We start from the raw sequence: 225,950 nt of genomic DNA on the forward strand, positions 1-225,950 counted from the left end.
TGGCCCTGCTCCTCATCGACGTGCCCCTCGGCCTCGGCGTGCTGGTGGGCGTGACGCTCTCGGTCCTGCTCAACGGCTGGGTCGGGCCCCGCCTCACCCGGCACAGCGCCGTGCTCCAGGAGGCCACGGGACGCGTCACGGCCCTGGCCGCCGACCTCCTCGGCGGGCTGCGCACCCTGCGCGGCATCGGGGCCCGGAGCGCCGCCTCCGACCGCTACCGGGCGACGGGCGAGGAAGCGCTGAAGGCGGGCCTGCGCACCGCCACCACCACCGGACTGCACCGGGGCGTGACGACGACGAGCAGCGGACTGTTCCTCGCCGCGGTCGCCGGGTTCGCCGGCTGGTCGGCGCTCGACGGACGTCTGACGGTCGGGCAGCTCGTGACGGTCGTCGGCCTCGCCCAGTTCATCGCCGAGCCGCTGAACACCCTCGGCTTCTGCGGGCAGCTCCTGGCGCAGGCGAGGGCCTCCGCCCGCCGCTGGGCCGACGCCGTGGACGCCCCGCCGCTGACCGTCCCGGGCCCCCGCGACCAGGCGCCGGGACAGGCCGACCTGACGCTGCGCCGCGTCACCCACCGCACCCTGGACGGCCTCGACCTGCACGCCCCGCACGGGCAGCTCACCGCCGTCGTCGCCCACGACCCGCGCGACGCCGACGCGTTGCTCGCGGTGATCTCCGGCCGCGCGGCCGGGCACGGGGGAGAGGTCCTGACCGGCGGGGTGCCCGCCGCGGACCTCACCCTCGACGCGCGACGGCGCACGGTGCTCGTCGAGGAGCACGACGTCGCCCTGTTCGAGGGCAGCCTGCGGGACAACCTCACGGCGGGCGCGGACCACGACGACGCGGCGGTCGCCGACGCGGTGAGCGCCGCCGCGGCCGACGACATCGTCGCCCAGCACCCGGCCGGCCTCGGCCACCGCGTCACCGAACGCGGCGGCTCGCTCTCCGGCGGACAGCGGCAGCGCATCGGCGTGGCCCGCGCGCTGCTGGCGTCGCCGCCCGTGCTCGTGCTGCACGACCCGACCACGGCCGTCGACGCGGTGACGGAGGAGGCGATGGCCCAAGGACTCGCCGACCGGCGCCGCGGACACTGCACCGTCGTGGTCACCAGCAGCCCCGCGCTGCTGGCGCGCGCCGACCGGGTCGTCGTGGTCGAGGGCGGACGCGCCGTGCGCACCGGCACCCACAGCGAACTCGCCGCGTCGGACCCGGCGTACCGGAAGGCGGTCCTGCGTTGAACGAGCGGACGGACGACGTGACACGGCCCGGACAGCAGGACGCGCCCCCGGCCGCGGAGACCCCCGGCGGCCCCCGGCAGGACCTGCTGCCCATCGCCTCCCCCCGGCGCACCTGGGCGCTGCTCCGCGCCGAACTGGCCGGCCACCGGCGGCTCACGGCGGCCGCCGTGGTGGTGACGCTGCTGGCCAGCACCGCCGGGCTCGTCGCCCCCTGGGTGCTCGGCGGCCTCGTGGACGACGTGCGGGCCGGCGCCGGGACCGACAGCCTGCTGTCCGTGGTCGTCACCCTGGTGGCCGCCGCCGTCGCCGCCGGGGTGCTCACCGGACTCGGCGCCGCCCTGGTGGCCCGGCTGGGCGAGACGGTCCTGGCCCGCATCCGCGCCCGCGTGCTCGACCGCGCGCTCCACCTGCCCTCCGCGGTCCTGGAACGGGCGGGCACCGGCGACCTGCTCTCCCGCACGGGTGACGACGTCGCCGTCGTCACCGCCGCCGTCTCCGCCGTCGTACCGCAGCTGGTGAGCGCCCTGTTCACCGTGGTCCTCACCGGCGCCGGACTGTTCGCCCTGGACTGGCGGCTCGGCCTCGCCGGACTCGCGGCGGCCCCCGTGTACGTGCTCGCGCTGCGCTGGTACCTGCCGCGCTCCGGCCCGCTCTACGCCGAGCAGCGCGTGGCGACCGGCGCACGCACCCAGGTGATGGCGGCCGCCCTGAGCGGTGCGTCCACCGTGCTCGCCCACCGGCGCGAGGCCGAGCACGTGGCGCGGGTGGAGGAGCGGTCGGCCGAGGCGCGCGACGTGTCCCTCACCGTGTTCCGGCTGTTCACCCGGTTCGGCTCGCGGATCAACCTCGCCGAGCTGATCGGGCTCACCGCCGTCCTCGTCACCGGCTTCCTGCTGGTGCGGGCCGACGCGGTGACCGTGGGCGCGGTGACGGCCGCGGCGCTCTACTTCCACCGGCTGTTCAACCCGATCGGCTTCCTCGTCATGCAGTTCGACGACGTCCAGGAGGCCGGGGCGAGCCTGGCGCGGCTCGCCGGGATCGCCGGCATGAGCCCGCCGCCCGAGCCCGAGGCCCCCGAGACGCCGGCCGACGCGGGCCTCGAACTGCGCGGCGTCACCCACGCGTACGGCGACCGGACCGTGCTGCGGGACGTCACGCTGACGGTCACCCCCGGCGAGCGGGTGGCGCTGGTCGGCGCCAGCGGCGCGGGCAAGACCACGCTCGCCTCCGTCATCGCCGGCGTGCTGGAGCCCACGGCCGGCACCGTACGGCTGGGCGGGGCGCGCCTGGACCGGATCGGGGAGAGCCGGCTGGGCCGGCATGTGGCCCTGCTCAGCCAGGAGTTGCACGTCTTCCACGGCACCCTCCTCGACAACGTGCGGCTCGGCCGCCCCGAGGCCGACGACGAGGCGGTGCTGGCCGCGCTCGACGCGGTGGGCGCCCTCGGCTGGGCGCGTGCGCTGCCGGACGGTCCGGCCACCCGGGTCGGCGAGGGCGCGCACCCGCTGACCGCCGCCCAGGCGGGGCACGTCGCCCTGGCCAGACTGGCGTTGGCCGACCCGCCGGTGGCGGTGCTGGACGAGGCGACGGCCGAGGCGGGCAGCGCGGGCGCCCGGGTGCTGGAGGAGGCCGCCGAGGCGGCGACCCGCGGCCGGACCACGCTGCTGGTCGCGCACCGGCTCACCCAGGCCGAACGCGCCGACCGGATCCTGGTGCTCGACCAGGGCGCCGTGGTGGAGAGCGGAACGCACGACGAACTGCTCGCGGCGGGCGGGCGCTACGCCGCGCTGTGGTGGAGCTGGACGGGACTGCGCTCCGCCGCCCCGGACGAGCCGCAGCCGTACGTTCCGGCGCCCCGGTAGCGGACGAACGCGCTGACCAAGGCCAGACCCTGGTGGTGAGGCGGTTGCGCGTTCCTGACCGAACAGCACTCGCCGGTGTCCTGTTCGTGCTGCGGACCGGTGTCGCCTGGCGGACGTCCCGGCGGAAACCGTGGGCTGTTCCGGCGCGGCCTCCATGACGTCACCCAGCTTCTGCCCCTGCTCGACACGGTCCCGCCGATCCGGGGAGTTCGGGGACGTCCCCGCCGCAAGCCCCGGGGTGTGTACGCCGACCGGGGCTACGACTTCGACAAGCACCGCCGCCCACGGCTCCGGACCGGGCAAGGGCCGCTGGGCGGTCGAGCGTGCCTTCGTCTGGCCGCACCAGTTCAAACAGCTCCGCGCCGATTCCCACCAGGGCAGGCTCGAGCACCGGAACGCCGGCGCCAGGGCACACCGGCCGGGGTGACGCACGACGGGCGATGTCTGTCAGTGCCCCGGCGTCACCGCCCCGTTCCCCTTCGACGCGACGCTTCGCACCGGTGACCCGGGATTCAGGGCGGTGGCCCGGCCTCGAGACGAACGGCTACCTCTTGAGCGCGACTCCCGCGACGGAGACGTCGGGCGCGTCCGTCTCGGGCGCGTCGGGGTCCGGGCGCCAGGAGGCCGTGGCGACGACCCCGGGCTCCACCAGGTCCAGCCCGGCGAAGTACGCGGCGATCTGCTCCGGCGACCGGAGGTGGTAGGTGTTGGCGGACTGCTTGTTGTACGCCGCGACCGCCGTGTTGAGCGCCTCGTTCGAGTCCGTGCCGTCGCTCAGCGCCAGGTAGCTGCCCGAGGGAAGGCCGGACAGCAGGGCGCTCACCAGGTCCGCCGGCCGCTCGGCGTCGGAGATCTGGCCCACGATCCCGAGCATGGTCAGGGCGACCGGGCGGCTGAAGTCCAGCGTCCTGGCCGCCTCGGCCAGGATCCGCTCCGGGTCGCGCACGTCCGCGTCCACGTAGGCGCAGGCCCCCTCGGGGCTGCTGGTGAGCAGCGCCTCGGCGTGCACCAGCACCAGCGGGTCGTTGTCCACGTACACGATGCGGCTCTCGGGCGCGATGCGCTGCGCCAGTTCGTGGGTGTTGTCCGCGGTGGGCAGTCCCGTGCCGATGTCCAGGAACTGGCGGATGCCGGCCTCCTGCACGAGGAAGCGCACGGCGCGCGCGAGGAACCGCCGCTGCAGCCGGGCGACGGCGGCGAACTCCGGGAACGTGGTCAGGATGGCGTCGCCGACCTCGCTGTCGACGGGGTAGTTGTCCTTGCCGCCCAGGAGGTAGTTCCAGACCCGGGCGGAGTGCGGACGGTCGGTCTGCAGTCTGTCCCTGATGTCGCCGCGCGAGGATTCGGGGGATTCCATGGATTCCATGGGCATAGCTTCACACAAAGTGGTGAAGGATTTGATCAAGTACCCCCTCGCAGAACGGACTTCCGCGGAAAAGGCGGACGCGGAGCGTCGAACGGAGCCCGGGTGCGTGAGGGGGAGCCGGCCCGGGGCGGGGCCGGGCCGGCGGTGCCGGACGGTCAGGGAATGGTCAGCGAGCAGACGCGACTGCCGGGGTCGAAGACGCGCAGGTCCCGGATCATCTTGTGGGCGAGGAACAGATGTCCGCGCTGGTCGGGGTGGAGCCCGTCCCCCAGGAGGCGGGTGGGCGCGCTGCCGCCGTGGGCCGCCAGCCAGTGGGCGTGGTGGTCGACGAGGACGACACCGTGTTCCCGCGCGACCTCCCGCATGGTCTCGGCGTAGTCGCCGAGCGCCGTGCGGTTGCTCCATCGGGCGAGGTCGACGGGGTTGGGGGTCTGCAGGACCGGTACGACCCCGCCGGGCAGGGCGCGGACGGCGTCGACCAGCCGGACGAGGTTCGCCCGGTAGACCGCCCGGCCGATGCCCGGGGTCGCGACGTCGTTGGTGCCCAGCATGACCGACACGACACGCGGGGAGAACGCCGTCACCCGCTGGGGGAACGCGGCCACCAGATCGGCGGTGGTGGCGCCGCTGACACCGGTGTCCACCACGAAGTCGGTGTTCTTGGGCTTGCCCAGCTCCCAGCGGACGCGCTCCTGGAAGTGCTCCGCGTAACTGCGCCAGCCGTTGGTCCACAGCGCGCCGTGCGTGATGCTGTCACCGGTGATCACCCAGTTGGCGGGGGTGTCGGAGTTGAGGATCCCCGAGAGGGCGCCGAAGTCCGCGAGGTCCACCCGGACGCTCTCGGCCTGCAGTTCCGCCTGGGTCAGCACCCGGTCGTAGACGGCGACCCGGCGGATGCCGCCGGTGTAGAACCACTCACCTCCCGGATGGGTGCTGTCGACGTTGCGTCCCACGTTGACCGAGGCCAGGCCGGGGACGGCGGAGAAGAACCGGGTGTTCGCCAGGGTCAGCACGGGGCGGCCGTCGGCGTGGAAGGTCGTGCCCTGACCGGAGACCGTCACGGCGAAGGTGTGCCAGGCGCCGTCGTCGTACATCGTGCGGGTGAGGCGGTTCACCAGGACGGCGCCCCGGTCCCGGACGACGAACTGCAGGGCGCCGCCGGCCAGTCCGAGGAAGACCTCGCTGGACGGCTCCAGCGGGTTCGACACGCCGAGGAGGGTCATCGCCAGATTGCGGCTGGTGGTCCTGCAGGTGGCGAGGACCGTGCCGGTGCTCAGCCCCCTGACGGCGGACACCTGGGCGGAGAGGTCGGTGTACGACGTGCCGTCGTACGTCCTCTCGATCCGGTGGTCCAGCACGGGGCCGACGGTCTGCGCGGCCAGCGCCCGGCCCGTGGAGACGGTCATCGCGGCGGCCAGGGAGCCGGCGGCGGTCAGTACGGCTCGTCTTCGCATGGGAATCGCCCCTCGTGAGGTCCGGCGGCCCATGCGGGCCGCCTCGGTCGAGTCGTGAGGTGTCCGGTGTCGTGTGACGCGGCGGGGAGGGCGGGATCCCGCCCTCCCCGCCGCGTCACGGCGCCCCGTCGGTTCAGGACTGCGGGACGAAGTCCCACGTCTGGATCGCGCCGGACGCGGCCGGCCGCTGGGAGATCAGCCCCCCGTCGGCACCGGAGGCCAAGGTCAGCAGCAGGCCGCTGGACTTGGAGGTCAAGGTGTAACCGCCGTTCTTCCAGGTGGCGGTCCACCGCTGGTTCGCCGCCCCGCTGCACGGCCACTGGATGACGGCCGCCCCGGCCTCCTTGGAGTTGTCACGGACGTCCGCGCACAGGCCCGAGTGCACGTTCCGCAGGGTGTAGGAGCCGTCCGCGGTGCGGGTGACCGTCCACTTCTGGTTGTTGCCGCCGTGCCACTTCCAGCCGTGCAACTGGGTTCCCTGCTCGGTGGAGTTGGCGGGCACGTCGATGGCCTGGCCGCCCGCGGAGATCTGGTGCACGCCGTTCGACGGCCCCGTGGGAGCGGTGCAGCCCGTCGTCGACTGGTGGGCGCCGCGGTCGGGGACGCAGCCGGCCGTGACCGGGTTGCCGAAGTAGTCGCGGGCGCCGGGGGCGGCCAGGGGGCGGCCGTTGGCGAGCGCCGACGAACCGGCTCCGAGCCGGTAACCGTCCGCGTCGGCACGGGAGGTCGCGGTGCCCGGTGCGACGAGCTTCGGGTCGGCCGTCACCTTGTTCGGGTCGGCCGGCTCGCCGGCCGGGTGGTTGCCGTAGAAGACGTTCGAGTCGAAGGCCAGGCTGCCCGCGTTGATGTAGGAGGCGTCGGACGTGACCACGTGGAAGATGTTGTTGCTGAACACCGCGTTCGCGGCACCCGACCCGTTGGCGTTGTTGATGATGTCGACCGGGCGGGAGAGGTAGAAGGTGTTGTTGTAGATCTGCGTGTTGCTGGTCTTGGCGCAGACCATGTCGAAGAGCTGGCCGCCGTCGTTCTGGCTGATGTTGTACCGCACGATGTTGTCGGCGGTGGTGGAGCCTGCGCCGTTGCACAGGAGGATGAAGCCACCCTCGTTGTCGTGGCTGTAGTTGTACTGGTAGATGGTGCCGATGTTGCCCTCGTCGATGTCCAGGCCCTGGCCGTCGCACTCGCTCTTGCCGCCGCTGACCTCGTTGAACTGGTACAGCGCGCGGTTGGTGTTCCAGCCCCAGATGCCGGCCGCGCAGTGGGCCGGTTCCCGCTCGCGGAAGCCGTCGACCCTGTTGTGCTCGACGAGCGCGCCCTCGGTGTGGTGCGGCACGATCGCGTCACCGCCGATGTCGGTCACGGTGTTGCCGCGGATCACGATCCGGGTCTGCGGCGTCCAGGGGCCGCAGGTGGTGCCGCAGTTGGGGTTGTTCAGCTCCGGCCGCGTCATCCAGCGCGTCCAGAAGTGGATGCCGTAGCGGTCGACGGTCCGGACCGTGTTGTTCTCGACGACCACGTCGTCGAACTTGGTCGGCGTCGTGTGGCCGAGGACCTCGAAGAAGATGCCCGCGCTCGCGTCGTCGTCCTTCTTGGTCTGGTTGCCGTTCACGTCGTGCACGTCCAGCCCGCGGATCCGGTAGTACGTTCCCGTTCCGGAGTCGGTGCGGGTGATGTGGACGCCGCGCCTGGTCGCCGCGGTGGTCCCCTTGTTGGAGATGTCGAGGTCGGCGATCTCCCAGTACTCCTGGTCCGCGAGCCGGACCACGTCCGTCACCTGGCCGGCGCCCGCCAGCTTCGGCTTGGCGCCGCTGCCGTAGGCACCGATCCGGATGGGGTTGCCCGGGGCTCCCGAGCCCTTGGGGAAGAGCTGCTGCCCGGTGCAGGTGGAGCCGCGCTTGAGGAGGATCGCGTCACCGGGCTGGAACGTACGGGCGTTGACCGTGGACAGGGCGTTCCAGGGCCTGGCCTGGCTGCCGTCACCGCCGACGGCGGCGCCGCAGTCCACGTGGAAGGTCTGGGCCTGCTCCGCAGCCTGGGCGGAGGGCGCGGCCCACACCGAGGCGAGGGGGAGTGACAGGGCGGACAGGAGGAGAGTCAGTCTTCGGAGGCGCACGGTGTCTCCCTGCGGGGTCGCCGGACGAATGGGGAGCCGCGATGTGCTCGTGCACACCGGTCGGAGATGAGAGAAGACGTCTGATGTCTTGACCACCGGACGGTAGGAGACCTGTCAGGACACAGTCAAGGGTGCGTGCCGCGCCTTTTTCCCGCGACGCGGTCCCTCCGCGCCGACACGGTTGGCATCGATAACATCGTCTGTCATAGTTCCCGTGACGTGCTTCATGGGAGAGCCATGCCGCACCTCGGAGTCTCGTGCGTGATCCCTTGCTGATCGCAGCACGCGCGGCTGCCGGACGCGGTTCAGCGGTTCCGGCGGAGGGAAGGGCTGGCCATGGCACCGATAACACCGGGGGATTGCGGTCCCGTCCGAAGGCCGTGCCTGAGCCGCTCCCGACCGGTCCGCGCGGTCGGCCGCTGCGGATTCCGGCGGGGTCCCCGCATCACTTCCGCGTCCATGCCGACCAGGCGAGCCGGCCTGTCCGGGCGGGCCGCGGCCCCGGGCCTCACCGCCGTGGACACGTACGTCCCGTGGAACGCCCACGAACCGCACCCGGGCCGCGACCGGTTCACGGTCCCGGAGCCGGCCGGCGGCTCCCTCACCCCGCCAGGGGCGGCCAAGGGGTTCGCGCGGGTCGACGGCCCCCTGTTCGGCCGTCACCGGGAGACCGGTCCCCGGCGCCCGCTCTGCCCGCCCGCACCGCTGCCGGGCGGGAACACCCTCACCCTGCTGGAACTCGAACGGCTGGGCGACCGGGTGGAAGTCCTCGGCCGGCCCGACCCCGGACCGGCCGAGGAGTACGTCGAAACCTTCTGACGAGCGAGAGGCGGAACCATGGCGACACCGTTATCCCGCCCATCCCGACGCAGACGTGTTCTGCGCCCCCGCGTGGCCGCCGCGGCACTGCTCCTCGGCCTGGCGGTGTCCGCGGGCACCGTCGTGCCCGCCGGCGCCGCGCCCCCCGTGTCCTCCGCGGCCGATGAGGTGACCGGCTCCGCGGCGACACCGGTACGGCTGAGCCGGGGCGACCTGACCGTCACCGTGGCCGAGGAGTTCCCCCAGGTCATCTCCTACCGACTGGGCACGCGCACCCTCGGCGGCCGGGCGACCGCCCTGGACAGCTTCACCGTCAACGGCACCGCGCACCGCGCGACCACCACCATGAAGGCGGGAGGGAGCAGAGCCACCTACACCTCCACCTTCGCGGACCTGCCCGGCCTCACCCTCGTGTCCACCCTCACGGTGACCGGGGACGCCACCGTCGTCTTCGCCGTGGAGAAGATCTCCGGCGAGGCCGCCCGGGCGGTGCGCACCCTCGAGATACCCGGACACTCCCTCGTCTCCGTCGACTCCTCCGAACCGGGGGCCAACCTGGCCCGCACCAAGATCTCCGCGGACTCGACGACGACCGCCGACCGCTTCATCCGCCTCACCGGTGACACGCCCACGGACGAAGGCCCCGTCGGCACGCCCTACGCGTTCGTGGGCAACGCACGGCTGTCCGCGGGCATCGTCACCAACGCGACCGAGGACTCGCCGCAGAACGACAACACCAACTGGAACACCCGCCTGATCTCGCGGATCGTCGACACCGGGGACGGACGCCGCCGCGCCGAACTCTCCGCCGGCGTCCACACCCACGCGCCCCAGGGAGCCACCGACCCCCGTGTCGCCACCTACGAACTGCCCCGGGCGACCGTGGTCCTCGCCGCCGACGCCAACGGCGACGGCACGGTGGACTGGCAGGACGGGGCCATCGCCCACCGCGCGCACATGCGGCGCCCGCTCGGTGCGGACCGGGTGCCCGAACGCGTGGTGCAGCGGATCCCCTTCAACTTCGCGAGCCAGGCCACCAACCCGTTCCTCAAGACGCTCGACCACACCAAGCGCGTCTCCATGGCCACCGACAACCTCGGGCAGTGGGTGCTGGAGAAGGGCTACGCCTCCGAGGGCCACGACTCCGCCCACCCCGACTACGGCGGCAACGAGAACGTCCGCGCGGGCGGACTGAAGGACCTCAACCGGCTCACCGGATCCGGCGCCCGCTACAACGCCGACTTCGCCGTCCACGTCAACGCCACCGAGGCGTACCCGCAGGCGAAGAGCTTCAGCCAGGAACTGGTCGAGGGCCGGCCCAACGGGTGGGACTGGCTCAACCAGGCCTACCACATCGACCAGCGCAAGGACCTCGGCACCGGCGCCGTGCTCGACCGGTTCGAACAACTCCGCAAGGAGGCGCCGGGGATCAGGACGGTCTACATCGACGTCCACTACTCCAGCGGCTGGCTGGCCGACGGACTGGCCGCCGGACTGCGCGAGATGGGCTTCGAGATCGCCACCGAGTGGTCGTACAAGTTCGAGGGCACCTCGCTGTGGTCCCACTGGGCCGCCGACAAGAACTACGGCGGCGTCACCAACAAGGGCGTCAACTCCGACATCGTCCGCTTCATCGCCCACTCCGACCGCGACGTGTGGAACGTCGACCCGCTGCTCGGCGGCGCCAGCATCGTCGAGTTCGAGGGCTGGACCGGTGAGGACGACTGGAACGCCTTCTACCGCAACATCTGGACCGACAACCTGCCGGCCAAGTTCCTCCAGCACTACCGGCTGATGGACTGGGACCCCGGGCGGTCCGCGACCCTGACCGGCGGGGTGGGCGTCGAGATCGAGGACGGCGAACGGCGGATCTCCACGGGCGACGTGGTCGTGCTGAAGGGGGACACCTACCTGCTGCCCTGGGGCGAGCCCCGCGGCAGCGGCCGCACCTCCTCGCCGAGCGACGCCGACAAGATGTACTTCTTCAGCGGAACCGGCGGCACGCACACCTTCGAGCTGACCCGCCAGTTCGCGAAGAACCGGGACTTCACCCTCTACGAACTCACCGACCGGGGCCGGGTGAGGACCGCCGGGGTCAGGGCCGAGGACGGGAAGGTCACGCTGACCGGCGAGAGGAACCGGCCCTACGTCCTGGTGCCGAAGGGCGGCAAGGCGCCCCACGGCGACCCGCGCTACGGCGAGTTCACCGAACTGGCCGACCCCGGCTTCAACGGCGGCGACCTCCGCGCCTGGAACCCGCAGGGCGACGTCTCGCTGACCCGCGCCGGCAACGGCGACAACGTCGTGCGCCTCGGCCCCGCCGCCTCCGGCATCTCCCAGCGGGTCTCCGGCCTCACTCCGGGCCGGCGGTACACGCTCGCCGCCGACGTCGAGATCGGCCCCGGCGAACGCCGGGACACCACCCTCCGCGTGCGCGGCGCCCGCACCGGGGCGGCGAGGACCTTCGACGTCACCCCGGCCCGCAACACGATCGCGGCCGACGAGAAGCGCGACACCTACGCGCAGCGGGCCGCCGTCGCCTTCACCGCGCCACCGGGCGGCGGCGTCACCGTCGAACTGGGCGCCGCCGCGGGCGAGGCACCGGTGGTCCTGGACGACGTGCGCGTCATGGCGGACACCGCCTCACCGCTCCCGCGCGCCGAGAAGGGCACCGTCGTCGCGCACGACGACTTCGAGGGCAACCAGCCGGGCTGGGGCCCGTTCGTCAAGGGCGACGCCGGCGGCGTCACCGATCCGCGCACCAGCATCAGCGACCTGCACGAGCCCTACAGCCAGAAGGAGTGGAAGAACACCTACTCCCCGTACGACTCCGGCACCTTGAAGGGCAAGGCCGTCGACGACGTGCTCGCCGGGCGGCACTCGCTGAAGTCCCACGCGGAGAACACCGGACTGGTCTACCGCACGGTGCCCGCCACGGTGCCGTTCGAGGAGGGACACCGCTACGCCGTCTCGTTCACGTACCAGACCAACATCGCCGGCCAGTGGGCCTGGGTGACCGGCGCCGACCGCGTCGGGGACGGGAAGGCCGTCCCCCGGGAGATCCGCCGCGAGGTCCTGGAACCCGCCCTGGACACCCGGACCCACACCCACGAGTTCGTCGCGGGGTGCGGGGACGCCTGGGTCGGACTGCGCAAGCTCGGCAGCGCCGCCGGCTCGGACCTGGTCGTCGACGACTTCACCGTGACCGACCTGGGCGCGGACCCGGCGGGCGCCGCCTGCGCGAGCGTCACCGTCCCGCCCGGCACCGAACTGAGCCCGGGTGCGCCCGGCACGTTCGTCACGACCTTCACCAACAACGAGACGACCGACGCCGTCAACGTCGGCGTACGCCTGCACGGACTGCCCGAGGGCTGGAAGGCGGAGGTCGCCGAGGAGGACGGCAACCTCCTCGGGACCGTGAAGCCGGGTGACAGCGCCCGCACCACCTGGCTGCTGACCCCTCCGGCGGACGCGGCCGGCACCACCCCGGCGTGGCAGGTGACCGCCACGTACGCCCATGAGGGCGCGACCAAGGCGGTGACCGCGGACGCCCGCGCCACCGTGACCACCGAACCCCTCCTCCCGCCGGGCTCGATGACCGCCACCGCGGACTCGGAGAACCGCTCCTCGGGACCGGGCGAGGGGCCGGTGTCCAACGTGCTCGACGGCGACCCGGCCACCATCTGGCACACCGACTACACCGGCTCCGCCGCGCCGTACCCGCACTGGGTGACGCTGGAACTCGGCGGTCCGGCCGACGTGGACGGCTTCGGCTACCTGAACCGGCAGAGCGGCGGCCCGAACGGCCGTGTCGCCGGCTACGAGGTCGCCGTGTCGGACGACGGCACGCACTGGACCACCGTGGCGAAGGGCGCCCTGAAGGACGTCCCGCAGACGCAGCGGATCACCTTCGACCGCGTCCGCGCCTCCCACGTGAGGTTCACGGCGCTGAACGCGCTCAACGGGCAGCCGTTCGCGGCAGCCGCGGAGATGCGGGTGTACGGCACGGCGCTGAACCCCCCGACGGGCCACCCGCCGGGAGAACGGCCCGCCGACCGTCCCTGAGCGAGCACCCTCCAAGAGAGCGGTGGCCGGCGTCCCGTCCCACGGACGCCGGCCACCGCACACGCCGCTCGGCCACGGCGTTTCGACTCAGGCACCAGCAGGTCGAGGGCTTCCCCGGCGCACTCGTCCTCGTCCGCGCCATGGCTGAGGAAGACTCTTCGACCCACAGCCCCGCTTCACGTCCCCCGCACAGGCCGTCGCGCCCCCCGCTCGGAACGAGATTCCGACGGCCGGCACCACCGCGCGCAGCGGTTTCGGCGAATGACCCCCTACGGGTGTTCACTGCTTCGGACCGGCCCGGGGCCGTCGGCACCGCGGTGCGGCGGGCCCGGCCCGCCGCACCGGCGTGATGAACGAGGAGTCCGCGGACGGGAGTCCGGGGGCCCGGTGCGACTCCGGTCCACCTGCTCCAGCGGCGCAACCGGCGCTGGACCCGCGTCCGGTCGTGCCCGCTCCCGTCCCTCGCGCTCGGCCCGCCCGCCGGCGCGAGGGACACGGCCGGCGGGCGGGCCGCGGAAACGTCAGCGGTCGTACGACAGACCGTGTCCGGACGGGAAGAGGACCCGGGCCGGGTCGTCGGCGCGTGGGACGGGCACGGGCAGCGTGCCGCGAGGCCCGACCCGGCCGGCGATCACCCGGGCGGCGGCCCGCAGTTCGACCTCGGTCCAGCAGTAGGAGGCGAGGGAGGCGGGGACGCCGTCGAGGTGGGCGACGTCGTAGGGGTTGCGCACCGCGAGATGGACGACGGGGACGCCTGTCCCGAGCAGCCGGGACACCAGGGTGCGCTGGGTGTCGGCGGCGCCGACGTTGTCGGTGGTGACGATCACGGCGTCCCGCCCCCGTGCGGCGGCCACGGCCGCGTCGATCATGGCCGCGTCGGGCGAGCGGCCGGTGGCGAGGTGGGTGGTGCTGTAGCCCAGCGCGTCGAAGGCCTTGGCCAGTTCGGGCACCGTGCTCCGGGTGCCGTCGGTGGGGAACGCCGGGTCGGCGCCGACCACGAGCAGCTTCCGCTGCCGGCGGCGGAGCGGGAGCGTGCGGTCCTCGTTGACCAGCAGGGTGGTGGTGCGCTCGGCGATCCGGTCGGCGGCGAGGCGGTGCCTGCGGGCGCCGACGATCCGGTCGACCTCCCGCGGGGAGGTGAGGGGGCTGCCGCTGAGGAGACCGGCCTTGTCCTTGACCCGGAGGATGCGCAGGACGGACTCGTCGAGCCGTTCCCCGGTGATCTCCCCGTCGCGGACGGCGGCCAGGACGCCGTGGTAGGCGACGTCGATGTCCGGCGGGAACAGCAGTTGGTCGGCCCCGGCCTTGAGGGCGAGGACGGGCACGCGGTCGTCGCCGTACTTGGTGCGCACACCGGCCATGTTGAGGGCGTCGGTGACGATCACACCGTCGAACCCGAGCTCGCCGCGCAGCACGCCCTGCAGGATCGTGGGCGACAGGGTGGCCGGTTCGTTGCTCGGGTCGAGCGCGGGGACCTGGAGGTGCGCGGTCATGATCGAGTCGACGCCGGCGGCGATGGCGGCCCGGAAGGGCGGGGCGTCCATGCGCTCCCACTCCTCGCGCGTGTGGGTGATCACGGGCAGCTCGGTGTGGCTGTCCTGCCCCGTGTCCCCGTGGCCCGGGAAGTGCTTGGCGCAGGCCACGACGCCGGCTCCCTGGTAACCGGTCACCTGGGCCGCCACCATGCGGCCGACCTCGCGGGCGTCGGCGCCGAAGGAGCGGACGTTGATGACGGGATTGGCCGGATTGACGTTGACGTCGGCGACCGGGGCGAAGTTCTGGTGGATGCCCAGGGCGGCGAGCTCGGTGCCCGAGATGCGTCCGGCGGTACGCGCGTCGGAGAGCGAGCGGCCCGCGCCGAGCGCCATCGCGCCCGGCAACTGGGTGGCTCCGCTGCCGACGCGGACGTTGGCCCCGTGCTCCTGGTCGATCGAGATCAGGGAGGGAATGGGGGTGGGCAGGGCGAGCGAGGCCCGCTGCACACCGTTCGACAGCTCGGCCACCTGACGCGGGTCGTGGATGTTGTTCGTCCAGCCCGAGAAGTAGATGACCCCGCCGAGGTGGTACTTGGCGATGAGCTCGGCCACGGTACGGACGCCGAGCTCCCGCAGGTTGCGTTCCTGGTCCGCCTGGCTGGGAGAGGTCGCCGACGCGCCGTAGAAGTAGGGCACGAACAGCTGGCCGACCTTGGCCTCGACGCTCATCCTGGCGATGATCTTCTTCAGGCGCTTGTCACGCCCGTGGGCGGCGGCGGGGGCGGTCGCCACGCCCGCGAGGCCCGTCGCGCCCGCGGCGACCACGGTCGCGGAGGCGAGGACGGAACGCCTGGACAGACTCCGGTCCTGCATGCGGACATGCTCCTTCCGGCCGTGCGGGGCGCGGGAGTTGGGGGAAACACGAAGGGCTTCGAACAGCGGGCAACGTAGCCCGTGGAGGAGGAGCGGGACAAGAGGTCTAGACATAATTGGTCCAGACGAAGCGGAAGTCGCCCGCCCACCTGCCCGCCCCCTCGACGACCGCGCCGCGTGACGGTGGGGGACGCGGCAGGCGGAGGATCCCCCGCTGCCGCGTCCCCCGCCCTCCTGGCGGACGCCGGTGCCTGCTGGTGTGCCCCGTGCGCCTCCGAGGTTCTCGCCTCGGAGGCGCACACCCCCGCGAGGAGCACGCCGGTCCGCCCGTCCCGCGGTCGGTCCGTGGTACCGCACTCCACTGCCCACGACAGCCGGTGCGCGGTCCCACGGACCGGCCGTCGGCCGGTCACCGCCCGCCGGTCAGCGGGAGGCGGACCCGCCGGTGACGCTGAGGGTGATCTGCGCGCTGTGCGTCGCCTCGGTGCCGGTGGCCACGACCTTGACGGTGTAGTCGCCCAGCGGGGTCGAGGGCGAGGTGCGCAGCGTCAGCCTGGAGCCGGCGCCCGACTGGATCCGGTCGGGTTCGAAGGTCGCCGTGGCGCCCTCCGGCAGGCCCGTCGCCGACAGCCGTACGGTCTGGGGGCTGCCCTTGGTGACCGTGGTGCCGACGGCGGAGGCGACCGAGGCGCCGGGGGTGACCGAGGTCATCGGCTGCTCGGCGGTGACGGAGAAGTCGTGCGCCGGGGCGAAGGCCTGGAACTCGGCGAGCGACAGCACCCCGGTGCCGGCGAGCTGCACCATGACGTACCGGCCGCTGGTGCCGACCGTCAGGGTGGCCGGGGTGCCGGCGGTGGTGGTCTGGTGGCGGGACCAGACGCCGGGCTTCGCGGCCTGCTGCTCCGGGGTCAGCGAGGTGTCGAAGGGCGTGTCGGAGACGAACACCCAGTAGTCGGAGAGCCGGGCGGCGCAGCAGTCGGTGCGGTTCCACAGGGCGATCCGGCCGATCGGGACGGAGGCGCCGAGGTCCGTCCGCCACCAGGCGTTGCGGTCCGCACCGGTGTGGGAGACCGAGCCCTTGAAGAAGTCCCCTCCGGTGTCGCCGTCGACGGCGTTCCCGGCCGCGCCGCCGGGCTGGGTGGAGGACGACTGGGTGGCCGGGGTGCCGAGGGCCAGGTTGTCGTCCGCGCCGTCGTGGTGGAGGCCGATGGTGGAGATGGCGGGCGGCAGGGCGCGCGAGCCCAGGATGCGCAGCCGCACCCTGGACGTCTCCACCACGGCGCCCAGGCGCAGGAGCCGCTTGTAGCCGATGGTGGTCGCGGTGCCCGCCTGCTTCCAGGCGCTGCCGTCCCAGGTGTCGACCGCGAACGACGAGACGCGCTGGCCGACCTGGATGTTCTCCTGGAGGGCGACGGTGTTGAACCGTTTCCTGCCGCCCAGGTCGACCACCAGGGAGCCGGTGGTGCCGGTGGGCTGCCAGGCGGTGGAGTCGTCGTCGTCGAGGACGAGGGCGGGGGTGTTGCCGGGGGTGTGGGAGGTGCCGGCGTCGTCGGCGGCGGTGGCGCCGTCGGTCAGGTCCTCGGCGAAGAGGGAGCGGATCCGCTCGCCGAACTCGCGCAGCCGGTCCGCCTCGGCCGTGCCGAAGCGTCCGCTCTGGTCGGGGCCCACGTTCAGCAGGAGCTGGCAGTTGCGTCCGACGGAGCCGAAGTACATGTTCTCCAGGGCGGCCAGGGACTTGGGCGGCTGGCCCGGGTGCCAGAACCAGGCGGGCTGCAGCCGGGCGTCGCACTCGGCGGGGAACCAGGCCAGGTGCTCGGACTCGGTGGTGAGCTTGCTGTCGCCGGCGATGTCCGCGGCGGTCTCGCCGTACGTCGCGATCCGCCGGTCGTCGGGGTCGGCCGCTCCCTCGCTGGGGATCACGCTCCACTCGCTGGCGCGTGCGTAGCCGTCCTCGTTGCCGACCCAGCGGATGTCGGGGCCGCCGAAGACGACCGCGCTCGGCTGGAGCGTGCGGATCATGCGGTACCAGTCCTTGAAGCTGTAGGGCTGGCGGCCGTGGGTGGGGTCGTAGCCGTCGAGCCACACCTCGGAGATGGTGCCGTACTTGGTGAGCAGCTCGTGGAGCGTGTTCATGTAGTACCGGTTGTAGTCGTCGACCTCGAAGGTGAACGACGGGCCGGAGCCGCCCTTGGCCGGGATCCGGCTGGTCCTCTTCTCGCTGCCGTTGCCGAAGGTCCCTCCGGGCTGGGCCTCGTGGAGGTCGGCGGGCGACAGGTAGAGGCCGACCTTGACGCCGTACTTGCGGGCGGAGTCGGTGAAGGACTTGACGATGTCGCCCTGGCCGCCCATCCAGCTGCTGGAGGCCACGCCGTAGGACGAGTACTGCGACGGGAAGAGCAGCATGCCGTCGTGGTGCTTGGCGGTGAGGACGACCTTCGTGAAGCCGGCGTCCTTGAAGGAGGAGATCCACTGGTCGGTGTCGAGGTCGGTGGGCTGGAGCACGTTCGGGCTCTCGGTGCCGAGCCCGAGGTCGCGGCCGGTGTAGGTGTTGGGCCCGAAGTGGATGAAGCCGGTCAGTTCCTCGCGCTGCCAGGCGAGCTGGCGTTCGCTCGGGGTGACCTGGGCGGCCTTCCTGAGCAGGTCCTCCTTGGTGTCGGTCGGTGCGATGGGCACGACCTGGTTGCCGACCGCTCTCGCCTCCGCGTGGGCGGGTGCGGCCAGGACCGCACCCCCGAGCAGCATGGTCAGGGCGGCTGCCGCCGCCAGGATCCTGTTTCTCACGGGTTCTGCCCCTCCGGGGTTCAGGCGACGGTGACCTGCACGGACGCCGGCGTCAGTGCCGTGCCGTCCGCCAGGCGGAACTCCAGGGTGATCCGGTGCGCGCCCGCCGCCGCGGCGGCGGCCGCGGTGACGGCGACGTCCTGTGCGGCTCCCCGCGTCCCCCGCACGGTGAGCGTGCCGCTCGGCGGTTCCAGCAGGACGCCTTCGGGGGCGGACGCCGTCCAGGTCACGGTGTGGCCCGTGAAGTCCACGTCCTGGGCCTCCACCGTGAGCGTCGCCGGGCCGCCGCCCCGCTGCAGTTCCAGGGTGCCGGGATTGCCGAACCCCGCCGCCGCGGCGCGGTAGTTGTCGGCGACCTCCGCCCGCATGCGCACGTCGTCGTAGGGCAGGGCGCCCTCGCTCCAGCGCTGCTGGGCCTGGACGTTCGGCAGGCAGACGCCGTTGAAGCGGTTGCGCAGGACGAGGGCGCGGTACTCCCGGCGGGCGGCCCGCTGTCCGGCGCCGCCCGCCGGCTGGAGTCCGACGTTCAGGTCGGCGAGGGCGACGTCGGCGTTGCGGGCGAGCCGGTCGATCACGGTCCTCGCGGACGCGCCGGACGCCTGCCCGGCGGCCTCCCGCAGGGCCTCGCGGGCCTGGCCGTAGCTGTCGTGCAGCCGGGCGGCCGCGACGGTGTCGGGGTCGAAGCGGGTGAGGTCGAAGTACCGGCTCATGGCGGGCGCGGCCGCCGGGCCGAACCGCGCGTGCAGGTAGCCGTCGAGGTAGCCGACGGCGTCCAGGGTGGGGTCCCAGGCCAGTGCGGCGACCAGGTTCTGCACGTGCTCGTACGGGATCCAGTCGCCCGGCTCGCAGTACATCCCCATGCCGTCCAGCCCGAGGCCGGCCTCGAAGGAGACGTCGCCCGCGATGACGGCGAGCGGATGGACGGGCATGCTGCGCCAGCGGTAGCGCCGGTAGTACTCGTACATCGCGAGCGGGCCGCGGTGCCGTGGCCGCCACGCGCGCAGCGCCTCGGCCTGGCTGACGTTGGCGGCGACGTCCGGGGCGTCCAGCGGCCCGCCGTAGGTGCGGCTGTACGGGGCGAAGTCGACGATGACGTCGGGGTCGGTGGCGTACTCCGGGTCCGGCGGCTTCAGGGTCGAGGCGTAGGCGATGCGTTCCACCCGGACCCCGGGCAGCTTCTCGCGCAGCACCTCGGCCAGTCGGTTGACCACCACCGACTCGGCGTTGGAGGGGCTCCCGTAGCGGTCGAGGATCGGCTTCTGGAACTGCCAGACGTCCGGCGGCCAGCAGTCGAAGATCCCGATCTCCGGGCGGGCGGTCAGGAACTCGACGACCTTGCCGACGTAGGCGTCCAGCGCCTCGGGCTTGTAGAGGTCGAAGAGCGGGCCGCCGGATTCGTAGTACTGCGGGTACTCCGCCTTGGGCAGGAAGCTGTCGTAGCCGTGGCCGCCGGACTCGATCAGGATGCCGCGCTTGCCCGCCTCGCGGACGAGGACCGGGCGCACCCGGTCGTAGGTGGTGACGCCGATCCCCAGGTAGTCGGTGGGGTGGACGAAGGTGTTGAGGCGGTTCTTGGCCATCCAGTCCAGCAGCGGGGGCAGGGTGGCCTCGTTGTGGCTGTAGCCCTCCTCGGCGTACTGGCGGCGCAGTCCCCAGGCGGGCCGGTCGACGAGGTGCGGCGCCTCCAGGAGGAGCGTCCCGCTGCGCGGTACGTACTCGTGGTGCCCCTCGTAGGCGGGGAAGGCGGGGGCGAAGAAGCGCACGCCGAGGCGTTCGAGCAGGGCGTAGACGGCGTACAGGGGTGCGCGGTCGCCGAGGCCGGTCAGGACGGTGTACTGGTCGTCGCCGAGGACGGCGAAGGAGTCCTCGGGCGCGCCGGACAGTTCCCGGCCCGCGGCGAGGAGCCGGTCGGCGGGGAGCGTGTCCGTCCAGCCGGTGCCCGCCCGCAGGGCCACGAAGCCGGTGACGCCCTCGGGGGCGGCGCCGCCGGGGGAGAGGCGGCCGGCGCGCAGCGGCAGCCGGACGCCGGTGATCTTCTGGACGTAGTCGCGCAGTTCGGTGGCGGCGAACCGCGTGCTGCCCCCGCCCTGCCACAGGACGGTGGCCCTCGCCCTGCCGCGCTGGACCAGCGGGAACCCCGCGCTCGGCGCGGCGGCCGCGGCGGCGGGCCGCGCTGCGGCGGTCTGCGGGAGGGCGAGCGCGGTGGCCAGTCCGGCGGCTCCCGCGAGGAAGCCGCGTCGTCTGGCGCCGCTCATGCCCGGCCCGCTCCCGCCCGGCCGGTCCCCGGCCGGCCCGTTCCTCTCCGCCCGGTCCCCTTCCGCTCCGTTCGCGTCCGGTCCGTCCCTGTCCGTCACGTTCATGTCCGGTCCGCCTCTCCTGCCGATGCGTACAGGTCGCTGAGGTAGTACTCGGTGCTCTTCCGGGGCTTCTGGACCTTGCCCAGCTCCACGAACATGTCGGCGAGCCCGTCGAGCCAGCCGCCGACCGTGCCGTCCTCGCTGAGCCGGGTCAGCTCCGAGGAGGGGAGGATCTCGACGTGCTCGGTCGCGCCCTCGAGCTGCTCGGCGGGCAGGTCGAGGAAGTCGGCGGTGACCTTCTCCGACTCCTCGGGGTTCCGCGCGATCCAGTCGCCGGCCTCCTTGAGGACGCCGACGACCTTCTCGACCAGCTCGGGGTTCTCCCGGGCCAGTTCGGGCCGGCTGACGAAGACGTTGGGGAAGGTCAGCTTCGGGTGGTAGTCCTCGGTCGCGGTGACCTCCACCAGGTCCGGCACCCTCTTCTCGATGGTGTCGATGAGCGGGTACCAGGTGGCGGCGGCGTCGACCTGGCCGGAGGAGAAGGCCGTGACGACCGTGGAGGCGTCCATGGCGACCTTCGTGACGTCGTCCGGCTCCAGACCGGCCTCGCGCAGGGCGAGGTTGAGGATCATCTCGCCGGAGGTGCCCTCCGCGACGGCGACCTTCTTGCCCCTGAGGTCGGCCGGTTCGCCAATGCCGGAGTCCGGGCGGGCGATGACCCGGTCGGCCAGGCCCAGCATGTTCACGGAGACGACGGACGCCTTCCCCGACGCCGGCAGCCACAGCGCGCCGGGGCCCAGGTAGCCGAACTCCAGGTCGCCGGAGCCGAGGGCCTGCACCTGGAGGGGGCCGTTGGTGAAGACCTTCAGCTCGGGCGCGACGCCCGCCTTCTTCCACAGCCCCTGCTTCTCTGCGACGGCGAGGGCGGCGGAGCCGCTGTAGTCCGCGATGTAGCCGAAGGAGACGGTGTCGCCGCCGTCGGAGCCTCCCGAGGAGGAGCCGCCGCAGCCCGTGGCGGTGGCGACGAGGGCCAGGGCCAGGAACAGACCGGTGGCGGCGCGGTGTCCCGTTCCGCGCGGTGTCCGGTGTCTCGTCACGACGTGATCCCTTCGTGGGGGGCCGGCTGGTGGTGGACGGCGCTCCAGACCCGGGCGCGCAGTTCGGCGAACTCGGGGGAGAGCCGTTGTTCCTCCGTGCGCGGGTACGGCAGGCCGACGGGGACGATCCGGTGGACGCGGCCCGGGCGGGCGGCCATGACGACGACGCGGTTGCCGAGGTAGACCGCCTCGTCCACGTCGTGGGTGATGAACATGACGGTGCGCCGGTCCCGGCTCCAGGTGTCGAGCAGCGACTCCTGCATGCGGACCCGGGTCAGGGAGTCCAGCGCCCCGAAGGGCTCGTCCATGAGCAGGATCTTCGGGTCCACGGCGTAGGCGCGGGCGATGGCGCAGCGCTGCTTCATCCCCCCGGAGAGGGTCTTGGGCAGGGCGTCGGCGAAGTCGGTCAGCCCGACGAGGTCGATGACCTCGCGCGCCCTGCGGCGGCGCTCCGCCCTGCCCACGCCCCTGACCTTGAGCCCGTACTCGACGTTGGCGGCGACGGTCATCCAGGGGAAGAGGGCGTACTGCTGGAAGATGACCCCGCGTTCGGGGGCGGGACCGCGCACGGGCACGCCGTCGACGGTGACCTCGCCGGCGGTGGCCTCCTGCAGGCCCGCCGCGATGTTCAGCAGGGTGCTCTTGCCGCAGCCGGAAGGGCCGACGACGGTGACGAACTCACCGTCGGCGATGTCGAGGCCGACCCGGTCCAGGGCCAGGAAGTCGCCGCCCTTCACCGGGAAGCGGCGGGTCACCTCGCGGAAGGCGATGGTGGGCACGGGCTACCTCCGCTCCTGCCAGTGGGTCAGCCGGCGCTCGGCGAGGAGCAGCAGCCGGTCCATGACGAGTCCGATGGTTCCGATGGCGATCAGCTGGACGAAGATGGTGGGCAGGTCGAAGTAGAGCTGCGCCTGCTGCATCCGGAAGCCCAGTCCGCCCTGGGCCGCGATGAGTTCGGCCGCGACCACGGTCGCCCAGGAGGCGCCGAGGCCGATCCGCATGCCGACCAGGATGAACGGGGTGGAGGCGGGCACGACGACCCCGAGGAAGATCTGCGGGTCCCGCGCGCCCAGCACCCGGGCGGCGTTGACGAGGGTCACGTCGACGGCGACGACGCCCTGGAAGGTGGAGACGACGCAGGACAGGAACGAGGCCAGGAAGATGACGAAGACCTTCGGGGTCTCGCCGATGCCCATGAGGACGATGGCCAGCGGGATGATCGCCAGCGGCGGCACCATGCGGAAGAACTGCAGCCAGGGCTCGACCAGCCGGCGCACGACCGGGTACCAGCCCATGAGGAAGCCGACGGGGACCGCGAGGGCGACACCGAGGACGTAACCGGTGAGCACGCGCTTCAGGCTCGCCCCCGCGTCCTCGAGGAGGGTGCCCTCGCCGAGCATCCCGACGGCGCGCCGGGCCACTTCGAGCGGTCCGGGGAAGTCGTCGATGCCGCTGTGCGCGAGCAGGACCCAGACCAGCGGTCCGAGGAGCGCCGAGGCGACGCCGAGCAGCACCCGGCGCGTACGGCTCTCGCCGCCGCTCCGCGGCCGTCCGCCCCGGGGGGCGGCGGCTTCGGTCTTCTCCGCTCCGGTGCCCTCCGGGGCGCCGGAGCCGCCGGGCACGGTCCGTCCGCCGACGGTGAGGTGCTCCTTCACGACACCTCCGCCGCCACGCCGTCGACGTCCGGCGCGCGCCCGCCGCCGATGTCGGACATGTAGCTCATCCAGGTGTAGGCGGGGTCGCCCCGGCGCAGCAGCTCGCGGTAGAGCCGGCCGGTCAGGTCGCGGCGCACCCCGGCGTAGGCCGGTGACTCGTACACGTTGTGCAGTTCGTGCGGGTCGGTCTCCAGGTCGTACAGCTCGTGCACGCTCTCCGGGTTGAAGACCAGCTTGTGGCGCCGGTCGCGGATCATGCGCTGGGAGTACGGGAAGTGGTGGCCGTGGAACTCGGCGACCACCTGGTCGCGGGTCCCCTCCGCGGCCGGTTCGCCGTGCAGCAGCGGCAGCAGGCTCTCCCCGTCGCACCCCTCGGGGACGGGCGCCCCGGCCAGGTCGAGGAGCGTGGGGTTGAGGTCGATCAGGGTCGCGAAGTCGTCCGACACCTGGGCGGGGGCGCCGGGGACCCGGACGAGGGCGGGGATGCGGTAGATGTCCTCGTACATCGCCGGGCCCTTGTCGTTGAGCCGGTGGGCTCCGGTGAACTCGCCGTGGTCGGCGGTGAAGACGACCGCCGTGTCGTCCCACAGGCCGTGGCTCCTCAGGGCGTCGAGGAGCCGCCCGACCTGGTGGTCGATCAGGGTGACGTAGCCCCAGTAGGCGGCGATGAGCTTGCGCCAGGCGGCCGCGTCGAAGTCGTCCGACGACCAGTACTCGCAGTAGCGGCGCTGCACGTCCGGCTTGCCGGCGAACGTCTCGGCCATGGAGGCGGGCAGCGGCACCGAGTCCGGGTCGTAGAGGTCGTAGTACGCGTCGGGGATCAGGTACGGCAGGTGCGGCCCGTACCAGTGGCAGGAGAGCATGAACGGCGTGCCGTCCGCCTTCCATCCGGCCGCGTAGCGGTCGAGGAGTTCGAGGGTGCGCTCGGTGAGGAACGCCTCGAGGGTGGCCTCGGCGGGCTGCTGGAGCCGGCCGGCGATGAGGTGGCCGCGGCCGGTGCCGTTGGCGGCGGTGCCGAAGACCGGCTCGCGGACGGCGAAGGGCGGGAAGCCCTTGTCCTGGAGCCACTTCGTGTACGAGGGGTGGTGGAAGGGGTTGAGCGCGCCCGGCAGGTGCTCGCCGTCCAGGCCGTAGGACTCGGGGCCGCGTTCCCGGCCGATGTGCCACTTGCCGACATGGCCGACCCGGTGTCCCTGCTCCATCAGCCGGGTGGCGAACATCGGCTGGGAGTCGTCCAGTTCGTCGCGGCTTCCGCCGTTGCGCTCGGGGTTCACCAGCAGGCCGTGCCGGAAGGGGTGGAGTCCGGTGGCGAGGGAGGCGCGGGCCGGGGTGCAGATCGCGGTGGGCGTGTAGAAGCGGTCGAAGCGGGTTCCCTCCGCGGCCAGCGCGTCCAGCGCCGGGGTGCGCACGAGGGGGTTTCCGTAGCAGCCGAGCGTGTCCACCCGGTGCTGGTCGGTCATCAGGAACAGGACATTGCGGGGAGACACAGGCCGTGCGCCTTTCGTTAATGTGCGCTCTCGTTGCCTTCTGTTGCCGAGTGACGGAACCGTAGGGACGGCGGTGTCTTTACGTCAACCCTCCGGAAAAAATTACCGACGGCCATCCGGCTTGTTTTTCCCGGCTGTTGACATAAATGGTGTGCGGGCCGAGCATGCGTCCATGCCAGAACGCCCCGACGCCCTCCAGCGGTTGAGAAACGCCCACGAGACGGCCGTGCTCGGTGAACTCCGCCGCTCGGGCGCGCTGAGCCGCGGCGAACTGATCCGCCGTGTCGGCCTGTCCCGCACCACCCTCTTCGCGATCGTGTCCGACCTGCTGCAGCGCGAGACGGTCGTCGAGCAGCAGGCCGCGGAGCGGCAGCGCGGACGCGGCCGACCGCCGACGGAGATCACCCTCAACCCCTGTGGAGCCGAGCTGATCGGCATCGAACTCCAGCGCAGCCGGATGCACGTCGTCGTCGCCAACGCCGCCCACGAGATCGTGGGCGGGCTCCGCGCGCCGCTCCCGCCGGACGCGGACCCCGAGAAACAGGCGGAGGCGGTCGTCGCCGCCGTCGACGACCTCCGGCGGGAGCGGCGGATCGCCCTCGCCCCCCTGAAGGGCATCGGCCTGGGCCTGCCCGGCTTCGTCCGGGACCCGGCCTCCGCCGACCCGCGCGCCATGACCCCGTCCGCCGCCCGGATCGCCGCCCTGCTGGAAGGACACTTCGACGTCCCGGTCGTCACGGACAACAACGCGCGCCTGGCCGCGCTCGCCGAGGTCACCTGGGGCGCGGCCCGCGGCCACGACAACGCCGTCTACCTGCGCTGGTCCGACGGCGTGGGCGGCGGGCTGGTGATCGACGGCCGGCTGGTGCGCGGCGCCCACGGCACCGCGGGCGAGATCGGCCACACCAGCTGCGACCCCCAGGGCCCGCCGTGCCACTGCGGCGGGCGCGGCTGCCTGGAGGGCGTGATCCGGCTGCCGGCGCTGCTGGCCCGCTGCGACGAGCGGGGGACGGCCGTGCGGGACACCGACGAGCTGCTGTCCCTGGCCGCGGAGGGCGACCCCGTCGTCCGGGCCGTCCTGACCGAGGCCGCCGCCCTGGCCGGCCGGGTCCTGGCCGCGCTCGCCGCCCACACGGACCCGGAGTGCGTCGTGATCGACGGGGAGCCGGCCGCCCTGGAGGACCCGGTCCTGACGACGATCAGGGAGCAGGTGCGCACGCTCTCGCTGCCGGCCGCGCCCCGCCGCATCACCGTGGGCCGCTCGGCGCTGGGCGGCGACGCCGCCGCACGCGGCGCCGTCGCCCTGCTGCTGCACTCCTACGGCGAGGACGCCGAGGGGCTGGTGCCCCTGCCCGTGCCGGGGGCCGCCGGGCCCGTCACCGCTGAAGGAGACCGGCCGTGAACGCCTGCTGCGGACCCGCGCGGAACACCGCCGCCGGCCCCGGGACCGCTCCGGAGCCCCCCGCCCTCGTACCCGGGGCGGACTTCGAGATCCCCGTGCGCGACCGCGCCGACGTGCTGCGCGGCATGGTCGCCGTCCCCGGCGGGCCGTTCCTGATGGGCGGCGACGACGAGGACGCCTTCCCCGCCGACGGCGAGGGTCCGGTGCGCGAGGTGTCCGTCAGCCCCTTCCACATCGACGCCACCTGTGTGACCAACGCCCGGTTCGCCGTCTTCGTCAAGGCCACCGGCTACCGCACCGAGGCCGAGTCGATCGGCTGGTCCTACGTCTTCGGCCCGTTCGTCCACCCCGGGGCGCGGCACGCCGTCCTCCCCGGCGCCGTCCCCGGCGCACCCTGGTGGCGGGCGGTCGCGGGAGCCTGCTGGCGCGCCCCGGAGGGCCCCGGGTCCTCCATCGGCGACCGCGCCAACCACCCGGTGGTGCACGTGTCGTGGAACGACGCCACCGCCTACGCGGCCTGGGCCGGCAAACGGCTGCCCACCGAGGCCGAGTGGGAGAAGGCCGCCCGCGGCGGACTCGTGCGGGCCCGCTTCCCCTGGGGGGACGAGCTGACCCCGCGGGGCAGACACCGCTGCAACATCTGGCAGGGTGACTTCCCGGTGCGCAACACGCGCGAGGACGGCTTCCTCGGCACCGCCCCGGCCAACGCCTTCGCCCCCAACGGCTACGGGCTCCACAACACCTCCGGCAACGTCTGGGAGTGGTGCGCCGACCGGTTCAGCGCCGACTGGCACGCCGCCGACCGGCCGGAGACCCGCGTCGACCCCGCGGGGCCGCCGACCGGGGAGACCCGGGTGCTGCGGGGCGGCTCCTACCTCTGCCACCGCTCCTACTGCAACCGCTACCGGGTGGCGGCCCGCACCTCCACCACCCCGGACAGCACCACCGGCCACACCGGCTTCCGCTGCGTCGCCGGGGACTGACACCGGGAGCCGGCGCGCCCCCCGGTCCTCCCCGGCCGGGGGCGCTTCCCCCCCAGCACCGCGCACTCGTACGTCCCCGTACCCGTCCGTCCCTTCCCGGAGGACCCCGTGCCCGACCGCCGTCAGTTCCTGATCGCCACCGCCACCGCCACCGCCCTGGCCGCCACCGCGGTCACGGGCCCGTCCGCCGCCGCGGCCACGGGTCCGTCCGCCGCCGCGGCCACCCGCCCCAACATCGTCCTGGTCCTCGCCGACGACCTCGGCTACGGCGAACTGGGCGCGTACGGCCAGCGCCTCATCAGCACCCCGGCCCTGGACCGGCTCGCCGCCGAGGGCATGCTCTTCACCGACGCCTACGCCGGCGCCCCGGTGTGCGCGCCGTCCCGCTGCTCACTGCTGACCGGGCTGCACAGCGGGCACGCCACGGTCCGGCAGAACCCCTTCAGCGGTCCGCAGGCCGCGCTGACCGCGGACGACACCACCTTCGCCGAACCGCTGCGGGCCGTCGGCTACCGCACCGGGCTGTTCGGGAAGTGGGGCTTCGGCCCCGAGGCGGCCCACCAGCCCAGCCACCCCAACCAGCGTGGCTTCGACGAGTTCTACGGGTACATCGACCACAACCACGCCCACGACTACTATCCCGACCACCTCTGGCACAACGGCGTGAAGGAGGCGCTGCCCGCGAACGCGGGCGGCGCGAAGGGAACGTACGCCCCGGACGCCTTCCTCGCCCGCTCCGTCGACTTCGTCAAGAACACCTCCGGTCCCTTCCTCCTGTGCTACGCGCCCACGCTCCCGCACTCGCCCAGCGACGTGCCCGACACCGGCGCGTACGCCACGCGGCCCTGGCCCGAGGCCGACAAGGGCCACGCCGCCCAGGTCACGCTCCTGGACACCCATGTCGGCGAGCTGGTCCGGGCGCTGCGGGAGAGCGGCAAGGCGGCCGACACCCTCGTGATCGTCACGAGTGACAACGGCCCCCACGAGGAGGGCGGCGTCGACCCCGACCGCTTCGACGCCAACGGCCCGCTGCGCGGCTACAAGCGCAACCTCTACGAGGGCGGCGTCCGCGTGCCCCTCCTGGTGTGGTCCCCGGGGCGGGTCCCGGCCGGGACGGTCGCCCGGCCCACCCCCTTCACCGATCTGCTGCCCACCCTCACCGACCTCGCCGGGGCGCCCCGGCCGCGCGACGTCGACGGACTGTCCCTGGCCGGACTGCTGACCACCGGGACCGGCGCCCCGCGCCACGAGCACCTGTACTGGTACCGGAACGACCCCTGGTCCACGCCCCGCGCGGCCCGCGAGGACGGGGGCCGCATCCTCACGCTCGCCGAGGCCGCCCGGGAGGAACGGTGGAAAGCCGTGCGCTTCGCCCCCGGCCGGGACCGCACGGCCCCGGACGACCGGTGGCACGTCGAGCTGTACGACCTGGCCGCCGACCGGGGTGAGCGCACGAACGTCGCCGCCGCACACCCGGACGTGACGGCCCGGCTGGTCGCCGCCATGCGCGCCGCCTGGGTGGACGACTACCGCCGGGTCCCGTTCGGCCTCCGCCTGGAGGTCCCGGCGGGCGTCGGGGCGGGCGGCGCGTACGACGTCACCGTCACCGTCTCCAACGGATCGGCCGGTCCCTGGGCCGGCGTGACCCCGGTGGTGACCGGTCCCGCGGGATGGGGGCTTTGGCGGACGTCCGGACCGGCGAGGGCGGACCTGCCCGCCGGCGGGACGCTGCGCCAGACCTGGCGGCTCACCGTCCCCGCCGGAGCCGCCGTGTCCGGCCGGAGCCTGGCCGCCGCGGCGACCGGCACCTGGGCCGGACGCGCGCTGCGCTTCGACGCCGGGCACCGCTTCCCCGCACCCGGGTGAGGGCGACCGGCGCCGACGGACCGGCGCGGACCAGGCGAAACGGCGGCCTGTCGCGCTTCCAGCACCGTGATGTTCACGAGCGGGAAGGGAGGAGCGAACGCCGTGGTGACGCTCGTGCGTGCCCCCGGAAGCACGCCAGGCTTGGTACGAACCATCAAGTCGCTTTGCGTCAGCGGGTTCTGAAGGTACCGGCAGAGGACATATGACGTCTGGGGTCTAGACCTCTGTACCGGTCCGCTTTACTCTGGCCAACGTCGAACCCCACGCCGGGTCGATTTGGCATGTTCCTCTCATAGCAGGGCTCCACGCAGTCACCTGACCCAAGAGCTCATCGAGCTCGTGTCGTCGGAGGCACCCATGCACCAGTCATCGACATTCCGCCGGACCCGGAGGCACGGTGCGTCCCGCCGGCTCAGACCGCCCCTCGGGCCACTGGCGGCCGGCCTCGCGCTGGTCCTCGCGGCGCTCACCCCGGTGAGCGCCGCCGCGGCCGCGCCCGACCGCCCCCGGGAGGCGGCCGGGACCGCGGCGGCGAGCGCCGCCGCGAACCCGGTTCCGTTCCCCGGCAACGACGGCAAGCCGCACCGGGTCGGCTGGGACGACAAGTCCCTCACCATCGACGGCGAACGGCTGACCGTGTGGTCCGGCGAGTTCCACTACTGGCGGCTGCCCAGCCCGGACCAGTGGCGGGACGTGCTGCAGAAGCTGAAGGCCTCCGGCTTCAACGCCGTGTCGCTGTACTTCTTCTGGGGCTACCACTCGAGCAGGCCCGGCTCCTACGACTTCTCCGGCGTCCGCGACATCGACCGCCTCCTGACCATGGCCGAGGAGGAGGGCCTGTACGTCATCGCCCGCCCCGGCCCCTACATCAACGCCGAGGCCAGCATGGGCGGTCTGCCGGCGTACATGACCACCTACGCCGGCGAGGAGCGCACGGCCGACCCGCAGAACCTCGCGGCCGACCTGGAGTGGCTGAAGACCGTCAACGCCATCATCTCCAGACACCAGATCACCGACGGCGGCGGCAGCGTCATCGCCTACCAGGTCGAGAACGAGCAGATCGACAACAGCCCCAAGCACGTCGAGTACATCGAGAAGCTCCAGGCGGCCGTCAAGGAGCACGGCATCACCGTGCCGCTGTTCCACAACGACTGGGGCGACGGCCACGGCTGGAACGCGCCCGGCACGCCCGGCGGTTCACAGCTCGACCTCTACGCCTTCGACACCTACCCGCTGGGCTTCGACTGCACGGGCGCCCGCGGCCGGCTGGAGGACTTCGAGTCCCGCATCCGGGGCTACTCGCCCACGACCCCGGTGTTCATCGCCGAGGGACAGGGCGGGGCGTTCACCTCGTGGGGCCGCACCTTCCAGACCACCGAGTGCGCGAAGTTCGTCGACCCCGCGTTCATCCGCCAGTTCGCGGTGAACAACCTCGCCAACGGCGTGACCATGTTCAACTCCTACATGGAGTACGGCGGCACCAACTGGGGCTGGACCGGCGACCCCGGCTCCGGCTTCACCTCCTACGACTACGGCGCCCCGATCTCCGAGGACCGGAGCATCACCCCCAAGCTCGCCGTCCACAAGGAGTTCGGCTACCTCCACGACGCCGTGACGCCGATCGCCTCCGCGCAGGACGTCACCGCCCCCGCGGTCACGGTCACCGGCGGCGGCCCGGTCAAGGCGCAGCAGCGGCTGTCCGCGGAGAACGCCGCGGCCACCTCCGTCTCGGGCAACGGCGCACGCCTGATCACCCTGCGCCACCCCGACTCCAACGACACCTCCACCAGCCGGGCGACGTTCCCGCTCGACCTGGCCGTCCCGCCGAAGCCGCGGGCGTACCGCTGGAACGACTCCGACACCCAGGCGCTGAAGTTCACCGGCTCCTGGGAACGCGCCTCCGGCAAGACCTGGACCAGCGGCGACCACCAGGACGACGAGACCTTCTCCGACCGGGCCGGGGACAGCCTCGAAGTCACCTTCGAGGGGCCGACCGTGCGCTGGATCGGACCGGACTCCGTCAACCACGGCACCGCCGACGTCTACGTCGACGGCGTCAAGAAGGCCACGGTCGACAGCTACGCCCCGTCCCCCGTCTCCCAGCGGGTCCTGTTCGAGGCGAGCGACCTGGGAGGGGGCGAGCACACCCTCAAGATCGTGGTGACCGGCGAGAAGGGGACCGCCGCCTCCCAGGGCACGTTCGTCTCCGTCGACGCGATCGACACCGGCCCGAGCCCGGACGCGTCGGCCGGGACCTATCCGCGCGTCCCGCAGAAGGAGGGCACCGCGGTCACCGTCGCCGGACGCGACGCCAAGGTCCTCGTCGCCGACTACGCCTTCGGCCCGCACCGCATGCCCTACTCCACCTCCCAGGTGCTCACCCACCTGTCCGCGGGACGCGATCTCCTCGCCCTCCACGGCACGAGGGGCGAGGCGGGGGAGACGGTGCTGCGCTACGCGGCGCAGCCGAAGGTCACCACCCTGGACGGCGACCCCGTCGAGGTGACCTGGGACACGGCCCGTAAGGACCTGCGCCTCAACTACACGCACGGCGGCACCCGGACGCTCCGGATCGCCGGCGACGGCCGGGACCTGACCGTCCTGATCACCGACCGCGACGGCGTGGCGACCACCTGGCGGCTCGACGCCGGCGCCCATGACGTCCTCGTCACCGGCCCGGAACTGGCCCGCACCGCCCGCATCGCCGGGACCCGGCTCGACCTGACCGGCGACACCCGCCGGGCCGGGCCGCTGCGGGTGTTCGCACCGGCCGGGGTCGACGTCCTCACCTGGAACGGCAAGCGGATCACCGCCACCCGTGACGCGGCGGGCGCGCTCGTCGCCACCCTGCCCGGACCCGGGACCCCGTCCATGCCGGGCCTGACCGCCTGGCGCGCCGCCGACGCCGACCCCGAGCGCACGGCAGGATTCGACGACTCCGGCTGGAAGAAGGCCGACCGGACCACCGCCGACAACCCCCGGCACGGTCCCGGCGCGGCCTCGGGCGTCGTCCTGGACACCGACGAGTACGGCTTCCACGAGGGCGACACCTGGTACCGGGGCCGCTACACGCCCGGGACGGCGAGCACCTCGGTGAAGGTCTCCGTCAAGACCGGCACGGCCGGCCACGCGATGGTCTGGCTCAACGGCCGCTACCTCGGCGCCCAGGGCGACGGCACCGCCACCCACACCGTGCCGGCCGGCGTCGCCGAAGCCGGAAGGCAGGCGGTGCTGGCGATCCTGGTCCGCAACATGGGGCACTACGAGGACTGGTCCTCCGACGGCCGCTCCAAGGGCGGCCGCGGCCTGGCCGACGTGGAGGTCCCCGGCTCGGGCAAGGTCGAGTGGCGGATCCAGGGCGCCGCGGGCGGCCCCGACCCGGTCGACACCGTGCGCGGGATCTTCAACAACGGCGGCCTGTACGGCGAGCGCATGGGCTGGCACCTGCCGGGCGCGCCCGACTCCTCCTGGAGCACCACCCAGTCGTTCAAGAGCGAGCGGCCCGGTGTGCGGTGGTACCGCACGACGGCCAGGCTGGACCTGCCCGAGGGCACCGACACCGCCGTCGGCCTGCGGATCGACGACGACGGACTGCGCGTCGACAAGTACCGGGTGCAGATCTTCGTGAACGGCTGGAACACCGGTCAGTACGTCAACAACGTCGGACCGCAGAAGGAGTTCGTCATCCCGTCCGGGTTCCTCAAGGCGCGGGGCGAGAACACCATCGCGCTGGCGGTCTCCGCCGAGCAGAGCGGCGTCGGACCCGACGCGGTCTCGCTCGTGCACCGGGGCACCGTGCTCGGCGGCGTCCCCGGCGGGCAGAACGCCTCGCCCGGCCACGGCGACCTGTTCGGCGCGGCCCGCTCCCGCGAGTAGCGGACCGGCCCGCAAGTACCCCGCCCGCCCCGGTTCCTGACCACCAGGGCGGCCCCGCTCCGCACCGGCGGGGGAGCGGGCCCGGAAACCGGACGGCGGCGCCGGGCCCCTCGCCGGGCCCCTCGCCGGGCCCGGCGCCGCCGTCCGGCCGAGGTCCGCTCCGGCCGCCTCGCGGGCCTTGACCCGTCGAAGCGGCCGGAGCGTCCCGGATCCCGCCCGGTGGGCGGCCGGTCAGAGCGACACGATCCGCCACTGCTGGCCGGCACGGCCGTCGGCGGTCTGCTGTTCCACCGTCGCGTGGTCCGCCGTGGAGTCGCCGGTGACGCCGAGCACCTTGCCGCTGCGGACCGATCCGACGGTCACGTGGCCGTCGGCCGCGGCGGAGAGCCGCCACTGCTGGTTGGTGGCGCGGGTGGGCGTCCACTGGGTCAGCCGGGCCCCTTCGGCGGTGGAGCCGCCGGCGATGTCCCAGCACAGGGGGTCGGCCAGGTGGGTGGTCCGCACCTCGAAGAGCCCGCCGCCGACGGGGACGAAACGGAACCGCTGGTTGGCGGCACCGCCCGGGGTGTACTGGATCAGTTCCCGGCCGGCCGTGCCGGAGGCTCCGGGGACGTCGATCGCCTTGCCGCTCAGCCGGTTCACCAGCTGGACCGGACCGGGGGTCACGGTGACCGACCCGGCCGCCGGCACCGTCACGGTCCTGCTCCAGGCGCCGGCGACCACGGTGGTCCGGGTGCCGGGCCGGCCGTGCACGGTGGCCGAGGCGACGCTCCCCGACGACCACCTCAGGTCGACCGTGCAGCCGCCGCGCACGCCCACGCCGGTCACCGAGCCGGAGGCGGCCCAGGCGGCGGGCAGCGCCGGCAGCAGCTCGATCCGGCCGGGCCGCGACTGCACCAGCATCTCGATCATGGCGGCCGGCGTCCCGAAGTTGGCGTCGATCTGGAAGGTCGACCGGCTGCCGAAGCTGTACATGTCGAAGAGGTTGACCGCGCTGCCGTTGCTGTGGGCGACCGAGGGCCTCATGACGGCGGTGACCAGCCGGTAGGCCTTGTCCGCGTCCTTGAGCCGTGCCCAGCACAGGGCGCGCCAGGCGCTCGCCCAGCCGTAGCTCTCCATCCCGCGCGCGGTGAGCAGGGCGGTGGCGCCTTTGACGAGGTCGTCGGGCGACTCCCCGAGGGCGATCCGGTCACCGGGGAACAGGCCGACCAGCGGGGAGAGGTGGCGGTGCTCGCGCTCGCCCAGGTCGGCGTCGGTCATCCACTCCTCCAGCCGGCCCGTGGTGGCGCTCACCCGGGGCAGGTACAGCCGCTCCTGCAACGCGGCGACGGTGGAGGCGTATCCGGGGTCCAGGCCGAGGACCGCCGCGGCCTCGCGGTAGTTCCGGAACAGCTGCCAGACCAGTTCCTGGGCGTAGGTGATGCCGCGGGCGTCGGTCGGCCCGTGCTCCGGCGACCAGTCGTGGTCGTCGATCAGCACCTCGCGGGTCCCGCCGGGCGCGTCAGGGTCGGGGACCGTCGTGGTGATCAGGCGTGCCTCCCAGAACTGGCAGGCGCCCTTGAGCATCGGGTAGATCCGGCGCAGGTGCTCGGTGTCCCGGGTGTAGTCGTAGTGCTCGTACAGCGAGTTGCAGATCCACGCGTTGCCGGCCGGATGCCACCACCAGCCGTTGCCGCCCCAGACGTTGGTGGAGATCGCCACCGTCCAGCCGGCGACCTTCCCCGAGGTGTTGCGGAAGCCGTTGCGCGGGTCCTGGAAGAGGCTTTGTGTCGTGGCCGTCCAGCCAGGTAACTGAGCGAGGCAGTAGTCGGTGAAGGCGTCGAAGCACTCCGGCAGTCCCGCCCGGTCGGGCAGCCAGTAGTTCATCTGGACGTTGACGTCCGTGTGGTAGTCGGCCATCCAGTCCGGGTTGTTGCGGTCCACCCACAGGCCCTGCAGGTTGGTCGGCAGACTGCCGCGCGAACCGCGGATCGTCAGGTAGCGGCCGAACTGCAGGTAGGCAGCCTCCAGCTCGGGGTCCGGCGCGGATCCCGCGGCGCGGGCGGTGAGCCGTTCGGGGGTGTCCATCGCGCGCTGGGCCGGCGTCGACGCGCCGAGGTCGACGGTCATCCGCTCCTGCAGCCGCCGGTGGTCGGCGACGTGCGAGGCCAGGAGCGCGGTGCCCGCGACGGCCGCGGCGTCCTCGGCCTTCGTGCGGGCGACGGACAGGGGGACGACGCCGGCGTCCCGGTAGCCGGCGGCGTGGTCGGCCTTGTAGTCGGTGCCGCCGGAGACGACCAGGACGACCTCGGAGCAGCCGGTGAAGGTCACCCTGGCGCCGGAGGCCGAGAGCGTGCCGCCGGTGCCCGCCGCCTGCACCACGACGGCGTAGCGGAGGGAGCTGGCGAGTGCGGCGGCGAAGGAGACCCTGGCGGCCCCCGCGTCGGCGGTGACGGACTCGCCGCGGGTGCCGGTCAGGGTCAGCGAACCGGTGTAGGACCCCCCGCCGCTCTGGGAGAGCCGGATCACCACCACGTCGTCCGGCACGCTCACGTACACCTCGCGGGTGTACGTCGTGCCGCCCTGCGTGTACGAGGCGGTGACCAGACCGTTGCTGAGGTCGAGCGTCCGGCGGTAGCCGCCGATCGCGCCGCTCGTGTGGGCCGGCAGGTCCAGGTACGCCTTGGCCAGCAGTCCGAACGTGCCGAAGGAGCCCGCGTCGTACGGGAACTGGCCCGCGGAGTCCAGGGCGGCGTTGGCGTGGCCCGTCCACAGGGTGGCGTCGGTCAGGTAGAACGCGTCGCGCGCGGAGCCGCCCGTCGTCAGGGCGCCGAGCCTGCCGTTGCCGACCGGCAGGCCCTGCTCGATGATCGAGCCCTCGGCGCCGGGCGAGGAGTACCGCAGCAGGACGGCCCGGTCCGCCGGCACCAGGGACAGCGGCGGCCGGGGCACGGCCGCCGCGCGGGGAGCGAACTCGGGCAGCGCGGACAGGGCGAGCAGCGCGCCTAACGCGGTCGCGCCGCGCAGCACGGCCCGGCGCGACGGGTCGGCGGGGGAGGAGTGGTCGGCTGTCTCAGGCATGTGTCCGTCCCTGAAGGAAGGTCACCGGTCACGACGTGCTCGGTGACACATCGGATGAATGCTTGCCACGATAGAGAGAAGGGCTGCTCGTGAACAGAGATGTGGCTCTTCTTCGGTTCACACATAGGATGTATCTGTCAGTCGCCGACTGAGAAGCTCCGTCATTCATCCGATGTATAGTCGTCGCCCTGAGGAGGTGGTCACCGTGCCGGTCACCGATGAGGCGATCGAGAAGATCAAGGCGATGATCGTCGAGGGCGAGCTGCGCCCGGGGGAACGGCTGCCCAAGGAGGCCGACCTGGCCGGGCGGCTGGGGCTGTCGCGCAACTCCCTGCGCGAGGCGGTCAAGGCGCTCTCCCTGATCCGCGTGCTCGACGTGCGCCAGGGCGACGGGACGTACGTGACCAGCCTGGAGCCCGGCCTGCTGCTGGACGCGCTCGGCTTCGTCGTCGACTTCCACCACGACGACACCGTGCTGGACTTCCTCGAGGTCCGCCGCATCCTGGAGCCGGCCGCCGCCGCCATGGCCGCGCGGGCGATGCCGGAGAAGGACGTCGCCGAGCTGGAGAAGGTGCTCGACCGCCTCCCGCAGGAGGCGACACTCGAAGAACTCATCGCCAACGACCTGGAGTTCCACCGCCTGATCGCCTCCGGCGCCGGCAACCCGGTGCTCTGCTCGCTGATCGACGGGCTCTCCGGTCCGACCACCCGGGCGCGGATCTGGCGCGGGCTGACCGAGGAGGGTGCGGTGGGACGCACCCGCGACCAGCACCGGGCGATCTACGAGGCCGTCGCCGACCGGAACCCCGAGCTGGCCCGGTCCTGGATGACGGTCCACGTGGCGGGCGTCGAGCAGTGGCTGCGCGGCACCCTCGGGGGCGACCGGCCCGTGCTCTGACGGCACGTCGGCACGGCGCCCCTTCCCGGAACCCGCGGCTCCCGCCGTTCTCCCCGGAGCTCGGGAAGAACCGGCGGGCGGACCGGGAGTCAGGGCGTCCGCACGCCCGCGCCGGGCGCGTCCGCTTCGGACGGTCCGGCGCCCCGCAGCCCGTACAGACGGACCGCGTTGTCGTGGAAGACCGCGTCCCTCTCCGCGGGGGACAGTCCCGCCGTGAGCGTGTCCGCGGTCCTGACGACCGTCGCGTAGTCCGCCCGCAGGGTGCAGACCGGCCAGTCGGACCCGAACAGCAGCCGCCGGGGACCGAAGGCGTCGAGGGCGGTCCGCGCGTACGGTCCGAGGTCCTCGGTCCGCCAGGCGTCCGGGGCGGCCTCGGTGACCAGGCCGGAGAGCTTGCCCACGGTGTTGGGCAGGGCGGCGAGGCGGCGCAGGCCGGAGGCCCAGGGTTCCAGCGCGCCCGTGGCGATCGGGGGCTTGCCGAGATGGTCGAGGACGAAGGTCAGCCCGGTGAGCCGGGCCGCGGCCTCCGCCGCGGCGGCCAGGTGGCGGGGCCTGACGACGAGGTCGTAGACGAGCCCGGCCGCGGCGACGGCCGCCAGTCCGCGCTGGACGTCCGGGCGCAGCAGCCAGCGCGGGTCCGGCTCCTCCTGCACCTGGTGGCGGATGCCGACCAGCCGGTCGCCACCGGGCTGTTCCCGCAGCGCGGCGATCGCGTCGGCGACGTCCGGCGCGGTGAGGTCGGTCCATCCGACGACCCCCGCGACCAGATCGCTGCCGGCGGCGAGCGCCAGCAGCTCGGGCGTCTCCCCGGGCACGCAGACGGTCTGCACGACGACCGTGCCGGACACGCCCGCCGCCCGTGCCTCGGCGGCGAGGTCCGCGGCCGAGAACGACCGGGCGAGCGGGGCGAGGGCGTCGCCCGTGATCCACGGCTGCGGCCGGACCGCGAGGTCCCAGACGTGATGGTGCGCGTCGATGATCCGTCGGCCGGTCACAGCTCCCACACCACCGGGAGACCCGCGTCGGCGCCGTCCCCGGAGTAGTCGTGGACGACGTCGAGGAGGTCGGCCATCCGCGCCTGCCAGGCCACGTTGACCGGGAGGTGTTCCAGCTCGGCGAGCAGCCGGGCGTAGTCCTCGCACTCCAGCAGGTGGAACAGTTCGCGGCCGCTGCGCCAGATGGTCCACGAGGTGACGCCCGCGGCCCGGATGGCGGCGGTGAGCTCGACGGGCACCTCGCGGTGGGCGGCCTCGTACTGCGCGACGCGGTCCTCGCGCACGCGGGTGTGCAGGGCGATCCTCATGGCTGCTCCGGGTGGGTGGGGTCGACGACGACGACGTCCAGGGTCCGCGGTCCGTGCACGCCTTCGACCCGGTCGAGTTCGATGTCACTCGTGGCGGAGGGCCCGGAGATGAAGGTGAGCGGCCGGACGGGGGCGAGCCGGGTCAGGGCGCCGGGGACGTCGGGGACGATCTGCTCGGCGTGCACGACGCACAGATGGTAGTCGGGGACGAGGGTCAGGGCGCGCCGCCCCTGCCCGGGGCCGGCGTCGAGGACGATGGTCCCGGTGACGGCGATACCGCAGGCGGCGAGGGTGATCGTGCCGTCCAGGGCGTCCAGGGCGGGCACGTCCAGGGGTTCCGGGTGCCACGACCAGGGGCCGGCGGGCAGCAGCGTGTCGGGGAAGAGGCGCGGCAGGGCCAGCTCCCGGACACCGCGGCGGGTGAGGACGCCGGCGAGGGCGCCGGTCAGTCCGGCCCGGTCGGTGCGGACGACGGTGGCACGGTAGTCGGCGACCCGCTCGGCGAACAGGGAGACGACGTCCTGGTCCGGTGCGGTGTGACTGCGACGGTAGTCCCGGGGGACGGGGACGTCGTCGGGGACCTCGGCGGCCGGCACGTCGGCCAGTGCGGCGCGGATGCGGCCGAGAACGGCCTCACGACTGCTCAACGCTCCCCCGCCTTCCTCTCGTTCGTGTTCCCGCCGCTCTGGCCGTGCTCGCTGCGCTCGCCGTGCTCGCGGTTCTCGCGCCACCACTGGCGGAAGGACTCCGCGGGCGGCGCGGGGGTGTCGCGGGTGGCGGACCAGCCGCGCAGCGGCCCGGGCAGCCGGCCGATGCGGCCGCGCCGGGCGACGGCGCGGCCGGCGGCGCCCGCCGCCTTCTGGACGGCGCCGAGCAGGCGGGGGGAGCCGAGGACGGCGGCGGCCGCTCTCATCGCCGCCGCCTCCGCCGTCGGGAGGCGCCGGGCGGCCCGCCGCGCCTCGACGGCCTCGGCGCGCAGGTGGGCCAGCACCTCGGGAATGTCGATCTTCACCGGGCAGGCGTCGTAGCAGGCGCCGCACAGCGTCGAGGCGAACGGGAGGGACGCGGCGTTCTCGACGCCGACGAGCTGCGGGGTGAGCACGGCGCCGATCGGACCGGGGTAGACCGATCCGTACGCGTGGCCGCCGGTCCGTTCGAAGACCGGGCACACGTTGAGACAGGCCGAGCAGCGGATGCAGGCGAGGGCCTGACGGCCGACGGTGTCGGCGAGCGTGTCGGTGCGGCCGTTGTCGAGGAGCACCAGGTGGAACGCGCGCGGTCCGTCGCCGTCGGTGGTGCCGGTCCAGGCGGAGGTGTAGGGGTTCATCCGCTCGCCGGTGGACGAGCGGGGCAGCAGTTGGAGGAACACCTCCAGGTCGCCGAAGGTGGGCACGACCTTCTCGATGCCCATGACGGTGATCAGGGTCTGCGGCAGGGTCAGGCACATACGGCCGTTGCCCTCGGACTCCACGACGACGACCGTGCCGGTGTCGGCCACGGCGAAGTTCGCGCCGGAGACGGCGACCTTCGCGGCCAGGAACTTCTGCCGCAGGTGGCGCCGGGCCGCCTCGGCGAGGTCGGCCGGGTCGTCCGTGAGGCCCTCGGGCGCCGGACGTCCCCAGCGGCCCATCTCGGCGGCGAACAGATCGCGGATCTCGGTGCGGTTCTTGTGGATCGCGGGGACGAGGATGTGCGAGGGGCGGTCGTCGCCGAGCTGGACGATGAGTTCCGCGAGGTCGGTCTCGTAGGCGGTGATCCCGGCCTGGGCGAGATGCTCGTTGAGACCGATCTCCTGGGTGGCCATCGACTTGATCTTGACGACCTCCCGCTCGCCGGTGGCCCGCACCAGCTCCGTGACGACGCGGTTGGCGTCGGCGGCGTCGGCGGCCCAGTGGACGGTGCCGCCCGCCGCCGTGACGGACTCCTCCAGCCGCACCAGGTACCGGTCGAGATGGCGGGCGGTGCGTCGCTTGATCGCGGCGGCCGCGTCGCGCAGCGCCTCCCAGTCGTCCAGCTCGTCCGCTACGGCCCGCCGTTTGTCGCGGATCGTGGAGGTGGCCCGCTTCAGGTTGGCGCGCAGCCGGCCGTCCTCGAGCGCGCTCCTGGCGGCCTCGGGGAAGGAGGGAGAACCGAGCCAGACGACGCCGCGGTCCGTGGGGCCGTTCATCGGGGAACTCCTTCGCCGTGCGCGAGGATCTCGGCCAGGTGCAGGGTGCGTACGGAGCTGCCTCGGCGGGACAGGCCGCCGCCGATGTGCATCAGACAGGAGTTGTCGGCGGCGCACAGCACCTCGGCGCCGCTGTCCAGGACCCCCTGCGCCTTGTCGGCGAGCATCGCGCCGGAGGTCCCGGCGTTCTTGACCGCGAAGGTGCCGCCGAAGCCGCAGCACGCGTCGGCGGCGGGGAGGTCGACCAGGTCGATGCCCTCGACGGCCCGCAGCAGGTCCAGCGGGCGGTCGCCGAGCCGCAGTCCGCGCAGCGAGTGACAGGTCGGGTGGTACGCGACCCGGTACGGGAAACGCGCCCCGACGTCCGTGACGCCCAGGACGTCGGTGAGGAACCCGGTGAACTCGTGGACCCGGGGCGCCAGGCCGGCGACCCCCTCCTGGAGCGCGGCGGACCCGTGGTCCCGGGCGAGCACGGGGTGGCCGTCACGGATCATCCCGGCGCAGGAGGCGGACGGGGTGACCACGGCGTCGTACGCGGCGAAGGTCCGCGTGAAGCGCTCCACCAGCGGGACGGCCTCCGGCCGGTAGCCGGTGTTGAAGTGCATCTGTCCGCAACAGGTCTGCTCCCGCGGGAAGTCGACGGTGTGGCCGAGCCGCTCCAGGACACGGACCACGGCCCGGCCGGTGCCCGGGAACATGGTGTCGTTGAAGCAGGTGAGGAACAGGGCGATGCGCATCAGTCGGTGTCCTGGGGGGTGGGTGCGTCGGCGGGGAGCAGCCCGCGTTCCTTGAGCTCCGCCCACAGCGCGTCCGGGACCGGGCGGCCGAGCAGGGCGGCGGCGTCCTGGACCTCCGCCGCGCTGCGGGCTCCGGTGAGGACGCTCGTGACGGCCGGGGACCCGAACGGGAAGTGCAGGGCGGCGGCGCGCAGCGGCACCCCGTGCCGCTCGCAGACCGTCCGGAGCTCCAGTGCCCGGGACAGCGTCTCGGGGCGCGCCGGGGCGTAGTCGAAGGTGGCCCCGGGCCGCGGATCGGCGAGCAGGCCGGAGTTGAAGACGCCTCCGACGACGACGCCGACCCCTCGCTCGGCGGCGAGCGGCAGCAGGTCGACGAGCCCGGACTGGTCCAGGAGCGTGTAACGGCCCGCCAGCAGGACCGCGTCGACGCCGGTCTCGCGGACGAACCGGGCGAGCGGGCCGGCGTGGTTCATGCCGGCGCCGATCGCGCCGACCACTCCCTCGTCGCGCATCCGCTCCAGTTCCGGGTACGCCTCGTCGAGCGCCTGCTCCATGTGGTCGTCGGGGTCGTGGAGGTAGGCGATGTCGATCCGGTCCAGACCGAGCCGCTCCAGGCTCTCCTCGACCGACCGGCGCACACCACGGGCGCTGAAGTCCCAGCGCCGGCGGTGGGTGGCGGGGACGGCGAAGCCGTGGGCGAGATCGTCACCCGCGGCCGACGGGGCCGGCTCCAGGATGCGGCCGACCTTGGTGGACACGGTGTACGCGTGGCGCGGCCGGGCGCGCAGGGCGGCGCCCAGGCGGCGCTCGGACAGCCCGAGGCCGTAGTGCGGGGCGGTGTCGAAGTACCGGACGCCCGCCTCCCAGGCGGCGTCGACGGCCCGCGCGGCCTCCTCGTCGGTGACGGGGGTGAACAGGTTGCCGATGCCCGCCGCGCCGAAGGCCAGCGCACTGACCCGTACGGCGCGGCTCCCGAGCCGGTGGTGACGCGGGGTCACGGCTGCGGCTCCGGGCGCAGCCGCAGGCCGGCCATGCCGCCGTCGACCGCGAGGGCGGTGCCGGTGGTGCTGCCGGCGGCGGGGGAGGCGAGGTGGACGATGGCGGCGGCCACCTCCCGCGCGGTCACCAGGCGCCCGGTGGGCTGGCGCGCGTCGAGCGCGGCGCGCTCGGCGGCCGGATCCGCGGCGGCGTCCAGCAGGCGGCCGACCCACGGGGTGTCGACGGTGCCGGGGTTGACGCAGTTGACCCGGATGCCCGCACGGACGTGGTCGGCGGCCATGGCCAGGGTGAGGGCCAGGACCGCGCCCTTGCTGGCCGAGTACAGGGCGCGCTGCGGCAGTCCCGCGGTGGCGGCGATGGAACAGGTGTTGACGATCGAGGCGAAGGAGGAACGGCGCAGGTACGGCAGGGCGGCCCGGGTGGTGCGGACGATGCCGAGGACGTTGACGTCCAGCACGCGGTGCCACTCCTCGTCCGCGTTGTCCTCCACGGTCCCGACCGCCCCGATGCCGGCGTTGTTGACCAGGATGTCGATCCCGCCGAGCGCTTCGGCCGCCCCCTCGACGGCGGCGCGGACGGCGCGGTCGTCGGTGACGTCGGCGGTGAAGCCGCGCAGGGGAGCGGGCACGCCGCTCGGGTCGCGGTCGAGGACGGCGACGTCCGCGCCGTGCTCGGCGAGCAGGTGCGCGGTGGCGAGGCCGATGCCGGAGGCGCCGCCGGTGACGACGGCGGTGAGTGAGGCGAGAGCGGTCGTCATGCGGGGACCTCCGTGTCCCGGCCGGGCGCGCCGGCGGCCGTCGCGGCGGCCTCCGCCGCGTCGGCGACCCAGAACGTGCCGTGCGGATAGGTGTACATGTCGATGCTGGCCTGCTTCATGGCGGCAGAGAAGCCGGGCGAGGTGGGGGGCCGGTAGTGACCGTCGGCGATCACCACCGGGTCGAGGAAGTGCTGGTGGAGGTGGTCGACGTACTCGATGACACGGTTCTCGGTGGTGCCGGTGAGGGCCACGTAGTCGAACATCGAGAGGTGCTGGACGAGTTCGCACAGGCCGACGCCGCCGGCGTGCGGGCAGACCGGTACGCCGAACTTGGCGGCGAGCAGCAGGACGGCGAGGTTCTCGTTGACCCCGGCCACGCGTGCGGAGTCGAGCTGGAGGACGTCGACGGCGCCGGCCTGGAGGAGCTGCTTGAAGACGATGCGGTTCTGCACGTGCTCGCCGGTGGCGACCTTGACGGGGTGGACGCCGCGCCGGATGGCGGCGTGGCCGAGGATGTCGTCGGGGCTGGTGGGCTCCTCGATCCAGTACGGGTCGAACTCCGCGAGCGCCCGTGTCCACGCCACGGCCTCGTCGACGCCCCAGCGCTGGTTGGCGTCGATGGCCATCCGGAAGCCGGGGCCCACCGCCTCGCGGGCGGCGCGGCAGCGGCGGATGTCGTCGTCGAGGTCCGCGCCGACCTTGAGCTTGATCTGGGTGAATCCCTCGGCGACGGCCTGCTGGGCGAGACGGGTGAGCTTCTCGTCGGAGTAGCCGAGCCAGCCCGGGGAGGTGGTGTAGGCGGGGTAGCCGCGGCGCAGCAGTTCGGCGGTCCGCTCGTCGGCGCCCGGTCTGCCCCGGCGCAGGAGCTCCAGGGCCTCGTCCGGGGTCAGGGCGTCGGTGAGGTAGCGGAAGTCGACCTGGGAGACGAGCCAGGCGGGGTCGGCGTCGGCGAGGAACCGCCACAGCGGCTTGCCCTCGCGCTTGGCCGCCAGGTCCCAGACGGCGTTGACGACGGCGCCGATGGCCATGTGCATCACGCCCTTCTCCGGCCCCAGCCAGCGCAGCTGGCTGTCGCCGATCAGGTCGCGGTAGAGCGAGCCGGGGTCGGCGCACAGGTCGGCGACGGGCCGTCCGACGACGTGCTCGCGCAGCGCGTCGATGGCGGCGACCTGGACGTCGTTGCCGCGGCCGATGGTGAAGGTGAAGCCGTGACCCTCGTGGCCGCCCTCCGTGGTGCGCAGGACGAGGTAGGCGGCGGAGTAGTCGGGGTCCGGATTCATCGCGTCGGACCCGTCCAGCTCCCGTGAGGTCGGGAAGCGGATGTCGTAGGTGTCGACGGCGGCGATCCGCGCGGGGGTTGCGGACAACTCGGTGCCTTTCACGCGTTGATGAGCTTCTGCCGCTGGGCGCCGAGACCGTCGACGGAGAGTTCGACGGTGTCGCCCGCGCGCAGATAGGGGGTACCGGGCAGGCCGAGGGCCACGCCGGCCGGGGTGCCGGTGTTGATGACGTCGCCGGGGCGCAGCACCATGTACTGGCTGAGGTACCAGACGAGGTACGCGACGTCGAAGATCATGTTCTCGGTGCTGCCGTCCTGGCGGACCTCGCCGTTGACGGACAGGCGCAGGCCGAGTCGCTGCGGGTCGCCCACCTCGTCGGGGGTCACGAGCCAGGGGCCCAGCGGGTTGAAGGTCTCGCAGGACTTGCCGAGGTCCCACTGCGCGGAGTACTCGAGCTGGAACTCCCGTTCGGAGACGTCGTGACTGACCGCGTAGCCGGCGATGTGGCCGGCCGCTTCGCCGGGGCCGGACAGGTAGCGGGCCTCGGTGCCGATGACGACGGCGAGTTCGACCTCCCAGTCGGTCTTCACCGAGCCACGGGGGATGTGCACCGCGTCGTGGGGGCCCACGACGGTGGACGGGTCCTTCATGAAGACCACCGGCCGCTCGGGGACGGCCGCGCCGGTCTCCTCGGCGTGGTCACGGTAGTTGAGGCCGACGCACACGACCTTGCCGGGGCGGGCGACGGGAGCGCCGATCCGCCGGCCCGCCGTGTCGAGGCGCGGCAGGGATCCCTCGGCCAGTTCCTGCCTGACCCGGTCGATCCCGCCGGAGGCGAGGAACGTCCCGTCGATGTCGGTGGTGACCTCCGTCAGCGAGAAGGCGACGCCGTCCTCGCCGAGGACCGCCGGCGTCTCCCGGCCCGGTTCCCCGACTCGCAACAGCTTCATGTTCTTCTCCTGTCGTCACTGGTGGAGGCCCAGGTCCTCCGTCGATCAATACATCGGATGACTAGCCGGGGTCGACCATACGAGCGACTGGCGATCCTCCGCAAGAAGACATCCGATCTCTCCCCGTGCACAGCCGGTCGCCCTTGCGGATGTATGGGTCGTTCTGCCCTCTTCATTCACCTGCCCTGACATGCATCCGTGACCCGTACGTCACGATTCAAATTCGTCTGACGTCTCCTCTTGTCAGTCCGAGTTGCCGACTCGTAAGGTCCACGATGCCGCAAGCCATCCGATGACTCAGCAGTCGCGCTCCTCGCAGACCTGCCGGGACGCCCCACCTCCCGGCCGTCGGCGGGGGAGCGCGCCACTGCCGCACGCCGGTCCGTCGACCCGGCTCCCACTCACCTCGGCCGAGGCACCGGCCGTCCCAGCCAAGGAGATCAGCACCATGAAGCCTCGCTCCTCCAGAATCGCGGCCGCAGCCGCCACCGTGGCCGTCCTGGCGGGGTTCACCACGGCCTGCAACCGCGACGGCGGCTCCGCCTCCGCGAACGGCGACACGGCGAAGATCGGCATCGACCTGCCCCGCGCCGACTCCGACTTCTGGAACTCCTACGCCCAGTACGTCGACCGGGAGACCGGCACCCAGAGCGTGAGCGCCCTGCCGGTGAGCAACTCCCAGAACGACGTGACCAAGCTGGTCGCCAACGTCAAGGTCTTCCGGAACACCGGTGCCAAGGCCGTCGTGATGGCCCCGCAGGACACCGGCGCCATCGCCTCCACCCTGGACGAGCTGGCCGCCGAGAAGATCCCGGTGATCAGCGTCGACACCCGCCCCGACAAGGGCGACGTCTACATGGTGGTCCGCGCGGACAACGAGGCGTACGGCACCAAGTCGTGCGAGTACCTCGGCGAGCAGCTCGGCGGCAAGGGCAAGGTGGCGGAACTCCAGGGCGCCCTCAGCTCCATCAACGGCCGTGACCGCTCCGAGGCGTTCGCCGCCTGCATGAAGGAGAAGTTCCCCGGGATCGAGGTGATCGAGCTGGCCACCGACTGGAAGGGCGACGTCGCCTCCGCCAAACTCCAGTCCACCCTGGCCGCCCACCCCGACCTGGACGGCATCTACATGCAGGCCGGTGGTGTCTTCCTGCAGCCCACCCTCTCCCTGCTCAAGCAGAAGGGCCTGCTCAAGCCCGCCGGCGAGCCCGGCCACATCACGATCATCTCCAACGACGGCATCCCGCAGGAGTTCGACGCGATCCGCCAGGGCCACATCGACGCCACGATCTCCCAGCCCGCCGACCTCTACGCGAAGTACGCGGTGTACTACGCGAAGGCCGCCGCCGAGGGCAAGACCTTCAAGCCCGGTCCCACCGACCACGGTTCGACCATCATCGAGCTCCCCAACGGCCTCGAGGACCAGCTCCCCGCCCCGCTGGTGACCAAGGAGAACGTCGACGACAAGACCCTGTGGGGCAACAACGTCAGCAAGTGACCCTCCCGAGCGCCCCTTGAGCATCCCCTGAGCACCCCTTGGGCGCCCCGTGAGCGGTGGCCCCGGAAGCACCTCGTCCCACGCCTTCCGGGGCCGCCGCCCACGAGCCCCTCCGCGGAAAGGACAACCCGCCATGGCGGACCCCAGCCCCATCCGGGGCCCCGTCGTCGAGGCCGACGGGATCAGCAAACACTTCGGCGCCACCGTCGCGCTCAGTGACGCCCGCCTCTCGGTCGCGTCCGGCGACGCACACGCCCTGGTCGGCCGCAACGGCGCGGGCAAGTCCACCCTCGTCTCGATCCTCACCGGCCTGCAGAGCCCCGACACCGGCACCCTGCGCTTCGACGGCGAGCCGGCCCCGGCGCTCGGCGACACCGCGGCCTGGCGTTCCAAGGTCGCCTGCGTCTACCAGCACTCCACCGTCATCCCGGCCCTGACCGTCGCCGAGAACCTCTTCCTGGACCGGCAGAGCGCCGGCGCGCTGCGCCCGATCAGCTGGAAGCGGCTGCGCCTGCGCGCCGTCGAACTGCTCGCCGAGTACGGCGTGGACGTCGACCCGACCGCACGCGCCATGGACCTGACCGTCGAGCAGCGCCAGTTCGTGGAGATCGCCCGAGCCCTGTCGTTCGGCGCCCGGTTCGTCATCCTCGACGAACCCACCGCCAAGCTCGACGCCCGCGGCATCGACCGGCTCTTCGGCAAACTGCGCGCCCTGCAGCAGCAGGGCATCGCCTTCCTCTTCATCTCCCACCACCTGCAGGAGGTCTACGACCTCTGCACCACCGTCACGGTGTACCGCGACGCCCGGCACGTCGTCACCGCGCCGGTCGCCGAACTCGACCGGCACGCCCTGGTCGAGGCGATGACCGGGGAGAGCACGCGGAGCGTCGCGCCCGCCTGGTCCGTGACCGGCGCCGCGCGCTCCGGCGGCGAACCGCTGCTCGAGGTCTCCGGACTGAGCCTGGACGGCGCCTACCAGGACGTCTCCGTGACCGCCCGCCCCGGCGAGGTGGTGGGCCTGGCCGGAGCCGCGGCCAGCGGCAACGTCCAGTTCGGCGAGACCCTCGCCGGCCTGCGCCGCCCCCGGGCCGGCACGGTCACCGTCGCGGGCCGCCGCCTCCGCACGGGCGGGGTCCCCGCCTCGCTCGCGGCCGGCATCGGCTTCGTCCCGGAGGACCGGCACATCCAGGGCCTCGTCCCGCACCGCAGCGTCGCCGAGAACGCCACGCTGACCGTCACCGATCAGCTCGGCCCGTTCGGCACGGTGCTCCCCTCACGGACCCGGGCCTTCGCCCAGCGGATGATCAACGACCTCGACATCAAGACCCCGGGCGCTGCCACCCAGGTGTCCGCGCTGTCCGGCGGCAACCAGCAGAAGGTCGTCATCGCCCGCGCGCTCGCCACCGAGCCGCACGTCCTGGTCGCCGTCCGGCCGACCAACGGCGTCGACGTCAAGTCCAAGGAGTCCCTGCTCGGCACCGTCCGCGAGGTCGCCGACGCCGGCAAGACCGCTCTGATCGTGTCCGACGAACTCGACGACCTGCGGGTCTGCGACCGCGTCCTGGCCATGTTCCACGGCCGCGTCGTCGCCGAGTTCGGGCACGACTGGAGCGACGAACAACTGGTCGCCGCCATGGAGGGCATGGCCGACCCGACCGACACGAAGGACAGCCATGACCCCCACCACTGAGGTCCGCACCGAACCGGCCGCCGCCGCGGCGCCCGCCGGGCGCCGCATCGAGTTCGCCCGCTTCCGCGACCTGTCGCTGGTTCCGGTCCTGCTCGTCCTGTGCGTCATCGGGTTCGTGGTCTCGCCCGCCTTCCTGACGTCCGACAACCTGCTCGGCGTCGGACAGCAGGCCACCGAGCTGAGTCTGCTGGTCCTGGCCCAGGCCCTGATCCTGATCTGCGGCCGGATGGACCTCTCGCTGGAGTCCACGATCGGCGTCGCCCCGGTCATCGCCGTCTGGATGGTCCTGCCCGACGAGGGCGCCCGCTTCCTCGGCCTCGGACTGTTCCCCGGCTGGGCGGCCATCCCGCTGTGCCTGCTGGTCGGCGCGCTGATCGGCGTGATCAACGGCTTCCTCATCCTCAAGCTGCGGCTCAACGGCTTCATCGTCACCCTGGGCATGCTCACCCTGCTGCGCGGACTCCAGGTCGCCGTCTCCGAGGGCCAGTCGATCGTCCACCTGCCCGACTCCTTCACCTACCTCGGCCGCGCCTCCTGGCTCGGGGCGCCCGCCGGCATCTGGATCTGCGCGCTGCTCTTCCTGATCGGCGGCAGCGCGCTCGCCTGGCTGCGCCACGGCCGCGCCCTGTACGCGATCGGCGGCAACTCCGAGGCGGCCCGGGCGGCCGGCATCCGGGTCGACCGGATCGTGTGGGTCGTCCTGATCATCGGCAGCCTGCTCGCCGCCTTCGCCGGCATCCTCTACACCGGCCACTACGGTTCCATCTCCGCGGACCAGGGCAACGGCTGGATCTTCCAGGTCTTCGCCGCCACCGTCATCGGCGGCGTCAGCCTCAACGGCGGCCGCGGCACCCTGTTCGGCGCCCTCACCGGCGTGCTGACCCTCCAGCTCGTGGTCAACGTCATGACCCTGGCCGGCGTGCCGCCGCTGTGGAACCAGTTCCTCAACGGCGCGATCATCATCGTCGCACTGATCATCTCCCGCTTCGCCTCCGGCGAGAAGCAGGAGTGACGGGGGCCGCGGGGTGAGCGGGACGGGACCTCGGGTCCCGTCCCGCTCACCCGCTGCGCACAGCGGGGGACCCGTGGGTGACTCCCTGCCCGTGCGCGCAGGGCAGACCGGCCACGGGGACTTCCGGGTGCTTCCGCTCACCTGTTTCCGCCCTTGCGGCCAGGAGCCCGGTCGCAATCGAAAGGTGTTTCCGGGCGTCTGGTTCTCCCGGGCAACGGGAGAACCTCAGGTCCGGGGGGATGCCGTCGACGCCATGGGAGCGGCTTCACGCGGAGGGGCGGCGAAAGCGATCAAGTGCTGGAAGGCTTCCGTGACTTGACGGTGACCCCGGCGTCCGCGCGCCGGTGCGCCGTTGACGTGACGGGCGAGCGGACCTACATTCTCCTAGAATGCTCATTCTGGATGAATCGTTCACGTCATGACCCGCACCCCCGTCACCCAGGAGCAGCGCACCATGACCGAAGCCCGGCCCACGGCCCTCGTCATCGCCGGCAGCAGCGGCATCGGCGCCGCGTCGGCGCGCGAACTGGCAGCGCGCGGTCATCGGGTGGCGGTGCTGGCACGCGGCGAAGGGGCGGTCGCGCTGGCCCAGGAGCTCGGCGGCCTCGCCGTCCGGGGCGACTACACCGAGGCCGGTGTCATCGAGGCGGCCGTCGACCAGGTGGTCTCCGCCTGGGGCCGTCTGGACGTCCTGGTCAACAGCGCGGGCCACGGTCCCAAGGGGAAGCTCGAGGAACTGACCGACGAGGACTGGGCCACCGGGTTCGACCTGTACTTCTACCACGTGGTGCGCGCCTGCCGCGCCGCGCTCGCCCCGATGCGCGCCCGGGGCGGCGGCAGCATCGTCAACATCTCCTCGGCCAGCCCCACCGAGCCCTCGCCCCGCTTCCCCACGTCCATGGTCGCCCGGGCCGCCATGACCACCTGGACCAAGCTGTGGGCGGACGAGGTCGCAGCGGACGGCATCCGGATCAACAACGTGCTCCCCGGGTACACCGTCGCCGACCCGGAGTCCGTGCCCGCCGCATGGACCTCCGCGATCCCCCTCGGCCGGGCCGCCGCCCATGAGGAGGTCGCACGGACCGTCGCCTTCGTGGCGTGCGACGCCACCTACACCACCGGACAGAACCTGCGCGTGGACGGCGGACTCACCCGCGCCGTGTGACCGCGCGCGGCGCGCGGGACCGTGACCGGCCTACTGCCGCTCCTCGGCCGCCCGGCGGGCGTAGTCGTCCACCAGGCCTTCCAGGGCCCGGGCGGCCATGTCCGCGTACTCCGCGAAGTCCAGCTCCAGGTGCACGTCGGAGTTCGCGTGGACGTAGAAGCCGTCGGTCAACGCCAGGCTCAGCACCGTCAGTTTGGTGGGCAGGTCCGGGAAGCGCTCGACGACGTCGGCCGGGACGGACTCGGTGATCCGCTCGACGTCCGCCTTGAACATCTCGACCCGCATCCGCAGGTACGCCGCACGGACCTCGTTGTCCTCGCCCAGACCGCCCAGCTGCCTGCTCAGCGCCCAGACCGCCGCGGCCTTGAGCAGGGCCTCCTCCTTCGTGTACTGCCCGGGGTCGGCCCCGGACAGGCCGACGATGCCGCGGGACAGCTTGCGGCGCAGCCCCTCCGGACCGGAGTGGATCTCCGTCCACGCCTTGTGACAGTGCTCCAGCAGGGCGACGAAGAGCTGCTCCTTGCTCTTGAAGTGCCAGTAGACCGAGCCGATGGGCAGGCCGGACGACGCGCTGACCGCCGCCATGGTCGTGCCCTGGTAGCCGTGTTCCAGCGCCAGGTCCAGCGCCGCCAGCAGGATCTGTTCCCGGCTCCTGTCCGAGCGCGCCTGCCGCGTGCCCTTCGTGCCCTTCGTGTCCTTGTCCTGCCGTGTGCTCCGCGTCATGCCGTCGCCCTGTCGCCGTCCGTCGTCCGTACCCGTGCCACCAGCACGGTCATTCTAGAACCGCGCTCCTGGCCGCTGACCCGAGCGGTACCGAAGTGGCCTTGCCGTACGGCCACTTCGGCACCGCCTGGAGATCCGGCGTCCCGCCCCGCGTCACACGACGCAGGCGGCCTCCAGGACGCGGGCCACGACGTCGTCGAGCTCCTGCGCCAGGCACTCGGCGGCGATCACATGATCGGGACGCAGGACCACCGCGCCCACCGGCCGCGCGTCGAACCACGCCTGCAGGCTCGCCTCGCCCCCGAGGTCGCCGACGACGGTGACGCCGGCCGTGGCCCGCTCACGGGCCCACGGCAGCTGCGCCTTCGGCACCACCTGCACGAGACGGGCGCCGAGCCGGTCCAGCGCGGCCCGCCGCTCGGCCGACAGGAACGCCGTCGGGTCGTTGTTCCAGGCGAGGATCCGCCAGCCCTGACCGGTCGCGTCGTCGAGCAGCAGCTCGGCGCCGTCGGCGTCGGTGGCCCTGGGCTGCGGGAAGATCGTGCCCGCCAGCCGGGGCGCGTCGCGGACGGGCAGCGACTTGGACACCGGCAGCGGGGTGTGCACCACCACGCCCCGGTCGAACGTCGGCTGGGGCTTGAACGCCTGCCGCTTCTGCGCCTCCCGCTCCTCGGGGGTGCGGGAGGCGGCGATCCGGTCGCGCTCGGCGGCCTTCTCGGGGTCGTGGTCGGTCATCTCCTTCGCCATCCGGAGGGAGACGGCCACCATCTGCGTGACATGGCCGAGCCGTTCGGTCTCGTACGTGTCCAGCAGACCGTCGGCCGACAGCCCCTTGACGACGGCGGCGAGCTTCCAGCCGAGGTTGAAGGCGTCGCGGATCCCGGAGTTCCAGCCCTGCCCGCCCACCACCGGCATGACGTGGGCGGCGTCACCGGCGAGGAAGATCCGCCCGTGCCGGAACCGGCCCGCGATCCGGGCGTGGTGCCGGTAGACGCGGCGGCGGATGATGTCCAGCTTCGACGGGTCCGGCACGTGGGGCGCGAGCAGACCGAAGACGAACGCGTCGTCCTCGACGTCGGCCTCGCCCTCGTCCTCGAAGAGGGTGAACTCCCAGCGGCGGATGCCGTGCGGCAGCGCGATGGAGGCGTAGCTGCGGGCGGGGTCCCCGCCGAACACGGCGTGGGGCGTGCCGATCGGGTCGTTGGCGACGTCGATCACGATCCCGTCGGTCGGCCGGGTCTCGCCCTCGAACGAGATGCCCAGCCGCTTGCGGGTGGGGGAGGACCCGCCCTCGGCGGCGACGACGTACCGTGCGCGCACGGCCCGGCCGTCCGCCAGGGCGGCCACCACGCCGTCGTCCTCCTCGGTCAGGTCCACGACCTCGGCGCCGAAACGCACGGCGGCGTTCGGGAAGCGGTCGAGGCCGGCGAGCAGCACCCGGTCGACCAGCGGCTGCACGAAGCCGTTGCGGCGCGGCCAGCCGAACTCGCGCGTCGTCGGGTTCACTTCGGACAGGATCGCCCCGGCGCCGTTGATCATGTAGATCTTCTGGTCCGGGACGGTGTGCGGAAGCACCTCGTCGACCAGCCCGGCGGTCTGCATCGCGCGCAGCGCCTCGTCGTCGATGCCCACGGCCCGCGGGTAGTCGATGAGTCCGTGCTCCCGCTCGACGACGAGGACGTCGACGCCCTGCTGCCCCAGCAGGTTGGCCAGGGTCAGGCCGACCGGACCCGCCCCGACGACGAGGACGTCGCAGGCCTTGTTCATGTGGTGCTCCGTGCGGATCGGGCCGGGCCCAGCCCGGCGATGGTGTCGCCGAACGCGCGGTTCAGCAGGACGAGATCGATGCCGAGGCCCACGTAGTCGACGAGGCCGTCGGCGAACAGGCCGGCCGCGTACTCGGGACGGCCGGAGTAGATGCCGAGGGTGACGCCGTGCGCGCGCGTCACCTCCCGGACGTAGGAGATCGCCTCGCGCACCGGACCCTCGTCCCAGTCACCGCGCCCGGGCAGGCCGTAGGAGACGGCGAGGTCGGCCGGGCCGATGTACACCGAGTCCAGACCCGGGGTCGCGACGATCTCCTCGGCGTGCTCGACGCCGGTCCGCGTCTCGATCTGGGCGACGGCGGACACCGCCCGGTTGCCGGCCTCGGTGTACGAGTCACCCGGGTACAGCGCGGGCCGGGACGGGCCCAGACTGCGGCCCCCGGCCGGCGGGTACTTGACGGCGGCGACCAGGGCCTCGGCCTGGGACCGGGACTCGACGGTGGGCGCGACGATCCCGCGGGCCCCGCTGTCGAGGAGCCGCAGAATCGGCGCGGGGTCCAGCGACCCCACCCGGGCGTAGGCGTACGCGTTCCCGCGCGGGATCGAGCGCAGGATCCCGCAGGCCGCCTCCAGCCCCAGCTCGCCGTGCTGGAGGTCCAGGACGACGCCGTCGTACCCGGCGGCCACCGCCCACTCGGGCATCGAGAACGACGGGACCGTCTGGTGGTACAGCACCGGGTTCCGGTCTCCGCCGACGGCTTCCCGCTTCACTGCGCCTGCCCCTGCTGCCCGGCCACGCGCGCCGCGTGGGCCGCGGCGGCCCGGCCGCCGAAGACCGGCACGATCTCCCGGCGGGCGAACAGCCACCGGCCGTCCACCTTGCGGTAGCGCTCGCGGAACTCACCGACCGACGCGGGCAGCGTCTGCGGCTCGACCGTGTCGCGGAAGGTCAGGTACTGCACGGTGCCCTCGACCTCGTCCCCGTCCCACACCAGGCGGATCCCGCCGATGTGGTGACGGCCGACGACGTCCGTCTGCCGGGCCCGCCTGGCCCCCCACGCCTTCATGGCCTCGCGGTCCATGTCGCCCATCGGACCCACCGAGACGCCGTCCTCGGTGTACAGCTCCCAGGTCGTGTCCGCCCGGTTGTGGTCGAGGCGGTAGAGCATCTCCGCGATGAGCTGCTCGATCTCGACGCGGGTGGCCGCGTCGACGGGACGGTAGTCACTCATGTTCAGCCTTTCGATTCCGCGGTCGCGACCACGCGACCCAGCCCGGTGACGGTGGCGACGCACTCGACGTCGGCGGGCCACGGCTCGATGTGGCCGATGGAGCCCGACAGCAGCACTTCTCCGGCGCGCAGCGGCTCGCCCGTGCGGATCGCGGTCTCCGCCAGCCAGACGACCGCGTTGACCGGGTCCCCCAGCACGTTGCCGCCGACACCCCGGGTGATCTCCTCGCCGCCCCCGGTGATGACCATCTCGACCCGGGTCAGGTCGACCTCGCCGTAGGGGCGCCGCTCCTCGCCGAGGACGACCCCGCTGCAGCCCGCGTTGTCGGCGATGGTGTCGACGATCTGCCCGACGGAGCCGGCGTAGCGGAAGTCCACCACCTCGAACGCGGGTGTCACGTAGTCGATCGCGGCCTCCACGCACGCACGGGAGGGATCCATGACGTCGCTCTTCAGCACGAACGCGACCTCCGCCTCGATCAGCAGGCGGTTGTACGCGGACAGCGGCAGGCGTGCGCCCGAGGCGTGCACCATGTCGTCGTGGATGATCCCGTAGTCCGGCTCGTCGATGCCCACGCGCCGCTGCACGAGGGGGTTGGTCAGGCCGACCTTGCGGCCCACCCGCTTCACCCCCAGTTCGCGTTCGCGGAGGGCGGCGAACTCGGCGGAGATCGCATAGGCGGAGTCGAGGTCGCGCTCGGGCAGCCGGGGGCTCACGTACGGCACGGTGTACACGCCGCGCTTGGCCTCGAACAGCTCGCGTGCGATCTCGCTGATGGTCTCCCGGGTGACGCTCACTCCGGTCCTTTCGTCAGGCATGCTTCTGGAGGAAGGCGACGGCCGCGGCGTTGAACTCGGCGGCCCCCTCCCACTGCGGCCAGTGGGCGGCGCCGCGGACCAGCAGGTACTCGCCGTCCGGGATCAGCCCGCACAGGCGCGCGCCCTCGGCCTCGTCACCGGTCGGCTCGTGGTCGGTCCACACCATGAGGGCCGGGACGGGGACGGCCGCGAAGTCGTCGTCGGTCACGCGGTTGCGCCACCGCCGCTCCGGCTCCCTCAGGGCGGACACGTTCGCCATGCTGAACCCGTCCCGGGCGTAGATCGCCCGGCGTACCCGGACCAGCTCGTCGGTGATGTTCCGCGGATCGTGGATCACGACCTGGAGGCGCTTCTTCACGTTCTCGAACGTCGGCTCGCTCACCGCCCTGGCGCTCACCGACTGCGTCCGGTCCAGCTGCGGTTCGCCGATCACCCGGCCGCCCGGCGCGGACAGAATCACCGTGCGCAGGCGTTCGGGGTGCTTCGGCGCGAACTTCAGCGCGAGCCAGCCGCCGAGCGACTCGCCGGCGAGATGCACCCGGTCCAGGCCGAGCGCGTCGAGCAGGGCGAGCAGGTGCTCCTCGTAGTCGCGGATCTCCAGCGGGTGGTCGGCCAGCGCGGTGTAGCCGTGGCCCGGGTAGTCGTAGCCGACCACCCGGAAACCGGCCTCGGCGAACGCGCGGACGTTCTGCGTCCACGCCTCGATGTGGCCGCTGGTGCCGCTGGCCAGGACGACCGTCTGCGCGTCCGGGGCCGCCCCGGCGATGTCGAGGACCCGGGTGCGGCAGCCGCCCGCGTCCACGTACCGCAGCGTGTGCTCCAGGTCCGCGATCTCCTCCCACAGGGTCGCCAGGTGCGCCCTCGCCGCCCCGCTCACGCCGTCACCGCCGCCTGCACGGCGAAGCCCGCGCCCCACTTCTCGACCGCCCAGTAGCGGTCGACGGCGAAGCGGTAGGGCCCGGCGGTCGACAGCGCCGCGTAGGCCGCGATCCAGCTGCGCATCTCGTGCGCGGCCGAGCCGCCCTCCGCCACGAACCAGCCGTTCTCCCAGCCGTCGGCCCCGGTGAGGTCGCCGGAGCGGAACGTGTCGAGGACGAGCTTGTCCCACTCCTCGTTCAGCGGGTCGCTCGGAGCCTTGCCGTCCGCGATCGCCTGGATGCCCTTGACGATCATCTGCTCGCGCTCGTGCCGCTCCTCGGGAGAGGGCGCGTAGGCGATCAGACGTTCCTGAACGGTGCCGGGGGCGCCGTCCCAGCGGGGGATCGGCGGGTTGTGGGAGATGCCGCCCGAGGCCAGGAACAGCACCTTCTTGTCCAGGGTCCGGGCGGCCCGGCCGAACGCCTCGCCCATCAGGCGCACCCGCCGCATGGGGGAGAGGGGCAGACCGATCGCGTTCACGAACACCGGCACGATCGGCTGCGTGAAGTTCTCGCCGAACACGAAGTCCAGGGGCTGGACGATGCCGTGGTCGACCGTCATCCGCTCGCTGCGGCCGATGTCGATGCCCTCGGCCAGCACGGCGGCGTGCAGCGCCCGGGCGGCGTCGGCGTCGACGGGGAGCGGCCCCGCGGTGGTGCCGTAGTCGCCGACGCCCTCGGCGGCCGCCCCGACGACCCACGGGGTGATCAGCGAGTAGAGCTGGCCGTTGAAGTGGTCGGGTCCGAACACCACGACCAGATCGGGGTCGTACCCGGAGACGAACTCCTTCACCTCGTCGACGGCGGCATTGATCTCGGCGAACGTCTCCCCGCCCGGGTCGACGTTGCCGAAGGACGGCGCGTGGGAGAGCGCTGCGACGGCCAGCGGCATGGAGCTGGTTCCTTTCTGGGAGGGTGCGGACGGCCGCTACGCGGACGTACCGGAGAGCACGGGCTCGGGGCGCTGGACCTCGGCCGCCTCGGAGCGGCGCTGGGCCAGGTGGAGGACGATGATGCTGACGCCGGCGAGCAGCATCGGCAGGGAGAAGACGGTGAAGGCCACGCCCATGCCCCAGCCGGCGTCGAAGGCCGCGCCGCCGATGACCGGGGCGGCGATGCCGCCGAACCGGCCGACGCCGATGACCACACCGAAGCCGGTCGAGCGGGCCAGCGTCGGGTAGAGCGTCGGGACGATCGTGTAGAAGGCCGCGGTGCCCGAGCAGACGAAGAAGGAGGCGGCGAACAGGGTCCACCAGGCGGTGGGCATCTGGGAGCCCACGATGCCGAACAGCGACAGGGTGAAGGTGGCCAGGAGCAGGAAGACCGGGGCGAGGACGCGGATGCTGATCCTGCCGCCCAGGTACCCGAAGAGGACGTTGCCGAGGATGCCGCCGATGCTGAAGGCGGTGACGAGCTGCGGGGCCAGCGCGGGGTTGTCGTTGGCCGAGGCCACGCTGCTCGGGGCCCAGTTGGTCATGAAGTAGAAGCTGAGCATGTAGGCGATGTAGCCGACGATCATCAGCAGGGTGTAGACGCCGGTCCGGCCGGTGAAGACGGTGCGCAGCGAGCCCTTCGCCTTGACCCCCGTGGACTCCGGCTCGGGAAGCGCCGTGAGCGCGGGCCGGCCCATCTTCGCGAGCAGCGCGTTGAGCCGCTGCAGGGAGTCGGGGCGGCGGCCCTCGGAGAGCCAGGCGAGCGACTCGGGCAGCAGCGCGTACGTGGCGACCGCGGCGATCGCGCTGAGGACGAACCCGATCCACCAGCCGAACTGCCAGCCGCGGGCGTCGAGCATCGGGCCGACGATCATCGAGCCGAGCAGTCCGCCGATGTTGATGGCGGCGGCGTAGACGGCCATGACCAGGGCGTACACGCGCTTGCCCGTGTACTCGGTGAGGATGACGCCGACCACGGCCACCAGACAGCCGACCCCGACGCCGGTGACGATGCGGCTCAGGACCAGGGGCCAGGTCCCGGTCTCCGGAGTGGCGAACGGGCCGATGAACATGCCCGCCGCGATCGTCGTGGTGGCGATGACGCCCATCTTGCGCCGGCCGATGCGGTCGGCGAGCGGCGCGACGATGATCGAGCCCACGAGCATGCCGATCAGGGCGCCGGACATGACCAGTCCGAGCTCCGCCTTCGAGACGCCGAAACCCCTCTCGATGTACGGCGCGGCGAACGACGTGAGGGAGACGTCGTAACCGTCGAGCACGACCAGGGTGATCGCGATGACGACGGCGCGTTTCTGCAGCCCGCTCATCTTCTCCTGCGGGATGTGGTCGGTGATCCTCATGCAAGTTCCCCTGTTCCGGGACAGAGCGGACCCGTGCCGTGGCAGGGGCCCGCAAAGGAGGACGCGGAACGCCGGCCGGCGACGTTCCGTCGATGAGAACTAGAAGTTACGTTCTAGAATCGCCATTACAGTGACGAGCGGCCATGGCCGGTGTCAAGGGGTGACGCGTAATTGGTGAAGCGGCGGCTCCAGGCCCTCCGGCCCCCGGGGCGGGCGTGCGGGGAACGTGCCGACACGGGTCTCGGCAACGACCGGCGGGATGCCGCCGCTCGTGTCGTCAAGCGCGAGTGCGTCAAGTGCGAGTGAAGGCCTAACCGTCCGCTCGGCGGGCGTGCCGGTGGCGGCCCGGATCACCGAAAGCGCTCGGGACGCAGCAGCCTGCGGGCCAGGCCCTCGACCGCGTAGGCCGAGCGGAGGCCGGTCATGGCGACCACCCGCGAGGAGGCTTGTCGTACGTGGTCTGCGCGCCGCAGGCGTCGAGGGCGACCGGGAAGCCCGTGGGCACGGCCGCGGTGGCCTTCGCGGCCCCGCCGCCCGCGTCGGAGGAACCGCAGCCGGTGGTCGGCGGCATGAACGGAGGAGCCACGGCAGCGGACGTGGCACGAAGGAACCCGCGCGTGCGGGCAGGGCGGAACGACCGGGACACGTGAAGCCCCCTGGGGCCCGCGCTCCTCGGGACGGGCCCGCGACGGACCGGTGTGCCCCGCGCGCCCCCTTCGCCGCTCTGGCCGGAAAGCGCATCCGGGAATCACTCCCGCGTGAGCCAGACTTGTTGCCTCACGCCACATGCGCACCGCTGCCGCGGTCGCCCGTGCCCGGGAGGCTTCTGATGACGTCGGACACGAGGCCGGAGGAAGAAAGGGCGGTGCCCCCGTCCGGACGGCGACGGCCTTCCGGTGACCGCGTGGCTCTGCGCGGTGATCTGCGCTCCGCCCTGCCCGACGCCACCGCGGCGGTGGTGGTGACCGTGCTCGTGTTCGCCCTCCTGTGGGCGCGCATGGAGTCGGGTGCGTCGGACACGGTCGCGGTGATGCCGTTCATGGACGATCCCGGCACCTACTGGATGTATCTGCTCAGCCAGGCGTTCGGGTGGTCGGGGCTGCTGTGGGCGTGGGGCACGGTCATGCTCGGTCTGCTGCTGTCGGGACCGCGCCCCGCCCGGCTGCCGGTCTCCCGGCAGGTGCTGGAGCGCTGGCACCGCACCACGAGCCTGACGGCCATGGCGCTGATGTTCGCGCACGCGCTGATGTTCGCGGCCGAACTCGTGCGCTACGAGACGGAGGTGGACTGGGCGGAGCGGTTGTGGGTGGGTTTCGCGGACAGCTTCGTGCCGGGCTGGTACGACTCCGGTACCGGAAAGATCGCCATCCCGATCGGGCAGGGTGCCCTGTACCTGGCGATCCCGCTCGGGTTGCTGTTCTACGTCCGGCACCGCATCGGAGCGAACACCTGGCGCCGGCTGCACCGTTTCGTGATCGTCGTGTACGTGCTGAGCGTGTGGCACACGCTGCTGTACGGGACCAACGTCTGGTACGGGGAGTGGCCGCGCACCGTTCTGTGGTTGTTGCAACTTCCGGTCGCGGTACTGCTGTTGCTGCGTCTGCTGAGGCCGGCACGGCGGGCCGAGCGGCTGGGCCCGCCGGGCGGGGGTGCGGCCCGGCCGGGCTGGTGGGTGCGGGTGGCAGGGCGGGTCGCGGTCGGGGCCGTTGTCATCGGGCTGGTCGTCGTGGTGGTGTCCGGCCGCGACGGCGGACGGGACCGCCCGGCCCACCCGCCCGCGACGGCCCCCCACGCCCAGGAGACGGACTGACGCCGCACCCCGCCCTCCATCTCCTGGCACGACACGACCGGTGACGGCGGCGGCGAGCCCCCGGCCGCCGACGGCGTCGGTGACCCCGCCGACGCGGTCGCCGGGTCCTTCGGCTCCTTCGCCCGCGTCAAGGCGCAGCTCACCAATGCCGTGGCGACCACCCAGGGTCCGGGCTGGGGCGTCCTGGCGTACGAGCCGCTGAGCGGCCGGCTGGTCGTCGAGCAGGTTCACGAGCACCAGGGCGACGTCGGCCAGGACTCCACTCCGGTCCTGCTCTTCGACGCCTGGGAGCAGGCCCCCTTCCCCTGCAAGTGGCGCGAGGAGGCTTCCGGCCCGGCATCCCGGCCGCAGGCCCTTCCGGCGCACCCGGGTCCGCCTCTGCACGCACGCCCTGGAGGCGCTCGGACCGGCCGGCGCTCATGTCCGGCGCCGTGTGCCGACACGGCCGGGGCGTGTGCCGAGGCGATATGTCGCCGCGTCGGCGGGAACCGGCCACCGAACAGGAGCGGATCCTCCGCGAGGCGTTCGCACGGCTGCTGGGCCTGCCGACGGTCGGTGCGGACGACGACTTCTTCGCCCTCGGCGGTCATTCGCTGCTGGCCACACGCCTGGTCAGCCGAGTGCGTACGGTGCTGGGCGGGGAGCCGCCGATCCGTACCGTCTTCACCTCGCCCACGCCGGCCGCACTCGCGGGCTGGCTCGCCGGCCGGGGTGACCGGCGGCCGAAGGCCAGGCCCGCGCCGCGGCGCATGCGCAGGCCCGACGGCGCATGAGCCGTCGTACGGCCGCCCGCGTCAACCTGATCACGGACATCGCCACCACCAGCCCCATCCGGGACACCCAGGCCCTGCCCGGCATCCACACCGGGCGCTGTCTCAGCTGATGTGGTTCGGTTCTGACGCTTCGCGATGGCAGGTCTTGTTAGAATTTCTGATCATGGACTTGGTTACGGGGAACGAGATGATCACGATTCCCCCAGGGCAAGTGACGCTGTCGGACCGGCGGACGCAGCGCAACTGGTCGGTCGAGCTCGCGCCTTATCAGCTCGCGGCATTCCCAGTCACCCAGGCGTTCTACGCCCAGATCACTGGCCGGCGGCCGAGCACCGCCCATGGCGACGGGTTGCCCGTCGAATGTGTCTCCTGGTGGGACTCGGTACGGTTCTGCAACGCACTGTCCCAGCGCGACGGGTTCACGCCTGCGTACCACTTCCATACCGACGGCGAGAATATCGAGTGGGATGCGTCCGCCGATGGGTACCGACTGCCGACCGAAGCCGAGTGGGAGCATGCCTGCCGTGCGGGTACGGCAGGGCCACGTTACGGGGAGCTCGACGAGATCGCGTGGTACCGCGGCAACTCACACGAAGGCATCCACGAACCGGGCGGCAAACTCCCCAACGCCTGGGGGATTTACGACATGCTTGGCAACGTCTGGGACTGGTGTTGGGATGTCTACGACGCCGAAGCCTACGGCGCCTATCGGGTGCTCCGTGGAGGTGGATGGTTCGATGAGCACTGGAGTTGCCGGGCCTCCGTGCGACGCCGTGGTCACCCGACCTTCAAGGTCGACGACGTCGGGTTTCGCATCGCGCGTTCCCTCCTGTGACGGGTCGATTGCGTCCGTTTCCCTCATGCAACGGAAGCCGCTCGCGCCCACCTTCAAGTGGGCGTTAAGAGCTGGTCTGCGCCGGTAAGTGGGTATCGGCACCGAGAAGAAGAAGCTGCGCCTGCTCGACCTGGGCGCCAGCTGCTCCTTCCGCTCGCCGGCCCGCGGCCCGCACGGCGAGGCCCTGGTCCTCGGAACCGACGGCGCCCTCCACGTCATCGACCCGGACAGCGGCAGGACCGAGAAGAAGATCCCCGCCGTGGGCAAGTGGCAGGAGCCGCTGGACTGGCGGCAGGCCCGGCCCACCCTGTTCGTCCGCGACCGCACCGCGTACGTCTCCGGCCCCGGCAAGAAGGCCCTGCACGCCATCGACCTGGACACGGGGAAGAAGATCGCCTCCGTCACCCTGCCGGAGGGCACCAACGAACTGTCGGGCGTCGTCCCCGGACACTGACTCCGCGACGTGCCCTCGCCGCCGCGGCCTCGAGACCGCGGTGGCGAGGGGGCACCGCTGTCCCGCCGCGGGACCGGACCCGGTCCTCGGTCACGACGGGAGAAGCGGCGTACGGACGTACGTGTGGCGGGTACCGGGTGTCGCTCGTGTGGGCGGGCGGCTGTCGGGGACGCCTGGAACGCGTCGGCCCACACGGCCCGTCACCGACCCACGGGATCACCGTCGGCACCGTCGTTCTGGACGCGCAGTGTCAGGTGGCCGCCGTGATGCAGCGGTGTGCTCAGCCGTGGGCGCGCCGCCTCGTGGCCGGTCTCCGCGTCGACGATGTGCACCTCGCCGTGGCCGCCCCGGGTGACGGCGATCCAGTCGGAGCCCGGTGAGGCGGCCACCGCGCGGCGTTGGACGCCCTCCCAGGGGGTGCCGCCGCGACGTGGAGCACCGTCCATACCGGGCAGGGGGAAGCGGCGGGCGGCGCCGTCGGCGCCGAGCAGGATCAGCTCGTCGCCGTCGGGATGGACACGGGTGAAAGCGGTGTGGCGCCGGGCGAGGGCCAGCCGGAAGACGAGCCCGGGACCGAGGTCCGTGAGCAGCGTGCGGCCGGTTCCCAGCTCATGGTGCCATGCCTGGTTGGTCCACTCCGGCCAGCGCAGCGGGTCCGGGTCGCCGCCGCGCAGCGTGGTCCACAGTGCCTGACGCCGGGTGTCGAGCCGGAGGTACCAGCCCCGGGCGGGCGATCCCCACGGAATGACCGCCTCGGCAGCGAGGATGTCGCCCTTCCTGCGGGCCCGGTGCACTCCCTGGCTCGTGGCCGCGAACACCTGCTCCGAGTCGGGTGCCTGCGCGTCCCCGTGCCCGTCGTCCGGCAGCGGCAGGAGCGCGTGAGGGGTGACCAGGGGGCAGCCATGCGGAGCCGCGAGGAGGTCCGCGAACCGGTGGACGGCCAGCGCACCGGGTTCCCGGTGCCGCAGTACGACCAGAGGGTCGGTCTCGCCCAGCACGGTCACGCCCGGTTCGCCGATGCGCGTCCGCACCCGTGCGGCCTCTCCGGTGGTCAGGTCGAGGACCGTCAGCAGGTCCGACCACGGTTCGCTGTTCCTGCCGAGGCCGGTGGTGACGGCCAGTCGGCGGCCGGACGGGTCGCAGGCGAGGTGCTCGGCCGGCACGGCGACCGGAACCGCGCGCTCCACGAGTTGCTCGGCGTAGGGGTTGAGCACCAGCAGTTCACCGCGGCGGTCGTCGACGCAGGCCACCCGCCCGCCCGGCAGCGCCAGGAACCCGGCGTGCTCCGAAAGGTGACGGCCGGTGAGGCGCCCTGCCACGGCGCCGTCGGGCACGGTCAGCAGGTGTACGGCTCCGGCCACATGGTCGGAGACGAGCAGGACGGGTGCGGCAACAGGCATGAGTCCTCCGGGAACCGGTCTGGTGAAAACGATTATCATGTATCTTCAGTGCGTTCCCGGTACCTGAAAAGAAGCGAGGGCATCGATGCTGCGCTCACCGTCGAGATTCGTTCGCAGTTGGCTCACCGCAGCGGCGGTGGGCTCGCTCCTGGTCGGCTGCGGCTCGTCCTCCGAAGAGGCCACGGACGACAAGGCCAAGCCCGCGGCGAAGACGGAGGTGACCGTCGAACCCATCAAGGCGTCGACGGAGTTGACCGACACCAACGGCGTCAGGATCTCCCTGAAGAAGGAGCCCGAGCGGATCGTCTGCCTGTTCGCCCTGTGCGACGACATCCTGACGGAACTGGGCATCGTGCCGGCGGCCACCAACAGCGCGTTGCTCGCCCACCCGGACTTCCTGGGAGAGGAGAAGGCCAAGGAGGTGGACATCATCCCCGGCGGATTCATCGCCCCGGAGGTGGAGGCGATCCTCTCCCACAAGCCCGATCTCGTGATCGGCCTCGGGGACACCCACGGCAAGCTCGCCCCGGCGCTCAAGGGAGCGACCACGTTCTGGGCCATGCAGCCCGAGACGTGGCAGGACAGCGTGGGCTACCTGCGCGACACCGCCGCGCTCACCGGCCGCACCGCCCAGGGGGAGAAGGCGGAGAGGGCCTTCCGGGCGAAGCTCGCCGAGGCCGAGAAGACCCCGAGCGACAAGACCGCGCTCATCATCTACGGCAGTGACGAGAACTTCGGCGTCGCGACGCCCGAAGGTGACGTGGCCGCCAGCCTGTTCCCCAAGATCGCCGACTACCCGTGGAAGTCCCGTGGTGTGGAGGGAAGTTACAGTCTCGAAGAGATCCTCGCCAAGGACGTCGACGTGCTGTTCGTCGAGACGCTGAGCTTCGGCGACGCGGAGGGCGAACTGTCCGAGAAGCTCGCCGGGAACCCGCTCTGGGGCAAGATTCCGGCAGTGAGGAACGATGACGTCCACGAGGTGAACTCAGAGGTGTGGGCCAAGGGGCGCGGCACCCGTTCGCTGGGCATCGTGCTCGACGAGGCCACGGCCGCGCTGCGGTGAGGACGTCCCTTCCAGGACCCGCCGTAGCCGATCAGGCCGCGGCGGGCGGAGAGCGGCCGTCGCGCGGCATGCGGAGGTGGCAACCGCTTCTGGTGGTCGTGTTGCTGGCCGTCTCCTCGGTCTGCGCGCTCGGCCTCGGCACGCCCTACGTCCCCCCGCACCGGCTGGTCGCCGCGGTACTGGACGGGGACACCACCCTCGCCGGGATCGTCGTGACCGAACTCCGCGTGCCCCGCCTGCTGCTGGCGCTCGTCGCCGGTGCCTGTCTGGGGGCGGCCGGACTGGTGCTCCAGGAGGCGCTGCGCAACCCCCTGGCGGTGCCGGAGATGCTGGGCGTGTCGTCGGGGGCCGCGCTCGGGGTGGCCGCGCCGCTGGTGCTGACCCTCTCGCTGCCCGCCGCCGTCCAGCCGCTGCTGGCCATCGGCGGCGCCGCGCTCGGCGGCGGACTGACGCTGCTCGTCGCGGGGCTGGGTCGCAGCCCGTCCGCCGTGCTGCTGACCGGCGCCGCGGTGGCGGCCGCGCTGCAGGCCGCGCTGCTCGTCCTGATGGTCATGGCCGACCAGCTCGACCTCCAGCTGATCTACCGCTACCTGCTCGGCTCCCTCTCCGCCCGGACGTGGGACGACGTGACGGGCCTGTGGCCGTGGCTGCTCGTCGCGGTGCCCGCACTCGTGCTGTGCGCGCCGGTGCTGTCCGTGCTGCGGCTGGGCGACGAGGACGCGGAGGCGCTCGGTGTGCGAGCTCAGCGCGCCCGGCTGGCAGCGCTGGCCATCGCCGTGGTGCTGATCGCTCCGGTGACGGCCGTGTGCGGGCCCGTCGCGTGGGTGGGGTTCCTCGCCCCACACCTGAGCCGCTGGTTCGATCCCGCGGCGGGAGCGGTGCGCTGGCTCCCCTGGTCCGCGGCCTGGGGCGCTGTCGTCGTGGTGGCCGCCGATGTCCCGGCCCGGCTGGCGTTGGCGCCCGTGGAGACGCCCGCCGGCGCGTGGACGGCCCTGCTGGGGGTGCCGGCCGGCGTCGCGCTGATGCGGTCGGGTGGCCGTCGCCGGGCGGTGGCCCGGCGCGGACCGGCCGCTTCGTCCGGGGGGCGCGAGCGACTGTCCGGGCCGCGGAAGACGGCTTCGGGTGTGGCGGACGAAGTGCCTCCCGCCGGGGCATCGCATCACGCTCACCGGGGCGAACCCGGGCCCGGCGGTCCGACCTCGCCGCCTCTCGGGACGACCGGAACGGAGGACGTACGGTGACCCGGCGTTTCACGGCCCTCGCGGCACTGGCCGTCGTGTGCGCCGCAGTGGAGGTGGTGGCCGGGCGCGGCATGTCCCCGGGGGCGGTCTGGGACGTCCTCAACGGCGGCGGTGACGCGACGGAGCGCCACATCGTGTTCCAGCTGCGCCTGCCGAGGCTGTTGGTGGCCCTCGGCGCGGGGGCCTGTCTGGCCGTGGCGGGACTGGTCCTGCAGTCCGCCCTGCGTAATCCCCTGGCCGGGCCGGAGGTGACGGGCGTGACCCCGGGGGCGGTGCTCGGCGCCGTCACCGCGACCGCCCTGGGGCTCGCCGGGTGGGACTCGCCCCTGGCCGTGGTCCTCGCCGCCTGCGCGGGCGGGTGCGCCGGAGCGGCGCTGCTGTGGCTGCTCGCCGGCCGCGGGCGCGGTGATCCCGCGCAGACCGCCGTGCACGGGGTACTGGTGTCGGCGGTGCTCGGCGGGCTCACCGCCATGGTGCTGCTCGTGGAACCGGGTGAGCTCGGCAGCGTCGTGCAGTGGCTGGTGGGCACCACGGAGGGCCGGGTGTGGGAGCACTGGCACCTGCTGTGGCCGTGGGCGCTCGTCTGGGGGGCTGCTGCCTGGCTGCTGGCGGGGCCGTTGACCCTGCTGCGCTGCGGGGACGACATCGCCCTCGCCGCCGGTCTCTCCGCCCGCCGGGCCCGGACCCTGGCCCTGATGTGCGCGGTGGCCCTGACCGCCGGCGCCGTGGCTGCGGTCGGCGCGCTGGGCTTCATCGGGTTGCTCGTTCCGCACCTGGCCGTGGCCGTCTTCGGTGCGGACCTGCGCCGGAGCCTGCCCGGCGCCGCCCTGACAGGCGCGGTCGTGGTGTGCGGGGCCGACGCGGCGGCGCAGGTGTCCTCGCGGCTGCTGGCGGCGGCGCTGGACTCCGGGCGGCTCACGTTGCCGGTCGGGGCGCTCACCGCCTGCCTCGGCGCCGCGCTGCTGCTGCTCGTCGTGCGCCGCACGCCGAGCCGTACGTTCTGACGTCGAATCGAGGACAGAGCATGATCGAGTCCGTGGGGATCCACGTCGAGGGGGTTCACTTCGGCTACCCCGGACGGCCCGTGCTGCGGGGCGTCGACCTGACCGTCCGGCCGGGCGAACTGACCGCCCTGATCGGCCTGAACGGCTGCGGCAAGTCGACCCTGCTGCGGCTGGCCGCCGGGCTGCTCCACCCCGACGAAGGGCGCGTGCTGCTCGGCGAGGACGACGTCACGCGGCTTTCAAGACGCGCCACGGCCCGGAGGGTGGCCTTGCTGCACCAGTCGGCTCCGGCCGTGCCGGGCATGACGGTGCGTCACCTCGTCCGTCAGGGGCGGTATGCGGCACGTGGCCCGCTGGGCATGCTGCGCGAGGGCGACGACCCCGTCGTGCGCCGGGCGCTGCGTGATGTCGGGGTGGAGGACTGGGCCGACCGTGACGTCGACGCGCTGTCCGGCGGCGAGCGGCAACGTGTCCGGCTCGCGATGGCGCTCGCGCAGGACACCCGGGTCCTGCTGCTCGACGAACCGACCACGTACCTGGATCTGCACCACCAGCTCGACGTACTGCAGACCGTGGTGCGTCTGCGGGAGGAACGCGGGCTCACGGTGGTGATGGTGCTGCACGACCTGGCCCACGCGGCCCGGTTCGCCGAGCGGATCGTCGCCCTGCGGGAGGGCCGTGTGGTCGCCGACGGAGCGCCGAAGCAGGTCGTCACGCCGGGGTTGCTGGCGGAGGTGCTGCAGGTGGCGGGCCGGGTCGGCGAGGATCCGGAAGGAGGGTGGCCCGTGTGTTACCCAGATCACCCCATCGCAGCTCTAGAATATGAAAATCAGATTCATTAGAGTGAGGTCGCGGCGTTCGTCCGAACGCCGTGTCTCCCTGCTGATGAAGGAGAGTTCATGGAAAACGAGCAGGTCTTCGCGCCGATCGCCGACCCGGGTCAGCTGGCTCACGACTCGGCCTCTCACTCCAACGCGCTCGTCGAGAACCCCTTCGAGGACACCGAGGAGTAAGCGAGGGCCCAGCCACCCTCGACCGTGGGCCCGCCCGATGCCTTCCGGGCGGGCCCACGCCCGTCCCCGCTCCCGTCGACAGGAGGAACACCGTGTCCCGTAGCCGACTCGTCCCCGGTGTCGAGGTCGTCGCCGTGCCCGGGAGAGGGCTTGCCGTCCGCACCTCCGCGGGGGAGTTCTTCAGCGTCAGGACAGGAGACGTTGACGAGGACGCCTTGCTCTCCCTGCTCACCGGGGGGACCACGGCCCCGGTGGACGAGGGGATGGACCGCGTGATCCGGGCGTTCGAAGAAGCCGGATACCTGGCGGAAGGGCCGTGGAGCCCGGAGTGGCCCGCCGCTCGCCGGGACGTCAGGGTCCTCGGCGACCCGGTCCTGACCGAACCGCTCGCCGTGCACCTGGCCGCCCTGGGCGCGCGGCCCCGCACGACTCCGGCCGTGACCGCCTCCGGCAGCTCGCCGGCGGGCGTCGAGAACCTGCTCGACGGAAACCCCTCCGCGGTCGTCTGGTGCCTGGACGGACCCGTGCCGGACGGCTTGTGGGACGCCGCCGACCGCCTGCCGGAGCACGGTGTCGCGTGGCTGCGCTGCCACCGCGAGGGCTGGCAGGCGTACGTCGAGCCGGTGGCCGCCGCTCCCGGGGACGTCACCTCGGCACACGTCCGGTCCCGCCGGCTCGCCGCCACGCCCGCTCACCGCGAACTGGCCGCGTACTGGAGCGGACCGCGTACCTCCGGCGCGCCGGTCCGCCTCGCCGCGCCCGCCGCCACGCTGCTCGCGGCGCTGCTCGCGGACGATCTCGGCCGGTGGGCCACCGGGGCCTCCGACCCGGGGGGACTCCCGGTGCGGCGTCGACTGCGACGGGTGGACCTGCGCACGCTGACCGTCACCGAGCACCCCGTGCTGCCGGTGCCCGACGTCGCGCCGATGCCGAAGAAGGACGGATGACGGCGTTCAGCACGGCCGTGGGGGGACTCGCCACCGACGTCCTGCTCCCGGCCGGTGACGGCCCCTTCCCGACCGTCCTGGTGCGCACCCCCTACGACCGGACCCGGCACGAGGCCGAGGCGCGCGGCTGGGCCCGCCGCGGGTTCGCCGCCGTCGTCCAGGACGTGCGGGGGCGCTTCGCGTCGCCGGGGGAGTGGCACCCGTACGCGCACGAGACCGCGGACGGCACAGCGGCCGTCCGCTGGATCCGGCAACAGCCGTGGAGCGACGGGCGGCTGGTGGCCGCCGGCGCCTCCTACGCCGCCCACTGCGCCCTCGTCCTCGCCCTCGACGCGCCCGGGGACGCCCGGCCGGACGCCGTCATCGTGGCCGTGCCCGCCCTCGGCCCGGCGGAGACGGCCCGCGAGGCGTCCGGCGTGGAACGGCTGCTGTCCCGCGCCGGATGGTGGGCCGCCCACGGCGACCGGCGCGACTCCGACGAGAACGCGCTGGACAAGGCCCTCGCCGAGGACCCCGGCCTGCTCGCCCACCTGCCGTTGACCGCCCTGCCCGAGCGGCTGGGACGCGCCCTGCCCTCGTGGGCGGGGGTGTGGCGCCGGCCCGACCGCGGGCGCCTCGTGGCGCGGGCGGCGCACGCCGGGCCGCCCCTGCTCACGGTGGGCGGCCACCACGACCACTTCACCGAGGAGACCGTCGCCCTGTGGCGCGCCTGGGGCGGATCCTCGGCGCGTCTGCTGCTCGGCCCCTGGGGGCACCCGCTGACCGCTGCTCCGGGGCCGGACGCGGGACCCGCCCACCGGCTGAACCTCGGCGAGCTGTACGTGCGCTGGGCCCGCCGCGCCCTGACCGGCGGCCTCGCCCCCGGCCACCACGGCGCACTGGCGCTCGGCGGCGCCGGCCTGTGGCTGCCCGCCGACGCAGAGGGAGAACCGCGTGCCCACCGCACGCGCCTGCTGCACGGCTCCGCCTTCACCGCCGACCCCGTCCGGCCCGTCCGCTCCGACGACCTGACCGTCCCCGCCGATGGCCCGCCCGACCGCTGCCTGCTGGTCACACCGCCGTCGCCGCGTCCGCTCGACCTCGTCGGCCCCGTCAGCGTGCGGCTGCGGGCCACCGCCCACACACCGTCCGCCGACTGGGCCGCCAGGCTCGTCGCGCTCCCACCGGACGGGACCGCCGAGCGGCTCGCCGTCGGTATCGTCCGGCGTGCCGAACCGGCCGGCCGGGAAGCCGCGTTCACCGTCGGACTCGGCCGGCTCGCACGTCGGCTCCGGGCCGGTACCCGGCTGCGCCTGGAGATCGCCGGACACCACTTCCCGGCCCACGCCCGCAACCCCCACACCGGGGACGACCCGATGACGGCCGCACAACTGCTCGCCTCCCGGCGGGAGGTCGACCCGGACAGCGTGGTGCTGAACCTGCCCGTCCTCCCGTCCCGTCCCGCCCCCACCGACCCCGCCGAGGAGATCCTGCGATGACGGCTCTGCCGCTGGAAGCGCTCGTCGACCCCGTCTGCGGAATCGTCCGCAAGGTCAAGCCCGTCGAGCACCCCGCGGGCGCCCCGCCCCGCTACACCGCGCTCACGGCCGAGGTGTCCGACGCTCGCAGACACGGCCTGTGGCCCGCCGACCGGGTCTCCCTCGGCACCACCTTCGGCGACCCCGGACAGGCCCGCGTCGCCGCGATAGCCGAGGGGGTGGAGCGCTACTGCGGCAACCGCGTGCCGCCGCCCGGCCACCCGGACGCACCCGTGCGCGCCACCGCCGCCGAACTGGCGGACAAGGGCCTGCGCCTGTACGGTCCGGCCGATCTGCCCGCCTACGCACCCTGGCAGCACGCCCGCGCGAAGTTCCCCTACCGCCCGTTCACCGCCGACACCCCCGCGCTGTGGACACGGGGAACCGAACGACTGCCCGACGGGACCGCCGCCGAGGTCTGGGCACCCGTCTCGCTCACCCACCTCAACTGGCGCCAAGGTGACCTGCGCGAGCTGCCCCGCACCCACCACCTCAACTACGCCGGGATCGCCACCGGACAGGGCCTCGACGACGCTGTCGAGCGCGGCCTGCTGGAGGTCGTCGAACGCGACGCCCTGGAACTGTGGTGGCACCTGGACGGCCCGGCCCGGGGCATCGACCCGGCGAGCGTGCCCGGCCTCGCCGACGACCTCGCCGGCTCCGCGCTCGACGTCCACATCGTCGAGATGCACTCGGAGTTCGCCCCCTGCATGGCCGCGCTCGTCCACGACCCGCGCCTCGGCCTGTACGCCGCCGGGTTCGCCTGCAAGTACGATCCCGCCGAGGCTGCCCGCAAGGCCGTCCTGGAAGCCGTCCACACCTGGGTCTTCACCCAGGGCCTGACCGACCCCGGCGGCTGGGTGTTCCAGGCCGTCGAGGCCGGACTGCTCGCCCGCGGGCTGTACCTGGAGCACCGGGCCGACGGCCGCTACCTCGACGTGTGCGGCGAGCAGTTCGAGCACGTGCGCGACCTGGGAGCACACGTGCAGGTGTGGCTGGACGGGCGGATGGCGGCCGAGGCCCGGAGGTTCACCGAGCCCGCGCTCGGGACGGTGTCCGTCGCAGAGGTCGAGCCGGGCAGCCGGGAGCGGCTGGAGAGCACGCTGCGCGGGGGCGGTCACCGTGTCATGACCTTCGACCTCACCACCGAGGACGTGGCGGAGACCGCGCTGCGCGTCGCCCGGGTCCTCGTCTCCGGACTGCTGCCCAACGCGCCCGCCGCCTTCGGCTACTTCGGCTGCCCGCGCCTTGCCGAGGCCGCCGTCGCGCGCGGATGGCGCGCGACCGCGCCGAGCGCGCCGGAGGATTTCACGCTGGCGCCTCCGCCGCACATGTGAGGGCCGCTGTGGAAGACCACCGCGAGGACCCGCCGACGGGCCTCGTCGCCGCCCTCGCCCGGGCCCGCTCTCCGGAACGTCCCGGCCCCGGCACGCCCGCCGGAGCACCCGTCCGGGCCTGGGCGGGTCCGCCGCTCCCGATCCCGGAGGCCGGCCCCGCGGACCTCGACCTGCGGACTCTGCTGCATCTTTCCCTGGCGGCCTCGGACGCCACCGGACGCCTCAGGCCCACCCCCTCCGCCGGTGCGCTGCACCCGGTGGACGCCGAACTGGTCGTGGGCGCCGGCTGCTCCCTGCCGCCCGGCCGCTACGGCTACGACCCGCTGCGCCACCGCGTCCATCACGTCGGCCCGCCCGTCGACGGCACGCCGCCGGGCGTGACCGTCGCACTCTCCGTCACCGCACAGCGCACGGTGTCCCACTACGGCCACCGGGCCTGGCCCCTCCTGTTGCTGGACACCGGGCACGCCGCCGCGGCGCTGCTCCTGGCGGCCCGCGTCCTGGGCGCGGGCGAATCCGACGTACGGATGGACGGACGCACCGAGAACCCCCTGGCCGTCGTACGCATCCCACCGCCCTACGGGCGGAGCCCGAGGCGCCCTGCAGGGACTGAGGACCCGCCCGCCCCGGCCGACCTGCTGGCGCGCCGCAGCACCCCGCCGCCGTTGCCGGGCCTCCCACCCCGCGATGCACTGCGGGCAGTCCTGGCCACCGCCGAACGAGCCGGGGACGGTGGCCTGTTGCGCTGGTGCGCCGCGGTCGGCCCGCCTCGGCCCGGCCTCATGGAACTGGCCCCCGAGGGCACGACCCTGCGGCGCTACGCGTCCGGCGAGGCCCGTCCGACGCTCGCGGCCTGGGCGGCGGGCCAGGCGTGGCTCGCGGACGCCGGCGCCGTACTGCTCGCCCACGGCTGCCCCACGGACGCCGACACCGCGCACATCCGCCGCGCCCACCTGCGAGCCGGCTTCGCCGTCCACCTGGCCCATGTCGCAGCTCTGCGCCACGGGCTGGCGGCCCGACCCGTCGGCTCCTGGCAGCAGGCGGATCTCGGCGCCGCCCTGGGCGCCGCGCCGGGCCGTGACTGGGTCGTGCACGCCCTGGCCCTCGGCACCCGCCACGCCGACGAGGAGAACTCCACATGATCGTCCACCCCGAGCTGCGCCGCGCCGCACGGCGCGCACGGCGTCCCCTGCTCGCGGCCACCCTCCTGCAGGGAGCCGTCACCCTCACGCACCTGGCGCAGGCCGCGCTGCTGGCCCTCGCGCTCGCCGGCCTGGCCCGTGCTGACACCGGCCACCTCCCGTGGCTGCTGGCCGCGGTGCTCGCCGTCGTCGCCGCCCGCGCCGGGCTCGCCCTGTGGCAGCGGTGCACCGCCACCCGCGCCGGGGCCCGGGTCAGGGTGGCACTGCGCGACGAACTCCTGGCCCACCTGGGCCGGCTGGGGCCCGCGTACCTGACCACAGCGCGGGCGGGAGCCGTCCGCACCACCCTGGTCGAGGGGGTGGAGGGCGTCGACGCCTACGTCTCCCGCTACCTGCCCCAGCTCCTGGTCACCCTCGCGGTACCACCCCTGGTCCTCGCCGTCCTCGCCGTGGTCGAACCCCGGGCCCTCCTCGGCCTCGTCCCCGCCCTGCTCCTGGCCCTGCTGGGTCCGCGCGCCTGGGACCGGCTCCTCGCCACCCGCGGAAAGGAGCACTGGGACACCTACGAAGGACTGGGCGCCGACTACCTGGAGGCCCTCCAGGGCATGCCCGCCCTGCGCGCCGCGGGCGCGGTCGGCCGCACCCGGGCACGCCTGGAGGAGCGGTCCGCGGCCCTGCACCGCGCGACCGTCGCCAAACTGCGCGTGTCCCTGGTCGACACCGGCATCACCGACCTCGCCGTCCAGGGCGGCACCGCCGCCGCGGCGCTCCTGGCGTGCTGGTCGGCCGTCACCGGATCCACCACCGCGACCGGCACCTATCTGGTGCTGCTGCTGGCCTCCGAGTGCTTCCGCCCGGTCCGCGACCTCGCCCGGGAATGGCACGCCGGCTACCTGGGGGTGTCGGCCGCCGACGGGCTGGCGGCCCTGCGCACGGCCGCGCCGGCGGTCCCCGACACCGCAACGGCGCCCGCGCACTGGCACACCCCGCCCGAACTCCGCTTCCACGACGTCCGGTTCACCTACGACGGTGCTCCCGCACCTGCCCTGGACGGCGTCTCCTTCACCGCGCGGGCGGGACGGACCACCGCGATCGTCGGGCCGTCCGGCGCGGGCAAGTCGACCCTGCTGGCCCTGCTCCTGCGCCACCACGACCCGCAGGAAGGGCGGATCACCCTCGACGGGCGCCCCACGACCGAGTACGCGCTCGACTCGCTGCGGCAGGGCATCGCCGTGGTCTCGCAGGAGACGTACCTGTTCCACGCCGCCATCGCCGACAACCTGCGTCTGGCCCGGCCCGGCGCCACGGACGACGAGCTCGTCCGGGCGGCGCGCGCCGCCGGGATCCACGACGAGATCGCCGCCCTCCCGGACGGCTACGCCACCGTCCTCGGCGAACGGGGCGCCACGCTCTCCGGCGGCCAGCGACAGCGGCTCGCCCTCGCCCGGGCCCTGCTGTCCGACGCCCCGGTCCTCGTCCTCGACGAGGCCACCAGCGCGGTCGACGAGCGCCGCGAGGCGGACATCGTCCGGGAGCTGCTGAAGGCGGTCGGCGGGCGGACCGTCCTGGTGGTCGCCCACCGGCTCGCGGCCGTCCGGCACGCCGACCGGATCGTCGTCCTCGACACGGGACGGGTGGACGCCGTCGGCGACCACACCGGCCTGGTCGAGGCCGGCGGCGTCTACACCCGGCTCGTCGAGGCCGGCCGCGCCCACCGAGGAGACCTCGCCGCATGAGCACTGTCACCGCTCCCGCCGCCCCCGGGGCGGACGGCCCCGCGCGGGGCGCGCTGCGCGCCCTGCTGCCCGCCCTCGCGGCACACCGCGCCATGACGGCCCGCACCTGTGCCGCCGCGCTCCTCGAACAGGGCTCCCTCGTCGCGCTGGTGACCCTGGCCGCGCACACCGTGGGCACCGCCGTCATCGAAGGGCGCGCCCCCACGGCCGGCACCGTCTCCGCGCTCGTCGCCCTCGTTCTCGTACGCGCCCTGACGACCTGGCGGGAGATGGACCTCTCGCACGACCTGGCCTACCGGGTGCTGGCCGCACTGCGGGTCCGCGTTTTCGACGGACTGGCCCGCAGCGCGCCCGCCCGGGTCGCCGGCCGGCGCAGCGGCGACCTCGCCGCCACCGCCATGGCCGACGTGGAGGCGCTGGAGTTCTTCTACGCCCACACCACCGCCCAACTGCTCGCGGCGGGAACGGTCCTCACCGGCGGATCGGTACTTCTGGCCCTGGTGGAGCCGTGGCTGCTGGCGGCCGTGCTGCCGGTCGCGGCCCTGCTCGCCGCGGCGCCCTTCGCCGACGCAGGCGGACGCACGGTACGCGGCGGCCGCACCCGCACGGCCGTGGCCGCGCTGTCGGCCGACACGGTGGAGACCGTCGACGGGCTGCGCGAACTGCTCGCCTTCGGCGCTCTGGCCGGACGCCGCCGCAAGCTGGCGGAGCGGGGGCGGCAGGTGGGCGACGCCCAGCGCGCCGAGGCCACCTGGGAGGCCGTCGCCGCCGCCGTCCGCGACCTCCTCATCGTGGTCGCGGTCCTCGGCGTGGTCGCCGCGGCGGCACAGTCCGTGACCTCCGGACGGCTGCACGGCGCCTGGGCGCCGGCCGCGATGGCGCTGGCCCTGTCCGTCCTCGGCCCGGTTGCGGAGTCGGCCCGCGCCCTGAGCCAGGCCGTGGCCCTGCGCGCCGCCGCCGCTCGCGTCGACGCGGCCGTCAAGGCCCCCGCCCTCGCACCGCCGCCCACCGCACCACGCCCCCTGCCTCCCGGACCACTGGGCGTCCGGCTGCACCGAGTGAGGTTCGACTACGGCGGCGGGCCCGTGCTGGACGGCGTCGACCTCACCGTCCACCCCGGCCGGACACTCGCCCTCGTCGGCGCTTCCGGCGCCGGCAAGTCCACCTGTGCCCACCTGCTGGCTCGCTTCTGGGACCCGTCCGCCGGTGAGGTCCAGTTGCTGCCCGCCGACGGCGATCCCGTGGACGTGAGGGAGGTGAACGACGCGGAACTGCGGCGGGCGGTGGTGCTGGTGGGACAGGACACCCCCCTCTTCCACGGGACCCTCGCCGAGAACCTGCGGCTCGCCGCGCCCGAGGCCGACGACCGGGCGCTGGCCGAGGCGGCACGACTGTGCGGCGTCGACCGGATCGCCCCCCTGGACACCCTCGTCGGCGAGCGGGGCGCCACGCTCTCCGGCGGTCAGCGGGCCCGCATCGCCCTGGCCCGCGCGCTGCTGGCCGGACCGCGCGTCCTCGTGCTCGACGAGACCACCGCCCACCTGGACAACACCGGCGACGCCGAACTCGCCACCGCGCTGCGGCAGGAGAGCCGCACGACGATCCTCATCGCCCACCGCCCGGCCACCATCCGCCGCGCCGACCGCATCGCAGTCCTGGAGGACGGCCTCATCACGGAAGAGGGAACCTGGGAGGAACTCACAAGCAGCCCCGGCAGCGCGCTCAACCGCATCCTCAGCAGCACCACCCCCTCCTGAGCACGGGACACCACCCCGGGAACCGGACCAATGACGCTTAGAGGCGGGTGTACCTGGAAACGACTACTCCCGAACGATCGTCGCGTCGGCGGTCGGCCGGCACGGGGAGGGGTCTCACGTGGACGTACCCTTGTATCTGAGGCCCAGAGTGGAGCCGCCGCTCGCCGCACTGCTGACGGACCGGCCCTTCCTGCACGCGCTCGTCGACGCGCTGGGGTCGCCGCTCAACGTGCTGCTCCCCGAGGCCGTGGCCGAGAACGCCGCCCGCTTCCGTGCCGTCTACCGCCGCCACCATCTCACCGGGCGGGTGTACTTCGCGCACAAGGCGAACCGGTCCAGCGCCCTGCTGCGGCGACTGGCGGCGGAGGACCCGGCCGCCGTCGGCGTCGACGTCGCCTCCACGGAGGAGCTGAGGCACGCACTGGGGTGTGGGTTCACCGGCGACCGCATCATGGCCACCGGCCCCAAGGACGCCGCGTTCCTCTGGCTGGCCGCGCGCGTCGGAGCCACGGTCAACCTGGACTCGCCCGGGGAACTGGAACGTCTCTCCGCACTGGTGCGCGCGCACGGGCTCGGCCGCGTCGCCGTGCTGGTACGCCTGTCGGGGTTCGAGCACGCCACCGGCCACGGGGGAGCGGGCACCCGGCTGCTCTCCCGGCGCAGCCGCTTCGGCACTCCGATCCGGGACACGGAAGGGCTGCTGTCGGCGCTCGAACGCAGCACCGACGCCGTGGAGTTCGCCGGCGCCGCCTATCACCTCGACACCACGGGCGTGGAGGAGAAGGCGCGGGCGCTGGAGCAGTGCGTGCTGTTCATGGACGAATGCCGGGCGCGGGGACTGGCGCCGCGCGCCCTCGACATCGGGGGCGGATTCGGTGTCGGCTACGTCGCCGAGGCGGAGGAGTGGGAGCGGTGGACCACCGCGCTGACCGAGGCGGTGCTCGGCGTCCGTCCGCCGTTGACCTGGCGCGGTCACGGATACGGGCTGCGCAACGAGGGCGGCACGGTGCGCGGTGCCGCCGCCCTGTACCCCGCGTACCGCCCCACCGCCGGACCCGGTTACCTCGACGAGCTTCTCTCCCTGCCCGCGCCGGTGCTGGGCCGTCCGCCCGCCACCCTCCTGCTGGAGCACCTCCACGACCTGTACGTCGAACCCGGCCGTTCCCTGGTCGACCAGTGCGGACTGTCGCTCGCCCGCGTGCTGGACGTACGGCCCGCGGACACGGACACCGGGCGGTACCTGGTGCACCTCGCGATGAACGCGGGTGACATGAGCCTGGAGGAGCACGGGGTCCTGGTGGACCCCGTCCTGCTGCCGCGTGGCGGAGCGGCGCCGGGCGACGGGGAGCCGGTCGGCGTCTACCTCACCGGCAATCTGTGCCTGGAAGGTGATCTCATCACCCGCCGCCTGGTCTTCCTGCCCCGGCTGCCGCGGGCGGGGGATCTGCTGGCCTTCGCCAACACCGCCGGATACGCCATGGACTTCCACGCCCATCACGCGCAGCGCCAGCCCGTCGCGCGGACGGTGGCGGTGGAGCGGCGGGGTGACTCCTGGCACTGGTGCCCGGACGAGGACTACTGGCCGATCACACCTTTGGGGGGAACACCCGGATGAGGTACGACAGCATCACGGAAGCCATCGGCAACACACCGCTGGTGCGCATCGACCCCGCCGTGCACGGTCTGCGCAACATCGATCTCTACGCCAAGCTGGAGATGCTCAATCCGTTCGGGTCCGTCAAGGACCGGCCCGCCTGGCACATGGCCCGTCCCCACCTGGAGGCTGCCACCGGCCGCGACGGGACGGTCGTGGAGCTCTCCAGCGGCAACACCGCCAAGGCACTGGCCCTGCTGGCCGGCATGCACGGAGCGAGGTTCAAGAGCGTCACCAACCGCATGCGCGTGCCCGAGATCAAGGAACTCCTGCTGCTCATCGGCGCCGAGATCGAGGAACTTCCCGGGCGCAGCGAGTGCCTCGACCCGACCGACACGGACGACCCGCTGACGCACTTCCACCGGGCGCTGTCCGACCCGGGGAGCACGTACCTGCACACCGACCAGTACTTCAACCCGCGCAACGTCGAGGCCCACGCGGAGGGCACCGGTCCCGAGATAGTGAAGGACCTGGACGGCCGGGTGCCGGACTGGTTCGTCGCCTGCGTGGGCACGGCCGGTTCGTCGACCGGTGTCGCCAGGGTCCTGCGCGAGCACGACCCGCGCGTACGGGTGCTCGGCCTGGTCGCCCACAAGTCGGACTTCATACCGGGCATCCGCACCATCGACGAGGTCCACCAGGTGGGCCTGTTCGACCCGGCGACGTACGACACCATCGAGTCGGTCACCTCCGACGAGGCCATCGACGGGATGCTCACCCTGATCCGCCGCTGCGGACTGCTGAGCGGACCGACCGGCGGCGCCGCCTACCAGGGGGCGGTGCGGCAGCTGCGGTACGCGGACGCCGAGCTGGACGGGACGGGGCAGCGCCGGACGGCGGTGTTCATCGTGTGCGACCGGGCCGAGAGCTACCTCAGCTATGTGCGTCAGCGACGCCCCCAGCTCCTGGGCCGGACCGACCGCGGGCACTCCGCGACGGCCGTCACCGACGTCGAGGCCCGTGCGGAGGCCCGCGTCATCGGGGTGGACGACGCCCGTCGCTGGTCCGCCGAGGGTGACCCCCGGCCACTCGTCGTCGACCTGCGCAGTCCACACGCCTATGCCGCCCTGCACATCGAGGGCTCGGTCAACATCGTCGACGAGGTGTTCGAGGACCTGCTGCGCGGGGGGCTCCCCTTCAGCAAGCGCACTCCCGTGCTGCTGGCCTGTCCCGTGGGCGAGAAGTCACTGCGCTTCGCCGCCGCGCTGACCCGGATGGGCCACCCGGACGTCCGCAGCCTGGCCGGCGGGATCGTCGCCTGGCGGGACGCGGGCGCACCGCTGGTGCGCGAGTGAGCGCGGCGCACCCGCTTCCCGGGGCGGAGCCCGAGGGCCCGCTCTGGCAGCGGGAGGTGAGAGAACAGTTCCCCATCGTCACCGCCCATCCGGAGCTGGCGTACCTCGACAGCGCGGCCACGTCACAGAAGCCACGTGCCGTACTGGAGGCTGTCCAGACGTACCTCACGACGTCGAACGCCAACGCCGGCCGCGGCACCTACCCCTGGGCCAACCGGACCACGGAGCTGGTGGAGGCGACCCGGGAACGGGTCAAGGAGTTCCTCCACGACCCCGAACCGGGCCGCTCGGGCGTCCACTTCACCAGCGGCACCACCGAGGGTCTGCGTTCCGTCGCCCGTGACTGGCTCGTGCCGTACCTCAGGGACGGGGACGAGATCCTCGTGCCGCACGCCGACCACCGGGCCAACCTCGACCCCTGGCTCGAGGCCCGCCGGCTGCTGGCCGAGCGCGGAGTCGAGGTCCGCGTACGGGCGCTGCCGTACCAGGCGGTCTCCGGCGACTACGACCACCGGGCCCTGGCCGAGGCCATCGGCCCGCGGACCCGCTTCGTGGCCGCCACCCATGTCCACCATGTCTACGGCGGTGACATGAACGTGCACCGCCTTCGCGAGGCGGTGGGCCCGGACGTGCCGATCTGCCTGGACGCGGCACAGAGTGTCGGTCACCTGCCCGTCCACCTCGGCGATCCGTCGCTGGACGTGGATTTCGTGGTCTTCTCCGGGCACAAGGCGATGGCCCTGCCCGGATCAGGAGCGGTCTGGGCGCGCAACGCGCGGGGACCCGTGTTCCGTCCGGGCGGCTGGCGGGGCACGCCCAACACGGTGGGCATCGTGTCGCTGCGGGCCGCGCTCGACTGGCTCGACGCGGCCGGCGTCGAGCGGATCGCGCGCTGGACGACCACGCTCACCACCCGGCTGACCGACCGGCTCGGACGACTCGGCCCGTACGAGGTCCTCGGCTGCCCGGTGAGCCTGGCCGCCGACTCCCCCCTGCCCGCGGCCCAGCGTCGCCACGGCATCGTCACCTTCCGCCACCGCGACATCCCGTCCGACGACCTCGGGTTCATCCTCTTCAGCCACGGATTCATGGTGCGCGCCGACAGCCTCTGCCAGGCCGGCACCGACGAGCGGGACGGATCCGTACGGGTGAGCCTGCACGCCTACAACACGGCCGAGGAGATCGACCGCCTGCTGTCCGTCCTCGAGTCGTTGACGTGAATGGCAACTGATAACCGTTTCCACCTGTAGATTCGTCCGTGCCCACGGATGGACGAGAGACGGACGAGGTGGCGCGGGCGATGGGCGTGAGCATGGGGACGGCCGGGGCGTGGGTGGAGCGCTGGGAACGGCAGCAGGAGCGGTACGCGGTGGACCGCGAGGAGCGCTTCACCGTGATCGCGGACGTCGTCGAGCACGTCACCGCAGACCGCGCCCGCCCCCTCCTGCTCGACCTGGGGTGCGGTCCCGGCTCTCTGGCCGCCAGGCTCGCCGCCCGTTTCCCGCACGCGGAGATCGTCGCCGCCGACATGGACCCCCTGCTGCTGGAGCTGGGACGGACGCACCACGCCGACGCCGCCCGCTACGTCGACACGGTCATCGGTGAGGAGGGCTGGACCGAGGCCCTCGCACTGGAACGCCCCCTGGACGCCGCCCTCTCGACGACCGCACTGCACTACCTGCCCGAGCCGGCGCTGCTGCGCACCTACCGCTCCCTCGCGTCCCTGCTCCGCCCCGGCGGCGTCCTCGTCAACGGAGACCACTTCCCGCCGGACGCGGCGCCGTGCGCGGGCCTCACCGCCCATGTGGGCCGGCGCAGGGCCGAGCGCACGGGCGGCCGCGCACAGGAGGACTGGCGGTCCTGGTGGGACGCCGCGGCCCGGGACCCCGAACTGGCCGATCTGCTCGACGAACGCAGTCGGCGCCTGGCGGCCCGGGCCGGGTGCGGAGGCGACGAGCAGGTCACGGTGAGCCGCCACGCCGAACTGCTGCGCCGGGCCGGCTTCGCCCACGTGGCGCCGGTCTGGCAGTTCGGCGACAGCACCGTCCTGGTGGCGATCATGGGCGACGCGCGCGGACTCCCCGCTCCCGGCAGGACCTGAGGCCGGCAGCGGAGAAAGCCGCTGGGGACCCCGTTGCGGAGAACGGGGAGGCCAAGGCATTTCACAGAGCCAGACTCATCAGGATCTCGTCCCGGTCGTCACCGGGCGCCACCCGCAGCGCGCCCGGCCACCTGCCGACCTCCGTCCAGCCCGCCTTGCGGTAGAACTCCTCCAGCCCCAGACCGGACCGTACGGCGAGCTGCAGCCGTTCCAGTCCCATCTCGGCACGCCCCACGCGCTGGGCGTGCCGCACCAGTGCGATTCCGATACCCCTGCCACGGAAGCGCACATGCGTCTGGACGTGGTTCACCACGCCGCAGTGCGCCACGAGAGGATGCGGCTCGCGGCGAAGCAGCAGCCAGCCCGCGAGCGCGCCGTCCACGGTCGCCAGGAGGAGCCTGCTGTGCTCGGGGGACAGTCCACGGGTGATTCTCCCGACCGCCGGCCGGAGCGCCGCCTCGGTCACCGGCGGGAGCGGGCAGTCCATGGGGACGACGGCCCCTCCGGCGTTGACGACTGCCGTCCAGCACGCGGTGAGGTCCCGCCGGACGGCTGCGGTGGCGTCACGAGGCCGGCTGAGTTGTGCGATCACGGGAGCGGGTGACACCTCAGGCGCTGTCATACCCGGTAGCCTGCCAGGCGCACGCGATTCCGAGTGCGCCGTCCGCTGCCCCCCTCAGCGTTCCTCGTACGGGTCCGACGGCTCCGCGACCCGTTCGAGGGTGGTGGCGTCCAGCACCGGGGGCCAGGCCGAGGGGGAGCCCAGGTCGCCCTCGGGACGCCACGTCCCCGTCACGGTCACCCAGTGCCGGTCTCCGGGGGCGCCCGCGACGGGCACGGCGAGGGCTTGGCTGCGCGGCAACAGCCGGGTGAAGGCGCGCTCGGGCACGAAGGCACCGACGGCCGCTGAGACCAGCGCGCCGAGCAGGAGGAACGGGATGCCCTGGACGACGGAGGCGGTGAACACCGTCCACCGGGCAGCGACGGGCGGAGTGCAGAGGCCGAGCGCGAGTGCGGGGCCGAGGGGACCGGTGATCGTGACGACGTGACGAGTGCGGATCCGCCGAGGACGACATGCACGACCGTCCGCGCGATAAGGCGTACGGCATCGCTGAGCCCGCCTCGCGCCAACGCGTGATTCCCGGTGCTCGCACCACTCGGCCTCACCGCACGATCACCCGAACGCACCGCCCACGGGAAGGTGCGGGCGACTGCCACGCGGCGCCCGCACGGAGCGGCTTAGCGAGACACGGGCGTGGTGCCGGAGCGGCCTCCGCCTCGGTGAACCCCACGGTCCCGGCCAGGTTGTCCGCCCAGCGTTCCACGGGGTCCGCGTCGACCGCCGTGCTGGAGCCGCAGTCGCGGCAGACGAGGTAGTGAGGGTGCCCGTCGGCGGGCCGCGGGCGATGGAGGCGTTCCTCGGTCCTGTCCCGCACGACGTCGGCCTGCCCTGAGCGGTTCAGGGAGTGCGGGGTCAACAGGAAGGATGCTGGAAGCTGCCGTCGCGAACATGCGGTGGTCTGAATCCACGGGGATGAGTGAAGTGGTGACATCCCTGCGACATCAGCCGCGTTCAGGGCACGACCATGCGCACGGAGAGGGCTGCGGCCACGTGGCGGCCCCCCAGGGTGACCACATGGACTACGTGCACGACGGCCACCGCCACGCGGCTCACGAGGGCCACGGGGACGACCACTGACTGTTTCAAGGACACCCCTCCCGGAAATGCAGAACGCACCCCTGCTCCTGGGGGTGCGTTCTGTGCGCTTTCGAATTTCCTGCGGAAGGACTTGCGCAGGGGGTGAGCGGTCGCTTCTCACCGGCTCGAGTACGGAAGGAGCGCCATCTCACGGGCGTTCTTGATCGCCGTGGCGATCTGTCGTTGCTGCTGGGCCGTGACGCGGGTGACGCGGCGGCTGCGGATCTTGCCGCGGTCGGAGACGAACTTCCGCAGCAGATCGGTGTCCTTGTAGTCGATGTAGGTGATCCCGGCCGCGTCCAGCGGGTTGGGACGGGACTTCAGCGGCTTGCGGGGGCCTTGACGGGGGGCCATGGTGCTCCTTCTGCGGTGGGGCGGATGGGGCCCGTGCTACGCAACGGGGTCGAGCAGAGAGTCGAACGCGGCCGGGAGTCGTCTCCACGCTTCGGGGCCTGCGGCGTACTCGGCGTCGGTGAGCAGGCAGGAATCCAGCACCCGCGCGAGTCCGTCACGGTCCAGACCGGGTGAGGTGAAGACGAGGTGCTGGCAGCGGTCCCCGTGTTCGGGGTGCCAGTCCAGTGCGGCGGCCGCTCGGCGTACGGGCGGGACCATCTCCCAGGCGGCGTCCGGCAGGGAGGCGAGCCATGGGCCGGCGCTCTCCACGCACAGCGCTCCGCCCGCGGCGTCCCATGCGAGCAGGGTGTCGGGGCGGTCGGCGAGCCAGAACCGTCCGCGGCTGCGGGCCGCGGCGCAGCAGAGGTCCTCCAGTGCCTGGTAGAGGCGTTCGGGATGGAACGGGCGGTGCCGACGCCAGACGAAGGTGGTGACGCCTGCCTCGTCGGCTTCCTGGGGGAGCAGGGCGCAGGCCGGGTGCTGGGCTGCGGCGGCCGCTTCGGCGTCGAAGCCGGCGAAGGCCAGCCGGGCGAGCTCCGGGGAGTCGGCGCTCACCTGACGGGCGACGGGGTGGAGTTGGGTGAGGAGCGCCCGGTCTTCCTCGCCGGCGTCCTCGCTGTCCACGACGGCGAGGACGGGGGCGTACTCCACTTGCCTGGCCCAGGTGTCGCCGACCGTGCGCTGGTCGCCGGCCGCGGCCGCGAGGCCCGCCTCGGCCAGGTCGTCGCCGTTGCCGAGACAGGGGAGGACGAGAGCCGGGTCCACCGCCGTGATCACGTTGGTGAGCCGGACCGCGTCGGCGCCGTGCCGGACGACGACCTCGGCCATTCCCTTGGGTTCGACGGAGTCCCACAGTTCGACGACGGCGAGCCGGGTGAGGCCGGCGTCGGCGAGCCGTTCCAGCTCGGGGACCAGGTCCTCGCGCAGCGCACAGCACGCGCAGTCGTTGACCAACGGGGCCTCGTCTCGGGACAGCTCGCCCGAAGCATCGCGCACCTGACGCAGAACGGTGCCGTCGGCCGCTGTGGACAGGTCGTGATGGAGGGCGACGCTGTCGGGCACCAGGCGCAGGAGGTGCTCCACGACCTCGCGGCGTGCCTCGGAGTGGAGCCCGGCGACGATGACGACGGGGAGTCCGGTCTCGTCCCGCATCAGTTGGCTCCGCGTCGGCCGTACCGGCGCTCGAAGCGCTCGACCCGCCCGGCGGTGTCCAGGACCCGGGCGGTCCCCGTGTAGAAGGGGTGGCTGACGTGCGAGATCTCGACGTCGACCACCGGGTAGGTGTTGCCGTCCTCCCACTCGATCGTCTTGTCACTGGTCATGGTGGAGCGGGTGAGGAAAGCGTAGTTCGCGGCACGGTCGCGGAAGACGACGGGGCCGTAAGCGGGGTGGATTCCGGGCTTCATGGGGCGTCCTCGAGTTCGGGGGCCGGTGGCGGAGCGGCGGGAGGTCAGCGTTCCTCGCGGAAGTCGACGTGCCGTCGGGCGATCGGGTCGTACTTGCGCAGCACCATGCGGTCGGGGTCGTTGCGGCGGTTCTTGCGGGTGACGTACGTGTAGCCGGTTCCCGCCGTGGAGCGGAGCTTGATGATCGGGCGTACCTCGTTGCGTGCCATGAGGGTAGTATATGGAAATGATTCCCATTACCAAAAACTAGCCGTCCGACGAGAGGCAGGTACGACCTTGTCCGCCCACTGCCAACTGACCGGCGCCCGGCCGGGCTTCGGCAACACCATCTCCCACTCGCACCGGCGCACCTCGCGCCGCTTCGACCCCAACATCCAGCGCAAGCGCTACTGGCTCCCCAGCGAGGGGCGGTACGTCCGGCTGACGCTCAGCGCGAAGGCGATCAAGACCGTCGACAGCATCGGCATCGAGGCCGCCGTGGCCCGCATCCGCGCCCGAGGGGGGAAGGTCTGATGGCCAAGAAGAGCAAGATCGCGCAGAACGAGAAGCGCAAGGCGACCGTCGAGCGGTACGCGGCCCGCCGTGCGGAGCTGAAGGAGATCATCCGCCGGCCGTCCTCCACCGACGCCGAGCGCCGGGCCGCACTGGAAGAACTGCGGCGCCAGCCCCGCAACGCGAGCGCTACCCGAGTGCGCAACCGGGACAGCGTGGACGGGCGGCCGCGCGGTCACCTCCGGAAGTTCGGCCTGTCGCGCGTCCGCGTGCGTGAGCAGGCCCACGCCGGCTTCCTGCCCGGGGTCACCAAGTCCTCCTGGTAGTCACGCCGCTCGCGCGACGGGCCCCGGTTCCGGCCGTGCCTCGGCGGAGTCACGGCCGGAACCGGCCACGGAGCGTGCCTGCGGATGTCGGGGCAGGCGCAGGAGATTGAGCCGGTAACCCTCGGCCCGGGGGAGCCGTTGCGCGGCGACGGCGGACACCATCTGCTGGTGGGGGAGCGACAACTGCGCCGCCAGGTCCTCGGGCGGACTGGTGAGGGTGGCGTGCTGTTCCTGAGTGCCGAAGAAACCGGGGCCGGCGGTGCCCAGGCCGGAGCGGTTCATCGAGGTGGCGGCCGAGGCCGACACGACACCGGGCATCGCCGAGCGCCGCGGCACCCTGTGCGCCCTGGTGCACCAGGGCACCGGCATGGACTTCGGCCTGGACACCGATTGCGTGGACGACGTCACCGGTGCCGCGATCCACGCCGACTACCCGCGGCTGTCCATGGCCACCACCCTCACCGACGAGATCACCGCTCAGGCCCGCAACCGCCCGGAGAAGGCCCCGCCCTTCACCCTCGCGTCCGAACTCCTGCGAGAGAGGTCCGTGCCGCCGCACAGGACCCGCATGGAGACCATGGCCGACGCCGCACGCTGGGGCAACTGACCATGACCACGTACGGAATCCTGCTGTTCGACTCGGCGCAGGAACTCGACTTCACCGGCCCGTGAGAGGTGTTCACCACCTCCTCCGGACTGCGGGGCGGCGCGGACGACGTCCTGCTCGTCGCCGAAGCCGTCGGCCACCTGCACGGACGCGAGCACGCCCGCGCCGTGCGCCGTGCCCTCCCGTACGACTCGGCTCCTTCCTGCCTGGCGGACGAACCCGTCCCCCTGTCCCTGGCCGACCGAGAAACGGAGTACCGACCGACATGAACCGCCGGACCCTCCTGCACGCCACCACCGCTCTCGGGACCGCGACACTGATGGCCGGGGGCGCCGTGACCCGGGCCGACGCCGCCGAGCCCGAGGCCCCCGGACGTGACCGGCCCCTGCGCGTCCACGTGGTCATGTTCGACGGCGTGGAGGAACTCGACTTCTCCGCCCCGTACGAGGTGTTCTCCGCCTCCGGCCACTTCACCGACCGGGAAGTGGAGACCCGCTACGTGACGCTCGGCGGTCCGCGTACCGTCAGGGCGTCCTACGGCACCCGACTACGGGTCGACCACGGGTGGGCCCCCGAGCAGGCGGACGTCCTGGTGGTTCCCGGCGGCGGCTACGCGCGCCGCGAGGATCCCGGCGTGTGGGCCGAGATCCGGCGGGGCTCACTGCCACGGGCCCTGGCCGCCGCGACCCGCCCGGGCCTGACCGTCAGCGCGCTGTGCACCGGCGTGATGCTGCTCGCCGCCGCCGGGCTGACTGCGGGGCGCCCCTGCACCACGCATCACCGGGCGCGGGCCGACCTGGAGCGGCAGGGCGGTGTGCTGAAGAAGGCCCGCGTGGTCGACGACGGCGACCTGGTCACCGCCGGCGGGGTCACCTCCGGGCTGGACCTCGCCCTGTGGCTGGTGTGCCGCGAACTCGGAGCGGATGCCGCGGTCGGTCTGGAGGAGATGCTCGAGTACGAGGCACGCGGCACGGTGTGGACCGCGTGAAGCAGTTGGTGAACGGGCTCCTCCGATGCCTCCTTCTCACATCGACCCCCCTCGGCTCGGCGGTTCGAGAAGCCTTTTCGACAGGGTGGATCAAGCAGCCCTCGTGGCGGTTCCGTCCGGATATCGCCTCGGCAGTTCGTGTCCGGGAGGCTTCTGATGACGTCGGACACGAGGCCGGAGGAAGAAAGGGCGGTGCCCCCGTCCGGACGGCGACGGCCTTCCGGTGACCGCGTGGCTCTGCGCGGTGATCTGCGCTCCGCCCTGCCCGACGCCACCGCGGCGGTGGTGGTGACCGTGCTCGTGTTCGCCCTCCTGTGGGCGCGCATGGAGTCGGGTGCGTCGGACACGGTCGCGGTGATGCCGTTCATGGACGATCCCGGCACCTACTGGATGTATCTGCTCAGCCAGGCGTTCGGGTGGTCGGGGCTGCTGTGGGCGTGGGGCACGGTCATGCTCGGTCTGCTGCTGTCGGGACCGCGCCCCGCCCGGTTGCCGGTCTCCCGGCAGGTGCTGGAGCGCTGGCACCGCACCACGAGCCTGACGGCCATGGCGCTGATGTTCGCGCACGCGCTGATGTTCGCGGGGCCGTTGTCATCGGGCTGGTCGTCGTGGTGGTGTCCGGCCGCGACGGCGGACGGGACCGCCCGGCCCACCCGGCCGCGACGGCCCCCCACGCCCAGGAGACGGACTGACTGCCGGCACCGGGCGGGCGGGACGGTGTCCCGGGATGGGAGGATGACCGGCGACAGGGCGACGGCGGAACGAGGAAGCCGGTGTGAATCCGGCGCGGTCCCGCCACTGTGATCGGCGAGCGATTCCCGACAGGCCACTGCCCGGCAACGGGTGGGAAGGCCGGGACGAGCATCGACCCGAGAGCCAGGAGACTCACGCGGTCGCCTCCTCGACGGACCACCGGGGCGGATCTCCCCGGAGAGAGGGACGGCACCGCATGCCCGCAACGCCGACCGGACCGACGACGGACGACAAGAGGACCGCGACGGTCACCGGCCCCGTGCCGTGCCGCGTCGTCGTGTGCCGCGACTGCTGCTGCGGCAGCCCCAAAGTGACCGGCGTCGACCACGCGGCCCAGACCGAACGCCTGCGTGCCGCGGCACCGGTACGCGTCTCCGACTGCCTCGGCGTCTGCGAACACGCCAACGTCATCGTCGTCCAGCCCTCCGCGGAGGGCCGGGCCGCAGGCGCCCGCCCCGTCTGGCTGGGGCTGGTCAACGACCCGGACGCGACCGAGGACATCGTCGCGTGGACCCGCGCAGGCGGTCCCGGGGTGGCGCCCCGGCCGGACATCCTCGACCTGTACGCCATCACGCCGCCGCGACGGCGTACGGCCTCCTGACCGTACGGACGGAGAGCTGGAGGGAGGACGGGAACCGTGCGCGCAGCCCGTGCCTCGACCGCGTCCGTCACCGCCGCCCCGCACGACGTGGCGGGCCTTGGCGGTTTCTTCGCCCTGCAGGTCGGTGGACGGGACGACGGCCAGCATCCGATCGCCCGCTCCTATGCGGCGGGTTTCACCGACCTCGCCGAAGCCGTCGCACGCTGGCACCGTACTCCGGAACCGCGCGTCGACGTCTCCACCGCCCAGCTCGGACACGCCGCCCGCCTCTGGTCACCGGCCCTGGCCCGCGTCGCCCTGCACGGAATCGTCCCCGACCTGGAGGGACTGCAGCGGACCGACGACGGGCCGGCCCTCCGGGTTCCCCGCCCGGCCGGCTCGACGACGGCCCCGCCCGCGCCCTGTACCAGCAGGTGACACGTCACCTGTCGGCACTGGCCGGCGGCCTGCGCGTCAAGGTCGCCCCGCGTCTGCTGGACGGCAATCCGGCACTGGCCGTCGCTTCCCGGGCCCGGTACCTCGGGCCCGGCGCGTGTGACGGCGGCCGTTCCCGCTCACCACTGCGGGGCAGTCCGGGATTCCCGGGTTCCCTCCTGCGACACCCCGCCGTGGGGGTCCCCCCATGCCTTTCGGGCTATGGGGGAGGACGGGGCGAACCAGCTGCTGCGGGCAGTCGGCCCGTCAGGAACGCGGACGTCCGTGATCCGGGCGGTGACCCGTGTCACGCGCCCCGACCGGTGCCAGGACCCCGCCGCCTTGGGCCAGTGCGCGACGAACGGCAGGGGCGGGGCAGGGGTTCGCAGTGGGGTGCTGAGGACCACGTTGTGGCGCGCTCGGTGACGATGTCGAGGCAATGGCGGCGGATTTCAGCGGTGCGCAAGGCGGGGCTCCGAAGGCTCACGGGGGGAGCGGGGCGAGGGAACGGGCGGGGTGGCGCGGGCCGAGGAAGACGACGATGCCCTTGCCGTCGGGGGAGGGGTGGGTGGCCTCCGTCCAGCCGTGGCGGCGGTAGAAGGCCATGGCCCGCCCGTTCCGGACCGAGGTGAGCAGCCATGCCCGCCCCTCGGGCGCGTCCGCGGTCACCGCTTCGAGGAGGCGGGTGGCGAGGCCGGTGCCGCGGGCGGCGTGCCGGACGGCGAGTTCGTCGATCTCCCGGGCTCCGCACAGCCAGTCGGCGGTGCGGTCGTTGCCGAGGCCGGCGGACGCCTGGGGATAGCAACGGTCGGTGGGGAAGGGGGCCGGAGTGGTCCACGCGGTGGCGAAGCCGACGATCTCCCCGTCGCGCACGGCGGTCGCGGCGGTGAACCCGGCACGCCGTACGTTCGCCGGCAGCCGGGAGACGAACTCGGTTGCCTGCGCCTCGTCCTCGTGCCAGGGCGGGGCGCAGAAGGCGTCGACGTACACCGAACGCAGTGACTCGGTGTGCGTGAGTATCCCGGCGTCCCGGTGCACACGGATGTCGGTGGTCATCAGGCGGCCACCGCCTTCCCCATGACGACGGGATGCAGTGCGGCGTACTCCAGCGGTGCCGGTGCGGTGCCCGCCCGTACGAGAAGGTCGCCGACGGGGGCGGTCATCGCGCCGTTGTCGGTGCACCGCCGCAGCGGCGGCATCCGCAGTCCGGCGCCCGCCGCCAGACGGTGCTCCTCGGTCGGCGACCGTACCCGCGAGTTCGCGGCGACACCGCCGACCACGGCCAGGGTGTCCACGCCGTGCTCGGGGCGGGCGGTGACCGCCTCGACGGCCGGACCGTCCGGATGCGGCAGCCCGAAGACCCGTGCCGACTTGTCGAAGCACTCCGCGACCGCGTCGTCCAGCGTGTCCCCGAGGTGCGTGATCGGGTCCCGGACCAGGCCCGCTCCCGTCTTGTCGCAGGACGACTCGACGCCCGGCGCCATCGCAGACCTCATGACCGACCTTTCTGCCATTAATAAGTTGTTGCAAGTAGTGTGCAATAAGATCTCCGACGATGTGTGCCGAACCGGCTCCGCGCACAGGGCCGCCCCCGGAGGGCGCGGCCATGACTCCTTCGACGCCGCGCCTGATGCCGAGGTGCGCAGCAGTGCCCCCGCCCGGCTGCCATGGACCACCGCGGCGAAAGTCCGGAGGGTCTCGGAGCCACGACCGGGGGCCGGTCGGCGGCTGAAGCCGCTGACGGAGTGCGGCGCGGGAAACCCCCGAGTCCGTCGAACTTGTGCACGTCTGCATTCTTCCCACAGGACATCAGACGTCATATGCTCCGCGGCGTCAGGCGGGTGACCTGCACCACCCTGAACGCAAGGAGCCTCATGTCCTCTTCTTCCTCGCACGGTCGGACCCGGTGGAGAGCGGGCCTGGCCGGGACGGCCGCCGCCGCCCTCCTGGCGACGGCCGCACCGACGGCCTTCGCCGACACCACGGCGGTCGCACCGGACTACGACGCCAAGCCGCCGCAGACCGGCACGCCGTTCTATTCGGAGCAGCAGCTCGCGACCAACGGCCAGGGTGGCTTTCCCAACTACCGCATCCCCGCCCTCACCGTCACCAACGAGGGCGACATCCTGGCCTCGTACGACGGCCGGCCGACCGCTGGTGACGCCCCCGCCCCCAACTCGATCCTCCAGCGCCGCTCCACCGACGGCGGCGTGACCTGGGGCGCGCAGACCTACGTCCACCAGGGCAAGGTCCAGTCGCCCGTCGAGGGTTACTCGGACCCGAGCTACATCGTCGACCGTCACACCGGCGACATCTTCAACTTCCACGTGAAGTCCTTCGACAGGGGTTTCGGGAACTCCGTCGCGGGCGTCGACCCCACCAACCGGAACGTGCTGCACGCCGAGGTCAGCGTCTCCCGCGACGAGGGCGTCACCTGGCAGCACAAGGTCATCACCGCGGACATCACCCCCGACGCCGGCTGGCGTTCCCGGTTCGCGGCCGCCGGACAGGGCATCCAGCTCAAGTACGGCGAGCACGCGGGACGCATGATCCAGCAGTTCACGATCATCAACGCGGCCGGCGCCTACCAGGCCGTGTCCGTCTACTCCGACGACCACGGCCAGACCTGGAAGGCCGGACAGGCCGTCGGCACCGGCATGGACGAGAACAAGACCGTGGAGCTCTCCGACGGCCGCGTCATGCTCAACTCGCGTGACTCGCACGGCTCGGGCTACCGCAAGGTCGCGATCTCCGAGGACGGTGGCGTCACGTACGGCGCCGTCACCGTCGACCGTGAACTGCCGGACCCGACGAACAACGCCTCCGTCATCCGCGCCTACCCGAACGCGCCGGAAGGGTCCGCCCAGGCAAAGGTGCTGCTGTTCTCCAACGCCGGCTCCACCAGCCAGCGCGCGAACGGCACCATCCGGATGAGCTTCGACGACGGCGAGACCTGGCCGGTCAGCCGCGTCTTCCAGCCCGGCGGAATGTCCTACTCGACGCTGGCGACCCTCCCCGACGGCAACATCGGCCTGCTCTACGAGCCCGGCAACGGCATCCGCTTCGCCCGCTTCAACCTGGCCTGGCTGAACGGCCTCCCCGCGCACGTCACCGCCACCGACGCTTCGGTCGAGCGCGGCACCACGCAGCCGGTCCAGCTCACGGTGCACAACCAGGCGGACTCGGAGCTCGACGTGACGAGTCTCGCTCTCACCGGTCCGGCCGGCTGGACGTACAGCGCACCGGCCCCGGGCGTGCTCCAGCCCGGTGCCACCAAGGCAGTGACGGCCGACTTCACCGTCCCGGCGACCGCGAGCGGAGGCACGTACCCCGTGACCGCCACGCTCACCGACGCACAGGGCAACACCTCGAAGAGCGTCATCAACGTCAGGGTGCGCAAGACGGCGCACGAGCTGACCCCGGGCCGCATCCGCGTCACCGGCGGCACGCTCACCAACCCGCAGACGGACGGTTACGAGGTCGGCGACAGGCTGGTCTTCACCTACGCCGTCACCAACCTCTCGGACGCGTCCACGACGGTCGTGCCGACCGGCAACCTCAAGGACCTCGACCCGGCGACCGCCAGTCGCAACTGCCGCTGGCGTGGCCTGGCCGGGGACGCCTCGTACACCTGTGCCTTCCCGTACCACGTCCTCACGCAGGCCGACCTGGACGCGGGCCACTTCACCCCGCGCACGACATGGACCTCCACGTCCGGCAGCACGGTCACCGAGGTCGAGCACACCGGCCAGCGCGTCGAACTGGGCTGAGACCTTCACAGGAGCACTGCTGCCGCGGCCGGTGACACCGGCCGCGGCAGCAGTGCTCGGGCGCACGGAGCAGGCTCCTGGCGCACCCGCGCCGTCCGGCCCACCAACGCCTGACCCGACGCGTCGCACACCACGCCCCACAGCTACTCGAACCGGCGGGCATCGGCCCGGACAGCGCCGTCACCTTGCTGATCACCACCGGAAGTGAGTCGACGAGGCGGAGCCTGGAGAGCTGATCCGCCTGCTGCCGGCGAGCGCGTCCGGTGTGCGGACGCGCTCGCCGCGGCGGGAGCGGTCGGCTCAGTAGCGGTAGTGGTCGGGCTTGAACGGGCCCTCGACCTTCACGCCGATGTACTCGGCCTGGTCCGGGCGGAGCGTGGTGAGCTTGACGCCGAGGGCGTCGAGGTGGAGGCGGGCGACCTTCTCGTCGAGGTGCTTGGGCAGCACGTAGACGCCGGTGGGGTACTCGTCGGGCTTGGTGAACAGCTCGATCTGGGCCAGGGTCTGGTCCGCGAAGGAGTTGGACATCACGAACGAGGGGTGGCCGGTGGCGTTGCCCAGGTTCAGCAGGCGGCCCTCGGACAGCACGATGATCTTCTTGCCGTCGGGGAAGGTCCAGGTGTGGACCTGCGGCTTGATCTCGTCCTTGACGATGCCGGGGATCCTGGCGAGGCCGGCCATGTCGATCTCGTTGTCGAAGTGGCCGATGTTGCCGACGATGGCCTGGTGCTTCATCCGGGCCATGTCCGAGGCCATGATGATGTCCTTGTTGCCGGTCGTGGTGATGAAGATGTCGGCCGTCTCCACCACCTCGTCCAGCGTGGTCACCTGGTAGCCGTCCATCGCCGCCTGCAGGGCGCAGATCGGGTCGATCTCGGTGACGATCACCCGGGCGCCCTGGCCGCGCAGCGACTCCGCGCAGCCCTTGCCCACGTCGCCGTAACCGCACACGACCGCGGTCTTGCCGCCGATCAGGACGTCCGTGGCACGGTTGATGCCGTCGACCAGGGAGTGGCGGCAGCCGTACTTGTTGTCGAACTTCGACTTCGTCACGGCGTCGTTCACGTTGATCGCCGGGAAGAGCAGCGTGCCGTCGCGCTGCATCTCGTACAGGCGGTGGACACCCGTCGTGGTCTCCTCCGTCACCCCGCGGATCTCGGAGGACAGCCGGGTCCACTTCTGCGGGTTCTCGGCGAGGGTGCGGTTGAGCAGTTCCAGGATGACCCGGTGCTCGTCGGACTCGGCGGTGTCCGGGGAGGGCGCCTTGCCGTCCTTCTCGTACTCCACGCCCTTGTGGACCAGGAGCGTGGCGTCACCGCCGTCGTCGAGGATCATGTTCGGACCGCCGGTGGGGCTGTCCGGCCAGGTCAGCGCCTGCTCGGTGCACCACCAGTACTCGTCGAGCGTCTCGCCCTTCCAGGCGAAGACGGGCACGCCCTGCGGGTTGTCGGGCGTGCCGTTCGGACCGACGGCGATGGCGGCCGCGGCGTGGTCCTGGGTGGAGAAGATGTTGCAGGACGCCCAGCGGACCCGCGCGCCGAGCGCGACCAGGGTCTCGATGAGGACGGCGGTCTGCACGGTCATGTGCAGGGAGCCGGTGATCCGGGCGCCGGCCAGGGGCTGGGCGTCGGCGTACTCCCTGCGGATCGCCATCAGGCCGGGCATCTCGTGCTCGGCGAGGGTGATCTCCTTGCGGCCGAACTCGGCCAGGGAGAGGTCGGCGACCTTGAGATCGGTGAACTCAACTGACACGGAGGCTCCTTGCACTCAGTACGTTGCGATGGATGTCCAGGGCCGCCGTGGACTTGTTCAGTGTGATGTAGTGCAGACCCGGGGCTCCCTCGGCCAGCAGGCGCCCGGCCATGGCGGTGGCGTGCTCGACGCCGATCCGGTGACCGGCCACGGGGTCGTCGCGGACCGCCTCCAAACGGTGCGCGAGGTCCTCGGGGAACGCGGCGTGGGACAGCTCCGCGAAGCGGCGGATCTGGCGGACGTCGATGGCCGGCATGATCTCCGGGATGATCGGGATGTCACAACCGGCGGCGGCGACGCGGTCCCGCAGCCGCAGGTAGTCCTCGGCGTCGAAGAACATCTGGGTGATCGCGTAGTCCGCGCCCGCGCGGCATTTGGCGACGAAGTGCCGGATGTCGCTCTCCCAGTCCGGCGAGCGTGGGTGCCGCTCGGGGAACGCGGCGACACCGATGGTGAAGTCTCCCAGGGAGCGGACCAGTTCGACCAGCTCATAGGCGTGGGTGAAACCGTCCGGGTGCGGGATCCAAGGGCCGTTCGGATCGCCGGGTGGATCGCCGCGCAGGACCAGTACGTCGTGGATTCCCGCGTCGGCGTACTGGCCGATGATGTGACGCAGTTCGAGGACCGAGTGTCCCACGGCGGTCAGATGGGCCACCGGTCGCAAGGTCGTCTCGGCCCTGACCCGCCGCGTCACCTCGATGGTCCGCTCACGCGAGGATCCGCCCGCACCGTAGGTGACGGACACGAAGTCGGGAGCGAGCGCCTCGATCCGGCGGATGGCCCACCACAGCGTTTGTTCGCCTTGAGCGGTCCTGGGCGGGAAGAACTCGAACGAGAACGTCGGAGAACTGTCCGTCGACGCGTGCCTCCCGGCCTGCCCGCACCACCCCCTGAAGGTCATGACACCTGAGCGAGCCGCGGCTTCAGAGCACGGGCCGGGTCGTTGCCGTACGTCTGCTCGACGCGGGTGATCAGGTCCGGCGGGCTGAGCTGGTACTCCTGGGTGCCGACGGACTCCAGCACGGTGGTGGCCAGGGCGCAGCCGAGCCGGGCCGCCTGCTCCTGCGTCCAGTTCCACGCCGTACCCGCGAGGAACCCGGACCGGAAGGCGTCTCCCGCGCCCGTGGGGTCGGAGATCTTCTCCGTGGGTACGGCGGGGATCCGCAGTGCGGGGGCACCCGACCTGGTCAGCGCCACTCCGGCCTCGCCCAGTGTGGTGATCCAGGTGCCGATCCGCCCCAGCAGGTGGTCCTCCGTCCATCCGGTGCGTTCCAGAAGCAGGGCCGCCTCGTACTCGTTGGTAAACAACCACCTCGCCCCGTCGACGAGTTGGCGTACCTGGTCGCGTTCCAGGCGGGCGAGCTGTTGGGAGGGGTCGGCAGCGACGGGGATGCCGAGCCGGTGGGCCGTGGCGGTGTGCCGCAGCATGGCAGCGGGATCGTCGGCGCCGACCAGGACGAGCGCAGGCGTGCCGGTACGTTCGGTGATCGCGGCCAGGTCGATCCTGGGGGCCTCGGCCATGGCGCCGGCGTAGAAGGTGGCGATCTGGTTCAGGTCCTCGTCGGTGGTGCACACGAAGCGGGCGGTGTGCAGGCGCTCGCTGACCCGGACCTCGGACGTGTCGACGCCGTTCGCCCGCAGCCAGGAGCCGTACTCGGCGAAGTCGACTCCCGCCGCGCCGACCAGGATCGGATCGAGACCGAGCAGGCCGAGACCGAAGGCGATGTTGGCGCCGACGCCTCCTCTGCGCACCTGGAGCCGGTCGGCGAGGAAGGAGAGGGAGACCCGCTCCAGTTGCTCCTTGATCAGCTGTTCGGCGAAGCGTCCGGGAAACACCATCAGGTGGTCGGTCGCGATCGATCCGCTCACGGCGATACGCATGGACAGCGCTCCTTGGTCCTGAGGCGGGGTGGATGGGGGAAGGGCCGGGGCGGCGAGGCCGACGGGAAAGCGGTGCGCGGTCCGGGGGCAGCCCGCGCACCGCCGTCTGCCGTGCCGGTCCGTGTCCCGGCGCCGCACTGTCAGCCCGACGCCGCTGCCTTGCGCAGGGCGTCCGCGCGGTCGGTGCGCTCCCAGGTGAAGTCCGGCAGTTCGCGGCCGAAGTGGCCGTAGGCGGCGGTCTGGGCGTAGACCGGGCGCAGCAGGTCGAGGTCGCGGATGATGGCGGCCGGGCGGAGGTCGAAGACCTCGCAGACGGCGTTCTCGATCCTCCCGACGGCGACCGTGTTGGTGCCGAAGGTCTCGACGAACAGGCCCACGGGCTCGGCCTTGCCGATGGCGTACGCCACCTGGAGCTCGCACCGTGTGGCCAGGCCGGCCGCGACGACGTTCTTGGCCACCCAGCGCATCGCGTACGCCGCAGAACGGTCCACCTTGGAGGGGTCCTTGCCCGAGAACGCGCCGCCGCCGTGTCGGGCGTGACCACCGTAGGTGTCGATGATGATCTTCCGTCCGGTCAGCCCCGCGTCGCCCATCGGACCGCCGACTTCGAAGCGGCCGGTGGGGTTGACCAGCAGGCGGTAGTCCTCGGTGTCCAGCTTGATGCCGTCGTCGGCGAGCCGGGCGAGAGTGTGCTCGACGACCTCGGCGCGGATGTCGGGGGTGAGCAAGCTGTCCAGGTCGATGTCGCCCGCGTGCTGGGAGGAGACGACGACCGTGTCCAGGCGCACGGGCCGACTGCCCAGGTACTCGATGGTGACCTGGGTCTTGCCGTCGGGGCGCAGGTAGGGGATGGTGCCGTCTTTGCGGACTTCGGTCAGCCGGCGCGAGAGCCGGTGGGCCAGTTCGATCGGCAACGGCATCAGGGAGGGGGTCTCGGCGGTCGCGTAGCCGAACATCAGACCCTGGTCGCCGGCGCCCTGCTGGTCGAGCCCGTCGGTCGCGCCACCCGTGGCCGAGCCGTCCAGCCTGCTCTCGTACGCCGTGTCGACGCCCTGGGCGATGTCGGGGGACTGTGCGCCGATCGACACCGACACCCCGCAGGAGGCACCGTCGAAACCCTTGGCCGAGGAGTCGTAGCCTATGTCGAGGATCTTCTTGCGGACCAGGGTGGCGATGTCGACGTAGGCGGAGGTCGTCACCTCGCCCGCGATGTGCACCTGACCGGTGGTGATCAGGGTCTCGACCGCCACGCGCGACGCGGGGTCGGCACGCAGCAGTGCGTCGAGGACGGTGTCGCTGATCTGGTCGGCGATCTTGTCGGGATGGCCCTCGGTCACGGACTCCGAGGTGAACAGGCTGCGCGACATGACACTCCAGGGCAGACGTGGTGGGTGTACCGGTCGACATGCGCGCGGCCCGGGCCGCCGGGGCCGGAGGCACGTGGCCCCGGCGCCGCTGGTGACTGCGCGCACTTCTGTCGTGAAGTCGGGGGGAGAGGGGGCCGAGCCGGATCAGCGGCGCGAGGCCCTTGTCACCGCGCCGGGCCGGTCTTGCGGAAGACCCAGTAGTCGGCGCTCTCTTCGGCGATGTAGTGGGCGTCGCCCAGCTTGAACTCCAGGAGGGCCAGGGAAGCGACCTCCTCGGACCGGGCGAAGTCCTCGAAGTTCGTCTCGGTCGCGTAGCTGCCGCGGGTGGAAACCGCGATCAGACCGCCGGGCAAGGCGTACTCGATCAGGGTGAGCAGCGCCGTGGGGCGCACATGGCCGAGCGTGAACACACCGCTGCTGACCACGATGCCGTACTGGTCCAGACGGTCGTCGCGCCGGGGCACCGAGAGGTCCACGCCGCCGTGGACCTTCCGGTACGCCTGGGTCTTGAGGGCTTCGGCGGCCATGTTCTCCGAGAGATCGACGCCGTCGATCACGTAGTCGCCCAGGGTGCGCAGGACACTGCCGACGAGGCCGGTGCCGCAGCCGGCGTCGAACACGGTCGTGTCCGGCGTCGCGTAGGCGGAGGCGAGCAGGTGCACGAGGTTGGCCGCGATCCGGGGTGCCACCCATTTCTGGTCCGCCAGGTCCACGTCGTACCGCGACGCCCAGTCCTCGTAGTAGTTCTTCAGCCCCGGAGAATCGTCGAAGAAGACGTGGGACTGCTTGACGTTCGTGAAGGAGCTGCTCATGGGATTTCCTCCCTGTCGGTCCGGATCGACGATCGCGAGGGTTCTTCTCTCGCTCTGCTATGTCACTGCGGGCACGTCTGGCGCGCCCGATTTCCGCTCGGTGCCGGTGCCGTCTCCTCGCGATCGGGAGTTCTTCACGTCGAACACCATGTAGACAGCGATTCCGGCAAGAACGAACACGGCGCCGCCGACCTCCGTCCAGGTGGGCATCCGTTGTTCCGCCGGGAGGCTCATGATCGCGCCGAAGATCGTCTCGGTGGCGAGCAACGGCCCGACCAAGGGCACCGGAATGCCCTGCGCCGCCTTCACCCAGATGTATGTGCCCCACCAGGAACCGATGACCCCGAGGAAGACGCACCAGGCGATGATCTTGAACAGGGGGTACGGGGCGAAGGTCTCCTCGGGCGTGGTGGCGACGGCGAAGGGCAGCAGGACCATGGAGGCGCCGCCTGCCCCCATGGCCACCAGCGCTGCCCAGATCTTGGGGTCCGGCTTCGTCTCCCAGGTGCGCTGCGACTGGGCGTTGCGGACGACGAAGTAGGACCAGGTGAGCATGGCCATGAGGGCCAGCAGGATCCCGAAAAGTGATTCGTGAGCGTGGTCCGAGGGCTTTTCGTGGATGAAGTCCGCGGCGCTCAGGAGAGTGAGGCCGGAGAGAATCAGGAGGACCGGCGCGACCAACTCGCTCCACGACATGCGTTTTTCCGCGACGTTGCCGGCCACCGCGATGGTGATCGGTGAGGATCCCACGATGACCGCGGTGATGAAACCACTGCCCATGGTGGCGGAGTACGAGACGCAGATGTAGAAGACGAAGTACCCCACAAAGCCTATGTACAGGCCGAAGAGGATCCTGCGCATCGGCATCAGCCTGAGCAGGCTCCGGCCTCGGAGCAGGACGTACAGGCCGCACAGGCCGAACAAGGAGTACCGGCCCGTGACCAGGAGCAGTTCACTCGCCGGCTTGACGGCGGCCGGGGCGGGGAAGGCGAAGGCCCATAGGAGAGCGGCCGTCAGTGCCGCTGCCACGTTCTTTTGCGTGCTCCCCATCACGCAGTCGCTTCCAGCGCGGGATTCCGCCCAGCGGCAAAACCGTTCTGCATCAGCCAGTCCCGGTTGTAGATCTTGGAGATGTATTTGCTTCCGCTGTCCGGCAGGACGGTGACGACCGTGGCCGGTCCCGTCAGCGACCGGGCCACCTGCACGGCGCCCCACACATTGGCGCCCGAGGTGCCGCCGCAGACGAGACCCTCGCGCCTGGCCAGGTGCTGACAGGTGGCGAAAGCGTCGGCGTCGGTGAACTGAACCACATCGTCGACGACCGAGAAGTCCATGCACTTCGCCAGGTGATCCTCACCCGCGCCCTCGACGAAGTACGGTGCGATCTGTGAAGGGTCCACGACGCCTTCGTGGAAGTAGCGGTGGTATATGGAACCCACCGGATCGAGCAGGATGGACGTGACGGACGGGTTCTTCGACTTCAGGAACCGGGAAGTTCCGGAGATCGTGCCCCCGGTGCTCCCCGATGCGACGAACGCCGTCACCGAGTGACCGAGCGCCTCCCAGATCTCAGGGCCCGTCGATCGGAAATGAGCCTCCGCGTTGAGCGGGTTGTCGTACTGGTTGAGCATGAACGAACCAGGCGTCTCCGCGTGGATGCGCCTTGCGCGCGTCACATAGTGCTTGGCCGAGTCCGGCGGGGCCGAGGTCGGGCAGACGATCACCTCGGCGCCCATGGCGCGCAAGGCGTCCTGCTTCTCCTTGCTCACCTTGTCCGGCATGGTCAGGATCGCGCGGTAGCCGCGTGTCGCCGCCATCATCGCGATTGCCGCACCAGTGTTTCCGGAGGTGTTCTCCACGACGGTCGTGCCGGGCCGGAGCAGATCGCGGTGCTCGGCGTCATCGAGGATGTAGCGGACGATCCGGTCCTTGATGCTGCCCCCCGGATTCATGAACTCGGCCTTGGCGAATATCCGAACACCGGCCGGAACGTCGAAGGTCTTCAGTTCGACGAGGGGCGTCCTGCCGATGAACGACTGGACATTCATGCCGACTCCTTACGAGAGGGGAAACGGTGATGGAGAGCCGGATCGGCGGGTGTGCCGCGGACACCGGGCCGGCACTCGCCCGGTGCCTTGCCGTCCGCTGCCGACTGTCAACGCACCGAAGAGGCAGCGGAGTCCGGTCAGAGGGCAGAGTCAGGAATCTTCACCGAGTCGAGGATTACGACCGTGTGACCGACCCTTTCGCCCTTCCTCACCAGAGCCAGGGCGTCCAGTGCCGGTATCTCGAACGGCGCCAGCTCCTCCTCCAGTTTCAGGGCCTGCGCCCCGGCGGCCGCGGGGGACAGGCCCTCGAAGGCGTCGCGCAGAACGTTCACCGGGTAGAAGTGGAACGGTCCCAGTCCTTCCCTCTCCCATTGGGCGTATCCGCCGACCACTTCGGCCGGCTCGGACTGGACCTTCCAGGTGTAGGTCAGGATGTTGCCGTTGTAGCCGGCGGCTCCGGAGAGGGCCAGGATCTCAGACAACGGAATGCGCGCACCGATCGACGACAGTACCCGCCCGCCGACCCGAAGAAGGGGATGCGCCTGCTGGAGAGCCAGGTAGTGGAGCGTCAAGAGGTTCTTTTCCGCGGCTCCGGGAATCTCCTCGCTGCGCTCGGTGATGAAGGTCGAACTCGTCTGTCCGTCGGCCAGGTCCTCGTCGCCCGCCATCGGAATGTTGGGGAGGTTCTCGTAGATCACGTCGATCTGCGACAGCTTGTCGGCCAGCGGGGCGAGGAGGTCACCCGCGCCTCCGATCAGTTCTACGTCCTCGATCAGGAGGTTGCTGCGAATGTTTTCCCGCGCATACGTGAGAACGTCCTGATGGAGGTCGGTGAAACCGACGGTACGTGCTTGCAGAATTTCCACGGCTGCCAGGGCGTCGAGTCCCGCTCCCGTCCCGATCGTGCAGAACCGCGGGGCGAGTACGCCCATGTGTGCCAGCGTCTTGAACGCGGGAACGGCAACGCTCGCCACCCAGTCGGCCCGCGGGTCCTTTGCCTTCGGGAGGTAGGAATGGTCCGAAAGCCGGAGCCCGATGGATGACCTGATCCGTTCCAGTTCGCTTATCTGGAAGAAGTCGCCGGGCGACACAACCAATTCGGAATGGTCGACACGTGTACCCATCTCGGTCTCCTTAGAGGTGGCGACAGCACTGCTTCTGTGAAGGTCTCCGGCCCGCCCGATTCGACGAAGGGTGGGCGGGCGCACGGAACCATTCTGTGCCGAAGGGATCAACTGCGATCGCATTGCGCCTTTCACCGGGGGGGGCGGCGTTTTGCGGTAGCAGCGATTCCACTATCGCCATGGCCGGCAACGCCGTACAAGGGGTGCCCTGTTGCCTGTCGTCAGGCAACGCTGGCAACAGCGGATCCCGGAGCACCTCGCCGTATGCGTCGGTCCGGCGCTCGCCGGCGCACCGGCCGGTCGCCGTGCGCTCTTTCCCGTCGCCGGCTCGGACGGCTCTGCCTTCTCGATCGGGTCGATCGTGGGGTCGGGTCGCCCGGGGGCGCCGGGTGTGACTGTCGGAGCGCTGCCGTCTCGTGGCTCTTCCGGCTCCCCGGCCGCTCGTCCGTCACCGAGAACTTCGGCGCGTCTTCTGGGCCTCTGCGTTGGTCGGCGTCCGCTGCGACCCGAACTCGCGGGATTTCCACGGCCGCAGACGTGCCGGTGGGAAGAAGCGCCTCCAGGCCGTGCTCGCCCTCGCCCGCCGTGGCGCCACCGGTGACTACGGCAGCCTGGCAGCAGCACGCGGAAACCGGACCCGCGCGACCCGGCCGCAAGGATCGGCATATCGCCATGAAGCGGGCGTTCTCCGCCTGCCGACGGGTCCGCTGCATACCAGACGTGCGACCGGGCCGCATCGGGAAAGAGCTTTCCGGCCGCCTCGGAGGTTCCCCGTTGACACTGCGAAAACCGACTCCCTAGCATGTAGGTATACCGGTTGGTATACGTCACCGTCTCCCCCCCCCACGAAGGAGATGCGCACGTGTTGCTCCGTCTGTCCGGCGTAGCGGCTGGTGAAGCCCTGGTTGCCGCCAGAACCTGTGCTGTCGATCCGCTGGGACGTCAACGGCACGGCTACCGGTGTATGAGGACGCAGCCCACCGGCCCGTACGGGAGAAGAGAATCCGTGAAACCCGTATACATCCGCGATGACGTCGAGCCGCAACGTCAGCACCTCTCGGCGATCGGCCGGTCCGTGTGCCGACACGGCTGGCTGCCGGGGATGTCCGGCAGCATCTCGATCCGATCAGGTGAAGCGATTCTGATCACCGCCGGTGACCTGGACAAAAGGGTGATGACCCACCAGGACACCGTGATGGTGGATCCCTTCGACGGGCTGCCGTTGCTCGGGGAGACCGAGTGGCCCCCGGACGAAACCGCGATACACCTCGCCCTCTACCGGCGATTGCCCGACTGCGGAGCGGTGATCTGTGCGCAAGCACCGTGCGCCGGGGCACTCACCACCGTGGCCGACGGCAGCGGCCAGGCGCTCCTCAGGGAACCGGAAGCGGCGCGGGCGGTCGACTTGTCGGATGACTGCCCGCCCGTACCGCCGGTCGTTGCGGACCGGCTTGATGCGTCACGCGTCGCCGAAGACGTGATGGCCGCTCTCGACGCCTCGACCCTCGGCACCTCTTCGGTTCTGCTCGTCCGGCAGAACGGCCTCGTCGCCTGGGGCCGTGACGCCGACGAAGCGCTCGGCGAGCTGAAGCGTATCGAACGGCTCAGCCACCTGCCCCAGGTCGGCGCGGTCGCCGACGAACCCGCTGAGGTCAGGGTGAACACCTGGTGACACTGCTACAGATCATGCCGGAGAACGCCCCGGAGACGGTGCGGGTGCGGACCGACGACCTGGACGTCATCCAGGGGGAGTTGCTCAGGATCGGTGTGCGCCTCGTCCGGTGGCACGCCGCCCGCCGGCTTCCGGCCGACGCCGACGACACCACGGTCATGAAGGCGTACGAGAGCCACATCGACCATCTGGGCGCCGAGGGCGGCTACCGGATCGTCGACATCGTCCGCAGGGTTCCCCCGCCGGCCGGTCCAGGCCCGCAGAGATGTCCAGCGCGTGAGGCGTTCATGCAAGAACACGTCCACGACGACGATCTGGTGCGCTTTCTCGTGGCGGGCACGGGCTGCTTCTCCCTCCATGTCGCGGGACAGGTGTACGCGTTGCTGTGCACGGCAGGGGACCTGCTGTCCGTACCAGGACGCACGCCCCACTGGTTCGACGCGGGCGCTCACCCGAACTGCACGGTGATCCGTTTCTTCCAGCGGGCCGACCGCAGTGCCGTCCGCGTCCTGCCGGACGGCATCGCCTCCCGGTTCCCGACCCATGACGAGTTGCTGGCGACGCCCGGCGACTGACCGGCGCCTCATCGAAGACCTCCGCGGCCATCTCGCCGGTGCGGGGCGCGACCTTCCTGCCCAGGCTCTCTCACCGGTGAGCGCTGCCGGCTTCCACGGAGCCCACTCGCAACCGCCAGGGCGGTCCGAAGCGTGCGATCCGGATCACCAGGCCCACCGACCGGACCAGGAAGCGGGCGCGGCAGTCGCGGCAACCCCGGCTCGAACCGGCCACTTCAGGACAAATGTACAATTCTGGGGGCTAGACAGTGGTACGAGAACCAGTACAGGGATCATCGTCAACTCGGCGTACCCAGGAAAGAATCGGCTCTCTCGACGGAGTGCCAGCGTCATACGGACAGTTGCTGCGGGCTCACCGGACGAAGCGAGGGCTTTCGCTCACGCAGTTCGCCGCCCGGGTGCATTTCAACCCGGGGCACATCAGCAAGGTCGAGACCGGCAAGCGGTCACCTTCGGTGAGCTTCGCGAAGGCCTGCGACCGGGCACTCGACATCGGAAACACCTTCACCGTCATCGCCTCCGCTCTGGAGGTGGCCACCCGGCAGCAGCAAGGCTGGATCCGGCCTGCCCAACTTCCCACGGCGAAAAGGCATTTCGTAGGGCGCCACGATGACCTGCGTCGACTGGACGGGCTCCTTCGAAGCCGCGAGCAAACACTTGCGGTACCCGTGGCGGTGATCAACGGCCCGCCCGGTGTGGGAAAGACCGCACTCGCGGTGCAATGGGCACACCGAGCCGTCAACGACGGCCACTTCCCCGACGGGCAGCTGTTCGTCAGCCTTCAGGGGCCCGAGCCGGACACCGCGGCCGCTCCCTTCGACGTGCTGGAAGATCTGCTGCGCGCCGTAGGCGTGCCTTCCGAGTGCATTCCAGCCGAGCTGGAACAAAGGGCTGCCACCTTCCGGTCATACCTGCACAGCCGGGAGATGCTCCTGGTTCTGGACAATGCCGCGGACGCCCAGCAGATCCGCCCCCTGTTGCCGGGATCTCCGGGATGCGCCGTCGTGGTGACCAGCCGGTCGCGATTACCGGGGCTGATGCCCTTGGTGGACGCCGTCTCGCTGCCTCTGCCCGAGCTGTGCCAACCGGAAGCCGTCAAGCTGATCGGCGCGGTCATAGGCCAGGTGCGGGCCGACGCCGACCCAGGCGCGGTGGCCGTATTGGCGGAGCGATGCGGGCGTCTTCCCCTGGCTTTGGTCCTGGCGGCCGAGAGGATCGTGAGCCGACAGCACCACAGTGCCGAGGTCCTTGCCACCGAACTCAAACCCCGACAGGCCAGGCTGGACCTCGCAGAAGGGGGCGTGGTGCTCCGCGACGTGTTCGAGACCTCGTACAAGGCGCTCGACGAGCAGAGCGCTCGTGTCTTCCGGGGGCTCGGCCTGCTCCCGGGGCGCCTGATCGATGTGGTCAGCACGGCGTCGATCGCGGGTGTCCCTCCGGAGGAAGCCTCACTGTCGCTGTGCAACCTGGCCGCCGCGCACCTGGTTCAGCGTCATGGTGAGCGTCACTATCGCATGCACGACCTGTTGCGGGCGTATGCGGCCGATCTGTCGAGGCAGTCGAACGGCGACCCCGGGCGCGCGATGGCGAACGGCCGTGCGGCCGACCCGGTGCCCACGCCGAACTCCCTCGCGGCTCCTTCTCTCGTCGCGTAGAACCTCACCGGTGGCCGGGGGCCCGACAACGGACACGAGCCCGGGATCGTCCCCGGTGTTTCACGGGGCCGGGGATCGGCGTGGTCACTGGGGAAGCGACCTTTCGATGAGGACTTCGGCCATGTGTTCAGCACGATCGACGGCCTGGTCAAGCGACCGCATGGAATCGGCGACGCAGGCCCCCTCGTGCAGGATCAGAATCTGGGCGGCCAGTCCCGCGGGGTCGTCGGAGCCGGCTTCCGCGGCCAGTCCTTCCAGGTAGGAGAGCAGCCAGGCCTTCTGGTCGCGGGCGACCGCCCGGCCAGGGTGGCCTTCGGGGAGTTCCACGGACGCGTTGATGAAGGCGCAGCCCCGCAGGCTCCGCTCGCGCATCCACTCGCGCAGGGCGTCGAACGTGGCCAGGATCTTCTCCGCCGGGGGACCGTCATGGCCGTTGACGTACTTCACCAGCGTGGAACGCCACAAGCCGTCACGAGCGCGCAGATAGGCGACGATGAGGTCGTTCTTCGAACCGAAGCGGTCGTAGAGGGTCTTCTTGGTGACGCCTGCTTCTGCCGCGATCGCCTCGACACCGACGGCGTGGATGCCCTGCTCGTAGAAGAGCCGCGAGGCTGTCTGGAGGATTTTCACGCCGGCCGGCGTGAGGTGCTGCACGCCGGGTCGTCGGCTGCTTCGATCTACGGTCTCGCTATTGACAGCCACACCTCAACGCTACACCCAGCGGTATGGTTACAACAGTGGCTCCGCGGGTGTGAACACCCGAGGACGCCTCGTGAACGCCGAGGAGTCCCGTCTCGCCGGCGAAGTGAACGACCATTGCGACGCCGTTGTCGCCCGTGTCGCCCGTTCGTCACGACATGCCGCCGATGGGGCAATGGCGGGCCTGGTCGGTCGGTTCGGTCCACCGTGTTACGCCGGAGCGCGTGATGAGGAGGCCGGATGACCGAGGTTCACCGCATCGAGGCCGTCGTTTTCGACGTCCTCGGCACGATGGTCGATGAACCCGGTGGGCTGCGAGCGGCCATGCGGGAGGCGGTTCCTGCGGCAGAGGAAGCGTTTGTCGACCGGCTGCTCGACGTGTGGCAAGAGCATGTCGAGCGCGAGCAGCGTCGCATCGCGGGGAATGTGCGGCCCTACGTCAACTCGCAGGTCATCGACCGGGAGGCGGCCGAGCGTGTGGCCGGCTGCGTCGGCCTGACCGACGCCGCCGCCCTCGATCGGCTGGCCACCGCGGGACAGCGCATGAAGCCCTGGGGCGACTCCCTCGCCGGCCTCGCACGGTTGTCCGAGCGCTTTCCGGTACTGGCCCTCAGCAATGCCAGCCGTGCCTCTCTGCTTCGGCTCAACGCTCACACGGGACTGCGCTGGCACCAGGTCCTGTCCGCCGAGGACGTCCGGGCGTACAAGCCTGCGCCGGAGGTCTACCGGCTCGCGCTCGACGCGGCAGGTTCCCCGCCGGAGCGCGTGCTCATGGTTGCCGCGCACGCCTGGGACCTTCGCGGGGCCCAAGCCGTGGGCATGCGAACTGCTTATGTGCAGCGACCGGTAGGGGATCCGCCGCGCAGGAGCGACTCGTTCACGTGTCGGTCCAGTGGCTTGGAGGAGTTGGCCGCCGTACTGGCGGTGGTGTAGTGCCGGAACGGACGGGTCTTTGGCATCCGACGGCCGGAGCCTTCCCGCCGTGGTGCCACAGCCCTGTTGCGGGGCTGTAAAGAGGGAGCGGAGGAACTCGGCCGCGGTCCGGTCCAGGGACGTGAGCCGCCGGGACCCGGGTGCCGACGGCCGCGTGGCCGAGGCCGATTCGTTCGAACAGGTGGCGGAGAGGCGGGCCGTGACGCTGCGGTGGACGGTGCCGCGGGCCGGCTCGCCCCTGGCTGGTGGCGAAGCCCGGTTCGTCGGGAATTCCCGACGTCCGGCAGCGGCCACGGTCGGACGGCCCGGACCTCACCCGCGGTGTCGTCGATGCTTTGCGCACATGCGCGACGCTCTCCTCCGGTCCGCGTACCGCGTGACTTTCCGCCCGCAGGACTCCGGCCTCCTGAAAGGAGTCCTCGCGGCAGCGGCTCGGGGCGGGCTGTCACCGTCGCGACGACTGACTGCCATGCCGACGGGTACCCGGTATCCATACTGGTAGGTTTACTACGAGAAGGCGTTTCCGCGCCGTGTTCGGCAGTCGAGACTGCTTGGAGACCCTCGGATGAGGATGCTGCTTCGGCACGTGTCTTGTGGGTACACCGGTCGTAGTCGAGACGTGCAGCGGGACGGTCTGCGGCTCGGGTTCTTCCCCTGCCTTCTCCCTGTCGTTGCCTTGCGGCTTGGGGCAGCAGTCTGGGCAAGCAGTCGGAACACGGCTGCCCACCAAGTGGTAGCGGTCGCGATCGATCGGTCACAGTCGGGGTCCCGGTCCGCTTTGCACCACACGGCTGCCCGGATCGTGTACTCCACGGGCGCCGGCGGGGCATCCGGCCAGTCGCAGGTCCACTCGACCGCCTGGTGTTCTGGAACCGGGCGAAGCCCCGGCTGTCGGGTGTGTTGAACGACTTCCAGCTCGATGCGGAGGATGGCTCCGTGCTCGACGAAGTGCTTACCTGGCGCATCGTCAGGTAAGCCGGCATCTGGCCAGCATGAGCCCTCGCACACTCCGAGACGGGTGCTTGGCCGGCGATAGTGCAACAGCCTCATTTTCCGCGGAAGCGCAGGCGAGGAGCCGACCCCCGCGGCCTCGAGCAGGTGGAACTCGGCCGCCACGCCGGCGACGGACAGCCGGCCGTCCGGGAAGAGAGCGAGGTCCATCCGCCATCCCCTCCGGGACGCCGACGGCGTGCTCGACATGATCGCGAAGGATGTCAGGTCGCGCTCCAGCGGCTCCTCGCTCCACCGGAACGACGCCAGACCGCGGACCACGAGCAGGGCAGCGTCGCCCGTGCGGTACTGCAGGGCCGTACTAATCTGATGCTCGAGTGGCACCAGCGCTACCGGGGCCCCGGCGTGATGATCTACTGGCACGTCGAGCGGAAGTCGGTGTGCATCTACTTCCAGCTCAAGTCCTGTTCGGCCTCCGAGGTCGCCTCGATGATCGAGGGCGTCCTGCGTCACTGCACCGACATGGACGTCGACCGGCAGTACACCGACACCCACGGCGCCTCCATCGTCGGCTTCGCCTTCGCGCACATGCTTGACTTCAAGCTCATGCCGAGGCTGAAGAACATCGGCTCGGCGAAGCTGTACCGGCCGGCGGCCGGGGAGGACGAGAGCTGGCCGAACCTCGCGCCGGTGCTGTCCGCCAAGACGATCAACTGGGATCTGATCCGCCAGCAGTACGACCAGATCGTGAAGTACACCACCGCCCTGCGCCTGGGCACCGCGGAGGCCGAGCAGGTCCTGCGCCGCTTCACCCGCGGCGGGCCAAAACACCCCACCTACCAGGCGATCGAGGAACTCGGGCGGGCGGTGCGGACGGCTTTCGTTTGCGACTACCTCGCCGACGTCGAGCTGCGGCAGGAGATCCACGAGGGCTTGCAGGTCGTGGAGAACTGGAACAGCGCGAACAAGGACCTCTTCTACGGCAAGGACGGCGATCTCGCCGGGCAGGACAAGGAGTCCCAGGAGGTGTCCGTGCTCGCCCTCCACCTGCTTCAGTCCGCCCTGGTCCACGTCAACACGCTGCTGATGCAGCAGGTCCTCGCCGACCCGAAGTGGGCCGACACGCTCACCGATGCGGACCGGCGGGCGCTGTCGCCGCTGTTCTGGACGCACGTGAACCCGTACGGCAGGTTCGAGCTGGACATGAACAGCCGCCTCGACCTGGGCCTGGAGTTGACCCCAGCAGCGACGGTGCCCGGCCCGCGTACTTCTGAGGGCCGGGGCGCCACGGCATCCACCCTGACCAGAGCCGGGCGCACGGTGGAGGTGTGGCCGGGCGGGTGCGCCGCTGTGCGTACATCTTCCAAATCCACTCCGCCGCCCCGCCCTTGACGGTGATCTTCCCGCGCTTGCCCTGCAGGTACAGGTCCTCGGATGAGGACGGCGCCAGCCGGGGAAGGGAGGCGGCCGTGCTTCAGAGCACGGGGTTTTCGGCGCCGGCCAGCATGTTCTCGATGAGGTCAGCAGCGCGCCGGGTGCCGCCCTCGGCCCGGGCGGCGGCCTGCAGCTGCTTGGACCTGTCGACGCGTTCCGGATCCGTGACCAGGTCGTTCAGCGCCGCGCGAAGGGTCTCGGCGGTGGCGTCAGCGGTGTCCACACGGCAGGCGACGCCGAGTTCCACGAGCCGGTCGGCGTTCATGAACTGCTCGGCTCCCTGCGGCACGGCGATCATGGGAACGCCGGCGAGGAGCCCTTCGCCGCAGCCGCCCATGCCGGCGTGGGTGACGAAGGCGTCGGCCTGTTCCAGGATCGCCCGCTGCGGGACCCAGGAGCGCACTTCGACGTTGGGCGGGATGGTGCCGAGTTCCTCGGGGTCGGTGTACTTGCCGATCTGGAGTACGACGTGCCAGCCGGGCAGCTCGCCGAAGGCCGCGATGCACTGGCGGTAGAACGCGGGCTGGCGCGTGTACGCCGAGCCGAGCGAGACCAGCAGCACGTTGTCCGCGGCCGCCGGGCGGGTCCAGCCGTCCGTGTCCGCTCGGGTGTCGAAGCAGGGGCCGACGAAGGTCACCGTGCCGGTGTCGACTCGATCGGCGTGCGGCTGCATCGCTCTCGGGATCAGGGCGAGGGCCCGGGCGGGCGGACCGGAGAACGTGTCCACGTCCGTGGTGGTCGCACCGCAGTCGGCGAGCCACCGTGCGAACCTGTCCCGGTACGCGTCGGCGCCCGGCAGCTTCCGCAGATGAGCCGCGACTTCCTCCTGGTAGCCGTCCCAGCCGACGAACGTCGGGGACAGCTGCACGAGGGGACGGCCCTGCGCTTCGGCGAGGGCACGCGCGGCATAGGCGCCGATGTCGTAGAGGTACAGGTCGGCCGGATCGTCGTCGTAGATGGCGCGCAGTTGCGGGAGCGCCTGGACGGCGTCGTCGAGGAAGAGGCTCGCCGCGGCGATGGGATCGGCAGGCCAGTCATTGTCCGCGACGGGCAACGTGGAGGTGCACGGCACCAGCTCCGCGCCGACGGACTCGATCCGGTCGGCCACGAACGGGTCGTTGGCGTAGGTGACCCGGTGCCCGCGGGCCACCAGCTCACGGATGAGCGCGAGGCTGGGCAGGACATGGCTGACGATGGGGACGCCGACCATCGCGATATGGGCGCGGGGACGGGACATGGGCGATCACTCGTTTCTGGCGCGGGGCGGGTGCGGGCGGTGTGGCGAGGACGCGAGTCAGGGCTGGTCGATCTGCGCGGCGGCCTCCTCCAGGTCGGCGACGGTCCCCGACATGATCGTCCGTACCTGCCTGGTGATGTGCTGCACGGGCCAGTCCCACCACGCCACGGCGAGGAGCCGGGCGATGTCCGCAGCGTCGTAGCGGGTGCGGATGAGCCGGGCCGGGTTGCCGCCGACGATGCCGTAGTCGGGGACGTCGCCGGTGACCACGGCGCCGGCGGCGATGATCGCGCCGTGGCCGATGCGTACACCGGGCATGACCGTGGCGCCGTGGCCGAACCACACGTCGTTGCCGACGACCGTGTCGCCCCGGCCGGGCAGGTCGGTGATCAGGTCGAAGTGCTCCGCCCAGGAGCCCCCCATCGTGGGGAACGGGAAGGTGGAAGGACCGTCCATGCGGTGGTTGGCGCCGTTCATGATGAACCGGGTGTCCGTCCCCAACGCGCAGTACTTGCCGATGACAAGCCGCTCGGGACCGTAGTGGTACAGGACGTTGCGCGTCTCGAACGCGGTCGAGTCGTCCGGATCGTCGTAGTAGGTGAAGTCACCGACCTCAATCAACGGCGACTTCACCAACGGCTTGAGCAGAACCACACGCGGGTGCTCGGGCATCGGATGGAGCACGGTGGGGTCAGCGGGAACGGGTGGCATCGGGGGAGCGGTTCCTCTCTGGCGAACCTAGAGCGACAACTGTCGCGTTAAGATGCTGGCACAGCCCTGCCGCCTTGATCAACCGGATACTGATTGCCGATGACAGACCCACTGGACACGACGTCGGACCGCCGTCCGGGCGGTCGCACCGCCCGCATCCGCGCCCAGGTTCTCGATGCGGTACGCGCCGAACTCGCTGAAGGCGGTCACGAAGGACTCACGATGGAGGGTGTCGCCACGCGGGCCGGAGTGCACCGCGCCACGGTCTACCGGCGCTGGCGCGATATCGGCGGCCTGCTCGTCGACGTCATCGCCGCCGCCGGCGAGATCGACTGGCAGCCGCCCGACACCGGCTCCCTGCGCGGCGATCTGACAGCCCTCAACCAGGAGATCCAGGAATCCCTGGTCGTGCAGCCGTCGTTCGCCGTCGCCCTGATGGCCGCCTCGTTCCACTCCGAACAGGCCGCGCGGGCCCAGACGCAGTTGTGGACGGACCGGTACACCCAGTGCGAAATCCTCGTCGAGCGCGCCATCGAGCGCGGTGAACTCCCCGCACAGCACACGGACGCGCGAAGCCTGCTGATCGCCGCCACGGCGCCCCTGTACCACCAGCTAGTGCTCCTGCGTGCCGATCCGGACCCGCAACTCCCGAAACGGGCCGCAGAGGCGGCAGTCCTGGCGGCTGCCGCGGGTGCCTTCTCCGTCCGTCGGGAAGAGAGCGTGTGATCGAGGAGACAGAGAGCGAACACAAGCGCAATCAAGAGCGCGACAAGACATGGATCACGGTCCAGTAGCCCTGGTTCGGACACCAGGGAGCAAATAGCCGCGAGGTCAACTTTCGAGGGCTCATCTACGGCGGCGGGCGGCCGGGGCGCGCTCGGAGACGTGCCGGGCGACCGCGTCCACACCGGGGCGGGCGTACCGCTCCAGGGAGCGGACTGAGGCGTGACGGGAGCGGGCCAGCAGCATCGGGGTGGAGGTGCCGCCCTCGACGTCGTGGGTGAGCGCACTGTGGCGGAGCCGGTGCAGGGTCCAGCCGTCCAGGTCCTCGATGTCCTCGGGTGAGGCGAGCGGGTTGGCCAGCAGCCGGGTGTTCTCCTCGAAGATCTCCTCGATCCGACGGTAGGGGAGCCGGGCCCGGCCGGTCTCCGGGCACACGTCCAGGGTCGCCGTTCCGGCGGGGGCCTTGCGGCCGGTGAGGAACAGCGGGCCGCGGCTACGGCCGGCGATCAGCCGGGGCAGCAGTTGGGCGGCGCCGGATTGCCAGTGGATCCACTCGGTCGCCCCGCCCTTGGCCAGGGTCCGGCCGCGCTTGTCGCCCGGGTGCAGGTCCTCGACGTTCAGGCACAGGATCTCCTCCACCCGGGCCGCCGATTCGTAGAGCATCTTCTCCCGCAGCGCGACGTCCAGGTGAAAAAGGGCGGCGATCTGGTTCTCGGCGAGGGCGCGGGTGCGGTCCGGCGGTGCCGGCCGCCGCTCGATGCCGATCGTCGGGTCGCATTCGATCCAGCCCTGCCGCTGCCACCAACCGATCGCCTTACGGGCGATGGACAGTTCACGGTTGACGGTGTCGGTGTCCATCTCGTCCGCCCGGGCCGCCGCCAGCTCGGCCAGTACCTCCGGCAGCGCCGGGGCATCGACCGCGGAGACGGGGAAGGCGGGCGGCTTCGCGCCCCGGCGGGAGGGACCGGTCGGCGCCGCCTCGTCGGCGAACATCCATCCCCACGTCGTCAGCGAGATCCGGTAGATCCGCGCGGAGGACTTCGCGATGCCCGCGCCGGTGAGGTACCGCTCGACCGCCGCGGTGTACGTGGCTGGAGGGGCGGACATAGGTACGACGCGGGCGCGCGGCAACCGAAGCGCGCCCCCTGGCTGCGAGCGTCGCAGATCCTCGGCCGGCTCGGCGGCAAAGGCGACCCCGTCGAGGCTGGAGGGCGTGCGGGCCAGGGTGCGACGTCTGGCCGACCGGGGCTGGGTGCGGGAGGTGACCCCGGATGTCTGTCGGCAACGCCTGAAAACGTGCCACCTCCAACGGATGAAAAGTGGCCCGTCTGAACCGTCTGGCTCGTTGAGCCAGGCAGGGAGGAAGGGTGATCAGCGTGGAGGACTGGGCGGAGATCCGCCGGTTGCACCGGTCCGAGGGCATGCCGATCAGAGCGATTGCTCGGAAGCTCGGGATCTCGCGGACGACGGTGCGGCGGGCGGTGTCCAGTGACCGGCCGCCGAAGTACGAGCGGGCCTCGAAGGGATCGGTCGTGGATGAGGTCGAGCCGAGGATCAGGGAACTGCTCGAGGTCTGGCCGGACATGCCGGCAACGGTGGTGGCCGAGCGGATTGGCTGGCAGCGGGGGATGACGGTCCTGCGGGACCGGCTGCGGGACCTGCGCCGGGACTATGTTCCGGCGGACCCGGCGTCCAGGACGGCTTATGAGCCGGGTGAGCTGGTCCAGTGCGATCTGTGGTTCCCGTCGGCGGAGATTCCGCTGGGGTTCGGGCAGACCGGCAGCCCACCGGTCCTGGTGATGGTCAGCGGTTACTCGCGCTGGATCATGGCGAGGATGCTGCCGACCCGGTCGGCTGCGGATCTGATCGCGGGGCACTGGCGGCTGCTGTCAGGGCTCGGAGCGGTTCCCAGGGCTTTGGTCTGGGACAACGAGGGTGCGGTCGGTTCCTGGCGGGGCGGGCGGCCGCGGCTGACGGAGGACTTCGCCGCGTTCGCCGGACTGCTGGGAATCCGGATCATCCAGTGCCGTCCGGGTGATCCGGAGGCGAAGGGCCTGGTCGAGCGGGCCAACGGCTATCTGGAGACCTCGTTCCTGCCCGGGCGGGTGTTCGCCTCGCCGACCGACTTCAACATTCAGCTGGAGGACTGGCTGCGGCGGGCGAACCGCCGGGTCCACCGCACTCTGCAGGCGCGTCCCGTCGACCGCATCGACGCGGATCGGGCGGGGATGCTGCCCTTGCCGCCGGTCGATCCGCCGGGCTGGTGGCGCACGTCGCTGCGGCTGCCGCGCGACCACTACGTCCGTGTCGACACCTGCGACTACTCCGTCCACCCTCTCGCCATCGGCCGCCGGATCGAGGTCAAGGCCGGCCTGGACGAGGTCCTGGTGTTCTGCGAGGGCACCGAGGTCGCCCGGCACGTCCGCTGCTGGGCCCGCCACCAGAGCATCACCGACCCCGCCCACTCCGCGGCGGCCGGCGCCGCCCGCCTGGCGGCCTGCAAGGAACCCGCCGCCGACGACGGTGAGGTCGAGGTCGAACAGCGGTCGCTGGACACCTACGACCGGATCTTCGGCGTCATCGAGGGCGGCCTCGGCAAGGAGGAGGAGATCGCATGACCACCACCACGGCCACCTCGTCAGGCCGGGACGTCACCTCCGAACTGGCCTATCTGACCCGGGTCCTCAAAGCCCCGGCCCTGCGGGAGGCAGCCTCCCGGCTGGCGGAGCGGGCGAAGGCCGAGCAGTGGGGCTTCGAGGAGTATCTGGCGGCCTGTCTGCAGCGGGAGGTCGCCGCCCGCGACGCGCACGGCGCCGAGAGCCGCATCCGCGCGGCCCGGTTCCCTTCCCGCAAGTCGCTCGAGGACTTCGACTTCGAGCACCAGCGGTCGGTGAAACGGGAGACGATCACCCACCTGGGCACCCTCGACTTCGTCGCGGGCAAGGAGAACGTGATCTTCCTCGGCCCGCCCGGCACGGGCAAGACGCACCTGGCCACGGGTCTGGGGATCCGGGCCTGTCAGGCCGGTCACCGGGTCGCGTTCGCGACCGCCGCCGAGTGGGTCGCCCGCCTCGCGAAGGCCCACGAGACCGGCCGCCTGGACGACGAGCTGGTCCGGCTCGGCCGGATCCCGCTGATCATCGTCGACGAGGTCGGCTACATCCCCTTCGAGCCCGAGGCCGCGAACCTGTTCTTCCAGTTCATCTCGGGCCGCTACGAGCGGGCCTCGGTCATCGTGACCAGCAACAAACCCTTCGGCCGCTGGGGCGAGGTCTTCGGCGACGACACCGTCGCCGCCGCCATGATCGACCGCCTCGTCCACCACGCCGAAGTCGTCTCCCTCAAGGGAGACAGCTACCGCATGCGCGGCCGCGACCTCGGACGGGTCCCCGCCGCCAACACCAGGGAATGACCAACATCAACTGACAAGCGGTCCACTTTTCATCCGCTGCCTCTGGTCCACGATTGCGCCGTTACCGACAGATGTCTTCGGCCGCCTCACCACCGAGACGCCGGCTACTAGTGCGGGATGAGTCCGGTGCGCCGGCGGCCGCCCGCGAGCCGGCGGCTCATGAGCATCGTCATGGACCAGAACACCACTGCCTCGTGCATCTGCGGCAAGGTCTCGTAGTCACGGAGGAGACGGCGTGAACGCATCAGCCAGCTCAGGGTCCGCTCGACCACCCACCTTCTGGGCAAGACCGTGAACCCGCGGGCGGCGTCGGAACGTCGGACGATGTCGAGGACGAGACGGAGCCGGTCGGCCGACCAGCCGACCAGGCTCCCGGAGTAGCCGCCGCCGGCCCAGACCCGCTCCAGGGAGTAATAGGCCGTCCGTCCCCGCTCGAGCAGGGCGACGACGGCGTCACGGCCCTGGACACTGGCCGCGGTGACGGAGACCGTCAGGAGCATGCCGAGGCAAGTCAGCATCCAATCAGCATTGGACCGGGGCAGTCTTCCGTACGTGCTCCCGGTCGATGGCTTCGCGGCAGGCTGCTTCGTGTAGATCACGCAGGTGAGAAGCCTGCTCGCCACGGCGCACGATGTTCCGGAAAGTCTTCGAGTCGAAGACATGCCGATGTACAGTGAAGGACGCCCCTGACCTGCAGAAAGCTGGCGGGGAGCCGTCTTCCAGGAGTCCAACATGCTGCGCACCATGTTCAAGTCCAAGATCTAGCGTTTTGGTGTTTTCGCAGGTCAGAGCCCTGATCTCCGCCTCCAGGTCAGCAAAAGGTCAGCAAGCCGGACGGTGTCCGGCTTGCTGACCTGCGCCTACGGCAGGGGCCTCCTGCGCCGCTCATCGCCCTGCTCGGAAGGCTTGATACGTGGCTCGACAACTCGCCCGTGGGATGGGGTCCTTCTTCAAGGAGTGCGGTTGCTCCAGGCCGACCCGCTGCCCGCACCCGTACACGATTCGGTTCCGGGACGCTCTCGGCAAGCAACGTGAAGAAGCCGGCTGCGACACGCAGGACGATGCGATCGAGCGTCTCACGCAGATCTACGCGGAGAAGAAGACCACGGCGCCATCTGTCGCCGAGGTTCGCCGCGAACTCGGTCAGCAGACGATCGTGGAATACGCGAAGCAGTGGCGGCCTCGGCAGCGCAAGATGACGGAGTACTCGACGGGATGGCACGTGGACAGCTCCATCAACGTGCACATCATTCCTCGTCTCGGGTCGCGGAAATTGAACTCGGTTACGCCCATTGTGGTCGAGTGCTTCCTGGACGAGTTGGAGACGGACGGGGTGGGGCGCGGAAACCAGGTGAACATCTTCCGCGTCCTCAAGACGATCCTCCGGGACGCGTATGACAAGGGCGCTATGGCGGACGACCCTGTGAAGGGCGTCCAGGAACCGGAATACGTCCGCGAAAAGGTGGTCATCCCGTCCCTCGCCTATCTGAAGAAGGCACGGGCAGCCGCTGACGAGTATCTCGCGCTTGAGATCGTCATGATGGTGGGCTGCGGCTTGCGGAACGGGGAAGCCCGGGCAGTGAACGTCAGCAACGTCGTGGCGGATGACGTCTACCGGGTGCATGAGCAGATCCATTCCAACACGCACAGGCCTGCGAAGCTGAAGCATCGCAGGGCGGGGGAGTTCCGGGAGGTTCCGCTGCCGCTGCCGCGCTCGGTGCGGGAGGCGATGGAGCGGTACGAGGAGAAGCGCGGCACCACGAGGGAGGGCTATCTGCTGCGCGGTCCGAGCGGCTACTACACGGAGCCGGTGGAACGCCGCCGTGTGCAGAAGCTCTTCGACCTCCCTGCGGAGGACGGTGTCGGGATGTACGGCTTCCGGCACTACTTCGCCTCGAACGTCCTCGGAAACGGGATACCGATCACCGACGTGGCGGAATGGATGGGCCACAAGTCCATCGAGGAGGCGTATCGCACCTACCGGCATCTGATGCCGGGGAGCATCACCAAGGCGGCACGCATCCTGGACACCGGCCTGTGGGACGCGGCCTGAGGCCGCAGCGAAGCCTGCCGGGGCTGCCCTCCGGTTGGGCCGCAGCGGCACCACGTGGGCACAGGTTGCAGAAACCGTCTACGGGCGTCCACGCCAGTCCATCGTGGGTGCTTTGTGGCAGGTCAGGGCGTCGCAGTCCGAGGGCGTCGGCGTAATTGGTGACAGACGCATGACAGCGCCAGTGATAGACCGAGGCTCCGCCGAGGAGCATCCTTGGTGGGCCTCTGCCCGGAGCCATGAGATCCAGCCTCACCGGAGCGCTCGGGTGGGGCAGCGCCGTGAAGCTGACTGTGCGTACACGCGTGACGCGTTCGGCTCGTCATGCAGTTCGTCTTCCAGCGCTGTCCTCGGAGACGCTGCATTTGCGATCACATCATGATGGACGACGTCCCAAGCGGTTGAACACCGAGGCGTCCTTTGCCGCCCTTTGCGGAGGTACAACGGCTAACACAATGAGGTCGCTGGTCAGGGGTCTGTACGGTGAACGCCGCATCCAGGAGCGCAAGGCATCGAAGAGGGCATCCCTGCTGGTCGACGGCCGGGGCTCGCACGCGGCAGCGTCGCGATCACCCGGGCCGGACTGCGTGCGTGCGGACTGCCGTGCCTTTCCAGTAGTCCTACAGCGGTACCCACTCGGCCGTTGAGACCAGAAGGCACGGCAATCCGCTGCTTCACCGGGCTGACCCGCTTGCTCGAACTCAGAGCAGGTCACGCTCCATCAGGTCATCCGCTTCCTCCCAAGTGACGAAGGAGCACGCTCCGGTATTCAGGTCGACGGCCACGGGCAGGTTCCCGCCGAGTTGCATGTCCTGACGTCCGTGATCGAGGTACTCGACATGGTCGTAGGGAGCGATGAACCGTCCCTTGTCCGTGAAGCAGTACTCGGGAGTGATCCTCACGTTGGAGGAAAGCCCCCATGTTCTGCTTTCCTCCGTGAGGAACTCTGCGGCCCTGCGCTCGGCTTCTTCCGGGTCGAGCATGTCAGTTGGCCCTCATCACGTAGTAGTTGCGGTATTTCTTGTGCGCTGGATTGGCCTTGCCCGACTGGAAGTCGAGGAAGACCACCTTTCCATCGATGTTCGCGACATTGAAGTAGTGGCCCACGCCCTTCCTCGGCCATGCTCCTATGATCGCCCGAGCACCGGGCCCCCGGCGCAGCATGTCGCTCACGATGACGTTGAGGCCGCCGACCTGGTTACCGCTGGCGTTGTGGTCGTAGGTGTAGGCGGCGCCTGCGACGGTGGCGGCGGAGATCTGCCCGGCCAGGTCGTAGGTGTAGGTGTCGGCGCCCTTCTTGGTCTGGTTGCCTTCGGCGTCGTAGCCGTAGGCGGTGGTCGTGGTGCCGGTGGTGGTGGAGGTGAGCTGGTCGGCCGCGTCGTAGGTGTAACTGGTGGACGTGGTGCCGAGGGCGGAGGTCAGACGGTTGCCGACCTTGTCGTAGGTGTAGGACGTGGCGCGGCTCGTGGCGCAGCCGGCGACCCAGGGCTGGGGGAAGCAGCCGGAGGTGAGGCGGCCTGCGGTGTCGTAGGTGAGGTCGTAGCCGGTCGTGCCGACGTTGGCGCGGGTGATGTCGACGTGGGTGGGCAGGCCCGCGGGGGAGAGGGTGTGCGCGGTCTTGGTGACCGTGGTGCCGGCCTTGGCGGAGGTGACGGCGGTGAGGCGGCCGGCCCGGTCGTAGGTGCGGTCCTCGGTCTCGGTGTTGGGCAGCGCGGACGTGGTGAGGTTGCCGGCCGGGTCCCAGGTGTAGGTGGTGGTCTTGCCGTCGGCCAGCATGGTGGCGGTGCGGCCGTCGTTGTCGTAGGTGTAGGTGATCGTGTTGCCGTCGGAGTACTTGCGGGTGAGCATCTGCCCGGCGGCGTCGTAGGTGTAGGCGAAGCCGCGGGTCTTGGTGAGGTTGCCGACCGCGTCGTAGACGAAGTCCTCGGAGATCTTGGAGTTGGCGCGGGCGGTCAGCTGTCCGGCGTCGTCGTAGCCGAACGTCGCGTCGGGGGTGGAGTCGGAGTAGTCGACCTTGGTGAGCAGGCCGCGCGGGTCGTAGGTGTAGCCGGTGGACCCGCGGGGCGTGGTCTTCTTGGTGAGGTTGCCGGCGGCGTCGTAGGCGTAGGTGGTCTCCCGCTGCAGCGGGTCGGTGACCGAGGTGCGGCGGCGGGCCGCGTCGTAGCCGTACGTGGTGACGTGGCCGTTGGCGTCGGTGCGCTCGGTGACGTTGCCCACTGTGTCGTAGCCGTACGTGGTGACCGCGCCGCCCGGAGCGGTGACTTCGGTCAGCCGGTCCAGCTTGTCGTATCCGTAGGCGGTGGCGCGCTTGTCGGCGTCCGTCTGCTTGACGACGTTGTTCACGGCGTCGTAGGCGGTGGTGGTCACCATGCGGATGGTCGACCGCCTGATCGCCGCCGGCCTCGCCGACCGACAGCCGAACCCCACCAGCCGACGTGAGACGCTGCTCCGGCTCACCGAGGAAGGCAGCCGCACGGTCGCCGATGTCACCGCCCGCCGCCGCGCTGCGATCACCGAGATCGTGCAGCGGCTGAGCCCGACTCAGCGATCGGCCCTCGTCGAGGCGCTGGCCGCATTCAACGAAGCAGGCGGAGAGCCGTTTGCTCCGGTCCGGGACGACACGGTGGGCCCTCATCCGTTGGGGTGGACGACAGGTCTCCCGGCAGTCGGCGACGCCTGAGGGCCTGCCGGTCTTCGTCATTCGATCCGAAGTTTTGCATCACGCAAGAGACTCGTGGAGAAGGGGTGCCCGCTCCCGGATCCCGGCCGTAGGGAGCTCGGTGCTGGACGGGGACATGTGCAGTGTTCTACGCCCGGGGCCGGCATCGCGGCGGCTCCGGCGGCATCGGGACGGACCGGGTGATCGACGCCGTGGGTGTGGACGCCCAGCGACCGTCCCACGGGCCGGCCGCCGAAGCCCTGCGCAGTCAGGGCGAGCAGTTCGGCCACGAACGGGACGAGGCGGTTCCGGAGCAGAACCCGGACGGAAAGACGTGGGTGCCCGGCGACGCGCCGTCACCGGCGGCCCGCTGGGCGGTGCAGATGGCGGCCAAGGCCGGCACGATCGGCACCGTGGTGGTCTATCCGCCGCAGGTGCAGCATTACCCGTTCGGTGAGGCGTTCATGAAGAACCTCACGCTCAAGAGGGACAACTGCAACCACCGCCGCTACGTGCCCGGCCCGGTGTCCATGGTCGCCGCGGGCCGTCTCGACCCCACGCCGCTGATCACCCGCTGGGTCGGAACCGAGAACGCGCTCGACGCCTACCGGACTTTCGACCGGCGCGAGTCCGGCTGGACAAAGGTGGCCCTCGACGTCGTGGGCGACGGACCACGAGGGCGGGGGCGACCGGTCATGACGGCAGAGGCGGGCGAGAAGGCACAAAAGACGGACGACTTCCACTGCGCCGGTTGCAGCGAGAAAGTCCATGTCGAGGAAGGGGACAAGATGCCCCTCCTGCCCGAACGGACACAAGGAGTTCGAGATTCGCCGCAACGAACCGGGCGACAAGTCCTGACCGGGCGGACCGCTGCCGGCGGCCGAGCCACGTCAAGGGCTCCCGTCCGATGACGAGCCCCGGCCCGTCGAGCGCTCCGGGGTGCTACGCCACCGGCGCCGCCATGACCCTGGGCGCTTGACCGGTCGGATCCTCGCGGGCAGGCCGCTCAGTTCGCACGGGGCCGGTCGTCGTGGTTGCCGGTTCCCGTGCCGCTGTGCTCCTGCGGCCATTGCCGTGGTTTTCTGTCGTCGTCGGGAAGGCCGATCAGTTCTTCGACGTCGAAGATCCGTGCGATCGGTACGTCCGTGCTGCTGTGGGCGATGATCGAGAAGGCGATGGTGACGGCGATCAGGGTGAACGCCTCCTCGCCCTGCGGGATGCCGGCCTGGAGCACCAGCAGTCCGTAGACCACCGAGGCGAAGCCTTTGGGGCCGAACCACGCCGCGGTGAGCTTCTCCTTGCGGTTGAAGTCGGTGCCCACCAGGGACAGCAGCAGCGAGGCCGGGCGGATGAGGACGATGCACAGGACCGCCACCGCGTAGCCGCCGATCGACAGCTCGCCGAAAAGGTGCGGGGTGAGCAGGGCGCCGAAGACCAACAGCGCCGCGAACTTGGCGAGCTCGGCGAGGGCTCCCCCCAACGGTTCGAAGGCGTCCTTGGCCTGCGGCGCGAGTGCGGCGATCACCGCGCCCGCGGAGAAGGCGGCGAGATAGGGGTTGGCGTGGGTGAGGTGGCAGGCCGCGTACAGGATGACACCGACCGCCAGCGGCAGCAGGGGCTGAAGCGAGAGTTCCGCGCCCAGCAGCCGGAAGCGGACCAGCCAGTGCACCAGCAGCGGCAGGGCCACGCCGAAGAGGAGCCCGAGGAGGAGTTCACCGGCGATCGAGGCGGCACCGACGTCCTCGGTGTGGCCGACGGGGGCGGCCGCCGCGATGAGGACGAGGACGAACGGCAGCGCGAGGCCGTCGTTGACGCCGCTTTCGATGTTGAGCAGTTGCCGCAGCCGGGCGGGGACCTCCTCGCGGCCCACGATGGCCGAGGCGAACACCGGGTCGGTGGGTGCCAGTACGGCGCCGATCAGGAAGGACGTCGTCCAGTCCAGGCCGACGAGGAAGTGAGTGAGCAGCGCGACCCCGAGGAAGGCCAGCGGCATGCCCAGGCCGAGCGCGCGGGCCGGGTTGCGCCAGGACCGGCGCAGGGCCGGGAAGGAGACGTGCATCCCGTCGGTGAACAGCACCGCGAAGAGCGCCAGGTCCGCGGTGACCCGGACGATGTCGCTGTCCGGGGTGATGTGGATCAGACCGAGGAAGCCGTCGCTGACGAGCGCGCCGCCCACCAGAAACAGCAGCGAGGTGGACAGCACCGAGCGGGCGGCCAGCCCTGACAGCAGCACGGCCACCAACAGCGCCGCTCCGAAGACGATGACGAGTACCACCTGGAACGCTCCCCGCTGTCGGCCGGGTCTTGTGGCGCCGGCCCGGATCGGCAGGCGCCTCTGTCCTGTCCTCTGCCACGGCCCGGGCCCGGTATGCCTACCCGCCGAGCACCTGTTCATCGCGCGCTGCCGTCCGGATCCGCTGCGCCCGGGACACCGAGAACACACAAGTGCCGTCGTTCTGGCCCATGGAGGTCTGTGCCATGACCGGTCCGCCGACCCGCTTTCCGGACCAGGTGCGACGGGCGCGTCAGCGCGAGCAGGACCGGCAACGGCGTGGCACCAATGCCTCCACCGCACCCCGCGCTCCAGCGGACGCGTTCGCCGCGGCCCTCTCGGATTGATCGGCTGAGATGACGACGGGAGGGATCGAGCCTCAGCAGGAGGACGCCCGGGAGCGGAACGCCGGGGCCGACTCGGTTCTGATCCGCTGCACGCGCGCTGTCCGTGTACCGATGTGCAGCCGTGTCGCTGTCAGCTGACGAGGATTTGAGTGGAGGACTCCTTCAGCTTCGCGTTCGCCCACCGCATCTGGCGCAGGGTGTCGGGGTGGCAGGACTGGACGGTCGCGAGCAGTTCGGTGTCCTTCAGCCCTTGCGCGGCTTGGCCGAGCATCTCCCAGTCCACCGAGAGCCCGGCTGCCTTGATGTAGACCTCCCGGAGGTCCCTCAGCAGGAGCAGGGCCACCTGTGGTTTCCGGCCGACGAGCTCGCTGGCCTTGTCCCGCAGGCGTTCGGCTGTCTTCAGTTCGTCCACGGGGTCGGGATCGAGCCGGACGCCGAACCGTTCGCCGAGGTCCGCGAGGGTGCGGACATGCCGCTGCGACCAGCGGGCCAGATCCCGGGCGACGTGGTAGATCTCATGGTCGACCTTGTGACGTTCGGAGACGCGCAGCAGCTCGTGTGCGAGGTCGTTCTCGTCCCGGTGCAGTTCGTGCAGCAGCAGTCCGATCTTCATCGCCTGCCTCCCTCGCCCGACGGACGCGGATCCTCTTCGGCGTGTGCGCCCTCCCCGCCGGTGGTCACGGGCACGCGCGCGGCCACCGGGGCGGAGGCGGTCGTGGTCGGGGCGGGTGAGGGCCCGTCGCCCTCGGCGACGCGGTGGAGGGCGGCCGCCGCGGTCTTGAAGATCGGCTGCTTGGACGCGGGGTCCCAGTCGGTGAGGGTGAGCTCGTTGGCCGCCCGGCCCGCGTGGGCGGGTTCGTGTCCGGCGTCCGTGTCCCAGTAGCCGTAGTGGAAGGGGAGGAACAGCACGCCCTCGCGGATGCCGCTGACGCGCAGCCTGGCCCGGACGCTGCCGCGGGGTGTGGTGACCTCCATCAGGTCCCCCTCCTCCAGTCCTTCCGCGCTCGCGTCGCGGGCTGAGATCTCCACCCACACCTCCGGGGCGGCGGCCTGCAGTTGCGGGGCGCGGGCGGTCTTGGTGCGGGTGTGGAAGTGGTACAGCGTGCGGCCGGTGATCAGTACGTACGGGAAGTCCTCGCCGGGCTGCTCGTGGGGCGGAAGGAAACCGGCTGCCTTGAGCATGGCCTTGCCGTCGGGGTTGAGCGCCTTGTACTCGGCGGGTTCGAGCGGGGCGCCGGTGAGCAGGTCCCGGCCGTAGCTCTCGCAGTACTCGGGGTCGCTGAAGAACGCGCCGTCGGCGTAGAGGCGTTCGGTGCCGTCCGGGTGCTCCTCGGTGCACGGCCACTGGATGCCGCCGCGCTCGCGCAGCTTGTCGTAGGTGAGGCCGGTGTAGTCGCACGGCCGGCCGCGGCTGCATTCCTTCCACGCCTCGAAGGCCGATTCCGCGTCGTGCCACTTCACCAGCGGCCGGCCGTCCTTGTCGCGCAGGTCCAGGCGGCGCGCGTAGTCGATGAAGATGTCCAGGTCCGCACGTGCCTGGCCGGGAGGGTCGACGGCCTTCTCCGACAGGTGGACCGTGCGGTCGGCGTTGGTGAAGGTGCCGGTCTTCTCGCCCCAGGTGGCCGCGGGCAGCACCACGTCCGCCAGCTGTGCCGTCTCGGTCAGGAAGAGGTCCTGGACCACCAGGAACAACCGCTTCTGGGCAAGTACGGAGCGGATGCGGCCCAGTTCCGGCAGGGACACCGCGGGGTTGGTGGCGCTGACCCACAGCATGCGGATGGACCCGTCCTCCGCGTACCGCATCATCTGCATGGCGTGGGTGGGCGGGGAGTAGTGCGGAATTTGCATCGGGTCGATGTTCCACACGCGGGCCAGCTCGGCCACGTGCGCGTCGTTGGACCAGTTGCGGAATCCCGCGAGATCACCGTCCGCGCCGCATTCGCGGGTGTTCTCCGCCGTGGGCTGTCCGTTCATCTGCAGCAGGCCGCAGCCGGGCCGGCCCAGCATGCCGCGGATCAGGTGCAGGTTGTTGACCTGGACGGCGGCGGCAGTGGCCTGGTGGGACTGGTAGAAGCCCTGGAGCACCGTGGACATCAGCCGCTGCGCGGTGCCCAGCACGCGGGCGGCTTCACGGATCCGGTCGGCGGGCACGTCGCAGATCTCCGCCACGTGCTCGGGCGGATAGTCCTCGACCCGTTCGCTCAACTCGTCGAAACCCACGACGTGGGCGTCGATGTAGTCGCGGTCGATCCAGCCGTTGGCGATGATCTCGTGCAGCAGGCCGTTCATCAGCGCCACGTTCGTCCCCGGGCGGGGTGCCAGGTGCACGGTGGCCGCCCGTGCCACCGGCGTCGTCCGGGGGTCGACGCAGACCAGGGCGGGCGGGTTGGGTCCTGCCAGCCGGTCCAGCACCCGCGCCCACAGCACGCTCTGCGTCTCGGCCATGTTGTGGCCGAACAGGGCGATGGCGTCCGCGTGGTCGATGTCGGCGTAGGAGCCGGGCTGCCCGTCACAGCCGAACGACTCCTTCAACGCCGCCGCCGCGGTCGCCGTGCACAACCGGGTGTTGCCGTCCACGTGGTTGGTGCCCAGCCCGCCGTGGGCGATCACCCCCAGCGTGTAGTACTCCTCGGCGAACAGCTGCCCGGTGGTGTAGAAGCCGATCGCACTCGGTCCCTGCTCCTCCAGGAGTTCCCGGGTCCGTGCCACGACGCGGTCCATCGCGGTGTCCCAGTCGGTCTCCACCAGCCTGCCGTTCTCCCGCACCAGCGGCCGCGTCAGCCGGTCGGCGGAGGCGTTCGCCTGCCAGCCGAACAGGTCCTTCGGGCCCAGCCGGCCGTGGTTGACCCGGTCGTGCGCCCGGCCCCGCACCCCGACGATCCGGCCGTCCTTCACCGCGATGTCCATCGCATCCCCGTTCGAATGCAGGATGGACGCCGACGGCACCCACCGGTCCACCTGCTCGGCGCTCACGCCTTCCGCCAGGTGGGTGTCCACCCGCACCGGCCAGGGCATGCCCGGCCCGTACGGCGTCCGGCTTCCCCACGGCTCGGCGATCGCGTCCCTGCGGCCCACGGCCACCATCCCCTTTCACACGTAGCGCGCGTCATGCCGGCGCGGCGATGACACGGGCGGTGGGTACCCGGACCGGACGGGACGATTTCCCGGATTCTCGAAAGGAAGAACTCCCCGGCCCGACGGCCGATGTCGTCACAGCTCCCGGCGCACTCCGGCTTCCTTGATGACGTCGGCGAACTGGTGCCCGGAGGTACCGTCGAAGGCCCTGGCCCCCGAGCCTCGCCGCAACGTCGGCAGTACCGTACGGCGCCTGACGTCCTCGACTTCGAAGGCCAGTGCGGCATACAGCGCGACAGCGGTGAGCACCAGGCCCGTGACGCCGGCCGCCTCCTTCCATGCCGTGCCGCCGGACAGGTGGTAGGCGCCGGTGAGGAAGAAGCGCAGTGACGACGTGACCAGGACCACGGAGGCGACGAGTTTGTCGGCTCCGCCGGCCGTGACCGGTATCAGCAGCGCGAGCCCGGCCAGCAGGAGCAGCAACCCGGCGGCTTCGCTGGTGGCCCCCGGCGGGCCGCTCGCCATGATCGCACCCATCGCCAGCCAGGTGCCGGCCAGTACACCCATGCCTGTTGCCGCGACGGCGTCACGGCACAGGAACCCCAGCACGCTCGCCAGCGCCTGCACCGGGAAGACGAAGGCCAGCAGCACCAGCGCGACCGCGTGCGACTGAGCCGCCGGAACCCAGCCGAGCTGCAGCCCCGCCAGGACGAAGGTGCCACCGGACAGCCCCACGAACCCCAGGGGCAGAGGGCTGCCCACGGGACGCACGACAATGCGAGAATAAGGCTCTCTCGCCTCCTCCCGCGCACCCTCGGGCCGTTCCCCACCGATTCCCGCGGGCCGGGCGCCGGGGTGCGCGCCCCCGTTCGCGGAATTGACCATCTCGGGCTCCACGGCGTTGATTCCTGGACTCGTCCCTTCCTACCCTGGATCGACTTCTTGCGCCTTCTGGGGTTCTCCGGCGGACGGCTCACGCGGTGCCGAGCCGCTTGCCCAGCCATGGGAGCACCTGGGAACACGCCGGACCTGTCCGATGACCCGGAGCAGGCGTCTACGGCGGGGCTGGTCCATCGGGCGGGTTGACGGGCTGAAGGGACATGTTCCTTTCACGGCCGGGCAAGCAGACGGGCATGCTGAACGTCCTGCTGACGGTGGTCGGTGCCCTGGGACTGGTGGTGGCGGCGCTCTCCGGGCCTCTCCGGCGCGTCCCGCTGAGCGCGCCGCTCCTGGCCCTGCTGACGGGTGTGGTGTTCGGTCCGGAGGCGCTGGGAGCCGTTGATCTGCCCACAGTGGTGGAGGGACACAAAGAGCTGCACGAGGTGTCCCGTCTGCTCCTGGCGGTCTCGGTCATGGCCGTGGCCCTGCGCTATCCGTTCCGTGAGGTGCGAGCGCGGGCGAGGCCGCTGCTCGTCCTGCTGGTCGTGGCCATGGCCGGGATGGCACTGCTCACCACGGTGGTGTCGGTCGTCGTACTCGGGCTCGGACTCGGTACGGCAGCGCTGCTGGGAGCGGCTCTGTGCCCGACCGACCCGGTGCTCGCCTCCAGCGTCGTCACCGGCGAGCCCGCAGAAAAGGGCATCGCCGCCCGGACCCGGCAGTTGCTCTCCTTGGAGTCGGGTGCCAACGACGGGCTCGCGCTGCCCCTGGTGCTCGCCGCTGTGGCGATCGCCGGACCGCTGACGGGGACACGAGCGCTGACCGAGTCCCTGTGGCAGGTGCTGGGCGCGCTCGTTCTCGGAGTGGCAGCGGGCTGGTTGGGAGGGAAAGTACTGCGCGTGGCGGAGAGGGGCGGAAGCATCTCACCCGGCCCGCTGCTGGTGTACACCCTGTTGCTGGCCCTCTTCGTGCTGGGCGTGTCCGGGCTGCTGCGCTTCGACGGCGTTCTGGCCGTCTTCGTCAGTGGCCTGGCCTTCAACGCGGTCAGTTCGGTGGACGAACGGGCGAGTGAGAACAAGATCGACGAAGCGGTCAACCGCTTCCTCGTCCTGCCGCTGTTCGTACTGCTCGGAGCCATGATCCCCTGGCACGAGTGGGGCCAGCTGGGCTGGTGGCGCGGCACCCTGCTGGTTCTCGGCGCGCTGCTGGTGCGCCGTCTGCCGGTCCTGCTCGCCCTCAAGCGCTCCCTGTCCCTGCCCTGGCGGGATGCCGTCTTCCTGGGCTGGTTCGGCCCCATCGGCGTCTCGGCCCTGTTCTACCTGACCATGGAGGCCCACCGGCTCGGCGCCGACCCCGGGGTTCTGGCGGCGGGGACGCTGGTCATCGTGGCCAGCACCGTCGTGCACGGCGTCACCACGGCTCCCGGTCTGGCCCTCTACCGTCGAGCGGCCACCGGAGGAACCGAGGAAACCGTGACATGAATCCGCACAGGGTACCCACGAGTCCATCGCGGGGCCGGAGCGCCTGTCCGGTCCGGCACGGCGGCACATGCCTCACCCTCTCCGGCTCCACGCGCATGACCGGTCGAGCCGGCGGCCGGCGAGCCGGACCACGCAGCCGGCCGTGCCCTCCCGGCGACAGGCACGAGGCCGACGAGCGTGCGCGGCTCCGCCGGGCGGTGGCGGGACGGCCGCCGACCTGACGGACCGGTCTTTCGGACCTTGGTCCTTGTGGTCCTTGTGGGAGGGGGCCCTCGCGCCGGGTACCAGAGGCTTTGTGTTCTTCGATTCCTGGAATGAGATTTTCCGCGTACTCGCCATGGCGGGGCTGGCCTACCCGATCCTCATCGCCGTGGTGCGTGTGTCGGGCAAGCGGACCTTGTCGAAGATGAACGCCTCCGACCTGGTGGTCACGGTCGCACTGGGATCGACCCTGGCCACCATCCTGCTCAACCGGCAGGTGGCCCTCTGGGAGGGGGCCCTCGCCCTCGGCTCGCTGGTGACGCTGCAGTTCGTCACCGCCTGGGCGTCGGTCCGCTTCCGGGGTGTTCGCCGACTGGTGAAGGCCGAGCCGACCCTGCTGCTGCACGAGGGCCGCTTGCTCCATGAGGCGATGCGACGCCAACGGGTCACACCTGACGAGGTGCGTCAGGCGATCCGCGCCCAGGGGACCGGGGCGCTGGAACTGGTACACGCGGTGGTCCTGGAGACGGACGGCAGCTTCAGCGTGATCTCCCGCTCGCAACACGGCTCGGGAAGCGCCATGGACGACGTGCCGCAGTGGCAAACGCGCCACCGCGACGTCGGACAGCAGGCTGCCCCTCAGCGCGGCGACCGTCATGGACCTGCCTGAACGGGCTCGCCCTGGACACCGCAGTGGTAAGCGGCTCTCCGGAGGGACCCGCGACAGGCACTACCGACGAGCGGCGCGCGAGCCGCGAGCCGCCACCGCATCGGACGCGCCGCGACCGCGGCCGGCCTCGCCGGGACGGGTTACGCGCTGTTTCGTCGCGTCAGGTTCTGAACCGCACGCATCGCCGGTGCTTCACCCCGGGGTATGGGTGCCGGCCAACCGCAGGACCGCCGGCCCAGGGAGATGATCAGAACGTTGGCGCCTGTTCGCAGCGTCGGCACGCCTCCGGCTCTGGGACGCGACGTGAGGGAGCCGATCGCCGCGAACCTTCGGCGCATCGTCTTCACGCCCCCTCGCCGCCCAACCCTGCCCCCTCATCTGCGGCCGGCGCCGTTGCCTCCGTTCGCGCCAGGTTCAACGCGCCGCGACCGCGATCAGGGCCGAGCGGTGCTGACGGAGCACTCGGCGGTTTGCGGCGTTGGGCGTGGTGTTACCCCTACGTGGACGGAATCAGCCGTCGTTGGACACCACTGGAGGGTTCTTTCATGACCACTGCAGTCAAGGACATGCTCGACACCTACCCTGCCGATCTGGGCGGGGTGGACCGGGAGAAGCTCGCCCGGTGCATCGAGGAGTGCATCGCCTGTGCACAGGCGTGTACCGCGTGCGCGGACGCATGCCTGTCGGAGGAGATGGTCGGTGAACTGACCAAGTGCATCCGCACGAACGCCGACTGTGCCGACATCTGCAACGCCACCGCCGCGGTACTGTCCCGCCACACCGGCTACGACGCCAACATCACCCGCGCGATCCTCCAGGCGTGCGCCACCGTCTGCAAAGCCTGTGCCGACGAGTGCGGGCGCCACGCCGACCAGCACGACCACTGCCGCGTGTGCGCCGAAGCCTGCCGCCGCTGCGAGCAGGCGTGCAACGACCTGATCGATTCCCTGGGCTGACATACTCCCCGTCCACTCCGCCGCTGCATCGGGCGGACGGGGCCGGCTTCGGAGGGCGGCAGCCTGTGGGTCCCCAGTTCCGCCCGGTCGCATCCGCGCGGACCGCACGCGAGCCGGTCGCAAGTGGCCGGATGATCTTGAAGGAATGTTCGGTGCAATCCCGAGGCACGGAGCGGCCGGCTATGCCGCGAGGAGGCATCGCATGTCCGTGAGCGAGAGGACGTCGGCGCACGCGGTGATCTCAGCCAGGGGTCGGCGCGGCGGAGCGCACGTGTGCTCGAGGATGCCCTGGCGCTTTTCCGCACCGGAGCGTTCGGGTCGGGTCAGACGCTGTCCGACATCACCGCAGACATTCTGGCCGGCAGGGCAGGGGTACGTCGGATCCGCGATCCGTGCCCGCGTCCAGTCTGCGGGGTCGGGTGGGCAAGACCACGCCGATCTTTGGCATCAGCCGCCGGGGCAGGGGCACGGCGGATACGGCGTCAGGAAGCGGCAGTCCGCTGGCCAGGCATGTATCCGAGGAGTCCGTGTTGCTGTTTCCGTGCCACTGCCTCACCGAAGACCAGATCGTGATTGAGAGAGATCGACGACGCCATCGATTTCAACACGGAGGACGTCGCCCACGGGCACCTCTGCGGGGAGATCTCGCGGTCGGCCGCCCGCACCGTGATCATCGATGTACAAACGCCCTTGGTCACCGCCACGGCTGTCACTGTCCTGCTGCGTACCCGGCGATTCGCCCATAGCCGTGGAGCCGTGCTGTGTGTGGTGGCGCGTCGATCGCTGGCCCGCAGGGCCTTCCGCGCAACCTGGAGTTCCACCTCTACCCGGACGCCAGCGGAATCAGCATCCGTATCGTCCCCAGCGGTGTACAGCCCCCGCCCGCACCGGCGTCGAGCCACTCCGCGCGCCCGGCCACTCCGGCCCGCGCGGGCAGGCCCTACCAGCTCACCCACCTGGCCGCCGGACTGACCGAGGTCGTCGGAATACAGGACGTCGTCACCCTGGTCGCCGAACAGGTCATGCCCGCCTTCGGCGCGCGGGGCCTGGTGCTGTCCACAGCGGAGGCCGGCCGGCTGCGGATCACCGGATACCGCGGCTACGACCCCACATCATCGAGCGCCTCGACGGTCTGTCCATCGACACCGGCTTCCCCCCGGCCGGGCGCGCCCTCAGCAGCGGTATCCCCGCCTTCTTCTCCGATCCGGAGGAGATGCGCCGGCTGTACCCCAAGGCCCCTCAGGTCAGCGGAAAACAGGCATGGGCCTTCCCCTGATCATCTCCGGCCGGCCCGTCGGCTGCTGCATCCTGTCCTACGACCACCCCCGCGCGTTCCCGGCCGAGGAACGCGCCGTCATGACCTCGCTCGCCGGCCTCATCGCCCAGGCGCTCGACCGCGCCCGCCTCTACGACACCAAGCACGAACTTGCGCACGGCCTCCAGCAGGCGGTACTGCCGCGAGCCCTCCCGAGATCGCCGGTCTGCGCGTCGCCGCCCGCTACCTCCCCGCGACCCGGGGCATGGCCATCGGCGGTGACTTCTACGACCCGATCCGGCTCGGCGACACCGCCGCCGCGGCCGTCATCGGCGACGTCCAAGGGCACAACGTCGCCGCCGCCGCTGTGATGGGCCAGGTCCGCGCCGGCATCTACGCCCACGCGACCGTCGGCACGTCCCCCGACCAGATCCTCGCCAGAACCAACCGGCTCCTCGCCGACCTCTTCACCAGCTGCCTCTACGCCCGCCTCGACTTCGCCTGCCGACGCGTGACGCTGGCCGGCGCCGGCCACCCGCCACCCCTACTGCGCCTGGCCGACGGCGACACCCGGCCCGCCGACGTCTCGCCCGGCCCCCTCCTGGGAATCGACCCCGAGGCCGTCTTCCCCCTGACCGAGATCCCCCTCACCCCGGGCTTGACGCTCGCCTTCTACACCGACAGCCTCATCGAAAAACCGGGGATCGATCTCGACGACGCCATCGCCGGCCTCGCGCACCATCTCGCCCAGGCCGACGAACGGGACCTCGACCTGCTCATCGACCACCTGCTCAGCAAAGCCGGCACGGACAGGCAGCGTGCCGACGACATCGCTCTCCTGGTCCTTCACCACGACGCGGTGCACCACGACGCGGGCTGACCGCACGACGGCTGCATGCTTCGGGTGGTCCCTCAGGGGAACCCGTCGCCCCGAACAACCTCCGAAGCGAGACAGGTGCTCACACATGTCCAATCCACAGCAGCCAGAACAGCGACGCAGTCAGAAGGGCGGCGGCACGCCCCAGCAGAGCGGCGAGAACAAGGCCCGCGAGATGGAGGCGAAGGGCAGCAGCGCCCACGGCACGGACAAGGGCGACAAGGGCGGCGGAGAAGGCGGCGGAGTGCCGCCGGACCAGCAGACCGAGCACCCGTAACCCTCCCGGCGACCTGTCGCAGTCACCGATCCACCCGAGAAGGGAGATACGCCATGCCGGCCGGATCGAGCTCCAAGCGTGAGCGCCAGTACGAACACATCAAGGAGGGCGCCGAGGACCGCGGCGCATCGTCGAAGCGCGCCAAGGAGATCGCCGCACGGACGGTCAACAAGGAGCGGGCCAGGGCGGGCGAGTCGAAGAGCGCCAGCAAGACCTCGACGCGTGACCCCAAGTCGGCATCCCAGCGCGGCGGACAGCGCTCACACAGCGGCGCGCAGGGCCCCACCAAGGACCAGTTGTACGAAGAGGCCAAGAAGCGCAACATCCAGGGCCGCTCCTCGATGAGTAAGAAGCAGTTGGAGAACGCCCTGGGCCGCTGACCCGAGGTTTCACACCGTCGGCTGGAAGACGGACGGGGCGGGGCCAGGTGGCTGCTGCCCAGCTGATCCTCGCTTCGGCTTCTGCTGTGGTCTGCTCCGGTGGCATGGCCTTGACTGTGTGCGTACTGCGCTCACGCACTCGGTCAGTCGGGTGGCCTGGCGCCATGCCGTTTCCTGAGCTTCAAGGTGCCTGACCCGGTACGCCTCCGCGTACCGGGTGCGGGTCTGTTCCATGCGGTGAGCCACAGGTATCTGGTGACGTGCCGCCATGAGGGCGGAGACGATGTCACGCGTGCCGGTGAACACGCACAGGGTGCAGCTGACGCCGTCCAGGCATCGCCGGTATTCCTCGCCGCCGTTCTCTACGTGCAGCGCCTCGTACTGCTCGACCAGGTCCTTCGAGACGGCAGGGTGTGTCAGCAACGTCGGGGTCTCCCCTGGTCGCCGCCGCTCGCTTGGGCCGCATACGGACCTGGGTGCCCCGAGCCCCGGCCCGCAGTCGCACGTCGTGTGGGACAAGGGGCCGGGGCTCGGGACAGGGACGGCGTCAGTCGGTGGACAGCGCCTGCAGCAGATCACCGACCTGGGGGTCGGGCAGGGAGCGGGCGACATCGGCCTGGGCGACCATGCCGACCAGGTCGTGTCCGTCGATCACCGGCAGACGGCGCACCTTGTGAGCGGACATGGTGCGCAGGATCTCCTGTACGTCGTCGTCGGCACCGATGGTGACGGCCTCACCTTGGGCCAGTTCCCCGGCCGGACAGGTGGCCGGGTCCTTTCCGGCACCCAGGACCTTCACCACGATGTCCCGGTCGGTCAGGACGCCCTTCAGCTTGTTGTCGGTGCCGCAGATCGGCAGCGCGCCGACCCCGAGGTCCTTCATCTTGCGGGCCGCGTCCAGCACCGTCTCCTCGGCACCGATGCACTCGGCTCCGCCGGTCATGATGTCGCGCGCCTTGGTCATGGACTTCCCTTCTTCGGTGTGCCACCTTCCGCACGCGGGCCGAGGGCGGCGATTGGACGGATGCGACATGTGTTCCCGAGCGCTACGGCTGGTAACGGGCCATTCCTCCTTTCTCCGCTGACTGCGTGCGCGGCCTGCCCAGCGCGCGGGTGCGGGCCCATGCCGTCGGGACTTTCGCGCAACAAACCTGGCGGCCAGGTGTAGCTCTGGACGAGAGCCGGCACGGAACGGTCGATCAAGGACGCGGTCGACATCTGCATGACCGTCGGGTGCACGCGCCCGGAGCCGGGACATGTGGGATCGGTACGGAAGGGGTGCAAGTGAGACACCGGGGAGCGGGGGACGGTCGATCCTCCGCGGCGGACAGAGGCGGGCGTTGTGAGTGCGAACCGGTGACATCGGCACCGTCGTTTCCCATGTGCACCGTCTTGCGTTCTCCGGCGGGTGGCTACGACTCTCATGGCCCGTTCACCATCGGGTGCCGGTCAAGCCACCGGTGACGACTGTCACCTCGCTGACCGTGAAGCTGGAGTCCGTGTTCGAGACCAGGTGGACGTACGCGGGGCCTGCCTCTTCGGACTGGGCGACCCGGCCCGTCGGGGCCGAACTGCCCAGCTTCGTGAGGTAGTCGCCCGCAAAGCGCCGACCTGTCAGATCGAGCACGGTCCAGGTGGGCCAGGGGAAACGAGGCTGGCGCGGATGCCTCGTTCGGCGTGACGCGAGGCGATGCACTCGGTGAAGACGGCTGTGGCGGACATGGCTCAGCGTCCCGTCTCCCGGTGCAGTCTCCACGCCTCCTCGCGCAGGTCCGCGTCGAGGAGCAGGTCCGCGGCCGTGCAGGCCAGCGCGCCGGTGACGGCGACGAGCACGTCGCGGGCCCGCGGGGAGGCGGCTGCCGCGGCGAACTCGGGGGTGTGGTCGGACCCGTCGTTCATGATGGCGACGAAGGGATGGATGGCAGGCACGCGTGTACTGACGTTGCCGATGTCCGACGATCCCAGGTAGACGCCCGGCGCGGGCGGCGTCAGCTTGATCCCCGCTCCGGACAGATGTCCGGCGAACGTCTCGGACAGTGGGCCGCTGTCACGGAAGTGCTCGTAGCGGAGCGTGGCCCGTTCCACCTCGGCCCGGGTGCCCGTGGCGTGGGCGACACCCTCGGCGGCGGCGCGCAACTGCCCGGTCAGGTCCTCCAACTCCTCGTTCGTCGCCGCGCGCAGGCCGAACAGCCCCGCCGCGTACTCCGGGACGATGTTGGTGGCCTTGCCCCCGTCGGTGACGATCCCCTGGATGTGGGAGGCTGCCGGCAGACGCCTGCCCAGGGCGGTCAGGACGTTGAACAGCTCGACCAGCGCCAGGAGGGCGTCGACGCCCTCGGTCGGGTTGCCGGTGGGGTGCGCGGCGCGGCCGTGGAAGGCCACCCGGTACTGCACCTGCGCGGTCAGCGGGGCCCGCGTCCAGTCGTACACGCCAGGGTGGAACATCAGCGCGGCGTCGACGTCGTCGAACACGCCGGCCCCCACTTCCAGGACCTTTCCGCCCCCGCCCTCCTCGGCCGGCGTCCCGACAGCCATGACACGTCCGGCCGAGGCGTCCAGCACCGCGTTCAGCGCGAGTGCCGCTCCCAGACCGGCGGCCGCGATGAGGTTGTGCCCGCAGGCGTGGCCGAGACCTGGCAAGGCGTCATACTCCAGCAGTAGGGCCACGGCGGGACGCCCGTGGCCCGAACGGGCGGTGAACGCGGTGGGCATCCCAGCCGTTCCGCGCTCGACCTCGAAACCGGCCCTCTCCAGCGTATCCGTCAACAGCGCCGCGGCCCGGTGCTCGGAGAAGGCGTGCTCGGGGTGGGCGTGCAACTCGCGGGCGACCTCCCACAACTGATCCGCCCGTTTCGCTACCTCCGCGCGCAGTCTGTCGTGAACGTCGGCATGCACATCACCGCCGGAAGGCGTACGGGCCACCTGGCCTCCTCGGATCAAGGTGCGGTCGTCGGTCTTCGTGTCGTGCACCACCGGGTGCCGTCAACCGGGCGTCGTAACACCTCCGGGTTTCGACCGGAGAACCGGTGCAACACGTTCGGTGCGCTCTCGGACGACGCAGAGCGACGTCGCCGTGCCGGAAACGGCCGGGTGGAGGACGACCGCTGGGAGGAACGATGGATCACTCGCGGGTACCCGTGCTGGAAGCGCTCGAGGAGTTCCGGCGTCGTGGGGACGTGGTCTTCGGCCCGCCGGGGCACAAGCAGGGCCGAGGCGTGGACCCGCGGGTGGCGGACATCGTCGGGCTCGACGTGTTCCGGTCGGACGTACTGTCCCTCAACGGACTGGACGACCGCCGTCAGTCCCAGGGCGTGCTCGGTCAGGCCCAGGAACTGATGGCCGACGCCGTAGGGGCCGAACAGGCGTTCTTCTCCACCTGTGGCAGTTCCTTGTCGGTCAAGACCGCCATGCTGGCCGTGGCCGGCCCCGGCGAGAAACTGCTGCTGTCCCGCAACGCGCACAAGTCGGTGATCGCGGCCGTCGTCGTCAACGGCGTGGAGCCGATCTGGGTGCACCCGAAGTTCGACGCCGAACGGCACCTGGCGCACCCGCCGGAGCCCGAGGACGTCCGGCGCCGCCTTGAGGAGCACCCGGACGCCAAGGGCATGCTGCTCATCACTCCCACCGACTGGGGCACCTGTGCGGACGTGGCGGGCGTGGCCCGGGTCTGCCACGAGTTCGACGTCCCGCTGATCGTCGACGAGGCGTGGGGGGCCCACCTTCCGTTCCATCCCGGGCTTCCGGCCTGGGGCATGGACGCCGAGGCCGACCTGGTGGTCACCAGCGTCCACAAGATGGGCGGGGCCATCGAGCAGAGCTCCGTCTTCCACCTCCAGTACGACCGGGTGTCGCCGGAGGCCCTCAAGCAGCGGGAGGACCTGTTGGGCACCACCAGCGCCTCCTCCCTGGTCTACGCGACCCTCGACGGCTGGCGCCGTCAGATGGTCGAACACGGACACGATCTCCTGGACGCCGCGCTGCACCGTGCGGAGCGCATCCGGTCGGCCGTCGGCGATCTGCCCGGCCTGCGGCCCATGGGCGGGGAGGTCGTCGAGGAAGGGTTCGCCGCCGCGTTCGACCCGCTGAAGATGGTGATCGACGTACGGGAACTGGGCATCAGCGGCATGCAGGCGGCCGAATGGCTGCGGGCGAACCGGCAGGTGGACGTCGGCGGCTCCGACACCTGCCGGATCAGCGCGTCCATCACGCACGCCGACGACGACGAGACCGAGAAGGTCCTGCTGGACGCCCTGCGCGCGCTGGTCGAGGGCGCTGACTCCATCGAGAAGCAGCCGCCGGTGCGCCTGCCCGAGCCCTCGTCCCTGGAACTGGAGCAGGCGATGCTGCCGCGGGAGGCGTTCTTCGCCCCGGTGGAGCACGTGCCCGCCGCGCGCGCGGCGGGACGGATCGCCGCGGAGACGATCAGCCCTTACCCGCCGGGGGTGCCCGCCGTCGCTCCCGGTGAAGTCATCACCAACGAGGTATTGGACTACCTGCGCAGTGGCGTCGAGCACGGGGTCCTGATCCCGGACGCGGCCGACCCTTCGGTCAAGACGCTCCGTGTGGTGGCGCGGGACTGACGGCGGTTGATCGAAGACGTGCTCGGACGACCGGGTCCGAGGTTCCTCGTTCGCCGCTCCCTGGTCGCGGGTGCCGCTGACCGCACCGGCACCGGTGACCGTGACGTCCTCAACTCGTCGCGTCCAGAGGCAGACTGATGCGCTGATGCCCGTGGCACTGCCCAATACCGCGGAGGCGCAGACAGCATGTCACCGGAGCAGGCGACGCCGCAGCTCGGTATGGCGACACTCGACATTTCGCCGACAGGTGACGGGAAGGCCGCCCTGCGATGGCTCCGGTCGGCGGCCGTCGCCCCTCCGGTTGCGGTCGGAGGGAATGTCGAGAGCCCCGTCATGCAGCGTCACACATGGGTGGTGCCGGGTACCGATGATGCGGCTGGAGGGCCGGCGCCGGATGCGATGGAGGAGCTGGGGCATGGACGTTTCGGTGGACCGTATTGAGCAACCGTGGGCAGTCGCACTCCGTACGGGCAGCCCGCACCCGGTCGATCACCGTCGGCGGGTCGGGAGCCGCGTCCGCGCCGTCCTCACCCGGTGGCCGGGGACGCGTCTCGGACCCGGGGGCCGCCTCATCGGGTACGGTGCCCGCGCCGCCCGCGGTGACGAACCCGCTCGCGGCGACGACGGCGGCCTTGACCGCTTCGCCCACCAGCGTCCCGTCGGCCAGCTGCCCGGCCGCAGTGGCGGCGAACCGATCACCGACACCGCAGGGGTCGTCGTGGTGCGCGGCCGGCGCCGGGATGAGCAGGGTATGGTCACCGCCACTGAGGTCGCGCCCCAATGCCCAAGGGCGCTGAATACTCTGCCAGCCGCGACGACCTGGTCACGCTGGCCAAGGACAACGGTGCGGACGACACCCTCGTGGAGAAGCTCGCCGATGCCCCCGCGGACGAGTTCGACGGTCCGAACGACGTCCAGAAGGCCGTGTTCGGGAACGAACAGCCCGGACGGCTCCCGAGCGCACCGGTGTCGGGTCGCCGACCCCCTCGAAGGATGACATGGGACCGGTTGGCCGGCGCAGCCGGGCGGAGAGACCGTCCGCCGCTCCGAGGGCACCGACGGCGCTCCGGCCGCAGCCGGACCACGCGGGATGAGACCCGCGTGCCGGGTTCGTCGTGTGTCTCTCGCCCTGCTTCGGGCACCCGGCCGGCAACGGACCGAAGGAGGAAAAGTGCAGCTGTCTTTCCTGCAACCGCTCTTCGACCGACCGGGCCCGTGGGCCACCGTGTACTTCGACCCCGCCCAGAACGACGAGTCGGGTGCCAAGCGGCGTGAGCTGTCCGTCCGCGAAGCGTGCCGGACGCTCGAGGAGGAGGGTGCCGACCTGGTCGTCCTGGCCGGTGACCCCCGCGAGCGGCCGGCCGTGCACGAGAAGCTCCCCGAAGCGGTCCGCCGGGTCACGACGGAGACCGAACACGGCGGTCGCGCCGCCGGGTCCGCCTCCCCCGCGCTGGAGGAGGCCATCGAGCAGGCCCGGCGGCGGTACACGCGTCGCCGTCTCGAGGAGGTGCTCGACCGCTTCCGCGCCGGCCGTGTGGGCACCGACCGGCCCACGGAGGCGGTGGAAGGCATCCCGGCGCTGGTGGAAGCGGCCCGGGAGCACCGCATCGACACGTTGCTCGTCCGGCCCGACGGACCGGAGCTGGACCGTGAGACATGGGTGGGCGCCCGGCCCGACCAGGTCGCGGCGCGCCGGAGCGACGCCCGGACGCTGGGGGAGAGCGATCCGACGGCGGTACGCGCGGATGACGCGTTGCTGCGCGCAGCCGCCGTCACCGCCGCCGACGTACTGGTCGTCCCCCCGGCGGACGAGGACGGCACGGACGCCACGGACATTCCGACGGGCGGCCTGGGCGCCCTTCTGCGCTGGACCTACGAGACGACTCCGGCATAACAGCGGCACAGGCGAGAAAGCGAGGTGTGGAGACATGACGGAACGAGGTAGCAACCCGATCAGCCCACGTACCGACGACGAGATGAAGCACGAGCTGGAAGGACACCTGCGCTCCGGCCGGCCGACCCACGTGGAGGAAGCGAGCGACCCGGAGCCGCCGGCGGACGACGACATCCGGGTGCACCCGGGCGGACCGGTCCCCCCTCCTGGCGAGGAACGCGACCAGGCGCGCGCCGAGGCGGAGGCGGACTCCCTGCGCCTCGAACTGGCACGCCACCTGGACCGCACGGCCTTCCCCGCCGACCGGCGGTCGGTGCTGGAGGCCCTGGAAGCACACCACGCACCGGATCCGGTGCTCGAGGCGGCGCGGAATCTCCCGGAGGACGGCACGTACGCCGATGTGACCGAGATCGTCGAGGTACTCGGTCACCGACCGACACGGTGACGACGAGAAGCCGGCGGACGGCTCCCGCGCGGCCCTGACCACGCGCGGGAGGTGAGACGCCGAGAAAGCGGTACGGCCAGCCCCCGCGGTGCCGACGGCACCCGGCACCGCGAATTCGTACGGCACACCGTCCGGGCGGCGCGATCACGTCACCGAGGACGTCACCCGTTTCGAGCGGGCGCTGGACACAGGGCGGCGTACGCATCTGCGAGCCGCTCTCGTGCCCTCGACCAGGGAAGAGCCGGAGCAGTCGACGAAGAGCAGGTACGAGCATGGCGCCGAGCTGCGAAAGCGATGACAGACGGGCAGGCGGGGCAGGCGTAGCCCGATGACATGCCCACCGCCCCCACCGGTGACCGCTATGCCCTCTCTTCCGTTCCCCGGACCGCAGCCTGCGACGTTGTCGGGCGGCGAGCTCGTGGCGGAGCTGGAACGGCTGCGGGAGCAGAACCGCAGGCTGCAGCATGCGCTCGCTTCGCACGCTCTGGTCGACCAGGCCATCGGCGTCCTGGTGACTTTGGGGCAGGTGCGTCCGGAGAGCGCCTTCACCGTGCTGCGGGAAGTCTCCCAGCACACCAACATCAAACCGTCCGCCATCGCCGAACAGGTTCTGAAGCATGCCCAGGGAGCGGCGCTGCCCGACATCGTCCTGGGCGAGCTGCATGCTGCCCTCGCCCGGCACCACGCCGACTCCCGCCGCACGGCCGGTTGACCTGTCTTGACCTACAAGGGGCGCTGACCGGTGATGTCGCCGCCAGGGTCGTCGAGGAGGGTGATGCGTACGGTGATGCGCCTGCCCACCGGCTCCCGCTGTACCTCGAAGCCCTGGGCAACGGCCAGGACGATCTCCAGTCCGTGCTGGCCCACCCGGCCCGCGTCCGCAGCCCGGGCCACCGGCAGGACCGGATCAGAGTCCCACACCACCACCTCGACCAAGCCGCCGACGATGTGCAGGTCCATCAACACCGGACCCGGTGCGTACTTGCGGGCGTTGGTGACCAGCTCGCTGACCACCAACCGGGTGACGTCCGCAGCGCGGGCCGAGACCGACACTCCCCGCTCCGTCCGCACACGAGTCAGGAAGTCGGCGGCGAAGTGGCGGGCCCGGGCGATACACGCATTGTTCCCCTCCAGTGCCACGGTGACGTGTGCTCTCTGTGCGTCCGGCAATACCGTTGCCCAAGGGAACTGCTTGCATTCAGACCGCCGCCTTCACCGCCCCGTTCACACCTCGATACATGCCCGCAACCGCGAAGGGCATACGTCAGGTCCTTTGTCCGCCCCATCACACAAGGGCATCACCCGGGCCATGAGGGGCAGCACTCCTGGCGAAGATTCTGATGTGCAAGTACCACCGACATAGCAGAGGACCGAGTAGTGGGTGCGGGAAAGCCTGAACAGCCGGGCCGGTTGTCCATCGTGTCCACCGCGACGGACGGCATCGACGTGGTCAGCGTGGCCGGAGAGATCGACCACCACACCGGTCCCCGCCTGCAGCGAGCCCTCGACCTCTCCAACGCCACCCGGCCTCGCATCGTGGCCGATCTCCGACGGGTCACCTTCATGGACTCCACCGGCATCAACATCCTCATCGCCGCACACCAGGCCCTCTCGGGGGCCGGCGGCTGGCTGCGCCTGGCCGGGCCCACCGAATCGGTGTCGCGTACTTTGCGGATTGTCGGCCTCGACGCCGTCGTCGACTGCTACCCCACTCTCCGCCAAGCTCTCGCCCCTTGAATACGAACCAGGCAGTAGCCCTCCATCGAGCCCTGGGCATGACGCGGTGGCGTCGACCAGGTCACCGACGCCCTGGAGGGACTTCGACGGGCCCCGACGGCGACGGACCTCAACGGCGCGCACCCGGGCGGGCGAATGCCCGGGCGGCACGCATACGCCGCACGCGCCGGGCCGGGTGGTGGTCGCAGGGGACGGACCCGGTCGGGCTCGTCTCCGGTTCGTTGTGGAGGAGGAGCAGGTGACTCAGCAGGTTCGTGAGGTCATGGCCGCCGGGCCCGTCGTGATGAACCCGGACACTCCGGTGCAGCAGGCCGCCACGGCGATGCGGGACGAGAACATCGGTGCCGTGCTGGTGGCCGAGAAGGGTCGGCTGCGGGGTCTGGTCACCGACCGGGACTGACCGTACGGATCCTGGCTGACGGCGGAGACATGACGGGCCGCACGACGAGGGAGGCATGCAGCAGCGAACTCGTCACCGTCACCCCTGACGACGTCGACCGGTCGGTCCAGCTGATGCGCTCCAAAGCGCTGCGGCGGCTGCCGGTCGTCGACGACGGCCAAGCGGTCGGTATCGTCGCTCTGGGTGACCTCGCCGTCGAACATGACCCCGGCTCAGCTCTGGGCGACATCAGCGCCGCCGATCCCCACACATGGGAAACGGGGAAGGAACAGCGCCGACGAGAGGCACGCCGAGCCTGGCCGAGTGAGCGAATGACGGTGGTGCACAAGCTGATACGGGCCAAGAGCTGTGCGTCCGCCACCGCAGGTGATGCCCCACCTGCCCCGGGCAACCGACCCTACTTCTCGTTGTCCTCCACGTTGACGCCCACGCTCGAAGAGCCGAAGTCCAGAACCTCGGCGACCTCGCGTCGAGTCTGTTCCGCAGTGAGTGCGGCCACCGCGATGACGTCGCCGCGCTCGACTATCAACCGGTCGTAAATCGGCGCAGCAGTTCTGTCAGTGGCATCCACGTCTTCGTCCGTTCTGTTCGGTATGCGGGCATGAGCGTGAGCGGGGAGGATCAGCTGTCACTCAGGATGGAATCGTCCTGGGGGCGGGCGCCGGGCAACTGGTGACGGGCCGCGATCAGGGCCGCGTCGATGTCACGGGTGCCGGTGGAGACACACAAGGTGTAGGCGACGTCCTCCATCCGCTGCCGCACGCGTGCGCTGTCCGCCCCGGAGGCATTCAAGGCCGCAAGGGCTTCATACTGCTCGATCAGGTCCCGCAGCACTGCGGGGTGGGCCATCAACATCAGGGGTTCTCCTTCCACGCTGCTACGGACCCAGAGGAGGTCGTCGCTCGGCTACCCGGTTCTCCGCCCCGCACGCCCCACAGCCACCATGGAGCCGGTGACGTCCCCAAGCGCCCTGTTCGTCCCGGGACAGGAAGCCGTCCGGCCCCGGATCTCTCCCCCTCGTCCCCGGTGCCGACAGACCATCCGGGCCACCCGGCGCAGCGCCCCGCGGGGCGGCTCGATCCACAGCCCGTCCGCACCGGGTCCGCGCCACACAGCGATGCGCGGTTCCCGAGTCGTCCCATCCCTCCGAGAGCTCGTACCGCAGGCGCCCGCTACTGGTTCTCGTCGAGCGTTCGCGCCTCGCCCACTCCCTTACTGTGGCCTTGGTGCCGGGATCGGGCCGGGGCAAGGACCGCGCAACGGTCACGGCATCCCGTTGGCCGGGGCTCAGGTGTGGAAGCCGGAGAGGCTAGGAGCGAAGGACCATGTGGGCGTCGCCGGTGTCCGCTCTCTTTTCGAGAGGGCGGACACCGGTGCGCCGCAAGTGACCACGGACCGTGCATGCCGAGGCGGTTGTGCACACGGCGAATATGCGGGACGACACCGGCCACGATCCCCATCGCCGCCACCTCTCCATAACAAGGACGGCGGGCGTCGGCATGCAGACGTGCACAAGTTCGCTGTTACGCGTCAGATAGGACAGGCCCGCTGATGCCGGGATCGTCATGCACCATGAGAATCAGCGCAACCCGCTGGCCTCCAGGCCGCGGACCTGAGGCGGACCGTGTTGCCCGTTGCTCCGGCATCCGATCACGACGCCCTGCCCGCCTCATGCCCCGGGCGCCTGCACGTCGTCGGTGGGGGAGCGCCGGGCGGCTCGGCGGCGCAGGCGCAGCGGCAGCACGTACCAGCAAAAGCCGAACCACAGCATGACCCCGCCGACGAGCACTTCGGCGAGGACACCGGGGACCACGAAACGCAGGATCAGCAGCAGCGTGCAGCCGATGGTCAGCGCGAGCAGGACCATGCCGCACATCATCAGGCGGCAGGCGGCCTCCACCACCTCGTCCTTCATGCGCTGGCCGGACAGGACGCGGTGGATGGAGACGGGCGCTATGAGCGATCCCGTGGCCGAAGCGCCCAGGACCACGGTGAGGACGTAGATGACGTGGTCCACCGTCCCCAGTTCCCGGAACAGCGGGGTGAAGGCCACGCTCAGCAGGAATGAAGGCCACGCTCAGCAGGAAGCCGAAGAGGATCTGTACACCGGTCTGGGTGACCCGCGTCTCTTGCAGGACCTCGTTCCAGCGGCGGTTGACCCGCTCGCGCGGGGACTCCGGTGCCTCGGCACCGGACCCCGGGCCGTGGCCGTCGTGGTGTGCGCAGCGGACAGTCTCCTCCTTCGCCGGCTCGGCCGACTGTTCCGTCATCGTCATGGCATCCTCCCCGTCGCAGGAGCACCGTCTGCCCCGTCTCCGCCGCCTTCATGCAGGTCATGGGCACGGTAAGGCTGATCCGACGACTGCGGCCGATGAGGGCGCCACGCACGACGACTTCGTGGCCGGGATGAGGCGTCATCCCAGCGCGCGGCGGACGAGCGCGTCGTAGGCCCCAGGGTCGTCGTCCTCGACCACGGGATAGCCCGCGCCGGGATCACCCTCCCAGCGCAGACCGATGCCCGGGTTGTGGACGTCCGAGCCGTCCGGGAGGAAGAAGTGCGGGCTGCCCTGGACCCCGTCACGGTGCTCTCGGTAGTCGCGCATCATCGTCCCGCGCGCGCTCCCCGTGTCGAGGGCCTCGGCCAGCGCGTCGGTGTCCACCCGGTCACAGCCGGAGGCGATGTCGAGGATCTCGTGGTGCAGCGAGATGCAGCGGCTGTCGCGGAAGAACGCGAGGCGCAGCGCCATGTCCAGTTGCTCGGCGGCCGCGTACGACTGGGCCTTCGCGGCGTGCACGGCCTCGTTCGCCGGGGTGACGGTCACCGGCCAGGCCGACGGGTCCTGCTGCCATGGCTTGAAGCCGAGCTCCGGAGCCAGGGGCCCCACGACCGGGATCTCGGCGTCCAGGTAGCGCTTCGGAATGGGGAAGCGGTTGATGTCCTCCAGCAGGAAGAGACGGTGGTCCACCCGAAGCCGGTCCTGCGCCCGGGCCCGCTCCCGAGCGGCGTACAGCCTCGCCAGCCCCACCGTGGACCACGCGCACGCCACGTCCGTATAGACGACTACCGTGCCAGGCGCCACTTCGATCGTCATGACCTCTCCTTGTGTCCGGGGCCGCGCCGCTGACCGGCTGCGCCCTGATACGTGTCCCCAGGAGTACCCCTCTGCTCGGGGCCGGCACTGCCGTCCGGATCGCCGGACCGGCCGACGCGGCGTGTGCAGTGACACGGCGACCGGCCCGGTACCGACCGGAAACCGCCGACCGCAGAGGCACGTCGAGGTTGCGAGGACTACCGACCCGGCACAAACCCCACACTGACCGGACTATCCGCTCCCGACCTGACCCGACGGCGGTCGAAAGAGTCTCATCCCTGGCGTGTGGACCCAGCGGAGCAGCTTCGATCCCGGAACGTGTTCCCCTGTTGCGGTTGGGGGAAGTGGTGCTGCGGACGGGTCAGCCCCGGGAACCCGCCGCAACGTGGTGGCTTCCGGCCAGTCCCGCGACCGCCAGGGCGACCCAGCCCGGAGCGCTGACGGCCGCCCCCCCCGGCGGACCCGTCCGGGAAGGGCAGTGCCGAACAGAAGGGCGTGGGCCTTGGCCCTTGATCTTGGATGCGCGAGACACTGGATCCTGAGGATTTGAGAACGGACATCTTGTGGTCATGAAGAACTGTCCGCCGCAGTCCAAGGCGGACTCGGTCGCGCTGTACCAGTCGTGGCCCGAGGCGCCGATCAGACAGGTCGCTGCCGATCTGGGGAGCAACCCGGAGACTTTGCGGAACTGGGTGAGGGCGGCCGGTGCGAGCCGGTCCCGCGGGCGCCGGACGGAAGTGCCGGCCAAGCCACCGACGCTGCTGGAGGCGGAGAACGCCGCTCTGCGGGAGAAGGTCCGTGAGCTGGAGGAAGAGCGCGAGATCCTGCGGAAGGCGGCGAAGTATTTCGCCGGGGAGACGCGCTGGTGAACCGCTTCCAGTTCGTCGCCGGCCACCAGCGCCGCTACGGCGTGAAGCGGCTGTGCACCATCGTGGGCATCGCCCGCTCCAGCTTCTACTGCTGGCGCCGCACGGCCGCGGACCGGGCCGCCCGGCAGGCGGCCGACGCCGCTCTCGCCGCACGGATACGGCCCGTGCACCGCGAGTCGGACGGCACCTACGGCGCCCCCAGAATCACCGCTGAGCTCCGCGAGGCGGGCGAGCGGGTCGACCACTGGGGGTACCCCCGCTCGCGGGGGAGGATCGCGCGCGTGATGCGCATTATCGGCCTGGCAGGCGTGCGCTTGCGTCGCAGGCACCGCACCACGATCGCGGACCCGATCGCGGCGAAGACCTCGAAGCCGTCGCGTACGCACTCAACAATCGGCCCCGCAAGATTCTCGGCTGGAAGACCCCCGCCGAAGTCTTCGATGAGCAGCTACGCTCACTTCAACAACCCGATGTTGCATCGACCGGTTGAACTCACCCAGTACACCGGCCGGGCCTTCGCTGACGCCTGCCGCAGGGCCGACGTCCGTCAGTCCATGAGCGCGATCGGCAGCTCGGCCGATAACGCACTCGCCGAGTCCTTCAACGCGACCTTCAAGCGCGAGACGCTCCAGGGCCGAAGCGCTGGTCCAGCGAGCGCGAGGCCCGCCTAGACGCGTTCCGCTGGCTGCACCGCCACAACACCCGACGCCGTCACTGGCCCGATCATGATTCACTGACCCGGGCACCGCGGCGTCCCGCGCCTTCGCTCCCATGCGCGCCCGGCCGCCCTCTCAGTGATGAGGGCGGCCGGCGTCGCCGTGTACGCCGCTCCTATCGCCGACCGCGACCGTAGCGCCGTAGCGTGGACGGCCGGGTTCCGTTACGTGGTCGACGTGGACCCTCGGCCTCCAAGAAGTCAGGCTCCTCGTGGCAGAGCCGGACTGGGCGACCGGAGACGACGCCGACCATGACCGGCTGCCGAGCGCATGAGGGCGGCTGAGGAGCCCGCCGCGGCTGGTACCTCACGCTTATGCGCTGAGAGGCCGCTCATCCGCCTGATGCCTCATCAGGTAAGTCGGCAACAGGTCAGCACCAGTCCCCGACCATTCCGAAATGGCCACCCGAAGAGCCGCCGGATCAGCGCTGTCGTAGCAGCCGGGCTCTCGTGAAAGTGCAGGCGGAAAGCATTGCCGTGAGATCGAACCGATGTTCCTGGACATCTTCGAGTTCGACGCGTGCCCGTGTACAGTGAAGACCGCCTTTGACCTGCACAAAGCAGGCAGGGAGCCGTCTTCCAGGAGTCCAAAGTGCTGCGCACCATGTTCAAGTCCAAGATCCACCGCGCCACCGTCACCCAGGCCGACCTGCACTACGTGGGCTCCGTGACGATCGACGCGGATCTGCTCGACGCCGCCGACCTGCTGCCCGGCGAGCTCGTGCACATCGTCGACATCACCAACGGCGCCCGGCTCGAGACGTACGTCATCGAGGGGGAGCGCGGGTCCGGTGTGATCGGCATCAACGGGGCCGCCGCCCACCTCGTGCACCCGGGCGACCTCGTGATCATCATCAGTTACGCCCAGGTGACCGACGCCGAGGCGCGGGCGCTCGAACCGCGGGTCGTCCACGTGGACGCCGACAACCGCATCGTCGCCCTCGGAGCCGACCCGTCCGAGCCGGTACCCGGGTCGGACCAGGAGCGCAGCCCTCAGGCCGTCGCCACGGCCTGAACGGCGCCGGAGCCCGTACGTCGCGTCCGGGTGGGCCGCGCGGCCACCTCGAGGAGGCCCTTGCGGCCGGCCCGGAGCCGCTGCGCGCTGCCGAGCAGTGGCTCGTGGCGCCTCCCGGACGGTTCTGAGAGGACTGACACCGAGCATGTCCGGCGCGCCGCACCCCCGGCCCGGTGCACATCCTGGCCGGTCCGCCGCCCGGCCGTCGCCCCGTCGCGCGCGCGGGTGACTGCGCGTGGGTCCGTCGGGTAGGCGGGCAAGTAGTCCAGAGCCCACGTCGACCGACCGGCCGGAGGACACGCGTCATGACGAACCCGTACCCGGACCCCGTCCCGCCGGGCCCCACGCCCGGCCCCGCTCCGGGCCCGGACCCCGCACAGCCCGTCCCCGGCCCGGGCCCGTCCGAGCCGCCGCCCGGACCCGACCCGGCGCCCCCGCCGCAGCCTCCGGGACCCGGTCCGCAACCCCCCGGACCGGGCCCGCAGCCCCCGGGGCCGAACCCGCAGCCTCCCCCGCCGCACCCGGGCCCGCCCGAGCCGTCGCCCTCGCCGATCCCTCCGGGACCGGAGCCCGTGCCCGACCCGGAGCCCGGGCCGCCGCTGACCTGAGGGCGACAGCCCCGGAAGGCCTTCCACACCTACGGGCCGGGTGAGGGACGGCCGCGCGGTTCCCCGCGCCCCTGAGGGCGCGGGGAACGCGGGTGCTACGCCGACACCTCCGACCGGTCCCCGCCCCACAGCGTGTGGAACGACCCGTCCCGGTCGGTGCGCCGGTACGTGTGCGCGCCGAAGTAGTCCCGCTGGCCCTGGGTCAGCGCGGCCGGCAGCCGTTCCGCCCGCAGCGCGTCGTAGTAGGCGAGCGCCGCCGCGAAGCCGGGGGTCGGGACGCCCTGCCGGGTCGCCGCGACCAGCACCTCGCGCCAGTCGTCCTGCGCCTTTGCGACCTCCCGCGCGAACGTCTCGTCCGCCAGCAGGCTCGGCAGGTCCGCCCGCGCGTCGTACGCGGCCCGGATCCGGTCCAGGAACGCCGCGCGGATGATGCACCCGCCGCGCCAGATCGCCGACACCGCGCCGAGGTCGATGTCCCAGCCGTACTCCTCGCTGCCCGCGGCGACCTCGTGGAAGCCCTGGGTGTACGACACGATCTTCGACGCGTACAGCGCCTGCTCCACCCGGTCGGCGAACACCGACGCCTCCTCCTCGCTCATCGGCGTCGGCTTCGGGCCCGCCAGCCCCCGCGAGGCCTCCCGCAGCGCCGAGTGACCCGACAGGGAGCGGGCGAACACCGCCTCCGCGATGCCCGACACCGGTACGCCGAGGTCGAGGGCGATCTGCACGGTCCAGCGGCCGGTGCCCTTCTGCTCCGCCTGGTCCACCACCACGTCCACGAACGGCTCGCCCGTCACCGCGTCCACGTGCGACAGCACCTCGGCGGTGATCTCGATCAGGTACGAGTCCAGCCGGCCCGTGTTCCAGGTGCGGAAGATCTCCGCGATCCGCGCGGGGGAGTACCCGGCGACGTCGCGCAGCAGCTGGTACGCCTCACCGATGAGCTGCATGTCGGCGTATTCGATGCCGTTGTGCACCATCTTCACGAAGTGGCCGGCGCCGTCCGGACCGACGTGCGTGACGCAGGGCGAGCCGTCCTTCGCCTTCGCGGAGATCTTCTCCAGCATCGGGCCCAGCGAGTCGTACGACTCCTTCGGACCGCCCGGCATGATGCTCGGGCCGTGCAGTGCGCCCTCCTCACCGCCCGAGACGCCCATGCCGACGAAGTGGATGCCCTGCTCGCGCAGCGCCCGCTCCCGGCGGCGGGTGTCCGCGAAGTGGGCGTTGCCACCGTCGATGATCATGTCGCCGGGTTCCAGCAGCGGGGCGAACTCCTCGATCACCGCGTCCGTCGGCTCCCCGGCCTTCACCATCACGACCAGGCGCCGCGGCCGCTCCAGCGCCGCCACGAACTCCTTGGCCGTCTCGGCCGCCACGAAGCTCCCCTCGTGTCCGAACTCCTCCACCAGCGCGTGCGTCCGGGCGGCGGTCCGGTTGTGCACCGCGACCGTGTAGCCGTTGCGGGCGAAGTTGCGTGCGAGGTTGCGGCCCATGACCGCGAGCCCGGTGACGCCGATCTGCGCTGAACTGCTCATAAGGGTGACTCCTGGTGACCTCGGTATCGGTGCCGCCGGGCGCCGGTGCTGCCGGTGGACGCCCGCCGGTCCTGACATCGACCATCCTGACGTGCCGCACTTGTGTGCGCATACGCGAGTCCTCGGAACCCGCGCAAGCACATACGGGCGAAGGCGCCCTCCGTGCTCAGCGCCCTGGTCCGTCACCTGGCGGCAGCATCCCGGTGAGGCCGCCCGCACACCCGGCGCGCCGGTCCGGCGCACACCCCCGCGTGCTCCCGCGCCCGGTGGCAGACGCCCGCGCACGCTCCCCTCCGGTGGCAAGCAGGGGCGCAACGGGCGTGACGTCCCGGCCACTCGGCGCATCCGTGCGGCCGATAGCAGCCTTGTCACGGCCTGTTCGCAGCGCTTACTTTTGCCCCTCCTGACGCATTGTCGAGGGGGATTCCATGGCCGTGCGCGGCCGGCACCGCCGGTATCAGCCGAACAGGATCAACCGAGCATCGCTCACCGTCACCGCCGGCGGCGCGGGCATGGCCCTCCCGCTCATGGGCACCGGCGTGGCGCAGGCCGCCGACGTGGACACCTGGGAGAAGGTCGCCGCCTGCGAGTCCACCGGCAACTGGGACATCAACACCGGCAACGGCTACTACGGGGGACTGCAGTTCAGCCAGTCCACCTGGGAGGCGTTCGGCGGCACCCGGTACGCGCCCCGAGCGGATCTGGCCACCAAGGACCAGCAGATCGCCATCGCCGAGAAGGTCCTCGACGGACAGGGCCCCGGCGCCTGGCCGACCTGCTCGGTACGCGCCGGACTGACCCGCGACGGCGCCACCCCGGACATCCGCCCGGCCACCGGAACCAAGAAGGAGACCGGAGCCAAGAGCAGGAGCGGCAAGGGCGACGGCCGGACCACCGTCGAGGACGTACGGCCGCACACCACGCCTCAGGCCCGCGCGGGCCGCGCCGAGATGTACACCGTGGTGCGCGGCGACACCCTCTCCGGGATCGCGGAGCAGGAGCGCGTCCGCGGCGGCTGGCAGGGGCTCTACGAGGCCAACGAAACGACCATCGGCGCCGACCCCGACCTGATCCTGCCGGGCCAGCGACTCACCCTCACCGGAGGCGGCGGCACGGCCAAGGCCCCCGCCAAGCCGCCCTCCCGGTCGACCGAGCCGGTGGAGAAAAGGGCGGCCGCCCCCAAGACCGAGCAGAGGAAGACCGAGAAGAAGGCCGAGAAGAAGACCGAGAAGAAGGCCGAGAAGAAGGCCGAGAAGAAGGCCGAGGAGCGGGCCGACCGCTCCGGCTCCGCCTCCTCCGGCGCGCAACGGGTCGCACCGGTGAGCGCCGCCCTCGGCACGCCGTACCACAAGGCGGGGTCGTCGTGGTCGAAGGGCTACCACACCGGCGTCGACTTCCCCGTCCCCACCGGCACGCCCGTGAAGTCGGTCGGCGCCGGCACCGTGGTCGCCGCGGGCTGGGAGGGGTCGTTCGGCTACCAGGTCGTGGTGCGCCACAACGACGGCCGGTACAGCCAGTACGCCCATCTGTCGGCGATCTCCGTGAAGAACGGCCAGTCCGTCGGCGCCGGCCAGCGCATCGGGCGCTCCGGCTCCACGGGCAACAGTTCGGGCCCGCATCTGCACTTCGAGGTGCGGACGGGGCCTGGATTCGGGTCGGACATCGACCCGCTCGCCTACCTGCGCGCGGGGGGCGCCAAGATCTGACGGGGCGTCACGGCCCAAGGTCCTTCACTTCACGACCTGGCGCGGGCGAGCTGCCGGCCGGCCACCGGCAGCGCTCCGCACGGACCGCCGTAGAACAGCACGCACGGCATGACCGGCACCGCCGCCGGGTCCGCCGCGTCCGGTCCGACGGCCGCCGCGGGGACGGTGGCCGGCAGGGCGACGTGCAGGGGCGACCTGACGTCCTCCGGCACCGTCAGCCCGGTCAGCAGCAGCTCGGCGGGGTCCTCCGTCTCCCGCCCGGCGGCCACCGGCACGGTGCCGGACCCCGGGTCCAGAGGGACAGGAACAGACGCCTCCGTCCCGGCGGCGTCCCTCTGCTCCCGCGCCAGCCTCTCCGTCGTCAGCAGGATCAGGCCCCCCGCCGCCACCACACCACAGCTCAGCGCCAGCGCCGTCCCCGTCGTGCCGTAGCGGAAGGTCTCGCCGAACATCGTGATGCCGACCGCCGCGGCCACCACCGGGTTCACCACGGTGAGCGTCGCCAGCGGGGCCGCGAGGCCCGCGCCCCGGTAGGCGGCCTGGGACAGCAGCATGCCCGCCGTCGCGAGGACGCCGATCACCGCGAGGGACGGCAGGTCCGCCGCCGAGACCCCACCCGTCCAGTCCACCGCGACCGTCTTGGTGAAGACGGAGGACATGCCGAACGCGACACCGGACGCCGTCGCCAGCAGGATGCTGCGCACCGCCGGGTGCCGGTGCACCGCCCGCGCCGCCGCCATCAGCGTCACGACCGCCACCGCCGTCCCCACGGCCGCCGCGACCCGCTGCGGGCCGTCCAGCGACTGCGTGCCCGACGCACCGACCAGCGCCAGCAGACCGGCGAGACCCACCGTCGCCATCAGGGCGCCCCGCCATGCGGTCGCCCCTGCCTCGCGGCCCACGAACAGCGCGGCCATCGGCAGCGCGAACACGATCGTCAGGGCGCCGAGCGGCTGGACCAGGCTCAGCGGCCCGTAGGCCAGCGCCACCACGTGCAGGACCGCGCCCAGACCGTTCAGCGCGACCGCCGCCCACCAGCCCGGCCGGCGCAGCGGGGCGTACTGCTGCGCACCGGGGGAGGACAGCGCCACCTGCTCCTGCACGATCGCGCCCCCGGCGTACGCCACGGCGGACACGAACGAGAGGAGCACGGACAACGCGAGGGCGCTCATCGGCTGCTCCTCTGCGTGAGGCGGGGGCGGCGGGCCCGGCGCGGCGAACGGTCGGCTTCCATGACCAACACGATGCCGTGTCAGGGTGTTCCCCGTCGTCGTCCCTGAGCACCCCATACGTCCTACTGCCGATGGAGTAGGAGGCCGCCCCCGTCATCCCCTGGGTGGGCTCCGGAAGACCGAGGCCCCTGACATCCACCCCTGGGAGACGTGATACTCCTGCACGTCGTGGAACTCGACCCCCGCCTCACCGCCCTCCGTGACCTCGGTGGCTTCTTCAGCCTGCGCGCGGGGGAGGAAACCGACCGCCACCTGCCCACGCTCGCCCACGCATACGGCCCCCGCCGCCCGGATGTCCAGGGCGCCTCCCGGAGCGCCTCCTCGAGCGAACCCCTGAGCGCTCCCCCGACAGGCCCGGACGTGCTGGCCGACCCCCTGGCCGCCCGCGTCCGCCGGGTCGCCGCCGCCCTCCGCGCCCGGGAACCCCGCGTCGCCGCCTCCGTGGCGCACCAGGGTCTGGCCGCGCGCCTGTGGTCCGTGGCCCTCGGCTGCGCCGCCCTGTACGGCGCCGTCCCCGATCTCGCCCCGGACACGGTCCGCTGGGATCCCGAGGGGAGCGCCCCCGACGACCTGTGGCTCGCCGGGGTCCGCCCGCTGCCCGGCGACGCGGCGTCCCTCGCCGACGTCGTGCTGCACGGCCACCTCGAACCCCTCTCCGCCGCCCTGCGCGCCCGCCACCGCGTCGCGCCCGCCCTCCTGCGCGGCAACGCCGCCTCCGCCCTCGCCGCCGCCGCCCGCGAACTCGCCCGCCACGCCCGCCCCGGCGCCGCAGCCCGCGCCGCCCGGCTGTCCCGTGAACTCCTCGCACACCCCCACCTCTCCGGCGCGGGCAGCCTCACCACCACGGGCTTCCGGCGCCGCAGCTGCTGCCTGTACTACCGGGTGCCCGGCGGAGGCGTCTGCGGCGACTGCTGCTTCGTCCGGCCGCCCCGCTCTTCCCCGCACGCCCCGTCTGCGTGACCATGGGAGGGACGTCCGCGCAGACAGGGGGTTCAGGGTGCGAGTGGGACTGCTGACCCGGGAGTACCCCCCGGACGTGTACGGCGGCGCGGGGGTCCACGTGGAGTTCCTGGCCCGGGAGCTGCGGTCCCTGGTGGACCTGGAGGTGCACTGCTGGGGCGAGGGCCGCGCCGACGGCGTGCTGCGCCACCGCTCCTGGTCCGCGCTCGACGGCGCCAACGACGCCCTGCGCACCTTCTCCACCGACCTCGCCATGGCCGCCGCCCTCGAAGGCCGCGAGCTGGTCCACTCCCACACCTGGTACGCCAACCTCGGCGGCCACCTCGCCAAGCTGCTGTACGGCGTCCCGCACGTGGTGACCGCCCACTCCCTGGAGCCGCTGCGCCCCTGGAAGGCCGAGCAGCTCGGCGGCGGCTACGCCCTGTCGAGCTGGGCGGAGCGCACCGCCTACGAGGCCGCCGACGCGGTGATCGCCGTCTCCGGCGCCATGCGCGACGACATCCTGGACTGCTACCCCGCCCTCGACCCGGCCCGGGTGCACGTCGTCCACAACGGCATCGACACCGCCCTGTACCGGCCCGACCCCGGCACCGACGTGCTGGACCGCGTCGGCCTGGACCGCTCCCGCCCGTACGTGCTGTTCGTCGGCCGGATCACCCGGCAGAAGGGCGTGCCCCACCTGCTGCGGGCGGTGCGCGGCATCGACCCGGACGCGCAGGTGGTGCTGTGCGCGGGCGCCCCGGACACCCCGGAGATCGACCGGGAGTTCCGCGAGCTGCACGAGGAGCTGAGCCGGGTGCGTGAAGGTGTGCACTGGATTCCGCAGATGCTGCCCCGGCCCGAGGTGATCCAGTTGCTGACGCACGCGACCGTGTTCGTCTGCCCCTCCGTCTACGAGCCGCTCGGCATCGTCAACCTGGAGGCGATGGCGTGCGGCACCGCCGTGGTCGCCTCCCGCGTCGGGGGCATCCCGGAGGTCGTGGACCACGGCGTGACCGGGCTGCTGGTGGACGTGGACGACGACTTCGAGGCGGGGATCGCCCGGGCGCTGGACTCCGTGCTCGGCGACCCGGACACCGCGCGGAGCATGGGAGCGGCGGGACGGGAGCGCGCGGTCACGGAGTTCGGCTGGGACGCGGTGGCCCGCCGAACGGCCCGGCTGTACGAGGAGATCCTCCGGCAGGCTTAGCCCGGCCCGTCCGGGGCAGTCATGGGAAAACTCGGCGTGAGGGGAGCGGCCATGCGTCGTGGAGGGCCTTCGGTTCTGGGCATCGTGCTGGCGGGCGGCGAGGGCAAGCGCCTGATGCCCCTCACGGCGGACCGCGCCAAACCGGCGGTCACCTTCGGCGGCACGTACCGCCTCGTCGACTTCGTGCTGTCCAACCTGGTCAACGGCGACATCCTGCGGATCTGCGTGCTCACGCAGTACAAGTCGCACTCGCTGGACCGGCACATCACCACCACCTGGCGGATGTCCAGCCTGCTCGGCAACTACGTCACCCCGGTCCCCGCGCAGCAGCGGCTCGGCCCGCGCTGGTACCTGGGCAGCGCCGACGCCATCCTCCAGTCGCTGAACCTGATCCACGACGAGCGCCCGGAGTACGTGGCGGTGTTCGGCGCCGACCACGTGTACCGCATGGACCCGCGCCAGATGCTCAGCCGGCACATCGAGAGCGGCGCCGGGGTCACCGTGGCCGGCATCCGGGTGCCGCGCGCGGAGTCCTCCGCGTTCGGGGTGATCACTCCGGCCTCCGACGGCCGCACCGTCGAACGCTTCCTGGAGAAGCCGGCCGACCCGCCGGGCCTGGCCGACGACCCCGACTGCGTCTTCGCCTCGATGGGCAACTACATCTTCACCACCAAGGCGCTCGTCGAGGCGCTGCAGCGGGACGCCGAGGACGAGAACTCGGTGCACGACATGGGCGGTTCGATCCTGCCCCAGCTCACCGAGCGGGGCGAGGCCCACCTGTACGACTTCGGCACCAACCACGTGCCGGGGGAGACCAGCCGCGACCAGGGCTACTGGCGGGACGTCGGCACGCTCGACGCCTACTACGACGCGCACATGGACCTGATCGCCGAGCGCCCCGCGTTCAACCTCTACAACCGCCAGTGGCCCATCTACACGCACTCCGGGCAGCTCTCGCCGGCCCGGTTCAACGCGGGTGGCATCGCCGGCGAGTCCATCATCAGCGCCGGGTGCCTGATCCGGGGGCAGGTGACGCGGTCGGTGCTGTCGCCGGGCGTGGTCGTCGATCCGGGCGCGGTGGTGCAGGGGTCGGTCCTGCACGACAACGTGCACATCGGGCGGGGCGCGGTGGTGCGCGGGGCGGTGCTGGACAAGAACGTGGAGGTGCCGCCGGGCGCGACGATCGGGGTCAACCCGGAGCGGGACGCGGAGCTGTACACCGTCTCCCGGGGCGGCGTGATCGCGCTCGGCAAGGGGCAGTCGGTGCCGTAGCGAGCGTGGGGGAGGCTCCGGTCGGACGGGACGACCGGGGCCTTTGTCATGTCCCTGGACGGCTGACGGAATTCGTGCTGTCATGCCAAGTGCTGTTCTTTGACAACGTTGTACTGGACTGGCAACGCACAGAACAGAACACGCACACCTGCACAGCGAGCCGTCATTTCCTCACCGACGGAGGATCCGTGCGCACCAGACGACTCAGGAACCGCTTAGCCCTCCTCCTGGCCACCGCGCTGGGTGTCACCGGTCTCATGGCGACCGGGCCCGCCTCGGCCGCCGCGGAGGACGACCCCGTGGAGATCCACGGACTGAAGGGCGAGTACTGGACCCATTCCGCCCCCGGCGCCTTCGACTTCCACGAACTCAAGGCCGTCGCCTTCGACCCCCGGCTCGACTTCGACAACCTGGAGCCGCGCCTGACCCTCACCACCGGCCAGGCGGACGACGTCAGCGTCCGCTGGACCGGGAAGATCGTGCCGGAGACCACCGGCGCCCACACCTTCTCGGTCAGCTCCGACAACGGCTTCCGGCTGTGGATCGACGGGGCCCTCGCCATCGACCACTGGGTCGACGACTGGGACAACGAACAGACCTCCGAGCCGGTCCAGCTCACCGCGGGCCACGCCCACGACATCAAGGTCGAGTACTTCGAGCACTACGGCGGCTCCAACTTCCACCTGCGCTGGACCCCGCCCGGCGGCGCCAAGGAAGCGGTGCCCCGGACGGCGTTCCGCCTCCCCGACGGCTTCGACTACGACGGCGCCCTCGCCGCCACCGTCCTCGCCTCCGGACGCACCCTCGAACTCGACTTCCCCAAGCCGCTCGCCACACCGCCCGCCGGCTTCACCGACCACCTCGACGCGGTCATCGGCGGCGCCCCCTGGCCGCTGACCTCGGCGAAGCCAGACCCGGCCGACCCGAGGACGCTGCTCGTCACGCTCGCCGAGCCCGTCGTCGGCAACAAGACCGGCACCGCCCGCGGCACCGCCGACGTCCGCTACGACGGCCAGGGCGGACTGAAAGCCGCCGACGGCGACCCCGTGGACGCCTTCCTGAGCAGCGGCCCCAACCGCTCCACCCACGAACTGCGCACCCGGTGGGCCGACGAGGTGGGCCCCGGCAACGCCCACCCCGAGTACCCGCGCCCGCAGCTCACCCGCCCCGAGTGGCGGAACCTCAACGGCCGCTGGCAGTTCGCCGCCGCCGAGGAGGGCGAGCGCCCGCCCGTGGGTCGCACGCTGAAGGAACGCATCCTGGTGCCGTACCCGGTGGAGTCCCAGCTCTCCGGCATCCAGCGGCACGAGGACCGCATGTGGTACCGCCGCACCTTCACCGTCCCGCGCGACTGGCACATCGGCTCCGGCAAGCGGCTGCGCCTCAACTTCCAGGCGGTCGACTGGCGCGCCGAGGTCTACGTCAACGGCACGAAGGTCACCACGCACGAGGGCGGCTACGACAAGTTCTCCGTCGACGTCACCGACGCGCTGAAGCGGAGCGGTCCCCAGGAGCTGATCGTCGGCGTCCACGACCCGACCGACGCCGCCGACGGCGAGAACCCGCCGATGGGCAAGCAGCGCCTCGACCCGAGCGGCATCTGGTACACGCCCAGCTCCGGCATCTGGCAGACGGTCTGGATGGAGCCCGTCGCCCGCGACCACGTGGACTCCCTCAAGCTGATCCCCGACGTGGCGGGCGAACGGCTCACCGTGGAGACCAAGGGCGTCCGCTCCGGCCTGCCGGTCACGGCCACCGCGTACGACGGGCGGCGCAAGGTCGCCACGGCCACCGGCCGCACCGGACAGCCGCTCACCCTGGAGATCGAGAACCCGCGCCTGTGGTCGCCCGACGACCCCTTCCTGTACGACCTGAAGGTCAGCGTCGGCGCCGACCGCGTCTCCAGCTACTTCGGCATGCGCTCCATCGCCGTCGAGAAGATCGACGGGGTGCCGCGCACGGTCCTCAACGGGAAGCCGATCTTCCTGATGGCCACCCTCGACCAGGGCTTCTGGCCCGACGGACTGCACACCGCGCCCACCGACGAAGCGCTCGCCCACGACCTGAAGGCGCACAAGCAGCTCGGCTTCAACTCGGTGCGCAAGCACATCAAGGTCGAACCCGACCGCTGGTTCCACTGGGCCGACCGCCTCGGACTGCTGGTGTGGCAGGACATGCCCTCCATGCGGGCCGGCCGCACCCCGGACGCCGAGGCCCGCGCCCGCTACGAGCGCGAGATGAAGGAGATGATCGACGAGCACATCAGCAGCCCCTCCGTCGTCATGTGGGTCACCTTCAACGAGGGCTGGGGGCAGTACGACGTCGGCCGCGTCGCCGAGCAGGCCAAGGCCTGGGACCCCAGCCGGCTGGTCAACAACCAGTCCGGGCTCAACCTCGGCGCCGACGGCGGCGCCGGCGACATCATGGACGAGCACGGCTACCCGAGCCCCGCGCTGCCGCCCCGCCCGGACGGCGAACGCGCCCTGGTGAGCGGCGAGTACGGCGGCCTCGGCCTCGCGGTGCCCGGCCACGCCTGGCCCGTGCAGCAGTCGTACGTCGACGTCGACCCGGCGACCTACACCGACGACTACCTCACCAAGCTCGACGAGGTGCGGGCGCTGGTGTGCCGGGGCGGCAACGGCGCCGTCTACACCCAGATCTCCGACGTGGAGGGCGAACTCAACGGCCTGCTCACCTACGACCGGCGGGTGATGAAACCCGACGTGCCGCGGGTGCGGGCCGCGCACCAGGACCTGATCCGGGACGCCTCCCGGGCCCGGCCCGCGGGCTGTCCGGCCACCGGCTGACGGGCTCGGCGAGCGGGGGCCCGCCCGTCCGGGTGGCGTGCGTCCGGGTGGCGTGCGTCACCCCGCCGGACGGCCGGAACACACCGGTGGCCCCGCACGACACCCGGTCCGTGCCCCTTCCGCCGTGGCGGCGGAAGGGGCACGGACGTCACATGCTGTTAACTATGGGTAGCCAGATCGTACTTGACCGTAATCGGCCGGGAGCGATTGACTGCTGATCCTTTCCCGTCGTCGATGCGAGGCCCCCGCCCATGACCGCAGACCCGCTCGCCCCCCTCGACCTGGCGTTCTGGAACCTCGAGTCCGCCGGGCACCCCATGCACCTCGCGGCGCTCGGCGTCTTCACGGCCGGCTCGCCCTCCGCCGCGGCCCACGCCGCGGACCTGCTCGCCGCGCGGGCGGCCGCCGTCCCCGGGCTGCGCATGCGCATCCGCGACACCTGGCAGCCGCCCGGCCTGCGGCGGTCGCTGTCGGCGCTGCGCCGCTCCTGGCCCGCCCCCGGCGAGCCCCTCACGGCCGCCCTGGGCCGCCCGCTCACCTCCGCCGTGCGCCACTCGCTCGCCTTCGGCGGCGCCGCCCGCGAGCCCGACCCCGGCTTCGACCCCCTGAACCACGTCCGGCTGCACCCGCCGGCCGCCGACTTCCACACCGCCGCCGGCGAGCTGATGGGACGCCCGCTCGAGCGCACCCGCCCGCCCTGGGAGGCGCACGTGCTGCCGGGGGAGGACGGCGTCCGCTTCGCCGTCCTGTTCAAGTTCCACCACGCCCTCGCCGACGGACTGCGCGCCCTCGCCCTCGCCGCCGCGCTCATGGACCCCACCGACCTGCCCACGCCCCGGTCGCGGCCCGCCGAGCCGCCCCGCGGCGTCATCCCGGACGTGCGGGAGGTGCCCGGCATGGTGCGTGAGGCCCTCGCCGAGGCCGGCCGGGCCCTGGACATCGGCGCCGCCGTCGCCCGGTCCACCCTCGACATGCGCTCCTCGCCCGCCCTGACCTGCGCGCCCAGCGGCACCCGCCGCACCGCCGGCGTCGTCGTCGACCTCGACGACGTGCACCGCATCCGCAAGAGCGCAGGCGGCACCGTCAACGACGTCCTCATCGCGGTCGTCGCCGGCGCGCTGCGCCGTTGGCTCGACGAGCGCGGCGACGGCAGCGAGGGCGTCGCCCCGCGCGCCCTCGTCCCCGTCTCCCGGCGCCGCCCGCGCACCGCCCACCCGCAGGGCAACCAGCTCTCCGGGTACGTGATGCGGCTTCCGGTCGACGAGAAGGACCCGCTCGCCCGGCTGAGGCGGGTGCGCACCGCGATGGACCGCAACAAGGAGGCGGGCCCGCACCGCGGCGCGGGCGCCGTCGCCCTCCTCGCCGAGCACGTGCCGCCGCTCGGCCACCGGCTCGGCGGGCCGCTGCTCGGGCAGGCGGCCCGGCTCTGGTTCGACGTCCTGGTCACCAGCGTGCCGCTGCCCGGCTTCGGCCTGCGCCTCGGCGGCGACCCGCTCGGCGCCGTCTTCCCGCTCGCGCCGCTCGCCCCCGGCCACTCCCTCGCGGTCGCCGTCTCCACCTACCGGGGGCACGTCCACTACGGGCTGGTGGCCGACGGCGCGGCCGTCGCGGACCTCGGTCTGCTGGCCCGCGCGGTGACCGAGGAGGTGACGGCACTCACCGTGGCCTGCGGTCACTGAGCGCAGCGGTTTGGTGCTGCGGCCCGGCGCTCCGTAAAATCCCCCGTTCGACAGCGGACGCGAACGGAGCGCCGCGCGAACCGAAGCGGGAACGGCAGCGGCGATGACGGTGACACAGGACGGCCCCGACACCACGGACGAGGTGGCGCACGGCCCCGGCATCGACCCGGAGCGGCTGGCCGTCTGCCTGAGCGTGCTCGAGGAGCTCGACAGGCTCGACGTGGACCACCCGGACGCGATCGCGGTCCGCCGGGCCACCTCGCACATCTACCGCACGGTCAAGCAGCGCCGCCGCCAGGAGCGCCGGGCCGCCAAGACCGCGCACGACAAGGCGGTCACCGAGGCCACCGCCACCGGCTCCGCCCAGCGCATCGACGACGAGACCGAGGGCATCCTGCCCTCCTCCCGCGTGGAGCCGGGCCGGATCGCGGGGATACTCCAGCGCCCCCGCTCCTGCTACGTGTGCAAGACCCGCTACGTCGAGGTCGACTACTTCTACCACCAGCTCTGTCCGAAGTGCGCGGCCGAGAACCGGGCCCGCCGCGAGGCCCGCGCCGACCTCGGCGGCAAGCGGGCACTGCTCACCGGCGGACGCGCCAAGATCGGCATGTACATCGCGCTGCGGCTGCTGCGCGACGGCGCCCACACCACGGTCACCACGCGCTTCCCCAAGGACGCCATCCGCCGCTTCAAGGCGATGGACGACTCCGCGGACTGGATCCACCGCCTGGAGGTCGTCGGGATCGACCTGCGCGACCCGGGCCAGGTCGTCGCGCTCGCCGACCGGGTCGCGGAGCAGGGCCCGCTGGACATCCTGATCAACAACGCCACCCAGACGGTGCGCCGGCTGCCCTCCGCCTACGCCGCGCTCGTCGAGGGCGAGAGCGCCCCGCTGCCGGCCGGCGAGCTGCCCGCCCACCACGTCATCGGCGCGTTCAACTCCGGTGCGGTGGACGGCCTGACCGCGCTGCCTGCCGGCACCAGCGGCCTCGACGCGCAGGCGGTGGCCGACCTCGCGCTGGTCGCGGGCAACGCCAGCGTGGAGCGGCACCGGGACGGCACCGCCATCGACGCGGGCGGCCTGCTGCCCGACGTCGTCGACAGCAACACCTGGGTGCAGACCATCGAGCAGATCTCCCCGGTGGAACTGCTGGAGACCCAGCTCTGCAACTACACGGCGCCGTTCATCCTGATCAGCAACTTGCGCCCGGCGATGGCCGAGGCGGCCCGCCGCTCGGCCTCGCACCGCGCCTACGTCGTCAACGTCTCCGCGATGGAGGGCGTGTTCGCCCGCGGCTACAAGGGCGCGGGACACCCCAACACCAACGCGGCCAAGGCGGCCATGAACATGGTGACGCGGACCAGCGCGCAGGAGATGTTCGACACCGACCGGATATTGATGACCTCGGTCGACACCGGCTGGATCACCGACGAACGCCCGCACTTCGACAAGCTGCGCCTCGCCGAGGAGGGCTTCCACGCCCCGCTCGACCTGGTCGACGGCGCGGCCCGCGTGTACGACCCCATCGTGCGCGGCGAGGCGGGCGAGGACCTGTACGGCGTCTTCCTGAAGGACTACGCGCCCGGCCGTTGGTGACACCCGCGGACGGCCGTCGGCGGCCGAACGGCGCCCGGACGTCCGGACTTGTCCGGTACACCGGCAGGCGCGTACTCCGATCGAGTGAGCTGTCGTGTGCACTCTGTCACGACATGCTCGGATATACCGCCTGATGGTGGGCGGTCCGCCGTGCGATGGTTACAGCCAGTGTGCGGCCCTATCGAGCGGCGGGCCGCTCATTTGGTTACTCTGAGGCGGACGGAGTCAGCGACAAGGGTCCTACCCGCACCCACGATCCGTCATGGGACCGCCGGTTCACCACGGCCCGCTCTCCCTCGAACGACCGGCGCCACCGCGCCCGAACGGCAAGGGGACTCAGACCCGCTCGGGCGTCGGACGCCGGCCACGGGGCCGACGCGGCGCGTCCCGAGGGTGACCGACACATAAGGAGTGCGCGGTGACACCGGAGCAGACGAAACTCGAACAGCGCCCCGACGAACGCGTGGAGCGTTCCGGCCGCCGCCCGGGGGAACTGGGCAGCCTCGACGTGTGGGCCCGCTCGGCCCCCATCCGCCTCGCCGGGTACGAGGAGGACCTCGCCGAGCCGCACATCCTCCCCAGCGTCGACTGACACACGTCACCCCCGCACCCTCGCCGCGTACCGGGCCTGAAAGACTCGCCCCCATGCTGATCAGGGAAGCGAACCCCGACGACTGGCCGCGCATCTGGCCGTTCTGGCACCGCATCGTCGCCGCGGGCGATACCTACACCTGGGACCCGGGCACCTCCGAAGAGGCCGCCCGGGCCCTGTGGATGAGCCCCGCGAAGCGGGTGTACGTCGTCGAGGACGACGACGGAACCGTCGTCGCCTCCGCCTATCTCACCCCCAACTACGGCGGTCCCGCCGCGGACATCGCCAACGCCGGTTTCATGGTCGACCCGGACCGGGCGGGCCGGGGGACCGGGCGGCTGCTGGCCGAGCACGTGCTGGCCGCGGCGCGCGACGCCGGGTACCGGGGCATGGTGTTCAACGCCGTCGTCGAAACCAACCCCGCGGTCAAGCTGTGGAGTTCACTCGGCTTCACCGTCCTCGGCACGGTCCCGGACGCCTTCGACCACCCCCGGCACGGACGGGTCGGGCTGCACATCATGTACCGGTCGCTGTGACCGGACCGGCGCTCAGGGCCGGACGTACGGCCGGGTCATGATCTCCATGTTGTGGCCGTCCGGGTCGTCGAAGTAGGCGCCCTTGCCGCCGAACAGGCCGTTCACCCGGCCCGGTTCGGTGTGCCGGGGGTCGGCGTAGTACGTCGCCCCGGCCGCCTCCAGGCGCGCGATCATGGCGTCGAACCGCTCCTCGGGCACCAGGAACGCGTAGTGCTGGGACTGTATGGGCTCGTCCCGCATCTCGTAGTAGTCCAGGGTCACGCCGTTGCCCAGGTCGACCGGGAGGAACGGGCCGAACGGCGCCCCCACCTCCAGGCCCAGGATCCCGGCGAGGAACTCGGCGGAGCGTCTGCGGTCACGGGCGTGGACGACGGTGTGGTTCAACTGGATGTGCTGTGCTGCGGACATGACTGTCTCTCGTCTCGGGAGTCGGATCGTCGATCCCCGCCGGCGGAAGCACGGCGGGCGGAAGGAACGACCGACGGCGGAGGCGCGCGCGCCCGCCCCGGACTCACTCCGGGGCCGGGAGCGCCTTTCGTGTGCGGCCCATGGCCGACCCGGCAGTCACGTGTCCGACCCTAGTTCGTGAACGCCGGGCGGGGCAATGGGGCATGGCTCCGGCGCCTCGCATCCGCCGCCGGCGTCCCGGGGGCTGACTCGTTTCTCCTCGGCGAGCCGGCGCGGGACCGTCGGCGCCGGCTCCGGCGGGAGGGGCGACGGGCCCCCGCAGGTCATGCGTGACCCCCGCGATGGGCAACCCTGTGCGGCGGCTCGACTCCGAGACCCTCTCGTGCGTCCCTTGAATCCCCTGGCATCGGATAGTGGCACTCTCTAAGATGGATAGTGCCACTACCCAACTATGGAGGCGAGAGCACCGTGCCTACTCTTCCGTGGGTCACACCCCACCCGGCCCGGCCCGACACGAAGGCCTGCGTCATGGCCTCCCGCTTCGAAGTGCGGTCGCTGAAGGACGTCCCCCGGTTCTTCCGGAAGTCCCTCGCCGCATGGGGTCAGGTGCGTCGGGCGCCCGGGGCCCTCGGCGCCTCCCTGGTGGCCAGGCCGCTGCGCCGGACCTTCCTCACCCTGTCCGCCTGGGAGAGCCGCGAGGCCCTCTACACCTACGCCCGCACCGAACCGCACAAGGGCGTCATGACCGGTCTGCGGGACACCATGCGCACCTCGACCTTCACCTTCTGGGAGGTGCCGGCCGACGCGCTGCCGATCGACTGGGCGGAGGCCGAGCGCCGCCTCGAGGAGCAGGCCCGTGCCGACGCGGAGAGCCGCAGCCAGGCGCCCGACGCCCGCTGACCCGGGCTCCCGGGGGGGGGCGGTGCCGCGCCGGGCGGGGGTCACCGGCTCCTTCCGAGGGCCGGCCGGTCCGGTACGCGGTCGCGCCGAACCGCTCCACGACCGCACCCCTCGTCCTCCGCCGCCCCGCGTCCGCTCCCGGCCCTCGCGCCTCCCCACCCTCAGTGACGTCCCGTGTCCCACCGGGTGGCCCGGGACACCCGGGCCCCAGGTGTCCCAGCGGTCGAAGAATCGCCCGGATCCTGGCAAGGTGGCCCCATGGCTGATCGGGGAGCGAGCCCCCTGTCACTCCCGGACGACTGGCCGGAACACCCGGACCCGATCCTGGCGCTCAACCGCATGGGCAGTTTCGACTGGGACCTGGACGCCGGGGTGATGCAGATGGACGCCCAGGCGCACGAGATCTTCGACGTGCGCCCCGACGAGTACGACGACCACCCGGAGACCCTCGCCGGCCGCGTCCCGCCCGCGGAGGCGCGGCGGCTCGACGCCGTGGTGGCCCGCGCGCTCAACACCGGCCAGGAGAACTACGGCGCCTACTTCCGCCTCCGCCGCCGCGACGGCTCCCTGCGCTGGACCCACACCCAGGGCTACATCCGGCGGGACCCGGCCGGCCGGCCCCACCGCATCATCGGCATCGTCCGCGACGCCACCCAGGAGCTGCGCGACAGCGGCGACCGGCGCGACCAGGCCCTCCAGGAGGCCCTGCGCCGCCAGCAGACCAACGTGGTCCAGCTGATCACCGCCGCGCTCGCCCACGCCCGGACCGTGCAGGACGTCATCGACGTCCTCAAGGACACCCACGGTCTCACCCATCTGGGCGCGACCAGCCTGGTGATGGGACTGGTCGAGGCCGGGCGCATCCGGCTCATCGCGGAAGGCCCCGCGGGCAGCTTCGTCCCCGGCACCGAACTCACCCGGATCGACGAGCGGTACCCGATGAGCGAGGCGGTGCGCACCCTCAGCCCGCGCTTCATCGAGTCCCCGGAGGAGTTCGCCGAGCGCTACCCGGAGCTGTGGGAGGGCATCACCGGCCTGGACATCACCTCGGCCGCCTATCTGCCGCTCATCGTGCAGGCCCGCCCCATCGGCGCGATGGGCCTGCTCTACAGCGACCGGCGCGGCTTCTCCGCCGAGGAACGCAACGTCCTCGTCGCACTCGGCAGCAGCATCGCCCAGAGCCTGCAGCGCGCGATGTTCTACGAGCAGGAGATGGACCTCGCCCAGGGGCTCCAGCAGGCGATGCTGCCCCGCACCATCCCCAGTGTGCCCGGCGCCGACCTCGCGGTCCGCTACCGCGCCGCCTCCTTCGGCGGCGCCTTCGGCCGGGACATCGGCGGCGACTGGTACGACCTCATCCCGCTGCCCGGCGGCAGCCTCACCGGAGGCAGCCGGGTCGGCGCCGTCATCGGGGACGTCCAGGGCCACGACACGCACGCCGCCGCCGTCATGGGACAGCTCCGCATCGTGCTGCGCGCCTACGCCGCCGAGGGGCACACGCCGGCCACCGTGATGGCCCGTGCCTCCGTCTTCCTGCACGAACTCGACACCGACCGCTCCGCGACCTGCCTGTACGCCGAGGTCGACCTGTCCACCGGGGTCATCCAGGTGGTCCGCGCCGGGCACATCGACCCGATGGTGCGCCGCGCCGACGGCTCCTGCCGCCGGGTGCCCGTCCCCGGCGGGCTGCCGCTCGGCCTGTCCGCCGAGTTCGGCGGGCTCGACTACCCGGTCGGGACGATAGAGCTGGAGCCGGGCGACACCCTGGTGCTGTGCACCGACGGCCTGGTCGAACAGCCAGGCGCGGACCTCGACGACGGCGTGGAGACCCTCGCCGCGCTGATCGCCGTCGGCCCCGACGGCGTACGCGACCTCGCCGACCGGCTGATCGACGTGGCCGAGGAGCGCGGGGGCGACGACGACGTGGCGCTGCTCCTGCTGCGCCGCCGCGAACCGGAGGGGCCGCGCTCCGGCGGCCGGCTCAAGCAGCTGGTGCCGCCCGGTGACCCGGAGGTGCTCTCCGACACCCGGCGCGTGATCCGCACCGCGGCCGTCGCGTGGGGCGCCCGCGACCGGGCCGACGAGATCGAACTGGTCGCCGACGAGATGATCACCAACGTGCTGATGCACACCGAGGGGGCCGCGGAGGTCACGCTCCGGGTGCTCGACGGCACCGAACGGCGGCTGCGGGTGGAGGTCGAGGACTCCTCCAGCGCGCTGCCGCGCCGCAGGGAGGCGGGCGAGGCGGGCGTCTCCGGCCGGGGCCTGCTGCTGGTGGAGACGCTCACCGACCTGTGGGGAGTGGAGGCGCGCGGCGGCGGCAAGTGCGTGTGGAGCGAGTTCGTGGTGGCGAAGGACCCGGTGCGGACCGAGCGGAGGCCCGGCACGGACTGAGGGCGCGGGCCGCCGACGGCGCCCTTGGCGCGTGCCGGACCCCCCGGGACGAGACGCTCAAGGACTTCCTCACCGAACACCTGACCGGCCACGGGATCGTCCGGGCGCTGCCCCTGGCGATCAGCGTCCTGAAGACCTACGCCCCGCCGCTCACCGCCGTGGAGGGCCGCGAGGTCACCGCCGTCCGCCGGTGCGGCGCGTTCCTCGCCCCGGCCACGGACGGCGGTCCGTACCTCGTCACCCGTCCGGCGCGCTCGGGCTGCCCGGGTCATCCGGGGCGCAGCACCACCAGCGTCTCGCCCTCCGTGGAACGCACCTCGTAGCGCTGGATGTCGCCGGGGTGCAGCGCGGAGCCGCCCGGGACGGTGTTCGGGCGGGCGTCGTGACGGGGCACGGCCCAGCTGGTCAGGACGTCCTCGGAGCCGTCGCGGCCGATCCCCACCAGGACGCACGCGCGCGGCCCCGCCGCGTCCTTGACCCGCAGCTCCACGCTGCTGCCCCACTCGCGGTCCTCGACCCGCACCTCGGCCCACACCCCGGAGCGCTCGTCGGTCGCCTCCACGGTCAGCGGGCGGGGCCCGTCGTCGCCCCGCGCCACCACCGTGACCGCCGGCGCGGACACCGCCAGCACCACCGAGGCGGCCAGCGCCAGCAGCGTCCGCCGCCGCCCGGCGCGCCGCCGGAGCGACACCTGCCCGAGCAGGCGGTCCAGCATCCGCGGCGAGGGCTGCGCCATCGGGTGGACCATGCGCGGGGTCGCGCTCCGGTAGAGCATCAACTGGCGTGTCGCGGGACCGAACTCGGTCACCTGGACGGCGCAGCGGGGGCACTCCATGAGGTGGTCCTCGAAGCGGAACGCCTCCGCCTCGTCCAGCACGCCGAGCGCGTAGGCGCCGACGTCGCGATGCCTCTCCAGGGACCTCATGCCGAATCCTCGTGCCGTCGGGTGCGGGTGGGGTTGCTCCTTGCTCCCACCGGTACGCACCGGGCAGCCGGATGACTCAGCCACGCACCGAATCGTGACCTACGCGTTCGGGGACCCGCGGCCCGCGGACCGGCCGGATCCGCCGCGGGTCGTGAACCGGGGCGGCGCGGCTTCTAGAAGAGGTGGATGGCGAGGTGTCCGAGCGGCAGTCCGAGCTGCCACGCCGGCGTCCACACCTTCGGCCCCTCGTCCTCCCCGGCCGCCCCGCCGCCCGGCACCGCGTTCAGGTCCGGGGCCAGCAGCTCCGTCTCCCGCAGCCAGCGCCAGGCCTCCACCGCCAGCTCCAGGTCCGGGCCCGGCGCGCCCCGGCCGGACGCGGCGGCGTCCGCGGCCAGGTCGTCCAGGCGGCCTTGCACCCACTCCTGCCACGGCTGGTCGTAGGCGGTCAGCGACAGCCAGGTCTCCAGCTGGGTGATGACCCGGATGCCGGACAGCTCGCCGTCGGTGTCGGACAGGAACACGGTCAGCGCCAGCGCGTCCCGGCCCGCCCGGAACTCCACGGACGTCGGCGGCATGAGGTCGCCGGTGCGCAGCAGCTCGTCCGCGATGTACTCGGCGTAGAACCAGGCCATGGGGACGCCCGGCCGACCGTCGCCCTCCGCGTTCTCTCGACCTCTGTGCAGCATCCCTTCCTGCCTCCTCCGGTGCGTGCGCGTCGCCCGGGCCCGGGTCCCCGGTCCGGAACACGGATGAGGACAGCCGATCCCCAACCGGGTCCCACGGCAAGGCGCTTTACGGAGGTTTGACCCGGCGGCTGGTTTCACCGCATGTCGGAGGCGTAGCCCGGAAGCACCCGGCGCAGGGCGCGCAGCGCGTAGTACGCGCGGGACTTCACCGTACCGGGCGGGATCCCGAGGGCCGTCGCCGCTTCCGCCACACTCGCCCCCTGGAAGTACACGAGCACCAGGACCTCACGGTGCTCGGGGGTGAGAGTCTTCACAGCCTCCCGGACGTCGAGCGTCGCGGCGGCCCGTTCCGCGTGGTCGGAGATCACCCGGGCGTTCTCCAGCACGGCGTCGCCGACCTCGGCGGGGCGCGCCTGGCGGGCGCGGCGCGCGTCGATGGCGAGCCGCCGCGCCACGGTCAGCAGCCAGGGGCGTACGGAGTCGAAGTTCTCGGCGCGCAGGGCCTCGGGGTGCTGCCAGGCGCGCACCAGCGTCTCCTGGACCAGGTCCTCCGCGCGCTGCCGGTCCCCGTCGCAGAGCCGGAGCAGCAGCGCGAAGAGGGGCCGGCCGTGCTCCCGCTGGAGTGCGGCGAGCTCGTGCTCGGCGGTGGTCCCGTTCGTGAGTGTCATTCCGGCCGTCATGGCCGTATGGCAACGCACGCCGCCGCCGGGGGACAGGGCGCGCACAGGAGTGTGCGACGGACGGTCGATCGCGTCGACGAACGGTTCGACGAACGGTCGAGACGGCCGTTCCCGCACGCCGGACGGCCTAAAGAGCGTGTCGGAGCGTCATGCGACGAGAGGAGGATTCTTACCTGTTCATCCATAAATACGACTACAGCGGGGTGATGTGATGATCGCACGCAGCAGACAGCTGGCCCTCGTCCTGACCGCCGTCCTCGCCGCGGGCGCCGCCTGCCAGGCCCGCGGCCACGAGCCGTCGGCGCCGGGACGGCCGGCCCCCTCGGCGGCGGCCCAGCGCGGCTTCACCCTGGTCGCGTCGGGCGGTGTGCTGCCCCACGCCTCGGTCGTCGAACGCGCCTGGTACGACGCCGGCGGCACCGGACACGACTTCCGGCCGATGCTCTCCGGCATCCGGTCCGTCGTCGCCCGCGCGGACCTGGCGCTGTGTCACATGGAGACCGCCCACGGCGCGGACGGCGACTACAGCGGTCACCCCCTCTTCGCATCACCGCCGGAAGTGGCCGCAGGACTCGCCGCCACCGGCTACGACGGCTGCTCCACCGCCTCCGACCACACCCTGGACGACGGCGAGGCCGGAATCCGCCGCACCCTGGACGCCCTCGACCGGGCGGGAGTGCGCCACGCCGGCTCGGCCCGCTCCGCACAGGAGGCCGCCACGCCGACGCTGCTGAAGGCGGGCGCGGCGCGGGTGGCGCACCTCGCCCACACCTTCGACACCAACGGGCATCCGCTGCCGCCGGGCCGGCCGTGGGCCGTGAACCTGATCGACGAGGAGCGGATCGTCGCCGACGCCCGCGCCGCCCGCGAGGCCGGGGCCGACGTCGTGGTCGTCTCCCTGCACTGGGGCACCGAGTGGCAGGACGAACCCGACGGCCTCCAGCTCTCCCTCGCCCGCTCCCTCACCGCCTCCAGGAGCGGCGACCGCCCGGACATCGACCTGATCCTCGGCGCCCACGCCCACGTCCCGCAGGCGTACGAGAAGGTCAACGGCACCTGGGTCGTCTACGGCATGGGCGACCAGATCGCCGGCGCGATGACCGGCCCCGAGGGGGTCACGGACCCGCGCGGCAACCAGTCCACCGTCGGCCGCTTCACCTTCTCCCCGCCGTCCCGCCCCGGCGGCCGCTGGGAGGTCACCCGCGCCGAGTTCGTCCCCCAGCTCTACGACGTCGACGCCGGCCGGGTCCTCGACCTCGACCAGGCCCTGGCCCGGGGAGCCGAACTGCACGCCGTGCGCGACCGCATCCGCGACGTGGTGTTCAGCCGGGGCGCGGCGAAGGACGGGCTCGTGATGGCGGGCGGGGAGGGCTGAGGGCGAGGGTGTCGGTCCTCGGCCGCGTCGGACGGCGCGGCCGTCCCGCGCCCGCGGCGGAACCGAACGGCGACCACGTCGGCCGGTTCCGCCGCCCACCAGGCCGCGGCGGTGTGACGGCCGCCGAAGCGGTCGCGGTCGCCGGCCGACGTCGTCGGGGGCGATCTCGAGCGGTCGGCGGGCGGTGTCCCGGCGGAACCGTCAGTCGTCGTCGACGTGGTCCAGCGCCTTGAGCAGTTCGCCCAGCACACGCAGACACGCCGTCACCTCGGCGTCCGTCAGCCCGCCGCCGGTCTCCCGCAGCAGCGCGTGCTCCCGGTCCAGCACCTGGCCGATCGCCGCGGCGCCCCGCTCGGTCAGGCGGATCAGCGAGGAACGGCGGTGGGCCGGGTTGGGGATGCTCTCCACCAGGCCCTGGGCCGCCGCGTCGTTCACCATGCGCTGCACGAACTGGCGGCTGATCGCCTGCGCCCGGCCCATCCGAGGCACCGTCATGGGCCCGTTGCGGTGCAGCAGGGTCAGCACGGCGCGCACGCCCAGGGACAGTTCACCGCCCGTCAGGCCGCGCTCGACGCTGCGCTGGGCGCGCCGGTACAGGGGGCCGACCAGGTCGTACACCTCGGTGAGGCGGCGGCCGAGTTCGTCCGGGGGGAGGGGGGTGTCGTGGTCCGTCACCCGCCCATCATGACATCCGGGTTGTCAAAGCGGCGGCAAGATGACACCTTGGTTGTCATGAATGGTGCTTCGGACCTCCGCTCCTTCCCGTCCGCCGACGGCGACCTCGCCTACCGCGACACCGGCTCCGGCGACCTCGTCGTCCTGCTCCACTCCGGCTTCCTCGACCACCGCGTCTGGGACGACCACGTGCCCGTCCTCGCCCGGCGGTACCGGGTGATCGCCCCCGACACGCGCGGCCACGGCTTCTCCGCCAACGCCACCGAGCCGTTCCGCTGGGCCGACGACCTGGCCGCGCTGCTGCGCCACCTCGACGCCGGACCCGCGGTGCTCGTGGGCCTCTCCATGGGCGGCGTGATCGCCACCGACACCGTGCTCGAACACCCCGGCGTGGTCCGCGCGGTGGTCACCGCCGGGGCCGTGACCGGCGACCACCGCTCCACCGACCCCTGGCACCGTGAGCTCCAGGACACGATCGACCGGGCGCTGGCGGCCGGCGACGTCAGCGCCTGGCTCGACGCCTTCCTGCGGCTCGTGCCCGGCCCGCACCGCACGGCGGACGACATCGACCCGGACGTCCTGCGCCGCGTCCGCGAGATGGCCCTGCACACGCTGGCCAAGCACAGCCCCGGCGAGAAGGACTGGCTGGTCCGGGTGACCGGCTCCTTCGACCGGGCCGGCGAGATCCGCGTCCCGCTGCTCGCCGTCAACGGCTCCCTGGAGCCGGCCGAGCTGCACGCCGCCGCCGAGCGGCTGGCCGGCGCGGTCCCCGACGGCCGGACCGCCACCGTCGACGGCACCGGCCACTACTCGGCCATGGAACGCCCCGACGCGTTCGGCCGCGTCCTGTCCGACTTCCTGGAGACCCTCTGACCCCGCGCCGACGCCGAACGCCGGTACGAGCCACCGGAGGGGACGACCAGGCCGACCGCGCACCGCACCCGGGTCCGCCACCGCGGGAACGTGATCAGCCGGACCGGGAACACCACACCCACCGCCGGCGCCACCGGCATCCACGGCGCACGGAAGGCGCGCGGCGGCTCCGGTACGGTCACCGCCGTGCACACCACCACGAACGCCGGCAGGAGGCCGATGCCGGCCGGCCCGGCCGCCGTGCCGACCGGCGGGAGCCCGGCGACGGCGGCCGACGCCGCCCCCGCGATCCGGGCGACCCGCGCCGCCCCGGCTGCACGTGTCCGAGGGCGGGCAACGCACCCTGACGCCGCGCCGGGTCCGAGGCGTGCGGCGTCGCGCGCAGCGACGAGCCGGAGCCGCCCGCCCCGGCCACGACCCCCTCCGGGCCGTCCGTGCCCCGCCCGAACCGAGGGGACCGCTGTCCCGTCACGACGGTGAGGCTGTCGGAGCGCCGCCCGGCCGGACACCGCGCGGTCCCCGCGAAACTCCGCCGTATGCTGCGCCGACCAGGTGAAAACGTGCCGCCGTGCCGGTGTCGCGGAGCTGCGCCGGACCTCCGCGGGGCGACTGATGAGTCATGCAGAAGGATCACTTGCCCACCCGGCGCCGGGCCTTGCTCGCCGGCGCCGCAGCGCTGGGCGCGGCAGGCGTGGCCGCGGTGCTCGTGCCGGGGACCGGGGACCGGGGCGCTCCGGCGTCGCCGCCGGTGGCCGGAGCGCCCGCGGCCCGCCGCCCGCTCAGGCCCTCCGAGTACCGCCTGCGGCCCCTGACCGGCCACGGCCCTCCGCGTGCCGCGCCCGGCAGGACCCCGGTGCGCAAGGAGCCGCTGCTGAAGGTGCCCGAGAACGGCCGCACCATCGTGCTCAGCTTCGACGACGGGCCCGACCCCCGTTACACACCCGACATCCTCGACATCCTGGCCCGTCACGAGGTGCGCGCGATGTTCTTCGTGTGCGGCGAGATGGCGGCCTACCGTCCGGACCTGCTGGCCCGCATGGCCGACGAGGGACACGTGGTCGGCAACCACACCTGGTCCCACCCCCTGCTCACCGGTCTGCGCCGCGCCCGCATCCGCTCCGAGATGGAACGCACCAGCGACATCGTCGAGGAGCACTACGGCACCCGCCCGGAGTGGTTCCGCGCCCCCTACGGCGCCTGGAACCGCGCCGCCTTCCAGCTCGGCGCGGACCTGGGCATGGAGCCCCTGGCCTGGACCGTCGACACCCTCGACTGGACCGAGCCCGGCACCCGCACCATCGTCGGCCGGGTCGAGGACGGCGCCGCCCCCGGCGTCGTGGTGCTCTCGCACGACGCCGGGGGCGACCGCTCGCAGAGCGTGAAGGCCCTGCGCTCCTATCTGCCGCACCTGCTGGACTCCGGCTACCACGTCACCGTGCCCCGCCGTGAGTACCTCTGAGGACCCCTGAGGATGCCTGAGCGGTCCCGCCCGCCCCGGACGGGGACCGCGCTCAGCGGACCTCGGCCAGGCGGGCGAAGGCGACCACGTTGCCGTCGTAGCCGTCCTGCTGGGTGAAGCCGCCGCCACAGGTGATGACCCGCAGCTCCGCGGTGCCCTTGGACGCGTACACCCGGTCGCCGGGGAAGTCGTTCTTGGAGAAGACCTCCACGCCGTAGATCTCGAACACGGCCGTCCTGCCGTCCCCCCGGGCGATCTCGACCCGGTTGCCCTTCTTCAGCGCGCCCAGCCCGTAGAACACGGCCGGACCCTGCGCGTTGTCCACGTGCCCGACGACGACCGCCGTGCCCTTCTCGCCCGGCGTGACCGCGCCGGTGAACCAGCCCGCCAGGTTCGGGTCCTCGGGCGGCGGCGCGTCCACCCAGCCCTCCGCGTCCAGGCCCACCGGCACGATCGGCGCGTCCACCTGTATCGCCGGGATCCGCACCCGGCTCGGCACCGCGTACGGCAGCGGCGGCAGCGCGCCGACGGCGACGCCGGGGGTCGCGCTGTCCGCGGCGGCCGCGCCGGCCGGCTGCGGCGGCCCCACGTCGAACTCCCCGGAGCCGTTGCGGAGCAGCGCGAGACCGGTGAGCAGGACCAGTGCTATCACGCCCCACGGAGCGCGCCTCCTCGGACGCGCCTCCTCTTCGGCTTCGGCCGGCTCGAAAGCAGACATTCGCCTTCCCCTCTCGACACGGCCGTCGCCGTGTCACTCGCGCATGACGTGAACGCTAAGCGGAGGGTGCGCCACCGGCGACGGGACGGCGGCGAACGGGTGGCCTCCGGACGGGCGGCGTGCGCCATCCGAGGTGATCCCGGACGAAGATCCTCTGACGGTCCGTGACCTGCGGCGATGACCCCGCCCGCACGGGAGGGCCGGGCGCGGCCCTCAACCGTACGGACCACTCCCGAAGTGCGCGTCGGCGCAGGGCAACTGAGGGTCTATCCGGGAGGCGCTTTCTCGCCGATCGGACCGGGGACGGGACCCGGGGCGTCTCCCGCGGAGGAACACATGCGCAACACACGTGCCCTTGCGGCCGCCGGCGCCGCGGTCGCCGTCCTCGGGGTCGCCGCCCCGGCGGCCGTCGCGGACGGCGGGCGGGTTCCCAATCCGTCCAACATCGTCGCCCTGCCCAGCGTCATCGCCCGCGGCGGCCAGCTCACCATCACCGTCGACGGCTGCCCCAACGGCGGCACGGCCACCTCGAACGCCTTCCAGCGGACGCACCTGACGCCCGTCCACGGCACCAACGACACCGCCAAGGGCACCGCCACCATCGACAACGACGCCCGCCCCGGTTCCTACGACATCACCGTCCACTGCTCCGGCCGCAGCCTGACCCGCCCGGCCGCCTTCACCGTCATCGGCGGTGTCCGCGGCGGCATCGGCGGCAGCAGCACCACCGGCGCCACCCCCGCCGACATGGCGATCGGCGGGTCGCTGGTGGCCGCCGCGGTCGTCGGCAGCGGCGTCTTCTGGATGCGCCGTCGCGCCGAGAAGCGGATCTGAGCCGCTGTCCCCCCGCGGTTCCCCGTTCCGCACGCGCTCGAAGACCGCGCCCCGGACCCTGACGGTGTCCGGGGCGCGGTCGTGCGCGCACGGCGGTTCGGGCCGAGAGCGGCGTCCTGCTAGCTCCCGGCCTCCGGGAAGAGCCGCAGGAACGGCTCCGCCGTCGCGGCGAGGCCCCGGCTGTAGGGGGCGTCGAAGTCCCAGATCAGGAAGAGCAGGAAGGCGATGAGCGCCGAGAAGAGTCCGGCGAGGATCAGTTCGCGGCGGGTGCGCCGGATCTGCAGGGCGAAGATCATGCCGATGGTGATGACGGCGCCCGTCACCAGGCCGAACCACACCACGCCCGGCATGGTCGCCCCGGTCGACTCCGCGCGGGCGCTGCGCGCCTGGTCGGCGGCGGCCACCTGGTCCACCAGCGGCTGGTAGGCCTGCGCCTCGAAGTCGTCGCGCGGTTCGTAGTCCGTCACGTCGTGGCGCAGCCGGTCGAGCAGTGCGGTGCCCTCCTCGGTCAGCCGGCCGTGGTCGGCCATGGTGCGCCACTCGGTGGTGACGACGTGTCCGACATAGGCGTTGACATCGTCACGGATACGGTCGCGGATCTCGGCGGGATAGACCCGTACCCGCTCGGAGATCTCGTGCAGGGCGACCGCCTCGGCCCGGACGTTCTCCTGGGCGGCGCTGCGGCCCTCCCAGACGCCGGCGATGGCGAGACCCAGGACGATGGCGTACACCACGCCGATCCACATCGTCATGTACTCGATGACGTCCGGGGTCTCGCTGGGGTCCTCGTCCTCGGCCGCCCTCCGGTGCCGGACGAGGGTGATGATCACCACGACGGCACAGGCGGCGAGCATGGCGAGGGTGAGAACAAGCCATTCCGGCAAGAGGGCCTCCAGGAAGAGAGGGGCGGTCGTCAGCGTGGGCGGAGCGCGGCCACGGCGACCACCGCCGGGGTGGTGATGAGCAGGACGAAGACGAGCGGGGACGTGGTGCTCCGGGCCGGCCGCCGCACCTCGGTCGCGCGGTGGCGCGGATAGGTGACGGTCCGCAGGGTCGGACGCGGGCTCGGGGTCACGGACGGCTTCGGCGCCGGAGGCGCCGGAGGCGGCGGGGGCGGTGCGGGGCGGACCGTCGGGCGCGGCCGGACGGTGGGCGTCGGCCGGGGCGATGACGGTGCGGGACGCGCCGCGGGCGGCGGGGCGGGCCGTGTGGTGGAAGTGGGCTTCGGTGGCGGAGGCGTCGGCGAGGGCGGCGGTGGCGATGTCGGGGTGGGAGTCGGCGTCGGGGTGGGAGTCGGCGTCGGGGTGGGCGTGGGGGTCGGCGTGAGGGTCGGGGGCGGGGGGCAGGGCGGGACGTCCCAGTCGACAGGACCCGCGATCGCCACCGCCTCCGTCCCGCCCGGCCCCGTCGAGGCGTACGCGCAGGCGTCGGCCGCCGCCTGGCCGGGTGCGCCCGTCAGCGCCCAGAGCAGCGTGACCACGGTCAACGCGCGTACCCCGGTACGGGTTTGGGTCGGTACGAGTGCGTGCACGACGAAGATCATGAGTCGTCCGGGGCCGGGACGCGCGCGAGAGCCCGGGGATTGCCCCGAAGGAGTTAAGAAAAGAAAAACGGGTCGCCGTTGAACACCACCTGTGCTGTCGTGCGTACTCCTCGTCGAGCGGCGGCGCGGCAGGGCGCTGCACCACCTCTGCGATCAACTGGAGTTGACGATGAAGACCTCCTGGCGGACCGCCTCACTGGTGGTGAGCGCCGCGGCGGTGCTGACCCTGACGACGGCGTGCGGTCAGGACACCCGGCCGCCCTCCAGCCAGAACGTGGGGGTCACGGCACCGGGCGACCTCGGCGGTGTCGGCAGCGGCGCGCAGGCGGGCCGGACCTCCCCGGCCCCGGAGCGGCCGGCCGACACGGCGGGCCGGCTGAACGTGGCCACCGACGCCGAGCTCGGCAAGGTGGTGACCGACGAACTGGGGCTCACGCTGTACCGGTTCGACCAGGACTCCGCGGACCCGCCGAAGTCCAACTGCGACGGGGACTGCGCGAAGACCTGGCCGCCGGTGCCCGCGGACGACGCCTCGGCGGGCGAGGGCATCGACAAGGCGCTGCTCGGCGAGATCACCCGGACCGACGGCACCAAGCAGCTCACCGTGGACGGCTGGCCGGCGTACCGGTACGTCAAGGACGTCAACGCCGGTGACGTCAAGGGCCAGGGGGTGGGCGGCAAGTGGTTCGCGTTCACCCCGGAGGGCAAGAAGGCGCAGGCGGCCGGGCGGGCCGGGCTCTCCACCCGGCAGGACCCCGAGCTCGGCGAGATCGTGGTCGACGGGAACGGCATGACGGTCTACCGCTTCATGAAGGACGAGGCGTGGCCGGAACCCGTCTCCGCCTGCACCGGCGACTGCGTGAAGAAGTGGCCGATCGTCTCGCCGGTCGACTTCGCCGACACCGAGGGCATCCGGAAGAAGGGCTACATGACCTTCACCCGGCCCGACGGCGCCGACCAGCAGACGATCGACTGCTGGCCCCTCTACACCTTCGCCGGCGACAAGGCCCCCGGCGACACCAACGGTCAGGGCGTCGGCGGCACCTGGTACGCCGTACGGCCCGACGGGAAGCCGGTCGGCGCGCCGGAGAAGTGACGACCTCCCCAGGGCGCCCGTCCCGGCGCCGCCGGCCCCGTGTCCGCCCCTCCGCGAGCCCGCGGAGGGGCGGACCGCTTTCTCCAGGTTCCTCCGCGCGCCGGAACCCTTCGGAGCGGCGTGATCACATCACGTGACGATCTTGTGCACCCGCAAAGCGGGCACGTGCCGGAGGCAGTGACCGGGAACGGATGGTCAATTTCCGTTTGGGGTCGCCCCGTTGGCGGGCGATCAGTAGCCTCTGCTCGAACAACGGATCGCCTACGCCTGGGAGAGGTACATGGAGCGTCCCGTCTGGGCCCCACGGAGCATCGACGTCACGGTGCCCAGCGTCTCCCGGATGTACGACTACTACCTGGGCGGTTCGCACAACTTCGAGGCCGACCGGGAAGCCGCCCGCAGGGCCATGGAGTTCATGCCGGGACTGCCCGGGATCATGCGGGCGAACCGGGCGTTCATGCGACGGGCGGTGCGGTTCGCCGTCGCCGAGGGCGTCACCCAGTTCCTCGACATCGGCTCCGGCATCCCCACGTTCGGGAACGTGCACGAGGTGGCCCGGGCGGCCGACCCCGAGGCCCGGGTGGTGTACGTGGACCACGACCCGGTGGCGGTCGCGCACAGCAAAGTGGTGCTGGAGGGCGACGACCGCGCGGACGTCCTCGCCGCCGACCTCCGCACGCCGCGGGAGATCCTGGGCAGTGACGAGGTCGGCCGGCTGATCGACCTGAATCGGCCGGTGGCGCTGCTGCTCGTTGCCATACTTCACTTCGTGGAAGAAGCGGACGACCCGTACGGGGCGGTGGCCGAACTGCGCGAGGCCCTGGCACCCGGGAGCCTGCTGGTGCTCACCCACGCGGCGTACGAGGGGATCCCGTTGCCGCGGGAGCGGGCCGAGGGGGCGGTCGACGTGTACCGGAACATGCACAATCCGCTGATCATGCGCACGCGCGACGAGATCGCGCGGTTCTTCGAGGGGTACGACATGGTGGAACCCGGGCTGGTGCCGATGCCGCGATGGCGTCCCGACACCGCGCCGGAGGACGAGGATCCCTACGCCTTCTCCGGCCTCGCGGGCGTGGGGCGTGCGGCATGAGCGCGGAGCCGGACGGGCCGGAGGACAGACTGCGCCGGTTCGCGACGATCTGGAGCCGGGCCGTGTACCCGGTGACCTCGACCGCCGCCACCCGCCCCGAGTTCGAGGAGCGGCTGCTCCCGGTGGCCCGGCGGCTGAGTGAGGCGCTGCGCGCGAGATCCTTCGACGCGGAGGCGGGCCGGGCCGCGGGCGCGGCGCTGGTCGAGGCGCACTGCACGGACCCCGAGGCGCTCAGCCGCACCCTGGACTGCGTCGACGCCTACCTCGTCCTCTACTGCGGCGGCGGCGGCGACCGCGAGACCCTCAGGGCGCGCAGCGCGCGGCTCCAGCACGCCATGGCGGCCGGCTTCGCCGAGGCACTGCGTGAGCGGACGCTGGCCGAGCAGGAGGCCGTCGCCAAGGCCGCACTGGAGGCGCAGGGCGTGGTGGCGCAGGCCCTGCACGCCACGGAGGCCCGGTTCCGCGCGGTCTTCGAAGGCGCGGCGATAGGGATCGGCATCGCCGACCTCGAGGGCAACGTCCTCCAGGTCAACGGCGCGCTCCGGCGCATGTTCGGCCTGCCCGGACAGGCCCTGCTGGGCCGCAACGTCAGGGACTGGACGCACCCCGACGACGCCCCGCAGACCTGGCGGCTCTACGAGGAACTGGTGAGCGGCGAGCGCGAGCACTACCACCTCGAGAAGGCCTTCTACCGCCCTGACGGAACGGTCCTGTGGACCAACCTCACCGTCTCCCTGCTGCGCGACGCCGACGGCGCACCGCAGTACCAGCTCGCCCTCATGGAGGACACCACCGAGCGGCGGCTGCTCAACCTCCGGCTGCGCTACGAGGCCACCCACGACGCGCTCACCGGGCTGCCCAACCGGGCCTTCTTCTTCGAGCGCCTGGAGAAGGCCCTCGCGGCCGGCCCCGGACAGCGGTTCGGGCTGTGCTACCTCGACCTGGACGGCTTCAAGACCGTCAACGACAGCCTCGGGCACGCGGCCGGCGACCGGCTGCTCGTCGAGGTCGCCGACCGGCTCCAGTCCTGCGCCACCGCGCCCGGCGAGATGGTGGCCCGGCTCGGCGGTGACGAGTTCGTGGCACTCACCACCGGCCCCGACACCCGCCGCACCGTCGACGAGCTGGCCGGCCGCATCATGAACGCGCTCCTCGCCCCGGTCAGCGTCGACGGGCGGGAGCTGACCGTGCGCGGCAGCATCGGCATCGTCGAGGGACCGGCGGGGGAGCGCAGCGCGGCGGAGGTGCTGCGCAGCGCCGACATCACGATGTACCGGGCCAAGGCGGCGGGCGGCAACCGGTTCGAGCTCGCCGACCCGGAGGCCGACGCCCGTGCCATCACCCGGCACGGCCTCACCACGGCGCTGCCCACGGCCCTGGACCGGGGCGAGTTCTTCATCGAGTACCAGCCCCTGGTGCACCTCGGCGACGGCAGCGTCCGGGGCGCCGAGGCGCTGGTGCGCTGGCTCCACCCGCAGCACGGGGTGCTCTCCCCGGACCGCTTCATCCCGCTCGCCGAGCACACCGGGCTGATCGTGCCGCTGGGCCGCTGGGTGCTGGAGCAGTCGGTGCGCCAGGCCCGCGAGTGGCGGGACGCCCACGGCGGCGACGCGCTCGGCCCGCTGCGCATCAACGTGAACCTGTCGCCCTGCCAGCTCACCCACCCGGGCCTCGTGCAGGACACCGTCGACATCCTGGAGCGCACCGGCGTCGCTCCCGACGCGCTGTGCCTGGAGGTCACCGAGTCCGCGCTCATCGGCGCCGACGACGACCTGCTGAAGCCGCTGCGCCGGTTCGCCGAGATGGGCGTCGACATCGCCCTCGACGACTTCGGCACCGGCTACTCCAACCTCGCCAACCTGCGCCGCCTCCCGGTGAGCGTCCTCAAGCTGGACCGCTCCTTCACCCAGAGCATGCAGCAGTTCCCCGTCGACCCCGTCGACCTCAAGATCGTCGAGGGGATCGTCTCGCTCGCCCACAGCCTCGACCTCGCGGTCACCGTGGAGGGCGTGGAGACCGGCGCCCAGGCCGAGCAGCTCCGCGTCCTCGGCTGCGACACGGCCCAGGGCTGGTACTACGCCCGCCCGGGTCCGCCGGAGCGGCTGCACAAGCTGGCCCTGGTGGACGCGACGGGATGAGGCGCGGGCGGTGACCGACGAGGAGACGGAGGCGGTCCGGGCGGCGATCGAGGGGGAGCTGCGGCTGCTGGACCCGGCCGTGCGCTCCTCCCACGCCGAGACCACGCGCCTGCTGGACCCCGAGTTCACCGAGGTGGGCGCCTCCGGCCGCCGCTACACGTACGCGGAGATGATCGCCGAGCTGGCCGACCACCCGGGCAGTACGGAGGACGGCCCGGTCTACGAACCGTCGGACATCACCGGCGTCCTCCTCGCTCCCGGTCTGGTGCACCTCACCTACGAGACCCGCTTCGAGGGCCGCCACGCCCGCCGCAGCTCCCTGTGGCGCAAGCGCGACGAGGAGACCGGCTGGCGCATGTACTACCACCAGGGGACCCCCGTGCCGCCGGACGTCCCCTAGCCAGGCCCGGTTCCGGCGACACCGGTACCCGGGGTCACCGCTCCAGCAGCATCCGCTGCAGTTCCCGCGCCGCCCGGGGCGGCGCCACGTCGCTGCGATGGGCCAGGGCGATCGTCCGGTGCAGGCCCGGGCGGGCCAGCGGGGTCACCCGCAGGCCCAGGCCGGAGCGGGCGGCCACCATGCGCGGCACCACCGCCACGCCCAGCCCCGCCCGCACGAAGCCCACCACCGCGTCCATCTCGCCGCCCTCCACCGCGAACTCCGGCTCGAACCCCTCCGCCCGGCAGGCGGCCACGGTCAGCTCCCGCAGGTCGTAGCCGTGCCGGAACATCACCAGGCGCTCGCCCTCCAGGTCGGCGACGCGCACGGCGCGCCGGCCCCGGCCCGGGTGCGGGGCGTCCGGGGAGGAGATCACCACCAGGTCCTCGCGCAGCAGCTCCACCGTGGTCAGCGCGGGGGAGGGCGTCGGCAGCGGCAGCACGACCAGGGCGAGGTCCAGCGCGCCGCGGGCCAGCTCCCGCACCAGGTCGTGCGAGCCGCCCTCCTCGACCAGCAGCCGTACGCCCGGATAGCGGTCGTGGAAGGCGCGCAGCACGTCCGGGAGCAGGCCCGTGCACAGGCTGGGGGTGGCGCCCAGCCGTACCCGGCCGCTGCGCAGCTGCGCCACCTCCTGCACCTCGTGCCGGGCGGTGTCCGCGTCGGCCAGGATCCGCCGGGCCAGCGGCAGCAGCGCCTCGCCCGCGTCGGTCAGCGTGATGTTGCCGCGCGCCCGCCGGAACAGATCGGCGCCCAGCTCCCGCTCCAGCGCCTTGATCTGCTGGGACAGCGACGGCTGGGCGACGTGGACCAGCTCCGCGGCGCGCGTGAAGTGCCGGGTCTCGGCCACCGCCACGAAGTACTGGAGCTGCTGGAACTGCACGCGTTCATGATAGGCGTCACCTATCGAATCGAGCCGTACCATGTCTTGGACCGATGGGGTCATCCGGCCCTAGCGTCGGGTGCATGGCTCTGGCAACGCGGACGGACCGACGGCCGTCCATGGCACGCACCGCGTGGGACTCGACCGTCGGCAAGAAGACGGTGATGGCGGTCAGCGGCCTGATCATGCTGCTGTACCTGGTCGTCCACATGCTCGGCAACCTGAAGATCTTCTTCGGGGCCGGGGAGTTCAACCACTACGCCCACTGGCTGCGCACCCTGGGCGAACCGCTCATGCACTACGAGTGGACGCTGTGGGCCGTCCGCGTCGTCCTCGTCCTCGCCGTGGTCGCCCACGCCGTCTCCGCGTACCAGCTCAGCCGCCGCGACATCAAGGCGCGCCCCGTCAAGTACGTGCACAAGAAAGCACGCGCCAGTTACGCCACGCGCACCATGCGCTGGGGCGGCGTCATCCTCGCCCTGTTCATCGTCTGGCACATCCTCGACCTGACCACCGGCACCGTCCACTCCGGCGGCTTCGAGTCCGGCAAGCCCTACCAGAACGTCGTGGACACCTTCTCCACCTGGTACGGCAACACGATCTACATCGTCGCGATGCTGGCCGTCGGCCTGCACGTCCGGCACGGCTTCTGGAGCGCCGCCCAGACCCTCGGCGCCGGCAGCCGCACCCGCGACCGCGCCCTGAAGACCACCGCCAACGCCCTTGCGCTGCTGCTCACGGCCGGCTTCCTCGCCGTTCCCGTGGGCGTCATGACCGGAGTGGTGAGCTGACCATGACCTCGTACACCGACTACACGACCGGCGCCCCGGTCGCCGACACCAAGGCCCCCGCCGGCCCCGTCCACGAACGCTGGGACAAGCGCCGCTTCGAGGCCAAGCTGGTCAACCCCGCCAACCGGCGCAAGCACACCGTCATCGTCGTCGGCACCGGCCTCGCCGGCGGCTCCGCCGGCGCCACGCTGGCCGAACAGGGCTACCGCGTCGTCCAGTTCTGCTACCAGGACTCCCCGCGCCGGGCCCACTCCATCGCCGCGCAGGGCGGCATCAACGCGGCGAAGAACTACCGCAACGACGGCGACTCCGTCCACCGCCTCTTCTACGACACCGTCAAGGGCGGCGACTTCCGCGCCCGCGAGTCCAACGTGCACCGCCTCGCGCAGATCTCCGTCGAGATCATCGACCAGTGCGTCGCGCAGGGCGTGCCCTTCGCCCGCGAGTACGGCGGCCTGCTCGACACCCGCTCCTTCGGCGGCGTCCAGGTCTCCCGCACCTTCTACGCCCGCGGCCAGACGGGCCAGCAGTTCCTCCTCGGCGCCTACCAGGCGCTCAGCCGACAGATCGCGGCCGGCAACGTGGAGATGCACGCGCGCACCGAGATGCTCGACCTGATCGTCGTCGACGGCCGCGCCCGCGGCATCGTCGCCCGGGACCTGATCACCGGGAAGATCTCCACCCACTTCGCGGACGCGGTCGTGCTGGCCACCGGCGGCTACGGCAACGTCTTCTACCTGTCGACGAACGCCATGAACTCCAACGCCACCGCGATCTGGCGCGCGCACCGGCGCGGAGCGTACTTCGCCAACCCCTGCTTCACCCAGATCCACCCCACCTGCATCCCGCGCACCGGCGACCACCAGTCCAAGCTCACCCTGATGAGCGAGTCGCTGCGCAACGACGGCCGTATCTGGGTGCCCAAGGCCAAGGGCGACACCCGGCCGCCCGCGCAGATCCCCGAGGACGAGCGCGACTACTACCTGGAGCGCATCTACCCGTCCTTCGGCAACCTGGTGCCCCGCGACATCGCCTCCCGCGCCGCGAAGAACGTCTGCGACGAGGGCAGGGGGGTGGGCCCCGGCGGCCAGGGCGTCTACCTGGACTTCGCCGACGCCATCCAGCGCATGGGCCGCAAGGCCGTCGAGGCCAAGTACGGCAACCTCTTCGACATGTACCAGCGGATCACCGACGAGGATCCGTACGAGGTGCCGATGCGGATCTACCCCGCCGTGCACTACACGATGGGCGGCCTGTGGGTCGACTACGACCTGCAGACCACCGTCCCCGGCCTGTTCGCGATCGGCGAGGCCAACTTCTCCGACCACGGCGCCAACCGGCTCGGCGCGTCCGCGCTGATGCAGGGCCTGGCCGACGGCTACTTCGTGCTGCCGGCGACCCTCAACGACTACCTCGGCCGCAACCCGAAGCCGGCCGAGGTGACCGGCGACCACCCCGCGGTGCGGGAGGTGCTGGCCGAGACCGAGGACCGGCTCGGCCGGCTGCTGTCCGTCGACGGCGACCGCACCCCCGACTCGTTCCACCGCGAGCTGGGCGAGCTGATGTGGGAGTTCTGCGGCATGGCGCGCAGCGACTCCGGACTGCGCAAGGCCCTGGAACGCATCCCGCAGATCCGCGAGGAGTTCTGGCGGCGGATCAAGGTCCCCGGCACCGGCGAGGAGTTCAACCAGTCGCTGGAGAAGGCCAACCGCGTCGTCGACTACCTGGAGCTCGCCGAGCTGATGTGCCTCGACGCGCTGCACCGCACCGAGTCCTGCGGCGGGCACTTCCGCGAGGAGTCCCAGACGCCGGACGGCGAGGCGGCCCGCAAGGACGACGAGTTCGCCTACGCGGCCGCCTGGGAGTTCACCGGGACCGGCGAGGCTCCGACCCTGCACAAGGAAGACCTGGTCTTCGAGTACGTCCACCCCACCCAGCGGAGCTACGCATGAAGCTCACCCTGCGCGTCTGGCGCCAGAAGAACGCCGACGCCGACGGCGCCATGTCCACGTACGAGGTGGACGGCATCTCACCCGACATGTCCTTCCTGGAGATGCTCGACACCCTCAACGAGGAGCTCATCCTCAAGGGCGAGGACCCGGTCGCCTTCGACCACGACTGCCGCGAGGGCATCTGCGGCGCCTGCTCGCTGGTCATCAACGGCGACGCCCACGGGCCCGAGCGCACCACCACCTGCCAGCTGCACATGCGGTCCTTCCAGGACGGCGACACCATCGACATCGAGCCGTGGCGGGCCGCCGCCTTCCCGGTGATCAAGGACCTGGTGGTCGACCGCTCCGCCTTCGACCGCATCATCCAGGCCGGCGGCTACATCACCGCGCCCACCGGCTCCGCCCCCGAGGCGCACGCCACGCCGGTGCCGAAGCCGGACGCGGACTTCGCCTTCGAGCACGCCGAGTGCATCGGCTGCGGCGCCTGCGTCGCGGCCTGCCCCAACGGCGCGGCGATGCTCTTCACCTCGGCCAAGGTCAACCACCTGAACGTGCTGCCGCAGGGCGCCCCCGAGCGGGAGACCCGGGTGCTGGACATGGTGGCGCAGATGGACGAGGAGGGCTTCGGCGGCTGCACCCTCGCCGGGGAGTGCGCCACCGCCTGCCCCAAGGGCATCCCGCTGACCTCCATCACGGGGATGAACAAGGAGTGGCTGCGGGCGGCCCGCAAGGCGGGCAAGCGGTAGTCACCCCCACCGACGTTCGCCGGACGGTGCGGACGGGCGGGGCCGGAAGAGGTGCTCCTTCCGGCCCCGTCTCGCGTTCCCGGGGACCCGCGCGTCGCACTGTGGAAAATAAAGTGCATTTCGTCGCCTTTGTTCTGTTTTTTACCTCCTGATCAGGAGAACCGGAGAGGAGTGACCCGAGAGGAGGGTGATGACCGATGATCACCCGCGATGAGATCCCGATCCTGCTGGACCACCCCGTGTACGACGGGGACGGCAACAAGATCGGCGATGCGAAGCACGTCTTCCTCGACGACGCGAGTGGACGCCCCGAGTGGGTGACCGTCAAGACCGGGATGTTCGGCTCCAACGAGTCGTTCGTGCCCATCCGTGACGCCTCCCTGGTCCAGGACCACCTCGAGGTGCCGTACCCCAAGGACAAGGTGAAGGGCGCGCCGACCGTCGACATCGACGCGGGCGGCCACCTGTCGGTGGACGAGGAACACCGGCTGTACGAGTACTACGGCATCAACTGGGACAGCGTCCTCGGCGGCCCCGAGGACAGCGGCACCACCACGGGCAAGGCCGGGACGCCGGGCGCCGCCGGAGCGGCGGGCGCGGCCGGTGCCGCGGGCGCGGCGACCGGACGCCGCGGCGACACGTCCGGCACGGCCGGCATGACGGGCGCCAAGGGCACCACCGCCGACCGGCCCGGCACCGCCGGGGCCGCCGGCGCCATGCCCCACCGCGGCGAGGCCCGGAAGCGCGGCACCGACGACGACGCGATGACGCGCTCCGAGGAGCGCATGCACGTCGGCGTCGAACGCCACGAGGCCGGCCGGGCGCGCCTGCGCAAGTACGTGGTGACCGAGGAGGTCCAGCAGACCGTCCCGGTCCGCCACGAGGAAGTGCGCGTGGAGCGCGAGCCGATCACGGACGCCAACCGCGAGGAGGCCCGGTCCGGTCCCGCCTTCAAGGAGGACCAGCACGAGGTCACGCTGCACGAGGAGCGCCCCGTGGTCACCACCGAGGAGGTGCCGGTCGAGCGCGTCCGGATGACCACCGAGGAGAAGGTCGAGAACGAGACCGTGCGCGGCCAGGTGCGCAAGGAGCGCATCGAGGCCGAGACGGAGATGACCGAGGAATCCGGCCGCCGGGGCCGCGACGTCCCGGGCCGGGGCCGCGAGTAGCGCCCTCGTCCCCGCTCTCCCCGCGACGCGCCGGTGTGCTCACCGGCGCGTCGCGCCGCCGTCGAGCCCCGCGAGGGCGGCGAGCCGCCGGTAGGAGTCCAGCAGCGCCTCGCGGTCGTAGGTGCTGGTGGTGACGAGGACCTCCTGGGCGCCGGTGTCCTTCAGCAGCGCCTCCAGCTCCCGCTCCACCTCCTCCTCCGTGCCGGCGAGCTGTCCGGACAGCCCCGCCTCGTAGAAGCCGCGCTCCTTGGCACCCAGGGTGAGGGACGCGACGCGCTCGGCGGGCGGCAGCGGGGGGAAGGTGCCGTGCGTGCGCGCGTACGCCATCGACCAGGCCTCCGGGACCAGCAGCCGCCGGGCCCGCTCGGCCGTGTCCGCCACCGCCACGGTGCCGGAGATCACCACGTACGGCTCGTCCGACCACGCGGAGGGGCGGAACCGCGCGCGGTAGCGGTCGATGCCGCGGCGCATCCGGTCGCGGTCGCGCAGGTCGCCGATGACCATCGGCAGCCCGGCGCGGGCGGCGATGTCCGCGCCCTCGCCCATCGCCAGGACGAACGGCGGCACGGTCAGCCCCTCGGAGGGCCGGGCGCGCACCCCGGTGGGGGAGGTGCCGCGGAACCAGCCGAGCAGTTCGTCGATCTGGCCGGCGAAGTCCTCCGCGTCGCCCTTGTCGCGCCCGAGCGCCCTGCGCACCCCGTCGGTGAACCCCACCGAGCGGCCCAGACCCATGTCGATGCGGTCCGGGAACAGCGAGGCGAGCACCCCGAACTGCTCGGCCACGACCAGCGGCCGGTGGTTGGGCAGCATGACCCCGCCGGTGCCGACGCGGATGGTGCGGGTCGCCCCGGCGACGGCCGCCGCCAGCACGGTCGGCGCCGAACCGGCCACCCCGGGCACCCCGTGGTGCTCCGCCACCCAGAACCGGTGGTACCCGAGCCGCTCCGCCTCCCGGGCCAGGACCACCGTGTCCCGCAGGGCCTCGGGCGCGGTGTGTCCTTCCCGGACCCGTGAGCGGTCGAGGACGGAGAAGCGGGTCGTGGCGATCACGGAACTCATACCGGGTTCAACACCGGGGAGCCGCCAGGATTCCTGCGCGGGCCGCCTAGGGTGTGAGGGTGACCGACCGCACCGACCGCACCGACCGCGCGGACCGGATCCCGCGTCCGCTGGCCGTGTTCGACCTGGACAACACCCTCGCCGGCACCGCGCACCGCCAGCACTTCCTGGAGCGCAGGCCGCGCGACTGGGACGGCTTCTTCGCCGCCGCGCCGCACGACCCGCCGCTCGCCGAGGGCATCGCGCTGGTGCGGGACAGCGCCCGTGAGTGCGACATCGTCTACCTCACCGGCAGGCCCGAACGCTGCCGCCGCGACACCCTGGACTGGCTGGCCGCGCAGGGGCTGCCCGAGGGGGAGCTGCACATGCGCGGCGACACCGACCGCCGGCCCGCCCGGTTCACCAAGCCGGCCGTGCTGCGCCGCCTGGCCCGCACCCGGGAGGTGCGGATGCTGGTCGACGACGACGAACTGGTCTGCGAGGACGCCCGCCGGGCCGGGTTCACGGTCGTCCAGGCGCGCTGGGCGACCCCCTCGGACGAGCTGAAGGACGCGCAGGAGCGCGAGGGCCGTACCTGACCCCGGGCGGCTCAGCCCGTCTCCTCCAGCCGGAAGCCCACCTTCAGCCCCACCTGCCAGTGCGCGATCCGCCCCTCCTCGATCTGCCCGCGCACCTGTGTCACCTCGAACCAGTCCAGATGGCGCAGCGTCTGCGACGCCCGCTCGATGCCGTTGCGGACGGCCGCGTCCACGCCGTCGGGCGACGTGCCGACGATCTCGGTGACCCGGTAGGTGTGGTTCGACATGCTCTGCTCCTCTCACGGCGGCTCCAACGCCTGTGGCGCACGTCACTCCACCGTGCCTCACCCGGGGGCCGGGCGCGAGGCGTCCGCCCCGTTCGCCCGACGGCCTTGACCCGGGCATTGGTCCATACCAAGATGCTGGGAACCCGTCCGAGCTCCTGCTCGCCCCCACGCCGGGCCCCGCCCTGTCCGCCAGACAGAGAAACAGGACCTCACGTGAGACGCCGTCTGCTCGCCCTCGTCTGTGTGTCAGCCTCCCTGCTCACCGGCTGCGAGGTGATGTCCGACCATGCGGCGGAGCGGCGCACCGTCACCGTGTGGCTGATGCAGCACAGTGCCTCGCAGGACTTCCTGGACCGCTTCACCGAGGAGTTCGAGCGGGAGCACGAGACGCTCGACCTCGACATCCGCGTCCAGGAGTGGACCGGCATCGGCGAGAAGGTCCAGCGGGCCCTGCGCGGCAAGGACCCCGACGGGCCCGACGTCATCGAGGTCGGCAACACCCAGGTGTCCGCCTACGCCGAGGGCGACGGCCTGCTCGACCTCACGCTGGAGTCCCTGCGCGACTGGGGCCGCGACGACTGGCTGCCCGGCCTCGCCGAACCCGGCCGCTGGAGCTCCCAGCAGTACGGCATCCCCTGGTACGCCGCCAACCGCGTCGTCGTGTACCGCAAGGACCTGTTCCGCGCGGCCGGCGTCGCCCCGCCCGAGACCCGCGACGAGTGGCTGGAGATCACCGAGCGGCTCGACACCGGCGACACCCAGGGCATCTACCTCGCCGGACAGGACTGGTACACGCTGGCCGGCTTCATCTGGGAGGAGGGCGGCGAACTCGCCACCGAACGCGACGGCGTCTGGCGGGGCGCCCTGGACAGCGAGGCCGCCCTGCGCGGCATGGACTTCTACCGCCGGCTCCAGCAGCTCGGCGACGGCCCCGTCGACGCCGACGAGGAACACCCGCCGCAGGCAGGCGTGTTCGCCGGAGGGCGGGTCGCGCAGATCGTCGCCGTCCCCGGACTGGTCCGCGCGATCGTCCAGCAGAACCCCGGACTCGAGGACGAGATCGGCTACTTCCCCGTCCCCGGCAAGGAGGCGGGCCGCCCCGGCGCCGTCTTCACCGGCGGCTCCGACTTCGTCGTCCCGGCCAACACCGACGTCGAGGACGCCGCCGTCGAGGTCGTCGCCGCCCTCACCGGCGCCCGGTGGAACACCGAACTCGCCCGCACCATGAACTACGTCCCCAACAAGGCGGACCTCGCCGACGCGATCGCGGGAGAGGAAGGGCTGGAGGCCATGGCGGCCGGCGCGGCGCGGGGCCGGGCGACCCCGGCCACGCCCCGGTGGAGCGCGGTCGAGGCCGACAACCCGATCAAGGAGTACATGACCGAGGTGCTCACCGGCGCCGACCTCGTGAAGGAGGCCGAGCGCGCCGCGCGCCGCATCACGGAGACCCTCGCCTTCGACTGAGGGCGCCCCGCCCGCCGCGCGGCGGGGCGGTCAGCGGGCGACGCTCAGCGACAGCGCGAACCGCCGCTCGCCGTCCGTCCACCACCGGGCCAGGTCCAGCCCCGCGGCCGCCAGCTCCGCGCGCACGCCCTCCCGCCGGAACTTCGCCGACACCTCGGTGCGCAGCTCCTCGCCCTCCGCGAAGTCCACGGCCAGTCCGAGCGCCGGGATCTTCACCGACTGCGCGGTGCGCGAGCGCAGCCGCATCTCGACCCACTCGTGTTCCGCGTCCCACAGCGCCACGTGGTCGAAGGCGTCCGGGTCGAAGTCGGCGCCCAGCTCCCGGTTGACGACACACAGCACGTTCTTGTCGAACGCGGCCGTCACCCCGGCCGCGTCGTCGTACGCCCGGACCAGCGTCCCCTCGTCCTTCACCAGGTCCGTGCCCAGCAGCAGCGCGTCGCCCGGGGCGAGCAGGGCGCGGACGGAGGAGAGGAACGCGGCCCGTTCGGCCGGCGGCAGGTTGCCGATGGTGCCGCCGAGGAACGCCACCAGGCGCGGCCCCGGCGTGTCCGGCAGGGTCAGCTCCGCGGTGAAGTCGGCGACCAGCGCGTGCACCTCCAGGCCGGGCCGTTCGGCCGCCAGCGCCCGCCCGGCCCCGGTCAGCGCCGACTCGCTGACGTCGACCGGGACGTACGCGTGCAGCCCGGTGAGGGCGGCGATCAGATGCCGCGTCTTCTCCGAGGAGCCCGAGCCCAGTTCCACCAGGGTGCGGGCGCCGGACGCGGCGGCGATCTCGTCGGCGCGGGCGAGCAGGATCTCCCGCTCGGCGCGCGTCGGGTAGTACTCGGGCAGCGCGGTGATCTCCTCGAACAGCTCGCTGCCCCGGGCGTCGTAGAACCACTTGGGCGGCAGCGTCTTGGGGCTGCCGGTCAGTCCCGCGCGGACGTCGGCGCGCAGCGCGGCGCCGGTGGCGTCCTCGGGGAGGGTGCGGGTCAGACGGAACGGACTCACGTGAGGGGCTCCTTGAGCGGGGTGAGCAGTACTTCGGTGCGGCTCGCGGCGAGCAGGGTGCGGTCGGGCGCCTCCTGCCAGTGCGGGTCGTCGTCGTAGGGCTCGGAGGCGACCACGGTGCCCCCGCCGGGCCGGGCGAGGTACCACAGGGTGTCCCCCCAGGCGGTCGCGGCGACGGCGGCGCCGTCGGTGAGCAGCAGGTTCAGCCGGGCCGCGGGAACCGCCCGGGCGACCTCGGCGACCGTGTCGGCCAGCGCCTGCCCCAGGGCGTCGCCGTCCCGCAGCCGCGCCAGCACCAGAGCCCACACGAACGCCGAGTCGGTGCGCGCCTCCAACGACAGCAGGTCCCCGGCCGGCACCGTGGCGGCCAGCGGCGCGAGCGAACCCGGCCAGCCCGGCACCGCGCCGTTGTGGCTGAACAGCCACGCCCCGGACGCGAAGGGCGCCGCGGCCGCCTCCGCGTCGGCGCCGGACAGCGTCGCGTCGCGCACGGCCGCGAGCAGCGCCTCCGTCCGCACCACCCGCGCCAGGTCCGTGAACGACAGGTCCGCCCACACCGGCCCGGCCCTCCGGTACCGGGCCGGGACCGGGTCGCCGGCGGCGTACCAGCCCACGCCGAAGCCGTCCGCGTTGACCGTGCCGTGCCGCTGCCGGCGCGGCGCCCACGCCTGCCGGTACAGACCGTGCGGCGGCCCGACCAGCAGCGCGCCCAGCGGCTCCTCGGGCCCCACGTACGCGAGGTGTCGGCACATCAGGCGTCCTCCACCGAGCGGGCGGTGCGGAACCCGGAGAAGATCTGCCGCCGGACCGGAAGGTCCCAGTTGCGGAACGTGCCCCGGCAGGCCACCGGGTCCACGGCGAACGAACCGCCGCGCAGCACCTTGTACTCCGGCCCGAAGAACACCTCCGAGTACTCCTTGTACGGGAACGCCTCGAAGCCGGGGTACGGCAGGAAGTCGCTCGCCGTCCACTCCCACACGTCACCGATCAGCTGCCGCACGCCCAGCGGCGACGCGCCCGCCGGGTGGCTGCCGGCCGGCGCCGGACGCAGATGGCGCTGGCCGAGGTTGGCGTGCTCGGGCGCCGGATCGGCGTCGCCCCACGGGTAGCGCCTCGAACGACCGGTCGCCGGGTCGTACCGGGCGGCCTTCTCCCACTCGGCCTCGGTGGGCAGCCGGCGCCCGGCCCAGCGGGCGTACGCGTCGGCCTCGTACCAGCACACGTGCAGCACGGGCTCGTCCGGCGGCACCTGCTCGGTGACGCCGAAACGGCGGCGCAGCCACACCCCGCCCTCCCGGCGCCAGTACAGCGGCGCGGTGAGGGAGGCGCGGCGGACGTGCGCCCAGCCCTCGGGCGTCCACCAGCGCGGGTCGTCGTAGCCGCCGTCCTCGACGAACGCCTGGTACGCGGCGTTGGTCACCGGCGTGGCGTCGAGGCGGAACGGGGCCACCTCGCGGCGGTGCGCGGGGCGTTCGTTGTCCAGCGCCCACGGCTCGGCCGAGGTGCCCATGGTGAACGGGCCGCCCGGCACCAGGACCTCGGCCGGCCCGGCGTACGGCGTGACCGGCTCCGGGTCGGGCGCGGTGAGGGCGGCCGGGCCCTTCCGGAGCTGGTGCGTGATCAGCATGGTCTCGCCGTGCTGCTGCTCGTGCTGGGCGACCATCCCGAAGACGAACCCGGCCTCGGTCAGCCGGGTCCCGTGGAACGCCGTGCGCTCCAGCACGTCCAGCACCCGTCCGCGCACCTCGGCCGCGTACCGGCGGGCCTCCCCGGGCGACAGCAGCGGGAGGTTCGGGCGTTCGGCGCGCGGGTGCTCGAAGGCGTCGTAGAGGCTGTCGATCTCCGGGCGGATCGCCTCCTGGCCGGCCACCGTGCGCAGCAGCCACTGCTCCTCCTGGTTGCCGACGTGCGCCAGGTCCCACACCAGTGGCGACATCAGCGGCGAGTGCTGCGCGGTCAGGTCGGGGTCCTCCACACAGCCGGTCAGCAGCGTGGTGCGGTCCCGCGCGACGACCAGGGAGGCGACCGCGTGCTCGCGCAGGGTCTCGGCGTCGAGGGCGGGGTCGGTCATGAGAGGACGTCCTTCCCGTACGGGTGGGGGGTGAGGGGCGCGCCGGACGCGGTACGCCCGTCGTGCTCCGCGCGCCACGCGTCGAGCAGGTCGTCGGCGGGGCAGCGGCCCCGGGCGACGTAGCGGTCCCGGAACGCCGCGACCCGGTCGACCAGGGCGGTCGCGGCCCCGAGGCGGGGCAGCGCGTCGAGCGCCTCCGTGAAGCAGACGGCCGCCGCCTCCCGCAGTTCCGGGTCGGCCAGACCGTCGCGGGCCGCGTCCCGCCACAGCGGGTTCTGCGGCGCGGGCACGCCCCGCGTCCGCTCGGCCAGGGGTTTCACCGTCCGGTAGGCGGTCTCGGCGGCCTCCGGGTCGTCGAACAGCGCCGCCGTCACGGCCAGCGGCACCGTCCAGCCGTCGTCGCCGGGCTGTGCGTCCATCATCCGCAGCTCCAGATGGCCGCGCGGCCTGACCGGCGGGAACAGGGTGGTGACGTGGTAGTCCAGGTCGTCGTGCGTGGGCGCGCGCGGCGACCGGCGGCGCGTCCAGTGCCGGAACGACAGGTCCTCCGGCACCTCCCACGGCCCGTCGCCGGCCCGGCGTACGCACATCACGGGCGCGTCCAGCACGTGCCGGGCCCAGGCGCCGCGCGGGTCGGCGTCCAGCGCGGGGGCGCCGGCCCGTCCGGGGCCGATCTGCGTCCAGCGCAGCTGCCGCGTGGACCGCCAGCCGGTGGGCCGGCCGGCGGAGACGGGGGAGTTCGCGAAGACCGCCACCAGGACGGCGCCCAGCAGGTGGGCCAGCCACCAGCGGCGTACGTGGCCGAGCGGGCCGGGTTCCTCGTGGCCGGCGTCCACGCACACCTGCACCGAGGCGGAGGTGCACATCATGTACCGGCCGGCCGCGCCGGTGCGGTCGAGGGCGGCCTCCATCGCGTCGTAGCGCGGCCGGCGGAGATGGCGGCGGGGGGTCCGCCAGGGGTCGTGGCCCAGGCCGGCCAGGGTGAGGCCGTCCCGGCCGAGGACCGCGCGGACGGCGTCCAGGTCGGCGGAGACGGTGGTCAGGCACTCGGTGAGGGACGCGGCGGGCGGCGAGCTGAGCTCGAGCTGGCCGCCGGGTTCGACGGTGAGCGCCGAACGCAGGGGCACCGCGCGCAGTGCGGCGTAGGCCGCTTCGAGCCGTTCACGGGAGACGGGGAGCCGCGGGTCGCGCAGCTCGTGGACCAGCCATTCGACTTCCACACCGAGGCGGTGGGGCGGTCCGGTCTTGAAGCAGATGCCCCGGATCAGGGCTTCCGCCTCGGCCTCGGTGACGGCCGCGCGGGACGGCGCACGGCCGCTCGACGGATCGGACATGCGGGAATCCTCCTGAGACACCACCGTGTCGCCGGCCCGGAGCCCGGTCGGTCCCGGCCGGCACCAACGCGTCCACCCAAAAGCCTCGGGCCGCCCCGCACAAGGGCGCCCGGCGGGGCGCAAGGGGCCGGTCACCTCCGCGTCCCGCCCGCCACCGGGGCGTTTCGCCGCCGGTCCCGGACCGTCCGGGGCGGCGGAAACCGCGTTGCGCCGCGTGACCAGCATCACTCAGGATGCTCGCGTGAGCGCGACGAGGGGGAACGCGCGGGGCGCGGTCACGGCGGCTACGGGGGTGGCGCCGTGAGCGCGCGCCTGCGGGGCATCGCCCGGGAGACGGAACGGATCGTGGCGGAGGGCGCCTATCGCGCGCCGGACGGCCGCGAGGTGCGGATCGGGCCCGCCGTCGAGGCCGCGCGGCAGGGCACCACCCTGCACGGACCGGAACCGGTCGCGGCGCCGCGGTCCGGTCCGGTGCGGACCCGGTTCGAGGTGACCGGCGAGAGCAGTCCGGGCGCCGCCCATCGCCTCACCGGCGCGGATCCCGTGGCCGTGCTCGTCTTCGCCTCGGCGCGCGACCCGGGCGGCGGCTACCTCAACGGCGCGCAGGCCCAGGAGGAGGCCCTGTGCCGCGCCTCGGCGCTGTACACGTGCCTGCTGCGGGCGCCCGGCTTCTACGCGCACCACCGCGCCCACCGGGACCCGTTCTCCACCGACCGGGTGATCCACGCACCGGCCGTGCCGGTGTTCCGCGACGACCGCGGCACCCTGCTGGACGCCCCCTTCACGGCCGGTTTCCTCACCTCGCCGGCGCCCGACGCGGGCGTGATCCGCTCCACGGCGCCCGAGCGGCTGGGGGAGCTGCCCGGGGTGCTGGTCCGCCGCGCGGGCCGCGTCCTGGAGACGGCGGCCGCCCACGGGCACCGGCGGCTGGTGCTCGGCGCGTGGGGCTGCGGGGTGTTCCGCAACGACCCGGCACAGGTGGCGGAGGCGTTCCGCACGTCCCTGGGCCCCGGCGGGCGCTTCCACGGCGTCTTCGAACACGTGGTGTTCGCCGTCCTGGACCGCACCCGCGACGGCGAGGTCCGCACGGCGTCCGAGCGGACCTTCGCGGACCTGCCGGCCGGGCCGACGGCGGTCAGCTCCAGCCGTGGCGCTCCCTGAGCCGCTGCCGCACCAGGTTGAACCGCATCCGGTCCAGCGCGCACGCCTCCCGGCGCATGCCCTGCTCGTGCAGCCGCAACACCCGGTCGACGTCCACCCAGGACTCACGCCCCGACCGGTCCCACGGACCGCTGCCGATCGGCACCCACTCCCGGTCGCCGGCGCGCCGCCTGCTCGACAGCTGCACGGCGAGGAACGTCCCGGCCGCCTCGCGGGCGACGACCAGCACCGGCCGGTCCTTGCCCCGTCCGTCGTTCTCCTCGAACGGCACCCAGGTCCAGACGACCTCCCCGGGGTCCGGGTCGCCGTCGTACGCGGGCGAGTACTCGGTGCGCACCCGGCCGACGGAGCGCGGCTCGGTCTCGAGCGTGGCGTACGGGCCGTAACGGCCCGGGGTGTTCTCAGGGGTGTAGGCGGTCACAGGCGGTACCGTACGTCACCCGTACGGCGGTGCCGTGCAAGGGGATTGACCATCCACGGGACGCCTGCGGTCAGTCCCCGGTCCCTGTCAGTTCCCGCCCGGTCACCATCTCGCTCCCGATCCGCACGAACACGCCGTTCCGCAGCGGCATCCACGACCGGGGGCCGGTGCGCAGCAGCCGCTCGTGCTCGGCCGGGCCGGTCACCACCGCCGCCCGGCCGGTCACCACCACGCTCCAGCCGGACCGGCTCCCGACGTGGAAGTCGTCCGCCTCGAACGCCACCACGACCCCGTCGACGGCCCGCACCAGGTCGGAGTCCGCGGAGGTGCGCAGCACCACGGACGCGTCCGTGTCCAGGACGAAGTTCACCGGCAGCACCGCCGGCAGCGCCTGCCGGGTGTACACGACGCGGCCGACCGGCACCTTGCCCAGCAGGCGCAGGCACTCCTGCCGGTCGAGCGCCCGGGAGCCATCGCTGTGGATCATTCGTCCATCGTCGGCGGTGAGGAGGCCGTTGACCAGGGCCGGACGGCCCCCGTCGGCGTCCGCCCGGAAGCCCGGCCGGACACGGAGAGCACGGGCCTGAGGGCGTTCCGGTCCCGGACGCGCCGAGGATGCCTGATTGTCCGCCCCGGTGGAACCCTGAAGGCATGGGCAAGACCGCACTGATCGTCATCGACATGATCAACACCTACGACCACCCGGACGCCGACCAGCTGCGCCCGTCCGCCGAGACGGTGGTCCCGGTGATCTCCGGCCTGCTGGAGCGGGCCCGCCGGCAGGACGCGCCGGTGATCTACGTCAACGACAACTTCGGCGAGTGGCGCTCCCACCACGGGGAGCTGCTCGACAAGGCGCTGGCGGGACCGCACGCGCGCCTGGTCGAGCCGCTGGTCCCGGACGAGTCCTCGCTCTTCGTGGTCAAGGCCCGGCACTCGATCTTCTTCGAGACCCCGCTCAGCTACCTGCTCTCCCAGCAGGACATCGACCGGCTCGTGCTGTGCGGCCAGGTGACCGAGCAGTGCGTGCTGTACTCCTCGCTCGACGCGCACATCCGGCACTTCCAGGTGACCGTCCCCCGGGACGCCGTCGCGCACATCCACGCCGACCTGGCGGACGCCGCGCTGCGGATGATGGAGCGCAACATGGGCGCGACGGTGTGCGACAGCGATGAACTGTGGGCGTGAGAACCCGGACCGGCCGCGCCTTTCGGGGGTGACACCGAGGGCATGAGCCGTCCCTTCCCGCCGCCGGAACTGCGCGCCTATCTGGAGGAGCTGGTCCGCCGTGCCTCCGCAGTCTGCGGGGACCGCCTGGTGAGCGTCCTCGCCGTCGGCTCGCTCGCCCTCGGCGACTACCGCCACGGGCGCAGCGACGTCGACGTGACGGTCGTGGTGGACCCCGCGCCGCCGCGCGCGGACCTCGTCTCGCTGGCCGGGACGCTGGCCCACCCCGCGCTGGCCTGCCCGGCCGCAGGCCTGGAACTGGTCGTCTACCCCGCCGGCTTCGCCGCCCGCCCGTCCGGTGCGGCGGGATACCTGCTGGACCTCAACACCGGGCCCTCCCTGCCCGAGCGGGCCGACCACGACCCCGCCGGCGCACCGGCCTTCTGGTACGTGATCGACCGCTCCGTCGCCCACCAGGCGGGACTCCCGCTGTACGGCGCGTCGGCGCGGGACGTGATCGCGGCGCCGGAGCGGTCCACGGTGCTCGCCGCGCTCCGCGCCTCCGTGCGGGAACACGCCGACGGAGAGGGGCACCTGGCCGACAACAGGGTGCTCAACGGCTGCCGCGCCACCGTCCACTGCCGTACCGGCCACTGGTTCGCCAAGCGCAGGGCGGGGGAGATCGTCGCCGCGGCCGAACCCGCTTTCCGGCCCTTGATCACCGAGGCGCTGACCAGCTTCGAACGCCCCCGCGCGGCGGCGGCCACCCTGCCCGCCGCCGACGTGCGGGCGTTCCTGGCCTGGGTGGCCGCACGTGTCGAGGAGGCGGCCGCGGACGCCGGCGGGTGAGCGACACGTCGGCGGCCCGTCACGAGACTTCGAGGCGGGGGTCACCACCGGTCGTTGGTCTCCCACCAACCGGGGGACATCGCCGGCAGCGGTCCCGGAGGTTTCAATGCCAACCCCCGTCGAGCCCGGCGTGCCGCATCCTGCTCGGCGAGCCGCTTGGCTATCCGCCGTCTTGACGACCCCACGCAGTTCTACGCGGCCGGCGACTACCCCAACCAGAGCCGCGGCGGCGAGGGACTGCCCGCTTTCGTACGGCAGGACAGGCCGCTGGCCGACACGGACGTGGTGGTGTGGCACACGTTCGGTGAGCACCACATCGTGCGCCCGGAGGACTGGCCCGCCATGCCGGTGGTGAGCACCGGTTTCGCCCTGCGCCCCAACGGGTTCTTCGACGGCAATCCAGCCCTGGACGTGCCCGCTCCGAACGGATGTGACAGCACCACGGCCTGCCATGGCCGGGATTCCCTCTAGACGAAAGGCACCGACATCGTGAGCACCACTGTGACCGACCGCTACCCCACGCGCCTGCTCTCTCCCGCCCCCGCCATGGCGCGCGAGGACCCGACGGCCTGGGGCACTGCTGAGGACGGCCCGCTGGCAGCGGACCAGCTGGACACGTTCGACCGGCTCGGCTACCACGCGGAGCAGTCTCTCCTCACTCCGCAGGAGGTCGAGACTTTCCAAAGGGAAGGGGCGCGACTCGCGGACGACCCCGACCTGCGCAAGGACGAGCGCACCGTCATCGAGGAAAAATCGCAGGAGGTCCGCTCGATATTCGAGGTTCACCGTATCAGCGAGGTCTTCGCCCGCCTGACCGCTGACCCCCGCGTGGTCGACCCAGCCCGACAGATGCTCGGCTCCGAGGTATACGTCCATCAGAGCCGGGTCAATTACAAGCCGGGCTTCGGCGGAGGACCCTTCTACTGGCACTCCGATTTCGAAACGTGGCACGCAGAGGACGGCATGCCGGCACCGCGCGCGGTGAGCGTCTCCATCGCCCTGACTGAGACTACCCCTACAACGGAAGCCTGATGATCATCCCTGGTTCCCACCGCGTTTTCGTACCGTGTGTGGGCCAGACACCACACGATCACCACCGCAACTCCCTGCGCACCCACTCGGTGGCCATCGGGATGCCCGACCAGGAATCGGTGAGCGAACTGGCTCGCAACGCGGGCGGCATCCAGCAGTTCACCGGGCCGCCCGGGTCGGCCACCTTCTTCGACTCCAACTGCATGCACGGATCGAACGGCAACATCACGCCCTACCCGCGGTCCAACATCTTCATCGTCTTCAACAGCGTCGACAACGTCCTAGGGGATCCTTTCGGGGCCCCCGCCCCACGGCCGACGTACATTGCCAGCCGTGAATTCACGCCCGTGCCGAGGTGAGGAAAGTGACAGCGCACAAGACACTTGAGAACTTCATCGGTGGCCGTCGCCGCCAGGCCCGGTCCGGGAAGACGCTTGTCCTGACCAACCCCGCCACCGGCGAGGTCACCGGAGCCGCCCCTGTGTCCGGGGACGCAGATGTGGATGCGGCCTGCGCCACTGCGCTTACTGCGTTCGAAACATGGCGGGACGTCGCACCGGCGCAACGGCAACTCAGCCTGATGGGCATAGCCGACGCCCTTGAGCGCCGCGCTGACGAGTTCGTCCGCGCGGAGGCTGTCCATACGGGTAAGCCGCTGCATGTCACGGCGGCCGAGGAAATCGGTCCCATGATCGACCAGATCCGCTTCTTCGCGGGGGCCGCGCGCTTCCTCGAGGGCAAGTCGGCGGGTGAGTACATCGCGGACCACACGTCGTTCGTGCGTCGCGAGCCACTCGGAGTGTGTGCGCAGGTCACGCCGTGGAACTACCCGCTCATGATGGCCGTGTGGAAGTTCGCTCCGGCCGTGGCAGCGGGCAACACAGTGGTGTTGAAACCCTCCGACACCACACCTCTGACGACTGTGATGCTCGCTGAACTGGCCGCTGAGTTCCTGCCCGACGGCGTGTTCAACGTCGTCTGCGGTTCCCGGGAGACAGGGCGATGCCTGGTTCGGCATCCGGTGCCGGCGATGGTGTCAGTGACCGGGAGCGTCCGTGCGGGAACCGAGGTGGCCGGTGCCGCTGCCGTCGATGTCAAGCGCCTTCATCTGGAATTGGGCGGTAAAGCGCCGGTGGTTGTCGCCGCCGATGCCGACCTGGCCCAGGCCGCTCGCGGGATCGCCCAGGCAGCACTCTTCAACGCCGGACAGGACTGTGCCTCGGCCTGCAGGGTCATCGTGGACCAGGCCGTGCACGATGAATTCGTAGCGGCGCTCACGCAGGAGGTCAAAGGTCTCACGACCGGCGCCCCCGACGACCCGACCGTATTCTTCGGCCCGCTGAACAGCGCCACGCAGCTCGCGAGGGTCGAGGAACATCTTCGGAGCCTCCCCTCGCACGCCCAGGTGGTCACTGGCGGCGAGGCCCTGCCGGGTCCGGGATACTTCCACCAGCCCACCGTGATAACGGGGCTGCGACAGGACGACCGGGCCGTCCAAGAGGAGATCTTCGGTCCCGTCATCTCCGTCCAGCCGTCCAGCAGCGACGAAGACGCCCTCCGTCTCGCCAATGGTGTGCGGTACGGTCTCGCGTCCTCGGTCTGGACGCGAGACCATCAGCGCGCGATGACCATGGCGCGGAAGATCGACGCGGGCTGTGTCTGGATCAACTGCCACATCCCTGTCGCCGCCGAGATGCCCCATGGTGGGTTCAAGCAGTCCGGTTACGGCAAGGACCTCTCGTCCTACAGCCTGGAGGACTACACCCGCATCAAGCACGTCATGTCCTACCTGGGCGCATGAGCGCGCCCGCCGGCCCCTGGCAGCAGAGGGCCGGCGGGTTCAACGCAGTGCGATGAGCCCGATCGCGAGTGCCGCGCAGACGAGGCCGACGGCCTGTCGACGGTTCAGACGCTCCTTCAGCAGCACCAGGGCGAGGAGGACGGGGATGGCGGGGTAGAGGGCGGAGAGTACGGTGGCGATGGCCATGAGCTGTTGTCTGGTGGCTTCCAGATACAGCACGATCGCCAGTGTGCCCAGGGCACCAGCCGCCACCGTTGTCGCCCACGGCTTGCCCGTCAGCCTCCAACGGGCACCGTAGGAACCCAGGACCGCGGCGATGACCAGGACGGAGACCACCCGGCTCAGCACCACCGGCCACAAGCCGCTGTCCGTGTCCACCTGCGCCATGGCGAGGAACTGCACGCCGAATCCCACGCCGGCGATCAAGGCACTGGGGACTCCCGCGGAAACCGCCCGACGCCGCTTGTCGCCGAGGCCCGCAGAGTTCTGCGAGACCAGCCACAGCGCCGGCAGGACGGCGGCAATCCCCACCCATGCAGGCAGGGCTGGACGCTCTCCGAGGAGACATACTCCGACCAGGACCGGGAGAGCCACGGCTCCGACGTCGCTGACCGGAACGACCACGCTCATCGCCCCCTGGGACATCGCCCGGTACAGGAAGGCGACCCCGACTCCTGTGCCCACTCCCGACAACGCGCCCCAGCCGTAGTCGGCGAGCGAGGCAGTTCCACCGTGGAGAACCGGGGCCAGGAGAAGCCCGAGTACGGTGCCTCCCAGCTGGGCGTGAAGTGCGACGGTCAGCCCGTTGTGCCGACGCGAGACCAGGCCGTTGACGAAGTGCGTGATGCCGAAACACAGGGCGGACAGTAGAGCGAGCAGTTCACCCATGATCGTGCTCGTGGCTTGCCCGGTGATCCCGGTCCGCCTGGCCCACCGGGCAGGTCGCACCGTTCCGGACACAGGCACACCGGTCGCACAGCCGGCAGATGCGTTCGGCGTCACCGGGCTGCCGGTACAGACCCGTCAGGACCTTGCTCAGCAACCGGCCGAGCTGCTCGCGCTCGCCGTCGTCGAGACGGCTCAGCGCTTGTCGCAGTATGTCGTTGCGGCAGGCGAGGAGCGTGTGCGCCGCCTGCGCGCCCAGATCACTGAGTTGGAGGCGGACCCATGCCCCCCAGCTGGCTTCTTTGCGTACCAGTCCCTGTTTCTCCAGGCCATCGACCATACGGGCCGCCGCGGACTGGCTCAGTCCCACCCGGCGGCCCAGCTCGGTGACGCTCAGGCCGGGGTCCGTGGACAACACCACCAGCGCGGCCGCTCCGCTCGAACTGGTGCTGGCCGCCCGTGTCGCCTCGGCGACCACCACGTCACTGAGGGCGAGTGCGGCGGCCCCTAAAAGATTCGCTGTGTCGGATTCCGTATGCATGAGTCATGCATACCCTCGATGACGTGCTGCAAATCATACTGTGGTGGCTCAGCGGGCTCCTCGCAGGCTCCGCTGGGCCCTTCCACCGGACGGTCCTTCCTCGGCCTGCTGATGTGCGGCTGACCGCGGGCAGCCCTGCAGCAGCCGCCCCCGGACAGCATGCGGGTCCGGAGCGTGAGCGAGCGCTTCAGCTAGCCGCTCAGCGTTCGAGCCGGCCATGTCGTCGTGGACAGAGTCCACAGGACCTGCAGCGGCCGGCCTGACGGTCGGCGTCGTCGTGCTCCCGGTCGATCCCGAGTCCCGCGCGGTGGTCCTCGCACACGGCGTGCACGGTGCTCCGGCACCGCCATCGCCCCGCGCCGGCACTTCCGTCGAACGCGTTCGGACCATCCCCCAGCTCCGCTGCCACGTCTTCCCCGGCGCCACCCGCGCCCTCGACCCGGCAGCCAGAGTGCCCAGCGATGCCCGTATCAGTGGGGTGGATGCGACGTCCGGCTGGTCCGCCGGGAGACGCCTCCCCATCGCCGGTTCGCTCGGTCTCGCGGGTGACGGGTACCGAGCTCGTCAGTCGTTCCCACGGGAACGAACCGACCTCGTTCCGGCACCGCTGAGGCGCCCTCACCCGAGGGAACGGAGCTCGGCGGCCGCCGCCTGCCGTCACGGGCCGGCAGACAGCGCTCAGGGCTGTTCGGGCGGGTCTTCCTCGAAGGGGCGGTCGTGAGCGGCCATGTACTCCTTCGTCCACTCCACCAGCAGGTGTGCACCCTCCTGGACGCGGCTCTCGTCATGGTCACCGCCGTTGGCGAACCACTGGACGAACAGGCCGGCCGCCGGGCGGTCGGCGTCGCCGGTGTCGCAGGCCGGGCACAGCTCCAGAGGGATCGGCCGCCCGTGTTCGTCCCGGGAACACGCCGTACGGCGGCTGCCCCGTCGGCGTCGTGAGCCCGGGTGACCTCGCCGCCGGGGCAGCCTGGGAGGACCCGCACACGGACGCCGGCGGACCCCGCCCGCGTCACGCCGGCCCATCGAGCGTGCCGGTCCGGCCCCGTGTCTCAACCGTCCACGGTCACCGCGCACGACCAGCCGTACGGTCCCGGCCGCAGCCGCAGGTCGTCCCAGGCGAGGTCCGTCGGCACCGGCCCGGTGACCCGCACGTCCGCCAGGCCCGCGACCGCCAGCCGTACGTCCAGGCCGCCCTCGGCCTCGTCCGCCTCCACGTCCACGGGCACGTGGCCGTAGACCTCCAGGCGGTACAGGACCTCGTCGAGCAGCGCGGCCAGCAGGTCGTCGTCGCTGGCCTCCTCCAGGCGGATGCGGCCCACGCCGGTCGGTCTCACGCCGGAGACGTCGGCGAAGCACTCCACCATCGCCACCACGGCCTCCGCCAGGCAGTGCTCGCGGCTCGCCGCCCAGGCCTCGATCCGTACCTCGTCCTCCTGCGCCACCGAGCGGTGCCCGCTGCGGTCCGGTCCCGGCGCCTGCCCCGGGTCACCCGTGTCACCGACCATGCACCACGACTGCCCGAGCGCACGGGCCCCATGCCCCGCGACGGTGCATCGCGCGCCGGGGGAGGGGTACGCGGACGCCGACCGGGCCCCGTCCCGGCCGTACGGAGGGAGGCCGACCGTCATGCGGTTCCGTGATCGCCGGCAGGCCGGACGCGAACTGGCCGCGCGCCTGCGTCAGGAGCAGGACGCGGGCGCCCTGCCCGACCCCCTCGTGCTGGCGCTGCCCCGTGGCGGTGTCGCCGTCGCCGTCGAGGTCGCCGAGGCGCTCGGCGCGCCCCTCGACGTCCTCGTGGTCCGCAAGGTGGGAGCCCCCGGGCACGAGGAGTACGGCGTCGGCGCCATGGCCGGCGACGGCGTCCCCGTGTACGACGACGAGGCCCTGCGCGGCCTGGGCCTGACCCACGCCGACCTCGCACCCGTCGTCGAACGGGAACGCGCCGAACTGCTCCGGCGCGAACGGCTCTACCGTCAGGGCAGGCCCGCACCCGACCCGCGCGGCCGTACGGTGATCGTCGTCGACGACGGTCTGGCCACCGGCTCCACCGCCCGCGCGGCCCTGCGCGCCCTGCGCGCCCGCGCACCGGGCCGCCTCGTCCTGGCCCTCCCGGTCGCCTCCCCGGCGGGCGTCGCGTCCCTCCGTGCCGAGACCGACGACCTGGTCTGCCTCCACGCACCGGCCGCCTTCATGGCCGTCGGCCAGTGGTACGACGAGTTCGACCAGCTGACGGACGAGGAGGTGCTGGGGGCGCTGCGTGGAAGGGAGCAGGCGTAGCGCGCGAGACGCCCTGGCGGTGCTCGGCCGCCCGGCTCACCGGCACGCGGCCGCGAGAGGGTCTCCCCCCGCGGTGCGATCACGGCCACGGGCGCACGCCGGTGGCCGTGCGGTTCCCCGGCGGTGTCTCGCTGGATCCCCGCTGTCCGGCGTACAGGCGCGTCCGGGCTCCCCGTTCCGTGCGACGCGGGCGCGGCTCGCGTCAGTGAGCAGCCGGCGACGGCGACCTGCCCGGCACCGGCGGCGGGGCCGCCCCTCACCGGGCGACGCAGCGGGGTGGGCCTGTCCGGGGCGTCGTCCGAGCGGCCCCGCCCGGGTGCCGCCCGGTCCGGGTCAGATCACCCCGTCCTCCCGCAGAGCCGCGATGTCCTCAGGGGAGCGGCCCAGGTCGCGGAGGATCGTTTCCGTGTGTTCGCCCACCGCCGGGACCGGATCCATGCGCGCCGGGACGCCGGCGAGGTCCGCCGGCGGGAGGAGCGCCTCCGCGGTGCCGCCCGGCACCCCGATCTCACGCCACCGGCCGCGCGCGGCGAGCACCGGGTGGCCGAGGAACGCCGCGACGTCGTTGACCCCGGCGCAGGCGATGCCGATGCCCTCCAGGCTCGTGAGCAGGTCCGCCGCGTCGTCGCGGACACAGCGGTCCGCCACGATCGCGTTCAGTTCCTCCCGGTGCGCCACGCGGTCCGGACCCGTCGCGAACCGAGGGTCGTCGGTCAGCTCCGGCCGGCCCAGGAACTCCCGGCACAGCGCGGCCCACTCGCGTTCGTTCTGGATGGAGAACAGCACCTCGCGGCCGTCCGCGGCCCGGTACGTGCCGTACGGGGCGATCGTCGCGTGCTGGGTCCCCAGCCGCGGCGGCTGGGCGCCGCCGTACCGGGTGTAATAGGCGGGCTGCCCCATCCACTCCGCGAGCGCCTCGAAGAGGGACACCTCCACGGGGTGCACCTCGCCGGTGGTGGCGCGGGTGTAGAGGGCGGTGAGCACACCGCTGTAGGCGTACATCCCGGCGGCGATGTCGGCGACGGAGATGCCCGTGCGGGCGGTCTCCTCCAGGGTGCCGGTGAGCGACACCAGACCCGTCTGGCACTGCACCAGCAGGTCGTACGCCTTGCGGCCGGCCCACGGGCCGGTGGTGCCCCAGCCGGAGACCGTGCAGGGGATCAGCCGCGGATGGCGGCGGGCCAGGTCCTCGGCGCCCAGTCCGAGCCGGCCGGCCGCGCCCGGCGCGAGGTTCTGCACGAACACGTCGGCGTCCGCGAGCAGTTCGTGCAGGATGTCCAGGCCGCGCGGATCCTTCAGGTCGAGGGTGAGGGACTCCTTCGAGCGGTTGATCCACACGAAGTAGCTGGACGTGCCGTGCACGGTGGTGTCGTAGCGGCGGGCGAAGTCGCCCTCGCCCGGCCGCTCCACCTTGATCACCCGGGCGCCGAGATCGGCCAGCTGCCGGGTGGCGTAGGGCGCGGCCACGGCCTGCTCCACGCTCACCACCGTCACCCCGGACAAGGGGAGTCTCCGCACGTCCACGCCTCCTGCCCGCACCCGGCCCCGGTCACCGGCCGCCCTCGGCCGGTACGCGATCACTACGCGATGAGTACGGCCGGGGCGAACCGCCTGTCAAGCCGGCCTGCTCGTCCGCTCACCCGCTGGTCACCTGCCGTCGACCCGGGCCGCCGGGGCGTCGGCGGGCCGGCTGCGGGACAGGACGCGCACCCCCCGCGCGTCCACCGCGCGGACCTGCAGCGAGCCGCAGCCGCACCGCGTCCACACGGTGCTGCCCGCCGCGGTGGCGTGCCGCGAGACGACCTGGAACGGCTCCGCGTGGTCCGGCCACCCGCAGTGGGGGCAGGCGGTGCCGGTCGTGCCCGTGGCGCCGGTCGTGCTGGTCATGGCGACTCCTCGGATCCTCACGTGCTTCACGTGACTCGTGTGCCTGTCGTCGGTCGTGACACGTCAAGAGTGCGCCGTCGGTTATGTTCACGTCCAGGTTGACTTTGCGCACGCCACCGTGAAGCCTCGACTTCATGATTGACCTGCGCCGCCTCCACGTCCTCCGAGCGGTCGCCCACTACGGCACGGTCACCGCGGCCGCCCGCGCCCTGCACTTCACGCCCTCGGCCGCCTCCCAGCAGATCCGCCAGCTCGCCCGCGACCTCGGCGTCGACCTGCTGGAACCCCAGGGCCGCGGGGTACGCCTCACCCCGGCCGCCGAGAGCCTGCTGACGCACGCCGACGCCATCCAGGCCCGCTGGGACCAGGCCGAGCTGGATCTGCGCGCCGACCACGGCGACCCGGCCGGGGTGCTGCGGGTGACCGGCTTCCCGGTGGCCGTCTCGGTGTTGCTCGCGCCGTTGGCGGCCCGGCTCGGCGAGCGTCACCCGAGGCTGTCGGTACGGATCACGGAGGCGGCGGTACCCGGCGCCTTCGACCTGCTCTTCGAGGGCGCCGCCGACCTGGCCGTGGTGGAGTCCACCCCGCACAACCCGCCGATGAGCGACACGCGGTTCGACCAGCGGCCGCTGCTGGACGACCCGTTCGACCTGGTGGTGCCGGACGGGCACGCGCTGGCCGGGCGGGACCGGATCGACCTGGCCGAGGCGGCGCGCGAGCCGTGGATCGCCCCGGTGCCGGAGAGCCCGTGCCGGCTCCAGGTCATGGCCGCGTGCGGCGCGGCCGGCTTCGCCCCGCAGGTCGTCCATCACGCCGGCGACTGGAACGCGACGGCGCATCTCGTGGCCCACGGCCTCGGCGTGGCCCTGATCCCACGCCTGGCCCACGTCACCCCGCACCTCCCGATCGCCCGCGTCCGCTGCACGGGCGACCCCCACCGCAGACTCCTGACCGCCACCCGCACCGGCGGCCACGCCCGCCCGGCCGTCGCGACGGCCCTCCAGGAACTGCGCGAACTGGCCCCCACGGCGGTCGCCTGACTGGCCTGAGGCCGCCCGGCCCCGTGCCTGCCGGTGCACGGGCGCCGGGCCGCGCACCGGCTGCCCGGATGTCGCCGTGATGCCGCGCGAGCCACCCGGACCGGCACCTGCGCGGGGCTGTGACGCCCCGGCGGGCGCGGACCCGAGCGTCTGCGGCGCGGCGTACGGGCGTCGGAGCGTCGGCAGCGCGCCCGCCGGCCGGCGGTCGTCGTGTGCGCTGCGCGCACCGTCGGGCGTCCGTCCGCGTGTGGCGCTCCCGCCGCATGCGGCCGAGCCGGTCGGTCCGGCGGTCTGGTGGGCGGCCGGGCGTCCGTCCGCTGTGGGGCGTTCCCGCCGCACGTCGGCTCGGTCGTCGGTCCGGTGGCCCGGCGTGCGGCCACGTGAACGGCTGCCGGACGCTGGTACGGGTGGGGTCGTTCCTCGGCTGCCACGTCACCGTGTGCGACGCCCGTCCGGTGTTCGCCACCCGGGCACGCTTCCCGGAGGCCGACGAGACCGTGGTCGGCTGGCCGCACCGCTATCTGCGGGACACGCGCACCCACGGCCGCACGGTGCTGTGCGTGCTCACGCACGACGTGAAGTCCGACGTTCCGCCGCTCGAGGTGGCGCTGGGGCTGCCGGTGGCGTACGTCGGCGCGATGGGCTCCCGGCGCACCCACACCGACCGCCTGGGCCGGCTGCGGGAAGCGGGCGTGGGGGAGCGGCGCTTGTCCCGCCTGCGCTCCCCGATCGGCCCCGGCCTGGGCGCCCGCACCCCGGAGGGGACGGCGGTCTCCATGGCGGCGGAGATCGTGGCGGCACGGGCGCGCCCCCGACCACGACGTCGACACCGGCCCACCACGACGGGCGGCCTGCTGCGGCAGCGGTGTGAGCCGGGGCGGCCGGTGGTTCGTCCGCCCGGTGACGCGGGCTCCGGAGAGACCCCTGGCCTGCGTGAGCGCCCCGTGGTGTCCGGCGGCCGGGGCGCCCCGGGTGGCCGGTCGCCGGTGCGAAGGGCCGTGGAACTGGTTCCGCTGGTTCCGTCGGCGGCGGGCGGCGACGCCCCCGTGCGCTGGGAAGGGGCCGGAAGCGGATGCTTCCGGCCCCTTCGGGAAGCCTGGGTCAGACCGCGGTCCGCTCGCCGTCGACCAGCGCGTGCAGACGGTTCAGGACCTCCGTCAGCTGCGCGGCGACCTCGCTGTCGTCCGACGGGTGGGTCTCGGCGAAGCGGGTCACGGAGCCGGGGATGGACAGCTTGATGTCCTCGACCACCTTGCCGCCGGCGATGCCCACGGCCTTGCGGGCCTCGTCCTGCGCCCACACCCCGCCGTACTGGCCGAAGGCGGTGCCGACCACGACGACCGGCTTGCCGCCGATGGCGCCGGCGCCGAACGGGCGGGACAGCCAGTCGATGGCGTTCTTCAGCACGGCCGGGATGGTGCCGTTGTACTCGGGCGTGAAGAACAGCAGCGCGTCCGCGCCGGCCGCGGCCTCGCGCAGCTTGGCCGCGGCGGCCGGGACGTCACCCTCGACGTCGATGTCCTCGTTGTAGAACGGGATCTCCGCGAGTCCCTCGTAGAGCGCGACGTCGGCGCCCGCGGGAGCGAGCTTGACCGCGGTCTCGGCGAGCTGACGGTTGTGCGAACCGGCGCGGAGGCTGCCGACGAGGGCGAGGATGCGAACAGACATGAGGGGACTCCAGGAGGTGGACTACGAGACGCGATGCGATGTGGAGCGGGGTCCGCTTCGCAGTTGTAGCACTCCAACCGGACTGCGGTCCAGTTTCATTCCCGATGCTTTACGCTGGCTTCATGTCCGCCGTGCCCCCGTCCGCCCCGACGCCCCCGGAGCCCGTCGAGCCGCAGCTGCTGCAGCTCGGTCTCGGCGACGACGAGCCCTGCCTGCGCGCCGACGCCGCCCGCAACCGGGCCCGCCTGCTGGAGGCGGCCGCCGGACTCGTCGCCGCGCGCGGGGCCGACGCCGTCACCATGGAGGAGGTCGCCGCGGCGGCCGGTGTGGGCAAGGGCACGGTCTTCCGCCGCTTCGGCGACCGCACCGGCCTGCTGATGGCCCTCCTCGACCACAGCGAGAAGAAGCTCCAGGCCGCCTTCCTCGGCGGCCCCCCGCCGCTGGGTCCGGGCGCGCCCCCGGCCGAGCGGCTGCGCGCCTTCGGCCGTGCCGCCCTGCGCCGCACCGTGGAGGACCTGGAGCTCCAGCTCGCGGCCGAGCCGGACGCGGGCCGCCGCTTCACCGTCCCGCCCTACCGGGTGCGGCACCGCCACGTCTCCCTGCTGTTGCGCCAGGCGGTCCCGGACGCCGACTGCGACCTGCTCGCCCACACGCTGCTGGCCCAGCTCGAGCCCGCCCTGGTCCACCACCTGACGCACCAGTGCGGCATGTCCCGGCAGCGCCTGGAGGACGCCTGGACCGGCCTGGTCGACCGCATCACGGGCACCACCGCCTGACCTCCCCGGACGCCCCCGCCAGCCCCTCTCAACTCCCCCGATTCAAGGCCGCGTTACGGCTTCTGCGAAGATGCCGTACGTCATGGTGCAGATACCGAACCCGCCCGTCCCCGCGCCCCCCGCACCGACGCGCTCCGTGCCCACGAGCGCCGATGTGGCCCGCCTGGCCGGCGTCTCGCGCGCGACCGTCTCCTACGTGCTGAACAACGCCCGGGCCGTGCGGATCAGCGAACCCACCCGCCGCCGCGTCCGCGAGGCCGCGCGTGAACTCGGGTACGTCCCGCACGCGGCCGCCCGCAGCCTGCGCGCCGGGCACAGCCGCATGGTCCTGATGCCCGCGCCCGCGTTCCCCGTGGGCCCGCTGTACAGCAAGTTCATCAACGATCTGCAGGCCGCGCTGAGCCTGCTCGACTACACGGTCGTCCAGTACGGCACCGTCGGCGTGCACGACGACGAGGCCGCCCGTGCCTGGGCGGAGCTGCGCCCGGTGGCGGTGCTGGTGCCCGGCTCCGGGCTCGGGCCGCGCGGCGTGGAAGTGCTCAAGCGCTCCGGGGCGCGGGCCGTCGTCACGCTCGGTCCCGAGACCGTGGAGGGCGCGCACGCCCTGCTCATGGACCACGACGTGGTCGGGTACAGCGCGGGCGCCCACCTGTTCGACCGGGGGCGCCGACGGATCGGCGTGGTCGTGCCGGGGGAGCCGGGCCTGGACACGTTCTCCGCGCCCCGCCTGGCGGGGGTGCGGGCCGCGGTGCACGGCACGGACGCCACGGTGACCGAGCTGCCGCTCGCGTACGACGAGGAGGCCGCCGCCCGGCTCGCCGCCCGCTGGCGGGACCTCGGCCTCGACGCGGTGTTCACGTACAACGACGAGTACGCGATGCTGCTGATGCGCGCGCTGCAGGACGAGGGGATCCGCATCCCCGAGGAGACGGCCGTGGTCGGCGCGGACAACCTGATGCTGGGGCGGCTGCTGCGTCCCCGGCTCAGCACCGTGCACCTCGAATTACCGTCCGGTCAGGAACTGGCCGACCTGGTCGACCGAGCCGTCCGCGACCCGGCTGCCGCGCCGGAGGCGCACAAGGTGCTGGGGGCGTCGGTGGTGCGGCGGGAGTCCGGCTGACGCTTGACGCCCAGCCGGGTCCGGCTCACCGGGGGAGTGCCCGGGGAACTGCACGACCGGGAGCGCTCGATGCGGTGGGTACGGGTGGCGTCGCTGCGGGCGCGCGTCGACCGCCGCCGGCCGCGGGCGCTCATTCATGCCGCTGGGGCGGCCCGGGCGGGCGCGACGGCACCCCGCCGGCGCCGGGTGGCGCGACCCCCGGCCCGCTGCCCCGCACGCCGCGCGTGCGGACGCGGGCCCGGCTCCGGGGCTCCGGCGGGCTCAGGCGCCCTGACCGTCGCCCTGCTGCTGCGCCTGCTGCTCGGCGATCTGCTGCCGCACCTGGTCCATGTCCAGCTTGCGGGCCTGACCGATGACGTCCGTCAGCGCGGCCTCCGGCAGGGCACCCGGCTGGGCGAACACGGCGACCTGGTCGCGGACGATCATCAGCGTCGGGATCGACTGGATGCCGAAGGCGGCGGCCAGCTCGGGCTGCGCCTCGGTGTCCACCTTGCCGAACACCAGGTCCGGGTTGTCCTCGGCCGCCTTCTCGTACACCGGCGCGAACTGCCTGCAGGGTCCGCACCACTCCGCCCAGAAGTCGATCAGCACGAACTCGTTGTCGGTGACCGTCTGGTCGAAGTTCTCCTTGGTGAGTTCGACGGTGGCGCTCATGATCTGGTCCCTCTTCCTGCTGTCGGCTCGGGTGTCGGCACAACACGGCCGACCGGTCACGTATTCCGCGCCCCTACCCGTGTGGCCGTCGGGCACACCACCCACCAGACTGACGTCATGACGGAAACGCGAACGACGCACACGGAGACGCACACGGAGGCGACCGCCTACGACGTCGTGGTGATCGGTGCCGGACCGGTCGGCGAGAACGTCGCGGACCGCACCCGCGCCGCCGGGCTCTCCACCGCCGTGGTGGAGAGCGAACTGGTCGGCGGCGAGTGCTCCTACTGGGCCTGCATGCCCAGCAAGGCCCTGCTGCGTCCGGTCCTCGCCCGGGCCGACGCCCGCCGCCTGCCCGGCCTGAGCGCGTCCGTCCAGGGCCCCCTGGACACCGCCGCCGTGCTCGCCCGGCGCGACTCCTTCGCCTCCGGCTGGAAGGACGACGGCCAGGTCCGGTGGCTGGAGGGCACCGGCGCCGACCTGTACCGCGGCCGGGGACGCCTCAGCGGCCCGCGCACCGTCACCGTCACCGGCCCCGACGGCGGCCGCCGCGTCCTCACCGCCCGCCACGCCGTCGCCGTCTGCACCGGCAGCCGCGCCCGGCTGCCCGACCTGCCCGGACTCGACGAGGTCCGCCCCTGGACCAGCCGCGAGGCCACCGGCGCCCGCTCCGCGCCGGGCCGGCTGGTCGTGGTCGGCGGCGGCGTCGTCGCCGCCGAGATGGCCTGCGCCTGGCAGGCGCTCGGCTCGCGCGTCACCGTCCTGGTGCGCGGCGAACGCCTGCTCGGCCGCATGGAGCCGTTCGCCGGCGAGCTGGTCGCCGAGGCCCTCACCGAGGCCGGCGCCGACCTCCGCACCGGCACCTCCGTGAAATCCGTGACCAGGGAGAACGGCACCGTCGTCGTCCTCACCGACACCGGCGACCGGATCGAGGCCGACGAGATCCTCCTCGCCACCGGCCGCGCCCCCCGCACCGACGACCTCGGCCTGGAGACGATCGGCCTGGAGCCCGGCTCCTGGCTGGAGGCGGACGACACCCTCCGGGTGACCGGCCACGACTGGCTGTACGCCGTCGGCGACGTCAACCACCGAGCCCTCCTCACCCACCAGGGCAAGTACCAGGCGCGCATCGCGGGCGCCGCCATCGTCACCCGGGCCGCCGGGGAGCCGGTGCGGAGCGAGGACTGGGGCGTGCACACCGCCACCGCCGACCACGCGGCCGTCCCGCAGGTCGTCTTCACCGATCCCGAGGCGGCCTCCGTCGGCCTCACCCTCGCCGAGGCCGAGCGGGCCGGCCACCGGGTGCGGGCCGTGGACGTCGACCTGTCCTCGGTGGCGGGCGCGAGCCTGTACGGCGACGACTACCGGGGCCGGGCGCGCATGGTCGTCGACCTCGAGGACGAGATCGTGCGCGGCGTCACCCTCGTCGGTCCCGGCGTCGGCGAGCTGATCCACGCGGCGACCGTCGCGGTGGCCGGCCGCGTCCCGGTCGGCCGGCTGTGGCACGCCGTCCCGTCGTACCCCACCATCAGCGAGGTGTGGCTGCGGCTGCTGGAGGCCTACCGGGACGCCTGACCCGCACTGCCGACAGGGGGCGGGCTCACGGCAGGTCGAAGCCCAGCGCCCGCGCCGCCTCGTCGGCCGTCGGCTGCGCCCAGTACCGGGCCGCCGCCTCGTTGGCGGACAGCGAGCGCAGCTCGGCCCGGTCCAGGTACAGGGTGCCGTCCAGGTGGTCGGTCTCGTGCTGCACGATCCGGGCGGGCCAGCCGGTGAACACCTCGTCCAGCGCCCGCCCGTGCTCGTCCTGCCCGGTCAGGCGCACCGACGCGTGCCGCGCCACCACCGCCTGGTAGCCCGGCACGCTCAGACACCCCTCGAAGAACGCGGCCCGCTCCGCGCCGACCGGCTCGTACCGCGGGTTCACCAGCACCCGGAACGGCTGCGGCTCCCGTCCGCGCGCGACCCGCACCTCCTCGGGCACCGGCGCCGGGTCCTCGATCACCGCGATCCGCAGTCCCACCCCCACCTGCGGCGCGGCCAGCCCGACACCGGGCGCCGTGCGCATGGTGACCCGCAGCGCCCGTACGAACCGCGCCAGCAGCACCGGGTCCAGCTGTCCATCGTACGGCTCGGTGCGGCGCCGCAGCACCGGATGCCCGGCGGCGACGAGGGGCAACGGCCCCTCCTCGGCGAGGAGCCGCTCGACCCGCTCGGCCAACGGCACGCGTTCGCTCGGAGTGTCCATCACGTCAGGATCGCACGCCCGTCGGCTTGTGCCCCCAGTGCGGCCGCGAGCCGCAGATGCGGCTGCGCCTCGGCGTCCCGCCCCTGCCGCTGCAGGGTGCGGCCGAGCATCAGGCGGGCGTAGTGCTCCACCGGGTCCCGGTCCACGATGATCCGCAACTCAGCCTCCGCGCGGCGCAGTTGGGCCGAGTGGTAGAAGGCGCGGGCGAGCAGCAGACGCGGACCGGTCTGCTCCGGCACCTCCTCGACCAGACTGCCCAGGACCCGCGCGGCGGCGGTGTAGTCCTTGGCGTCGAAGAACCTCCCCGCGCGCTCCCAGCGCTCGGCGGGGGTCCCGTGGTCGTAGTACGTCGTGTCCACCTGACACCTCCTTCGCGCCCGGCAACCGGACCGGCCGCCCCGGTATTCCCTCCGCCCGCGGAGGCCGGCCCCGGCGACGTCGCCGGGGCCGGCCGTCGGCCGCGGTCAGTCGAGGTAGTGCGCGCGCCCCTCGTCGTCGAGTTCGAAGGGCCCCGCGGGGATGACGCAGAACTCGTTCCCCTCGGGGTCCGCCATCACCAGGAACCCGCCGTCGTACCCCTCCAGCCGTCGCCCGCCGAGTCCTTCGATCCGGCGCTGCTCGGCGGCCGGATCGGGGGCGGCGATGTCGAAGTGCATCCGGTTCTTGCCGGACTTGGGCGCGTCGGTGCGCTGGAAGCCCAGCCCGAGGCCGTTCTCCCGGCGCAGCCAGACGTAAGGGCCCGTGCGCCCTGCGACCGGCCTGCCGAGCACGTCCGACCAGAACGCGGCGAGACGCTCGGGGTCCGCCGCGTCGACGATGAGGGCGTTGATCTGAGCTGAGGGATCGGTCATGTCCCGATCCTCTCGCGATCCGGCGCGCGGACGGTCCCGGCACGCCCCGCGGACGACATCGTGCGACGGTGTGAGCCGCCCCGCCTCCCGGCGGGCCGTTCACCGGACCAGCACGACCTCCAGGGTGCGCGGCCCGTGCACGCCCTCGACCCGGTCCAGCTCGATGTCGCTGGTCGCGGAGGGGCCGGAGATCCACGTCAACGGACGGGACGGGTCCAGGCGTTCGAGGGCCTGCGGGACGGACGCCACCACCTGGCCCGGGACGCGCACCACGCAGATGTGGTGGTCGGGGATCAGGCTGATGCGGCGCCGGCCCTGGTCGGGGGAGCCGTCGAGCACGAGGGTGCCGGTCTCGGCGACGGCCACGGCGCAGCCCGTCACCACGCTCTCCACCTCGTCCAGCTCCCGCGGAGTGCTGACCGCGCGGTCGTGCACGCGCGTGGGGCCGGCCGCCGGCATCCACTCCGGTGGCAGCCCCGGCGGCACGAGCACGTGCCGCGGTCCGCGCCGGGCGAGCAACCGCATGATCAGGTACGGCAGTTCCCCGGCGTCCGTACGGTGCACGACCGCCCGGTAGTCCGCCAGGTTCTCCGCCAGCAGGTCCACCGTCTCCTCGACGGTCCGCTCCCCGTGCGCGCGCAGGTAGTCCCGCTCGACCGTCGCGTCCTCGCCCGGCGGCACATCCACCAGCGCACGCCGCACCCGCCCCAGGATCCGCTCCCTGCTGTTCACGAACCGCCCTCCTTCCCGCCGTGCGTCCGCTGCCACCAGTCCCGGAACGGCTCCGCCGGCACCGGCGGCAGGTCCCGGGTCCCGCTCCACGCCCGGCCGGGTCCCGGCAGCGTGCGCGGATGCAGCCGGCGGGTGCGCGAGGCGAGCCGCTGCCCGGTGCGCAGCGCGGCGGGGCGGGTGAGCGCCCAGCGGGCCGCGCGCATCGCCGCCCGCTCGGCGGCGTGGCCCTTCGCCGGCCGCAGCAGCACCTTGTTGCCCTCGCGGACGGCCCCGCCGCCCTCCACCACCCGCTCCCGCAGACGCACCAGCACCTCGGGGATGTCGATGGCGACCGGGCACACCTCGTAGCAGGCCCCGCACAGCGACGACGCGAACGGCAGGGACGCGTCGATCTCGCTGTCCGTGCCCCGCAGTTGCGGACTGAGGACGGCGCCGATCGGGCCGGGGTACACCGACCCGTACGCGTGGCCGCCGGCCCGCTCGTACACCGGGCAGACGTTCAGACAGGCGGAGCAGCGGATGCAGCGCAGCGCCTGCCGGCCCACCTCGTCGGCGAGCGTGTCGGTGCGGCCGTTGTCCAGCAGCACCAGATGGAAGGCGCGCGGCCCGTCCCCGTCCGTGGTCCCGGTCCACATCGAGGTGTACGGGTTCATCCGCTCGGCCGTGGAGGAGCGGGGGAGGGTCTGCAGGAACACCTCCAGGTCCTGCCAGGTCGGCACGACCTTCTCGATGCCCACCACCGAGATCAGCGTCTCCGGCAGGGTCAGGCACATCCGTCCGTTGCCCTCGGACTCCACCACGACCAGCGTGCCGGTCTCGGCGACCATGAAGTTGGCGCCGGAGACGCCGACCTTGGCGCGCAGGAACTTCTCCCGCAGGTGCAGCCGCGCCGCCTCGGCCAGGTCGGCGGGCGTGTCCGTCAGCCCTTCGGGCGCGGGGCGGCCCCACTCGCCCATCTCCCGGGTGAAGATCTCCCGGATCTCCCCGCGGTTGCGGTGGATCGCCGGGACCAGGATGTGCGACGGCCGGTCCTTGCCCAACTGCACGATCAGCTCGGCGAGATCGGTCTCGTAGGCGGCGATGCCCTCCGCCTCCAGGGCCTCGTTGAGCCCGATCTCCTGCGTGGCCATCGACTTGACCTTGACGACCTCCGACTCACCGGTCGCCTTCACCAGTTCGGTGACGATCCGGTTGGCCTCGTCGGCGTCCGTGGCCCAGTGCACGGTGCCGCCCGCCGCCGTCACCGACTCCTCCAACTGCACCAGATAGCGGTCGAGACGGCGCAGCGTGCGGTCCTTGATCCGCATTCCGGCCTGCCTCAGCCGCTCCCAGTCCTCCAGCTCCGCGACCGCCCGCGCCCGCTTGGCGCGGATGGTGTGCGTGGCGTGCCGCAGATTGCCGCGCAGGGTGGTGTCCCGCACGGCCTCCCGGGCCGCCGCGGGGAAAGCGGGCATGCCGACGAACGTTCCGCTCATACGGCCGGGTCCTCCTCCGTGCTCGCCAGGATCTCCGCGATGTGCACCGGCCGCATGCCGGTCCGCAGCCGCGTCATCGTGCCACCGAGGTGCATCAGACAGGAGTTGTCCGCCGCGCACAGCACCTCCGCGCCCGTCGACTCGGCGTTGCGCACCTTGTCCGCGCCCATCGCCGCCGACACGTCGGCGTTCTTCAGCGCGAACGTGCCGCCGAACCCGCAGCACTCGTCCGCGCCCGGCAGCTCCACCAGCTCCAGCCCCTTCACCGCGCGCATTAGCCGCAGCGGCCGCTCGCCGAGACCGAGCGAGCGCAGCCCGTGACAGGTCGGGTGGTACGTCACCCGGTGCGGGTAGTACGCCCCGACGTCGGTCACCCCCAGCACGTCCACCAGGAACCCGGTGAGCTCGTACGTCTTCGGCACCACCGGCGCCAGCACCGTCGCGAGACCGTCCCCGCGCCCTTCCGACCGGGCCCGCTCACCCATCCGCGGGTACAGCTCCCGCACCATCGCCCCGCACGACCCGGACGGCGTCACGATCGCGTCGTGGTCGCGGAAGACGTCGGCGAAGTGACGGGCCATCGGCTCCGCCTCGTGCCGGTACCCGGTGTTGTAGTGCGCCTGTCCGCAACAGGTCTGCGCCACGGGGAAGTCGACGTCGACGCCCAGCCGGGTGAGCAGCTTCACCACGGCACGGCCGGTGTCCGGATACAGCGTGTCGTTGACGCAGGTCAGGAACAGTGCGACACGCATCGCGGCTCCTCGTCCGGTCGCTCATCGGGTGAGGGGCAGGGTAGTGCGGGTGCGGGCGTCTCGGGGAGACCCGGTCGGTGCCGAGCGAGCCGGTCGCGGGCCGCCGCCCGCCGCCGGGCGTCGCCGCGCGACTCGTACCGGGTGAGCGGCTGGGCGGCGGCCGGCAGCCGCCGCACGCCGGCGAGGTCGCCGACCCGACCCTGGGCGCGGGCCTGGACGAGCGCGTCGCCGAGCGCCGCCGCCCCGGCCGGCAGGCCACCACCGGCAGCCCGCAGGCGTCGGCGGTGAGCCGGCACAGCAGGGCGTCGCGGGCGCCGCCGCCCACCACGTGCACCACGCCCACCGTCCGTCCGGCGAGCCACTGCGCGTCCTCGACGGGGGTGCGGTGGGCCGGGGCCGCATCGACGAGTACCGCGCACGCCATGCCGCCGTGTGGCCGAGATGCGCGGGGCGCTCTCGGCCACCGGCTGGCACGACTGCTCCCTCTTCCTGCGCGACGACGGCCTCCTCGCCGGCTGCCTGGAGACCGACGACTTCGAGGCGGCGAAGGCCGGCATGGCGGCCACCGGGGTCAACGCCCGCTGGCAGGCCGAGATGGCGCCCTTCTTCGCGTCCCTCGACGGCTCCCGGCCCGATGAGGCGATGACCCCGCTCACCGAGGTCTTCCACCTCGACCGACGGTCACGGGCCCTCCCGCTCGTGGCCGGAAAGGGGCGGACCTGCGGGTAGGGTGAGGCCCGCCGTCGCCCCTCTCCCCGTAGCCCTGGAGGTCCCTGTCGATGGCCCGGTCGGTGGGTATCAAGGACGTCGCCCGCGTCGCCGGAGTCTCCGTCGGCACCGTCTCCAACGTGATCAACCGCCCGGACACGGTCGCCGCCGGGACCCGGGCCCGGGTGCTGTCCGCCATCGACCGGCTCGGCTACGTCCGCAGCGAGTCCGCCCGCCAGCTGCGCGCCGGCCGCAGCCGCATCATGGGCCTGCTCGTCCTCGACATGGGCAACCCCTTCTTCGTCGACGTGGCGCGCGGCGCCGAGCGGGCCGCGCGCGCGGCCGGCCTCGGCGTCATGGTCTGCAACAGCGCCCAGAGCCCCGGCGAGGAGGCCGAGTACCTGTCGCTCTTCGCCGAGCAGCGGGTGCGGGGCGTGCTCCTCACCCCCGCCGACGCCACCGGCCGCACCATCGAGGCGTTCCGCCGGCACGGCATCCCGTTCGTCCTGGTCGACCGGGTCGCCGAGGGCGCCACCGGGTGCTCGGTCTCCGTCGACGACGTGGCCGGCGGCGCCCTGGCCGTGCGGCACCTGGTCGACGCCGGGCACCGCTCCCTCGCGTACGTCAGCGGCCCGCCCGGACTCCACCAGGTCAGGGACCGCCGCACCGGCGCGCTGAACGCCCTCGCCGAGGCCGGACTCGGCCCCGACAGCCTGCACGAACTGCCCACCGAACGGCTCGACGTGGCCGCCGGACGCGACGCGGGCGCCCGGCTCCTCGGCCTGGCCCGCCGCCCCACCGCCGTGTTCTGCGCCAACGACCTGCTCGCCCTCGGCGTGCTCCAGGCGATGTACGCGGCCGGTGTCGGCGTCCCCGACGACCTGGCCATCGTCGGCTACGACGACATCGAGTTCGCCGCCGCGGCGGCCGTGCCGCTCACCTCCGTGCGGCAGCCCGCCGTCACCATGGGGGCGCTGGCGGCCGGACTGCTGCTGGAGGAGACCGAGGCCCCGGACACCCCGCACGAGCACCGCCGGGTCGTGCTCGCCCCGGAACTGGTGGTGCGACGCTCCAGCCTGTCGGCGCGCTGACCGCCGTTCAGGAACATTTTCATGATCCCGGGGTCGTTGGCCGCAGGAACATGTGCTGAACTGGTCGCGGCCCGACAATCCGTACGTCCCGGGAGTCCCGTTGACCGCCACCTACCGCCAGCCCGGCGTGGTCCTCACCGACCGCCGGTTCACCGTGCCCCTCGATCACGCCGCCCCCGCGGGCGAGACGATCGAGCTGTACGCGCGCGAGGTCGTCGCGAGCGACAAGGCGGACCGGGACCTGCCCTGGCTGCTCTACCTCCAGGGCGGCCCCGGCTTCGGGGCGAACCGTTTCATCGGAAAGCCGGCCTGGCTCGGCCGTGCCCTGGAGGAGTACCGGGTGCTCCTCCTCGACCAGCGCGGCACCGGCAGCTCCACGCCCGCCAACCGGCAGACGCTCCCGCTGCGCGGCGGCCCCGCCGAGCAGGCCGACTACCTCACGCACTTCCGCTCCGACTCGATCGTGCGGGACTGCGAGGCCATCCGCCCCCAGGTGACCGGCGGCGCCCCGTGGACGGTCCTCGGCCAGAGCTTCGGCGGCTTCTGCACCGTCGCCTACCTCTCCCTGGCCCCCGAGGGCCTGGACACCGCCCTGATCACCGGCGGCCTGCCCTCCCTCGACGCCCACGCCGACGACGTCTACCGGGCCGCCTACCCGCGCATCGAGCGCAAGGTCGCCGCCCACTACGCCCGCTACCCGCAGGACGTCGAGCGCGCCCGCCGCATCGCCGACCACCTCCTCACCCACGACGTGGTCCTGCCGAACGGCTACCGGTTCACCGTCGAGGCGTTCCAGTCCCTCGGACAGATGCTCGGCAGCGGCGACGGCAGCCACCGCCTGCACCACCTCCTCGAGGACGCCTTCGTCCCCACCCCGGCCGGCCCCGCGCTCTCCGACGCCTTCCAGGAGCAGGCGCAGGCCCTGCTCTCGTTCGCCGGTCACCCCCTCTACGCACTGGTCCACGAGGCGATCTACGCCCAGGACGCCCGCCCCACCGCCTGGTCCGCCGAACGCGTCCGCGCCGAGTTCCCGCGGTTCGACGCGGCCAAGGCGCTCGCCGGCGACGAGCCGCTGCTGTTCACCGGCGAGACCATCCACCCGTGGATGTTCGACTGCGACCCGGCGCTGCGCCCGCTGCGCGAGACCGCCGAACTGCTCGCCGAGCGCACCGACTGGACCCCGCTGTACGACCCGGCCCGCCTGGCCGCCAACGAGGTCCCGGTCGCGGCGGCCGTCTACCACGACGACATGTACGTCGACACCGCGCACTCCCTGGCCACCGCCCGCGCCGTCCGCGGCCTGCGCACCTGGGTGACCGACGAGTTCGAGCACGACGGCGTCCGCGCCGGCGGCCCCCGCGTCCTGGACCGCCTGCTCGCCCTCGCCCGCGACGAGGTCTGACCGCGCGCCCCCGTGCGCTGTCGGCGCACGGGGTTAAGGTGCCGGACATGACCGAGCCGACGATCAGTCAACTCCCGCCCCTGCCCGACGACTGGCAGCGCGCTCTGGCCGTGGTCGCCCACCCGGACGACCTGGAGTACGGCTGCGCGGCGGCCATCGCCGCCTGGACCGACGCCGGGCGCGAGGTCTCCTACCTGCTGGCGACCCGCGGCGAGGCCGGCATCGACACCCTGGAGCCGGCGCGGTGCGGGCCGCTGCGCGAGCGCGAGCAGCGGGCGAGCGCGGCCGTGGTGGGCGTGTCCGAGGTCGCCTTCCTGGACCACGCGGACGGCGTGATCGAGTACGGTCCGGCCCTGCGCCGGGACATCGCGGCGGCGATCCGCCGGTACCGCCCCGAGCTGGTCGTCACGTTGAACCACCGGGACACCTGGGGCGGCCACACCTGGAACACCCCCGACCACGCGGCCGTCGGCCGGGCCACGCTCGACGCGGCCGGGGACGCGGGCAACCGCTGGATCTTCCCCGAGCTGACCGAGCAGGGGCTCGAGCCCTGGGACGGCGTGCGCTGGGTCGCGGTCGCCGGTTCCGACACGCCCACCCACGCGGTGGACGCGACCGACGGACTGGAGCGGGCGGTGCGCTCCCTGCTGGAGCACCGCACCTACATCGAGGCGCTCACCGACGAGGACCCGGAGACGTACGCGCGCACGCTGCTGACCGGGTTCGCCGAGGAGACCGGGAAGCGGTTCGGCAACCGTCCGGCGGTCGCCTTCGAGGTGTTCCCCCGGTGAGCGTCGTGGGGGAGGACGAGGAACGGCTCGCGCGGAGCTTCGAGGAGCACCGCGCCCACCTCAAGGCGGTCGCCTACCGCATGCTCGGCTCGCTCGCCGAGGCGGAGGACGCGGTGCAGGAGGCGTGGCTGCGGCTGGGCCGGGTGGATCCCGCCGAGGTCGACAACCTCGGCGGCTGGCTCACCACCGTGACCGGAAGGATCTGCCTGGACCTGCTGCGCTCGCGCACCGCCCGCCGGGAGCAGCCGATGGACGACACGTTCGTCCCCGACCCGGTGATCCGGCCGCTGTCCCGGGTGGACCCGGAGCAGGAGGCGCTCGAGGCCGACTCGGTGAGCATCGCCCTGCTGGTGGTCATGGAGAGCCTCGACCCCGACGAGCGGCTGGCGTTCGTGCTGCACGACATGTTCGCCGTGCCCTTCGACGCCATCGCACCGGCGGTGGAGCGGTCGCCGTCCGCGACGCGGCAGCTCGCCAGCAGGGCCCGCCGCCGGGTCCGCGCCTCCGCTCCGCCGTCCGACCCCGACGCGGGACGGCAGCGGCAGGCCCTCGACGCCTTCCGCGCCGCCGCGCGCACCGGGGACTTCGAGGCGCTGCTCGCCGTGCTCCACCCGGACGTGGTGCTGCGCGCGGACGCGGGCGCGCTGGTCCAGGGCGTGGCCGGCTCGAAGCGGCTCCGGGGCGCGCGGCGCGTGGCCGAGTCGGCGACGCTGTTCGCCCGCTCCAACGCGACCGCCCGCATGGTCCTGGTCAACGGCGCCCCCGGCCTGGTCAGCGTGGTCGACGGCCGGGCCGGCTCGGTCCTGACGGCCACCGTCCACGACGGCCGCATCACCGCCCTCTACATCCTGGCGGACCCGGACCGGCTGGCGGGGGTGGTCCTGCCGGACGAGGGGGAGTGAGGGGCCGACCGGAATCGCAGGAACGCGTCGCTCGTGCGTTCCGGGATCGCGAGATGAGTGACTTTCACCTCACGGTCCTGGGCTCCGCGACGCCCTGCCCGAGCGTGGGCCATCCGTGTTCCGGCCATCTGGTGTCGAGCGGGACACCCATGTCCGGGTGGACGCGGGCAGCGGGACGCTCGGCCCGCGCCGGCGACACGTGCGGCTGGACGAGCTCGACGCCATCTGGATCTCGCATCTGCACGCCGACCCCGGTGCCGCCTTCTCAATCGGCTAGGCCGCCGCTGCCTCGGGGCGCCGCCCCGCTGTCCGTCCGCTGCGCCGGGATGTCCGGGCGCAGCGGACCGCGCCGCACCGGGCGCAGCCGCAGTCCCTCCGGCATGAACGTGAGCCGTTCCGTCACGCGGAGGCGGTACTCCGGGTCGGGGCGCAGGTCGTAGCGGCGCAGCAGCAGGCCCAGGACCAGGGTCGCCTCGTGCAGGGCGAACTGGCGGCCGATGCAGGCGCGGGCGCCCGTGCCGAAGGGCTTGTAGGTGTGGGGCGGACGGGAGCGTACCGCCTGCGGCTCGAAGCGGTCCGGGTCGAAGTCGTCGGCGTCCGCGCCCCAGACCTCGGGGTCGCGGTGCAGCATCGGGACGAGCACCATCGTCCACGCCCCGCGCCGCATCGGATGCTCGTCCGCCAGCACCGTGTCCTGCGTCGCCTCCCGCGAGTACGCCGGCGCGGTCGGCCACAGCCGCAGCGACTCGTCGAGGACGCGGCGGACGTGACGGAGCCGGGCGACCTGCTCGTAGGCGGGCGTGTCCGTGTCGCCCCAGACACGGTCCACCTCGGCGCGGGCGCGGTCCGCCACGTCCGGGTGGAGGGACAGGTAGTGCAGCGCGAAGGACAGCGCGCCCGAGGTGGTCTCGTGCCCGGCGACCAGGAAGGTGATGACCTGCCGGCGCACGTTCTCCGGTGACAGCCGCTCCCCGGTGCGCGGGTGCGCGGTCTCCAGCATCCGGTCCAGCAGGTCGCCGTCCGCGTGCCCGTCCGCGCGTCGGCGGCGGACCACCTCGTCGACGATGTGGCCGATCCGCGCGATGTCCTCGGCGTTGCGCCGGTCCGCCCGTCGCAGCAGCAGCGGGGCCAGCGGCGGCGGCACGTTGTTCAGCCGCTGCGCGTGGGAGAGGGCGCCGACCATCGCGGTGACGAAGGGGTGCGGACGGGACCGTTCGAAGGAGCCGAAGTCGTGCCCGAACCCGGTGCGGGCGATCGTCTCCAGCGTCAGCTTGGTCATGTCGCCGGGCACGTCCACCCACCGCCCGTCCGCCGCCGCGCGGTCCCAGTGCTCGGTGAGGCGCGCGGCCACCGACAGCATCATCGGGTGGTAGCCGGCCATGGCCTCGCGGCTGAACCCGGGCGCCAGCACGTCGTGCGCCAGTTGCCAGTTGGGCTCGTGGTTGTGGGCGGTGAACAGCCCGTCGCCCCCGAGCGGGCGCAGGTTGGCCACGCCCAGCCCCACGTGTTTGGCGAACCGCGACTCGTCGGCCAGGTCGGCCACCAGCCGGGGGCCCCACGTGAACACGAACTCCCTGCCGAAGGCGCGGCGCCGGAAGATCGGCCCCAACTGCCGGGCGATCCGCACCGTGTCCTGCATGGGCGTGCGTCTGCCCGCCCCGAGGACGTCGCCGAGCAGCGGCAGCCGGTGCGGCGGGTGCGGTATGCGGTGCAGTGCGGGCCAGCCCTGCTCCGCGCTGCGGAACCCCTTCGGCACAACGGCCCGTGCCGTCGTCTCCGCCATGACGCGGTCTCCTTCGGTCCGGCGAGCGAGTGGCGACGTGTTGCACATGAGTTCAATAACGCGGACCCAGTCTGGTCCGGCGGCCGGACCGGCGTCAACTACAGTGCGGGAATGGCCGTGGACCAGGGCGGGCGCGCGCGCCGTCGGCTCAGCACCGAGGAGCGTCGGGAGCAACTGCTCGCGGTGGGCGCGCGGTTGTTCTCCGAGAGCCCGTACGACGAGGTGTGGATCGAGCAGGTCGCCGAGATCGCCGGGGTGTCGCGCGGGCTGCTGTACCACTACTTCCCGGCCAAGCGGGACTTCTTCGCGGCCGTGGTGGAGCGGGAGAGCGGGCGGATGCTCCGGATGACGGCGCCCGTGCCGGGCGTCCCGGTGCGCGCGCAGCTCACCGCCGGGCTCGACGCCTACCTGGAGTACGTCGAGGCCCACGCGCACGGCTTCCGCGCGTTCCACCGCGCCGACGCGGCGGGGGACCAGGCGGTGCGGCGGGTGTACCGGCGGGCGCTGGCCGCGCAGGAGCGGCAGATCCTCGCCGCCCTCGCCGCCGACCCCGAGTTCGGTCCCGTGCTGGGGGGCCGGCCCGACACCCGGCTCGCGGTGCGCGGCTGGCTGGCGTTCACCACGGCGGTCTGTCTGGAGTGGCTGCGCGAAAAGCGGTTGGGGCGCGACCAGGTGCGCGACCTGTGCGCACGCGCGCTCCTGGGCGTCCTCGCGCCCTGAGAGGTCTCGAAAGGATCACCGGAGGCGGTTGGCGCACGCCCCGATCTTCGATAGCTTAGGCAAGGCTTACCTAATAGGAGGTTGGGATGGGTGACCACACGCACGGCTGGGCCGCCGCACCGGGCGCGGCCGAGCGGGCCCGCTCGGTGCTCGCCGCCGCATGGTCCTGCACGGTGACCGCGGAGGGCGCCCGCGAGGAGCTGGTCGGCGCGTCCACCGTCACGGACGACGGACGGGTGCTGCTGGAGGTGCCCGAGGACAGCGCGCTGGTCGCCGCCGCGCTCTGCGCGCCGCGCGGAGAGCCGTCCGCCGTGCTGGAGTACGCCGACGTCGCACCCGTCCCCGTGCGCGACCGGATCCGCTCCCGGGTGTGGCTCGCCGGAGGGTTCTCC

At 72.3% G+C, this 225,950-nt stretch carries 205 protein-coding genes, 16 pseudogenes and 1 riboswitch (2 of these 222 running past the window's edge); of the genes and pseudogenes, 119 read left to right on the forward strand and 102 right to left on the reverse strand.

Annotated elements, in window-relative coordinates; translation table 11 throughout:
• The 3 genes and pseudogenes from ACWH4W_RS18945 to ACWH4W_RS18955 form a co-directional block, all read left to right on the forward strand.
• Positions 1–1,238: the 3' portion of an ABC transporter ATP-binding protein gene (locus tag ACWH4W_RS18945; protein WP_473076898.1), read on the forward strand. Its footprint begins 463 nt before the window's first position; only the last 1,238 of its 1,701 coding nucleotides appear in the window; its start codon lies off the left edge, out of view; its stop codon occupies positions 1,236–1,238.
• Positions 1,235–3,100, forward strand: coding sequence for an ABC transporter ATP-binding protein (locus tag ACWH4W_RS18950; protein ID WP_473076899.1), 1,866 nt, complete (start codon positions 1,235–1,237; stop codon positions 3,098–3,100). The genes ACWH4W_RS18945 and ACWH4W_RS18950 overlap by 4 nt, the downstream gene beginning before the upstream one ends.
• Positions 3,101–3,253: 153 nt before the next feature.
• Positions 3,254–3,527: pseudogene (locus tag ACWH4W_RS18955) on the forward strand (IS5/IS1182 family transposase); the annotation flags it as partial.
• A gap of 117 nt (positions 3,528–3,644) precedes the next feature.
• Here the strand turns inward: ACWH4W_RS18955 and ACWH4W_RS18960 are convergent.
• The 3 genes from ACWH4W_RS18960 to ACWH4W_RS18970 form a co-directional block, all read right to left on the reverse strand.
• Complete coding sequence (locus tag ACWH4W_RS18960) at positions 3,645–4,457, reverse strand: SAM-dependent methyltransferase (protein ID WP_473077548.1); 813 nt, start codon at positions 4,455–4,457, stop codon at positions 3,645–3,647.
• A gap of 164 nt (positions 4,458–4,621) precedes the next feature.
• Positions 4,622–5,920, reverse strand: a complete 1,299-nt coding sequence (locus tag ACWH4W_RS18965) for an SGNH/GDSL hydrolase family protein (RefSeq protein ID WP_473076900.1) — start codon at positions 5,918–5,920, stop codon at positions 4,622–4,624.
• Between the two features lie 133 nt (positions 5,921–6,053).
• On the reverse strand, positions 6,054–8,033 hold the full coding sequence (locus ACWH4W_RS18970) for an RICIN domain-containing protein (protein WP_473076901.1): 1,980 nt from the start codon (positions 8,031–8,033) through the stop codon (positions 6,054–6,056).
• 459 nt (positions 8,034–8,492) lie between these two features.
• Here ACWH4W_RS18970 and ACWH4W_RS18975 point away from each other — a divergent pair, with 459 nt between their 5' ends.
• The gene (locus ACWH4W_RS18975) at positions 8,493–8,852 is read left to right on the forward strand and encodes a hypothetical protein (RefSeq protein ID WP_473076902.1); all 360 of its coding nucleotides are present in this window, start codon (positions 8,493–8,495) and stop codon (positions 8,850–8,852) included.
• Positions 8,853–8,924: 72 nt separating this feature from the next.
• Entirely contained in the window at positions 8,925–12,917 is a 3,993-nt protein-coding gene (locus tag ACWH4W_RS18980; RefSeq protein ID WP_473076903.1) for an endo-alpha-N-acetylgalactosaminidase family protein, read from the forward strand.
• 521 nt (positions 12,918–13,438) lie between these two features.
• Here ACWH4W_RS18980 and ACWH4W_RS18985 read toward each other — a convergent pair.
• From ACWH4W_RS18985 to ACWH4W_RS19015, 7 genes are all read right to left on the reverse strand, one after another.
• Entirely contained in the window at positions 13,439–15,265 is a 1,827-nt protein-coding gene (locus tag ACWH4W_RS18985) for a glycoside hydrolase family 3 protein (RefSeq protein WP_473076904.1), read from the reverse strand.
• 423 nt (positions 15,266–15,688) lie between these two features.
• On the reverse strand, positions 15,689–18,046 hold the full coding sequence (locus ACWH4W_RS18990) for an alpha-L-fucosidase (RefSeq protein WP_473076905.1): 2,358 nt from the start codon (positions 18,044–18,046) through the stop codon (positions 15,689–15,691).
• 20 nt (positions 18,047–18,066) lie between these two features.
• Positions 18,067–20,301 carry a DUF4838 domain-containing protein gene (locus tag ACWH4W_RS18995; RefSeq protein WP_473076906.1) on the reverse strand — a complete coding sequence of 745 codons (2,235 nt, stop codon included), beginning with the start codon at positions 20,299–20,301 and terminating at the stop codon, positions 18,067–18,069.
• Between the two features lie 101 nt (positions 20,302–20,402).
• Positions 20,403–21,440 (reverse strand): aliphatic sulfonate ABC transporter substrate-binding protein, encoded by a 1,038-nt coding sequence (locus ACWH4W_RS19000; RefSeq protein ID WP_473076907.1) that lies wholly within the window; start codon positions 21,438–21,440, stop codon positions 20,403–20,405.
• Complete coding sequence (locus tag ACWH4W_RS19005; protein ID WP_473076908.1) at positions 21,437–22,219, reverse strand: ABC transporter ATP-binding protein; 783 nt, start codon at positions 22,217–22,219, stop codon at positions 21,437–21,439. Before ACWH4W_RS19005 ends, ACWH4W_RS19000 begins: the two co-directional genes overlap by 4 nt.
• Before the next feature lie 3 nt (positions 22,220–22,222).
• Positions 22,223–23,095 (reverse strand): ABC transporter permease, encoded by an 873-nt coding sequence (locus tag ACWH4W_RS19010; RefSeq protein ID WP_473076909.1) that lies wholly within the window; start codon positions 23,093–23,095, stop codon positions 22,223–22,225.
• Positions 23,092–24,582, reverse strand: a complete 1,491-nt coding sequence (locus tag ACWH4W_RS19015) for a sulfatase family protein (RefSeq protein WP_473076910.1) — start codon at positions 24,580–24,582, stop codon at positions 23,092–23,094. The genes ACWH4W_RS19010 and ACWH4W_RS19015 overlap by 4 nt, the downstream gene beginning before the upstream one ends.
• Positions 24,583–24,754: 172 nt before the next feature.
• On the opposite strand from ACWH4W_RS19015, the gene ACWH4W_RS19020 reads away from it, so the two are divergent.
• The 4 genes from ACWH4W_RS19020 to ACWH4W_RS19035 all read left to right on the forward strand — a co-directional run bounded on the left by ACWH4W_RS19020 (position 24,755) and on the right by ACWH4W_RS19035 (position 32,709).
• A complete protein-coding gene (locus ACWH4W_RS19020) occupies positions 24,755–25,984 on the forward strand; it encodes an ROK family transcriptional regulator (protein WP_473076911.1) in 1,230 nt (409 codons plus the stop codon).
• Positions 25,981–26,967, forward strand: coding sequence for a formylglycine-generating enzyme family protein (locus ACWH4W_RS19025; protein WP_473076912.1), 987 nt, complete (start codon positions 25,981–25,983; stop codon positions 26,965–26,967). The genes ACWH4W_RS19020 and ACWH4W_RS19025 overlap by 4 nt, the downstream gene beginning before the upstream one ends.
• A gap of 108 nt (positions 26,968–27,075) precedes the next feature.
• Positions 27,076–28,833, forward strand: coding sequence for a sulfatase-like hydrolase/transferase (locus ACWH4W_RS19030; RefSeq protein WP_473076913.1), 1,758 nt, complete (start codon positions 27,076–27,078; stop codon positions 28,831–28,833).
• A gap of 474 nt (positions 28,834–29,307) precedes the next feature.
• Positions 29,308–32,709, forward strand: a complete 3,402-nt coding sequence (locus tag ACWH4W_RS19035; protein WP_473076914.1) for a beta-galactosidase — start codon at positions 29,308–29,310, stop codon at positions 32,707–32,709.
• 231 nt (positions 32,710–32,940) lie between these two features.
• On the opposite strand, the gene ACWH4W_RS19040 is transcribed toward ACWH4W_RS19035, so the two are convergent.
• Positions 32,941–35,769, reverse strand: a complete 2,829-nt coding sequence (locus ACWH4W_RS19040; protein ID WP_473076915.1) for a glycosyl hydrolase family 95 catalytic domain-containing protein — start codon at positions 35,767–35,769, stop codon at positions 32,941–32,943.
• A 205-nt stretch (positions 35,770–35,974) separates the two neighbouring features.
• On the opposite strand from ACWH4W_RS19040, the gene ACWH4W_RS19045 reads away from it, so the two are divergent.
• Positions 35,975–36,667 carry a FadR/GntR family transcriptional regulator gene (locus tag ACWH4W_RS19045; protein WP_473076916.1) on the forward strand — a complete coding sequence of 231 codons (693 nt, stop codon included), beginning with the start codon at positions 35,975–35,977 and terminating at the stop codon, positions 36,665–36,667.
• 89 nt (positions 36,668–36,756) lie between these two features.
• On the opposite strand, the gene ACWH4W_RS19050 is transcribed toward ACWH4W_RS19045, so the two are convergent.
• From ACWH4W_RS19050 to ACWH4W_RS19090, 9 genes are read right to left on the reverse strand one after another with little or no spacing between them, the layout of a single operon-like run.
• Positions 36,757–37,662, reverse strand: coding sequence for an amidohydrolase family protein (locus ACWH4W_RS19050; RefSeq protein WP_473076917.1), 906 nt, complete (start codon positions 37,660–37,662; stop codon positions 36,757–36,759).
• Complete coding sequence (locus ACWH4W_RS19055) at positions 37,659–37,970, reverse strand: L-rhamnose mutarotase (protein ID WP_473076918.1); 312 nt, start codon at positions 37,968–37,970, stop codon at positions 37,659–37,661. The genes ACWH4W_RS19050 and ACWH4W_RS19055 overlap by 4 nt, the downstream gene beginning before the upstream one ends.
• Positions 37,967–38,617 (reverse strand): LutC/YkgG family protein, encoded by a 651-nt coding sequence (locus ACWH4W_RS19060; RefSeq protein ID WP_473076919.1) that lies wholly within the window; start codon positions 38,615–38,617, stop codon positions 37,967–37,969. Before ACWH4W_RS19060 ends, ACWH4W_RS19055 begins: the two co-directional genes overlap by 4 nt.
• Entirely contained in the window at positions 38,614–40,137 is a 1,524-nt protein-coding gene (locus ACWH4W_RS19065) for a LutB/LldF family L-lactate oxidation iron-sulfur protein (protein WP_473076920.1), read from the reverse strand. The genes ACWH4W_RS19060 and ACWH4W_RS19065 overlap by 4 nt, the downstream gene beginning before the upstream one ends.
• Positions 40,134–40,874 (reverse strand): (Fe-S)-binding protein, encoded by a 741-nt coding sequence (locus ACWH4W_RS19070; protein WP_473076921.1) that lies wholly within the window; start codon positions 40,872–40,874, stop codon positions 40,134–40,136. The genes ACWH4W_RS19065 and ACWH4W_RS19070 overlap by 4 nt, the downstream gene beginning before the upstream one ends.
• Positions 40,874–41,872, reverse strand: a complete 999-nt coding sequence (locus tag ACWH4W_RS19075; RefSeq protein ID WP_473076922.1) for an aldo/keto reductase — start codon at positions 41,870–41,872, stop codon at positions 40,874–40,876. The genes ACWH4W_RS19070 and ACWH4W_RS19075 overlap by 1 nt, the downstream gene beginning before the upstream one ends.
• Positions 41,869–42,630 carry an SDR family NAD(P)-dependent oxidoreductase gene (locus tag ACWH4W_RS19080; RefSeq protein ID WP_473076923.1) on the reverse strand — a complete coding sequence of 254 codons (762 nt, stop codon included), beginning with the start codon at positions 42,628–42,630 and terminating at the stop codon, positions 41,869–41,871. The genes ACWH4W_RS19075 and ACWH4W_RS19080 overlap by 4 nt, the downstream gene beginning before the upstream one ends.
• Positions 42,627–43,997, reverse strand: a complete 1,371-nt coding sequence (locus ACWH4W_RS19085; protein ID WP_473076924.1) for an L-fuconate dehydratase — start codon at positions 43,995–43,997, stop codon at positions 42,627–42,629. Before ACWH4W_RS19085 ends, ACWH4W_RS19080 begins: the two co-directional genes overlap by 4 nt.
• An 11-nt stretch (positions 43,998–44,008) precedes the next feature.
• Positions 44,009–44,860, reverse strand: coding sequence for a fumarylacetoacetate hydrolase family protein (locus ACWH4W_RS19090; protein WP_473076925.1), 852 nt, complete (start codon positions 44,858–44,860; stop codon positions 44,009–44,011).
• 448 nt (positions 44,861–45,308) lie between these two features.
• Between ACWH4W_RS19090 and ACWH4W_RS19095 the strand changes: the two genes are divergently transcribed.
• From ACWH4W_RS19095 to ACWH4W_RS19110, 4 genes are all read left to right on the forward strand, one after another.
• The gene (locus ACWH4W_RS19095; protein WP_473076926.1) at positions 45,309–46,355 is read left to right on the forward strand and encodes a sugar ABC transporter substrate-binding protein; all 1,047 of its coding nucleotides are present in this window, start codon (positions 45,309–45,311) and stop codon (positions 46,353–46,355) included.
• Between the two features lie 133 nt (positions 46,356–46,488).
• On the forward strand, positions 46,489–48,045 hold the full coding sequence (locus tag ACWH4W_RS19100; protein ID WP_473076927.1) for a sugar ABC transporter ATP-binding protein: 1,557 nt from the start codon (positions 46,489–46,491) through the stop codon (positions 48,043–48,045).
• On the forward strand, positions 48,029–49,057 hold the full coding sequence (locus ACWH4W_RS19105; protein ID WP_473076928.1) for an ABC transporter permease: 1,029 nt from the start codon (positions 48,029–48,031) through the stop codon (positions 49,055–49,057). The genes ACWH4W_RS19100 and ACWH4W_RS19105 overlap by 17 nt, the downstream gene beginning before the upstream one ends.
• Before the next feature lie 418 nt (positions 49,058–49,475).
• A complete protein-coding gene (locus ACWH4W_RS19110) occupies positions 49,476–50,222 on the forward strand; it encodes an SDR family oxidoreductase (protein WP_473076929.1) in 747 nt (248 codons plus the stop codon).
• A 30-nt stretch (positions 50,223–50,252) separates the two neighbouring features.
• Here the strand turns inward: ACWH4W_RS19110 and ACWH4W_RS19115 are convergent, their stop codons facing one another.
• From ACWH4W_RS19115 to ACWH4W_RS19155, 9 genes are all read right to left on the reverse strand, one after another.
• Entirely contained in the window at positions 50,253–50,945 is a 693-nt protein-coding gene (locus ACWH4W_RS19115; protein ID WP_473076930.1) for a TetR/AcrR family transcriptional regulator, read from the reverse strand.
• A 153-nt stretch (positions 50,946–51,098) separates the two neighbouring features.
• The gene (mhpA, locus tag ACWH4W_RS19120) at positions 51,099–52,712 is read right to left on the reverse strand and encodes a bifunctional 3-(3-hydroxy-phenyl)propionate/3-hydroxycinnamic acid hydroxylase MhpA (protein ID WP_473076931.1); all 1,614 of its coding nucleotides are present in this window, start codon (positions 52,710–52,712) and stop codon (positions 51,099–51,101) included.
• The gene (locus tag ACWH4W_RS19125; protein WP_473076932.1) at positions 52,709–53,482 is read right to left on the reverse strand and encodes an HpcH/HpaI aldolase family protein; all 774 of its coding nucleotides are present in this window, start codon (positions 53,480–53,482) and stop codon (positions 52,709–52,711) included. Before ACWH4W_RS19125 ends, mhpA begins: the two co-directional genes overlap by 4 nt.
• Positions 53,479–53,943 (reverse strand): nuclear transport factor 2 family protein, encoded by a 465-nt coding sequence (locus tag ACWH4W_RS19130; RefSeq protein ID WP_473076933.1) that lies wholly within the window; start codon positions 53,941–53,943, stop codon positions 53,479–53,481. Before ACWH4W_RS19130 ends, ACWH4W_RS19125 begins: the two co-directional genes overlap by 4 nt.
• A gap of 2 nt (positions 53,944–53,945) precedes the next feature.
• Positions 53,946–54,740 (reverse strand): 2-keto-4-pentenoate hydratase, encoded by a 795-nt coding sequence (locus ACWH4W_RS19135; protein WP_473076934.1) that lies wholly within the window; start codon positions 54,738–54,740, stop codon positions 53,946–53,948.
• A 13-nt stretch (positions 54,741–54,753) separates the two neighbouring features.
• Complete coding sequence (locus tag ACWH4W_RS19140) at positions 54,754–55,638, reverse strand: alpha/beta fold hydrolase (RefSeq protein WP_473076935.1); 885 nt, start codon at positions 55,636–55,638, stop codon at positions 54,754–54,756.
• Positions 55,635–56,570 carry a 3-carboxyethylcatechol 2,3-dioxygenase gene (locus tag ACWH4W_RS19145; RefSeq protein ID WP_473076936.1) on the reverse strand — a complete coding sequence of 312 codons (936 nt, stop codon included), beginning with the start codon at positions 56,568–56,570 and terminating at the stop codon, positions 55,635–55,637. Before ACWH4W_RS19145 ends, ACWH4W_RS19140 begins: the two co-directional genes overlap by 4 nt.
• 36 nt (positions 56,571–56,606) lie before the next feature.
• Positions 56,607–57,971, reverse strand: a complete 1,365-nt coding sequence (locus ACWH4W_RS19150; RefSeq protein ID WP_473076937.1) for an MFS transporter — start codon at positions 57,969–57,971, stop codon at positions 56,607–56,609.
• 421 nt (positions 57,972–58,392) lie between these two features.
• Positions 58,393–58,542, reverse strand: a complete 150-nt coding sequence (locus ACWH4W_RS19155; RefSeq protein ID WP_473076938.1) for a hypothetical protein — start codon at positions 58,540–58,542, stop codon at positions 58,393–58,395.
• 258 nt (positions 58,543–58,800) lie between these two features.
• Here ACWH4W_RS19155 and ACWH4W_RS19160 point away from each other — a divergent pair, with 258 nt between their 5' ends.
• From ACWH4W_RS19160 to ACWH4W_RS19180, 5 genes and pseudogenes are all read left to right on the forward strand, one after another.
• Positions 58,801–59,781: a ferric reductase-like transmembrane domain-containing protein gene (locus ACWH4W_RS19160; RefSeq protein WP_473076939.1), complete on the forward strand. Its 981-nt coding sequence runs from the start codon at positions 58,801–58,803 to the stop codon at positions 59,779–59,781.
• A gap of 15 nt (positions 59,782–59,796) precedes the next feature.
• Positions 59,797–60,078 (forward strand): annotated as a pseudogene (locus ACWH4W_RS19165) (Fe-Mn family superoxide dismutase); the annotation flags it as partial.
• A gap of 170 nt (positions 60,079–60,248) precedes the next feature.
• Positions 60,249–60,554, forward strand: a complete 306-nt coding sequence (locus ACWH4W_RS19170) for a phosphopantetheine-binding protein (protein ID WP_473076940.1) — start codon at positions 60,249–60,251, stop codon at positions 60,552–60,554.
• Between the two features lie 163 nt (positions 60,555–60,717).
• Complete coding sequence (locus tag ACWH4W_RS19175) at positions 60,718–61,389, forward strand: formylglycine-generating enzyme family protein (protein WP_473076941.1); 672 nt, start codon at positions 60,718–60,720, stop codon at positions 61,387–61,389.
• Between the two features lie 94 nt (positions 61,390–61,483).
• Positions 61,484–61,843: pseudogene (locus tag ACWH4W_RS19180) on the forward strand (hypothetical protein); the annotation flags it as partial.
• Between the two features lie 200 nt (positions 61,844–62,043).
• Here the strand turns inward: ACWH4W_RS19180 and ACWH4W_RS19185 are convergent.
• Positions 62,044–63,243 (reverse strand): hypothetical protein, encoded by a 1,200-nt coding sequence (locus tag ACWH4W_RS19185; RefSeq protein ID WP_473076942.1) that lies wholly within the window; start codon positions 63,241–63,243, stop codon positions 62,044–62,046.
• An 85-nt stretch (positions 63,244–63,328) separates the two neighbouring features.
• Between ACWH4W_RS19185 and ACWH4W_RS19190 the strand changes: the two genes are divergently transcribed.
• The 15 genes from ACWH4W_RS19190 (at position 63,329) to ACWH4W_RS19260 (ending at position 81,050) form a co-directional block, all read left to right on the forward strand.
• The gene (locus ACWH4W_RS19190) at positions 63,329–64,306 is read left to right on the forward strand and encodes an ABC transporter substrate-binding protein (RefSeq protein WP_473076943.1); all 978 of its coding nucleotides are present in this window, start codon (positions 63,329–63,331) and stop codon (positions 64,304–64,306) included.
• Between the two features lie 68 nt (positions 64,307–64,374).
• Entirely contained in the window at positions 64,375–65,547 is a 1,173-nt protein-coding gene (locus ACWH4W_RS19195; protein WP_473076944.1) for a FecCD family ABC transporter permease, read from the forward strand.
• Positions 65,544–66,551, forward strand: a complete 1,008-nt coding sequence (locus ACWH4W_RS19200) for a FecCD family ABC transporter permease (protein ID WP_473076945.1) — start codon at positions 65,544–65,546, stop codon at positions 66,549–66,551. The genes ACWH4W_RS19195 and ACWH4W_RS19200 overlap by 4 nt, the downstream gene beginning before the upstream one ends.
• A gap of 20 nt (positions 66,552–66,571) precedes the next feature.
• Complete coding sequence (locus ACWH4W_RS19205) at positions 66,572–67,393, forward strand: ABC transporter ATP-binding protein (protein ID WP_381220779.1); 822 nt, start codon at positions 66,572–66,574, stop codon at positions 67,391–67,393.
• Between the two features lie 57 nt (positions 67,394–67,450).
• Positions 67,451–67,564: a streptamidine family RiPP gene (amiA, locus tag ACWH4W_RS19210; RefSeq protein WP_240449383.1), complete on the forward strand. Its 114-nt coding sequence runs from the start codon at positions 67,451–67,453 to the stop codon at positions 67,562–67,564.
• Between the two features lie 92 nt (positions 67,565–67,656).
• Positions 67,657–68,511, forward strand: a complete 855-nt coding sequence (locus tag ACWH4W_RS19215; RefSeq protein WP_473076946.1) for a hypothetical protein — start codon at positions 67,657–67,659, stop codon at positions 68,509–68,511.
• Positions 68,508–69,989: a CocE/NonD family hydrolase gene (locus tag ACWH4W_RS19220; protein ID WP_473076947.1), complete on the forward strand. Its 1,482-nt coding sequence runs from the start codon at positions 68,508–68,510 to the stop codon at positions 69,987–69,989. The genes ACWH4W_RS19215 and ACWH4W_RS19220 overlap by 4 nt, the downstream gene beginning before the upstream one ends.
• Positions 69,986–71,365 carry a YcaO-like family protein gene (locus ACWH4W_RS19225; RefSeq protein ID WP_473076948.1) on the forward strand — a complete coding sequence of 460 codons (1,380 nt, stop codon included), beginning with the start codon at positions 69,986–69,988 and terminating at the stop codon, positions 71,363–71,365. The genes ACWH4W_RS19220 and ACWH4W_RS19225 overlap by 4 nt, the downstream gene beginning before the upstream one ends.
• A gap of 8 nt (positions 71,366–71,373) precedes the next feature.
• Complete coding sequence (locus tag ACWH4W_RS19230) at positions 71,374–72,507, forward strand: nitroreductase family protein (protein WP_473076949.1); 1,134 nt, start codon at positions 71,374–71,376, stop codon at positions 72,505–72,507.
• Positions 72,504–74,243: an ABC transporter ATP-binding protein/permease gene (locus ACWH4W_RS19235; protein WP_473076950.1), complete on the forward strand. Its 1,740-nt coding sequence runs from the start codon at positions 72,504–72,506 to the stop codon at positions 74,241–74,243. The genes ACWH4W_RS19230 and ACWH4W_RS19235 overlap by 4 nt, the downstream gene beginning before the upstream one ends.
• Entirely contained in the window at positions 74,240–76,000 is a 1,761-nt protein-coding gene (locus tag ACWH4W_RS19240) for an ABC transporter ATP-binding protein (protein WP_473076951.1), read from the forward strand. The genes ACWH4W_RS19235 and ACWH4W_RS19240 overlap by 4 nt, the downstream gene beginning before the upstream one ends.
• Positions 76,001–76,118: 118 nt before the next feature.
• On the forward strand, positions 76,119–77,615 hold the full coding sequence (locus ACWH4W_RS19245; RefSeq protein ID WP_473076952.1) for a Y4yA family PLP-dependent enzyme: 1,497 nt from the start codon (positions 76,119–76,121) through the stop codon (positions 77,613–77,615).
• A complete protein-coding gene (locus ACWH4W_RS19250) occupies positions 77,612–78,949 on the forward strand; it encodes a pyridoxal-phosphate dependent enzyme (RefSeq protein ID WP_473076953.1) in 1,338 nt (445 codons plus the stop codon). Before ACWH4W_RS19245 ends, ACWH4W_RS19250 begins: the two co-directional genes overlap by 4 nt.
• A complete protein-coding gene (locus ACWH4W_RS19255) occupies positions 78,946–80,169 on the forward strand; it encodes an aminotransferase class V-fold PLP-dependent enzyme (protein ID WP_473076954.1) in 1,224 nt (407 codons plus the stop codon). The genes ACWH4W_RS19250 and ACWH4W_RS19255 overlap by 4 nt, the downstream gene beginning before the upstream one ends.
• A gap of 80 nt (positions 80,170–80,249) precedes the next feature.
• Positions 80,250–81,050 (forward strand): class I SAM-dependent methyltransferase, encoded by an 801-nt coding sequence (locus ACWH4W_RS19260; RefSeq protein ID WP_473077549.1) that lies wholly within the window; start codon positions 80,250–80,252, stop codon positions 81,048–81,050.
• A 61-nt stretch (positions 81,051–81,111) separates the two neighbouring features.
• Here the strand turns inward: ACWH4W_RS19260 and ACWH4W_RS19265 are convergent, their stop codons facing one another.
• From ACWH4W_RS19265 to rpmG, 7 genes are all read right to left on the reverse strand, one after another.
• Positions 81,112–81,672, reverse strand: coding sequence for a GNAT family N-acetyltransferase (locus tag ACWH4W_RS19265; protein WP_473076955.1), 561 nt, complete (start codon positions 81,670–81,672; stop codon positions 81,112–81,114).
• A 54-nt stretch (positions 81,673–81,726) separates the two neighbouring features.
• Positions 81,727–82,017, reverse strand: a complete 291-nt coding sequence (locus tag ACWH4W_RS19270) for a hypothetical protein (protein ID WP_473076956.1) — start codon at positions 82,015–82,017, stop codon at positions 81,727–81,729.
• 606 nt (positions 82,018–82,623) lie between these two features.
• Positions 82,624–82,758, reverse strand: coding sequence for a hypothetical protein (locus ACWH4W_RS19275; RefSeq protein WP_473076957.1), 135 nt, complete (start codon positions 82,756–82,758; stop codon positions 82,624–82,626).
• 108 nt (positions 82,759–82,866) lie between these two features.
• Positions 82,867–83,103: a 30S ribosomal protein S18 gene (gene rpsR / locus ACWH4W_RS19280; protein WP_473076958.1), complete on the reverse strand. Its 237-nt coding sequence runs from the start codon at positions 83,101–83,103 to the stop codon at positions 82,867–82,869.
• A 36-nt stretch (positions 83,104–83,139) separates the two neighbouring features.
• Complete coding sequence (locus ACWH4W_RS19285; RefSeq protein WP_473076959.1) at positions 83,140–84,294, reverse strand: CobW family GTP-binding protein; 1,155 nt, start codon at positions 84,292–84,294, stop codon at positions 83,140–83,142.
• Positions 84,294–84,548, reverse strand: coding sequence for a type B 50S ribosomal protein L31 (locus tag ACWH4W_RS19290; RefSeq protein ID WP_093766409.1), 255 nt, complete (start codon positions 84,546–84,548; stop codon positions 84,294–84,296). Before ACWH4W_RS19290 ends, ACWH4W_RS19285 begins: the two co-directional genes overlap by 1 nt.
• Positions 84,549–84,592: 44 nt before the next feature.
• Positions 84,593–84,757, reverse strand: coding sequence for a 50S ribosomal protein L33 (gene rpmG / locus ACWH4W_RS19295; RefSeq protein ID WP_129802794.1), 165 nt, complete (start codon positions 84,755–84,757; stop codon positions 84,593–84,595).
• Positions 84,758–84,824: 67 nt separating this feature from the next.
• Between rpmG and rpmB the strand changes: the two genes are divergently transcribed.
• Entirely contained in the window at positions 84,825–85,061 is a 237-nt protein-coding gene (rpmB, locus tag ACWH4W_RS19300) for a 50S ribosomal protein L28 (RefSeq protein WP_473076960.1), read from the forward strand.
• A complete protein-coding gene (gene rpsN / locus ACWH4W_RS19305; RefSeq protein ID WP_473076961.1) occupies positions 85,061–85,366 on the forward strand; it encodes a 30S ribosomal protein S14 in 306 nt (101 codons plus the stop codon). The genes rpmB and rpsN overlap by 1 nt, the downstream gene beginning before the upstream one ends.
• On the opposite strand, the gene ACWH4W_RS19310 is transcribed toward rpsN, so the two are convergent.
• Positions 85,367–85,648: a hypothetical protein gene (locus ACWH4W_RS19310; RefSeq protein WP_473076962.1), complete on the reverse strand. Its 282-nt coding sequence runs from the start codon at positions 85,646–85,648 to the stop codon at positions 85,367–85,369.
• Here ACWH4W_RS19310 and ACWH4W_RS19315 point away from each other — a divergent pair.
• The 6 genes and pseudogenes from ACWH4W_RS19315 (at position 85,626) to ACWH4W_RS19340 (ending at position 88,732) form a co-directional block, all read left to right on the forward strand.
• Positions 85,626–85,973 (forward strand): hypothetical protein, encoded by a 348-nt coding sequence (locus ACWH4W_RS19315; RefSeq protein ID WP_473076963.1) that lies wholly within the window; start codon positions 85,626–85,628, stop codon positions 85,971–85,973. The two genes, ACWH4W_RS19310 and ACWH4W_RS19315, sit on opposite strands and share 23 nt — an antisense overlap.
• 68 nt (positions 85,974–86,041) lie before the next feature.
• Positions 86,042–86,242 (forward strand): hypothetical protein, encoded by a 201-nt coding sequence (locus ACWH4W_RS19320; protein ID WP_473076964.1) that lies wholly within the window; start codon positions 86,042–86,044, stop codon positions 86,240–86,242.
• A complete protein-coding gene (locus ACWH4W_RS19325; protein ID WP_473076965.1) occupies positions 86,239–86,961 on the forward strand; it encodes a DJ-1/PfpI family protein in 723 nt (240 codons plus the stop codon). The genes ACWH4W_RS19320 and ACWH4W_RS19325 overlap by 4 nt, the downstream gene beginning before the upstream one ends.
• Before the next feature lie 156 nt (positions 86,962–87,117).
• Positions 87,118–87,552 (forward strand): annotated as a pseudogene (locus ACWH4W_RS19330) (ferric reductase-like transmembrane domain-containing protein); the annotation flags it as partial.
• 172 nt (positions 87,553–87,724) lie between these two features.
• Positions 87,725–87,848, forward strand: a riboswitch (cobalamin riboswitch).
• Between the two features lie 62 nt (positions 87,849–87,910).
• Positions 87,911–88,315 carry a (2Fe-2S) ferredoxin domain-containing protein gene (locus ACWH4W_RS19335; protein ID WP_473076966.1) on the forward strand — a complete coding sequence of 135 codons (405 nt, stop codon included), beginning with the start codon at positions 87,911–87,913 and terminating at the stop codon, positions 88,313–88,315.
• 36 nt (positions 88,316–88,351) lie between these two features.
• Positions 88,352–88,732 carry a hypothetical protein gene (locus tag ACWH4W_RS19340; protein ID WP_473076967.1) on the forward strand — a complete coding sequence of 127 codons (381 nt, stop codon included), beginning with the start codon at positions 88,352–88,354 and terminating at the stop codon, positions 88,730–88,732.
• A 480-nt stretch (positions 88,733–89,212) separates the two neighbouring features.
• Here ACWH4W_RS19340 and ACWH4W_RS19345 read toward each other — a convergent pair whose 3' ends face one another.
• The gene (locus ACWH4W_RS19345; protein ID WP_473076968.1) at positions 89,213–89,785 is read right to left on the reverse strand and encodes a GNAT family N-acetyltransferase; all 573 of its coding nucleotides are present in this window, start codon (positions 89,783–89,785) and stop codon (positions 89,213–89,215) included.
• Positions 89,785–90,168: pseudogene (locus ACWH4W_RS19350) on the reverse strand (tRNA (adenosine(37)-N6)-threonylcarbamoyltransferase complex transferase subunit TsaD); the annotation flags it as partial. The pseudogene ACWH4W_RS19350 and the gene ACWH4W_RS19345, both read right to left, overlap by 1 nt.
• Positions 90,169–90,603: 435 nt before the next feature.
• Between ACWH4W_RS19350 and ACWH4W_RS19355 the strand changes: the two are divergent.
• On the forward strand, positions 90,604–92,499 hold the full coding sequence (locus ACWH4W_RS19355; protein ID WP_473076969.1) for an exo-alpha-sialidase: 1,896 nt from the start codon (positions 90,604–90,606) through the stop codon (positions 92,497–92,499).
• Between the two features lie 300 nt (positions 92,500–92,799).
• Here ACWH4W_RS19355 and ahcY read toward each other — a convergent pair whose 3' ends face one another.
• The 8 genes from ahcY to ACWH4W_RS19395 form a co-directional block, all read right to left on the reverse strand.
• On the reverse strand, positions 92,800–94,251 hold the full coding sequence (gene ahcY, locus ACWH4W_RS19360) for an adenosylhomocysteinase (protein ID WP_473076970.1): 1,452 nt from the start codon (positions 94,249–94,251) through the stop codon (positions 92,800–92,802).
• Positions 94,241–95,152, reverse strand: coding sequence for a methylenetetrahydrofolate reductase [NAD(P)H] (metF, locus tag ACWH4W_RS19365; protein WP_473076971.1), 912 nt, complete (start codon positions 95,150–95,152; stop codon positions 94,241–94,243). Before metF ends, ahcY begins: the two co-directional genes overlap by 11 nt.
• Entirely contained in the window at positions 95,149–96,132 is a 984-nt protein-coding gene (locus ACWH4W_RS19370) for a carbohydrate kinase family protein (RefSeq protein WP_473076972.1), read from the reverse strand. Before ACWH4W_RS19370 ends, metF begins: the two co-directional genes overlap by 4 nt.
• Positions 96,133–96,272: 140 nt before the next feature.
• Positions 96,273–97,499, reverse strand: coding sequence for a methionine adenosyltransferase (metK, locus tag ACWH4W_RS19375; protein ID WP_473076973.1), 1,227 nt, complete (start codon positions 97,497–97,499; stop codon positions 96,273–96,275).
• Positions 97,500–97,663: 164 nt separating this feature from the next.
• Positions 97,664–98,311, reverse strand: a complete 648-nt coding sequence (locus tag ACWH4W_RS19380) for a class I SAM-dependent DNA methyltransferase (protein WP_473076974.1) — start codon at positions 98,309–98,311, stop codon at positions 97,664–97,666.
• Between the two features lie 57 nt (positions 98,312–98,368).
• Positions 98,369–99,340 (reverse strand): DMT family transporter, encoded by a 972-nt coding sequence (locus tag ACWH4W_RS19385; RefSeq protein ID WP_473076975.1) that lies wholly within the window; start codon positions 99,338–99,340, stop codon positions 98,369–98,371.
• 20 nt (positions 99,341–99,360) lie between these two features.
• Positions 99,361–100,359 carry a PLP-dependent cysteine synthase family protein gene (locus ACWH4W_RS19390; RefSeq protein ID WP_473076976.1) on the reverse strand — a complete coding sequence of 333 codons (999 nt, stop codon included), beginning with the start codon at positions 100,357–100,359 and terminating at the stop codon, positions 99,361–99,363.
• Positions 100,360–100,496: 137 nt separating this feature from the next.
• A complete protein-coding gene (locus tag ACWH4W_RS19395) occupies positions 100,497–101,483 on the reverse strand; it encodes a class I SAM-dependent methyltransferase (protein ID WP_473076977.1) in 987 nt (328 codons plus the stop codon).
• Between the two features lie 1,006 nt (positions 101,484–102,489).
• Here ACWH4W_RS19395 and ACWH4W_RS19400 point away from each other — a divergent pair.
• From ACWH4W_RS19400 to ACWH4W_RS19410, 3 genes are all read left to right on the forward strand, one after another.
• On the forward strand, positions 102,490–103,155 hold the full coding sequence (locus ACWH4W_RS19400; protein WP_473076978.1) for a class II aldolase/adducin family protein: 666 nt from the start codon (positions 102,490–102,492) through the stop codon (positions 103,153–103,155).
• Positions 103,152–103,730 carry a cupin gene (locus tag ACWH4W_RS19405; protein ID WP_473076979.1) on the forward strand — a complete coding sequence of 193 codons (579 nt, stop codon included), beginning with the start codon at positions 103,152–103,154 and terminating at the stop codon, positions 103,728–103,730. Before ACWH4W_RS19400 ends, ACWH4W_RS19405 begins: the two co-directional genes overlap by 4 nt.
• Before the next feature lie 320 nt (positions 103,731–104,050).
• Positions 104,051–105,385: a helix-turn-helix domain-containing protein gene (locus tag ACWH4W_RS19410; protein ID WP_473076980.1), complete on the forward strand. Its 1,335-nt coding sequence runs from the start codon at positions 104,051–104,053 to the stop codon at positions 105,383–105,385.
• An 84-nt stretch (positions 105,386–105,469) separates the two neighbouring features.
• Here the strand turns inward: ACWH4W_RS19410 and ACWH4W_RS19415 are convergent, their stop codons facing one another.
• A complete protein-coding gene (locus ACWH4W_RS19415; RefSeq protein WP_473076981.1) occupies positions 105,470–106,039 on the reverse strand; it encodes a TetR/AcrR family transcriptional regulator in 570 nt (189 codons plus the stop codon).
• Positions 106,040–106,324: 285 nt separating this feature from the next.
• On the opposite strand from ACWH4W_RS19415, the gene ACWH4W_RS19420 reads away from it, so the two are divergent.
• Both ACWH4W_RS19420 and ACWH4W_RS19425 read left to right on the forward strand, forming a co-directional pair.
• Positions 106,325–107,017: a haloacid dehalogenase type II gene (locus ACWH4W_RS19420; protein ID WP_473076982.1), complete on the forward strand. Its 693-nt coding sequence runs from the start codon at positions 106,325–106,327 to the stop codon at positions 107,015–107,017.
• A 1,314-nt stretch (positions 107,018–108,331) separates the two neighbouring features.
• Positions 108,332–109,192 (forward strand): annotated as a pseudogene (locus ACWH4W_RS19425) (Tn3 family transposase); the annotation flags it as partial.
• 250 nt (positions 109,193–109,442) lie between these two features.
• Here the strand turns inward: ACWH4W_RS19425 and ACWH4W_RS19430 are convergent.
• Both ACWH4W_RS19430 and ACWH4W_RS19435 read right to left on the reverse strand, forming a co-directional pair.
• A complete protein-coding gene (locus ACWH4W_RS19430) occupies positions 109,443–110,639 on the reverse strand; it encodes a macrolide family glycosyltransferase (RefSeq protein ID WP_473076983.1) in 1,197 nt (398 codons plus the stop codon).
• 57 nt (positions 110,640–110,696) lie between these two features.
• Entirely contained in the window at positions 110,697–111,350 is a 654-nt protein-coding gene (locus ACWH4W_RS19435; protein ID WP_473076984.1) for a CatB-related O-acetyltransferase, read from the reverse strand.
• Positions 111,351–111,449: 99 nt separating this feature from the next.
• Here ACWH4W_RS19435 and ACWH4W_RS19440 point away from each other — a divergent pair, with 99 nt between their 5' ends.
• On the forward strand, positions 111,450–112,076 hold the full coding sequence (locus tag ACWH4W_RS19440) for a TetR/AcrR family transcriptional regulator (RefSeq protein ID WP_473076985.1): 627 nt from the start codon (positions 111,450–111,452) through the stop codon (positions 112,074–112,076).
• Between the two features lie 120 nt (positions 112,077–112,196).
• On the opposite strand, the gene ACWH4W_RS19445 is transcribed toward ACWH4W_RS19440, so the two are convergent.
• Complete coding sequence (locus tag ACWH4W_RS19445) at positions 112,197–113,180, reverse strand: tyrosine-type recombinase/integrase (RefSeq protein ID WP_473076986.1); 984 nt, start codon at positions 113,178–113,180, stop codon at positions 112,197–112,199.
• A 260-nt stretch (positions 113,181–113,440) separates the two neighbouring features.
• Here ACWH4W_RS19445 and istA point away from each other — a divergent pair, with 260 nt between their 5' ends.
• Complete coding sequence (gene istA, locus ACWH4W_RS19450; protein ID WP_473074291.1) at positions 113,441–114,691, forward strand: IS21 family transposase; 1,251 nt, start codon at positions 113,441–113,443, stop codon at positions 114,689–114,691.
• A complete protein-coding gene (gene istB, locus ACWH4W_RS19455; RefSeq protein ID WP_473074290.1) occupies positions 114,688–115,485 on the forward strand; it encodes an IS21-like element helper ATPase IstB in 798 nt (265 codons plus the stop codon). The genes istA and istB overlap by 4 nt, the downstream gene beginning before the upstream one ends.
• A 107-nt stretch (positions 115,486–115,592) precedes the next feature.
• Here istB and ACWH4W_RS19460 read toward each other — a convergent pair whose 3' ends face one another.
• Entirely contained in the window at positions 115,593–116,003 is a 411-nt protein-coding gene (locus tag ACWH4W_RS19460; RefSeq protein ID WP_473076987.1) for a transposase, read from the reverse strand.
• 419 nt (positions 116,004–116,422) lie between these two features.
• On the opposite strand from ACWH4W_RS19460, the gene ACWH4W_RS19465 reads away from it, so the two are divergent.
• Positions 116,423–117,538, forward strand: a complete 1,116-nt coding sequence (locus tag ACWH4W_RS19465) for a tyrosine-type recombinase/integrase (protein ID WP_473077550.1) — start codon at positions 116,423–116,425, stop codon at positions 117,536–117,538.
• A gap of 698 nt (positions 117,539–118,236) precedes the next feature.
• On the opposite strand, the gene ACWH4W_RS19470 is transcribed toward ACWH4W_RS19465, so the two are convergent.
• Positions 118,237–118,518, reverse strand: coding sequence for a hypothetical protein (locus ACWH4W_RS19470; RefSeq protein ID WP_473076988.1), 282 nt, complete (start codon positions 118,516–118,518; stop codon positions 118,237–118,239).
• A gap of 1 nt (position 118,519) precedes the next feature.
• The gene (locus ACWH4W_RS19475) at positions 118,520–119,902 is read right to left on the reverse strand and encodes a toxin glutamine deamidase domain-containing protein (RefSeq protein ID WP_473077551.1); all 1,383 of its coding nucleotides are present in this window, start codon (positions 119,900–119,902) and stop codon (positions 118,520–118,522) included.
• 1 nt (position 119,903) lies between these two features.
• Here ACWH4W_RS19475 and ACWH4W_RS19480 point away from each other — a divergent pair.
• Positions 119,904–120,215, forward strand: a pseudogene (locus tag ACWH4W_RS19480) (MarR family winged helix-turn-helix transcriptional regulator); the annotation flags it as partial.
• A 122-nt stretch (positions 120,216–120,337) separates the two neighbouring features.
• Complete coding sequence (locus ACWH4W_RS19485; protein ID WP_473076989.1) at positions 120,338–121,105, forward strand: MDR/zinc-dependent alcohol dehydrogenase-like family protein; 768 nt, start codon at positions 120,338–120,340, stop codon at positions 121,103–121,105.
• A gap of 95 nt (positions 121,106–121,200) precedes the next feature.
• Here the strand turns inward: ACWH4W_RS19485 and ACWH4W_RS19490 are convergent, their stop codons facing one another.
• The 4 genes from ACWH4W_RS19490 to ACWH4W_RS19505 all read right to left on the reverse strand — a co-directional run bounded on the left by ACWH4W_RS19490 (position 121,201) and on the right by ACWH4W_RS19505 (position 126,773).
• Positions 121,201–122,469, reverse strand: coding sequence for a cation:proton antiporter (locus ACWH4W_RS19490; RefSeq protein WP_473076990.1), 1,269 nt, complete (start codon positions 122,467–122,469; stop codon positions 121,201–121,203).
• 474 nt (positions 122,470–122,943) lie between these two features.
• A complete protein-coding gene (locus ACWH4W_RS19495; RefSeq protein ID WP_473076991.1) occupies positions 122,944–123,426 on the reverse strand; it encodes a hypothetical protein in 483 nt (160 codons plus the stop codon).
• Positions 123,423–125,828, reverse strand: coding sequence for a molybdopterin oxidoreductase family protein (locus ACWH4W_RS19500; RefSeq protein ID WP_473077552.1), 2,406 nt, complete (start codon positions 125,826–125,828; stop codon positions 123,423–123,425). Before ACWH4W_RS19500 ends, ACWH4W_RS19495 begins: the two co-directional genes overlap by 4 nt.
• 195 nt (positions 125,829–126,023) lie before the next feature.
• Positions 126,024–126,773 (reverse strand): GPR1/FUN34/YaaH family transporter, encoded by a 750-nt coding sequence (locus tag ACWH4W_RS19505; RefSeq protein ID WP_473077553.1) that lies wholly within the window; start codon positions 126,771–126,773, stop codon positions 126,024–126,026.
• A 215-nt stretch (positions 126,774–126,988) separates the two neighbouring features.
• Between ACWH4W_RS19505 and ACWH4W_RS19510 the strand changes: the two genes are divergently transcribed.
• The 7 genes from ACWH4W_RS19510 to ACWH4W_RS19540 all read left to right on the forward strand — a co-directional run bounded on the left by ACWH4W_RS19510 (position 126,989) and on the right by ACWH4W_RS19540 (position 132,864).
• Positions 126,989–128,248, forward strand: a complete 1,260-nt coding sequence (locus tag ACWH4W_RS19510) for a cation:proton antiporter domain-containing protein (protein ID WP_473076992.1) — start codon at positions 126,989–126,991, stop codon at positions 128,246–128,248.
• Between the two features lie 295 nt (positions 128,249–128,543).
• Positions 128,544–129,119, forward strand: coding sequence for a DUF421 domain-containing protein (locus ACWH4W_RS19515; RefSeq protein ID WP_473076993.1), 576 nt, complete (start codon positions 128,544–128,546; stop codon positions 129,117–129,119).
• 545 nt (positions 129,120–129,664) lie between these two features.
• Positions 129,665–130,075, forward strand: a complete 411-nt coding sequence (locus tag ACWH4W_RS19520; protein ID WP_473076994.1) for a four-helix bundle copper-binding protein — start codon at positions 129,665–129,667, stop codon at positions 130,073–130,075.
• Positions 130,076–131,335: 1,260 nt separating this feature from the next.
• Positions 131,336–131,701 carry a GAF domain-containing protein gene (locus ACWH4W_RS19525; protein ID WP_473076995.1) on the forward strand — a complete coding sequence of 122 codons (366 nt, stop codon included), beginning with the start codon at positions 131,336–131,338 and terminating at the stop codon, positions 131,699–131,701.
• Positions 131,596–132,210, forward strand: coding sequence for a PP2C family protein-serine/threonine phosphatase (locus ACWH4W_RS19530; protein ID WP_473076996.1), 615 nt, complete (start codon positions 131,596–131,598; stop codon positions 132,208–132,210). Before ACWH4W_RS19525 ends, ACWH4W_RS19530 begins: the two co-directional genes overlap by 106 nt.
• An 85-nt stretch (positions 132,211–132,295) precedes the next feature.
• Positions 132,296–132,484: a hypothetical protein gene (locus ACWH4W_RS19535; protein ID WP_473076997.1), complete on the forward strand. Its 189-nt coding sequence runs from the start codon at positions 132,296–132,298 to the stop codon at positions 132,482–132,484.
• 53 nt (positions 132,485–132,537) lie between these two features.
• A complete protein-coding gene (locus ACWH4W_RS19540; protein ID WP_473076998.1) occupies positions 132,538–132,864 on the forward strand; it encodes a plasmid stabilization protein in 327 nt (108 codons plus the stop codon).
• A 9-nt stretch (positions 132,865–132,873) separates the two neighbouring features.
• Here the strand turns inward: ACWH4W_RS19540 and ACWH4W_RS19545 are convergent, their stop codons facing one another.
• Both ACWH4W_RS19545 and ACWH4W_RS19550 read right to left on the reverse strand, forming a co-directional pair.
• Entirely contained in the window at positions 132,874–133,476 is a 603-nt protein-coding gene (locus ACWH4W_RS19545) for a DUF5133 domain-containing protein (protein WP_473076999.1), read from the reverse strand.
• Entirely contained in the window at positions 133,412–133,828 is a 417-nt protein-coding gene (locus tag ACWH4W_RS19550) for a CBS domain-containing protein (protein ID WP_473077000.1), read from the reverse strand. The genes ACWH4W_RS19545 and ACWH4W_RS19550 overlap by 65 nt, the downstream gene beginning before the upstream one ends.
• Positions 133,829–134,324: 496 nt before the next feature.
• Here ACWH4W_RS19550 and ACWH4W_RS19555 point away from each other — a divergent pair, with 496 nt between their 5' ends.
• Complete coding sequence (locus ACWH4W_RS19555) at positions 134,325–134,456, forward strand: hypothetical protein (RefSeq protein ID WP_473077001.1); 132 nt, start codon at positions 134,325–134,327, stop codon at positions 134,454–134,456.
• Between the two features lie 133 nt (positions 134,457–134,589).
• Here the strand turns inward: ACWH4W_RS19555 and ACWH4W_RS19560 are convergent, their stop codons facing one another.
• Positions 134,590–135,786, reverse strand: a complete 1,197-nt coding sequence (locus ACWH4W_RS19560) for an amidohydrolase (RefSeq protein WP_473077002.1) — start codon at positions 135,784–135,786, stop codon at positions 134,590–134,592.
• A 194-nt stretch (positions 135,787–135,980) separates the two neighbouring features.
• Between ACWH4W_RS19560 and ACWH4W_RS19565 the strand changes: the two genes are divergently transcribed.
• From ACWH4W_RS19565 to ACWH4W_RS19585, 5 genes are all read left to right on the forward strand, one after another.
• Positions 135,981–137,444, forward strand: a complete 1,464-nt coding sequence (locus tag ACWH4W_RS19565) for an aminotransferase class I/II-fold pyridoxal phosphate-dependent enzyme (protein ID WP_473077003.1) — start codon at positions 135,981–135,983, stop codon at positions 137,442–137,444.
• Positions 137,445–138,224: 780 nt separating this feature from the next.
• Entirely contained in the window at positions 138,225–138,719 is a 495-nt protein-coding gene (locus tag ACWH4W_RS19570) for a DUF2795 domain-containing protein (RefSeq protein WP_473077004.1), read from the forward strand.
• A complete protein-coding gene (locus ACWH4W_RS19575) occupies positions 138,616–139,338 on the forward strand; it encodes a baeRF2 domain-containing protein (RefSeq protein WP_473077005.1) in 723 nt (240 codons plus the stop codon). Before ACWH4W_RS19570 ends, ACWH4W_RS19575 begins: the two co-directional genes overlap by 104 nt.
• A 34-nt stretch (positions 139,339–139,372) precedes the next feature.
• The gene (locus ACWH4W_RS19580; protein ID WP_473077006.1) at positions 139,373–139,783 is read left to right on the forward strand and encodes a DUF2795 domain-containing protein; all 411 of its coding nucleotides are present in this window, start codon (positions 139,373–139,375) and stop codon (positions 139,781–139,783) included.
• Between the two features lie 361 nt (positions 139,784–140,144).
• Positions 140,145–140,495: an ANTAR domain-containing protein gene (locus ACWH4W_RS19585; protein WP_473077007.1), complete on the forward strand. Its 351-nt coding sequence runs from the start codon at positions 140,145–140,147 to the stop codon at positions 140,493–140,495.
• A gap of 11 nt (positions 140,496–140,506) precedes the next feature.
• On the opposite strand, the gene ACWH4W_RS19590 is transcribed toward ACWH4W_RS19585, so the two are convergent.
• Complete coding sequence (locus ACWH4W_RS19590) at positions 140,507–140,953, reverse strand: ATP-binding protein (protein WP_473077008.1); 447 nt, start codon at positions 140,951–140,953, stop codon at positions 140,507–140,509.
• Between the two features lie 249 nt (positions 140,954–141,202).
• Between ACWH4W_RS19590 and ACWH4W_RS19595 the strand changes: the two genes are divergently transcribed.
• Both ACWH4W_RS19595 and ACWH4W_RS19600 read left to right on the forward strand, forming a co-directional pair.
• Complete coding sequence (locus ACWH4W_RS19595; protein WP_473077009.1) at positions 141,203–141,520, forward strand: STAS domain-containing protein; 318 nt, start codon at positions 141,203–141,205, stop codon at positions 141,518–141,520.
• Between the two features lie 238 nt (positions 141,521–141,758).
• Positions 141,759–142,171: pseudogene (locus ACWH4W_RS19600) on the forward strand (CBS domain-containing protein); the annotation flags it as partial.
• A 146-nt stretch (positions 142,172–142,317) separates the two neighbouring features.
• Here ACWH4W_RS19600 and ACWH4W_RS19605 read toward each other — a convergent pair.
• The 4 genes and pseudogenes from ACWH4W_RS19605 to ACWH4W_RS19620 all read right to left on the reverse strand — a co-directional run bounded on the left by ACWH4W_RS19605 (position 142,318) and on the right by ACWH4W_RS19620 (position 145,012).
• Entirely contained in the window at positions 142,318–142,491 is a 174-nt protein-coding gene (locus ACWH4W_RS19605) for a hypothetical protein (protein ID WP_473077010.1), read from the reverse strand.
• Between the two features lie 50 nt (positions 142,492–142,541).
• Positions 142,542–142,775, reverse strand: coding sequence for a DUF5133 domain-containing protein (locus ACWH4W_RS19610; protein WP_473068499.1), 234 nt, complete (start codon positions 142,773–142,775; stop codon positions 142,542–142,544).
• An 814-nt stretch (positions 142,776–143,589) separates the two neighbouring features.
• Positions 143,590–144,196 (reverse strand): annotated as a pseudogene (locus ACWH4W_RS19615) (DUF6328 family protein).
• A gap of 138 nt (positions 144,197–144,334) precedes the next feature.
• Entirely contained in the window at positions 144,335–145,012 is a 678-nt protein-coding gene (locus tag ACWH4W_RS19620; protein WP_473077011.1) for a DsbA family oxidoreductase, read from the reverse strand.
• Between the two features lie 569 nt (positions 145,013–145,581).
• Here ACWH4W_RS19620 and ACWH4W_RS19625 point away from each other — a divergent pair.
• From ACWH4W_RS19625 to panD, 4 genes and pseudogenes are all read left to right on the forward strand, one after another.
• Positions 145,582–145,881 (forward strand): transposase, encoded by a 300-nt coding sequence (locus tag ACWH4W_RS19625; RefSeq protein ID WP_473077012.1) that lies wholly within the window; start codon positions 145,582–145,584, stop codon positions 145,879–145,881.
• Positions 145,882–145,943: 62 nt separating this feature from the next.
• Positions 145,944–146,195, forward strand: a pseudogene (locus tag ACWH4W_RS19630) (IS3 family transposase); the annotation flags it as partial.
• A 44-nt stretch (positions 146,196–146,239) separates the two neighbouring features.
• Positions 146,240–146,371 (forward strand): annotated as a pseudogene (locus tag ACWH4W_RS19635) (IS30 family transposase); the annotation flags it as partial.
• 817 nt (positions 146,372–147,188) lie between these two features.
• Positions 147,189–147,611, forward strand: a complete 423-nt coding sequence (panD, locus tag ACWH4W_RS19640) for an aspartate 1-decarboxylase (protein WP_473077013.1) — start codon at positions 147,189–147,191, stop codon at positions 147,609–147,611.
• Positions 147,612–148,314: 703 nt separating this feature from the next.
• Here the strand turns inward: panD and gndA are convergent.
• A complete protein-coding gene (gene gndA, locus ACWH4W_RS19645; protein ID WP_473077014.1) occupies positions 148,315–149,754 on the reverse strand; it encodes an NADP-dependent phosphogluconate dehydrogenase in 1,440 nt (479 codons plus the stop codon).
• Between the two features lie 428 nt (positions 149,755–150,182).
• On the opposite strand from gndA, the gene ACWH4W_RS19650 reads away from it, so the two are divergent.
• On the forward strand, positions 150,183–151,460 hold the full coding sequence (locus ACWH4W_RS19650; protein WP_473077015.1) for a transglycosylase family protein: 1,278 nt from the start codon (positions 150,183–150,185) through the stop codon (positions 151,458–151,460).
• A 29-nt stretch (positions 151,461–151,489) separates the two neighbouring features.
• On the opposite strand, the gene ACWH4W_RS19655 is transcribed toward ACWH4W_RS19650, so the two are convergent.
• A complete protein-coding gene (locus tag ACWH4W_RS19655) occupies positions 151,490–152,632 on the reverse strand; it encodes a DMT family transporter (RefSeq protein WP_473077016.1) in 1,143 nt (380 codons plus the stop codon).
• 210 nt (positions 152,633–152,842) lie between these two features.
• Here ACWH4W_RS19655 and ACWH4W_RS19660 point away from each other — a divergent pair, with 210 nt between their 5' ends.
• The 8 genes from ACWH4W_RS19660 (at position 152,843) to ACWH4W_RS19695 (ending at position 163,324) form a co-directional block, all read left to right on the forward strand.
• Positions 152,843–153,652, forward strand: a complete 810-nt coding sequence (locus tag ACWH4W_RS19660; protein ID WP_473077017.1) for a (2Fe-2S)-binding protein — start codon at positions 152,843–152,845, stop codon at positions 153,650–153,652.
• A 37-nt stretch (positions 153,653–153,689) separates the two neighbouring features.
• Positions 153,690–154,841, forward strand: a complete 1,152-nt coding sequence (gene glgA / locus ACWH4W_RS19665; RefSeq protein ID WP_473077018.1) for a glycogen synthase — start codon at positions 153,690–153,692, stop codon at positions 154,839–154,841.
• Between the two features lie 51 nt (positions 154,842–154,892).
• Positions 154,893–156,113, forward strand: a complete 1,221-nt coding sequence (glgC, locus tag ACWH4W_RS19670) for a glucose-1-phosphate adenylyltransferase (RefSeq protein ID WP_473077019.1) — start codon at positions 154,893–154,895, stop codon at positions 156,111–156,113.
• Between the two features lie 188 nt (positions 156,114–156,301).
• Positions 156,302–158,920, forward strand: a complete 2,619-nt coding sequence (locus tag ACWH4W_RS19675; RefSeq protein ID WP_473077020.1) for a PA14 domain-containing protein — start codon at positions 156,302–156,304, stop codon at positions 158,918–158,920.
• A 251-nt stretch (positions 158,921–159,171) separates the two neighbouring features.
• Positions 159,172–160,599, forward strand: coding sequence for a wax ester/triacylglycerol synthase family O-acyltransferase (locus ACWH4W_RS19680; protein ID WP_473077021.1), 1,428 nt, complete (start codon positions 159,172–159,174; stop codon positions 160,597–160,599).
• Between the two features lie 103 nt (positions 160,600–160,702).
• Positions 160,703–162,196, forward strand: coding sequence for an SDR family NAD(P)-dependent oxidoreductase (locus ACWH4W_RS19685; RefSeq protein WP_473077022.1), 1,494 nt, complete (start codon positions 160,703–160,705; stop codon positions 162,194–162,196).
• A 418-nt stretch (positions 162,197–162,614) separates the two neighbouring features.
• A complete protein-coding gene (locus tag ACWH4W_RS19690; RefSeq protein ID WP_473077023.1) occupies positions 162,615–162,788 on the forward strand; it encodes a hypothetical protein in 174 nt (57 codons plus the stop codon).
• A 53-nt stretch (positions 162,789–162,841) separates the two neighbouring features.
• On the forward strand, positions 162,842–163,324 hold the full coding sequence (locus ACWH4W_RS19695; RefSeq protein WP_473077024.1) for a GNAT family N-acetyltransferase: 483 nt from the start codon (positions 162,842–162,844) through the stop codon (positions 163,322–163,324).
• 12 nt (positions 163,325–163,336) lie between these two features.
• Here the strand turns inward: ACWH4W_RS19695 and ACWH4W_RS19700 are convergent, their stop codons facing one another.
• Positions 163,337–163,732, reverse strand: a complete 396-nt coding sequence (locus tag ACWH4W_RS19700; protein WP_473077025.1) for a VOC family protein — start codon at positions 163,730–163,732, stop codon at positions 163,337–163,339.
• A gap of 468 nt (positions 163,733–164,200) precedes the next feature.
• Here ACWH4W_RS19700 and ACWH4W_RS19705 point away from each other — a divergent pair, with 468 nt between their 5' ends.
• From ACWH4W_RS19705 to ACWH4W_RS19715, 3 genes are all read left to right on the forward strand, one after another.
• The gene (locus ACWH4W_RS19705; protein WP_473077026.1) at positions 164,201–164,632 is read left to right on the forward strand and encodes a DUF3291 domain-containing protein; all 432 of its coding nucleotides are present in this window, start codon (positions 164,201–164,203) and stop codon (positions 164,630–164,632) included.
• 258 nt (positions 164,633–164,890) lie between these two features.
• Complete coding sequence (locus ACWH4W_RS19710; protein ID WP_473077027.1) at positions 164,891–167,026, forward strand: SpoIIE family protein phosphatase; 2,136 nt, start codon at positions 164,891–164,893, stop codon at positions 167,024–167,026.
• Positions 166,963–167,349, forward strand: coding sequence for a hypothetical protein (locus tag ACWH4W_RS19715; RefSeq protein WP_473077028.1), 387 nt, complete (start codon positions 166,963–166,965; stop codon positions 167,347–167,349). Before ACWH4W_RS19710 ends, ACWH4W_RS19715 begins: the two co-directional genes overlap by 64 nt.
• Here the strand turns inward: ACWH4W_RS19715 and ACWH4W_RS19720 are convergent.
• The 3 genes from ACWH4W_RS19720 to ACWH4W_RS19730 form a co-directional block, all read right to left on the reverse strand.
• Positions 167,295–167,951, reverse strand: coding sequence for a zf-HC2 domain-containing protein (locus ACWH4W_RS19720; protein ID WP_473077029.1), 657 nt, complete (start codon positions 167,949–167,951; stop codon positions 167,295–167,297). The two genes, ACWH4W_RS19715 and ACWH4W_RS19720, sit on opposite strands and share 55 nt — an antisense overlap.
• Positions 167,952–168,124: 173 nt before the next feature.
• On the reverse strand, positions 168,125–168,637 hold the full coding sequence (locus ACWH4W_RS19725) for a hypothetical protein (protein ID WP_473077030.1): 513 nt from the start codon (positions 168,635–168,637) through the stop codon (positions 168,125–168,127).
• 134 nt (positions 168,638–168,771) lie between these two features.
• The gene (locus tag ACWH4W_RS19730; RefSeq protein ID WP_473077031.1) at positions 168,772–169,317 is read right to left on the reverse strand and encodes a sigma-70 family RNA polymerase sigma factor; all 546 of its coding nucleotides are present in this window, start codon (positions 169,315–169,317) and stop codon (positions 168,772–168,774) included.
• Between the two features lie 211 nt (positions 169,318–169,528).
• Here ACWH4W_RS19730 and ACWH4W_RS19735 point away from each other — a divergent pair, with 211 nt between their 5' ends.
• A complete protein-coding gene (locus ACWH4W_RS19735) occupies positions 169,529–170,692 on the forward strand; it encodes a CapA family protein (protein WP_473077032.1) in 1,164 nt (387 codons plus the stop codon).
• 201 nt (positions 170,693–170,893) lie between these two features.
• On the opposite strand, the gene ACWH4W_RS19740 is transcribed toward ACWH4W_RS19735, so the two are convergent.
• Positions 170,894–171,367 (reverse strand): MarR family winged helix-turn-helix transcriptional regulator, encoded by a 474-nt coding sequence (locus ACWH4W_RS19740; protein ID WP_473077033.1) that lies wholly within the window; start codon positions 171,365–171,367, stop codon positions 170,894–170,896.
• A gap of 57 nt (positions 171,368–171,424) precedes the next feature.
• On the opposite strand from ACWH4W_RS19740, the gene ACWH4W_RS19745 reads away from it, so the two are divergent.
• Positions 171,425–172,240, forward strand: a complete 816-nt coding sequence (locus ACWH4W_RS19745; RefSeq protein ID WP_473077034.1) for an alpha/beta fold hydrolase — start codon at positions 171,425–171,427, stop codon at positions 172,238–172,240.
• A gap of 619 nt (positions 172,241–172,859) precedes the next feature.
• Positions 172,860–173,699 (forward strand): polysaccharide deacetylase family protein, encoded by an 840-nt coding sequence (locus ACWH4W_RS19750; protein WP_473077035.1) that lies wholly within the window; start codon positions 172,860–172,862, stop codon positions 173,697–173,699.
• Between the two features lie 52 nt (positions 173,700–173,751).
• Here ACWH4W_RS19750 and ACWH4W_RS19755 read toward each other — a convergent pair whose 3' ends face one another.
• Entirely contained in the window at positions 173,752–174,417 is a 666-nt protein-coding gene (locus ACWH4W_RS19755) for a class F sortase (RefSeq protein ID WP_473077036.1), read from the reverse strand.
• A 336-nt stretch (positions 174,418–174,753) separates the two neighbouring features.
• Here ACWH4W_RS19755 and ACWH4W_RS19760 point away from each other — a divergent pair, with 336 nt between their 5' ends.
• Positions 174,754–175,251, forward strand: a complete 498-nt coding sequence (locus tag ACWH4W_RS19760; RefSeq protein ID WP_473077037.1) for a hypothetical protein — start codon at positions 174,754–174,756, stop codon at positions 175,249–175,251.
• A gap of 119 nt (positions 175,252–175,370) precedes the next feature.
• Here the strand turns inward: ACWH4W_RS19760 and ACWH4W_RS19765 are convergent, their stop codons facing one another.
• On the reverse strand, positions 175,371–176,135 hold the full coding sequence (locus ACWH4W_RS19765; protein ID WP_473077038.1) for a bestrophin-like domain: 765 nt from the start codon (positions 176,133–176,135) through the stop codon (positions 175,371–175,373).
• Positions 176,136–176,164: 29 nt separating this feature from the next.
• Positions 176,165–176,326: a hypothetical protein gene (locus ACWH4W_RS19770; RefSeq protein ID WP_473077039.1), complete on the reverse strand. Its 162-nt coding sequence runs from the start codon at positions 176,324–176,326 to the stop codon at positions 176,165–176,167.
• 637 nt (positions 176,327–176,963) lie between these two features.
• Here ACWH4W_RS19770 and ACWH4W_RS19775 point away from each other — a divergent pair.
• The 4 genes from ACWH4W_RS19775 to ACWH4W_RS19790 all read left to right on the forward strand — a co-directional run bounded on the left by ACWH4W_RS19775 (position 176,964) and on the right by ACWH4W_RS19790 (position 181,521).
• Positions 176,964–177,890, forward strand: a complete 927-nt coding sequence (locus tag ACWH4W_RS19775) for an SCO0930 family lipoprotein (RefSeq protein ID WP_473077554.1) — start codon at positions 176,964–176,966, stop codon at positions 177,888–177,890.
• Positions 177,891–178,170: 280 nt separating this feature from the next.
• The gene (locus ACWH4W_RS19780) at positions 178,171–178,983 is read left to right on the forward strand and encodes an SAM-dependent methyltransferase (RefSeq protein ID WP_473077040.1); all 813 of its coding nucleotides are present in this window, start codon (positions 178,171–178,173) and stop codon (positions 178,981–178,983) included.
• Positions 178,980–181,121: a putative bifunctional diguanylate cyclase/phosphodiesterase gene (locus ACWH4W_RS19785; RefSeq protein WP_473077041.1), complete on the forward strand. Its 2,142-nt coding sequence runs from the start codon at positions 178,980–178,982 to the stop codon at positions 181,119–181,121. Before ACWH4W_RS19780 ends, ACWH4W_RS19785 begins: the two co-directional genes overlap by 4 nt.
• A gap of 10 nt (positions 181,122–181,131) precedes the next feature.
• A complete protein-coding gene (locus tag ACWH4W_RS19790; RefSeq protein ID WP_473077042.1) occupies positions 181,132–181,521 on the forward strand; it encodes a nuclear transport factor 2 family protein in 390 nt (129 codons plus the stop codon).
• A 34-nt stretch (positions 181,522–181,555) separates the two neighbouring features.
• On the opposite strand, the gene ACWH4W_RS19795 is transcribed toward ACWH4W_RS19790, so the two are convergent.
• On the reverse strand, positions 181,556–182,440 hold the full coding sequence (locus tag ACWH4W_RS19795; RefSeq protein ID WP_473077043.1) for a LysR family transcriptional regulator: 885 nt from the start codon (positions 182,438–182,440) through the stop codon (positions 181,556–181,558).
• A gap of 119 nt (positions 182,441–182,559) precedes the next feature.
• Here ACWH4W_RS19795 and ACWH4W_RS19800 point away from each other — a divergent pair, with 119 nt between their 5' ends.
• The 4 genes from ACWH4W_RS19800 to ACWH4W_RS19815 all read left to right on the forward strand — a co-directional run bounded on the left by ACWH4W_RS19800 (position 182,560) and on the right by ACWH4W_RS19815 (position 187,098).
• The gene (locus tag ACWH4W_RS19800; protein ID WP_473077044.1) at positions 182,560–183,231 is read left to right on the forward strand and encodes a succinate dehydrogenase; all 672 of its coding nucleotides are present in this window, start codon (positions 182,560–182,562) and stop codon (positions 183,229–183,231) included.
• A 2-nt stretch (positions 183,232–183,233) separates the two neighbouring features.
• Positions 183,234–185,183: a fumarate reductase/succinate dehydrogenase flavoprotein subunit gene (locus ACWH4W_RS19805; protein WP_473077045.1), complete on the forward strand. Its 1,950-nt coding sequence runs from the start codon at positions 183,234–183,236 to the stop codon at positions 185,181–185,183.
• Positions 185,180–185,929: a succinate dehydrogenase/fumarate reductase iron-sulfur subunit gene (locus ACWH4W_RS19810; protein WP_473077046.1), complete on the forward strand. Its 750-nt coding sequence runs from the start codon at positions 185,180–185,182 to the stop codon at positions 185,927–185,929. Before ACWH4W_RS19805 ends, ACWH4W_RS19810 begins: the two co-directional genes overlap by 4 nt.
• A 197-nt stretch (positions 185,930–186,126) precedes the next feature.
• Positions 186,127–187,098 (forward strand): DUF2382 domain-containing protein, encoded by a 972-nt coding sequence (locus ACWH4W_RS19815; RefSeq protein WP_473077047.1) that lies wholly within the window; start codon positions 186,127–186,129, stop codon positions 187,096–187,098.
• 39 nt (positions 187,099–187,137) lie between these two features.
• Here ACWH4W_RS19815 and ACWH4W_RS19820 read toward each other — a convergent pair whose 3' ends face one another.
• Positions 187,138–188,157: an LLM class flavin-dependent oxidoreductase gene (locus ACWH4W_RS19820; protein WP_473077048.1), complete on the reverse strand. Its 1,020-nt coding sequence runs from the start codon at positions 188,155–188,157 to the stop codon at positions 187,138–187,140.
• A gap of 59 nt (positions 188,158–188,216) precedes the next feature.
• Between ACWH4W_RS19820 and ACWH4W_RS19825 the strand changes: the two genes are divergently transcribed.
• Positions 188,217–188,735 carry a phosphatase domain-containing protein gene (locus ACWH4W_RS19825; RefSeq protein WP_473077049.1) on the forward strand — a complete coding sequence of 173 codons (519 nt, stop codon included), beginning with the start codon at positions 188,217–188,219 and terminating at the stop codon, positions 188,733–188,735.
• Between the two features lie 11 nt (positions 188,736–188,746).
• Here the strand turns inward: ACWH4W_RS19825 and ACWH4W_RS19830 are convergent, their stop codons facing one another.
• Positions 188,747–188,962 carry a dodecin gene (locus ACWH4W_RS19830; protein WP_106411160.1) on the reverse strand — a complete coding sequence of 72 codons (216 nt, stop codon included), beginning with the start codon at positions 188,960–188,962 and terminating at the stop codon, positions 188,747–188,749.
• A gap of 213 nt (positions 188,963–189,175) precedes the next feature.
• Between ACWH4W_RS19830 and ACWH4W_RS19835 the strand changes: the two genes are divergently transcribed.
• Positions 189,176–190,426 (forward strand): extracellular solute-binding protein, encoded by a 1,251-nt coding sequence (locus ACWH4W_RS19835; RefSeq protein ID WP_473077050.1) that lies wholly within the window; start codon positions 189,176–189,178, stop codon positions 190,424–190,426.
• A 30-nt stretch (positions 190,427–190,456) separates the two neighbouring features.
• Here ACWH4W_RS19835 and egtD read toward each other — a convergent pair whose 3' ends face one another.
• From egtD to egtA, 4 genes are read right to left on the reverse strand one after another with little or no spacing between them, the layout of a single operon-like run.
• The gene (egtD, locus tag ACWH4W_RS19840) at positions 190,457–191,419 is read right to left on the reverse strand and encodes an L-histidine N(alpha)-methyltransferase (RefSeq protein ID WP_473077051.1); all 963 of its coding nucleotides are present in this window, start codon (positions 191,417–191,419) and stop codon (positions 190,457–190,459) included.
• Complete coding sequence (egtC, locus tag ACWH4W_RS19845; protein ID WP_473077052.1) at positions 191,416–192,171, reverse strand: ergothioneine biosynthesis protein EgtC; 756 nt, start codon at positions 192,169–192,171, stop codon at positions 191,416–191,418. Before egtC ends, egtD begins: the two co-directional genes overlap by 4 nt.
• Positions 192,171–193,490, reverse strand: coding sequence for an ergothioneine biosynthesis protein EgtB (gene egtB / locus ACWH4W_RS19850; RefSeq protein WP_473077053.1), 1,320 nt, complete (start codon positions 193,488–193,490; stop codon positions 192,171–192,173). Before egtB ends, egtC begins: the two co-directional genes overlap by 1 nt.
• Positions 193,487–194,824 carry an ergothioneine biosynthesis glutamate--cysteine ligase EgtA gene (gene egtA / locus ACWH4W_RS19855; protein ID WP_473077054.1) on the reverse strand — a complete coding sequence of 446 codons (1,338 nt, stop codon included), beginning with the start codon at positions 194,822–194,824 and terminating at the stop codon, positions 193,487–193,489. Before egtA ends, egtB begins: the two co-directional genes overlap by 4 nt.
• A gap of 300 nt (positions 194,825–195,124) precedes the next feature.
• Here egtA and ACWH4W_RS19860 point away from each other — a divergent pair, with 300 nt between their 5' ends.
• Positions 195,125–195,985: a TIGR02452 family protein gene (locus ACWH4W_RS19860; RefSeq protein WP_473077055.1), complete on the forward strand. Its 861-nt coding sequence runs from the start codon at positions 195,125–195,127 to the stop codon at positions 195,983–195,985.
• Here ACWH4W_RS19860 and ACWH4W_RS19865 read toward each other — a convergent pair.
• Complete coding sequence (locus ACWH4W_RS19865) at positions 195,960–196,406, reverse strand: type II toxin-antitoxin system PemK/MazF family toxin (RefSeq protein WP_473077056.1); 447 nt, start codon at positions 196,404–196,406, stop codon at positions 195,960–195,962. The genes ACWH4W_RS19860 and ACWH4W_RS19865 overlap by 26 nt on opposite strands.
• A gap of 70 nt (positions 196,407–196,476) precedes the next feature.
• A complete protein-coding gene (locus ACWH4W_RS19870) occupies positions 196,477–196,893 on the reverse strand; it encodes a pyridoxamine 5'-phosphate oxidase family protein (RefSeq protein ID WP_473077057.1) in 417 nt (138 codons plus the stop codon).
• A 164-nt stretch (positions 196,894–197,057) separates the two neighbouring features.
• On the opposite strand from ACWH4W_RS19870, the gene ACWH4W_RS19875 reads away from it, so the two are divergent.
• The 5 genes and pseudogenes from ACWH4W_RS19875 to ACWH4W_RS19895 all read left to right on the forward strand — a co-directional run bounded on the left by ACWH4W_RS19875 (position 197,058) and on the right by ACWH4W_RS19895 (position 201,255).
• A complete protein-coding gene (locus ACWH4W_RS19875) occupies positions 197,058–197,594 on the forward strand; it encodes a cysteine hydrolase family protein (RefSeq protein WP_473077058.1) in 537 nt (178 codons plus the stop codon).
• Positions 197,595–197,636: 42 nt separating this feature from the next.
• On the forward strand, positions 197,637–198,422 hold the full coding sequence (locus tag ACWH4W_RS19880) for a nucleotidyltransferase domain-containing protein (RefSeq protein ID WP_473077059.1): 786 nt from the start codon (positions 197,637–197,639) through the stop codon (positions 198,420–198,422).
• Between the two features lie 54 nt (positions 198,423–198,476).
• Positions 198,477–198,893: a copper amine oxidase gene (locus ACWH4W_RS19885; RefSeq protein ID WP_473077060.1), complete on the forward strand. Its 417-nt coding sequence runs from the start codon at positions 198,477–198,479 to the stop codon at positions 198,891–198,893.
• A 75-nt stretch (positions 198,894–198,968) separates the two neighbouring features.
• Positions 198,969–199,813, forward strand: a pseudogene (thpD, locus tag ACWH4W_RS19890) (ectoine hydroxylase).
• Between the two features lie 5 nt (positions 199,814–199,818).
• Positions 199,819–201,255, forward strand: coding sequence for an aminobutyraldehyde dehydrogenase (locus tag ACWH4W_RS19895; RefSeq protein ID WP_473077061.1), 1,437 nt, complete (start codon positions 199,819–199,821; stop codon positions 201,253–201,255).
• 39 nt (positions 201,256–201,294) lie between these two features.
• Here the strand turns inward: ACWH4W_RS19895 and ACWH4W_RS19900 are convergent, their stop codons facing one another.
• The 4 genes from ACWH4W_RS19900 to ACWH4W_RS19915 form a co-directional block, all read right to left on the reverse strand.
• Positions 201,295–202,143 carry a GRP family sugar transporter gene (locus ACWH4W_RS19900; protein WP_473077062.1) on the reverse strand — a complete coding sequence of 283 codons (849 nt, stop codon included), beginning with the start codon at positions 202,141–202,143 and terminating at the stop codon, positions 201,295–201,297.
• The gene (locus tag ACWH4W_RS19905; RefSeq protein ID WP_473077063.1) at positions 202,136–202,681 is read right to left on the reverse strand and encodes a MarR family winged helix-turn-helix transcriptional regulator; all 546 of its coding nucleotides are present in this window, start codon (positions 202,679–202,681) and stop codon (positions 202,136–202,138) included. Before ACWH4W_RS19905 ends, ACWH4W_RS19900 begins: the two co-directional genes overlap by 8 nt.
• 678 nt (positions 202,682–203,359) lie before the next feature.
• Positions 203,360–203,707 carry a DUF6300 family protein gene (locus ACWH4W_RS19910; RefSeq protein WP_473077064.1) on the reverse strand — a complete coding sequence of 116 codons (348 nt, stop codon included), beginning with the start codon at positions 203,705–203,707 and terminating at the stop codon, positions 203,360–203,362.
• A gap of 26 nt (positions 203,708–203,733) precedes the next feature.
• A complete protein-coding gene (locus tag ACWH4W_RS19915) occupies positions 203,734–204,189 on the reverse strand; it encodes an archease (RefSeq protein ID WP_473077065.1) in 456 nt (151 codons plus the stop codon).
• Positions 204,190–204,310: 121 nt separating this feature from the next.
• Here ACWH4W_RS19915 and ACWH4W_RS19920 point away from each other — a divergent pair, with 121 nt between their 5' ends.
• A complete protein-coding gene (locus ACWH4W_RS19920) occupies positions 204,311–204,961 on the forward strand; it encodes a phosphoribosyltransferase (RefSeq protein ID WP_473077066.1) in 651 nt (216 codons plus the stop codon).
• Positions 204,962–205,294: 333 nt separating this feature from the next.
• On the opposite strand, the gene ACWH4W_RS19925 is transcribed toward ACWH4W_RS19920, so the two are convergent.
• Positions 205,295–206,485 (reverse strand): CaiB/BaiF CoA transferase family protein, encoded by a 1,191-nt coding sequence (locus tag ACWH4W_RS19925; protein WP_473077067.1) that lies wholly within the window; start codon positions 206,483–206,485, stop codon positions 205,295–205,297.
• A gap of 123 nt (positions 206,486–206,608) precedes the next feature.
• Positions 206,609–206,848, reverse strand: a complete 240-nt coding sequence (locus tag ACWH4W_RS19930; RefSeq protein ID WP_473077068.1) for a hypothetical protein — start codon at positions 206,846–206,848, stop codon at positions 206,609–206,611.
• 134 nt (positions 206,849–206,982) lie between these two features.
• Between ACWH4W_RS19930 and ACWH4W_RS19935 the strand changes: the two genes are divergently transcribed.
• Both ACWH4W_RS19935 and ACWH4W_RS19940 read left to right on the forward strand, forming a co-directional pair.
• The gene (locus ACWH4W_RS19935; RefSeq protein WP_473077069.1) at positions 206,983–207,888 is read left to right on the forward strand and encodes a LysR family transcriptional regulator; all 906 of its coding nucleotides are present in this window, start codon (positions 206,983–206,985) and stop codon (positions 207,886–207,888) included.
• Between the two features lie 395 nt (positions 207,889–208,283).
• Positions 208,284–208,759: pseudogene (locus ACWH4W_RS19940) on the forward strand (XdhC family protein); the annotation flags it as partial.
• 230 nt (positions 208,760–208,989) lie between these two features.
• Here ACWH4W_RS19940 and ACWH4W_RS19945 read toward each other — a convergent pair.
• Positions 208,990–209,556 (reverse strand): NADPH-dependent FMN reductase, encoded by a 567-nt coding sequence (locus ACWH4W_RS19945; protein WP_473077070.1) that lies wholly within the window; start codon positions 209,554–209,556, stop codon positions 208,990–208,992.
• 122 nt (positions 209,557–209,678) lie between these two features.
• Between ACWH4W_RS19945 and ACWH4W_RS19950 the strand changes: the two genes are divergently transcribed.
• Together ACWH4W_RS19950 and ACWH4W_RS19955 are read left to right on the forward strand one after the other, a co-directional pair.
• The gene (locus ACWH4W_RS19950; RefSeq protein ID WP_473077071.1) at positions 209,679–210,332 is read left to right on the forward strand and encodes a TetR/AcrR family transcriptional regulator; all 654 of its coding nucleotides are present in this window, start codon (positions 209,679–209,681) and stop codon (positions 210,330–210,332) included.
• 82 nt (positions 210,333–210,414) lie between these two features.
• On the forward strand, positions 210,415–211,452 hold the full coding sequence (locus ACWH4W_RS19955; protein WP_473077072.1) for a LacI family DNA-binding transcriptional regulator: 1,038 nt from the start codon (positions 210,415–210,417) through the stop codon (positions 211,450–211,452).
• Between the two features lie 261 nt (positions 211,453–211,713).
• Here the strand turns inward: ACWH4W_RS19955 and trxA are convergent, their stop codons facing one another.
• Positions 211,714–212,106, reverse strand: a complete 393-nt coding sequence (gene trxA, locus ACWH4W_RS19960) for a thioredoxin (RefSeq protein ID WP_290003120.1) — start codon at positions 212,104–212,106, stop codon at positions 211,714–211,716.
• Between the two features lie 117 nt (positions 212,107–212,223).
• Here trxA and ACWH4W_RS19965 point away from each other — a divergent pair, with 117 nt between their 5' ends.
• Complete coding sequence (locus ACWH4W_RS19965) at positions 212,224–213,681, forward strand: dihydrolipoyl dehydrogenase family protein (protein ID WP_473077073.1); 1,458 nt, start codon at positions 212,224–212,226, stop codon at positions 213,679–213,681.
• Positions 213,682–213,706: 25 nt separating this feature from the next.
• Here the strand turns inward: ACWH4W_RS19965 and ACWH4W_RS19970 are convergent, their stop codons facing one another.
• The 7 genes and pseudogenes from ACWH4W_RS19970 to ACWH4W_RS20000 all read right to left on the reverse strand — a co-directional run.
• The gene (locus ACWH4W_RS19970; RefSeq protein WP_473077074.1) at positions 213,707–214,351 is read right to left on the reverse strand and encodes a peptide deformylase; all 645 of its coding nucleotides are present in this window, start codon (positions 214,349–214,351) and stop codon (positions 213,707–213,709) included.
• Positions 214,351–214,710: a tetratricopeptide repeat protein gene (locus ACWH4W_RS19975; protein WP_473077075.1), complete on the reverse strand. Its 360-nt coding sequence runs from the start codon at positions 214,708–214,710 to the stop codon at positions 214,351–214,353. Before ACWH4W_RS19975 ends, ACWH4W_RS19970 begins: the two co-directional genes overlap by 1 nt.
• A gap of 105 nt (positions 214,711–214,815) precedes the next feature.
• Complete coding sequence (locus tag ACWH4W_RS19980) at positions 214,816–215,202, reverse strand: VOC family protein (protein WP_473077076.1); 387 nt, start codon at positions 215,200–215,202, stop codon at positions 214,816–214,818.
• A 99-nt stretch (positions 215,203–215,301) separates the two neighbouring features.
• Positions 215,302–215,934 carry a LutC/YkgG family protein gene (locus ACWH4W_RS19985; RefSeq protein ID WP_473077077.1) on the reverse strand — a complete coding sequence of 211 codons (633 nt, stop codon included), beginning with the start codon at positions 215,932–215,934 and terminating at the stop codon, positions 215,302–215,304.
• Positions 215,931–217,409, reverse strand: a complete 1,479-nt coding sequence (locus ACWH4W_RS19990; RefSeq protein WP_473077078.1) for a LutB/LldF family L-lactate oxidation iron-sulfur protein — start codon at positions 217,407–217,409, stop codon at positions 215,931–215,933. The genes ACWH4W_RS19985 and ACWH4W_RS19990 overlap by 4 nt, the downstream gene beginning before the upstream one ends.
• Complete coding sequence (locus ACWH4W_RS19995) at positions 217,406–218,161, reverse strand: (Fe-S)-binding protein (protein ID WP_473077079.1); 756 nt, start codon at positions 218,159–218,161, stop codon at positions 217,406–217,408. The genes ACWH4W_RS19990 and ACWH4W_RS19995 overlap by 4 nt, the downstream gene beginning before the upstream one ends.
• Before the next feature lie 83 nt (positions 218,162–218,244).
• Positions 218,245–218,561, reverse strand: a pseudogene (locus ACWH4W_RS20000) (FGGY-family carbohydrate kinase); the annotation flags it as partial.
• On the opposite strand from ACWH4W_RS20000, the pseudogene ACWH4W_RS20005 reads away from it, so the two are divergent.
• From ACWH4W_RS20005 to ACWH4W_RS20030, 6 genes and pseudogenes are all read left to right on the forward strand, one after another.
• Positions 218,523–218,890: pseudogene (locus tag ACWH4W_RS20005) on the forward strand (L-rhamnose mutarotase). The pseudogenes ACWH4W_RS20000 and ACWH4W_RS20005 overlap by 39 nt on opposite strands.
• A gap of 50 nt (positions 218,891–218,940) precedes the next feature.
• A complete protein-coding gene (locus ACWH4W_RS20010) occupies positions 218,941–219,960 on the forward strand; it encodes a LacI family DNA-binding transcriptional regulator (protein WP_473077080.1) in 1,020 nt (339 codons plus the stop codon).
• Between the two features lie 100 nt (positions 219,961–220,060).
• Positions 220,061–221,362: an alpha/beta fold hydrolase gene (locus ACWH4W_RS20015; protein WP_473077081.1), complete on the forward strand. Its 1,302-nt coding sequence runs from the start codon at positions 220,061–220,063 to the stop codon at positions 221,360–221,362.
• 47 nt (positions 221,363–221,409) lie between these two features.
• Positions 221,410–222,153 carry a PIG-L deacetylase family protein gene (locus tag ACWH4W_RS20020; protein WP_473077082.1) on the forward strand — a complete coding sequence of 248 codons (744 nt, stop codon included), beginning with the start codon at positions 221,410–221,412 and terminating at the stop codon, positions 222,151–222,153.
• A complete protein-coding gene (gene sigJ, locus ACWH4W_RS20025) occupies positions 222,150–223,055 on the forward strand; it encodes an RNA polymerase sigma factor SigJ (RefSeq protein WP_473077083.1) in 906 nt (301 codons plus the stop codon). The genes ACWH4W_RS20020 and sigJ overlap by 4 nt, the downstream gene beginning before the upstream one ends.
• Positions 223,056–223,108: 53 nt before the next feature.
• Positions 223,109–223,314: pseudogene (locus ACWH4W_RS20030) on the forward strand (MBL fold metallo-hydrolase); the annotation flags it as partial.
• A gap of 6 nt (positions 223,315–223,320) precedes the next feature.
• On the opposite strand, the gene ACWH4W_RS20035 reads toward ACWH4W_RS20030, so the two are convergent.
• The gene (locus ACWH4W_RS20035) at positions 223,321–224,838 is read right to left on the reverse strand and encodes a cytochrome P450 (RefSeq protein ID WP_473077084.1); all 1,518 of its coding nucleotides are present in this window, start codon (positions 224,836–224,838) and stop codon (positions 223,321–223,323) included.
• Between the two features lie 111 nt (positions 224,839–224,949).
• Between ACWH4W_RS20035 and ACWH4W_RS20040 the strand changes: the two genes are divergently transcribed.
• Both ACWH4W_RS20040 and ACWH4W_RS20045 read left to right on the forward strand, forming a co-directional pair.
• Positions 224,950–225,558 carry a TetR/AcrR family transcriptional regulator gene (locus ACWH4W_RS20040; RefSeq protein WP_473077085.1) on the forward strand — a complete coding sequence of 203 codons (609 nt, stop codon included), beginning with the start codon at positions 224,950–224,952 and terminating at the stop codon, positions 225,556–225,558.
• 86 nt (positions 225,559–225,644) lie between these two features.
• Positions 225,645–225,950 carry the 5' end (the start) of a DUF2470 domain-containing protein gene (locus ACWH4W_RS20045; RefSeq protein WP_473077086.1) on the forward strand. The gene runs 423 nt beyond the window's last position, so 306 of the gene's 729 nt are visible here — the first part of the coding sequence; its start codon is at positions 225,645–225,647; its stop codon lies beyond the right edge, outside the window.

The sequence above is a fragment of the Streptomyces sp. DSM 120436 genome, assembly GCF_055778765.1.

Bases quoted from the DNA above. Each gene is read 5' to 3' on its own strand.
- ACWH4W_RS18960 (WP_473077548.1), bottom strand. From the start codon at position 4,457: ATGGAATCCCCCGAATCCTCGCGCGGCGACATCAGGGACAGACTGCAG.
- ACWH4W_RS18965 (WP_473076900.1), bottom strand. From the start codon at position 5,920: ATGCGAAGACGAGCCGTACTGACCGCCGCCGGCTCCCTGGCCGCCGCG.
- ACWH4W_RS18975 (WP_473076902.1), top strand. From the start codon at position 8,493: ATGCCGACCAGGCGAGCCGGCCTGTCCGGGCGGGCCGCGGCCCCGGGC.
- ACWH4W_RS18985 (WP_473076904.1), bottom strand. From the start codon at position 15,265: ATGCAGGACCGGAGTCTGTCCAGGCGTTCCGTCCTCGCCTCCGCGACC.
- ACWH4W_RS18995 (WP_473076906.1), bottom strand. From the start codon at position 20,301: ATGAGCGGCGCCAGACGACGCGGCTTCCTCGCGGGAGCCGCCGGACTG.
- ACWH4W_RS19020 (WP_473076911.1), top strand. From the start codon at position 24,755: ATGCCAGAACGCCCCGACGCCCTCCAGCGGTTGAGAAACGCCCACGAG.
- ACWH4W_RS19040 (WP_473076915.1), bottom strand. From the start codon at position 35,769: ATGCCTGAGACAGCCGACCACTCCTCCCCCGCCGACCCGTCGCGCCGG.
- ACWH4W_RS19055 (WP_473076918.1), bottom strand. From the start codon at position 37,970: ATGAGGATCGCCCTGCACACCCGCGTGCGCGAGGACCGCGTCGCGCAG.
- ACWH4W_RS19065 (WP_473076920.1), bottom strand. From the start codon at position 40,137: ATGAACGGCCCCACGGACCGCGGCGTCGTCTGGCTCGGTTCTCCCTCC.
- ACWH4W_RS19070 (WP_473076921.1), bottom strand. From the start codon at position 40,874: ATGCGCATCGCCCTGTTCCTCACCTGCTTCAACGACACCATGTTCCCG.
- ACWH4W_RS19080 (WP_473076923.1), bottom strand. From the start codon at position 42,630: ATGACGACCGCTCTCGCCTCACTCACCGCCGTCGTCACCGGCGGCGCC.
- ACWH4W_RS19090 (WP_473076925.1), bottom strand. From the start codon at position 44,860: ATGAAGCTGTTGCGAGTCGGGGAACCGGGCCGGGAGACGCCGGCGGTC.
- ACWH4W_RS19095 (WP_473076926.1), top strand. From the start codon at position 45,309: ATGAAGCCTCGCTCCTCCAGAATCGCGGCCGCAGCCGCCACCGTGGCC.
- ACWH4W_RS19100 (WP_473076927.1), top strand. From the start codon at position 46,489: ATGGCGGACCCCAGCCCCATCCGGGGCCCCGTCGTCGAGGCCGACGGG.
- ACWH4W_RS19105 (WP_473076928.1), top strand. From the start codon at position 48,029: ATGACCCCCACCACTGAGGTCCGCACCGAACCGGCCGCCGCCGCGGCG.
- ACWH4W_RS19110 (WP_473076929.1), top strand. From the start codon at position 49,476: ATGACCCGCACCCCCGTCACCCAGGAGCAGCGCACCATGACCGAAGCC.
- ACWH4W_RS19115 (WP_473076930.1), bottom strand. From the start codon at position 50,945: ATGACGCGGAGCACACGGCAGGACAAGGACACGAAGGGCACGAAGGGC.
- mhpA (WP_473076931.1), bottom strand. From the start codon at position 52,712: ATGAACAAGGCCTGCGACGTCCTCGTCGTCGGGGCGGGTCCGGTCGGC.
- ACWH4W_RS19130 (WP_473076933.1), bottom strand. From the start codon at position 53,943: ATGAGTGACTACCGTCCCGTCGACGCGGCCACCCGCGTCGAGATCGAG.
- ACWH4W_RS19145 (WP_473076936.1), bottom strand. From the start codon at position 56,570: ATGCCGCTGGCCGTCGCAGCGCTCTCCCACGCGCCGTCCTTCGGCAAC.
- ACWH4W_RS19150 (WP_473076937.1), bottom strand. From the start codon at position 57,971: ATGAGGATCACCGACCACATCCCGCAGGAGAAGATGAGCGGGCTGCAG.
- ACWH4W_RS19155 (WP_473076938.1), bottom strand. From the start codon at position 58,542: ATGCCGCCGACCACCGGCTGCGGTTCCTCCGACGCGGGCGGCGGGGCC.
- ACWH4W_RS19160 (WP_473076939.1), top strand. From the start codon at position 58,801: ATGACGTCGGACACGAGGCCGGAGGAAGAAAGGGCGGTGCCCCCGTCC.
- ACWH4W_RS19170 (WP_473076940.1), top strand. From the start codon at position 60,249: ATGTCGCCGCGTCGGCGGGAACCGGCCACCGAACAGGAGCGGATCCTC.
- ACWH4W_RS19175 (WP_473076941.1), top strand. From the start codon at position 60,718: ATGGACTTGGTTACGGGGAACGAGATGATCACGATTCCCCCAGGGCAA.
- ACWH4W_RS19185 (WP_473076942.1), bottom strand. From the start codon at position 63,243: ATGCCTGTTGCCGCACCCGTCCTGCTCGTCTCCGACCATGTGGCCGGA.
- ACWH4W_RS19190 (WP_473076943.1), top strand. From the start codon at position 63,329: ATGCTGCGCTCACCGTCGAGATTCGTTCGCAGTTGGCTCACCGCAGCG.
- ACWH4W_RS19195 (WP_473076944.1), top strand. From the start codon at position 64,375: ATGCGGAGGTGGCAACCGCTTCTGGTGGTCGTGTTGCTGGCCGTCTCC.
- ACWH4W_RS19205 (WP_381220779.1), top strand. From the start codon at position 66,572: ATGATCGAGTCCGTGGGGATCCACGTCGAGGGGGTTCACTTCGGCTAC.
- amiA (WP_240449383.1), top strand. From the start codon at position 67,451: ATGGAAAACGAGCAGGTCTTCGCGCCGATCGCCGACCCGGGTCAGCTG.
- ACWH4W_RS19220 (WP_473076947.1), top strand. From the start codon at position 68,508: ATGACGGCGTTCAGCACGGCCGTGGGGGGACTCGCCACCGACGTCCTG.
- ACWH4W_RS19225 (WP_473076948.1), top strand. From the start codon at position 69,986: ATGACGGCTCTGCCGCTGGAAGCGCTCGTCGACCCCGTCTGCGGAATC.
- ACWH4W_RS19235 (WP_473076950.1), top strand. From the start codon at position 72,504: ATGATCGTCCACCCCGAGCTGCGCCGCGCCGCACGGCGCGCACGGCGT.
- ACWH4W_RS19240 (WP_473076951.1), top strand. From the start codon at position 74,240: ATGAGCACTGTCACCGCTCCCGCCGCCCCCGGGGCGGACGGCCCCGCG.
- ACWH4W_RS19250 (WP_473076953.1), top strand. From the start codon at position 77,612: ATGAGGTACGACAGCATCACGGAAGCCATCGGCAACACACCGCTGGTG.
- ACWH4W_RS19260 (WP_473077549.1), top strand. From the start codon at position 80,250: ATGGGCGTGAGCATGGGGACGGCCGGGGCGTGGGTGGAGCGCTGGGAA.
- ACWH4W_RS19265 (WP_473076955.1), bottom strand. From the start codon at position 81,672: ATGACAGCGCCTGAGGTGTCACCCGCTCCCGTGATCGCACAACTCAGC.
- rpsR (WP_473076958.1), bottom strand. From the start codon at position 83,103: ATGGCCCCCCGTCAAGGCCCCCGCAAGCCGCTGAAGTCCCGTCCCAAC.
- ACWH4W_RS19285 (WP_473076959.1), bottom strand. From the start codon at position 84,294: ATGCGGGACGAGACCGGACTCCCCGTCGTCATCGTCGCCGGGCTCCAC.
- ACWH4W_RS19290 (WP_093766409.1), bottom strand. From the start codon at position 84,548: ATGAAGCCCGGAATCCACCCCGCTTACGGCCCCGTCGTCTTCCGCGAC.
- rpmG (WP_129802794.1), bottom strand. From the start codon at position 84,757: ATGGCACGCAACGAGGTACGCCCGATCATCAAGCTCCGCTCCACGGCG.
- rpsN (WP_473076961.1), top strand. From the start codon at position 85,061: ATGGCCAAGAAGAGCAAGATCGCGCAGAACGAGAAGCGCAAGGCGACC.
- ACWH4W_RS19310 (WP_473076962.1), bottom strand. From the start codon at position 85,648: ATGAACCGCTCCGGCCTGGGCACCGCCGGCCCCGGTTTCTTCGGCACT.
- ACWH4W_RS19325 (WP_473076965.1), top strand. From the start codon at position 86,239: ATGAACCGCCGGACCCTCCTGCACGCCACCACCGCTCTCGGGACCGCG.
- ACWH4W_RS19335 (WP_473076966.1), top strand. From the start codon at position 87,911: ATGCCCGCAACGCCGACCGGACCGACGACGGACGACAAGAGGACCGCG.
- ACWH4W_RS19345 (WP_473076968.1), bottom strand. From the start codon at position 89,785: ATGACCACCGACATCCGTGTGCACCGGGACGCCGGGATACTCACGCAC.
- ACWH4W_RS19355 (WP_473076969.1), top strand. From the start codon at position 90,604: ATGTCCTCTTCTTCCTCGCACGGTCGGACCCGGTGGAGAGCGGGCCTG.
- metF (WP_473076971.1), bottom strand. From the start codon at position 95,152: ATGACCTTCAGGGGGTGGTGCGGGCAGGCCGGGAGGCACGCGTCGACG.
- ACWH4W_RS19370 (WP_473076972.1), bottom strand. From the start codon at position 96,132: ATGCGTATCGCCGTGAGCGGATCGATCGCGACCGACCACCTGATGGTG.
- metK (WP_473076973.1), bottom strand. From the start codon at position 97,499: ATGTCGCGCAGCCTGTTCACCTCGGAGTCCGTGACCGAGGGCCATCCC.
- ACWH4W_RS19380 (WP_473076974.1), bottom strand. From the start codon at position 98,311: ATGAGCAGCTCCTTCACGAACGTCAAGCAGTCCCACGTCTTCTTCGAC.
- ACWH4W_RS19390 (WP_473076976.1), bottom strand. From the start codon at position 100,359: ATGAATGTCCAGTCGTTCATCGGCAGGACGCCCCTCGTCGAACTGAAG.
- ACWH4W_RS19395 (WP_473076977.1), bottom strand. From the start codon at position 101,483: ATGGGTACACGTGTCGACCATTCCGAATTGGTTGTGTCGCCCGGCGAC.
- ACWH4W_RS19420 (WP_473076982.1), top strand. From the start codon at position 106,325: ATGACCGAGGTTCACCGCATCGAGGCCGTCGTTTTCGACGTCCTCGGC.
- ACWH4W_RS19430 (WP_473076983.1), bottom strand. From the start codon at position 110,639: ATGTCCCGTCCCCGCGCCCATATCGCGATGGTCGGCGTCCCCATCGTC.
- ACWH4W_RS19435 (WP_473076984.1), bottom strand. From the start codon at position 111,350: ATGCCACCCGTTCCCGCTGACCCCACCGTGCTCCATCCGATGCCCGAG.
- ACWH4W_RS19440 (WP_473076985.1), top strand. From the start codon at position 111,450: ATGACAGACCCACTGGACACGACGTCGGACCGCCGTCCGGGCGGTCGC.
- ACWH4W_RS19445 (WP_473076986.1), bottom strand. From the start codon at position 113,180: ATGTCCGCCCCTCCAGCCACGTACACCGCGGCGGTCGAGCGGTACCTC.
- istB (WP_473074290.1), top strand. From the start codon at position 114,688: ATGACCACCACCACGGCCACCTCGTCAGGCCGGGACGTCACCTCCGAA.
- ACWH4W_RS19460 (WP_473076987.1), bottom strand. From the start codon at position 116,003: ATGCTGACTTGCCTCGGCATGCTCCTGACGGTCTCCGTCACCGCGGCC.
- ACWH4W_RS19465 (WP_473077550.1), top strand. From the start codon at position 116,423: ATGGGGTCCTTCTTCAAGGAGTGCGGTTGCTCCAGGCCGACCCGCTGC.
- ACWH4W_RS19470 (WP_473076988.1), bottom strand. From the start codon at position 118,518: ATGCTCGACCCGGAAGAAGCCGAGCGCAGGGCCGCAGAGTTCCTCACG.
- ACWH4W_RS19495 (WP_473076991.1), bottom strand. From the start codon at position 123,426: ATGAAGATCGGACTGCTGCTGCACGAACTGCACCGGGACGAGAACGAC.
- ACWH4W_RS19500 (WP_473077552.1), bottom strand. From the start codon at position 125,828: ATGCCCTGGCCGGTGCGGGTGGACACCCACCTGGCGGAAGGCGTGAGC.
- ACWH4W_RS19505 (WP_473077553.1), bottom strand. From the start codon at position 126,773: ATGGTCAATTCCGCGAACGGGGGCGCGCACCCCGGCGCCCGGCCCGCG.
- ACWH4W_RS19510 (WP_473076992.1), top strand. From the start codon at position 126,989: ATGTTCCTTTCACGGCCGGGCAAGCAGACGGGCATGCTGAACGTCCTG.
- ACWH4W_RS19520 (WP_473076994.1), top strand. From the start codon at position 129,665: ATGACCACTGCAGTCAAGGACATGCTCGACACCTACCCTGCCGATCTG.
- ACWH4W_RS19525 (WP_473076995.1), top strand. From the start codon at position 131,336: ATGGGCCTTCCCCTGATCATCTCCGGCCGGCCCGTCGGCTGCTGCATC.
- ACWH4W_RS19530 (WP_473076996.1), top strand. From the start codon at position 131,596: ATGGCCATCGGCGGTGACTTCTACGACCCGATCCGGCTCGGCGACACC.
- ACWH4W_RS19535 (WP_473076997.1), top strand. From the start codon at position 132,296: ATGTCCAATCCACAGCAGCCAGAACAGCGACGCAGTCAGAAGGGCGGC.
- ACWH4W_RS19540 (WP_473076998.1), top strand. From the start codon at position 132,538: ATGCCGGCCGGATCGAGCTCCAAGCGTGAGCGCCAGTACGAACACATC.
- ACWH4W_RS19545 (WP_473076999.1), bottom strand. From the start codon at position 133,476: ATGTCGCCCGCTCCCTGCCCGACCCCCAGGTCGGTGATCTGCTGCAGG.
- ACWH4W_RS19550 (WP_473077000.1), bottom strand. From the start codon at position 133,828: ATGACCAAGGCGCGCGACATCATGACCGGCGGAGCCGAGTGCATCGGT.
- ACWH4W_RS19565 (WP_473077003.1), top strand. From the start codon at position 135,981: ATGGATCACTCGCGGGTACCCGTGCTGGAAGCGCTCGAGGAGTTCCGG.
- ACWH4W_RS19570 (WP_473077004.1), top strand. From the start codon at position 138,225: ATGCCCAAGGGCGCTGAATACTCTGCCAGCCGCGACGACCTGGTCACG.
- ACWH4W_RS19580 (WP_473077006.1), top strand. From the start codon at position 139,373: ATGACGGAACGAGGTAGCAACCCGATCAGCCCACGTACCGACGACGAG.
- ACWH4W_RS19585 (WP_473077007.1), top strand. From the start codon at position 140,145: ATGCCCTCTCTTCCGTTCCCCGGACCGCAGCCTGCGACGTTGTCGGGC.
- ACWH4W_RS19610 (WP_473068499.1), bottom strand. From the start codon at position 142,775: ATGTTGATGGCCCACCCCGCAGTGCTGCGGGACCTGATCGAGCAGTAT.
- ACWH4W_RS19620 (WP_473077011.1), bottom strand. From the start codon at position 145,012: ATGACGATCGAAGTGGCGCCTGGCACGGTAGTCGTCTATACGGACGTG.
- ACWH4W_RS19625 (WP_473077012.1), top strand. From the start codon at position 145,582: ATGAAGAACTGTCCGCCGCAGTCCAAGGCGGACTCGGTCGCGCTGTAC.
- gndA (WP_473077014.1), bottom strand. From the start codon at position 149,754: ATGAGCAGTTCAGCGCAGATCGGCGTCACCGGGCTCGCGGTCATGGGC.
- ACWH4W_RS19650 (WP_473077015.1), top strand. From the start codon at position 150,183: ATGGCCGTGCGCGGCCGGCACCGCCGGTATCAGCCGAACAGGATCAAC.
- ACWH4W_RS19655 (WP_473077016.1), bottom strand. From the start codon at position 152,632: ATGAGCGCCCTCGCGTTGTCCGTGCTCCTCTCGTTCGTGTCCGCCGTG.
- glgC (WP_473077019.1), top strand. From the start codon at position 154,893: ATGCGTCGTGGAGGGCCTTCGGTTCTGGGCATCGTGCTGGCGGGCGGC.
- ACWH4W_RS19680 (WP_473077021.1), top strand. From the start codon at position 159,172: ATGACCGCAGACCCGCTCGCCCCCCTCGACCTGGCGTTCTGGAACCTC.
- ACWH4W_RS19685 (WP_473077022.1), top strand. From the start codon at position 160,703: ATGACGGTGACACAGGACGGCCCCGACACCACGGACGAGGTGGCGCAC.
- ACWH4W_RS19695 (WP_473077024.1), top strand. From the start codon at position 162,842: ATGCTGATCAGGGAAGCGAACCCCGACGACTGGCCGCGCATCTGGCCG.
- ACWH4W_RS19700 (WP_473077025.1), bottom strand. From the start codon at position 163,732: ATGTCCGCAGCACAGCACATCCAGTTGAACCACACCGTCGTCCACGCC.
- ACWH4W_RS19710 (WP_473077027.1), top strand. From the start codon at position 164,891: ATGGCTGATCGGGGAGCGAGCCCCCTGTCACTCCCGGACGACTGGCCG.
- ACWH4W_RS19720 (WP_473077029.1), bottom strand. From the start codon at position 167,951: ATGAGGTCCCTGGAGAGGCATCGCGACGTCGGCGCCTACGCGCTCGGC.
- ACWH4W_RS19725 (WP_473077030.1), bottom strand. From the start codon at position 168,637: ATGCTGCACAGAGGTCGAGAGAACGCGGAGGGCGACGGTCGGCCGGGC.
- ACWH4W_RS19730 (WP_473077031.1), bottom strand. From the start codon at position 169,317: ATGACGGCCGGAATGACACTCACGAACGGGACCACCGCCGAGCACGAG.
- ACWH4W_RS19735 (WP_473077032.1), top strand. From the start codon at position 169,529: ATGATCGCACGCAGCAGACAGCTGGCCCTCGTCCTGACCGCCGTCCTC.
- ACWH4W_RS19745 (WP_473077034.1), top strand. From the start codon at position 171,425: ATGAATGGTGCTTCGGACCTCCGCTCCTTCCCGTCCGCCGACGGCGAC.
- ACWH4W_RS19750 (WP_473077035.1), top strand. From the start codon at position 172,860: ATGCAGAAGGATCACTTGCCCACCCGGCGCCGGGCCTTGCTCGCCGGC.
- ACWH4W_RS19755 (WP_473077036.1), bottom strand. From the start codon at position 174,417: ATGTCTGCTTTCGAGCCGGCCGAAGCCGAAGAGGAGGCGCGTCCGAGG.
- ACWH4W_RS19760 (WP_473077037.1), top strand. From the start codon at position 174,754: ATGCGCAACACACGTGCCCTTGCGGCCGCCGGCGCCGCGGTCGCCGTC.
- ACWH4W_RS19775 (WP_473077554.1), top strand. From the start codon at position 176,964: ATGAAGACCTCCTGGCGGACCGCCTCACTGGTGGTGAGCGCCGCGGCG.
- ACWH4W_RS19780 (WP_473077040.1), top strand. From the start codon at position 178,171: ATGGAGCGTCCCGTCTGGGCCCCACGGAGCATCGACGTCACGGTGCCC.
- ACWH4W_RS19785 (WP_473077041.1), top strand. From the start codon at position 178,980: ATGAGCGCGGAGCCGGACGGGCCGGAGGACAGACTGCGCCGGTTCGCG.
- ACWH4W_RS19800 (WP_473077044.1), top strand. From the start codon at position 182,560: ATGGCACGCACCGCGTGGGACTCGACCGTCGGCAAGAAGACGGTGATG.
- ACWH4W_RS19805 (WP_473077045.1), top strand. From the start codon at position 183,234: ATGACCTCGTACACCGACTACACGACCGGCGCCCCGGTCGCCGACACC.
- ACWH4W_RS19810 (WP_473077046.1), top strand. From the start codon at position 185,180: ATGAAGCTCACCCTGCGCGTCTGGCGCCAGAAGAACGCCGACGCCGAC.
- ACWH4W_RS19815 (WP_473077047.1), top strand. From the start codon at position 186,127: ATGATCACCCGCGATGAGATCCCGATCCTGCTGGACCACCCCGTGTAC.
- ACWH4W_RS19820 (WP_473077048.1), bottom strand. From the start codon at position 188,157: ATGAGTTCCGTGATCGCCACGACCCGCTTCTCCGTCCTCGACCGCTCA.
- ACWH4W_RS19830 (WP_106411160.1), bottom strand. From the start codon at position 188,962: ATGTCGAACCACACCTACCGGGTCACCGAGATCGTCGGCACGTCGCCC.
- egtC (WP_473077052.1), bottom strand. From the start codon at position 192,171: ATGTGCCGACACCTCGCGTACGTGGGGCCCGAGGAGCCGCTGGGCGCG.
- egtB (WP_473077053.1), bottom strand. From the start codon at position 193,490: ATGACCGACCCCGCCCTCGACGCCGAGACCCTGCGCGAGCACGCGGTC.
- egtA (WP_473077054.1), bottom strand. From the start codon at position 194,824: ATGTCCGATCCGTCGAGCGGCCGTGCGCCGTCCCGCGCGGCCGTCACC.
- ACWH4W_RS19870 (WP_473077057.1), bottom strand. From the start codon at position 196,893: ATGATCCACAGCGATGGCTCCCGGGCGCTCGACCGGCAGGAGTGCCTG.
- ACWH4W_RS19875 (WP_473077058.1), top strand. From the start codon at position 197,058: ATGGGCAAGACCGCACTGATCGTCATCGACATGATCAACACCTACGAC.
- ACWH4W_RS19880 (WP_473077059.1), top strand. From the start codon at position 197,637: ATGAGCCGTCCCTTCCCGCCGCCGGAACTGCGCGCCTATCTGGAGGAG.
- ACWH4W_RS19900 (WP_473077062.1), bottom strand. From the start codon at position 202,143: ATGGGTGAACTGCTCGCTCTACTGTCCGCCCTGTGTTTCGGCATCACG.
- ACWH4W_RS19905 (WP_473077063.1), bottom strand. From the start codon at position 202,681: ATGCATACGGAATCCGACACAGCGAATCTTTTAGGGGCCGCCGCACTC.
- ACWH4W_RS19910 (WP_473077064.1), bottom strand. From the start codon at position 203,707: ATGGGCCGGCGTGACGCGGGCGGGGTCCGCCGGCGTCCGTGTGCGGGT.
- ACWH4W_RS19915 (WP_473077065.1), bottom strand. From the start codon at position 204,189: ATGGTCGGTGACACGGGTGACCCGGGGCAGGCGCCGGGACCGGACCGC.
- ACWH4W_RS19920 (WP_473077066.1), top strand. From the start codon at position 204,311: ATGCGGTTCCGTGATCGCCGGCAGGCCGGACGCGAACTGGCCGCGCGC.
- ACWH4W_RS19930 (WP_473077068.1), bottom strand. From the start codon at position 206,848: ATGACCAGCACGACCGGCGCCACGGGCACGACCGGCACCGCCTGCCCC.
- ACWH4W_RS19935 (WP_473077069.1), top strand. From the start codon at position 206,983: ATGATTGACCTGCGCCGCCTCCACGTCCTCCGAGCGGTCGCCCACTAC.
- ACWH4W_RS19945 (WP_473077070.1), bottom strand. From the start codon at position 209,556: ATGTCTGTTCGCATCCTCGCCCTCGTCGGCAGCCTCCGCGCCGGTTCG.
- ACWH4W_RS19950 (WP_473077071.1), top strand. From the start codon at position 209,679: ATGTCCGCCGTGCCCCCGTCCGCCCCGACGCCCCCGGAGCCCGTCGAG.
- ACWH4W_RS19955 (WP_473077072.1), top strand. From the start codon at position 210,415: ATGGTGCAGATACCGAACCCGCCCGTCCCCGCGCCCCCCGCACCGACG.
- trxA (WP_290003120.1), bottom strand. From the start codon at position 212,106: ATGAGCGCCACCGTCGAACTCACCAAGGAGAACTTCGACCAGACGGTC.
- ACWH4W_RS19965 (WP_473077073.1), top strand. From the start codon at position 212,224: ATGACGGAAACGCGAACGACGCACACGGAGACGCACACGGAGGCGACC.
- ACWH4W_RS19970 (WP_473077074.1), bottom strand. From the start codon at position 214,351: ATGGACACTCCGAGCGAACGCGTGCCGTTGGCCGAGCGGGTCGAGCGG.
- ACWH4W_RS19980 (WP_473077076.1), bottom strand. From the start codon at position 215,202: ATGACCGATCCCTCAGCTCAGATCAACGCCCTCATCGTCGACGCGGCG.
- ACWH4W_RS19990 (WP_473077078.1), bottom strand. From the start codon at position 217,409: ATGAGCGGAACGTTCGTCGGCATGCCCGCTTTCCCCGCGGCGGCCCGG.
- ACWH4W_RS19995 (WP_473077079.1), bottom strand. From the start codon at position 218,161: ATGCGTGTCGCACTGTTCCTGACCTGCGTCAACGACACGCTGTATCCG.
- ACWH4W_RS20010 (WP_473077080.1), top strand. From the start codon at position 218,941: ATGGCCCGGTCGGTGGGTATCAAGGACGTCGCCCGCGTCGCCGGAGTC.
- ACWH4W_RS20020 (WP_473077082.1), top strand. From the start codon at position 221,410: ATGACCGAGCCGACGATCAGTCAACTCCCGCCCCTGCCCGACGACTGG.
- ACWH4W_RS20035 (WP_473077084.1), bottom strand. From the start codon at position 224,838: ATGGCGGAGACGACGGCACGGGCCGTTGTGCCGAAGGGGTTCCGCAGC.
- ACWH4W_RS20040 (WP_473077085.1), top strand. From the start codon at position 224,950: ATGGCCGTGGACCAGGGCGGGCGCGCGCGCCGTCGGCTCAGCACCGAG.